Genomic DNA, 230,686 nt, shown 5'->3' on the forward strand with positions numbered 1-230,686 from the left:
GCATCTCGCTTTACCGAATTCAGACAAACTCCGAATGCCGGATATTTATACACGGGAGTCAGACTGCGAGTGATAAGATCCGTAGTCAAGAGGGAAACAGCCCAGACCACCAGCTAAGGTCCCCAAGTAATCGTTAAGTGGAAAAGGATGTGGCGTTGCTTAGACAACCAGGATGTTGGCTTAGAAGCAGCCATCATTTAAAGAGTGCGTAATAGCTCACTGGTCGAGTGACGCTGCGCCGAAAATGTATCGGGGCTAAACGATTCACCGAAGCTGTGGATGCATACTTTGAGTATGCGTGGTAGGAGAGCGTTCTAACAGCGTTGAAGTCAGACCGGAAGGACTGGTGGAGCGGTTAGAAGTGAGAATGCCGGTATGAGTAGCGAAACATGGGTGAGAATCCCATGCACCGTATGACTAAGGTTTCCTGAGGAAGGCTCGTCCGCTCAGGGTTAGTCGGGACCTAAGCCGAGGCCGATAGGCGTAGGCGATGGACAACAGGTTGATATTCCTGTACCACCTCCTCACCGTTTGAGAAATGGGGGGACGCAGTAGGATAGGGTAAGCACGCCGTTGGTTGCGCGTGTTCAAGCAGTAAGGCGTGTATGTAGGCAAATCCGCATACTTTAACGTTGAGCTGTGATGACGAGCTCGTATGAGCGAAGTTCCTGATTTCACACTGCCAAGAAAAGCCTCTATCGAGGTGAGAGGTGCCCGTACCGCAAACCGACACAGGTAGTCGAGGAGAGAATCCTAAGGTGTGCGAGAGAACTCTCGTTAAGGAACTCGGCAAAATGACCCCGTAACTTCGGGAGAAGGGGTGCTTCTTTGGGTGCATAGCCTAGAGAAGCCGCAGTGAATAGGCCCAGGCGACTGTTTAGCAAAAACACAGGTCTCTGCAAAACCGTAAGGTGACGTATAGGGGCTGACGCCTGCCCGGTGCTGGAAGGTTAAGAGGAGCGGTTAGCGCAAGCGAAGCTGTGAATTGAAGCCCCAGTAAACGGCGGCCGTAACTATAACGGTCCTAAGGTAGCGAAATTCCTTGTCGGGTAAGTTCCGACCCGCACGAAAGGCGTAACGATCTGGGCACTGTCTCAACGAGAGACTCGGTGAAATTATAGTACCTGTGAAGATGCAGGTTACCCGCGACAGGACGGAAAGACCCCGTGGAGCTTTACTGTAGCCTGATATTGAATTTTGGTACAACTTGTACAGGATAGGTAGGAGCCAGAGATCTCGGAGCGCCAGCTTCGAAGGAGGCGTCGGTGGGATACTACCCTGGTTGTATTGAACTTCTAACCCATGCCCCTTAGCGGGGTAGGAGACAGTGTCAGGCGGACAGTTTGACTGGGGCGGTCGCCTCCTAAAGAGTAACGGAGGCGCCCAAAGGTTCCCTCAGAATGGTTGGAAATCATTCGTAGAGTGTAAAGGCATAAGGGAGCTTGACTGCGAGACCTACAAGTCGAGCAGGGTCGAAAGACGGGCTTAGTGATCCGGTGGTTCCGCATGGAAGGGCCATCGCTCAACGGATAAAAGCTACCCCGGGGATAACAGGCTTATCTCCCCCAAGAGTCCACATCGACGGGGAGGTTTGGCACCTCGATGTCGGCTCATCGCATCCTGGGGCTGTAGTCGGTCCCAAGGGTTGGGCTGTTCGCCCATTAAAGCGGTACGCGAGCTGGGTTCAGAACGTCGTGAGACAGTTCGGTCCCTATCCGTCGTGGGCGTAGGAAATTTGAGAGGAGCTGTCCTTAGTACGAGAGGACCGGGATGGACATACCGCTGGTGTACCAGTTGTCTTGCCAAAGGCATCGCTGGGTAGCTATGTATGGACGGGATAAGTGCTGAAAGCATCTAAGCATGAAGCCCCCCTCAAGATGAGATTTCCCATTACGCAAGTAAGTAAGACCCCTGAAAGACGATCAGGTAGATAGGTTCGAGGTGGAAGTGCGGTGACGCATGCAGCTGACGAATACTAATCGGTCGAGGACTTAACCACATTTTATTGCTCAATTCAATGAAACGTTTATCCAGTTTTGAAAGAATGAAATTTCTTTTAACTAAATAATTAAGTGAAGTGATGATGGCAAAGAGGTCACACCCGTTCCCATACCGAACACGGAAGTTAAGCTCTTTAGCGCCGATGGTAGTTGGGGGCTTCCCCCTGCGAGAGTAGGACGTCGCTTCGCTTATTTTTTTTGGAGGATTAGCTCAGCTGGGAGAGCACCTGCCTTACAAGCAGGGGGTCGGCGGTTCGAGCCCGTCATCCTCCACCATTTTAATCAAGAGCCATTAGCTCAGTTGGTAGAGCATCTGACTTTTAATCAGAGGGTCGAAGGTTCGAGTCCTTCATGGCTCACCAGTTTATAATCATTATATATACTGTCAGAGTAAAAATATCTTAAGCATTTTGCGGAAGTAGTTCAGTGGTAGAACACCACCTTGCCAAGGTGGGGGTCGCGAGTTCGAACCTCGTCTTCCGCTCCAAAAATGCCGGGGTGGCGGAACTGGCAGACGCACAGGACTTAAAATCCTGCGGTGAGTGATCACCGTGCCGGTTCGATTCCGGCCCTCGGCACCATCTTTATAAATAAACAATATGCGCCCGTAGCTCAATTGGATAGAGCGTCTGACTACGGATCAGAAGGTTGTGGGTTCGACTCCTGCCGGGCGCGCCATATAACTCAACTGGATAGAGCTTACATTGCTTTAACTAGTAGAGATAACTATTGATCATGGCTACCTAGCTCAGCTGGCTAGAGCATTCGGTTCATACCCGAAAGGTCGTGGGTTCGACTCCCTCGGTAGCCATTTTAAAATTTTGGAGGTATACCCAAGTCTGGCTGAAGGGATCGGTCTTGAAAACCGACAGGCGGGTAACACCGCGCGGGGGTTCGAATCCCTCTACCTCCTCCATTTTTACTAACTGTTTATTAAAACAGGTTCAAACATAATATTGTCGCGGGGTGGAGCAGTGGTAGCTCGTCGGGCTCATAACCCGAAGGTCGCAGGTTCAAGTCCTGCCCCCGCAACCAAATGGTCCCGTGGTGTAGCGGTTAACATGCCTGCCTGTCACGCAGGAGATCGCCGGTTCGATCCCGGTCGGGACCGCCATTTATGGGTTTGTAGCTCAGTTGGTAGAGCATTAGATTGAAGCTCTAAGTGTCGGCGGTTCGATTCCGTCCAAACCCACCATATGCGGGTGTAGTTTAGTGGTAAAACCTCAGCCTTCCAAGCTGATGTTGTCGGTTCGATTCCGATCACCCGCTCCAGTTTTTAAATAGGGCCTATAGCTCAGCTGGTTAGAGCGCACGCCTGATAAGCGTGAGGTCGATGGTTCGAGTCCATTTAGGCCCACCATATATAATTATTCCGAAGTAGCTCAGTTGGTAGAGCATCCGGCTGTTAACCGGCAGGTCGCAGGTTCGAATCCTGCCTTCGGAGCCATGGCCCGTTGGTCAAGTGGTTAAGACACCGCCCTTTCACGGCGGTAACACGGGTTCGAATCCCGTACGGGTCATTTCTAAGCATGTAGCAGAAGCTGCATGCTTTTTTTATTTGTAAAGGATTTTAAATTTCTTATAGTCCTTCTCGAAATAGGATATTAGTTTAACGATATTAAGTTGTTGAAAAAAAGGGAAAAAGCGACAAATCCCAATTATAATTTTGTGTGGTCATGAAAAGGATGAACAATCCATTACTACCAAAAGATTATTTAAATACTATTCAAAAATAACTTTCTTTCTTTATTGAAAAATCTATAATGAATAAGGGAGGTTAGAAAATGAAAAAAGTATTTAGTCTATTATTAGTGTTTCTACTAACTATATCTTCGATGTTATATGCTACACCAACAAGTGCGGAACAAGTGTTTACTGATGTAACGCCAAAGCATAGTAACTATCAGGATATAGCTTTTTTATTGGATAAAGGTATTATTAGCGTCGATAAAAAGATATACGGTGTAAAGGACATTGTGACACGCGAAGAAGTGGCTGTCATGGTCGCAAAAGCTGTTGGTCTTGACGGCACACAGCGAGCTACGAAGTTTAAAGATGTTCCGAAGTCTCATAAAAACAGTGGGTATATTCAATCAGCTGTGGAGGCCGGTATCATTAACGGCTATACGGATGGTACATTTAAGCCGACGACAAAAGTGACACGTGATCATATGGCTGCATTTATTGCACGTGCATTTGATTTACCGAATGGCACGAAAACCTTTAAAGATGTGAAAAAAGGGCATACGGCATATGAAGCAGTGAGCCAATTAGCTGCAGCCAATATTACAACTGGTTATGAGGATGGTACATTTAAGCCTGCGAATAATTTAACGCGTGCTCATATTTCTGCATTTTTAGCACGTGCAGTGAAATATCAGGAAGGTTTAGGCTCAACATCTTCTAAATTGAACGTACACTTTTTAGATGTTGGACAAGGAGACTCGATTTTCGTTCAAGCACCAAATGGAAAAACAATGCTTATTGATGCAGGGACGAAAGAATACGGCAGCACGGTTGTTGCTTATTTAAAATCTAAAAATGTGAAGAAGCTTGATTACGTAGTAGCAACACATCCAGATGCCGATCATATCGGTGGATTAGCTGCAGTACTGGAAAGCTTTACGGTTGGCGAGTTTATTAACAGCGGGAAAGTCCATACAACGGTAACATATGAAAATTTACTGCAGATGGTAGTCGATAAAAAAATTCCTTATACAGAGCCGAAAGCGGGAGACTTGATTTCATTGGATTCAAATGTGAAAACTCAAGTTTTAGCTGTCAATGCACAAGCAAGTGATATGAATGATGCTTCCATCGTATTAAAACTGACGTATCAAAATATGTCTTTCTTATTGATGGGCGATGCGGATGCAGGAATCGAAGAGCAAATTGCGAAGAAATATGATGTTTCCGCAACGATTTTAAAAGCGGGTCATCACGGTTCAAGTTCAAGTAGTTCGCTTGGATTTTTACAAAAAGTAAATCCGAAAGCGGTTATTTTAAGTTATGAAGAAGGCAACAGCTATGGCCATCCTCATAAAGAAGTGCTTTCAAACATTAAAACGGTTGGTACAAAAGCTTACGCAACTGCACAGGATGGAACAATTGTTGTGACAACGAACGGTCAATCCTACTCGATTAGTGCGAAAGAGTTCATCGTGCCGAATACGACACCTGAAAATCCAAAAGGTGATGTGAATTCTGGGACATATGTCATTCCAGGAGCACCGACTGCATTTAAAAACTGTACAGAAATGCGGGTTTATTATCCGAAAGGTGTCAGCTCATCGCATCCTGCTTATGCAACAGCAAGAGACGGCGATAAAGATGGCTGGGCTTGTGAATTATAATTTACGTGAAGCAGCTTAAGTGAAATTTTGCTTAAGCTGTTTTTTATTGGGCGGTTTTATTAGAACAATGGTGCGGGATATTAGAAAAGTTGTAGGGGATATTAGATGAAACTTGGGCGATATTAGAAGTTCCGCTAACTCAAGCTGTATTGAAACATGGTTTGCGGCTGAATATGTTGAATTGTAAATGCAATCAAATTTTATTAGAACAATTGGACCGAAAATTAGAAGAAGTACGGGGGTTATTAGCTGATTGAAAGGGGATATTAGAACAAATGGTCTTCTGTCAATATTTCGGACACGCGTTAAGAGACTTTTTTGCTACCGCCCTTCGGTTGCTCTGCTTTTCATCCGTCCATGCCCTGACCAGGGCATGGGCGGATGAAAACCCTGCAAGAGAATTTTAAGAGGCACTTTGACAAACGGGCTCCTGTTGATTTCTCTCAAATTGGTTTGGTGATAAATAACCGATTGTTGAATGACGTCGTCGTTCATTGTAAAAGTTTACGATATATGACTCCACGCTCTTTCTTGCTTCTTTTTTGGATTCGAAACGGTGACGATAGATCCATTCTTTTTTGATTGTGGCGTGGAAGGATTCAATACACGCATTGTCATAGGGATCTCCTTTACGACTCATGCTAATTTTAATCCCATGTTCTTTTAAAGTTCTTGTATAGCTTGTGGCACAATATTGTGCGCCTCGATCTGAATGATGAACTAATCCCTTCTCGGGTTTTCGAACTGCTAATGCATGCTTCAAGGCTTGATCTACTAATGTTTCTTCCATATGATCTGCGATGGCCCAGCCGACGATTTTACGAGAATATAAATCCATGATTGACGCAAGATACACCCACCCCTCCAGTGTTCGGATATAAGTTATATCTGCGACCCATACTTTATTTTTCTCTTTTACTTGAAATTGACGTTTGACTAGATTCGGATAAATAAATTGATGGTGATTGGAATCCGTTGTTCGTTGAACAGTTTTCGGGATTATGGCACTTAACCCAAGGTTTCGCATCATATTCGCAATTTTCTTTTGCGAACAGACATAACCTAAACTCGCTAAGTCTTGCGCAATTCGAGGGCTACCGTATGTACCAAAACTCCTCGCATACGATCGATGAATCTGATGGGCAATTTCTGTATCACGTACTTCTTTTTCCGATAAGGGCTGTATCTGTTTTTTACGCCAATCATAATAACCGCTTTTTGAAACCATCAATACTTTACACATCATCGCAATGCCAAAGTCGTTTTTATGCTTTTCAATGAATGCATAAATCACTCGGGGTTTTTCGCGAAGATGTGCATAGCCTTTTTTAGAATTTCATTCTCTTCTTCCAAATCACGTAACTTCTTATCAAACGCTGCCTGCAACTTATCTACTTCGCTAGAAGTAAAGTAACGTGTGACATCCTGGTTTTTCGATTCACGATAATCTTTAATCCATTTATGGATCGTTGAAGACCCAATTTCAAACTTAAATGCCAGATCCGAAACTTTTGCGCCATCTTCTAAAACAGACTTTAAAATGTATTCTTTTGTTTGTGCGTCTAATCGCTTACGAGTTTGTTTTTCTTTCATCGGTTCCACGTCCTTTTTTAGATATCTTAATCTTAAAGTGTCTCTTAAGACGTGTCCATTTTTTATACTAACCTCACAAAGTTTCTGCTTATTAGAACAACTTTCAAATATATTAGAAAATCGCAACTTTATTAGAACAAATAAAAATATATTAGAATATTTCCGAACATATTAGAACATTGCGACCAACATTATAAAACGTGTATCTTTAAGTAAAGGGGAGTATGAAATGAAGCATGAATATAGAAAACACGAAAAAGAGCTGTATGGCACAAAAGCAAAACCGGTATTACTAAACGTGCCCCAACAGAAGTACATCTGTATCAAAGGTGAGGGCAATCCGAATGGAGAAGACTTTAAAAACCGTGTAGAGGCGCTGTACAGTTTAGCGTATACGATTCGCATGAGTCATAAAAACGGGTTTGCGCCAGCTGATTATTTTGAGTACATGGTCTATCCGCTTGAAGGGTTATGGGATAAAAAGAATTATGATTCCAAAGAGTTCAACCTAGATGACCTTGTGTATACGATTATGATCCGCCAGCCGGAATTTGTAGGTGAAACTATGTTCAATAATGCGATGGAAGTGGCGCGGAACAAAAAGCGTAATGAACGGTTGTCCGAAGTTTACTTTGACGAGATAACGGATGGTTTGTCGGTTCAAATGCTGCATATCGGTCCGTTTGCTACAGAGAGTGAGACGTTCTCGGTCATGCAGGAGTTTATTGCAAACAATGACTTACGTATTAAAACATTGGTGCACCGCGAAATTTATCTATCGGATCCGCGTAAAGTAACCGGTGATCGTTTAAAAACATTACTGCGCTACCGTGTAGAAAAAATTAAATGAAAAAACGAAACACCAGCAGCACGGCCGGTGTTTCGTTTTTATTACATTCTATATTACTGAACACGGGCGAACCCAAATCCTGAAGCGTAGTCATCGCCTGTAGCGGCACCGTATCCGCCTTTAATATCTACAGCTTTTGCGCGTGTTTGTAAGTTTGAGCGCAGTTGCGTGTGAGACCAAGACGGGTTTTGAGCCCAGATTTTTGCTGCTAAACCTGAAACGTGAGGTGTAGCCATCGATGTTCCGCTAATTGTATTGTAGCTGCCGTTATACCATGTAGAATAAATCGCTGAACCGGGAGCTGAAATTTCAATATCACCTTGCTGGATGACATAATCGCCATCCGTTGAAGCATACCCGCGTGAAGAGTAGTCAGCTACACGGTAAGTTCCGTTTTGCTGTACATTTTCTAATGCTGCTACAGCAATGGCATTCGGTAATGCTCCCGGATAGCCAATTGTTCCTTGTGCATAACCTGAGTTACCGGCTGCCGCAACAATAAGTACGCCTTTGCTGTATGCATAGTTGACAGCACTTGAAATTAGGCTGTTATTCGCTGAAGAACCTAATGACATGTTGATGATTGTTTTTGTACCAGTAGATGTTGCTTGATCAGCAGCATGGCGGATAGCAGCAGCAATATCATCCGAGTAGCCAGAACCGCTGTCTGTTAATACTTTGTATGCCCAAAGATCTGCCTCTGGAGCAACACCATAAACACCGCCTCGGTCGCTTCCGCCATCAGCCAATGCCGATCCGGCTACATGCGTACCATGACCGTTTCTGTCAGTACAGCTATTATTTACAACAGTTGTCGCAGTCGTAAAGTCTTTACATTGCTCCACAGTGTTGGCAAGGTCAGGGTGGGAAGTGTTTACTCCTGTATCAAGTACGGCAATATTTACGCCGCTTCCTCCAGATGTAGATGTTAATGAACTATTATTATAAATCGCTTTAATTCCCCAAGGTACTTGCTGGGAAGCTCTTGCGTAAGCTGATGCATCCGGCGTTCTATCTTCTGTTGTATAATCCTCTCCCAATTCCAAATTGATCGGATCTAATGAGACGACAGGAACTTTTGTGACTGTGAAATTTTTATTCTTTTGTAATGCCTGGAATTGCTTTTCATTCATTTCCGTTGAAAATCCGTTCTCTGTTAATTCCCAACGAGCCGAATATTGTACTTTTGCTGATTGTTTTGCAGACTGGTTGTTTGCTTCAATGTACACACGGAACTTTTCTTGGCCAACATTGTTTGTTGAATTATCTTCGCTACCTAAAGTTGCCGCATTAGCCGGACTCATTAATGATCCTGCAATCAATAGACTGAATAATGTACTCTTCACTTTTTTCATTTTCCTGACCCCTTTTCAAAGTATATTTGGATTACATATTGAATTTATCACATTACTAGTTTTTTGATTATTGGGAAAATATTAAGTATACTAGATAAACTATCCAACTATTTAAAGGGGTGTGGTATTTGAATGAAAATAGGTTCTTTAATAAAGTACTATCGTACAAAGCTGGGAATGACTCAAAATGAGGTTGCAGCGGGAATTTGCTCAATTCCACATTTAAGTAAAATCGAGAATAACAATAAAGAAGCAAACTGCGAGACAATCCGTCTACTTTTGGAACGCTTGAACGTTAATAGCCATGACGTCGAAAATAGCGAGCACCATATCATAAAGTTATTGAAAGACTTACAAAAACAGATCAATTACCTAGAAAATGAAAAAGCTATTGCGACAATGGGACTATTAAAAGATTATGAAGAGATCATTGGTTTTACAGAATCAGTCTATTTATATGAACTTTATAAATTACGTTACTACGTGTTTATTAACGATTACAAAATGGCGGAACATCAGTTGAAGTGGCTAAATGCCCACCGTCAGAATTTTTCCCAACATGAGAGATATTTACATTCTTACTATTATGCATTAGTTTTAATAACAAGGGGTAAGTATGCAGAAGCAGCTGTAGAACTAACTAATATACTTAAGACAAGCTCGGAACTTGGGTCACTGGAAGGGGAGTTTTACTATCACTTTTCGTTAATAAAAGGCCGGCTGGATGAACCGAGCCAGGCGATTCTTTATGGGAGAAAAGCACTGCATTATTATAAGGATCAGTTTAATTTTAAGCGGATTATTTATACTTCCATGTCGCTCGCTCTTTATTACGCGCAGGGGAAAGTATTCCATGAAGCAATCGAAATTTATGATCATCTCCTGAGAAATGTGGAACTGATGCAGCAACAGCAGTTACTGCCTGCTATATATCATAACCTTGGGGATTTATATCAAATGAGAGGCGAATATGAAAGAGCCCTCGTTTATTTTGAGCAAAGTGCTTCGTTAATGGAAAATAACAGCGATAACTATCTATTTTGTTTATATAATTTGGGCATGACGCAATTTCGCCTTGATCAAAAAGTAGAAAGTTTCAAAACCTTTACTATGTTAAAGGAAGAAGCAAAAAGTAAGAGAAAACTAAGTTTTAATTTATTTGCTTCTTTTTATTTATATTTGCTAGGTGGACAAGAAAAGAAAGCAATGGAATTTTTGGAGGGGAGGTTAATTCCGTTTACGGCAAACAGTGAAGAGTTTAAAGAAATGCACCAGCAGTTTTCTTATTTACTGGGCGAGTACTATAGGCAAGAAAAGAAATTTGAAAAAGCAATCCAATTCATTTAATTATAAAGGAGACGAGGAATATGAAGAAAAACGTAAAATTATCGCTATTATTATTAAGTGTGGCATTGGTGACATTGTCTATCCCAATTTATCCCCCAGTTTTATCTTAATAAAAAGCGCCATTCAGAAGCTTTATTTAAGCTGCTGGATGGCATTTTAAATTATTTCATTACCTTTGATTTCATCAAAAAAGCATAGCCTTCTGCACTCTCCAATGAAAAAGATGCGCCCTGACCTTCCATTACATCAACAAGAACTTGCATATGCTTCAAATACTCCGACTGATGCTTATCAATATAATACGGAATATCCGCAATTTCCCCGAGAAGTACAAGCTGGCTGCTAATATAGTGCCCGTCCTTTGTAAAACAGATTGGCACCGTACCATCGCAGCAACCGGAAGACTGCTCAAACACCAAGTTTCCATGCTTTGCCTTCAACAGCTCGATAACCTCAATCGCTTTTTCAGTCGCGACTAACTTTTCCATAAAGCATCCTCCTATAAAAAAGAGGATGTACTGTAAAAGCACATCCTCTAATAGTTCGCTTCTCGCTTTGGCTTAGAAGAAACCTTGAGCGTTTTTGTTGTAGCTGACTAACATACATTTTGTTTGTTGGTAGTGATCTAACATCATTAAGTGGTTTTCGCGACCGATACCTGATTTTTTATATCCGCCGAATGCAGCGTGAGCAGGATATTGGTGGTAAGTGTTTGTCCAAACACGGCCAGCTTGGATACCACGTACAGCGCGGTAAGCTGTATCCATGTTACGTGACCATACACCAGCACCTAGACCGAATTCAGTGTCGTTAGCGATTTCCATAGCTTCTTCGAAAGTAGAGAAAGTTGTTACAGAAAGAACTGGACCAAAGATCTCTTCTTGGAAGATACGCATTTTGTTGTGACCTTTGAATACTGTTGGTGCCACATAGTAGCCGCCTTCTTGGTCAGCATCTAATTGGTTTTGGTAGCCGCCGATAAGTAGCTCAGCGCCTTCTTCTTTACCGATTTCGATGTAAGATAAGATTTTTTGTAATTGCTCATTTGAAGCTTGAGCACCCATCATTACTTCTGTATCTAACGGGTTACCAATTTTGATTGCTTTAACGCGTTCTAATACACGTTCCATGAATTTGTCATAGATAGATTCGTGAACTAATGCACGTGAAGGACAAGTACAAATTTCGCCTGAGTTTAATGCGAACATTACTAAACCTTCGATAGCTTTATCCAAATACTCATCGTCATGATCCATTACGTCTGGGAAGAAGACGTTTGGTGATTTACCGCCAAGCTCTAATGTTACAGGGATAATATTCTCTGTAGCGTATTGCATAATTAAACGACCAACACCAGTAGAACCAGTGAACGCCACTTTGTTGATGCGTGGGTTCGTAGCAAGTGGTTTACCAACTTCAATACCTAAACCATTAACGACGTTGAATACGCCTTTTGGTAATAAGTCTTGAATTAATTCGATTAATACCATGATTGAAGCTGGTGTTTGTTCAGCAGGCTTCATCACGATTACGTTACCAGCTGCTAATGCCGGTGCGATTTTCCAAGAAGCCATTAATAATGGGAAGTTCCAAGGAATAATTTGACCGACAACCCCGATTGGCTCGTGGAAGTGGTATGCTACTGTATCGTTGTCGATTTCAGAAATTCCGCCTTGTTGTGCACGAATCGCACCAGCAAAGTAACGGAAATGATCCACTACTAAAGGAATATCAGCATTTAATGTTTCACGTACTGCTTTACCGTTGTCCCAAGTTTCAGCAACAGCGATTTTTTCTAAATTTTCTTCAATGCGGTCTGCAATTTTATTTAAAATATTCGCGCGGTATGCAACAGAAGTTTGTGCCCAGGCACCTTTAGCTGCATGCGCTGCGTCTAATGCTAATTCAATATCTTCTTCAGTTGAACGTGCAACTGAAGTAAATACTTTACCAGTTACAGGTGATTTAACATCTAGGTATTGTCCTTTTACAGGAGCTACCCATTCGCCACCGATAAAGTTATCGTATTTTTCTTTAAAGTTAACTACTGCACCAGCAGTATTAGGGTTTGCATAGATCATCTATTAACACCTCTATTATTGTTTTAAAGTTATAGTAACTTTATGTCCTCATTATGCAACTAAGTACGTAAAATAGCAAATGAAAATGCTTACATACTTAGTTATGTCGTTATATTTGTAAAATGAAATCGCATGGGAAAATCATTTTTAGTGAAATTGTTTATGTACTGATACAGAGGCATTAGGTAGGTGAGGTGATGAAAAAAGCGGATTAAACCTTATATCATTATAATAAGTGGTTATTATATAACAAAAATATACAGTAGAACTATGTGTATAAAAATTCATAAATATTTATAAATATTTTTTATTGTATGTTATATTTTCTATTTAATTAGTGGTTTTATAAAGTTGGAATTGTACACATTCTATTGTATTACCAGTTTAATAAGTTGTTCGCATTACGAAATAATTTAAGTTAAAATGAACGTATTCATTAAAAGGAAAGGGGAGAAATTATGCTTCTTGTATTCGTCATTGCACTTATTGGGGCACTTCTATTCTCCACGCTTTCATTTCCGATTCCATGGCTGATCGGTCCTATTTTTTCGGTGCTGGTTGCACAGTTTTTCATTAAAGATAGGCTGCGATGGCCGGCAGTTTTGCGAAATACAGGACTTGTAATCGTCGGTGTCGCAATTGGTCAGCAATTTGATTTCTCGCTATTTTCCGATTTCAAATCCTTGCTGTTTTTTATGGTCATCGTCAATGTTCTATTGTTTGCATTTTGTTTAGGGATTGCATGGGTGATTGCTCGATCAACGGGTCTTACATTTAAAACGGCCGTCGCTGCCAATGTTCCGGGTGGGTTATCCCAGCTTGTATTGTTTGCGGAAGAGGAAGGGGATGTCCATTTAACAGCGGTCACGTATTTTCATATTGTCCGTGTATTGGGGGTCGTGCTGCTCATCCCGTTTTTAGTGTCAGGTCATGTTGTTGGGGGAGCAAGTATTCCATTGACATGGGATGTATGGCAAGTGGGTCTGGTCATTTTGCTCGCTGCTGTTGCCGTCCCGCTTGGCAGAAAATTAAAGCTTCCTGTCGCGCACTTTTTAACACCGATCATCGTTGTCATCGGATTAAAATTTTTTGGAATTGAAGCACCGACAATGCCGAGTGATGTTCTTCATATTGCGCAAATTTTAATCGGTGCCTATATTGGACTGTTATTAAAGCCGGAAACATTGCGTCTTCCATTGAATGTTTTGATCGGTGGGATGGCCAGTACGGTTGCGATGATTATTCTCACATACGGCACAAGCTTACTCATTGCCCGGTATTTAGATTTGAGCTTTGCGACAAGCTTTTTAAGCACGGCACCTGGTGGACTCGATCAAATGGGGCTTTTAGCGGCTGCGGTAAAGGCAGATATTTCCGTTGTAACCGTTTTCCAGCTGTTTCGTTTGCTGTTTATATTCTTATGTGTACTACCTATTATTAAGTGGGTTTACCGAGAGCGGGAAGAGTCTCTACAACAATGAATGATAAGCCGTTTCATTAATTGTCTGTCCAGCAATCCAATCATTAATTGTGACAGGATTATCACGACATTTTAAATGGAAAAATGAGAAAAAAAGCCTGGATGCTAACCCTTTATGTCCCGATTAGGTTATACTAGAGAAAGTGATTAATTAGGAAGTAGGATTAAGAACATGCAAACGCAATCGAATCGACAGTTGTGGGCGCAAGCAGTGAAGACCGGCATTATAAAATCTAACTTAATTCCGATGATCGCGGCATTAATGCTCGCCCTGTATACGTATGAATTAAATTTTATTGATCATATTCCCGCTATTATTTATGCAATTATTGGTTCGGCAGCAGTTATAGCTGCAGCAGGTGCATATAATAACGTCTATGACCGGGATATTGATCAAATTATGCCCCGTACAAAAACTCGTCCAACCGTTACTGGAGAACTTTCTGCGAAGTTAGTGCTAATCGTTGCGACGATTTTATTAATACTAGGATGTACGGCGCTTTATTTAGCATCACCGTTAGCTGCTTTGTTAGGGTTTTTAGGTGTATTTTTCTATGTTGTCCCTTATACAATGTGGACAAAACGTCGTACAATCTGGAATACAGAAGTTGGTAGTATTTCAGGCGCTATGCCCCCACTCATTGGATGGGCAGCCGTCGCTCCGGATCTGTGGCATCCGGCTGCATGGGCGCTGTTTCTAATTATGGTCATTTGGCAAATGCCTCATTTTTATGCCATTGCCATTCGTAAAAAAGAGGATTACGCCGCGGCGAATATCCCAATGCTACCTGTAGCAAAAGGGGAAAAGCGCACATATATTCAGTCGAATATTTATCTCGTGCTGCTAATTTTATCGAGCTTTTTGTTTTTACCGCTTAGCTTAGGTTTAACAATCGTTTCACTTGTCCTTGGTGTCATTTGGCTATGCATGAGTATTGCTGCGTCAAAAAAACAAGGTGAGAAGAAGTGGGCGAATATTATGTTCGGCTATTCGCTCTTTCATATGATGGCTGTATTTGGGACAGTCTTTATTTATGCAACAGTTGGCATGATTTTAAATGCGCTTTAAAGTTGTAGAATCAAAAACTCATTCATTTTCCTATAGAGAAAATGAATGAGTTTTTTTGTTATATAGGTTAAGCACATGTATAATCTTCTTTTTTATTTAGTAATAAATACTTATATGGAATAGACTTTTCTTATATATTATAGGATTTCGTCAAAAATCAATTAAGAAACATCAAAATATTATTATTTTCTATCCGCTTGTTGAGAAATTGTGAACAGAAAATGTGAGCATAATATGACAATGATAGCCCACGTATTTTTTGCTTGAAGGAGACATGCTATCATTGGTTTATCAAGTAGAGCGGTGTGCATGGAAGGCAAACTTGCTCACTCATTGATATGCTATGTTACTCATAAATCTCGTACATGACTTCGACAACATATAACCCCCCTATTTTTATATGGTCCCGTACGGATTCCAAAAGACGCCAATGCTGTAGTGAGCATTGGCGTCTTTTTTGTTTATCGTCCAGGCTAGGCTAAAGCGCCAACTCCTCAGACATTTCGGTCCCTCCAAAAGAGGCTCTCACGGTGTGAGTCATTGGGGGGCATGCCACAGGGACGTGGCGTTTTGCCCACTAGGAGTTGGACTGGCGCTTTAGCACACCTTGTTTTTAAAATTTAATTGTTGCTACTTCATGCATGTAATCGCCAAGTACTCGCAAGCCTTGGTCGAAGTTTTCAAGATGGAAGTGTTCGTTTGGTGCATGGAAGTTTTCGCTTGAAAGACCGAAGCCCATTAAGACTACAGGCAAACCTAAAATTTCATCGAATGCTGCAACGATCGGGATTGATCCGCCACCGCGCGTATAAGCTGTAGGTACTTCATATACTTTTTCATATGAACGACCTGCCGCCTGAATTGCCGGGTGATCGAATGGTGTTAAGTAAGGTTTTCCTTTATCAAATTCAGAAATCGTCACTTCGACACCAGTTGGTTTATGCTTTTCAATATGCGCTTTCAGTAAAGAAACGATTTCCTCAGGGTCTTGATCCGGTACTAAGCGGCATGTAATTTTTGCACCCGCTTCAGCAGGTAAAACTGTTTTAATGCCTTCACCAGAGAAGCCGCCGAAAACACCGTTTACTTCCAATGTTGGACGTGCCCATGTTTGTTCCAAGTAAGAATAGCCAGCTTCACCGAATAATTCTTTCACACCGACTTCTTCTTTTAATGCTTCTTCATCAAAGTTCAAATCACGGTAAGCTTGGCGCTCTTCTTCCGATAGGGGACGAACTGAATCATAGAAGCCTTCCACTTGAATTGTCCCGTGCTCATTACGGAAAGAAGCTAAAATTTCTGCAAGTGCATGGATCGCGTTTTGAACACCACCGCCATAAAGGCCAGAGTGCAGGTCACCTTTTGCACCGCGCACATCAATCTGCACACCTGTTAGTCCGCGTAAGCCATAGCATACTGCGGGTTTTCCTTTTGCGTATAGACCTGTATCGGAAATGACGATTAAGTCAGCTGCTAATTTTTCTTTATTGTCTTCTGTATACTTCGGAAGAGACGGACTGCCGATTTCCTCTTCACCTTCGTAAATGAATTTCACGTTTACCGGTAATGTACCTTCTGTCGCAAATAACGCTTCGATCATTTTTAAATGCATGAACACTTGTCCTTTATCATCCGAAGAACCACGTGCAAACAGTTTATTGTCGCGGATGGCCGGTTCAAAAGGAGGTGTTTCCCATAAGTTTAATGGATCAACTGGTTGTACATCATAATGACCGTAGAACAGAATTGTCGGTTTGCCTTCAGCATGAAGCCATTCCCCATAAACGACCGGATGACCCGCTGTTTCATCTACTGATACGTTTTCGATGTTTAATGATTTTAAGTGGTCCGCCAGCCAGTTTGCCGCTGACAACATATCTGCCTTGTGCTCAGATAAAGCAGAAATACTAGGAATACGTAAAAATTCGTTTAACTCCGCTAAATGACGTTCACGGTTTTCCGTAAAGTAACCGTCTAACTTTTCTAAATGACTCATATGGTTGAGTGCCTCCCTTTATTTCGGTTGTAGAAATAATTATAGCATAGAACATCTGGAAATCAGCTTCTCATCTTTCCTTTTTTTGAGCCTGCATCAAACACCCAATACATTGTCGCTGTCGCGATGGCAAAGACAATTCCGCCATATAAAGGCAAGTAAATGGATTCCATTATGAGTGAAATTGTCATTAAAAGCGTAAAGGAGATAAGTAAGTGCGCAAAGTATTTGTGGAACCGGTGATTTTGCGTTGTTTTTAATTCAATCAGGACATCAGAAAACATAACAAACGCAAATTCAATGACTCCATAAATTAGAATGAACCAAATTAAGTTTCCCCAACCTTCAAATTCAATTCCGACAAGCAGTAAAATGCCTACTTCCACAGAAATTGCGATTCCGATGATCGCTATAAATAGTAATCCGATAAAAATAAAGCCTATAAATCCTCCGAAATTCTTCATATAAACTCCTAACAAATTTGAATAGATAATAGTTAGTATAAATGATTTTTAGAAAAAAGAGGGAAGCACGCTCCGTCAGGAAATATAAAAGTACACTTTTTTCAATTGTTCTCTAAACGATTATATGGAGTACCCGCGAATAATCATTTTATAAACCCATTTAAAGTTAAGAAATACTGTATTGTGTTTTTGATAAATATGGAAAGCAATCGGTGCAACTTCTGCTCAAATACGCTACGATAAAAATAATAATTCCAAAAAGGGTGATTAAAATGTTCTATATACTGCTAAGTTATTTACTCGGTACAATCCTTTTTGCGGTCGTTCTAGGGAAAGTAAAAGGAATTGATCTTCAGCATGCGAATAGCGGTAATCTTGGGGCACGAAATGCCGGGCGTACATTAGGGAAGTGGGCTTTTATCTTTGTGGCAGTAGGGGATGGATTAAAAGGACTTCTCGTAGTAGTTGTAGGACGAATGCTTGAGCTTCCTGAACTGACGATTGCACTTGCTGTTATTGCTGTAGTGCTTGGCCATTTGTACCCGTTTTGGAATCGCGGAAAAGGTGGAAAAGGAGTTGCAACGGTAATTGGAGCAATGGTCGCTTTTTCACCGTTATTGATTTTCGTATTTTTAGCTGGCTTTTTATTGAGCCTGCTCGTAACAAAAAGTGCAACACTTAGTATGACAGGCGGGTTTATCTTGTATGGAATAATTATGAGTGTATATATAGAAGCAGGATTCATCGTAACAATCGCACTTGTTCTCGTTATTTGGAAACAGCGTCATAGTATTGTAGAAAGGGTGAAACCAAATGTACTGGAGTAAAATTGCAGCAACAGATGAAGAATTTGATGCAATCGCAGCATTAAACTATGAAACTTTTGTAGAGGAAATTCCTCAGCATGAGCACAATCCGCTGCGTCGGCTTATCGATAAATTTCATGATGAAAATGTGTATGTAATCGTCTATAAAAATACGGAAATGGTCGGTATGGTTGCATTCCGCGACACACGACCATTTTCAATCGATCGAAAAATCGGTAATGTAGAAAAATACTTGGATGCAGAAGTTTGCGAACATTTATGTGAAATCCGGTTGCTCGCGGTGAAAAAGAATCACCGGAACGGGCGTGTTTTTACGAAGCTTGCAACAGCGATCTATCGCTATTTTTATGATGTAGGATATACAGCATGCGTCATTTCCGGTACGGTCCGAGAAGAGAAAATGTATACGCAAATAGGGTTCAGGCAATTTGCGTCAGCTGTTGGAACAGAGGAAGCACGGTATTTGCCGATGGTTTTAACACGGCAGGACAGCGCGGTTTTCCGTGAGCGTCTGCGTGAACAGAATAGAGTGTTTTTTCCGGGACCAGTTGCATTGGAAAATCCGCTGATTCCGTCCACCATTTCCCATCGCTCCGTAAAATTCCAGCAGGAGCTTGATGATATGAAAAGCGGGTTATGTAAACTTGCAAAGGCAAATTACGTTATACCACTTGTCGGTACAGGGACACTTGCCAATGATGCGATGCTCGGCCAGCTGAAAAGTGAATTTCCTCTTGAAGGCGGACTAGTATTGGTAAATGGGGAATTCGGTCAACGTCTTCATAACCAGGCGAAACAGTGGGGACTACATATTGAAAAGATTGATGTTGGATGGGGAAATCCATTCGATATTGCAGAAATTGAAGCGTATTTACAAAAGGCGGGGTATCGATACATTTTATTTGTGCATGGCGAAACATCAAACAGTACATTAAATCCGCTTGCTTCGTTAGGTAAGTTGGCGGAAAAATATGAGATAAAGCTATGTGCGGACTGTATTAGTTCGTTTGGTTCCATACCATTTTCGATGCAGGGGCTTCACTATGCAACAGCAGTCAGCGGGAAGGCGCTTGGCACGGTGGCGGGACTTGCTTTCATCTTCTGTAAGGTACAACCGATTTCTAGTGATGCACCACTGTATTTGAATTTGCCTTATTATATTGAAAAGCAAATTCCGTTCACATTGCCGCATAGTTTTGTAGAGGCAGTAAGCGATGTACTAAAGTTGTATCCGGAGCGCTTTGAAGTATTGGAAAAGCGGATGGAGGCAATTAAGAATTCAACGCTTGATGTAACAGCAACTTATCCGATGATCGCTACATGGGAGCACCCAAAAATGGCTAAAATCCTTACTGCATGCGAATTAAATGATTTTTATCTGCATGGCGACAGCGCATATTTAAGAGAACGCAATATCGCTCAAATAAGCACAATCCAACCGAATTTTGAAAAAGATTTTAAAAAGTTAAATGAATTGCTTACTTATGTAATGGAAACTTTGTAGGGGGGAGGACTATGCGGGGGATGCAGAAACATTTATTTCGTTCAAATGATTACAACCAATCTTACAGCATTGTAAGGTAATTGAAAGCCAATCCGATAGAGTGTAATTGTTTAATTTGGCACAATAAGGTCATAAGGAAATTTAACATACACATACGATGTAATTATGCCAAGGGCGCACTTCATATAAAATCTATCGGAGGACTTTCAAATGAATGAATTATTAACGACTATTTATGATGAATACAACCGCTACATTTACCATCTTTGCTTAAAGCTTACACGCAATCAAAACGAAGCAGAAGATTTAATGCAGGAAGTTTGGGTAAAAGTTGTACGCTATGAAGAATCAGTATCAAAAGTAGACCATGTAAAAGCATGGCTTACAACAATTACGATGAATACATTCCGCGACCGCTATCGCAAAAATGTACGTCGCAGTAAATACATGATGAATCAACCTGAACAATTAGACGTACCGATTTTAGATTTGGTTCCCAACAATGATTTTACGACAGAAGAACTTGTGGAAAAAACAGAAATCACAAAAATCGTGCAGGAGAAAATGGCACAGCTTGATAGCATTTACCAAAAAACATTATGGTATTTCTATGTGGACCAATTCTCATTAGCCGAAATTTCCGAATTGATGAAAGTGTCAATCGGTACGGTGAAATCTCGTCTATTCCGCGCAAAAGCACGCTTAAAAGAAATTTTACTATCCGATAATGGTGTTGCAGAAGCAGTATTGGCTTAGTAAAAGATAGGACGAAAGCTATGGCAGAAAGTTGCCGTAGCTTTTTTTAATTGCCTGGAGATCAAAATTAATACGTGATTTGCTTTCAATAATATAATATGATAAATTATGAATGAACGTCGGTCATTAATTGTAGGAGGTAAGAGATGAAAAAGTCATGGATTTATGTAGGGTTAACAAGTTTGTGCGAATTATTATGGATTTATGGCTTCAATGTAGCAAGTGCGTCATGGCATTGGGCAATTATTATCCCACTTATCACTGTTGATTTTTATTTTTTAGCGAAAGCGTGTGAAGGACTACCGACAGGAACAGTTTATGCAATTTTTGCTGCCATTGGGACAATTGGTACGGCATTGATGGATGTTTATTTATTTGGTGAATCCTTTACAACATTGAAAATTGTATTCATAAGTATCATTGTAATAGGTGTGATAATGTTAAATATAGCGGATACATTGTCTGAACGGAAGGTAGAAAAGGGGGCGCTATAATTGGGATGGATTTTTGTAATTTTAGCTGCAATATTAGAAACAATTGGAGTTATTGGACTTAAGAAATTTAGTACCTCGAAGAAGCCGAAAGATTTAGTAACACTTGTTGCGGGTTTCGGTAGTGCTTTTTACTTTTTATATGCATCTTTTGAATATTTACAGGTAAGTATTGCTTATGCTGTTTGGATTGGTCTTGGAACAACAGCAGCAGTCATTATTAATATGCTTTTTTTCGGCGAGTCAAGGAGCATAGGAAGAATGGTGGCTGTGTTTGTGATTGTTATTGGAGTTTCCGGATTAAAATATGTTTCATAGCATAATATTATTGTTTTGGTACATTGTTTCTTCTTTGAACTTTCGTTATCATGAAAGTAGTTTTTGAATGAACTTCATTCAACAAGATAGGGGATGGCGTATTGAATAAAAAACAAAAAATTATTGAAGCAACAATTGAGCAATTTATAAATAAAGGTGTAGAAGGCACAAAAATTTCAGATATAGTTAAGGCCGCTGGAATTGCTCAAGGCACATTTTATTTGTACTTCCCTTCAAAATTTTCAGTCATGCCTGAAATTGCTAAATATGCTGTAGATGAAATTATGAAAAGTATCGAAGAAAATGTTAATTTAGATGAGTCTTTTGACCAAAAAATTGAGCAACTTATTAAAGCAGTATTCCAAATTAATGAGCAGAAAAAAGAGCTGTTTGCGATTTTATATGCAGGTCTTGCACAAAGTGAACATTTAAAACAATGGGAATCAATATATGCGCCGTTTTATGAGTGGGTGTATAATTTATTGAATGAAGCATTACAAAAAGGCGAAATTCGTTCGACTATTGATGCTTCACGTACATCGCGAATTTTAATCGGTTTATTCGAGTCGACAGCGGAGCAATTATATCTATATGATTCTACGACAACTGAAGAAATTCAGGCCCAATATGAGGAACTTGTTAAATTTACGAAAAGCGCATTGAAATAGATGCGTTTTTTATTTTATATCTATAAGACTAATGGATTTTTCTGGTAAATAAGTTGATAAAGCAGAAATTAAACTGTAGTCAGAGCAACAAACATTTTGTTTCAACAGAAAAAAGCGAGCAAAGAGCTGCTCGCTTTTTTAAAACTTCGTACATTTTTCAAAGATTGCCGTTAAAGTTTTAATTTCATCTTCTGTTAACATGCCGAACAGATTTTCGAAAAGATTGTCTACTTGCTGTTGAGAGCGTTCGAGTACTTCGATTCCTGCTTCGGTAATATGAATTTGCGAAGCGCGGCGATCCGTTTCATTTTGTGTTTTTTCAATGAGCCCCGCCTTAATGAGCTTCGTCGTCAAAACAGTCACGCCACCTGTTGTCACTTTCAGCTTTTCTGCAATGGCAGAAGGGCGCTTTGGTCCGTCTGTATGCAGATAAGCCAAAATTAAAATATGTGATTTTGAGAAGCCTAACTGATTTTGACTGTTCCATTGATTAGCAATTTTGCGTTCCAACGATGTCATCTGTTCAAAAAGTTCGGTTAACTGCTCGCGTTTATGCTCATTCATCAGTGTCAACTCCAAATATTATCACTATTCTACGGCTAATTTTTGAAGGGCATTTAATTCAAATGCACGTACTTTACGAGGGATGAAACGACGAATGTCCATTTCGTTATAGCCGATCTGAATGCGTTTTTCATCAAGTAAAATAGGGCTGCGCAACATACGAGGATGCTGCTGAATTAAGTTGTACAACTCTTGAATGGATAACTGATCAATATCAATGTCCAGATTTTTGAAATCATTCGAGTTTGTCGCAATAATTTCATCCGTACCATCTTCAGTCATACTTAAAATATGTTTAAACTCTGCTAAAGTCAAAGATTGAGAAGTTGTTCTTTTTTCAGTATAAGTAATATTATTTTCGTTTAGCCATTTCAATGCTTTTCGTGATGAGGAACAGCTCGATTGTGTATAGATTGTTACTGTCATAATTAATTTCCTCGCTTTCCCATAATCAATAATTTGGTGATAGCTTAGTTGTAAGACATTTACTTATAATAATATCTTACCAGTAAGCTATTAGTAATGCAACAAGTTTATTATATGTTTCCCTATATCTGTTTACCCATTCTTCTAATAAATTATACGTATAAAACTATAAAAAGTTTCTAATTTAATATTACAGTTTTGTAAAGTAGAAATTAGAAGAGGGAGGGGATTACTGGGCGCGGTGAGTTTTAAATAGGAAATTATTCTAATATGTAGTTGGAGAGTGCTCTAAAATACCGCGACTTTTTAATATATTCCTGAATTATGCAAGATAGAACTTTCTGTAAAAAAATTTTTTCTGGAATTCAGAGGATATTGAACTGAGAATACCAATAAAACAGCATTTGTTTCAACAAAATTGGCAGTGTTTCTAATAAATGCTCGAACATTTAATATATTCGTTAGTTATAATAAAAAGTCCTTGCCAAGCGCTATTATATTGGCGGAAAATTCCGAAAACTAAAGGTGATTTTCAAATATTTGCCACATTTATTCTGAGTAAAACAAACCGAAACTCAAAACAGCGCACTCTGTAAAAGAGTGCGCTGCTTCATTAAAAAACTATTTAAATTCGTTTAATTCCTTTGTTTCACGCGTCGTGAACCAATCTTGCACGTTCCACACTTTCGTAGCCAAGCCCTCATAGAATTCCGGTTCATGCGATACAAGAACGATTGTACCTTTGAATTCTTTCATGGCGCGTTTAAGCTCTTCTTTCGCATCAACGTCCAAGTGGTTTGTTGGTTCGTCAAAGATCAGCCAGTTTGTTTGATCCATCATCAGCTTGCATAGACGTACTTTTGCCTGCTCACCACCAGAAAGAGAATTCAGTGGGCGAGTAATATGGTCCGTTTTTAGACCGGCACGTGCCAATGCAGCACGAACTTGTGCTTGTTCCATAGAAGGGAACGCATTCCATACATCATCGATCGGTGTGATTTTATCTGCTTTTACTTCCTGTTCGAAGTATGATGGCTCCAAATAGTCACCTAAAATCACTTTACCGTCCAATGGTTGAACTTTGCCTAACATTGTTTTCAGTAATGTCGATTTCCCGACACCATTCATGCCGACTAACGCAATTTTTTCACCGCGCTCGATTTGGAATGTAAGTGGCGGCAATAATGGTTTTTCTTTATCATAACCAATTACCAAACCTTCCGCTTCCACTACGTAACGGCCAGGTGTACGCGCTTCTTTAAAGCTGAACTCCGGTTTTACGGCAGTTTCCGGGCGATCAATGCGCTCCATACGATCCAACTGCTTCGCACGTGATTTTGCACGACCACTTGTTGAGTAACGTGCTTTGTTGCGTGCAATGAAATCTTCCTGCTGCTTAATAAATTCCTGCTGTTTTTCATATGCATCGATATGCTGGCGCTTGTTAATTTCAGCAAGCTCGATAAATTTCTCATATGTGGCAGTGTAACGCGTCATTTTAGCAAATTCTAAATGTAAAATCACATCGACAACATTGTTCATGAATTCCGTATCATGCGAGATTAACAGGAATGCATACGGATAGTTTTTCAAGTAGTTTTTCAGCCAAGTAACATGCTCTTCATCAAGATAGTTCGTCGGCTCGTCCAGTAATAATACTTTTGGCTTTTCAAGTAAAAGCTTAGCAAGTAAAACTTTTGTACGCTGTCCACCAGATAATGCGGCAACATCACGCTCCAGGCCGATTGCATCCAACCCTAAACCACGAGCAATCTCATCAATTTTCATATCGAGGCTATAGAAGTCACCGGCATCCAATGCATCCTGGATTTCAGACATTTCTTCCAATAGGCTGTCGTAATCTGCATCAGGCTCGCCTAATTCCATAGAAATTTCATTTAAACGCTCTTCCTTCTTATATAAAGGTGCAAACGCGTCACGTAATGCATCACGCATTGAACGGCCGGCAGTTAAAACCGTATGCTGATCCAAATAACCGTAATGTGTGCCAGGCAGCCATTCCACTTTTCCTTCATCATGAATTGCTTGCCCTGTAATGATGCTCATCAATGTTGATTTCCCAACACCGTTTGCACCAACAAGTCCGATATGATCGCCTTCAACAAGACGGAACGAAACATCTTTAAATAACGTACGGTCACCAAATGAATGACCTAAATTTTCAACAGTTAATATTGCCATATATAATCCTCCGAGTGTTTAAGTGTTTGCTACTAATAACGTTGATTTTTGTTTGGCGGAAGCTTTACTCACCGCCTGCATTCCAATCAACTAGATTCTTCTAAAAAATTTATCCATTAAAAAACCCGCAACATTAAAGTGCTGCGAGCTGTTTGTTTAGTTCTGCTAGCCGTGCTTCCATATTTTCAAGGCGTGCGAGCGCTTGTTTTACTGAGTCTGCATGGCCAAGTGATTCTAGCTTTTCCATGTCGCCTTGAAGATTGATGTAATCATTCTTTAATTCGGCGATTTGCTGCTGAAGCTGGTCTTTTGTTAGCATCATTAATTACTCCTTTATTTTCGGAAATTAATCTTTTCATATTGTAACATAATGCATACATTTATGTGATGGGGAAAGCCTAATTTTTTAGTTAAATATGGGCCATATTATGACGGGCATAAGCTAAATCGAGCAGCAGGTTTTTAAGGATTTCATTATTTGTTAAAATTTCAAGACTGCGCTGCTTGCGTACAGCTCGTTCACGGCGCTGCTCATGAAGTAAAAGCTCCATCACGGCATTTTGAATAATGGATTGCTTCATTTTCCGACCTAGGCCAATATGGATAAAGCCGTTCATTTCGCGTGTGAATGCATAGTTCAGCTCATTATCCTGCTGGGCCGTTGTAATACAAGGAATCCCGGCTGCTGCCACTTTGTATGGTGTATAGTTGGCATTGCAAATAATCAAGTCTGCTTGCGGCATCAACTCGAGCAGGGCATCAGCTTTTTGAACGATGACAGTATTCTTCCGGCTTAGTGCCATCATTTTTAGACTATCAATGTCATGATGGTATTCATCGTCAATCGCGACTGAAATTTTTAATGGAATTTGCAATTGTGTTAAGTGGCGTAAAGTCCGGTAAGTCAGGTTGTTGCTATCCCCATCTTCAAATGCGACCACAATATGGGGTAGCGAGTCTTTAATCGAGCTGTCAGGTTTTTCAAGGATTTGGTGTGCGACCTTTTCTAAATTAGGCGGGACGGCAAACGCATAGCTGCCTGCCAGTTCATGTGTATGCGGCTCTTCATGGGATTCCCCAAACAGCGAAACGATATGACAGTCGCTAAGCTGTGCACCCATGCCAAAATCGTCAAAATGAACAATTGTCGAGCAAAACGGTTTAATCATTTCAATTTGTTCAACTTGGGTATCTTTACCTTCATGGATAATTAAATGAGGCTCCAATTCACGCATTTTCTTTTTAAGTTCGATAAAACGATCAAACTTTACAATATTTAAGCCTGTTTGGGCCAATTTATCAAGAAGCTGTTCGTTTGCAGTTTTTACAAAGAGAATGACCTCTTCATCCTGCAACAGATTTGCCAAAGTTACTGCACGCTCAAAAGGATATGTTCCTTTAATCTCACAATGCTCGATAATCCATATAATTTTTCTTTTTTGCACGTAAATCCCATCCTTTCCACTATCTCTATAAAATATGGTGGGATTGCCGAAATTATGAATGAAAGAGCTTTCTACATATACATACATCAAAATAAAGAAAAGAGGAAACATATGAAAACCATGCGTTCAGCGTTGGTCGTAGGTGCAACAGGATTGGTCGGTTCTTCCCTTGTGAAGTTATTATGCGAGAGTGAGGAGTATGCAGCTGTCAATGTCCTTTCGAGAAGACCGCTTGATTTTACGCACCCAAAATTAGTTGTAAAGCTGTGTGAATTTGATCAGATTGCAGATAAGGATATTGAATTTGCTCATGAGGTATTTTGTTGTTTAGGAACGACGATGAAAAAAGCCGGGTCAAAGCAACAATTTGAAAAGGTCGATTTTGAGTATCCATTAACGATTGCAGCCATCGCAAAAAACCGAGGAGTTGGTCATTTCATTGTTATTTCCGCAATGGGAGCAAATGAGAAGGCACTTGCTTATTATAGTCAGGTAAAGGGAAAATTGGAGGCAGAACTTATTAAAATGGATTTCCCGCGACTATCCATCGTACGTCCATCACTTATTACAGGAGATCGCCAAGAATTCCGTCTAGGAGAAACAATAGGCGATAAAGTATTAAAGGTGCTGAACCCAATCTTAGTCGGACCATTGAAAAAGATGCATTCCATTCCGGCAACGCAAATTGCATTGGCAATGAAAGTAATTGCACTACACGGGAAAAAGCAAAAAGTGGCGATATACTTATCCGATGAAATGCTGGAAATGCAAATGCCCATTATTGAAGAGAAGGAAGCTTTAGAAGAGGAAGAAGTGAGCTTTAACTGGGATAAATACAAAGAAGAAGTGCTATCGCCAGTAGGTATTGAGGACGAAGAGGTCAATCGGAAAAACGAAAACCCAAATAATAGGGAGTAATGCTGGTTATAAGGCTAATCTTATCCGCTATTTCTGAAACCGGTCAAGAAACGAAACCGTAACTAAACTTAGCAATGCTAGTGGGAAATTATCCTAATCCCTTTCCCGATATAACAATGTAAGACGAAAGACTGAAATTGAACTTAACTAAGCAACTACCTATTAAAAAGCAATGTTATTCTGATACAATATGAGTACAATGATTTACATGGAGGAACATTTATGAAAATATTACTTGTCGATGGAACCATTTTTGGTCGTAAAACCGGCGTTCTTTTGGAACAGGTTCAACAATATATTCAAGCTTTCAACCCTTCGCTAGAATTGGAGATTTTATATTTCTCGAAATTACAGCATCAAATTTTAGATGGCAGTCCGCTAAATGATGATATGAAAAAAATGATTCAAAAATTTGAAGAAGCAGATGCTTACATTTTCGCGTCGCCGATTTTCCAGGCGTCAATTCCAGGCGTACTGAAAAATGCCTTTGATATGATTCCACCAAAAGCGTTACGCTACAAGCCGGCAGCAATTATCGGCAATGGCGGAACATACCAGCATCATTTAGTACTGGAAAACCAGCTGCGTCCGATTCTTGATTACTTCCGCTGCCTAGTTACACCAAACTATGTATACACACATGCGGACCACTTCGATAAAGAAAATAAAATTATTGATGAAGATGTACACAACCGCCTGCGCGAACTTGCACGCGTATTCGTTCAATATTGCGAAATGACAAAAACATTATCAAAACAAGCAGTTGATATGCAATAACCATTAAGAAGCCTCCGTTTAAATACGGAAGCTTCTTTTTTATTACCTTCAGCAAATGCATCATAACTCCTCAAAAATTCATGTATATAAACTTGCGTATAATATATTTCTTTATTCAACATAATTTAGGATTAGGAAGATGCTATAATAGGATTGTTAAAATTTGTAATGAGGAGGATTCGTAAATAGTTTCAATTGAATCCAACGTCATTTTGAAGTACCATGAATATTTATGTAAAGAGAAGATTTTACTTCCGGAGCATTTGGAGGCGAACCGATAGTGGAACAAACGATATGGCAACAGGAAGAGACACATTTAAAGGAAATTAGTGCACTTCTAAAACAACAAATAAAGATTCAGTCCAATCATTTAAAAAAGCAAAAAGGCGACATTGTTGAGGAACGCTCACAAGCATCTTCGGAGTTTAACGATGTGTCAGGAGAAAGTGCCATCCAGTTTTCGCAAATGCTGCAAACGATGCAATTGCGTGAACGAGAGTATCTGAATGCAAGCGAACAATTAAGCAAAATGCAAATTTTATATAAAAGTCCGTATTTCGGGCGTATCTCAATTGAAAATGAAGAAGGCGAACGTGAACATTTATATATTGGCCTATCGACTTTCCGCGAACCTAAAACGGATGATGTGCTGATCTATGACTGGCGAGCACCGATCTCCAGCCTTTTTTATGAAAATAAAGTCGGAAAGGCGCGCTATCAAATTCCAGACGGGGAATATATTCCGGTTACAATACAAGGCCGCCGTCAGTATAAAGTAAAGTACGATGAGCTATTGCAAGTACTGGATGCGGATATTTATGTAGGCGATGAAGTGCTGCAAAGCCTGCTGTCGGATACGGCAAAAGAAAAGATGAAATCGATTGTCGCAACGATTCAAAGTGACCAGAATATCGTCATTCGTTCATCAAATAAAGATAATTTAATCGTACTCGGACCACCCGGCAGCGGAAAAACATCTGTTGCGATGCAGCGAATTGCTTATCTACTGTATGAATACCGCCAAACAATGAATGCACGTAGTATTTTGCTTATTTCGCCGTCCGATTTGTTCAATGACTACATTTCTAATGTATTGCCAGAGCTCGGTGAGGATAATGTTCAACATACGACGTATTACCGTTTATTGCGCGATTTGAAATTATCTTATTACAAAGCAGAGACAAGCTACGAAAATATTGAACGTCTTCAAAAGGGGAGCAAGGAGGAACGCGAGCACTATGCATTCAAAGGCTCGCATGCATACGTAAAGCAGCTGCTGAAATATATTGAAAGTCTAAAGAAGAGTGGCATGCCATTTTATAATTTGAAGGTGGAAGAAAAGCTGTTTGTTTCCGCTAAAAAACTGACCGATCTGTTTTATGACAAGTTCGGCACATTGGATATAGATTTTCGCCTAAAAAAAATTCGTACAGTACTGCTCGAAAAAATAGAGCAGGAAAAAAAGAAAGACCGCAAAGTATTAATGAAGGAATTAAAGGCGGTCAATACGTATATCGGCACAGATAAGGAAATCGAGCAACAGGCAAATGAAAAGCTGCAAAAAAAGTACGGCAAACTTGAAAATGCGATTCATCAGCTAGGTTTTGTGAATTTAAATAAAATGTATCTTCATTCGTTAACATTCCAAAACGATAATTTAAAAACACAAATGATTCAGGCTGTAACGACTGAAACGCTGAAACAGCGCATATTATATTACGAAGATTTGGCCCCAATCATGTATATGCAAGCGGTTGTAAAAGGCTTGTATACGGATAATACAATTAAACATATTGTCATTGATGAAATCCAAGACTATTCGTATTTGCAATTGTTGACGATTAAAGCAATGCATCCAAAAGCGCATTACACGTTGCTGGGTGATAAAAATCAGGTTGTGCATCCGCAAATGAAGGATTCGCTGGCAGGTCCATTGTCCAAGCATTTCAAAGCTGTCGAGCTGAATAAATCATATCGTTCGACAAATGAAATTACCGATTTTATGAGCGCGATTTTAAACAACACGACAACCGAGTCGCTTGGTGTATCTGGAGATAAGCCACAAATGATCGAAACGAAATCAGTGGGTGAAACAATTGCTCGTCTTGTCGGTTCGCATTATAAAGAAGAGGAAAGCTTCGTCATCTTATGCAAAAATAAGCTGGCATGCGAACAATTATACAATGAATTAAAACCGCTTCTTCCACAGCTTCAGCTCGTTACAGAAGAACAGAAAGTTTATATGAAAGGGCTGCTCATCATGCCAGGCTATATGGCGAAAGGCTTTGAATTTACAACTGTTCTTGTAGCAGATGCCAATGCCCATGCATACCGGGAAGAGATGGATGCGTATTTACTGTATACAATTGCTTCTCGAGCGACCCGCCAATTATTTTTAGTAACGGACGGAACAATGCCAAAAGCGCTTGCACACATCAAAGAACAGTATTATCGTAAGGAAGTGAACATTTAGGCGTCTTTTGCGTCTAACAGAGGAGAACTACTTTTTTAGGAGATACAAATGGAAAATTTTGATTTAATTTTAGTGTTAAAGCATTTTATTATCGGTATTGTCCAAGGCTTAACTGAACCAATTCCGGTGTCATCAAGCGGGCATGTCATGATTGTAAGTGAACTTCTGGGAATGGGTGAACAGGGCTTTACATTCGCGATTCTAACGAATACTGCATCATTGATTGCGATTATGTTTATTTACCGTGAAGATATTATTCGATTAATTACTGGATTTTTACTGTATATTAAAACACGAAATGCGCGATACCGTACAGACTTTAATTTTGCACTGTATGTCATTATCGGTTCGATTCCAGCAGGTGTTTTAGGTGTTTTGCTGAGTGATGTTATTGCAGATAGTGTGAGCATGACGACGATTGCGATTATGCTGTTTGTGACAGGTATTGCCTTATGGTTAATTCGAAATTTACGCGGAACGAAACGTGATGGGGATTTATCAGCAAAGGATGCCTTATTAGTAGGTTTTGGGCAAGCTGTAGCATTAACACCGGGAATTAGCCGGTCAGGTGCAACAATTATTTCCGCAATTGCTGTTGGAATGAAACAGGAGACGGCACTGCGTTTCTCATTCATGCTGTATATTCCGGTAAGTTTAGGTGGTGTCGTATTAGGGTTTACGGACTTCCTCGATGAGCCAAACAAAATGGATTTAGCCATTCCGTATACAGTTACATTCCTTGCGACATTGTTTATGACATATTTCGCTATGCGATGGTTCATGGGGATTATGAAAAACGGAAAGCTCCACTACTTTACGTATTACTGCTTTTTAGTAGGTATTTTATTATTAATATTCTTTTAAAACGAATGAACACGCTCGTAGTCTTTAAGGCTATGAAGCGTGTTTATTTGTTTAAGGAAAGGGAGACGCTAATTGAGGTTTTTCTCAATTTCTCGATTTGGCCGAATATAGTTCTCTATTTTTTTAGAGCGTGTATAACTAGATTGATCCTTTTTAAAAGCATCATGCAATGCCAATTCAATAGCGTTCAGCAAAAAAAGATTGACAAATGAAGTAGAGTTCTATTTAATTAGTTAGGTTAACTAACCATTATAGAAAATAAAGGGAGGTAATCTAATTATGACTTTCTTTTTACAATTGCACCGTTTTCATAAACGTTATATGCAGCGTCTTACTAGTATGCTGGCAGGGCATGAACTGTCCAATGCCAACTGGTCTTTGATGCAATATTTGGCGAATGAAGAGCTGGCTACAATGAGTCAAATCGCGAAATATTGGGATGTCGAGAAGCCAACTGTTTCTGCAAATGTTAAGACATTGACGAAACGAGAGCTTATCCAACTGAAACAAGGCAATGACAGACGTGAAAAATATATAAGTTTGACGGAAAAAGGAGAAAAATTGTATGAAAATATTTCCCCGGAAATTAAATTTCTACAAGATCAGCTATTAAATAACCTGACAGATGAACAACAGGAGCTTTTCAAAAAAGCGCTGTCTGATATGGAGAAAATATTGAAAGAAGGGCTAGAATGAAGGAAATAAAAGAACCTATATGGACGAAAGATTTTATTATTGTATCGATCATTAACTTTGTATCCATTTTAATGTTCTTTCTTTTAATGGTGACTATTTCAAGTTATGCAGTAGATACATACCATGTTTCTACAAGTATTGCGGGGCTTGTTTCGAGTATTTTTATTATCGGTTCATTGATCGGCCGGTTAGGGGCTGGGCGTCTTATCGGCAATATCGGGCCACAGAAGATGCTTTTAATTGGCCTTGTCTTATTTTTTGTTACAACAACACTCTATTTAATGGAGTGGGGCGTTGTCTATTTATTGATCATCCGCCTATTGCAAGGGATTGCAGTCGGGACGATCGGGACAGCGACAGGTACGATTGTTGCTATGATTTTACCGATCTCACGTAAAGGAGAAGGGATTGGATACTTTAGTCTTAGCGCGGTTCTGGCAACAGCCATTGGTCCATTCGTCGGCATGTTCATGCTGAAGCTTGAAAATGGCTTTGATGTCATTTTCTATATGAACACCGGTCTTTCGCTTATGTTACTAATTGCTTATTTCTTTGTTAAAATCTCTTTACCACCAGTGAACAAGCAAAATGGGCAACAGACAGAGAAGTTATCGTTTATCGAAAAATTTATTGAACCAAAAGCGCTTCCGATTTCATTTATTGCCTTATTAATCGGTTTTGCGTACTCTGGCGTCATGACGTTTATTACGTTTTATGCAAGAGAAATCAACTTAGTGGAAGCGGCAAGCTATTTCTTCTTGGCATATGCAGGAATTGTCATTATTTCCCGCCCGTTTACAGGGAAATTAATGGATGTTCGCGGTCCCAACGTGATTGTATACCCATGTCTTGCTGTATTCGCAGTAGGAATGTTGCTGTTTAGCCAGGCATCTGCAGGCTGGATGCTGTTAGTAGCAGCTGTCCTAATTGGTTTTGGCTACGGGAACTTCAATTCCATTGCTCAAACAATTGCGGTTAAAGTAACGGAGCCTCATCGATTCGGCTTAGCAACATCGACATATTTTATTTTGTACGATTTAGGATTAGGGGTAGGGCCTTTTATTCTTGGAATGATCGAACCCCATACAACATACCGAACAATCTTCGTTTCTATGATTCCGCTAATTCTTATTTGTATCCCGCTTTACTATTTATTAGTAGGAAGAAAGCAAAGGCTAGCGTAAGTTATGACAGTTTATCAGTTTAGGTAAATAATCGGAATAACAACTTCATGTCAGGATCATACTAGCAATAAGCATGTATCTTCTAAAATGGTACATGCTTATTGTGTATTTAGTTGAAAAGTGATAAAATTTTGAAAATTACAAAAAGGAAGAGAGTCCACTATGCAATATTCTGATAGTATTTTAAAAACCCCGTCATCATTCATCCGCAATATTTTAAAGGTAACGGATGCGTACGACGTCATTTCATTTGCGGGAGGCTTGCCAAATCCAATCTCATTTCCAATTGATGAGTTAAAACAATCGGTAAATGATGCGATTGATGCGAATGGTGCAAAGGTATTCCAATATTCTACGACACAAGGCTATTTGCCGCTACGTCAGTATATTGCAGACAAGCTTAATAACAAGCAATCGAATTTAAATTATACAGCAGAGGATGTCCTTATTACGACAGGATCCCAGCAGGCATTGGAGCTAATTTCCAAAGTTTTGCTGAACAAAGGGGACGGCGTTGTTATTGAAGAGCCAGGCTATTTAGGCGCGATCCAGGCTTTTACATTACGTGAACCAAGTTTCTACGGTGTCACACTGGAAACAGAAGGGCTGAATGTTGAACAGTTTAAGGATGCGCTAAAACAGCCAAATGTGAAAATGGTATATACAGTACCAAATTTCCAAAATCCTACTGGGTTAACGTATACGAAAGAGCGCCGTGAAGAAGTGTTTGAGGCGGTAAAAGATCAAGATGTCATTTTTATCGAGGACGATCCATATGGCGAGCTTCGTTTTACTGGTGAACACTTGCCGTATATCGCAGCAGGGAAGATGACGAACAGTGTCGTATTAGGTTCGTTTTCAAAAACGGTTACACCAGGTATGCGCCTAGGTTATATTTTGACGAAAAACCATGAACTACTAAATCATGTCGAAACTGCGAAGCAGGCAACGGATTTACATACTAATATTTTTGCACAATATATTTTGCACCAGTATTTAACGAATAATGAATATGAAGCGCATGTTGAAAAAATTATAGCGCTATACAAAACACAAGCGGATGCAATGCTGGCGGCAATGGAAAAATATTTCCCACCATATGTGAAATATACAAAACCTGAAGGCGGTATGTTCGTGTGGGTCACACTTCCGGAAGGAGTAAATGCGCTTGATAAGTTTACGGAGGCGATGGAGAAAAAAGTGGCATTCGTGCCGGGAAATCCATTTTACACGGATAAAGAATCAGTTAACACACTACGCTTGAACTATACAAATGCAACACCGGAAACGATCGAAGAGGGTATTAAACGTTTAGCGGAAATATTATAAGAAAATGTGGGGGAGCTATTGCTCGGAGAAATTCGAGTGATAGCTTTTCTTATTCTGTGTATTTATACAAAGATAAAAGGATATGTGAACTTAAAAAACCGTTGCACCATTTCTGCTTTTTCCACTAACACCGTTCCTCTATCGTTAATTTGCAAAAAGTAAGGGAAATAATTACATGCACACGCAATAGTTACATACAGCTTATCCCTTCAAATTACAAATAAATTAGAAGTGCCGTTATCATGAACAAAAGTTACGGAGTTAAAAGAGATTGTCGGATTATAATGGATTTCCTGGGAAATAGGGTATACGATACATCGATTTACACTATATAATTTCAATTTGCGACATTTCACCGTCGATATGATGCCTTCATCAACTTTCTTCATTAAATGTACTCGTTTTAAAGTGGTTGAATGGTTGCCAAGCACACAGTTATCGCAAATAGCAGAACTTTCACAAGCAGGAGGGGGACCTTCCGGAGTTAATAAGTACATTTACCATCATCGCGATTTGGGCAGTAATAGCTATTTATCAAATCGATTATATTATTCAAGAAACGAACGAAACATGAATAGGTGTAAAAAATAGAAATAGCCGTGCCGAAAGTTAATCTCCGGCACGGCAATTTTTTTCATCATTATGAAACTATAAAAAGAAGCATACCCAATAGAGTATGCTTCTTGCAACTAACTATGTGAACTTAATTCGTTAGAATTAAAGTTTTGTTACGTTAGTAGCTTGTGGGCCACGGTTGCCTTCTTCAACGTCGAATTCAACTTTTTGACCTTCGTCTAAAGTTTTGAAACCTTCGCCTTGGATAGCTGAGAAGTGTACGAATACATCGTTACCGCCTTCAACTTCGATGAAACCGAAACCTTTTTCTGAGTTAAACCATTTTACTGTACCTTGTTGCATGAGAGAAAACCTCCAAAAAATTAATTAATTGAATTGCTAAATGTATAAAAAATTCACACATTAAAAAAGGGAGCGTACACGTTCACTTTTTTAATATGTGAATTGATCGTAAACAGCTTAAGCAATTTAATTAAGTTTATTGTATAACAACATTATCCAAATGTCTACTAAAAATTCTCGAAATACAGTAGAGAATTTTGATTTTTCGTACAAATGAAGGGATAGTATGAGTTGAATATACCGATATAATAGTGCTTTTATATTGTTTAAAAGGAATAATAAGTAAAAATTTATGTATTTAATAATTTTTTTACCTTTTATTAAAAAATATTCGTTATCAACTACCCAAAATCATTTTTGAATAATTTTGTTGCTTAAAACTAATATACCCGTCCTTTCAAAAGCTAAACATCATATTATATTCTTATACAAATTTATTGTGACATTCAATTATATTTTTTCAAAAACGGACGTAAAGCAAATACGTCTAGGTACTATTGATGTATGGTATAGTTGGTTCAAAGAGTTACGAAAGGATTGTTTACAATGGTTAAAAGCTTAGTACTAGCAGAGAAACCTTCAGTTGCACGGGATATTGCGAATGTGCTGAAGTGTCATAAAAAAGGTAATGGATTTTTAGAAGGAGACAAATATATCGTCACATGGGCTTTAGGACATTTAGTAACGCTGGCAGATCCGGAAAGCTACGACGAGAAATATAAGAAGTGGGATTTAGCAGATTTACCGATGCTGCCCGAACGTCTGAAACTAACAACAATCAAGCAGACAAGCAAACAGTACAATGCCGTAAAATCACAGCTTACACGTAATGATGTTAATGAAATTATTATTGCAACAGATGCCGGTCGTGAAGGAGAACTTGTTGCACGCTGGATTATTGAACGCGCAAAAGTAAATAAACCGGTTAAACGTCTATGGATTTCTTCGGTTACCGATAAAGCGATTAAAGAAGGCTTTGCGAATTTAAAGCCAGGGAAAGCATATGAAAATCTATATTATGCAGCGGTTGCCCGAAGTGAAGCTGACTGGTATATCGGACTGAACGCAAGTCGCGCATTATCGACGAAATTTAATGCACAGCTTAATACAGGTCGTGTACAAACACCGGTTGTTGCAATGGTTGCCGCTCGTGAAGATGAAATAAAGAATTTCAAACCTCAAACGTATTACGGAATCGAAGCTCAAACGAAAGAGCTGAAATTGACATGGCAGGATCAAAACGGCAATGCACGCAGTTTTGATAAAGAAAAGATCGACAAAATCGTTCATACATTAGATAAGCAAAATGCGAAAGTCATCGATATTGAACGTAAACCGAAAAAGACATTTTCTCCTGGACTTTATGATTTAACTGAATTACAACGTGATGCGAATAAGCTATTCGGATATTCAGCAAAAGAAACGTTGAATATTATGCAAAAGCTATATGAATCACATAAAGTGCTCACATACCCGCGTACGGATTCACGTTATCTTTCATCCGATATTGTCAGCACATTACCTGAGCGTTTGAAAGCTTGTTCTGTAGGGGAATATCGTACGTTAGCAAACAAAGTACTAACAAAGCCGATTAAAGCAAGTAAATCGTTTGTTGATGATAGTAAAGTATCCGATCACCATGCGATTATTCCGACTGAAGAATATGTGAATTTTGCGAACTTCAATGATAAAGAGCGTAAAATTTACGATCTGGTTGTAAAACGTTTCCTTGCAGTTCTTTTCCCTGCACATGAGTATGAGCAATTAACAGTTCAAGCCGAAATCGGGAAAGAGAAATTTATCGCACGCGGTAAGACGGTTATTTCTGCTGGGTGGAAAGAAGTATACTCGAATCGTTTTGATGACGAGGAAACTTCAGAGGATGTGAAGGAACAGCTGTTGCCGCGTCTTGAAAAAGGACAAGTGCTAAACGTGACATTGCTTGCCCAAACATCTGGACAAACAAAACCGCCAGCGCGTTTTACAGAGGCGACAATACTGACAGCGATGGAAAATCCGGCGAAATATATGAACACGCAAAACAAAGCGCTTGCCGATACATTAAAATCGACAGGTGGGCTAGGGACTGTTGCGACACGTGCCGATATTATCGATAAATTGTTCAATTCGTTCCTTATTGAGAAGCGTGGAAAAGACATTCATATTACGTCAAAAGGCCGCCAGCTGCTGGATTTGGTACCGAATGAACTAAAATCTCCGGAAACAACGGCACAATGGGAGCAAAAGCTTGAGCAAATTGCTATGGGCAAGCTGAAAAAAGATGTCTTCATTAATGAAATGAAGCAGCATACAAAAGCAATCGTTGCCGATATTAAAAACAGCGATAAAAAGTTCAAGCATGATAATATTTCAACGAAGTCCTGCCCGGATTGCGGAAAGCCAATGCTTGAAGTAAACGGGAAAAAAGGAAAAATGCTCGTATGCCAGGACCGTGAGTGCGGTCACCGCAAAAATGTCTCGCGTGTAACGAATGCCCGTTGTCCGCAATGTAAGAAAAAGCTGGAGCTGCACGGACAAGGTGAAGGCCAAATTTTTGTATGTAAGTGCGGTTACCGCGAAAAATTATCCGCATTCGAAGCGCGCCGTAAAAAAGAAGGCGGCGGTAAAGTTGATAAACGCAGTGTTCAAAAATATTTGAAGCAGCAAGAAAAAGAAGTAGAGCCAATTAATAACGCGTTTGCGGATTTATTAAAAGGCATGAAATTTGATGAGTAATTCGCTTTATTGATTACATGCAGGAATGGAAACCGTACTTTAACAAGTGCGGTTTTTATGTTTTAAATGGGTACCGTAGTTTCTTTAAATTCATCTAATATAGCGTAAGAATCGAATCCATTGGCGCAGTACCATTCGCAACGGCATTCACTTTGTTAACGTATTGCTTGTTGATTAAATACCTTAACGGCTGCTCTACGGCATTGAAATATTTGAATGTATCCCGTGCCATTTCATCCCATTCTTCATAATAGGTTAAATAGTCATTTGCCGTTACTTTAGTTCTCGATGTGCCTTCCTCAGAGATGCACTCAAAATCCTCAACACCTTTTAAAGTTCCATAATCACATGTTAATTGCTCGCCAGGTTGAATGTCTTTTGCGGCCATTTGAAAATTATAAGCTGTATCGACACAATTTGGTTTGAAACTGTGATTCATATATTTTGCGTGATCCCAATGAAGGACATAGATACCGTCAGTTTCTAAGTACGCATATTTATAGACATCCGCTTTTTGCAAATCACCAAGGCTTTCGATAAACTCCTCTGTCAGCATCAAGTCAAGGCCATCTTTAATCCAAACAATCGTCCCTTTAGGGATTAGTTTAGTTGCAAAGACACCGACGCCTACCTGCTCACTGACAAATTGAATTTCTGTATGTGGATGCATCATTTGTTATTCCTCCTTAAAAGTAAAACCCATTTAAATGTTATGTTGAATAAGAGACAAGTTATTTCCTTGAAAACAGATTGTTTTAATATGTTTATGTCATTACTTTCTATTTGGAATAGGCTTTAGTCAGTATTTATAATGCTTTGATGCATTGGATTTTATTGTAGAGGGAGAATTTCATTTCATTACAAAATCATGAGGATAGGGATGTTTTGATGGGGGTATGTATGACCTGTTGGATAAAGGGGAATTAATTTTAAACACATCAAAAATACCATTTTCTCCTTAGAGAATAATGGCATTTAGGCAACTTTATTTTAAGCAATATTTAGCAACGACTTCTGCACCAGCTTTTGCTGCAACTAATAATGCCCGTTCATCAATATCAAACTTTGGATGATGGTTCATATAAGGTACATCTAAGTACGTTGGTTGGCAGCCAATATAATAAAAAGTGGACGGCTTTGCGAGTGCATAATACGCAAAATCCTCTGACCCTGAAAACAACGGTGCTTCTTCAATCGCAATGATTTCTTCCTGTTCCGAAGCTTCCAATATTTCAACGACAAAGTTTGTCAGGTCCTTATCGTTAACTAACGGTGGATAATCCTTTTTGTAAGTGAGCGTGCAAGTAACACCAAACTGGACTTCTAAACCGTCTACTAACCGTTTGATTTCCTTTTCAATCGTAGCGTGAACAGTGTCGTTCATATAACGCACATCACCTTCAAGCGTTACGGCATCTTTAATAACATTAAACGTTCCTTTTCCATCAAATGAACCGATTGTAACGACACCCATATCATACGGGTTTAACCGTCTGCTAATAACCGTTTGTACAGTCGTTACAAAGTTCGAGGCTGCAACAATTGCATCATTCGCCAGGTGAGGGGACGAACCATGCCCCCCTGTACCATGTACGACCAATTTGAAAAATGAGCGGCCGGCCATTGCAGCGCCAGCACGATATCCGATATGTCCGACTTTAAATGTTGGGAATAAATGTGCCCCAACAATAATTTCACAGTCATCGAGTAAACCGGAAGCCATCATACTTTTGGCACCACCAGGCGGTTTTTCCTCTGCATGCTGATGAATAATTTTCACTGTTCCGTGCAATTCATCTTTTAACTGGATGAGACAGTCCGCTAAAATGAGTAAATACGCGGTATGACCGTCATGACCGCAAGCATGCATGACACCCGGGTTTTTCGATTTAAATGGGACATCTGTTTCTTCTTCAATCGGTAAAGCATCAAAATCTGCACGTATCCCGATGACAGGACCTGGATTTTGCCCTTGAATTTCTACAATAATTCCGTACCCATTGCCGACATTGCGATGGACCTTTACGTCTTTATTTGCATAGAAATCCGCGATATACTGTGCTGTTTGCTGTTCTTCAAAGGAGAGTTCCGGATGTTCGTGTAGATGACGGCGAATGGCAATCATCTCATCGTTTCGTGCTGCTAACTTATCCATTAACTGTTGTTTAATTGTCATGATGTTTGTTCACTCGCTTTCATTTTTTCAAGAATTACGGCAAAGAGGACTGTTCCTGCAATACAAATAAATGTTTGGAACGACGGCGGAATGGGGCCAAGCGCTGCAAAAATCCCTAATCCAATAGCACCGATTCCCCAAACGGGTTTTTTTAATGCGAACTGCGCAAGCACTCCACCAAAGATAGCCGGCAATACAAAGCTGAAGCTGGCGCGGATTGACTCAGGCAACGCATTAATTAAGTAAGACCCCCCTAAAATCACAGCTATAAGCATTGTTGTATTCACAATGGAAGCGGCAGAAATCGCTAATGTTGCGGTAACTTCACCTTTGCGCGTCCCTGGCTCTGCTTTTACGATGGATTGGGCAATAGATGCGCTAGGTAAGCACATATTTCCGATATTACCTGTTAGAAAGGCCAAATACGTGCCCGACACACCTAAAATAGGGTAGTAGCTAATTGGCTCGACAAACCAGATGATCGATACAACGGCCCCGTAACTTAAAAAACCTGTTAAGATAACAGACCAACCTGGATGGTACCCTAGACCAAATGATAAATAGAGGGGAAGGGCTATCGTACAAATGATGACACTCCAAATAGTAAGACGACCCCAGAAATGTGCCTGACTATGAAACATTGCAAAGTTTTCCTCGCTTTTTGTAGGTGAAGCATCTGTTGTGTGACGCTCTAAAACGACCATTTTAATCATCCTCCTTCAATTAAATTAAGAAATACCCGACGCTCATACCGATTAAAATAACTAGTCCTAGTGACCACTCACGGAGCCAATTCTGGTTAAAGCGTTGAGCTGCCCACATAATAACCGGCATTATAAGTAAAGCGACTATAAAAATAATCGTTTCATTCATACCTTTTGCGATCTTCATTTCCCGCCACTTATTGAACAATTTCAAACAAAGCCGAATGAGGCCATTACTGGTCGTGTATTTGCGACAGGAATCGGTGAGTTCTTTAACAGTTACGATGAAATTATGGCTGCTATGTACCATCAAAATGTAAGCCCGCGTAATTTACAGACAATATTAAAGAGCGCACATGTTCCGCAAGCAGCTCTTTGTGTACCGATAACTGTTGATGCTAAGCCAATCGGCATCATGATCCTTCACCAGCTTCAAAAGAAAAGAGACCTCACACAAGAAGATCTATTATTTTTTCAAGCCTTTGCCGATCAGGTAGGGGTGGCAATTCAAAAAGCCCAGTATTATGAACAGATGACTGAGAAAGTAAAAGAAGCGCACGAATTATCTCTGGCATTAGAGACAAAACATACCCTTCTTAAACAGCGCTATGATGTGCATGCTACATTAAATCAATTGCTCTTACAAAACGAACCGATCTCCGTCATTTTAAATGAACTAAAAAACTTAACACAATTACCAATTGGTTTTTATGATGCATATGATGATGTGTTTTTTGAAGATGATCAGTCCATTCCCCCTCACACAAAAGCTAAAATAAAAAAACAATTATTCTTGAAAATGAAGCCATTTGAGTATCGGCTTAAAAATGACCGCAGCTTTATTGTTTATCCTCTCTATAATTTGGATATTTGTTTAGGGAGTATGATTATTGAACAGAAAGGCATCATTTCCTACAAAGATCAGCAAACACTGGAGCAGGGGGCCAATATTTTAACACTGCAAATTTTACGCAATAAAAATGTTCTGGAGCACCATAACAAACGAATGCAGGAAACATTCCAGCAGATCATCGATGCACCTAATCAAAAAACAGTTGCTTCTATGGCATATCAACTTGATCTAGATGTGCTGGACTACTACCGATTATGTATTTTCGAGTTCAAACAAACGGCCGACATGTTATCGATTGAACAATATTTACATCAGTTCATCTCCATGCTAAAGGAACAATTTACAGGTGAACGGAAATTACTTTTTTATGAAAAAAACAAAATCACTCTTTTAATCGGTGTGCCGTCACCAGCAATGCTTCCAACATTAAACGAAACACTCTCGCGCCTACAAAAAAAGTGGCAATCACTGCATAAACCGCTTTTTCGGTGCGCAATTAGTAAACAATATAAAACCCTACAGACAGTTTCTTCTCTATACGAAGAAGCGCTGCAAACATTGCGCTTTTTACATGTACGTGATGAATGGACAATTACGAGCTACGATAAAATCGGTCTCAACCAGCTGATTTTACAAGTCCCGCCAAAAGACTTGGCAAACTTCATTCATGACCAAATCGGTGAGTTATTGACTAAAGCCAATAAAAGTCACCTGTATGAAACATTGTTGGCCTATTTCAGATTTAATCGCTCCGTTCAGCAAACAGCACAGCATTTACATATTCATACCAACACTTTGTACCAGCGATTAAGCCGAATTGAGCAAATATTAAATATCTCGTTTCAAATACAGGAAGATGCACTGAAAATACAATTAGCTTGTTATTTAAAAGAAAATTACTTAACGCCTGTAAAAAAACGAGAGTAAATATAGGGGAGTGAGGAGGATAACTGTCATGCTAGAAAATTAATACATCTTAATAAAAATGTATACTAAAATTTCAAGTGAGTATAAAATAGGACAAGTTAGCATCGGTGTAGGAAAATGACTTTGTATTTAGGAGATGTTGGTGCAGAATTTTAATAGTTGACGAAGTAGCACGGCCTACATACCAACAGAAAAAGTTGAAAAAATAGAGGAAGTGAAACAATGGATTGGTTCGGTAATATATTGGGTGAAGTGAATACAATATTATATTCATATGTATTAATAATTTTATTAGTAGGAACAGGCATATTTTTAACGGTTAAAACAAAGTTTATTCAATTTAGATTAATAGGTGAAATGTTTAAACTTATAACAGAATCGGCGCCAACAGATAAGTCAGGAAAAAAAGGTATATCTTCTTTTCAGGCTTTTACAATTTCTGCTGCTTCTCGAATTGGAACAGGTAATATAGCGGGTGTCGCGACGGCAATTGCTCTTGGCGGTCCCGGTGCGATATTTTGGATGTGGATGATTGCGCTGATCGGAGCGGCATCTGCACTAATTGAAAGTACATTAGCACAAGTATATAAAGTGAAAGATAAGAGTACTGGATTGTTTCGTGGTGGTCCTGCTTATTATATGGAAAAAGGCTTAAATAAAAGATGGATGGGTATTCTTTTTGCTGTTGTCATTACAATTACGTATGGCTTTATTTTTAATTCTGTCCAGGCAAATACGATTTCCATTGCATTTGAAGAAAGTTTTGGTGCCAATCGATTTGTAGTAGGTTTAGTATTGGCTGCTTTAACAGGGATTATTGTTTTCGGTGGATTAAAGAGAATTGTTAGCTTTACTCAAATAGTTGTTCCTGTTATGGCAATTTTGTATATTATAATTGCTCTTATTGTTGTATTCCTCAATATTTCCGAAATTCCGAATGTATTTCTTCTTATCATAAAGTCTGCCTTTGGATTGGAAGAAGCCTTTGCGGGAATGATCGGGGCAGCAATTATGAATGGTATTAAACGGGGATTATTCTCAAATGAAGCAGGGATAGGTTCTGCACCCAATGCAGCAGCAACAGCAGCTGTTTCCCACCCAGTAAAGCAAGGGTTAATTCAAGCCCTTGGTGTATTTATAGACACATTAGTCGTTTGTACAGCAACAGCGGCAATCGTATTATTAGGCGATGCATACCTTCAATCTGACGCAACTTCAGTCAATTTAACGCAAGCCTCTTTAGTCGGAAGTTTAGGTGATTGGGCAGGCAGCTTCTTAGCGATCATTGTATTTATGTTTGCTTTTAGTACGGTTATTGGCAATTACTATTACGGTGAATCGAATATTAGTTTTATAAAAGATTCAAAGACTGGTTTATTAGTATTCCGTATATTTGTCGTACTTTTTGTTATGTTTGGTTCCATTGCAAAGGTACAAGTTGTATGGGATTTAGCGGATCTGTTTATGGCCTTTATGGCGATCATTAACTTAATTGCTATTCTCCAACTTTGGAAAGTGGCCAAACCGGTTATTAATGATTATTTAACTCAACGGAAGCAAGGCAAAGATCCAGTATTCTATAAGAAAAACGTACCTAATTTAGGTGAGGTGGAGTGCTGGGGCGAAGATGAAGAAATAGAAGGAAAACGTTAAATTTGAGCTTTCATTCAGGAATACTACTTCGTAAATAGCTATTAAAATTTAAATTGGGGCAATCACTAAAATGGTGATTGCCCCATTACATTATATTAGAAGCGAGTCTAGTTTAACCCGTATGGCTGTAGACCCTTCTTTTTTACTTGAATACGCCACACCTCGTTCTTTGATGATTCGGTTACGTACAGGTACCCATCATGAAAAGCTAAGTTTGTTGCGAATGTTCCTGCATCTTCAGGAAGGCGAATGGTTCCGTATTTAAAACCATTGGCGTCAACCACTACTACTTCTCCAGCTTGGAAATGGGCTACGTACAGATTACCTTCAGCATCTACAGCTAAGCCATCCGGACCGATTCCACCTTCAAAACGAGCGAAAATAAACGGTGATTCAGGAGAATTTGCAGCATTTACAGAAGGTACTGATAGAATTTGATTTTTATCAAACTCTGATATATAGACGCGTTGGCCATTTGCCGAAATAGTGATCCCATTAGGATAAGCAATATTCTCTGAGAAGAGGATTGCTTCAGTTTTACCAGGAGGTAAGTAGAAGACGCGACCTGTTGGATGAGTAGCACTAGAACCCATTGGCTCAGTAAAGTAAAGACCACCTGTTTCGTCAAAAACAAGGTCATTTAAACCGTTTAAAGGTTTCCCGTCGTAAGAATTGACAATGGTTTTGCGTTCGCCAGTAGCAGGATTGTAGGAATATAATTCACCTTTGCCATCCGTAATAAATAGGCGACCATCTTTATGGAACTTAGCTCCAATTGGCATTAATTTATCTTTATCTCCTAAAACTTTTTCAACTTTGTCGCCTTTAATAGTTAAGATTTCGCCAGTTGTCGGGCTAACTAACCAGATGTTTCCTTTACGATCAAAGTTGATACCTTCCATGAATCCACTACCTGTAGCAACCTTTTCCCATTTACTGCTTTGATGAATAATTTCAGAAATGTCATGTCTTTCCTTTGCCGGCACTGGCTTTGTTTCATACAATGCCTTAGCACCAGTGAATGTGACCGTTATAAGGGAGAGAACAAGAACCAATATCCATACAAGTGCACCTTTTTTAGACCTCATAAATACCTCCTAAATGACAGTGAATTTTTTTAAAACAGTATTCAAGAAGAAAGAAGTAATTAATTTATTAACCTTTTTAGAATATAAGCGCTTATATTCTTGGTATCATATCATTTGTTCAATGGTCAAAATAGCAGAAAAAGAACTCGAATGAAACTAATAAAAAGTAGTATTTTTAGCTATTTAGAAAATTCTTTATTTGTTATACTGGAAATTTAGACTATAATAAAAAATACTTGCTATATAATTGGACTTTTTAACAAAGAATGTAGTCTATAAACATTTGATTTAAAAGAAAGGGGGACAACCTTTTTGCACTCTATACACAAAATAGGTAAAAGTTTTTGGTATATCACCCCAGTCTCGTTGACTGACCGCCCGATTTTAGGAATGGTGGTTGGCAGTAAAAAGACATTAATGATTGATGCAGGAAACTCGGAAGAACATATGCTTTATTTTCTGAATGAACTTCAAAAAAGGGGAGTTCCTAATCCGGATTTAGTTGTCCTAACACATTGGCATTGGGATCATATATTTGGTCTTTCCGCATTACCCGATACTGTTTCAATTGCCTCCAAAGAGACTGAAAGGGAAATGGAGAAGCTTATTCCATTTTCATGGTCAGATGAAGCCATTGATGCGCGAGTAAATGAAGGCGTGGAAATTGAATTTTGTGCAAAAGCGATTAAGGAAGAATACACGAATCATCGAAATATTAAAATTACTTTGCCGGATATTACAATAGAGAAAAGGGCAGAGATAAATCTTGGTGATGTGACTTGTATTGTACAACAAGTTGGAGGGGACCATGCTGCAGATTCTGTCATTGTGTATATAAAAGAAGAGAAGATTCTTTTCTTAGGGGACTGCATTTATCCAAGAATGTATGCCGAAAAAGTACACTATACAATTAGTGAAACTTTACGGTTATTAGATGTATTAGAAACGTTTGATGCGGAAACCTTTATCCCTTCACATCAACAACCAATTTCAAAAGAAGCTTTCGATAAAGAAGTCGTTATGCTAAGAACGATTGCCAAATATACAGAGGTCTGTAAGGGAGATTTACCGACAATAGTGAAGGAATACGAAAACTATGTAAAAAGGGAACTTACCGAAGATGAATTAGAAACTATCTCCCATTTTGCCGATGGATACTAACTGATTGCGCTCCTTTACGAAAAAAATTACAATTTTGAAAAACCACCTAATTGTTGATATACAACGAATTAGGTGGTTTTTTCTGAAAGACGTTAGACCAAAGAAAAATTAATAGAGAGAACATTTATAAGGTATTCTCTTTTTATTTCCCCCTATATAAGTCAGCTGTTTCCTGTACTGTGCAACCCAAAAACCCCTTTGATTCTTAAAAATTTAAACCGTCTTTATTAATTGCCAATTTGACAAAAGTAACAACCTATTTATAATTATAAGTTGTTAGATGTTAATTTTTACATATAAGTAAAACAATCAGAAAGGAAGATTTTATGAAACTCATTAGTTTATCGAAGCTAGGATTAATTTTAGTATTAAGTTTATTATTAGCTGCATGTTCTTCGGAGGCTGAAGGTACAGAAAAACAAGCTGTCAACTTAGCCTATGTTGAATGGGAGACTGAGGTTGCCTCCACTCATGTAGTAGGACAAGTTCTAGAAGATTTAGGATATGATGTAACGCTGACGCCTTTAGATAATGGAATTATGTGGGAAGCTCTTGCAAATGGAGAGGTTGATGGCATGGTTTCAGCTTGGCTACCGCAGACGCACGCCCCGCAAGTTGAGAAGTACAAAGGCCGTATAGATGATTTAGGTGAAAATTTGTTAGGCGGAAAAATTGGGTTAGTAGTCCCTAGTTATATGGATGTGGATTCCATCGAAGATTTAACAGATGAAGCGGGTAAAACGATAACGGGCATCGAACCAGGTGCAAATATAACAGGAACTACAGAAAAGGCGTATGAGATATATCCGAATCTTGAAGGGTGGACAGTACTAAGCTCATCTTCAGTAGCAATGACAGGGGCTCTTAAACAAGCGATTGAGAACAAAGAAGAAATCATAGTGACAGGTTGGTCTCCTCACTGGAAATTTAACTTATTTGATTTGAAGTATTTAGATGATCCTAAAGGGATGTACGGAACTGAAGAATATATCGGTACATTTGCACGTAATGGATTCAAAGAGGATAATCCTGAGGCATACAGTGTTCTCGATAATTTCCACTGGACTCCGGAAGATATAGAAAGTGTTATGTATGATATTATGGAAGGCATGGATCCGAAAGATGCAGCAAAAAAATGGATTGAAGAAAATGAAGCTAAAGTTGCCGATTGGACAAAAGAAGTTAATTAAGTACCAAGTACCGGATGTACTCAATTTGATCGATCTCAGCATATAAGTCATCATGCTAAGGAGCGCTGGTTAACGGGAATGTCTGCTAGTCTCATTTCGATCGCTTTTATTTTTACCTTAGCAGAAAACATACTCTTATCCCCATAAAAAAACACCTCCATGTTGATTCTTGGTATTCAATACCCATTTTTCAACGAAAGGTGTTTTTTATTTGTGTCATTATTTTAGGTCAGTGCAAAAATACATAAATTATTTCTGATTGTTTTTTATTTCTAATAACCCATGTCATACATTAGGAGTATACTAGGATATTTATGGAAAGGAGACAAAACTTGAATAAAACCTTACTTAATGCACTTAGAAATGGGGGATTTATATTTTATGCAAGGCATGGAGAAGCGACTGTCGGAAGCGATTTAGCTAACTTAAACTTTCAAAACTGTTTAACTCAGAGAAATCTTTCTGAAACGGGACGTAGGCAAGCAATTTACTATGGAGAAATACTTCGGTATTTAAGAATACCATTCGAAATCCCTGTTTCCTCAAGTCCCTATTGCAGGACAATCGAAACAGCACAGTTAGCATTTGGTAGTGGTAATGTTCAAATTAATCCTTTTTGGGTTGAGATAAATAGGTTAAGCGAAAATTTACCAAGTAATGATAGGCAAATAATTTTGAGTAATCTTCAATCAATTTTAGAATATATCCCGGATAAGGGAAATAATAAAATGATTGTTGATCACATTTTCCCTGCAAAGGTTGGATTAGGTCCAATCCCTTATATGGGGACAGTTATTATTAAGCCAAAAGGGCGAGGTAACGGCTATGATATTGTTGGTCAACTATCTTTAGAAGATTGGTCTACATTAGATAGTTAGAAGAATATTGTGTGAACAAAAAACCATGGAGACCTAAGCACGGTATTCCCGATTGAATGAACTGATTTACAAATTAGTTATCATCTATATTCAATTTTTCAAACCAGCTGAATGCAACATCTGCTTTAACTATTTGATTATTAGGTGAAATTAAGAAAATTACAAATGAACTACCTGGTGGAAAAATAAATTTTCCATCTTCATCTAAATCTATATCTGAAAACCGCACTTAAATTTGTTACGGAAATGTACCGTATCATAAGTAAGTGCGGTTATCTTTAATACCTTCAAGAAAATGAAATTTCTCCAATATAAATCTTAAAACCGAAAATTTATGTAGATTTAGTAATGGACAGTAAATCTTCAATGAGTAAGCAATCGTTGTTTATTTTATTTCTGCTACCATTTAAGGGCAAAAAAAATACACCTGCCAAATGCATTGTAAAAAATGCGGACACGTGGTAAGTTTATATAGATATACATAACTATTTATACTTGTGTATATTATTCCTTATTCTAATTATATATAAAATTTCTTTATTAGTCAACTCTTAAATATTTTCAAGGAGTGAATGTTATGAAAGCAGATTTCCTGAACGAACAAAAGAGGTTAAATAGTGTTGTGAACGTAATTGATGATCAAACACTTCAACTGGAATCAGAAACGTTAAAGCTCCGAAATGAAGTAGTAAATACTCGTAAGCATTTTTGGGATGAAATAAAAGTGAATACGGATTCGTTTGATGACTTTCTGGAAACCGTGATTAACTTAAGACAAGAAGCACAGGCATTAGCTGTAGGCGAAAGTACGCACCATCACGCCTCCAAAAGATTAGCTGTCCTTCATCGGATGAAGTCAGTCCCTTATTTTGGACGAATTGATTTTCTTGAAGAAGGTTTTTCAGAGCAGGAGAAAATTTATATTGGGATTTCATCTTTGATGGATGCAAGTGGTGAGGACTTCCTTATTTATGACTGGAGAGCACCGATTTCAAGCATCTACTATGATTATGAGCCTGGTCCCGCACAGTATACAACGCCTGGGGACAAGGTTTACGGTGATCTCAAGGAAAAGTGGCAATACGTTATTCGTGATGGAAAACTGCAATCTATGTTTGACACAAGTCTCACGATTGGTGACGAAATTTTACAGAAGGTGCTTGGAAAAGGCGCGGATAAGTATATGCAAAGTATCGTAGCAACGATTCAAATGGATCAAAACCGTATTATACGCCATGATCAAGGGCGTATGCTCATTGTGCACGGTGCAGCAGGCAGTGGTAAAACTTCTGCTGCATTACAAAGAATCGCATTTCTATTATATAAATACCGGGACCGTATAAAAGCCGACCAAATTATATTATTTTCACCAAATGCTATGTTTAATAGCTATGTTTCCAACGTACTTCCGGAGCTCGGGGAAGAAAATATGCAGCAAGTTACATTCCAGGAATATTTGGATCACCGTTTAAGTAAAGATTTTCACTTAGAAAATCCATATCACCAATTGGAATATGTGCTGACTGCAGCAAATAGCCCTTCGTATAGCGCAAGAATAAAAGGCATTCAATTTAAAGCATCTGTTAAATATGTTGAGGCAATTAAATTATACCGTGAAACTTTGGAAAAATCGGACCTGCAATTTAAGGATATAAAGTTCAGAGGGAAAACAATCATATCAGCCCAGCAATTGTCAGAGAAGTTTTATGGGGATCATATCTCACTGAGCTTCCAAAGCAGACTTGAAAAACTGAAAGACTGGCTAATGAATAAAATTAAAGAAATTGAAAAAGTTGAACGTTCTCAGCCATGGGTAGAGGAAGAAATTGAGCTACTAAGTGATGAGACATATCATAAAATTCACAAATATTTAGCGAAGAAAAAAGGCTTTGAACGAGAAGAGCAGGCAGATTACGAAATGGATCATGACGCACTTATTCAAGTAATCGTCCGCCTGAAATTGAAGGCAGTGAGAAAACAAATTCAAACACTCGACTTTATTGATTTAGAAGGCGTGTATAAACAGCTTTTTACAAATCCATTATTGATGCAACAGCGATTAAAAGTAGAAGTACCAGATGAGTGGGAAGCAATATGCGAAGATACACTGCAAATGATGGAGGCGGGAACGCTGTATTATGAAGACGCGACACCATTTCTGTTTTTGCAGGAATTGATTCAAGGCTTTCAAACGAACCGTTCGATCAAGCATATTCTCATTGATGAAGCGCAGGATTATTCGCCGTTTCAATTTGAATTTCTGAAGCGCTTATTCCCTTCTGCAAAAATGACAGTGCTAGGTGATTTTAATCAGGCTATTTTTGCTCATGCGAGTGGAGTGGTAGATTTTCAAGTACTTAACCACCTCTATGGAGAAGAAGAGACGGAAGTTGTCAACATGAACCGAAGTTATCGTTCGACAAAGCCAATTATTGAATTTACACGGAGACTTATTGCAAATGGAGAAAAAATCATTCCATTTGAGCGCGCAGGCGGGTTGCCGGTATTAAACCAAGTGGAGAATCATACAGAATTGCATCAGCGTATTATGTCTAAAATTTCGGAATTGCAAAGTGAAGGTTATGGCAGTATCGCAGTTATTTGCAAATCAGCAGAAGAAAGTAAGACAGCATTTGAGGCGTTAAATAAAATTGACGGAATTAAACTGATAAAAAGTGGTACAGCGGAATTCGAGCAAGGAATTGTAGTCATTCCTTCTTATTTAGCGAAGGGAATTGAATTTGAAGCGGTCATCATTTATGACGTATCCGAAAACGTATATGGAGACGAAAGTTTACGCAGAATTTTTTATACAGCCTGTACAAGAGCGATGCACGTGCTACAACTATATAGTGTAGGGAAACCGAGTCCTTTTATGCAAAAGCCTTTAAAAGAGAACCTTGTACAACTTGAGTTGAATTCAGAAAGCCTTAGGTAAACATAGTTGTTTCATTAAAACTTAAAGTAAACGGAGCCCGAGAGTGTACCGGGCTCCATTTTAATTTTGGGTCTAAAATCCATATTACCTGTTATTTCTTAATAACCGGAATCCACATTTCGCCGTATACCTGACCGTTTTGTTGATCCATTACAACTGCTGCGTTTGGACCTCCTACATAGGCATAATCTGTTGCTTCTTGTAACGCTTGCCCAAAGGCAATTCCAGTAACAGTATTGGCCAGCTCTTCTGCAGTAGGAGCTTCGCCTTTAACAACTACGTACTCACCTTTAGGAAATTGGATAACTCTAGTTGCCTCTGGTAATGTTTCATCAGTCAGAACCCCGGCATAATGCATCATCTTATTATTCACTGCTTCGTTCACGATAAAAATATAGTCGTTTGTGGCTACAGCCTTTAATGCATCCAGTCTTCCATCCTCATTGACCGCATGCCAAAAATCGGCCTTTTCTTTATTTATTCCCATATAGTCTGTGTAATCGCTCTTTAGTTCTGTTCCGAAACCTAAAACAACAAAGCTGTCCTTTTCTTCAATCGTGTAATTTGCCATATAAAACCCTTCTTTCAATTTTGTTTTAATCAAGATTTGTTTTTTTACTTGATAGGTTTATAATAGCCATAAATCATGTCAGAATATGATACTGTTTCGGAGGCGCCAATGAAAAAAGTTGAACGGATTAATACAATTATGCGGTATATCAACAACCGTGCTCACTTTACCATTTCTGAAATTATGCAAGAGTTTAATATCTCGCGTTCAACGGCTATACGAGATATTAGAGAAATTGAAACTATTGGGATGCCCCTTGTCGCTGAAGTTGGAAGAGAAGGGGGTTATAGTGTTCTGCATAATTCTGTGCTTCCAGCTGTTCGCTTTACAGATAATGAGATTAAAGCTCTTTTTATTGCCTTTATGGCGACAAGAAATCAACAGCTTCCATATTTAAAAAGTCGCCAGTCGTTAGCTGAGAAACTACTCGGTTTAATTTCAGAAAACCAGCAAGACGACCTTGTGCTGTTAAACCAAATCTTGCTGTTCGAAGGTACGAACCCTCACAATCCGGATTTGCTGGATTTATCCGATTTACCTGATCCTGTGATAGAAAAGCTTATACAAACACTTCTGATTGACCGCTATTTAATTATTTCAGTGAAAGAAGGGAAGTTAATAAAAACATATTCAATTTATCTCTTGTATCTTCATCATAAAAAGGGGAACTGGCTGATAGAAGGCTTTGATGCAGGTGAGGAAAAGAATCGGATTTTTCCTGTCTCGCATCTTATCGATATAAAATCGGACGAGGGGAAAAATAGAATCAGTAAGAAGGAGATTTTAAAAAAGCTTAGTGAGCGGAGTAAAGAGAATAACCTTGTACTTGAGCTTGGTCCAAAAGCGATTGCGCAGTTTAAAAAATATCATCCTTTAAAGCTTTCTATTTCCTATACAAATCCTTACCAAACGACAGCCATTCTAGAGGCTTTCATCAATACTGAAAACGAGGAAGACATAGTAGAAATAACGAATTGGCTGCTGTTTCTGGGAGCGGATATAACAATTAGAAAATTGCCGGAAGAAGTGTTAAAAGGGATACAAGAGAGCGTGTCCGTATATTGCCGTTGAAAAACCCACTTAAACTGTATAAGTGGGTTTTATCATTGAAGACAAATTTCAATTTATATCTTTAACATATTGCTCCAGATCAGCGGGAGATTTTAGCTCATTCAGTTCTTTTACAGACTCCGCATCCTCTGATTCATACGAAAAATAAAATCGGGCAGTTCTATCATCCAAATGTTTGAAGTTAAACTCATTATAGGGTAGTTTGCGGTCCCTTTTCGTCAGCTGTTTTTGCACATCTTCATTAAAGAACACAATTTCAATGTTGAAGTAATTTAAATTCTGATTTTTAAAATGCTGAATCATCTTATAGGCTTTCTCCAGCTGGTCGTTTATATTGTTGGAGGATTCCAGAATAACATTTGCAAAGACAATATTTCCGATACCGTTAGCTTCTTTTTGCAAAATCTCTTCGTACGTGTCGTTATGGTCATATCGTGCTTCGATTTCATCCGAAAATGACACATTTACCATATAGGAGTATTTTTCAACCGTTCCATAAAGCTCTTCATACAGCAACCCGAATCGCGTATTCAGTTCATCACGCCAATGGATTTGCAAATACGTATCATAAAACGGCTCCATATCCTCATTTACCGAAACCGTAACTTCCAGATCAGGATTCTTTTTTGGATGAGCGATAATATGGTAATCCCCGAAATCATTGCCCAATGGTTTGGAGTAGGTAGATTCATCAATCACAAAGTCTTCGTTATATTTTTCTTCAAGAGAAGCTTCGGCGGCATTTTCTGCTTTGAAGCCGATAATCGGGTAGTAAAAATAATCAAATGAAGCAATCGTGAGTATTAAAATAAAGAACGCTGGAATCGCCAGTAACGCCAGTAACACTATCTTTATTATTTGCATCGCTGTTTCTCCTAAAACGTATAGCGTGCTACTTGCTCACCTTCAATAACAAGGCCGTCTATTTCCTGGAAGCCCATTTTTTTATAGATGCGCTTTGCATGCTCATTGTCAGGTTCATAGGAAAGGCTAATCGTTTGATGGTGAGGTTCTTTCATTTTCTGAATATCCTCTATAACGAGCTGAACCGCCTCTTTGCCATAACCTTTCCCCTGATGTTTTTGGTCAATCATCATACGGTAAATCCAGTGCTCATGGTCTTCTTCATCCAGACCATAAAGCGTGAACCCGACCATTTCCTCCCCATAGTAAATTCCTTTCGCATGGAAATTTTCCAAAAAGTTCAGCTGCGCCAGTGACACCGTATTTGATGCTACAAACTTTACTTGATCCTCCCGCACTTTTAATGAAATCGCTTTTATCCAATTGTCTTTTGTAATCGTTTTTAAATGTAGCATTTCTTTTACCCTCTCTCATGTAAAGTGAAGTGTCGTGCATTATGCACTAACAATTAATACCATAAAAGGGAGTGGAATTGAATATTACATTTTACCGCATTTCATAAAATTAAAAGGAGTTGGAAAAACTGCTGAAAGTCCCAAAAATCTCTTGTTTATATAACTGGGGGTATGTGGATATGAAGTTTACGATGATTAATCCATTGTCCAAAGCTGGATAGACATTGAATAAAAAACGGTCACCATACCGGATTGCCGTCAATGCGAGAGGCAATTCGCGCTCGAATACTTCATAACGCCGCATTGCTGTATTGAAATCCTGACCTTCTTTGTTAACCATTACATAGGCATTGTAATATATACAGTGCCCATTCGTTTTCCATTCGCCGATTACTTCATCTCTCATATCATTATTCACTTTGTCCCACGCAAACTGTGTTCCGATTGTTAAAAATAATTCTCCGGTGTCATCAGAATGGGTGAGTGTATGGTGTCTTGAAATAACGGGATCTGTTGCGGTAACACCATCCCTGTATTCAACGGACAGCCTTTCAGGATTAAATTTGTTCATGTCATTGCTCCAATCATTTTCTATATTCATATGCGACTTTTTTATTGGAGGTGAAGAGGTCGTTACTATGAGTAATTAACGTTTCATCCGAGTATTTCAAATGTCTATATTGCGTAAAATCATGAACATATACTAGGTTAGATGTCAAACTTAGTAGGGAGGTGAATGACATGCCATTTTTTGGGCAAAATCCTAGAGCGGGGATGTTTCCGCCAAATGGACAACAATTTGGTCCTGCACCGCAAATGGGCAGACAGCAGATGGGAATGCCTCGATCCAATGAATTTGCAAGACCGAGGGAAGCCTTTTATCCGCCATATCCAGTGAATCCTAGACAGGGGCAGGGGCAACAGCAGTTCAATCCATATCCACAACAGCAGCAACAACAATTCAACCCTTTTCCACAACAGCAACAACAGCAGGGTTCTCGCTTTAGCGGTCTTTCGGATAATTTAAATACAATGATGGGCCATGTGGGGACATTAACTAATGGAATTAATACGATGAGACAAGTAGGCGCAATGCTGAATCTCTTCAGATAATTAAATATAAAACTCGAAATATCAATTTAGCCTATCAATAGAAAATTATTGATAAGCTTTTTTGTTTCTGTAAATAAAAAGACGCTAACCAAAGGCTGTTTGCACAGTTGATTAGCATCCTAATTAATTTTTATTATGCTGATGAAGAATTGTTCTTTTTGATCGTTTTTTCATGCGAATGATGTTTGGACCGATTTCATTTAATACAATCGCTACGAGGATCAGCACAATACCGAGCCATTGCACAGCTTTAACCGTTTCAGCCAAAATGATGCTCGCTGATAAAATTGCGACAGGCAGTTCAACAGAAGTTAATATATTCGCCAAACCTCCTGAAATCAACGGTGCACCGACCGCGTAAAACAGTGGCGGCAATACAGCTCCAAATAATGAAACCCCTGCAGCGCTTGTCACCAAGCTTCCTTCAAGGGGAAATACAGTAGGGATGTCCTTCATAAATAGGATAAATACTAAAATCGTTGAACCTGTCACCATTAAAGAAGTACGGGTTAATGGATTGACATCAACGGCGACTTTTCCGCTGAAAAAGATAAAGGCAGCATAAGTAAAAGCAGATAATATGCCCATACAAAACCTTTAATCGGAAGGCCCTGCATATCACCGTTTAAAATATTCGATGCGAAAAATACACCGACAAGAATGAGCACAATCGAAAAAATAGTAATCGGGGCGGGCTTAATTTTATTGAAGACCCATTCGAACAGAATGCCGATCCAAACGAACTGGAACATTAAAATGATGGCCAGTGAAGCAGGTAAATACTGCATCGCACCATAATAAAAAATACTTGTTAAACCGATAAAACATCCGGTAATCATAATTGGAATGATATTCTTTTTAGTCAGTCCTTTAATCCCGTCGCCTTTTAAGAAAGCGATTGACCACAAAAGCAAAAAGGAGATGACCATTTGGACAAGATTAATTTGTCCAAGTGAGTAACCGTGCCCAAACCCTAACTTAGCGAACACAGGTGTAAAACCAAAGCATCCTGCACCTAGCAGTACAAAGAATACTCCTTTATTTATCTTCATATCTATAAACCTCCGATAATGCTTGAGAATAACGATTTTATATTAACATATATAACTTGCGGTGGCAGTGGTGACGGGTTATGAAGGAGTTGAAAAAGTTTTGTATATGAAAAAGGGAAAAAACCAAAAGAATGGGCTCTTTTGGTTTTTCTTTTCCTTAAATTTAAACATTGTATAATGCGCCATCTATCGTGAAAGAAGATGAACTTACATATGAAGCTTCATCAGAAAGTAAGAAAGCAATAACATTTGCTACTTCTTCCGGTTCACCATAGCGTTTCATCGGTACAGCATCATTGTATGCTGCTTGAGCTGCCTCTGCAGCGCCCGGCGCAACATTTGCTTCAATTTTACGCATCATTTGTGTATTGATCACACCTGGATTTACCGTATTTACACGAACATTATACGCTGCTGCTTCTAAAGCGGCCACCTTATTAAGACCCATTACTGCATGTTTAGATGAATTATATAGTGCCATACTTGGAGAACCGATTAAGCCGGCTACTGATGAAGTATTGACAATAGAACCGGATTTTTGTTCTTTCATTACCGGCAGTACATATTTTAGGCCGAAAAGAACACCTTTTACATTAATGCCATATACAAAGTCGAATTCTTTTTCTGTAATTTCTTCAAGGGGTTTTGCTGGGCCTTCAACACCTGCGTTATTTACAAAGCCGTCGATTCGGCCGAATTTCGAGATTGTTTGATCTACATAGTTTTTCACATTGTCTTCTTTTGACACATCAGCTTTTACAATTAAGCTGTTTTCATCTGTAAGTGAAAGTTCTGTTTGAACGGCTTTAATCGCATCTTCGTTTAGATCGACCAATACAACTTTTGCTTTTTCACTAACCAGTTTTCTTACAACCTCTTTACCGATACCTCCTGCCGCACCTGTGACAATAATAATTTTGTTTTCAAATTTCATATTCTGCATCTCCTGTTTCTTTAAAATAATTTTTATAACTTATTGAATTCCCTATAGAAAGTATGGACTTTCTATTATTTCTCAACCGATTAAAAGATATGAAATTATTGACAACTAAAATCATAATATGGTAAATTTATCTCGAAATAAAGATATTTTAATTCAAACTAAATATACAAGGAAGAGGTAGCACAGTATGAACTTTGAAGACTTAGTAAAATCTCGCCATTCCGCAATGAACTTTATAGAAACTGAACAAATGACAGAAGAAGATTTTAAAAATATATTTGAGCTGACAAAAATGGCTCCAAGCGCATACAACCTGCAGTTTACGAATTACCTGGTCATTACAGATCAAGAGAAGAAGGAAAGAGTAAAAGAATTAAGCTACAACCAATATAAAATCCATACAGCAAGCGGTGTTGTGATTGTTATGGGCAATAAGAACAGCATTGAAATGCCGGAAGTCGAAAGAATTTACAGTCCATTAAAAATGCTGAAGATGATGGATGAAGTGGAGTATGATATGACGATGGAATTGATTAAAGGGTATAGTGACGGCTTAAAAAACAATCCGCATGAATTGAATTTAGAATTAGTGCGCAATGCCGGTATTCACGCTATGCTCTTTATGCTGAGCGCCAAGCATTACGGATTCGATACATGTCCAATGCATGTCCATAATGTCGATGAACTAAGAAAAGAGTTTAATATTCCGGATCATTTAGAGCCGATTATGATGATTACGATAGGGAAAAGTGTTGATAAAGTACGTGCCCGTGGTTACCGTAAACCGGTCGGGGAATTTGTGAATTTCAATGGGTATTAATCAATAATGTTAGGCGGCTGAACTCCATTTTGGATAATTCAGTCGCCTATTTTATATTGCCGAACTTCATTCATAGCAAGGGTTTTTTCCTTCAATTAAATCTTGATGAGGGCGTCCGATTGCATAGCCTTGAGCATAATGAACGCCAACTGATTGGATAAATTCATATTCCGATTTTGTTTCAATCCCTTCAGCAATTACCTTTGTCCCCGATTCAATCGCATAATTTAAAATGACCGTTAAAAGCTGCTGCTGTGCTTTATGCTGATCGATATTTTGAATTAGTGAGCGATCCAGTTTAATAAATTCCGGCTTTAAGTAAATTAATGTTTTTAAACTATTGTAGCCGGAACCGACATCATCCACCGCAATGCGATAGCCTTGTGACCGGTAGTGGGAAAGGACCCGTGCAAACTCTTCGAAGTCCCCGACAGCACTGCGCTCCGTCAATTCGAAAACGACCTGCTCAGGGGAAATATTCAATTTTTCCAGCAAAGCTCTCGTTTCACCGCTATGATAATTTTTATCGAGCAAAACATTCGGATGTATGTTGATAAACAACGTGAAATCCTTCTTCCTATTGTAATTGAGCCATTTTTTATGATAGCGCACGAGCGAAAGATTACGGCAAAAACACTCAAACAGAAATACTTTATCCGTTTGTCCAACAAATTCATAGAAAATATCGGCCGACTGAAAAAGCTTCAGTGCCATCGGACGATTCAATGCTTCAAAACCAAATGTCGTGTTGCTTTTCACATCATAAATAGGCTGGAAATATGTATTCATCGCTTCTTGCGCAATGATATTTTTCAATGCTATTGACTGGGATAGATGGCGGATCATTTTATTCTTTAACAGAAACCGCTGCATCATTTCCTTGAAGTCGACCGGATAGTTCGGTTTTGAATTTACTAAAGTTTTCATGGAATGCTCCTACCTGAAGTTATTTATGATTCTTAATTGTAAACAGCAATTGTTTTGGCATTATAAAGGCGGTGTAAAGATTGGTTTTTCATTATAGGTAATGGGTACTTGAAATTAATGAAAAAATAGTCCATTTTATAGGTGAATAATGCAGAACAGGTTGGTAGGAAAGTTCTGAATATGAACAATTGTTGAATATCTTCTATATAAAAGCGGTATATGTTGATATATTAATTAAAAATTAATGCAACTTTTACAAATGGGGTGAAGAAGATGAAGATTTCTAGCTTGGCACGAGGCTTTAGTTCAGAGTTAGATGAAAGAAGACGTTCCCAGCTTCGCAAAGAGGCAGGCGAAGTATATAAAAAGCATGCACAATATACGGATCCAAGTAAAAACCCGCTACTGAAGGTGCTTGAAAACCTTCTTTCCGGTAAAACAGAAAAAGATTTGCTGAAAAGCGACAATGCCGATCAGGCAGAAAACCTTGCATTGCCAACTGACATCACGTATTCACAAACACCAACACTGGATAATGCATATCTAGCATCTGCTGTCCCTTCATCTCAAGATTTACTTACAGCAGCAAATGTTTCAACCTCCATTCCGCAAACGCCGGCAAACACTCAAAAAGAACTTACAGAGCAAGAACAAGATGAGGAAGCAATTCCGTTGTCGAACGAAAATCTTTCTTTTACGATACCGGAAAAGTTCCAACAAAATTTTGCACGTAATCCAGATGAGAAAACGGTCTTTGGTCAAGAGTTGGAAAAGCGGTTATTTCAGCGTTCCTTCAACATAGCTGCACAAAAATACAGCGCTCATATTGCAATGGTGAATAACGGTTACCGTTTGACAGAGGAATCGGTTTTTTCCCAAATTGCATGAAAATAAGCCCGCTCATATGGAGTGGGTTTTTTATATTTAAGTAAATTACAAAATTGCATTAAGCAGCACTTAGCAAATCATTCAGTGGTATAATATTTCCAAAGTTTAGAATTTGGAGTGGTCTTTTTGGCGAAGAAGCAGGCAAAGACGAATGCAGTTCGTTTAATTGAGCAAAAAAAAATCGCATATGAAATTTTTGAGTATACAATCAATGACGGGGAAGCGGTGGATGGATTGACTGTTGCCGGGAAAATTGGCCAGCCTGTCCTTCATGTTTATAAAACATTGGTCGCCACTGCAGGAAAGGGCAATTATTTTGTTTTCGTTATCCCGGTCGATGCGGAACTGAATTTAAAGGCTGCCGCAAAAGTGGTAGGGCAAAAGAAAATTGAGATGCTGCCCGTAAAAGAGCTACTCGGTTTGACCGGTTATATTCGGGGAGGCTGCTCGCCGATCGGGATGAAAAAGCTGTTTCCAACAATTATTGAGGAAGCGGCGACTGCACTTGACTATATAATTGTCAGTGCCGGAAAAATCGGGATGCAGATTAAGCTTGCACCGGAAGATTTACAACAGGCAACGAACGGGCAATTTGCATCGATTGTTTCTTGATAGAAAGAAGGATTGTTGTGTCGAAAAAATTTAAGTGGCAATGGGGAAGTTTTTTTGTAGGAATGATGATTATGGCGCTTGGTATCACGATGACGATTAAAGGGAATGTTGTCGGGACCGCACCATGGGATGTTTTCCATATTGGTCTTTACAAGCAAATTGGGTTGACGATCGGTTCCTGGTCCATTTTAACAGGTCTGACGATTATTATCGGGACATCGATTTATTTAAAGCGCATCCCGAAGCTTGCGACATTTTTAAATATGCTGTTCATTGGTTCATTTATCGATTTGTTCAATTGGCTCCTGCCAGAGACAGGTATTTTTGTACTGGAACTTACGTATTTTACAGCCGGCTTTTTTGTGATGAGCATTGGCTGCGCGCTGTATATTGCGGCAAGTCTTGGCGAAGGGCCGCGTGACACGATTATGATGATTATTGCGAGTAAAGGCTATTCTGTGAAAACAGGGCGGCTTGTTATGGAAGTATTTGCGACTGGCGCCGGCTGGCTGCTTGGTGGTCCTGTTGGTTTTGGGACGGTTATTTTAGCGCTTGGCACAGGTTATGTCATTCAGCCTTCACTGTTTTTCTTTAAAAGAAAGCTTGAGGAAATAATCGGAGAGCCGCTTACATAAAAAATTCCCCCTCTGTGCTAAAATATAGTGGAAATAGATATCGAAAGGATGAACGCGCATGTCAAACGTATTAAATACCTTTTTAGATGAAAACTTACTGGCACTACAAGCACAAGGTTTATACAACGAAATCGATCCGGTAGAAGGAGCAAACGGCCCGATTATCAAAGTTGGAGGCAAACAGCTTGTAAACCTGTCTTCAAACAACTATTTAGGTTTGGCGACGAACGATGAGCTGAAGAAAATCGCTCAAGACACGATCGCTTCATACGGTGTCGGTGCTGGTGCTGTTCGTACAATTAACGGCACACTTGATCTACATGTAAAACTGGAAGAAACATTAGCAAAGTTTAAAGGTACAGAAGCAGCAATTAGCTATCAATCAGGCTTCAACTGTAATATGGCGGCAATTTCGGCTGTTATGGACAAAAATGATGCAATATTATCGGATGCATTAAACCATGCTTCAATTATCGACGGCTGCCGTTTATCTAAAGCAAAAATCATTCCGTTTGCGCATGCGGATATGGATGATTTACGCGCAAAAGCAAAAGACGCAACAGAATCAGGCCTTTACAATAAAGTAATGGTCATTACAGATGGCGTTTTCTCGATGGACGGCGATATTGCCAAGCTTCCGGAAATCGTGGAAATCGCAAAAGAATTTGATTTAATTACGTATGTAGACGATGCACACGGTTCAGGCGTTACAGGTAAAGGTGCCGGAACAGTGAAGCATTTCGGTCTGCAACATGATATCGACTTCCAAATCGGTACATTGTCAAAAGCAATCGGTGTTGTTGGCGGCTATGTGGCAGGGAAGAAAAATCTGATCGACTGGCTAAAAGTTCGATCTCGTCCGTTTTTATTCTCAACAGCATTACCACCAGGGGATGTTGCGGCTATTACACGTGCTGTAGAGATGATTATGGAATCAACTGAGCTGCATGACAAGCTTTGGGAAAACGGTCAGTATTTAAAAGACGGCCTAGCAAAACTTGGCTTTAATATCGGTAATTCGGAAACACCGATTACACCATGTATTATCGGCGAAGAAAAGCTGACACAACAATTCTCGAAACGTTTACTCGAAGAAGGTGTGTACGCAAAAGCAATCGTGTTCCCGACAGTACCAAAAGGAACAGGCCGCGTGCGCAATATGCCAACAGCGGCACATACGAAAGAAATGCTCGATGAAGCACTAGCGATTTATGAAAAAGTAGGCCGCGAGTTAGAAGTAATTAAATAAACGATGTAAAGCTCAGCGCTGTTTTTATGGTGCTGAGTTTTTTGTGATTTGAGGATTAAAAATGGAATTGAGGATTATTTGATGCATATTGAGGATTATTAATAGTGAACTGAGGATTATGTGAGAGCAAGTGAGGATTATTAAGTGATGGTTGAGGATTACTGAGTCAAAACTGAGGATTAAAACAAAAATGCGGCGAATAAAACACCGCATTTCTGATAGCAGAATCATACAATGAAAGTTATTTCAAAACCGTCTCCGCAAACAGACCAAGCTTTGCGACACGCTGCATTGCTTCGCGCAAACGTTCTTCATCGACGAGCAGTCCGACACGAATATAGCCTTCGCCGTATTCACCAAAACCATTACCGGCTGCAACGGCAATATCCGCTCTTTCCAGCAAATAGTCGGCAAATAGCTCGCTTGTATATGGTGCAGGTACAGGGAGCCATGCGAAAAACGAGCCTTTCGGAGCTGTGATTTCCCAGCCGATTTTATGAGCCTCTTCAACGAGTACATTGCGGCGACGCTCATATAATGCACGAAGTTCCTGTACACAAGCTTGCTCCTCGTTCAGTGCAACGGCCGCTGCATGCTGAATAGCAGGGAACTGGCTGCAAAACAGATGGTCCTGAATAATATTGATCGCTTCAATCATTTTTGCATTGCCGACAGCAAAGCCGATGCGCCAGCCTGCCATATTGTACGATTTTGACAATGTATAAAGCTCAATACCGACTTCTTTTGCGCCTGGTGCTTGCAGGAAGCTTGGCGGACGCTCCCCATCAAAACCTATTGCCCCGTAAGCAAAGTCATGGGCAACCGCAATGTTATTTTCTTTAGCGAACTGTACGGTCTGTTCAAAAAATTCATGTGTTGCGACACCGCCAGTCGGATTGTTTGGATAGTTTAAATACATCAATTTTGCCCGTTGTTTAATGTCTGCGGACAATGCTTCGTAATCTGGCAAAAAGTGATTTTCCTCTTGAAGCGGCATCGTATCAAATTTTACATCTGCGAGTGCGACACCGGATAAGTAATCCGGATAACCCGGATCTGGAAGGAGCATATAGTCACCCGGATTCAGGAGCCCAAGCGGAAGTTCGACTAAACCGATTTTTGTTCCGCCAAGGACAGCCACTTCTGTAGCAGGATCAATATCGACATTATATTCACGTTTGTAAAAATCTGCAGCCGCTTGCTGGAGCTCTGCAATACCGCGGAATGGGGAATATTTATGTGTTTGCGGGTCGTTTGCCGCAATTTGTAGTGCTTCAACAATATGTGCCGGTGTCGGCTGGTCCGGATTTCCCTGACCTAAATTAATGACATCGCGCCCTTCAGCAAGCGCTTCATTTACTTTGTTTACAAGTGCTGCGAAAAACTGTTGTGGTAACTGTTGCAGCTTTTTCGAGAATTCAATCATTTTTTATCACCTCTGAAAAATAGTAAGGTTAATGTTAGTCTAAAACTTCACTTAAGTAAAGTGAAGATTTTGACAACTTGAAGTGAGATGTTACAATGAGTACGAATAAGCGAAAATTGATTCGCACGGAATTTTTAAGGCGGTGGCAGTTATGAAAATTGGTTGTATTCAGTTGAATGTTGGTTTTGGCAAGGTAGATGAAAACTATGAACGCGCGGAGAAGTTTATTCGCGAAGCGGTAGCAGGCGGTGCTGAAATCGTCGTATTGCCGGAAATGTGGAATACGGGCTATGCGCTCGAAAAACTTGAAGAGCTGGCAGACGAAAATGGTAAACGTACAAAAGCATTTTTAAGCAGTCTTTCAAAAGAATTGGCGGTACATATTGTAGGCGGTTCGGTATCGGTGAAGCGTAATGATAAGTTTTACAATACGATGTATACGTACAATTGCGATGGTGAATTAGTCGGCGAGTACAGTAAAGTGCATTTATTCCGCTTAATGGATGAGCATTTATATTTGGAATCCGGCAGTAACATGAACCGTTTCGCATTAGGTGAGCTCGAAGCGGGCGGAGCGATTTGCTACGATATCCGCTTCCCGGAATGGCTGCGCTCTCATGCATTGGACGGTGCTAAGGTACTGTTCATACCAGCACAGTGGCCGACACCACGTATTGATCACTGGAAAATATTACTGCAGGCGCGTGCGATTGAAAATCAGTGCTTCGTCGTTGCGGTAAATCGTATTGCCCGTAAAGTGGAAAATTTTAATGGCCAGTCGATGATTATCGGACCATGGGGCGAGGTGCTTTGGACAGGCGCAGAAGATGAGGAGCTGGCGATTATTGACGTTGATTTTTCAACGGTCGATGAAGTGCGCGGCCGCATCCCTGTATACGAAGATCGCCGTCCAGGTCTTTATGAAAAAGTAATAAAAGAATAAGTTTTAGAAGCGTACTGGATAATGCCAGTGCGCTTTTTTACATTAAGCAGCAAAATAACTCTTTCATACCGAAAAAAAATCCCTAACAACCAAAACAGCCACTACTTTCCACTTGCCATCTCACACGTCTCATTTTAATATAAGAACAAACGTTCGATATAAGGAGATGAGCTTTATGTATGAAAATGCGCCGGAACGTTCGATTATTTGTATTGATATGCGCAGTTTTTATGCAAGCTGTATTGCATCGGTTGAAAATTTAAATGTAATGGAAGTCCCGATTGCGATTGTCGGAAATTTTCAGCAAAAGGGAAGTGTTGTGCTTGCAGCGTCCCCTCCGATGAAAAAGCGCTTTAATATTCGCACAGGTTCGCGATTATACGAAATCCCGCCACATCCGGATATTCGCCTTTTTGAGCCGCGGATGTCGTTATTTATTCGCATATCAATGGAAATTACACGTCTGTTCAATGAGTTCGTTCCAAAAGAGGCCATTCATGTATATAGCGTCGACGAGAGTTTTATCGATTTAACCGGAACAGAAAAGTTATGGGGACCGCCCGAAGAAACGGCAAAATACATTCAGCAGCTCGTTTACAATCAATTTGAAATTCCATGTGCAGTCGGTTTTGGCCCAAATATGCTGATGGCAAAACTGGCGCTCGACATCGAAGCAAAAAAGACGGGATTTGCGAAATGGACATATAATGATGTACCGGAAAAACTGTGGCCGATCATGCCGCTATCTACAATGTGGGGCATCGGTAGCCGAACGGAAAGAACGCTGAACCATATGGGGATTTACTCTGTCTATGATTTGGCGCATGCCGATTTAGCGTTACTTGAAAAGCGCTTCGGTGTTCTCGGCAACCAGCTTTATTACCACGCATGGGGAATCGATCATTCGACAGTCGGAGCACCGATTATGCAAGGGCAGATCAGCTTCGGGAAAGGCCAAATGCTTATGCGCGATTATCGCAGCCGAAATGAAATTTTAGTCGTATTGCTGGAAATGTGTGAAGACGTGGCAAGGCGGGCGCGGGAAGCGAAAAAAATCGGGCGGACGATTTCATTAGGGCTTAGCTACAGTAAAGATGCCTTCGGAGGCGGATTTCATCGTTCCCGCACAATCGATGAGCCGACAAACGATACAATGAAAATTTTCGAAGTGTGCAAGCAGCTGCTCGACGAATTTTATGCAGAACGACCGGCGCGCAAAGTTACGATTACATTAAGCAATATTGAAAGTGAATATTCGATGCAGCTCAGTCTGTTTGATGAGATGAGGTGGCGCAACCGCAAGCTCGGAGAAACGATGGACCGTTTACGTACAAAATACGGAACAACAGCGATTTTGCGTGCTGTTTCCTATACGGAAGCAGGTACTGCACTGACACGGGCTAAATTAGTAGGCGGGCATAAACAATAAGGAGTGAAGGCGATGAACAAAGATAGAGGAGCAATTAAATGGAACGCAATGATGCTGCCGGAGCATGTCCAACTATTGCGTGAATGGCAGGAAGAGGACACAATTGTTACCCAACCCCAACTCGACGAAGCCCAGTTAGAACAAATTAACATCAATCTGCAGCGAGCCTACACAGAGCATTGCCCGATCCAACTAAAAGTATGGGAGCAAACAGGCCTTTATACAGTTTCCGGAGCAATTCAAAAAATCAACATCCACGAACAATACGTCAAGCTGGCAAACAGCGAAAGAATTCAGTTCCACCATATTTATGAAGCGCTCTTAGATGAGTAGACTTTCAGGAGAATTTAATTTCTCTCAATTTTACAACGAGAACCACCCATATAAAAGCAATTTCACTATTCGAATATTTCACACGTACAAATGTATTGCTGAAAAAGAATATTTTTTAAATATTGTTTTTTAGAAAAGAACACCATATAATGAATTTCATGAAAATGTTTGAACATCAAGTTTTACGGATGGTTCTATGTATTTTCCACAAGGACATTTGTTTTAATAGATGAGAAATAATAGACGGTATATTCAGCGGTAACAGGCTGAAAATTGTCTTTTAAAGGATAGGGAGGCTTCAGCGTGAAGAAAATTATGGTGACCGGTGCTTTGGGTCAAATTGGTTCGGAATTAGTAGAGAAATTACGTCATACGTATGGCACAGATAATGTATTGGCAACAGATATTCGAAAGATTGATCAGCATGAAGGTCCATTTGAAGTATTGGATGTAACAGATGGGAAACGCATGCACACACTTGCCCATGATTTTGGTGCAGACACGATGATACACATGGCTGCATTACTCTCGGCAACAGCAGAAAAAAATCCAGTTTTCGCCTGGAATTTAAATATGGGCGGTTTAATGAATGCACTTGAAGTGGCGCGTGAACTTGATATGCAGTTTTTTACGCCAAGCTCAATCGGCGCATTTGGTCCTTCTACGCCAAAGGACAATACACCACAAGATACACTGCAACGTCCAACAACGATGTACGGTGTCAATAAAGTAGCAGGCGAATTGTTATGCGACTACTACTACACACGCTTTGGGCTGGATACACGGGGTGTCCGTTTCCCGGGGCTGATTTCGTATGTGACGCCACCTGGTGGAGGAACGACGGACTATGCGGTAGATATTTATTATAAAGCAATCTTGGAAGGACGCTACACATCGTATATTGCGGAAGGTACGTACATGGATATGATGTATATGCCGGATGCACTGCAGGCTATTGTTGATTTAATGGAAGCAGACCCTGCAAAGCTTGTGCACCGCAATGCATTTAATATTTCGGCGATGAGCTTTGAGCCGTCACAAATTGCAGCCGAAATTAAAAAGCATATTCCAAGCTTCACAATGGGTTATGATGTCGATCCGATCCGTCAGGCAATTGCGGACAGCTGGCCAAATGCAATCGACTCATCGGCAGCGATTGAAGAATGGGGCTTCAAAGCTAACTACGATCTGGAAAAAATGACGCTCGATATGCTGGAAAAACTAAAAGTACGATTAGCACAAAACGCGATTTAACTTATAGAAGCGAGTGAAACTGTTGAAAAGCAGTTCACTCGCTTTTTTATATAGGTGCCTGTGGAAAGCCTCGATGTGGGAGACCCTAAAAGCAAAATTCTGTAATATTCGTTTCTCTAGTAAAATGAAATCGCTGCATTATTGACGAAATATTTTCATTTTTCAGTATATTATATTAAAATGATATTGTGGGAGAAATTAGGAGGCGTTTTATTGGTAATGGGGATTGCCGGTAAAGATAGTGCCTCATAAAAGGGGGAAATATATAATGATGATGCAAACACCACTCGTTCTAACAGATATGGTCAAGCGTGCAGAAACGTATTATGCACACAAAGAAATTATTTCACGTACAAGTGAAAAGAAGGTTCATCGCCTTACATACGGGCAATGGGTAAAGCGTACAAGAAAGCTAGCGCACTCATTAACAAAGCTGGGCATGGAGCGCGGTGATAAAATCGCGTCATTTGCCTGGAATCAGCATCGCCATTTAGAAGCGTATTTTGCGGTTCCATGCGCAGGTGCAATTTTGCATATGGTCAATATTCGCCTGTCACCGGAACATATTGCGTACATTATTAATCATGCGGGAGATAAAATAATTTTAATAGATGAAGATTTAGTGCCGCTCATTGAGGAAGTACAATCGGAATTGAAAACAATCGAGCATTACATCATTATGGCGGATGGGGAATTGCCGGAAACGACTTTGCCGAATGTACTGTCATATGAAGCATTGCTGGAAGAAGCAGATGAAAACTTTGCATTCCCGGAAGATTTGGATGAAAATGCGCCGGCAAGCATGTGCTATACAAGTGCGACAACAGGGAATCCAAAAGGGGTTGTGTATACACATCGTTCGCTCGTGCTGCACTCCATGTCGATTTCAATGGTGGATACGATGGCAATTTCAGAACGTGACACGATTTTACCGATTGTTCCAATGTTCCATGTCAACGCTTGGGGAATGCCGTTTGCAGCAGTGAATGTAGGGGCTACGCAAGTATTGATCGGCCCTCAATTTACCCCGGCCCTAATATTGGATTTCATTGAGCAGTACAATGTAACGAAAACGGCGGGTGTACCGACAATCTGGCTTGGCGCATTGCAGGAACAGGAAAAAAGAGCCCGTGATTTATCCACATTACAGGAAATTTTCTGTGGAGGATCGGCTTCACCAAAAGGCCTTATTAAAAAGTACGAAGAAATGGGCATCAACTATATTGTGGTATACGGCATGACGGAAACTTCACCGATTGTTTCGATGTCACGTGATATGTCACATATGAATGAATGGTCATTGGATGAAAAAATTGAAACAGGCGCAATGCAAGGCTTAACGGTTCCAGGAATTGAATCAAGCATCGTCAATGAAAACGGTGAAGTGCCTTGGGACGGAGAAACAATGGGCGAGCTGCGTCTGCGTGGTCCATGGATTGCGGCGGAATATTATAAAGATGAACGTACAGCGGAAGCCTTTTCTGATGGATGGCTGTATACAGGGGATATCGCGGTTCGTTCAAAAGAGGGATTCATTAAAATAACAGACCGAACGAAAGATTTAATCAAATCCGGTGGTGAGTGGATCTCATCCGTTGATTTGGAAAATGCGCTTATGTCGCATGAAGCGGTATTTGAAGCGGCGGTCATTGCTATTCCACACGCGAAATGGCAAGAGCGTCCGCTGGCATGTGTTGTCTTGAAAGAGGGGACCAATGCAACAAAAGAGGAACTTATAGCATTTTTAGGAGGCCAATTTGCAAAATGGTGGCTGCCGGATGATATCGTCTTCCTAACGGAAATTCCGAAAACTTCTGTCGGGAAGTTCTTAAAGGCGAAGTTACGTGAAAATGTGAATGAAATTTATCCACAGCTTCAACTGTAATATGGAGGAATACAAAACGGGAACGCATCGTATTACCGAGCGCTCCCGTTTTTCGTCGTCCCGCCTACGAAAAAGCGTTTCATAAGGGAGAGTCCTAAATTGAATAGGAAAATAATGAGTGCAACTCGAAAGAAAGCAACGAAATATTGCCAAGCAGTTGTACTTTCAATAAAAAGGTTCGGCATATTATCGACTAATGCGTAAATAAAATAACCCGCCAGTCCAATAAAAAACAAACCGGCAAAAAAGTCCTTTACATTCATTTTGAACCTCCACTAATTAGGATTTAATTAAAGGATACCATATAAAGGAAATGTAATATATAGAAGAAAGCAGGATGCAAAAGAGCTGAATTGAATAGGAGAAAATCTCCTATTCACCAAGTCGTTGCATCCTCTTAACAAGTAGTGATTAAATCACGGCCGATTTCTTCGTCGCCTGTACAAGCGCTTCGATTGTTGCCCAGTCTTGCTCAGCGAGTGCCGTAACAATTTTACTGCCGACAATTACGCCATCCGCAATGTCGCCGAAGCTTTTTACATGTTCCGTCGTAGAAATACCGAATCCTGCTAGAACCGGAATATTGCTCGCTGCTTTCAAGTTTGCAAAGTGCCCTGCAAGTTCCGCGGCAAAGCTTGCACGTTCACCGGTAATACCATTTACCGTAACGGCATAAACGAAGCCTTCACTTGCTGCGGCTAATTTCTTAATACGTTCAGGTGGGCTCATCAATGATACGAGCTGGACAAGCGCAATGCCGTTTACCTTTAAAGCATCATGCAATAAAGCACTTTCTTCATAAGGCATATCCGGTACAATCAGCCCTTGAACACCACTGCGTTTTGCATCCTCGGCAAATGCTTCAATTCCATAAGCTAAAATCGGGTTTAAGTACGTCATGACAACGAGCGGAATATGGATTTCCTGTGCAAAGCTTTGCAGTTCAGCTAGTACTTTTTTCAATGACACACCGTGGGCAAGTGCACGTTCACCGGCTTGTTCAATCGTTGGTCCATCAGCTACAGGATCGGTAAATGGAATGCCGACCTCAATTGCGGAAACCCCGATTTGCTGCAGCTTTAAGATAGTAGGTTTTAACGTTTCAAGCCCGCCATCGCCTGCCATAATATAAGGAACAAATGCTTTATCCCCTGTTGCTAATACGTCTTCGAGCTGTTTTTGCAATGTCATTTCAAGCCACCTCCAAGTTTATCCATTAATGTATGAACATCTTTGTCTCCACGACCTGATAAGCAAACAACAACAATTTCATCAGCAGGACGGTTCTTGGCAAATTGACTTGCATAGTAAACGGCATGCGCGCTTTCCAATGCTGGCAAGATTCCTTCCGTTTCACATAACAGCTTCACACCTTCAAGTGCCTGTTCATCTGTAACAGATGGGTAGGCAGCACGACCTGTTTCATGTAAATGACAGTGCTCAGGTCCAACTCCCGGATAATCAAGTCCTGCTGAAATTGAATGGGCTTCTTGAACAAAACCGTTATTATCCTGCAATAAGTACATGAACGCACCGTGAAGGACACCTGTTTTTCCAACATGAATTGCTGCCGCATGCTTGTCGGTATTAACACCGGAACCTGCAGCTTCCACGCCATATAATGCAACATCCTGATCCTCCACGAACGGGTAGAACATTCCGATTGCATTACTGCCGCCGCCAATACAAGCAATAACTGTATCCGGAAGACGTCCTTCCTGTTGTAAAATTTGGGTACGTGTTTCATCCCCAATGACACGCTGGAAATCACGGACAATTGTAGGGAAGGGGTGTGGCCCAAGTGCTGATCCTAAAATGTAATGCGTATCTTCTATATGAGTAACCCAGTGACGCAATGCTTCATTAACCGCATCTTTTAATGTTGCGGAACCTTTTTCTACTGCAACAACTTTTGTCCCGAGCAGCTCCATACGGAAAACGTTCAGTTGCTGACGGCGTACATCTTCTGCCCCCATATAAACGATACATTCCATATCAAGCAATGCACAAGCAGTTGCCGTTGCGACACCATGCTGACCTGCCCCTGTTTCAGCGACAATCTTTTTCTTCCCCATACGCTTTGCTAAAAGTGCTTGGCCAATCGCATTATTTATTTTATGTGCGCCAGTATGATTTAAATCTTCGCGCTTTAAATAGATTTTCGCACCGCCGACTTTTTTTGTTAAACGCTCCGCAAAATAAAGGGGAGTTTCCCGTCCGACATATTGCTTTAAATAATAGTCAAGTTCTTCCTGGAAAGAGGGGTCCTTTTTTGCTTCCTCATATGCAAGCTCCAATTCCTCAAGTGAAGTCATCAATGTCTCGGGCACAAATTGACCGCCGAATCGCCCGAAGCGTCCTTTTACTGTCGTCATAAAATCAACTCTCCTTTTGCTGTTTCAATAAAATTCGTAATCGCTGCTGAACTTTTTCGACCATCTACTTCTACACCACTTGAAACATCTACCGCAAATGGCTCGACAAGCATAATTGCCAGCCCAACATTTTCATTATTTAATCCGCCTGCCAAAATAACCTTTTCAAGCGGGATTTTCATTTTATCGAGGAGCATCCAGTCAAAGGATTTTCCGCTCCCTCCACGGAAGTCACTTCCAGGCGCATCAAATAAATAGTAGTCCACATCATATGTCGCCGCACGCATCACATCCTCTTCGCCATGAATCGAAAACGCTTTAATTGCCGGCAGTCCGATCTCCTGAATTTGTTCGGGCGTCTCGTCCCCGTGATACTGGATATAATCGAGTCCGACTTCTTTTGCAATTTGACGAATAGTGGCTGACTCTTCATTGACAAAAACCCCGACTTTTTTAACTGTACTTGGAATTGCCTTTGCCAGTTCCACTGCTTCCTCTACTGTAATGCGTCGTTTACTGGGCGCAAACATAAATCCGATAAAATCAGCATCTGCTTTGACCGCTGTTTCCACATGTTCGATTTCTTTTAATCCGCAAATTTTTACTTTTGTCATCGATTTTCGCCAACCTTTGCTGTTATGTCGATTTGTAGGGCTTTAAGTGATTTTTTGACGTTTCCGCTGCGCATTAATGCCTCTCCGACTAATATTCCTTTTGCGCCAGCATTCGCCACAAACTGTGCATCTTCCGGACCTGAAATGCCGCTTTCACTAATAAAGGCAATCGGTGATGGGGGAAGAAGCTGAGCAATTTCAAGTGTTGCTGAAAGTGAAACATCGAATGTTTTCAGATTCCGGTTATTTACCCCGATGATGTTTGCCCCAATGGCAAGGGCACGCTTTAATTCCTCGGCATCATGTACTTCAACGAGCACTTCAAGCTGTTTTTCTGTTGCATAGGCGTGTAGGGATTTCAGCTGAACGTCTGTTAATGCTGCGACAATCAACAGTACAACCGATGCGCCGGCAGCCTTTGCATAGTCGATCTGCACTTCATGAATGATGAAGTCTTTACATAAAACCGGGATGTTCACAGCATTCGCAACTGCATTTAAATCCCCATAGCTTCCTTTAAAAAATGCGCGCTCTGTCAATACGGAAATACATGCAGCACCTGCTTCTTCATATTGCAAAGCTTGCTCAACAGGGTCGACTTCTGTCGCAATATCACCTTTGGAAGGGGAGGCACGCTTCATTTCCGAAATTACTTGCAATGAATTGGCTGACATCAATGTTTCATATAAAGAAGGTCGGGCCTTATCAATTGATAAAAACATAGGCTTTGTCGAAAGCAATTGTGGCAGCTCAGTCTTTTTTTGGTCAATAATACGGTCTAAAATCGTCATTTTACGGGTTCCTCCTGCATCTGTTTTTGGCTATAAGCAACGATATTTTCTAACTTTTCATAAGCGCGTCCGGACAAAATGCTGTCCTTCGCCATTTCGATTCCTTCCTTCATCGTCCCGGCAAGCCCATATGCAAAGAAGCCAATGCCGGCATTTAAGAGAACTGTATCGAAATACACGCTTTGTTTTCCCTTTAACAAATCACGCATAATGTCCGCATTTTCAGCAGGAGTGCCGCCGCGTATTGCAGAAAGTGGCTGTGCGGCTAAGCCCACATCTTCAGCGCGCAGTTTAAATGGAATCATATCCCCGCGGTCTAACAGCACAAAAGTGTTTTCACCATCCAGTGATGCTTCATCCATTCCTTGTGCACCAGATACGACGATTGCACGCTCACGTCCAAGCATATGGAGCACTTCCGCATAATCCATCGTGAAGTTCGGTCGGTTAATGCCGACAAACTGTGTTTTTAATGGAACAGGGTTTGTCAGGGGGCCAACTAAATTGAAAATCGTCGGCTTGCCGATTGCCTGTCGCACTTCACCGATCCGTTTTAATTTTGGATGCATATTCGGTGCATGTAAAAAGGCGATACCATGTTGTTGGAGTAATTCGGATGTTTGCTCGATATTCGGCAATAGCGTAATGCCAAGTGCCTCTAACACATCCGAACTTCCTGAAGCACTTGATACTTTTCTATTGCCGTGCTTCGCTACCGAAATGCCTCCACCTGCCAATACAAAAGCGGAAGTCGTACTAATATTGAAGCTTTGAAGTCCGTCGCCACCTGTGCCACAATTATCGATATAAATGCCTTCCGGTACGTCGACGGCAACGGCATGTGATTTCATTACAGAAGCTAAACCTGCAACTTCATGTGCCGTTTCTCCTTTTGCACTCATAGCTGTTAAAAAGGAGGCGATCTGTTCTTTCGGTGTTTGCTCATTAAAAATAAGCTGTGCCGCCTGCTGCATTTCCTCAAAAACTAAGTGCTCTTTTCGCTCAATCTGTTCAATGTATGGAAGTAAAGACATGTTCATCATCCTTTCAGTAAAGAGTGGAATGGCACTTCTTCATCTGCTTTCGAATGAAGCTGAGCGACATTTCCTTGAATTATTATCGTCTGTTCAGGTGTTGTGAAATCGACTTGCCCATTAAAGCCGATATAGCCGATCAAGCCTTGTGCTGGTAATAGCCCTTTCACGATATCGATTGCATGAAGGGTAGGGCTTAACGTACCTGTTGTAACATTGGCAAGTTGTTGCACTGAATTTTCCGTACTATAGCGTTCAATTGGCGGTGCATCATTCGTAACGGAAATATTCCCGTCCCTTACTTGCATATAGTTTGATTGTGATGTACCGATTACTGTGCAATCATCAAATTCGACATAGTACATGTATGGTGCAGCGTGCTCAATGCGCATTTTTCGATAAAGAGAAAGGGCGTCACCTGTAAATTGTGCGCGATAACGTTCATTTTCATCTTTTTCGACATGCTGCAATGTGTAGGCTGACTGTTCAGGTGTTGGTGTTGTAAACAGCTGTTCAATCAATTGATCAATGTTTGGCTCCACTTGCTCTGCTTCAATATTTGTATGGAAAACAGCGATTTCATCTGTTAAATGATCAAAAATAACGAGTGTATCGTAAACGTGAAACTGCAGTTCAGGCAATGGCTTTTGCAATGCGTGAATATAGCCGATCCCACCACCTGTAAACGGATATTCCGTATGTGACGAAATACGCGGCATCGCTTGTTTTAAGAGTTGGATCAATTCGCCTTCATATGTGTAGGCTTTTTTTGAATGATGCGTATGATCTAAGAGGTGATCATCTGTCCCGATATATGTTTTGCGGGGATTGACCCCGATGAACGAATAGCGTCCATTGCCATCATATTTAGAGGAACTTTCCAATAAAAACTTCCGTTCACCTTGCAATCGCTGGAAAATAGAAATCGGTGTCAGTAAATCCCCATTTACTTTTTTCATTGATGTACGAAAATGTTGCTGAACTACCATTTGAAACACTCCTTTTTTGAAATAAACTACGCCTTTACGATTCGGATTATTTAGCAATCTTGTAATTAAAGTTTGCTGAATAAAAAAAATCGCCCTCAGCAAAAGAATTAACTTTTGCTGAGGACGATCTGCACCGCGTTGCCACCTCGTTTGAAGCATGCCAAAAAAACCATGCCTCCACTTAAACCTGATAACGGCAGGGTACCGTCCACCGACTAGCGCCAGCAGCTTTCATAAGGCCCATTCACATTTACCTTTTGACGTATTTTCACCATCCATACGCTCTCTGTACAAAACAATAAATGCTACTCTTCTTATTCAACAATTTACTCAACTAAGCTCAACTAAACGAAAACGGTGGTCGCGCTCCCGCAACCTGCTACCGTAAATAACAATTTAATATGCTTTATTCTAACACTCAAAAATGAAATGTCAAACAATTCTAAAATGTTTTCGCTAAATAAAAAAACCAGCTGGCGTTCAAAAACCAGCTGGTGAAACAATCGATACTAAATTAATTTTTTGAAATTCAATCGTTTATTTAAAGTGTACATAATCGGTGCTCCAACCGCCAATACAACAAATTCGCCAAATGCTACAAACAGCCAAGTTTCCCAGAACGGGAAGCCGAGAACAATATTAAGCTGTGCTGCAATGATAAACATTGTAAACGTAAATAGCGTTGTATTAATGATCAGACGAGCCCAAATATTTTTCACAAACTTACAAATGAATATGAAAATTCCCAGTGTAATAATCGTATGTCCCACACCAAATATTAAGTCAATTGGACCGATTGAAGACAGCAGGAAATTGGAAATAAATACACCTAAAACAACACCTAACATATAGCGCGGGTTAAAAGCGACTAAATGGTTAAAAATTTCGGCAATACGGAACTGTACTTGCCCAAAGCTAATAGGTGCAACAAGCATTGTGACAGCAATATACAATGCTGCAATAATGGCACTCGCTGCAATAAACTTTACTTTCATATGAAATTCCTCCTAGTTTTTTAACGTGGGATGGTTACGAACCACGCAAAGCAACTGCAATCATAGCAATATTGAAAATAAAAGTAAAGATTTATAGGTCTTTTTTTTCAATAATTGTTCGAAAAATTTACAAAGAGTAAAAAGTTCAACAAACCCCGCCGCATAGCGGTTTGAAGTGCAGCAAGTAAAATTTAAAATAAGGCGCATTACCTAGAGTAAATTCAGAAGATTCTAAATGTTATTGACTATCTAAATATGACGCGGTAATATTATTTCAACACACTTCATCCAAATGAAGTTCGGCGCTTTAAACCGATAAAGTAAACTAGGGGGAAATAAGATGAGAAAAAACTTAATGAAGCTGTCCTTTTTATTATTCGGGCTTCTTTTATTATTAGCTGCTTGTGGCGCGGAAGAGAGCGAGACATCTTCGAATGAGACAACAAATGGCGAGGCTGTAGATACAGCTAATGCAGATAGTGAAAAAACATTTAAAATCGGGACAACACAAATTGTTGAGCATCCATCATTAGATGCAGCAAAAGAAGGATTTAAAAAAGCAATTGAAGATGCAGGTATTAAAGCAGAATATGTAGATAAATCAGCAAACAACGATAACAGTGCGAACATGACAATCGCCCAGCAGTTAGTCGGGGATAATGTAGATCTGATTTTCGCGAACTCAACACCTTCAGCACAGGCGGCAAAAAGCGCAACATCTGATATTCCGGTTATCTTCACATCGGTAACAGATGCAGTAGGTGCAGAATTGATCGAGTCAATGGCAACACCTGGTGCTAACGTAACAGGTACGATTGATTTACATCCGGAAACAATGCCGAAAACAGTTGCTTTCCTAAAAGAATTAGGGGCAAAAAATGTAGGGATGGTATTTAACGCTGGTGAGCAAAACTCAGTTGCACAAATTGCGGCAGTAAAAGAAATTGCAGCAAAAGAAGGCGTAACGATTGTGGAAGCAGCGGTATCTGCTTCATCTGAAGTGCGCCAGGCAGCAGAATCATTAGTAGGAAAAGTAGATGCATTTTATATTATTACAGATAATACTGTTGTATCCGCACTTGAATCTGTAATCGAAGTAGCAGATGCAAATAAATTACCGCTAGTTGTTGGTGAGCTTGATTCAGTAGAGCGAGGTGGTTTAGCAGCATACGGTTTCGAATACTACGATATCGGCTATGAAGCAGGGCAAATGGCAGCACAAATTTTATTAGAAGGCAAATCACCTTCAGAAGTTCCAGCTGCATACCCGGCAAACTTAAAATTGGTAATCAATAAAGCAACAGCAGAAAACTTAGGCTTGGAAATTAAGCCTGAATGGGAAGCCGAAGTACAATAATTCACTTTATCAAAAAAAGCAAGTCAGCCTAAACAGGGATAAATGTTTGGGCTGATTTGCTTAAAACTTTTAAAAAAGTCAGGAGATGATTCGAGATGTTTACAGCTATGTTTGGGTCAGTGGAGCAAGGGATCATCTATGCAATTATGGCACTTGGGGTTTATTTAACATTCCGCGTGCTGGATTTTCCGGATTTAACGGTTGATGGAAGCTTTGTAACGGGTGCAGGGACGGCAGCGATGATGATCGTACTTGGTTATAATCCGTTGCTTGCCACATTGGTTGCAACAGTTGCTGGATTTATTGCTGGATGCATGACAGGAATTTTACACACTAAAGGGAAAATTAACCCACTGCTTGCAGGGATTTTAATGATGATCGCCCTCTATTCGATCAATCTTCGAATTATGGGGTTAAGCTCAGATACCGGTGTAACACGACCAAATATTCCATTATTAAATTCGGATACAGTTTTTTCGACGTTCGGAGCTTTCTGGTCGAATTTAGGCATTGATTCCGCGATTACAAACCTATTGAAATCAATAGGCTTAGCTTCTGTTCCAACAACTTGGGGAATTTTAATTTTAATGGTTGTTGTCACGGCGGTTATTAAACTAGTAGTAGACTGGTTCTTAAAAACGGAAATCGGTCTGGCAATCCGTGCAACAGGTGACAATAAACGAATGATTCGCAGCTTTTCGGCAAATACCGATTCACTCGTCATTTTAGGGCTGGGAATTTCAAATGGTATGGTGGCATTATCGGGTGCCTTGATTGCCCAATATACAAAGTTTGCCGATGTCGGACTGGGAATTGGTATGATCGTTGTCGGATTGGCGTCTGTAATTATCGGTGAAGCGATTTTCGGAACAAAGTCGATTGTTCGTGTCACATTTGCAGTTATTGCCGGGGCAATAATTTACCGAATGATTTACGCATTGGCTTTACGTGTAAAATGGCTTGACTCAGGTGATATGAAATTAATTACGGCGGTTATCGTTATTCTAGCGCTAGTAATCCCGCAAATCGTAGGGAAATATAAAGAGAAAAAGAGAAAAGCAAAACGTTTGGAAGAGCGTCTCGCATTACAGCAGGCAGAAGTAGATATTGAGCAGGGAGGGAAGAGCCTTGCTTAAATTAGATGGCATTAATAAAGTGTTTAACGAAGGAACACCCGATGAGAAAATTGCACTGGACAATATTAACTTGCATTTGGCACCTGGTGACTTCGTTACAATTATCGGAAGTAACGGTGCCGGTAAATCGACAATGATGAATATGATTTCCGGAGCGTTAACACCCGACTTTGGCTCTATCGAAATTAACGGCAATAATTTAACCCGTTTGCCGGAGTATAAGCGTGCTGTCCATATCGGCCGTGTTTTCCAAGATCCAATGGCAGGGACAGCACCAACGATGACGATTGAAGAAAACTTGGCGATCGCCTACTCGCGCAACACGAAGCGTTCATTGCGTTTTGGTGTTGATAAAAAGCGTCGAGAGTTTTTCAAAACGTCATTGGAAAAGCTGCATTTGAATTTGGAAAATCGTTTATCGGCTAAAGTCGGGCTATTATCGGGTGGGGAACGCCAGGCATTAAGTTTATTAATGGCGACTTTTACGAAGCCTTCAATTTTGCTGCTTGATGAACATACAGCAGCACTCGACCCATCACGCGCAGAACTTATTACAAAGCTGACAAAAGAGCTTGTCGAGGAAAGCCAGCTGACAACACTGATGGTCACGCATAATATGCAGCAGGCGCTCGATTTGGGGAATCGCCTCATCATGATGGATAAAGGTCAGATCATTCTGGAAGTCGGCGAAGACCGCAAACAGGACTTGACGATTCCGGATTTAATGCACGAATTCGAACAGATCCGCGGCGAAAAAATGAACTCAGACCGCGCGCTGTTAGGGTAATTGAAAAGTTCCGGATAGATATCGAGCTTCTTTTAATGAGTAAGCATCAGTTTGAATTAAAACTTGATTAATTGTTGGAGTGAAGGGGCGACTCCTGGGGGATAAGCGTGACGCCTGAGACTAGGAACAAAAGCTAAAAGAACGCCACGTCCTGTGGCAACGCTTTTGTGACCAACATCGTGTTGGCCTCACGCCCCCGGAAAGCGCCCCCATAACGGAAATCAATTTTTAGAAGCAAAAGACTCAATTTTCTCTTGGAGAAAATTGAGTCTTTAAATTTTTTAACAATATTATCTACACAAGCAACGCAAACAGTGTACTGTCGTTATTTACTTCCTTATACTCGAAGCCGTTTGCACGCATACGTTCAATTAATCCTGCGTGGTCTTCGCGATGTGCAAGCTCTATGCCGACCAATGCCGGTCCGCTTTCTTTGTTGTTTTTCTTCGTATACTCGAATGTTGTAATATCATCATTCGGACCAAGAACTTCCGTTAAAAATTGGCGTAATGCTCCTGAACGCTGCGGGAAACTTACGATGAAATAGTGCAGCAGCCCTTCATAAATGAGTGAGCGTTCTTTAATTTCCTGCATACGCCCAATATCGTTATTTCCTCCAGAGATAATGATGACAACCGATTTTCCGCGAATTTGCTCTGCGTAAAAGTCAAGTGCTGCAACCGACAATGCTCCAGCAGGCTCGGCAATAATAGCATGCTTATTATAAAGATCTAAAATAGTCGTACATACTTTGCCTTCCGGAACGGCGATAATATCATCCAAATAGTGACGGCATACTTCATATGTATCATGCCCAACACATTTTACAGCAGCGCCATCAACGAATTTATCGATCGTGTCCAGTGAAACCACTGCTCCGTTTTGGAAAGCAGATTTCATACTTGCCGCCCCTGCAGGCTCTACACCAATAACTTTACTCGAAGGGGATAAGTTTTTAATGTACGAAGAGACGCCTGACATTAAGCCGCCACCGCCGATACTGCCAAATACATAATCGATCGGTTCTTCGATATCATTCATAATTTCGACCGCTACTGTACCTTGGCCAGCCATTACATCTGCATCATCGAACGGATGGATGAAAATACGGTTTTCCTGTTCACAATAGGCAAGCGCACTTTCTGCAGAGTCGTCAAATGTATCGCCAGCCAGCACAATTTCCACAAAGCTTCTTCCAAACATCCGCACTTGATCGATCTTTTGTTTCGGTGTTGTTTTCGGCATGAAGATTGTCGCTTTGATTTCCAGCTTTGCACATGCGTAGGCAACGCCTTGTGCATGATTGCCTGCGCTTGCACAGACGACACCTGAAGCACGAGCCTCAGTTTCAATTTTTTTAATTTTATAGTAGGCACCACGTAATTTAAATGAGCGAACATGCTGCAAATCTTCACGCTTGAAGTAAATTTTTGCCCCATATTTTTCTGATAAATATTCGTTTAATTGCAGGGGTGTATGTACAACAACATCTTTTAAAAAATGATGTGCGATTAATACGTTTTCGACTGCAATCGTATTTGGTTGAGTAACTCCCATTTCCATGTAACCTCCGTCATCTGATTAAAGATTATATTATTCTATCATAAATTTATGACGTAATGGCGTAAAAATTCTGTAAATTATGAAAATTCACCAATACGCCATAATGAAAGCGGTTTAATAGAGAATTAGGCAAGGATTCAGACGAAAACCCCTTCAAATTGAAACGCCAACTAAATTCCTCAGAAGGGCATATCGTAGAACGGAACAGGAAAAGCTTATGTTTAAATCACCTCTCATGTTTATTTGAAAAGTAACAGGGAAAAATAAAGTATTGTGGCAGGACAGTTTTGCAAATAGAAAAAAGCATATTGGCAACGTCCAAAATCATCTTTCAGGAGGAATAGCGATGACTAAAACAGCGATCATTACAGGTGGAGGCAGCGGGTTAGGGCAGGCAACAGCAATTCGTATGGCTCAGGAAGGTATTAATATTGCAGTAGTGGATGTCAGTGAAAAAGGCGGAAACGAAACAGTTGAACAAGTAAAAACACATGGCGTAGACGCTATTTTCATTAAAGCGGATGTTTCAAAAGCAGAAGAAGTAAAAAACTATGTGGATCAAACACTGAAGCATTTTGGTTCGATTGATTACTTCTTTAACAATGCAGGGATTTCGGGAAGCGGTAAATTCTATTTAGATACTACCATCGAGGAAATTGAACAAATTGTCGGCATTAACTTGCTTGGGGCACTTTATGGTGTACGCTATGTAGCAGAAGTAATGCTTCAAAACGGTGGCGGTTCTATTGTGAACACAGCATCAAGTGCTGGTGTAATTGGACAGGATTCCGTAGTTACTTATTCAGCAACGAAACACGGAATTGTCGGCTTAACAAGAAGTATGGTAGCGGAATACGCAAAAGACGGGCTACGCGTTAATGCCATCGCACCAGGGCCGACTGAAACACCAATGGTAAAAGCCTTTTATGAAGCAAATCCGCAAATGAAGGAAAATGCTACTGGTGGAATCCCTCAAAAACGCTTAGGTACACCTGAGGAAGTAGCTGAGCTTGTAACCTTCCTGCTAACTTCAAAAGCAGAGTATATTAATGGGGAAGTCATTCGAATCGATGGCGGCTTCACAAGCACGAAGTAAATAGTAAAAAGGGCTGCCCGGAACGTCAGTAGAAAATCTGACTTTCCGGCAGCCCTTTCTTTTTTAATTAAAATAAAAGATGCGCAATTGCTGCAATAATTGGAATCGAAATGATTGTACGGATTAAGAAAATCATGAATAGATCCCAGATTTTTAATGGAAGCTTCGTACCTAAAATCAGTCCGCCGACTTCTGACATGTAGATTAACTGTGTAACCGATACTGTTGCGATGAAGAAACGTGTCATTTCTGATTCAATGCCAGCACCTAAAACTGAAGGTAACAGCATGTCCGCAAAACCGACAATCATCGTTTGTGCAGCTTCACCGGCTTCAGGAATTTGCAGAAGCGCTAAAATCGGCTCAAATGGCATTCCTAGTATACGGAAGAAACTTGTAAACTCTGCTAACACTAATGCAATTGTTGCGAACGCCATAATAATCGGTGTAACCGCAAACCACATTTCCAGTACATTAATAAATCCATTTTTGATCATTTTACCTAAGTTACGGTTAGAATCGGCTTTCGATAAAGCATTGTGCAATCCAAAAGAAAATACATTATATCCATCTTGTACATCTTCACGGTTTGCAGGCACTTGAGAGCCATCAATTAAAGTATCCGCTTTTTGTTTTAACGGGTAAATACGAGGCATAATGAATGCTAAAATTAAACCACAAATAATGACAGAAGCATAGAACTCGATGAAGTAATCACCAATGCCGATTGTTTCAACTACAACTAAACAGAAAGTAATCGATACGACCGAGAAAGTTGTTGCGATTGTTGCAGCTTCACGGCCTGTATAATTTTTTTCTTCATATTGCTTGCTTGTAAGCAATACGCCGATTGTGCCATCACCAACCCAAGAAGCTAGACAGTCAATGGCAGAGCGTCCTGGGATCTTGAATAGGGGGCGCATAATTTTCACCATCATTGAACCGAAGAACTCGAGTAAACCGAAGTCTGTTAATAAAGGCAACAATAAACCGGCAAATAAAAACAGTACAAACATAAAAGTTACAAGACCGGATGCCGGATCAAGTAACACGCCTGTTGTAACGTCACTTGTTAAACTCTCAGGTCCGATTTGGAACACATACATACTCGCAAAAATGACTGCAAGCACACGCATAATTGTCCAGAACCAGTTTACACGGAATAATGAATCAGCGAGTGTACGTTGCTCCTTTTTTTGCGGAATAAACTGCATTACGACAGATCCTACCGCCGCAACAATAAATACGATGAATGCGAACCAGTGAATGAATGGTTCCACTTTACCTGCCAAAAAGTTCGCAAGGATCGCAATCGGTACTTTTATGCCGTCTTCTGTACCAATCGGTGTAATAAATAGAAAGACACCAAGTGCAGAAAGGGCAATAAATAGAAACCAAGTATAAGAAGAAAATTTTGTTTTCATATATGATAACCTCTTTGATTGTTAGTTTGAATATTTATACACTATAAAACGTGTTTATTCATTTGTCTACTGTTTTACATAAAGATTAATATTTCTGAAAACTATACCGATTAAAAAATGAATATAATTAGGCGGGCGAAAGGTTTAAACGTAATAAACATCATATTTTTGAAGAAATAAGCTAAAATTGAACCGAATAAAAATACAAGAAATGAATAAGAGAAAAAAGGACGCCTGCAAATCCCAAAATATGCAAACGTCCTTGAAATTATAAATATACATTAATCATTGAATGTTACAGTATAAAATCTTTCGTGGCTTAACCAGTTATCTAGTGAGACATCTCCGGTATCTACCCGTTTTTCTGCGTCCTGTATCATCCAGGCAGTTTGAGAAGCATGCGCTTTCAATGCTTTTAACTTATCTGCTTTAACAGACGAGATTTCGATTGTCACATCCGGCTCACCATTTTTCTCAACTGTGTCATTCGCAAACGCACAAGCTAAAATACGAGGGCGGTACTGTTTATCGATGCGACGTACCGCTTCGACGACAGCGCGTCCAGTTGCTTCATGATCGGGATGGACAGCGAAGCCAGGTAAAAATGTGAAGATTAATGATGGATTCAGCTCGACAATTAAATCATTTACGAGCTTGATCATTTTTTCATCATCTTCAAACTCAACTGTTTTATCACGTAAACCCATCATACGCAAATCACCGATACCCATTGCCTCGCATGCTTCCATCAGCTCTTTGCGGCGGATTTCCGGCAATGATTCGCGCGTTGCAAATGGAGGATTTCCTAAGTTTCGTCCCATTTCGCCTAATGTTAAACAAGCATATGTAACAGGAACTCCCATGTTGTGGAATAAGCGTAATGTACCTGCAACTGAAAAGGCTTCATCATCCGGGTGCGGATAAACGACTAAAACGTGATGTTCTTCTTGTAATGTCATATAAGCAACCTCCTTAATAAGCAAATGGCGTTTCGCTGATTTCTAATGCAACCGCCAGCTTTCCAGTATTATCTAAACCGGCCATTAGTAATCGGCCCTGATCGTCCAGTTCAAAATGTGTAATTCCTTGTGCGTAAACCCAGCCATGCGGCATTTTAAGTCCGACACGGTGTGGGGCGTCTCCTACAACTTTTCCTAATTCATAGCGTATTTGTACATTGCGGATAAATGCGCCTGCATTAAAAAAGCCTTCATTGTAGTGTGTTGCATAAGAGCCGTTTGTAGTTTCTAGATGAATAAAAACGTCTTTGTTCGCAAAAGAATTAATTAACTCCTGGAGCTCGTTAGTATTTACTTCCTTCATCACTCTTATTAACTCCTTTCGAATCTTTCTATTAATAGTATAGTCAAATATATTCGACTGTGAAACGAAAAAGTCACACAAGAAACGAGTTCTTGTGTGACGCAGCTATATCAAGTACGCCTCAGCGTAATTGCTCCGGATTCGGCTTTGCGTTAAAGCAAAGAATTCCTTGCCGAATCTGTGACATCCGCCGGAGGCAAAACTTCTACTTGTAGAAGTTTTTATGCATGTAGATAGTTTGGAATTGTTGTAACAGTAATTTCAGGTGCCCCGAAACGTGGTTTTGCACCGTGCATTACTGGTCCAACATGTTCATTTAAAGCCCATCCGTGTTTAATCGCCGCTGAAACGAATTCTTTCGCTTCAATAACCGATTCCTCAACAGAAAGACCATTTGCTAAGTTTGCACAAATACTCGCTGCAAAAGTACAGCCTGCCCCATGATTATAAGTAGAAGAAACTTTTTCTGTTTCTAATAATTTAAATTCTACTCCATTATAGAACAAATCAACGGCTTTATCATGTACTAAGGCTTTTCCACCTTTAATTACAACATTTTTCGCGCCAAGCTCATGAATTTTCACAGCGGCAGCTTGCATTTGCTCGATTGTTTTCGGCGTTGTTGTGCCTGCCAGCTGTCCTGCCTCGAAAAGGTTAGGTGTGACAACTGTTGCATAGGGTAATAAATATTTAATCATTGCTGTCGTGTTGCCAGGGTTCAATACTTCATCTTCGCCTTTGCAGACCATTACAGGATCAATGACAATTTTATCTGTGCCGGAAGCTTGAATCGCTTTTGAGGCCATTTGAATAATTTCTTCAGTTGAAAGCATGCCTGTTTTAATGGCATCGACACCTGTTGAAAGGGCTGTATCGATTTGCTTTTGCAATAATTCTGTCGGTAGCGGTGTTACTGTGTGGCTCCAAGTTTTCGGGTCCATTGTTACGACTACAGTCAATGCGACCATTCCGTATGTGCCATGTTCCTGGAAGGCTTTTAAATCGGCCTGCATTCCTGCGCCTGCAGAAGTATCAGAACCAGCAATTGTTAAAGTTTTTTTAAGTGTCATATAGCATATCTCCTTATAGTGAATATTCGAATTATAATAAGGTTAAGTATAACTCCTATCTGACTATATAAAAATGGTCAGAAAACGAAAAAACTATAACGCCAGAAGAACTACTTGAACTTCTGCAGCAAATACAATAGCGTTTAAAATGAGGTGGAAATTATGATGGAACAGTTAACAAATAGTTGGAAAGATTTATTGTCTCGAGAAGAAGAGCAGCCGTATTATAAATTTCTCGAAACATTTTTAGAAAGACAATACATGGAACAAACAGTGTATCCGAAGAAGGAGAATATTTTCAATGCCCTCAAGTTAACGGATTACGATAATGTAAAAGTAGTCATTTTAGGCCAAGACCCGTATCATGGTCCGAATCAGGCACATGGATTAAGTTTTTCGGTTGAAAAAGGGCAAAAATTACCACCCAGTCTTAAAAATATGATGAAGGAACTGCAACAGGACATTGGCTGCGAAATACCTGAGCATGGAGACTTAACATCGTGGGCAAAGCAGGGTGTATTATTATTGAACACTGTTTTAACTGTACAAGCGGGCAAAGCCAATTCTCATAAAGGGCAAGGTTGGGAACATTTTACGAATGCTGTTATTGAACTTCTAGCGAAATGTGAGCAGCCTATTGTATTTTTATTATGGGGAAAACCGGCGCAAAGTAAACGAATGTTAATTGAACAAATTTCAAGTAACCATATCATTCTGCAATCGCCACATCCGAGTCCACTAAGCGCACACCGAGGATTTTTCGGAAGCAGACCGTATTCAAAAGCAAACGAAGCGCTTTTATCATTGGGACAACAGCCGATTGACTGGTGCTTAACGAAGAAATGGGGAAACAGCTAAACTTTTGCCCAAAAGCATGGTAAAGTATTGATAGAAAGAGAGGGAACGGCAAATGAAAGTAGATTGCTTTAAATGCCAGTATTTTCGTGTGACGTGGGATCAGTCTAATCCGCGCGGTTGTACAGCATATGGCTTTAAAACGAAGCAGCTGCCATCTCTCGTTGTAAAACAGTCTTCGGGAATGGACTGCTTAAAATTCGTACCGAAAAATAGAGAAGGTGGGCAAACGCGATGATTACGTATGAAACGATTGTTAAGCAAATTGAAAAATTGACAGCAGAAGCAGCACATGCGGCAACAGAACAACAAGCCCGTGAAAAGCTAACGGCAATTCGTGCACTATGTGATGTCGTTTTAGACGAAAAAGTCAGTTCGCCAAAACCTGCTTCCATAAATAGCATGAGTATGAGTACAACAATCTCGACCCCGGTATACACGCAACCAGTCGCAATTCCAGCACAAAAGCTTGAAGAAGACGATGCAAACGGCGACTCATTGTTTGATTTTTAACTGATATTAAAATTAAGAATCGTAAAAAGACTTTTTATACATCAACCCCTTGTTAAGGGAATTCGGTATTAGAAAAAGAAAGAGGTAAAAGAAATGAAAGGTTCAATTATATCTGGTGCAATTCACGGATTTTTAGCAGTTGCCTTAGGCGCATTTGCAGCACATGCACTAGAAGATTTGCTCGATGATTACAGTGCAGGAATTTGGGATACAGCAATCCAATATCAAATGTTCCATGCAGCAGCACTTATTTTGGTCGGTATTTTAATGTCAAAAGCTATTTTCGGTGAAGTAAAGCAGTTAAAAATTGCGATGTTCTGCTTTAATGCAGGCATTGTGTTCTTCGCTGGAAGCTTAATGGTGTTAGCACTAACAGGAATCGGTATACTAGGTGCCATTACTCCTATTGGCGGGGTATTCTTTTTAGTGGGCTGGATTATGATTATAATAACAGTAGTAAAAAAGACTCAATAAAATCTGTAGCATATACTTCATAAATTGGAAGTATATGCTTTTTTTATTATTTTAATTGGAAAATCAAATCTTTTATCTAAATTATTTGAATTTATTGTATAGTTATAAAGTAAGAGAGTAAAGGGGTAAGGAAAATGGACCAATTATTATTAAAGTTAGAAGATAATTTTGAAGAGATGGTAAGTATTCGACGCTATTTACATGAGCACCCGGAACTATCCCATCAGGAAATACATACACCTGCATACATTGCAAATTACCATCGGGAGCTAGGCTTGGAAGTTCGAGAATTTGTAGGAGGGCGTGGGGTTGTAGCCACATTAAAAGGGGCAAAACCAGGAAAGACAGTGGCTTTACGTGCTGATTTTGATGCATTGGCAATTCAGGAATTAAATGATGTTCCTTATAAATCGAAAAATGTAGGAGTGATGCATGCGTGCGGTCATGATGGGCATACGGCAACATTACTCGTTCTGGCAAAAGCATTAACAGAAATGCGGGATCAACTGTCCGGCACTATTGTATTTATCCACCAGCATGCAGAAGAGCTTGCTCCAGGCGGGGCAAAGGCAATGATTGAAGATGGCTGTTTAGACGGAGTAGACGTAATATTCGGAACACATTTATGGGCACCGACCCCTTTAGGCGAAGTCCTTGTACGCGAAGGGGCTATTATGGCGGCAGCAGATCGGTTTGAAATTGCGATCCAAGGAAAGGGTGGACACGGTGCAGAACCACAGCATTCAGTTGATGCAATCGTTGTTGGTGCACATTTTGTTACACAATTGCAGACGATTGTTTCTCGCCGTATCGCCCCACTTGAATCGGCTGTAGTGACACTCGGGCAATTTGAGGCGATCAATCCGTTCAATGTCATAGCGGATACAGTGAAAATGCAAGGGACTGTACGTGCCTTTGACGAACAAGTACGAAGCCAAATGAAAGAGGAAATTGAATTATTATTGAAAGCGACTTGCTTTGGAATGCATGCTGACTATCGATTTGACTATTTGGATGGTTATCCGCCTGTAATAAATCATGTAGAACAGACACAACTTGTTGCACAAATAGCGAACGAAACACCAGGTGTTGAAAAGGTAACAGTTTGTTCTCCGTTTATGATAGGGGAAGATTACGGCTACTATATGCAGCATGTTCCAGGAACTTTCTTCTTTACAGGAGCCAAAGACCCGGACTGGGAAACGGTATATCCGCATCACCATGCCCGATTTGATTTCGATGAACGTGCAATGCTCATCGCAGCAAAAGTTTTAGGACAGGCAACATTGGAGTTTCTTTTAACTGAACAACGAGAAGAGGAATAAACATGAGCGTAGGGAAAAGATTAAATGCTGCACTAATTATAATGATAGTGTTAATTATGATTACAGTAATACTGAACTATATTAGTCTGAAAAATATACAGGGAAATATGAATGAAGCACTCGACTACCGAGTTGAACAAATTCGTTCCGTAGACAAAATCCGTTTTAATGTCGCGATGCAAGGAATGTATGTGCGTGCACTTGTTTTTGATGGAAAAGAGGAATCTGCCGAAAGCTTTAACCAGTATAACGAGTTACTGGATCAGGAGATTGAATATTTAGGGAAATTAGTCTCAAGCGATACGATGAAAGAACTGATGGAACAAATCATTAAGTACCGAGATGACTTTAATTACGGTTACCTTGATATGATGGATGCTTTCGAACGGGGCGATCAAATACTCGCAAACGGTTTTATTAATACAAAACTGCGCGCAGCAAATGACGGAATGTTCGATGCAACAGCTCAAATGGTTGAGCATCAGGAAAAAGAGCTTGATGCAATTAAAACGAAAGCCGACGATGCGATTGGCTTCTCCGTTTTAGTTGCCGGTATTGCTTTAGCAATCAGTGTTCTTATCGGCATACTTGTTATGATTTATATTCGTAAAACAATTATTTCCCCTTTAAATGGAATTGTGAATGAAGCGAATCTTATTGCAGCAGGTGATTTATCGCAGCAAGATATTCATGTGAAAACAAAGGATGAAATAGGACAACTGGGCAACGCATTCAATTCGATGAAAAATAATTTATCGAACCTGATAAAAAATATTCAAGTCAACTCAGAGCAAGTAAATGCGGCGGCACAGGAGCTTTCAGCAAGTACCGAAGAAATAACGGCAACGACGGAAGATGTCACGATGCGGGTAAATGATACGACTGAAAGAGCGCAAATTTCTGCACATGCATCAAATGAAAGTGCCCGTGCAATGGAAGAAACAGCTGCAGGGGTACAACGAATTGCGGAATCAACTCAGAAATTGCTTGGAAATTCGGTTGATGCGACACAAACAGCAAAAAATGGTGGTCAAATTATCTATGATGCGCAACAACAAATGAGCATTATTAGTTCATCAACAAACTCTGTAAATGGTTTAGTACAAAAACTGGCACAACAAACAGAAGAAATTAATAATATTTCCCAATTAATCACATCGATTACGGATCAAACGAATTTATTGGCATTAAATGCAGCGATTGAAGCAGCGCGCGCAGGAGAACATGGAAAAGGGTTTGCTGTCGTGGCAGATGAAGTACGGAAGCTGGCTGAGCAATCGAAGGCATCTGCCAGTTCAATTGTCAACTTAACACTTGAAATTAAAGCAGATACGGAAAACGTAGAACGTGCCGTATCGGAGTCGTTAGTTTCTGTGGAAGATGGTGTAAAGATTATAACAAATGCCGGCGATTCATTTACAACGATTGTAGATGCAGTGACACAAATGTCGATGCAAATCCAGGAAATTTCATCTACTTCTGAAGAGCTTTCTGCAAGTGCAGAGCAGGTGACGGCATCGGTTAACGAAATAGCTCAAAGTTCAACTGAATCAAGCGGCAACTTAGAGATGATCGCGGCAGCAGTAGAGGAACAGACCGCTACAATGCAGCAAGTCAATGCAGTTGCCGTGACATTAAGCGATAATGCACAAACACTCCAGCAGGAAATTCAGCAGTTTAAAGTATAGTCCATTCCATGGGTGAAATGAGTGGAAACCTGCTTGAAAAAGAGTTAAGTACTCGTAGTAAGAAGCTAATATTTTTACGCACAGCAAAAAACGTCATTTTTCTCCTGAGAAAATGACGTTTTTGAGTTATGTCTGCTGCTTTTCTGCAACAAAAAAAGGCGCTTAAAAAAGGCGCCTTACTTTTTTTTAAGGTTGTTGTGTGAAATAACTTAATTCTTCATCGAATTCCGCATAGTCAAAGTAAATCATCGGGAACAGGAATCGGTGGTTATTTTTTAAATCACGTAAAATTACATGGTCACGGCCGGCTGCTTCCACAACCCCACGGACTGCCCGTGTATTACTGCCAGCTACCGCATTATCAAATGAAAAATAAAACGTACCTGGTTTACCTCTGTTTAATCGTAAAATATTCTCGATATAGGATTCCTCACGTGGAAAGCCTACTCCTTGCATACCTGGTATACCCGAAGACATCGGAACCGTCGCAGGATTCATTTGTTGCATTGGAGACGTCCAATAATAAGTCAATTTTGCATCCTTTCATAAAGAAATTTAATATACTGCAGTCATCGGCGCAAGAAACAGTAAACGAAGAAATGGCTGCTGTTTCTCTGTGTTCACAATAAGCAGGACACTTGCTTCACCTTCTGCCGCACTGTAACCGAAGAAAGAAGGGCGGCATGTAAACCTTTTATTTGAAGTTTAGGCGTTCGATGTGACCTCCTTTTTCGACTTAGTATATGCATAAATAAAAAAGTTGAACACCAAAAACAGTGTTGTTTTTTGAACAGGTAACATACTATAGGTTAATTAATTCGGATATATGTAATAAATTTCAATGTATTGGGAAAGATAAAGTAAATAAATAAGAGATTGTTGCCGGTGTTGACGAAAAGCGCAGGAGTGGAACATCATGAAAATAGGAGTTTGGTTAGGCATAATAATTAGCGCATTATTGTCTTTTGCGGTTGCAATATTTTATGAACAGCCGATTCATTGGTATTTATTAGTTCTTCTAATCATCATCGGTTTCTTCATTAATACAATCATTATAATTTTAAAGTTGCAGGATGAATCAAACATAAAAGATGAGTCGAAATAAATCGGCTCATCTTTTATGTTTCAGGAAAAAATAAACCCGTTCCACACTTTTGAAGTTGGTTAAGCCAACATCAAGTGGGGGAACGGGTTAAGACATTAAATTGCTAACAGTTTTTCTAGTTTTTCATTGTCCAGCAAGTTTCCTACCAGGAACTCACCGAATTCGCCGTAACGAGCTGAAACTTCATCAAAGCGCATTTCATAAACGATTTTCTTGAATTGAAGCATATCATCAGAGAATAATGTAACGCCCCACTCATGATCATCTAAGCCGACAGAACCAGTTATAATTTGCTTGATTTTACCTGCATAGCTGCGGCCAATTAGACCGTGGTCATACATCAATTTTTTGCGATCTTCCATAGAAAGCATGTACCAGTTGTCATTGCCTTCACGTTTTTTATCCATTGGGTAGAAGCATACGTATTTTGATTTTGGCAGTTCAGGATATAAACGCGCACGAACATGCGGGTTTTGATATGGATCTTCATCTGATTTACCTGCTAAATAGTTCGATAATTCGACAACGGAAACGTATGAATACGTTGGAATTGTAAAATCGGCAATCGCCAATTTCGCGAATTTTGTTTCGATTTCATTTAGTTCTTCAGGTGTTTCACGTAAAGTCATAATCATGAAATCTGCTTTTTGCCCAATAATTGAGTAAAAAGCATTCGAACCCGTATCTTTATTTAAGTCTTCCAAAAATGCGATAAATTCTTTTGTAGCGGCTTCGCGTTCTTCAGCTGAAACTAATTTCCATGATACCCAGTCCATTGAGCGGAAATCATGTAATGCGTACCAGCCGTCTAATGTAATTGCTGCTTCATTCATCTGTTCAAACACTCCTTGTAAATGAAAATGATTCACAATTAGTGTAGCATAGTTTCAGGGAAAAATATCATTTCAACATTGCAAAATCCGTCAATTCACCAATTTGACATGACTTTAAAATGCGGTATGCTAAAGTGAGGAAAAATTAGGCTAGGAGTATAAAATATGAATGATTTTTTGCAGCAAACAATGTGGCGTTTTATCGATCAGTCGATCAGCGCGAATAAACGCTCGCCATTAGAGTCCTTTGCAATGGATGATACACTTTGTCATCTTGTCGGTCAGAAAATGACCAATTCGACAATACGTACGTGGGTTCATCATGACGCAGTGGTTCTTGGCATTCAAGATCACCGCTTGCCTTATATTGAGCAAGGAATGGAGACATTGAAGAACAGTGGATATGATCCGATTGTCCGCAATTCTGGAGGACTGGCGGTCGTATTGGATGCAGGAGTTTTAAACATTTCGATTGTGTTAAATGAGGACAAGCCGTTAAGTATTAATAATGCGTTTGAAATGATGGTTGCATTAATTCGTCAGTTATTCCCTGAAATTGCAACGAAAATAGAAGCATATGAAATTGTTGGTTCTTATTGTCCAGGTTCATATGATTTAAGTATTAATGGTCAAAAGTTTGCCGGTATCTCACAGCGTCGTATGAAAAACGGAATTGCTGTTCAGATATATTTATGTGTGGAAGGCAGTGGCAGTGAGCGTGCGGAACTGATTAAACGTTTTTATGAAAATGGTCTGCAAGGCGAGAAAACGAAATTCGAGTATCCGGATATAAAGCCGGAAGTCATGGCTTCACTTCAACAACTGACAGGACAAAACGTGACAGTATTCGAAGTGAATGAAAGGCTTCGTAACCTATTGAGGCAGTGGAATGGACAGCTGTTCGAACTGCCATTGCAGCAAGAGGAAATGGAATTGTACGATTACTATTTAGAGCGCGTGTTCAAACGCAATGAGTCGATGCTAAGTAAATAAGAAAATAAAAAGAGGCGAGGTGCTAATATAGCGCTTCGCCTGAATCATTTAACGATGTTTGGGAAATCAAGTTGCCGTTACGCTCCATTTTGAATGTTGGCGTGGCCTCAGTATCTGTTTCTAGTGCTACAAGTCGTCTTGCGCGGTTCATAATAGAAACAAACTGCTCGTAATCTTCTTTAATCGCTTTATTCTCTTTTTGCAGTGCTGTCAGCTGTTGCTCTAGCTGGCTTTTCTGTTCTGTTAATAGTGATGTCAATTTGCGCCATTTCAATAAATCCTGTTCATTTGAATTCGTATGCTGCAGTTGTACTAAGTATGCAATGACGATATCTAGTGATAATGCCGATAATGGAATCGATGTTGGCTGATTTTCGTTTGACGGCAGTAAGTATACTGGAGTTGTTCTGCGTTTTGTAGCCGTATTCATCATGCGCATACGTTCTTTGCGTTCCTTTTTCGCCTGTGCCAAATCTTCTTCATAAATGCGTCGGACTACAGCATTCCAGCGGAAACCGCAAGCTGCAGCTGTTCTGTTTAGTAAATCCCCAGCTTCCTCAAATGCATTTAATTGTGTACTACCTTCTTTTACATGGCGTAAAACAGCCTCTGCTAACAGCTCATCATTCTCTTTCACCCATGCGTCTTGTCTTGTTTTTGTCATAAAAAACTCCCCCTGATTAATAATAGTTTTGTTGTTGTAAATCTATCATGTCCAAAGGGGAAAACATTTATTCAATATATCGTAAATTGTTGCTAGAATGATGAGAAATATGTTCCTAGCAGAACTTTGAACGGAATTGCTAGGATAAAGCTTGAATGAAATAAGCAAAATAAGATACAATAGCAAATAGGTTAAAACAGCGAAAATAGCACATAGAGAGGTGTTGACACTATGGCAAACTTATTCCACGTTTGCGATGAATGTCAGGCCGTTAATTTAAAGACGTTAATTCCAAAATTAAAAGAAATTGATCCAGAAGCAACGATTGAAATTGGCTGTCATTCATACTGTGGTCCAGGCCGCAAAAAAACATTTACATTTGTAAATAACCGTCCAGTTGCCGCATTAACTGAAGAGGAGTTAATGGTAAAGGTACTCGACAAATTGAAAAAGTAACAGCGTAAAAAGGACGCGTTCTGAAAGATTTTCAGAACACGTCCTTTTTGCGTTTTCGGCGGATTCATTTCTATTTCACTGACATCTCACTTATAATGTTGTTAAGAGATAAGGAGGTGGGCTATGTTGATGACATATGCAAAAACAAAACTGCAAGAGGAAAAAGTTTTTAAAGACCCTGTCCATCGCTATATTCACGTTCGGGATCAAGTCATCTGGGATTTGGTCAAAACAAGAGAATTTCAGAGATTGCGCCGTATCAAGCAGCTTGGTACGACGTATTTAGTGTTCCACGGAGCTGAACATAGCCGATTTAATCACTCATTGGGAGTATATGAAATTGTCCGTCGAATCGTGGATGATGTATTTAAAGGAAGAAAAGAATGGGATGATTCTGAGCGTCTACTCGTATTATGTTCCGCATTACTGCATGATTTGGGGCACGGGCCGTTCTCTCATGCATTTGAGAATGTATTTGAAACAGACCATGAATATTTTACGCGTCAAATTCTGCTGGGGGACACAGAGGTAAATGCCGTGCTCCGTCGAGTGGCCGATGACTTTCCGGAAAAGGTCGCGCAAGTGATTGAAAAAACGTATCCAAATGAATTGGTTGTCAGCCTAATTTCCAGTCAGATCGATGCAGACCGTATGGATTACCTGCAGCGTGATGCGTATTATACGGGTGTCAGCTACGGACATTTTGATATGGAGCGTATCATGCGTGTTATGCGTCCACGTGCAAATGGTGTTGTTATAAAAGAAAGCGGAATGCATGCGGTCGAGCATTACATCATGAGCCGCTACCAAATGTATTTGCAAATTTACTTCCACCCGGTGTCAAGAAGTGCGGAAGTCGTGCTGAATCATATTTTAAAACGAGTGAAAGTGCTGTGTAAAAATGATTATCCATTTAAATATGAACCGACACCTTTTATATCCTTTTTCAGAGGGAATGTCACATTGGAAGACTATATTGCGCTCGATGAAAGCATTATGCTGGCGTACTTCCAATTTTGGATGGGAGAAGACGATGAAATTTTACGGGATTTATGCCGAAGATTCGTCAATCGGAAACTGTTCCAATATACGAATCTGAATCCTTACAAGCTGCCTGAAGTATATGCACAGCTGCAACGTCTATTTTTGCAGGCTGGCATTGATCCGGAATATTATTTAGTGCACGATTCCACATCGGATTTACCTTATGACTTTTACCGCCCCGGTATTGAAGGGACGAAGAAGCCAATTTACTTGCTAATGCAGGACGGTATGCAGCGTGAACTATCAGAGGAAAGCCAAATCGTTGAAGCAATTGCCGGTCGCATCAAAGTCGACCATAAAGTGTATTACCCGGAAGAGTTATTTACAGACGAGCGGATTCCAGCTACATTGCGGAATGAAATAAAACAGCTCATTGAGGAAGCGTAACGGGTGCAGGAAAGGTCCATAGTTTGAGTGAATAGATGGAAAACCTTCGCTCAGTTAAAAAAGTCAATACCGCAAAATTAAAAACACCCCAATTTTCCCTAAAGAAGATTGAGGTGTTTCGATTATTAATTAACTGAAATTCAACGCCAGCTTAACCATTATTGGTCGCTATAGCGTACGCCACCTTTAGCATAGTGGTTTTTAGACATTTCTTCAATAATGATTGATACATTTTCTACTGGTGCGTCAACTGTTTTTGAAACAGCTTGTGTAACTTCTTCTACGAGCGCGCGTTTTTGTTCATCAGTGCGGCCCTCAATCATTTTAATTGTAACGATTGGCATAAAGTCGCCTCCTAGTTAAAATATAGTGTATAGTATTTATATTAGCGTATTTGGAGGGATTTACAATGGCAAATGAAGAAAAACCAAAACCGAAAATGGGTTTTACGATAATAAAAAATGATCCTACCGATGGGCATAAAGGATTCGGTATTGGTTCACTTTCTTTGGAAAATGTATCGCCGGTCATTGTCGATGTCGCAGAAGGAACAGCAATTGTTGATATCGGAGCAATGCATGCGAAAAGTGAAGTAGAGCGCGGCATTAAGTTTACAATGAACCGTGAAGATTCAGCTGGCGGAAAAGATTACTGGCTTGTATGGGTAACAATAGACCATAAAGAATCAGGTGCTTATTTTGCCGGTGTGACAGCATGTGAAATGGTCGTAAACCGTGAAAAACGCCGTGGCTATAAAATTTTGGCAGACCATGTGAACAGAATGGATAAATCAATGAAGCGTCACATTATTGTAGACCATATGGATGAGCCGTCAAAGAAAATACTGGCCGACTTCCTGAAAAGCCACAACGAAGAAATGTGGAACAACAGTGATGAGAAATTGAGACAGGATTTAGCATAAAGCTGCACCTTGAACGAAATAAACATCTTACAATAATATTACAAAATTCAGTGAACAATATGTGACATTTCAAATTCTACCAAAATCCGTAGTTGAAACTGGTTCTAAAAGAAAGTAAACTGATTTTAAAGCTTGCGAAATAGTAGGCTAGGACATGTGGGAAATGAAACAGGTTGAGCAGTATGCGGCATTTGAACCTTCCCAAGCCGAATGCCCCATGGTTCTCAACCATTCATTCACCACAATAGAAAAGCTCTTTCGTGTCACGGACTAGAACCGGATACGAAAGAGCTTTTTTAATTATTTAATTTATTCCCAAAAGTTCCGCAATGCTTCAAAAGGCAATGATTCAAAGAAATTACCCCATGAATCCTGATTGAAAAGATCGAATGATGCACATGATTCTGTTGGTACATCTTCAGTTTTCATGTAAACAATACGCTGGCTTGAGCACGACTCGTGCGCCAGTTTACCCGTCCGAATATCGACCGTTACAGGCTCTACACCATTTGGCATTGTAAATGTTTCGTTTGCTTTTCCATCAAGCGCTGTTTCCATAAAATCTATCCACACTTGCTTCGATGCGGCCATATCTGTCTGGACAGATAATGTTTTGCCTTGGTCATAGCCATTCCATACACCTGCCGTTAAGCTTGGTGTAAACCCAATCATCCATTGGTCACTATTTGTCGTTCCTGATTTGGCTGCATATGTGTGGCTCATACGTGAACGCAATGATAATCCAGTTGCCGGAGAATAATCACTGAACACAGGATCGAACATACCTGTCATCATTTGCGTTAAAATAAATGCATCCTGTTTAGAAATTACTTGTTCTTTTTCAGGTTTCTTATATTTGTAAACGACTTTTCCTTTTGCATCGGTAATCGACAATACAGTAATCGGTTGTCGTTTTTCTCCGCCTGCAGCAATGATATTATAGGCGTTTGTTAAATCATACAGCGAGTTTTCGGCAGTTCCAAGTGCAATGGAAGGTATATCCTTTTCGGAATAGTTGAGCCCGAAACGTTTCTGGACATCCCGGAAAGATCGGTAGCCGATGTTTTCCAGTGCTTTCACCGCATAAATATTGTCGGAAATGGCCAATGCCTGTGCCATGGAAAGCTCATGGTCAGCATACTTCTTATTGACGTTTTGCGGTGTATAAGTTGCTCGTCCACTATCATACGTAAAGGTCGTTTCGCTCACATCCAAGAAGGACATAGGTGTGAAATCCTTTTCCAGTGCGGCTGCATACAAAATCGGCTTAATGGCAGAACCAGGCTGTCGGTTACCTAACGCAACTCGGTTAAACGAACTTATACTGTAATCACGTCCGCCGACAAGTGCTGTTACAAACCCTGTATCTGCTTCCATGCTCACAAATCCAACCTGCAATTCACTGTTGGGCATATTCGTTTTGATCGCATTTTCCGCTGCTCGTTGATGTGCCTGGTTAAGCGTTGTTTGAATTGTCCATCCACCTTCACTAATACTCAAGTTTTTCTTTTCTAAAATATCGCTTGCTTCTTCCCATACAACATCCAAAAAGTAAGGAGCGATTGATTTATTTGCAATCCAATCATCACTTTTTAAAGCAACATGTTCTGAAGTGGCATGAGTTTTTTCTTCGTCTGTAATTTTCCCTTGTTCATTCATCAACCGCAAAATTACTTGCTGACGATTTGTCGCCTTTTCCAAGTTATTAATCGGCGAATAATACGTCGGTCCTTTTGGCACACCAGCAAGCATTGAAGCTTCGGCTAATGTCAGATCCTTTACGGATTTGCCGTAGAAGTAACGGCTTGCAGCTTCAGCACCGTACATTCCGTGCCCATAATAAACCGTATTTAAATAGCCTTCTAAAATTTCTTCTTTTGAGTAAAATAACTCCAACCGATAAGCAAAAAGGGCTTCATTTAATTTTCGGTTCCATGTTTTTTCATGAGTTAGATAAAGGTTTCGTGCATATTGCTGTGTCAGCGTACTGGCACCTTGCACTTTCCCACCGGCTTTAATATCCGCTAAAACGGCCCCTGCGATCCGGGAAAAGTCAAAACCGCTATGCTCGAAGAAATCTTTATCTTCAACAGCAACAGTAGCATCAATAAGGTAAGGTGATATTTCATCCAGGTCTGTCCAGTAGCGACGTTCCTTTGTAAAATAGTCACCAATCTGATTATGGTTGCTATCTAAAAAAATTGAAGCTTTCGGAACGGTAAGCGGCGGTGCTCCGGCAACTTGCGCATATATACGTAATGAAAGGAACATAACAGCGAAAAAACATAAAAGGGCAATCATAAAGAGTCCGATTTTTTTCGCGAAATTTTTTCGCTTTTTTCGTTTTTTAAATTGCTGTCTTTTCAAGTTTTTCCACCTCATTTCTTTTTTAATAGAGAGCAAACTAAATTTAGTCAATTACAAAAAGTAATGAAAATTCTATTGCACTTTTAATGAAAACAACTATACTTTTTCGTAGCGCACCTTACGAATTTAGTCGTATACGCAGCTATTACAAAAGCAATCCATAATGTCGAATTATGTCAGTTGCTCTTAATTATACGAAAATAGCGAAACAAAAGTTTCATATGTTAGATTTAGTATGAGCAACTTCTTCTATCGCTATGCATTCTAAATTAAGAAATCGGTTTAAAATACGTAATTAAAAATAGAGAAAGGTATAGGTGACTGTAAATGAGATTTGATGAAACTTACGCAGGAAATATGTTTATTAAAAGCCACCAAAACTATGAAGAAAGTAAAGCCGTTTTATACGGCATGCCAATGGACTGGACAGTTAGCTACCGTCCCGGTCAACGTTTTGGTCCGGCCCGAATTCGTGAAGTATCGGTTGGTTTAGAAGAATACAGTTTTTACTTGGATCGTGAGCTGGCAGATGTACCGTTTTTTGATGCGGGGGATATTCCACTGCCGTTTGGGAATCCGGAAAAATCATTAGCGGAAATTAAAACGTTTGTCCGTAAAGTACTGGCAGACGATAAAATTCCAGTAGGGATGGGCGGGGAGCATTTAGTATCACTGCCGGTAATGGAAGCTGTCTATGAAAAGTACGAAGATTTAGCGATTATTCATTTTGATGCACATACAGATTTACGTACGGATTACGAAGGGGAGCAATACTCACACGCAACACCAATTCGTAAAATTGCCGATACAATCGGACCGGACAATGTTTATTCATTTGGAATTCGTTCAGGCTTAAAAGAAGAGTTGCAGTGGGCAAAAGAAAAGGGCATGCACATTTCATTATTTGAAGTTTTCGAGCCATTAAAACAAGTATTGCCTACATTAAAAGGTCGCAATGTTTATGTAACAATCGACATTGACGTATTGGACCCTGCACATGCACCTGGGACAGGCACGGTTGATGCTGGCGGTATTACTCCAAAGGAACTTTTAGCAGCAATTCATGAAATTGCACGATCTGAAGTAAATGTTGTCGGCTTTGACCTAGTTGAAGTGGCACCAATTTACGACCATTCCGAAATAACAGTAAATACAGCTGCAAAATTGATTCGTGAAATGATTTTAGGCTGGGTAAAATAGCACGGGTTTATAAAACATAGATATAGTAAGGCATTGCGGGGTTAACTGCTAATGTTATTTTGAAGGTACTCTACGGAGTACCTTTTTTTATTGAATTTTGAGGAGGTGTTGATGCATACAGCATGGTTAACTTGGGAGAAATTAATAGGGAATAATAAACAACCAAAAGTACACTTGCAAAGTATACTAAAAAGCATGGTATCCCATTCGGGACGATACAGAGCAGATGAATACATTGATCTTCATTTAGACAAATGCTTATGTTCGAAAAAATGTGCCAGGTTACAGTTCAATCTTAAAGGGGTAAAGAATGGTATGCTGCTGCCATGACCAAGTGAAATCGGTTGATTCGGGTATTTCGAGGCATTGCGCTAATAACGAAGCATATAACGCATCGATAAAACCCCAAATTATACATAAAGTATTGCATCATACGAGGTGCCAACTGTCAGTAAAAGCCAGATTGATTGGGGTCTGCAGGAGGCGTGGAAATAAGACATTGCAACAGGACGTAGCGAACTTTGTTTATTTGTTCGGCTACTAAACGGGTATAGCATGCCAGAGCCAAGTTAGAAATAGGAGTGTTTATGTTGGAAAAGGGTCATATTGTATTAATAATTTCAGTACTAGTAAATGTACTGTTGTTAGGAACAGGGAGCTATGTGGTGAGAAATATCGGTGGACTTGAAGTTGTTAAAACAAAAATGCAGTCAAAACCTTCTCCCAATAAGGATTCTGCTTATTACTTTACGAAAAAAAGCGTCTTTGAACATTCGTCAATTAGTAATATTGATAAAGTATTCATTGGTGACAGTATTTCCGATTACGGAGAATTCCAGGAATACTTTCCTGGTGAGGTTGTGCTGAATCGGGGAATCCGGAATGATTGGACAAAAGGTGTATTGAACCGTATACAGGAAGTAGTGGACCGAAACCCGAAAGAGGCGTATTTAATGATCGGTGTCAATGATATCCGTTATGGAACAGAAGCCGAAGTATTTAAAAGTAACGTCGAGAAAATCGTGGATTCGTTTGAAGGAAAAGATACAAGTCTCGCTATTCAATCAATCCTGCCTGTGAATAACGGGTTATTAGGAAATGAAGTGACAAATGACAAAGTGAAGCGGTTTAATATTATTTTGCAAAAGATTGCGGATGATAAGGGAATTGAGTATATCGATCTGCATTCGAGCTTTACTGATAAAAACGGGCAACTGAATAAGCAGTTCACTGGTGATGGGCTTCATTTAAATGGGAAAGGGTATGAAGTTTGGGTCGATCGGCTTCGCTCAAAATAAAATCAATTATAAAAAAGCTGAACCTCGGAGATGAGGTCCAGCTTTTTTACGTCGGAATCGGTGTCTTTTCTTTCTTGTTTGAAAACCCGCCAACCAGAATTTTTCCGTTCGGCAGCAAATTTTTGATTAAAATTGAAACAATGATAGGAATGAATATCCCGATCGTTGTGTAACCAATAAGCCCATACGTGAAATAATCATTTAGTATAATATCTGCAAATATATGCAAATACATAATGGAAAGCGAGTGATTTTCTATTTTCTGCAGCCAGTTAATCGACAGTTTTGCTGCGAGCAACTGGAAGCATCCTACTAATACAATTGTAAATGATATGGGAATGACTAAATCTAATATAAAATGGTCATACCGTAAGAACTTCATACTCAATCGGTAATCGATGATATTAATTCGATCAAGCAATACCGCCGTTGCACTCAGGAACAAGGCCGTACTCATCCATCGTTTTGAAATATCCATCCATAGATGTTTGAAATAATACCCGATTGCAAAATAGATGATTGCCATCAGCGCCACATCGAGGTTCCAAATCATTGGAATCGATTGCGCTGCTTCGGAGGGTTTGCCGCCGATGACTTTCATAGCGACGATGCTCTCAAAATTTCCGAGAACATAAAAGAGCCCTAGAATGATAAACTGTTTCTTCCGATTGAAGTAGGTCGTCAACCACATGAATAATAGGTAGGTGAAGAATAATGTCGTCACAAACCAGAAAACACCATATGCTCCTCGAACAAAACGCCCCCCTATGACAAGTGTCCATAAATCATTAAGATACCATTCTAAATTCCAATTGCCTGAAAAAATCTCCATTCCATAACGGACTAGTGTAATACTTGCAAGGAAAAATAGGTAAGGGACGATTAATTGCATAAAACGCTTGTGAATCGTCGGCTTTATCTCCTTTTTATCTAAAATCGGCTTAAAGAACAAACCGCTTAATATGAAAAATGCAGGCATATGAAACCAATAAATATATTTCGCGAGTGGAAAGTCGAGCTCTCCTGGATAATGCCCGATGACGACAAGGATCATTAAGAATCCTTTCGTAATATCCACCCACGTTATCCGTTTATTCTTCATTAATCCACCTCTTAAAAAAATATGCTCCCATTATATACCCTCTTTTCGTGTGAATAGCGCAATGTAACAGCATCGTTATGTAATTGTTAAATAAACGGTAAATCACGGATATAAAGGATTCTTATGGTGTCATAAATCATTCATCTTACAAAGTGGGAATTTAGGCTGGGTAAAATAAGAAAAAAGGTGTGTTAAAAGTCTTGAAAACTTTTAACACACCTTTTTAGTATCGCTGTTTCATCTGGTTGTAATGGCAGATCTGAATATTTGCCTGATGCTTTGCTCTCAATAAGGCTTCGTATGAAAAGCGGTAAAGCTCTTTAACGCTCTGTCCATTTTGCGGAAAAGAACAGATACCAATTGCAAGAACGAGCTGACTGGATGGATAATTTTCAAAAGTGAGCTGCTGTACAGCTTTATTGATTGCGTTGGCTAAAGTGACCGCTTCTGCAGGTACCAAATGCGGCAGCACGACATAAAACTCATCACTATCAATTCGCCCGATCAGCGCATTTTTCGGCAGCTGGTCTTTCATTAGTTTTGAGACTTGGACAAGCACCTCATCGCCAGCTTTATAGTAATACATATAATTCAATTCACGAAACTGACGAATATCGATATGAAGGAGCTCAAATGGAATTTTTGCATTCACAAATAATAATAACTTCTGCTCAATCGCAATATTATTCGGTAGCTGTGTAAGCAAATCCGTTTTCCGCATTGCGTATATTTGTCTGATTTGTTTATTTTTATGTTCAAGCTGCATTAAGATTTTTCTAACTGCAAAAAAAGTGATGGTCGAAACAGCAAAGTAAAGGATTAAATAGAACAGATTATTTATTTGAAAACGGTCATAAATAATGAGGACGATAATGTGTTCGATCGTTATAACGAAAAAATAGACCGGTAAATTTTGATAGGTAATCGGACGTTTGAATGCGAAAAAACATGCAATGACTGTCACTACTAAAGTATTCAGCATGATAATGAACGACAATACTGATGTGTACAATAAAACATACCGACTGATCACAATCATAAAACCTGTAATGAAAATTGAAACAGGTCCTCCAAGCAAACCACTGAAAAGTACAAATATAATCCGATTGTTTATTAGCATACCGTGAGCATAGGGAGTAGCCAATGCAGTCAAAATAAAGGCGGCACATCCGAATGTCACGCCGACGATAATGGACTTGTATTTATGGATGAAAGGATTATCTTCATATTGTATAAAAGGCCAGAAAATTAAAATCGTAAAGCAAAATAGAATCGAAAAGTTGATTGTTAGCTCCAAAAACATGGCATCACCCCTTGGTAATGTATCGTTACCCCTTATTTTAGATTATTTATATGGAAATAAGAAGATAGTTTTGTTTTTGCCTGCTGTTTTGCCATAACTAAATTTTCCAGGAGCTCCAAAGATGTTTCCCCATTATCAGGAAATGAACTAATTCCAACCGTAACAGAAATATGTAAAGATAAATCTTGGGATACTTCGAACGGCTGTTGGGCAATCATATTAATTAGATTATTGGCCTCTACAATCGCAATAGCAGGAGGTACATCCTTTAATATGAGAAGAAACTCCTCACCGCCTAATCGGCCAACATATGCTCCATTTTTATTGGCATATTCCATCAAGTGTTGGGCAAGTTGTTTAATAACAAGATCACCTGTAGAAAAACCATGCCGTAAATTTATCATTTTAAAATCCCGAATATCGACGAGCAATAAATTGAAAGAGGTTTTCTTTTTCATCAGGTTTTTGACAAATTTCTCATTTTCCTTATTGTTTGGCAACTGTGTCAAAAAATCGATCTTTTTCAAATAAGTCGTCTGTTGTACAGTATCATTGGCAAGTTTTATTTGGCGAATGACAAAGTAAATGAAATAAAATGAAAAAATCGTAAAGATGCCATAAAGCAATAAGTATTCATAGCTTTTAGTATGGAAGCAAAGCCCGAGAAATAATGCGATAAATGTTTCAATAAAGCATCCCCAAAAAAATAAAAATATATTTTTTTGCGTCATTTTATATTTACTTGTGACAAAGAATAATATCAGAACAAGTACAATAAAGTTAATATTCAGGAACATCGGTACCCATGCCAAATATGGCAGGAAAAAAAGTCCGATTCCTATAATCAGACCACTGATCAGAATAGCAAATGGCCCGCCTAAAAGACCACTGTATAACACCGGAATATACTGAATGTTCATCATGAAATCATTCGTAAGGTGAACAGCAGAGAACGTCAGCACAAGGCCGGTTACACCAAACTTCAATCCAATTACATAAGGCTTCGTTCGACTGATGAATGGTGTCTGTCTAAAGTAGTTGATAAATGGCCAATAAATTAAAAGTGTAAACGTAAATAATATACAGAAGTAAGATAGTAATTCGATTAACATAATAAGCTCCTTTATACACTAATCATTACTGTTCCGAACGAAAATTGCTATAAAAATAGTGGAATTGAAGGAAAATTGTCCAAATCAAGATGATTGAGGGAGTAAGCGCAAAGTTAAGTTCGTTGTTGCTTAAAGAGATATACTTATCCTATAATAAAAAGGTTATAGAAATATATGTATAGGAGCTGACTGCTATGGCGAACGAGAGCGGGAAAACAGTCAAAATTAAACTAGTTTCCTCAATCATTCCAACCGAGGGCGAGCTTGAACAATATGAAATGTGGCTTGAAGGCAGTTGTGTGGAAAAAGGGAACAGTCATTATCTGCGCTATGAGGAAGTTCAGGAGGATCTGCAAATTCAAACGACGATTAAACTGAATGAAGCGAATTCGTTTATTATGCGAAAAGGCGGTGTGAACATGCGTTTGCCTTTAAATCCGGACTTACGCGAGAATGGTCATTATGAAAGTCCATTCGGCTCATTACCTCTTGTTACCGATACACATCAGTTAGCCATAGAAGTAGTACAAAGCGAAAAAGTGTCAGGGCAATTTAAAACGCAATATGACCTTATCATAGGTGGCAACTCAGTTGGCCATTACAAATTAGATATTCAATTTACGGAGGTATAACGATGAACGCAGTAGAACAATTACAGCAATCGATTAAAGCAGCACTCAAAGCGGCAATCGATCAAGCAGGCCTAGTAGAAGAAGGCACGGAAATCAATATTCATTTAGAAACACCAAAGGATAAAGCAAACGGAGACTTCGCAACAAATATCGCAATGCAATTGACAAAATTGGCGAAGAAGCCACCACGTGCAATAGCTGAAGCAATTTTAGCGCATTTAACGACTGAAGGTACAGATATTGAGAAGATTGAAATTGCCGGACCAGGTTTCATGAATATCACAGTACGTAAAGACTTCTTGGCAAGTGTAGTTACAGCTACATTTGAACAAGGCGAAAACTACGGTCGTTCAATTGCAGGCGCAGGAGAAAAAGTACAAGTTGAGTTCGTATCTGCTAACCCGACTGGTGACTTGCATTTAGGACATGCGCGCGGTGCATCTGTAGGCGATTCATTGTGTAATGTATTGGATTTTGCTGGTTTTGATGTATCACGTGAATATTATATTAATGATGCGGGTAACCAAATTAATAACTTGGCGTATTCGTTGGAAGCACGTTATAAGCAAGCGTTAGGTATGGAAGCAGAAATGCCGGAAGACGGATACCACGGTCCGGATATTATCGGAATCGCTGGTAAGCTGGCTGAAGAATACGGTGCGACGATTTTGGACAAGTCCGATGAAGAACGCTTTAAATTTTTCCGTGAGCACGGCTTGAAACTGGAATTGGCAAAACTGCAAAACGACCTTAAAAACTTCCGTGTTGAATTCGATGTTTGGTATTCAGAAACATCTTTATATGAAAACGGTAAAATCGATGTAGCGTTAGACAAACTAAAAGCAAATGGTCATGTGTTTGATGAAGACGGCGCAACTTGGTTCCGTTCAACAACATTCGGTGATGATAAAGACCGTGTATTAATTAAAAACGATGGTTCATACACATATTTAACACCGGACATCGCTTACCATGAAGACAAACTGCGTCGTGGATTTGATAAACTGATCAATATTTGGGGTGCTGACCACCACGGCTATATTCCACGTATGAAAGCGGCAATCGAAGCACTTGGCTATGACCGCGGCACATTGGAAGTAGATATTATCCAAATGGTTCAGCTATACAAAAACGGTGAGAAATTCAAAATGAGTAAGCGTACAGGTAATGCTGTAACGATGCGTGAGTTAGTAGAAGAAGTAGGCTTGGATGCTGTACGTTATTTCTTCGTTAAAACGGCAGGGGATTCACATATGGACTTCGATTTAGACTTAGCGGTATCACAATCGAACGAAAACCCAGTATATTATGCACAGTATGCACATGCGCGTATTTCATCGATTTTACGTGCAGCTAACGAGCAAGGTTTCGAAGCTTCATTGGAAAACCTGAACTTGCTAGTAGCAGAAAAAGAAGAAGATGTACTGAAAAAAGTCGGCGCATTCCCGCAAATTGTGGCAGATGCAGCAAAACACCGCACACCACACCGTATCGCAAACTATATTCAAGACTTGGCAGCTGCATTCCATAGCTTCTACAATGCAGAAAAAGTATTGAACCAGGATAACAAAGAGCTGACAGAAGCTCGTTTAGCATTAATCACAGCAGTAAAAACAACATTGGCGAATGCACTGAAACTAATCGGCGTAAGCGCACCTGAAAAAATGTAATTCAACTATTTAAAGCACTCTATTTTCTGTATACGAAAATAGGGTGTTTTTTCTTTGAGGATTGTGAGATTTCTACTTTAAGCGTGATTCGTTTTACGTTTCGAGAGCAACAGTTCTCCTTTTGAGGTGCTATCTTCCACATTAAGTTGAATCAGTTCTCCTTTTTCCGTAATTTGTTCCAATTCCGCCAGCAAACCTTCCAATTACAAAACAGGGAAACGCATCTAGTGTAATCCCTATAAAGGAACTGGGGATATCTATTGACTTGTAATTTCTCGAAACGTACTATTAAATTTGACTTCTATATACAGGACAATAAATATGAGGTGGTGCTTTCCATGAGCAAGGAATTATTTATTCAAACCGACGAGCAGCAACAATGGCTGAAAAAGCTAGAAACAATATCACAGAGCGTGATAGTAAATGCTCAGCAAACAGATGAACAAGCAACATTTCCATTTGAAAATTTCCGGAAGCTGCGCGAAATCGGCTATACAAAAATAACGCTGCCAAAGGAATATGGCGGGGATGGCTTCACAGTCTATGATGCGCTATTACTGCAGGAAACATTGGCGAGCTATTGCGGAAGCACCGGGCTGGCTGTTTCGTGGACAATTCAAAATGTAGGCGAGATTTTCGAAAATCGTTACTGGGATGAACAAAAGCTCGACTGGTTTGGTGAACAGGTTGCAAATGGCGCGACAGTCAATCGTGCGGTAAGCGAGTTTGCGATGGGAAGTCCAGTACGTGGCGGACGTCCGGGAACTTCAGCAAAACGTGATGGGGATTATTATGTAATTAATGGACGTAAAAACTATACGAGCGGTGCACCGGACCTCGACTATTTTTTAGTTTCGGCATGGATTGAAGATGAGGGACAGCTAGGATTTTTCCTCGTTCCGAAAACGGCTGAAGGGGTATCGGTCGAAAATACATGGGATGTTGCATCAATGCGTGGTACGGGAAGCGATGATTTAGTGCTCGATAATGTACGAGTTGATAAAACAAACTTAGTGGAATTACCGAATTATTCAACCGGATTTAAACTGAACGGCTGGTTGCTGCTTATCCCGGCAACCTATTTAGGCATTGCCCAGGCTGCACGCGATTACGCAGTTAATTTTGCGAATAGCCATTCCCCCAACAGTATTCAAGGAACGATTGCCCAGCTGCCAAATGTACAAACGCTGATTGGCGAAATGGATTTGGCGTTGACGAGAGCGCGCTTTACGCTTTACGGAGTTGCGGGACTATATAATGACCCGATTAAAAAGGCGACACTAGTCAATGAAATCAATATTGCGAAACATGTAGTGACAAATACAGCAATTGAAGTTGTCGATAAAGCGATGCGTCTTGTTGGGGCAAAAAGCCTGCAAAGATCAAATCCGCTTCAACGCTATTACCGTGATGTCCGTGCAGGTCTGCACAATCCGCCAATGGATGACATTACGATTAAACGTTTAGCTGAAACGGCAATTGAAAAAGCTTAAAAGCAAAGGGGGAAGCAGTTCTTTTATTCGTAATTTCAGCGAAATAAGAAGAATTATCTGAAACTTTGGCGATTGAGCACACATTTTTATGAATATCAGCTATAATAGAGCTATTAATTTTATATGGACGATAAAGGTTCTTGCTCACTGATAGAGTAAGGAGTAAAAGGGAAATCGGTGCAATTCCGATGCGGTCCCGCCACTGTAAATGCTAGTTGAGAGCAGTATGCCACTGAAAAACTTTCGGGAAGGCGCTTATCAACGTTATGCATAAGCCAGGAGACCTGCCTTTATAATGCCCTAAAATAAACCTACGAGGATAGGATGTGGCGGATAAATTCTTTTTCCATTGAATTTTATTTGCATACGTAAAGCTTCCTTCAATTTTAGTAGGAAGCTTTTTATTTTTGTAGAAAATTATACAACGAAATTTTGGAGGTTATTATTTTGAAAAAATGGCAACTGCTATCTTCCGCAGCATTACTTACATTAACATTGGCGGCATGCAACTCGGAAAAAGCAACAGATGAACAATCAGCAAAAGACAATACAGAAATAACTGAAGCAGCACAATTCCCGGTAACTATAAAAGATGCCTTGGACAAAGAAATCACGCTTGAAAAAGCACCAGAGCGCATTATTACATTGGCTCCATCCAATACGGAAATTTTATTCGGACTAGGGTTAAACGATGAAATTATTGCTGTGAACGACAATGATACATATCCTGAAGAAGCATTATCTAAAGAATCAGTTGGCGGCATGGAATTTAATCTAGAACAAATAATTAGCCTGCAGCCCGACTTAGTTGTCGCACATGAATCGGGATTGTACAGCTTCAATGAACAGGCGATTGCTCAGCTTGAATCAGTAGGAATTCCTGTATTTGTTGTAAAAGATGCGAAAACATTTGAAGAAACATATGAAACAATTGAACAAATTGGCAATTTGACGAATAAAGAAAAAGAAGCAGAAGAAATGATCATCTCCATTAAAGAGGGGATTGAAGAAATTGAAGTGAAAGTAGCCGACCTGGAAGAGAAGTCCGTATTTGTTGTTGTTGGGACAAATCCGCAACTATATGTTGCTGGACAGGAGACGTTCATTAGTGAAATGCTTGATATATTAAATGTAGAAAATGCCGTTCCGGAACTCGGGTGGCCGCAGTACAGCTCGGAGCAATTTGTAAAGAGCAATCCGGATATCATTTTAGTAACATATGAAAACGACTTGGCAGCAATCGAGGAAAATGATGCATATGCAGAAATGGATGCTGTGAAAAACGCCAATGTGAAATTAGTCGATAGCGATACGACAAGTCGACAAGGTCCGCGTATTGTAGAAGGTATTGAATCAATTGGGGAAGCAATTTATCCAGAGGTATTCAATGAATAAAAAATATTCAATCGCCTATGTACTATCGATTGGATTGCTTTTAAGCAGTATATGGATTGGCATTTCGTTCGGGTCAGTTAATATTCCGTTTTCGACATTGTGGGATAAAACAACAGATCCGGTTGCATACAGTATTTTGTGGAAAATCCGAATGCCACGCGTCATTTTAGCCGCATTAATCGGGGCTTCTTTAGCAATTGCGGGGGCAGCATTCCAAGGGTTGCTTAAAAACCCTTTGGCAGATCCATACACATTAGGTATTTCATCAGGGGCCTCGGTAGGTGCGGTAATGACAATCTTTTTAGGCATTTCCATACCGGTGCTCGGTGTATTCACTTTGCCGGTATTCAGTATGGCTGGAGCTGCATGTACGATGATCATCGTCCTGACATTTGCCAGACTTGTTGACCGCTCGATGAAAATGGAGACGCTGATTTTGACGGGAATTATTTTCAGCTCGTTTTTAGGGTCCTGTATTTCCTTAATGGTCGCACTTACTGGTGAACAGCTACGAGAAATCATCGGCTGGCTTCTAGGAAGTGTATCGATGCGAGGGTGGCCATATGTCCGGATGGTTCTGCCATTTATGGTGCTTGGTACAGCAATTATTTGGCTGACTCGCCGTGAATTGAATGCGATGATTTATGGAGAAGAGCGTGCCCAGTATTTAGGGGTAAATGTTAAGCGCAGCAAGTATATGATATTGGCGGGTGGTTCCATTCTAACAGGAGCGGCTGTTGCTGCATCCGGGACAATTGGATTTGTCGGATTAGTAGTACCGCATATGATTCGCCTGCTAATCGGAGCAGACCATCGACATTTATTGACATTGTCGTTTTTGAACGGTGCAAGCCTGCTCGTCATTTGTGACTTAGTATCACGTACAATTATTTCCCCTATTGAACTGCCGATTGGTGTTATTACTTCCTTTATTGGAGCACCTGTCTTTGCCTATATCTTCTTCAAGCAACGTAGAAAGGTTGTTGCATAATGTTAAAAGTAAATAATCTATCCGGCGGTTACGGTGGGAAAACAGTTGTGAAAAATATGACGTTTCACGTGGAAAAAGGAAGAATTCTCGGGATTCTTGGTCCAAACGGCAGTGGAAAATCGACATTACTGAAGATGATCAGTGGTGTGCTGAAATGTGAAACAGGCGAAATTTTCATTGAAGAGAAACCGCTTAAAAGCTATGATAACAAGCAATTAGCGAAAAAGATGGCCGTACTCCCCCAATTAAATGCAAGCGCATTTACAAACAGTGTATATGATGCGGTTTCGTTAGGACGCTACCCTCATCAGAGCGGTTTTTTTTCATCTTGGACGGAAGAAGATGAAACGACGGTACAGCGGGCGATGGAAAGCACAGGTGTTTCGCAATATAAAAATCAATACTTGGAGTTTTTATCCGGCGGCGAGCAGCAAAGGGTATTTATTGCACAGGCACTTGCACAAAATTCGGAGCTGCTTCTATTGGATGAACCGACAAACCATTTGGATATCGCGCATCAAAAGCAGATTTTGGATATGATTCGGATGCAAGTTGAGGTGCATGGGCTGACAGTTGTCTCGATTTTCCATGATATTAACTTGGCATCGCTTTATTGTGATGAGCTGCTGCTATTGGAAAATGGTGAAGTACGGGCGTATGGCGAACCGCATGAAGTCGTGCTGCAAGAGCAGATTGCCGATGTGTATCAGGCTCGAATTGCGACATATCCCCATCCGGAACTGCCAAAACCGCAAATTACGATGCTGCCAACGAATGAAATGGAAAGAAAAGCTGCGGCAATCCATATCAACAAGTTTCAAATAACTAAAGACTATATCGAATATCAGGCACAGGCACCGCTAAAAGTAATTTCATCAGCTGTTCATAATGCCGGCATAGGCTGGTATGACACATTACTCAACCGTTCCATTGCTCCTGAATACGATATTTATAATGTGAAAGAGGAAACGGAGCATTTTTTGAAAGAGCGCAAGTTTTCTCCAACAAATACGGTCGTCATGCTGACAGCCGTGGAAACAAGCTGCGCGGCAATTCGTCATTTTTCGAAAAATAATGCAGAAATCCTTGTCATGGTAACAGCAGGGGTAGGCAACAGTGTTGACGTTACAAAAACATATTTGCGCGAAGAAGAGCCACATATCGGTACGATTAATACATGGGTAATCATTAATGGTAAGCTGACAGATGAAGCATTTATTCAGGCGATGATTACGGCAACAGAAGCCAAAACGAAAGCATTGGCAGATCAGCAAATAAAAGATGCAGTAACAAATACGATAGCAACAAGCACCGCAACGGACAGTTTATTAATTGCCGCTACCCAACAAGGTGAAGAAATGCCGTATGCCGGACCTATTACAGAAATCGGCAAACTGATCGGCCGGGCCGTTTTTGAAGTGACGATCGAGGCGATTAAGAAATATAAACAGCATAATAATAAATGAAAAACCTTAAAAGAAAAAGCGTACGCATGGAAAAAGAGTGTCGATATACTTGAAGGAAATTTTCAAAAATTCTAGAATACTAAATCGAAAGGGTGATGATGGATGAAATTATATACAAAGCAAGGCGATACAGGAAAGACGAGCATTATTGGAGGACGTGTTGATAAAGACCATCTGCGTGTTGAAGCATACGGGACAATTGATGAGCTGAATTCATTTATCGGTAAAGCTGTCAGTGAATTGGAGCAAGAAAAGTTCAAGGATTTGATTGACGACTTAACAGCCATTCAACATGAATTGTTTGATGGAGGCGGGGACTTGGCAAATGTAATGAAAGAACGCCATTACAAACTTACCGAAGAACCGATCACTGTTTTGGAAAACCGTATCGATGCACTTTCCGAAGAAGCTCCACCATTAAAACGTTTCATTTTACCAGGGGGAGCACCTGCAGCAGCTACTCTGCATATCGCTCGAACAGTTGCCCGCCGTGCGGAACGCGAAACTGTATCTTTAATGAAAGAAATTGAAGATGTTTCACCAGTTGTACAAAAATATTTAAACCGATTATCGGATTATTTATTTGCTGCAGCACGTGTTGTAAACTATCGATTATCGATTCAGGATGTCGAATATATTCGTAGTGGCGACGTATTTAAATAAACGAAAAATGCTAGTTAAGACGGTAAAATCGTCTAACTAGCATTTTTTATATTTTGATTTAATTTTCAGAATAAATGACGAAATCTGTTGACTGAATGCTCATTCATTATTACAATGGGTTTATAGTTTAATATGGAAAAATAGTTTATCGGGGTGTATGAGATAAACAAAGGGGTTTAAAGCTTCGTATTCTAGGGGGGAAAAGGATGAATACATTTTTAATCATTAACTGGATTGCATTTTTCGCCGTGTTACTTTATGCGCTGGGGTTATTCGCATATTTGCTGAAAACACGTTATGACTACATTCAGCTTGGTCGCAAAGAAGAGTTCAATCACAAATTTTCTGAACGTATGTCGGATATTGTCGAGAAAGTATTCGGCCAGTCAAAACTATTAAAAGATAAAAAGATGGGTCTTGTACACGTTCTGTTTTTCTATGGATTTTTAATGGTTCAGTTCGGAGCAATCGATTTAATCTGGAAAGGTCTGGCGCCAGGTTCACATTTACCGCTCGGCGGCCTGTATCCGGTATTTACATTTACACAGGAGTTAGTTGTACTAACAATTTTAATCGCAGTTGCGGTTGCATTTTACCGTCGTTATATGGAAAAGCTTGCGCGTTTAAAGCAAGGTTTTAAAAATGGCTTAGTGTATATGTTTTTAGCAATCCTGATGTTTGCTACATTATTTGGCAACGGCTTTTATTTAATATGGCAGGAACATAGTTTAACAGGTTCTGAACCAGTAGCATCTGCAATTGCCTGGGTATTCCAGTGGATGAATCCGACGATTGCTGCTGTCTTGTTCTTCGTTATGTGGTGGGCACACTTGTTGGCGTTATTAGCATTCCTTGTTTATATCCCGCAAGGTAAGCACTTCCACTTAATTACGTCGATTTTCAACGTTTATTACAACCGTCAAGACCGTATTGGCACATTACGTCCAATCGATTTTGCTGCATTGGAAGAAGCGGAAGATGAAGAAAGTATGCCGCCGCTTGGAGTCGGAAAAATTCACGATTTCACGCAAAAGCAAATGCTTGATCTGTATGCATGTGTAGAATGTGGACGTTGTACGAATATGTGTCCGGCAACAGGTACAGGAAAAATGCTTTCACCGATGGACCTGATCGTAAAATTACGAGACCATCTAACATTTACCGGTGCAGTTGAGCTAAAGAAAAAGCCTTGGGTACCATTCTCATTCTTTAATAATACACAAGGAAACCAATTGGCAATGGCTGCTGGTGCTGAAGGTGCAGTAATTGAAGACATTTACAGCCCGTCATTAATCGGCGATGTTATTACAGAAGAAGAAATCTGGGCTTGTACAACATGCCGTAACTGTGAAGATCAATGTCCGGTAATGAATGAGCATGTTGATAAAATTATTGATTTACGACGTTATTTAACAATGACTGAAGGTAAAGTGAATCCGGATGCCCAACGCGCAATGACAAACATTGAGCGCCAAGGGAATCCATGGGGCTTAAACCGTAAAGAAAAAGAAAACTGGAGAGAACTGGACGAAACAGTACACGTTCCAACAGTAAAAGAATTGAAAAAATCAGGCGAAGAAATGGAATATTTATTCTGGGTCGGTTCAATGGGTTCATTTGATAACCGCTCACAAAAAATTGCATTGGCATTCGCTAAATTAATGAATAAAGCAGGCGTTAAGTTTGCCATTTTAGGTAACAAAGAAAAGAACTCTGGAGATACACCACGCCGCTTAGGTAACGAATTCCTGTTCCAGGAGCTTGCAACAGCCAACATTGACGAATTTGAGAAAAATGGCGTGACGAAAATTGTAACGATTGACCCGCACGCATACAACATTTTCAAAAATGAATATCAGGATTTCGGCTGGAAAGGTGAAGTACTTCACCATACAGAATTACTATACGATCTGATTCAGGAAGGCCGTTTAACAATGGATTACCGTGTGGATGAAACGATTGTATTCCACGATTCATGTTACTTAGGACGCTATAATGATGTATTCGACCCGCCACGTGAAATTTTAAAAGGTATTGCAGGCGTGAAGCTAGTTGAAATGGAGCGTAATCGTGAAGACGGTATGTGCTGTGGTGCAGGCGGTGGCTTAATGTGGATGGAAGAGCATGTCGGAAACCGTATTAACGTTGCACGTACAGAACAGGCAATTGCAACACAGGCATCGGTTATTTCTTCAGGCTGTCCTTACTGTTTAACAATGCTTTCGGATGGAACGAAAGCAAAAGAAGTGGAAGATACAGTCGGCACTTACGATATTGCTGAAATTTTAGAGCGTGCAGTATTCGGTACACCGGAAAAAGTGCAAGTTCAACAAGTGCAAGAAGAAGTAGTAGAAGAAATAGTTGCTTCACCTGTAGAACCGATTGAAGTTGAGAAACAAGCATCAGCAGTTGAAACTTCATCACTTACAGAAGAGCAGCAAGTGGCAACAGATACGGCACCTGCTGAAAATGAAAATAACGATCAAAACAAGTAAAAATAGAATTAACGAGAATAAAATTTATAGTCAGTATATTTGAATAATTTGTTGCGAATTCAAATGGGTTTTAATACAATGAAAGTAAGCGAAGAAATGAGAGTAGTAAATACTCTCATTTTTTTCTAAATATTGATTGAGCGAGCGTTCAGTCGAATTACTAATTACAGACTGCAAACAGTGTTTCTATTAGTAAATGATGGGGATTGTTACTAATAGATTAATAGCCTGCAGGAACTTCACAATACGGATGGCGATGTACAAAATTCGGATTAATTCAAACAAAGGGGTGTATGGATTGTCGAGAACAGTTATTTTAGACGGCGCACGAACACCATTCGGTAAATTTGGTGGTGCATTAAGTTCATTAACAGCAAGTGATTTAGGCGGAATTGCAATTAAAGAAGCATTGGTAAAGGCCAATGTATCAGCAGATGAGGTAAATGAAGTCATTATTGGAACCGTATTGCAGGCGGGACAGGGGCAAATCCCTTCACGGCAAGCTGCAACAAAAGCGGGAATTCCTTGGAATGTGAAAACCGAAACAATTAACAAAGTATGTGCTTCAGGCATGCGCAGTGTTACTCTTGCCGATCAGCTTATTCGATTAGGGGACGAAGAAGTAATCGTGGCAGGTGGAATGGAATCGATGTCAAACGCACCGTACTATATGCCAAAAGGTAGATTTGGTTTGCGTATGGGAGATGCTAGTTTAGTAGATGGCATGATTTATGATGGTTTGTCTTGTGCCTTCCATCCGAAACAAGTGCATATGGGCATTTACGGTAATAGCACAGCGAACAAGTTTGAGATTTCTCGTGAACAGCAGGATGCATGGGCGGTACGTAGCCATGAAAAAGCACTGGCGGCAATGGATTCAGGGAAATTTGCAGAGGAAATCGTAGCAGTGGAAATTCCACAGCGTAAAGGCGAACCACTTCGTATTGAGACGGACGAGGCACCGCGAGCAGGGACAACATTGGAAACGCTAACAAAATTAAAGTCGGCGTTCAGCAGTGACGGTACAATTACAGCTGGTAATGCTCCAGGTGTGAATGACGGAGCATGTGCACTAGTACTAATGAGCGAAGAAAAAGCACATCAGGAAAACCGTCAGCCACTTGCAACAATTCTCGCGCATGCGGAAGTAGGGGTAGCACCTGAAGATTTCCCGCAAACACCGGGACTTGTAATAAATGAGTTGCTAAAAAAATCTGGCAAAACATTGGAAGACATTGATTTAATCGAAATTAATGAAGCATTCGCAGCGGTTGCTCTTGTAAGCAATCAAATTAGCGGACTGGATGAGAGCAAAGTAAATGTTAACGGGGGTGCCGTAGCTTTAGGACATCCGATTGGAGCAAGTGGTGCCCGTATTATATTAACACTCGCTTACGAACTGAAGCGTCGTGGGGGCGGTCTAGGAATTGCGGCTATTTGTTCTGGCGGCGGTCAAGGGGACGCGGTATTAATCGAAGTAACAAACTAAGGGGATGAAATAAATGGCAATTCAAAAAGTAATGGTCATCGGCGCAGGGCAAATGGGTTCCGGGATCGCACAAGTTTGTGCACAGGCAGGCTATGAAGTCATTTTGAATGATATGAAGGATGAGTTTTTCGAACGAGGTTTAAATACCATAACGAAAAATTTGGCACGCGATGTTGAAAAGGGCCGAAAAACAGAAGAAGAAAAATCGGCTGTTTTAGCTCGAATTACTAAATCATTGACGATTGAAGATGCAAAAGACGTGGACATTATCATTGAAGCGGCAGTTGAAAACATGGATATTAAACAATCGATTTTTAAGCAGCTTGATGAAATTGCACCTAAGCATGCCATTTTAGCGACGAATACATCGAGTTTACCGATTACCGAAATTGCGGCAGTGACAAAACGTCCTGAGCAAGTAATTGGTATGCACTTCATGAATCCGGTTCCAGTCATGAAGCTTGTTGAAATTATTCGCGGATTGGCAACAGCGGATGAAGTGTATGAAACGGTTGCTGAAATGACAAAGCAGCTGGGGAAAACAGGTGTGGAAGTAAATGATTTCCCGGGCTTTATTTCAAATCGTATTTTATTGCCAATGATCAATGAAGCAATTTATGCATTGTATGAAGGCGTAGCGTCGAAAGAAGCAATTGACGATGTGATGAAAATGGGGATGAACCATCCGATGGGTCCATTAACATTAGCTGATTTTATCGGGTTGGATACATGCTTGTCGATTATGGAAATTTTACACGAAGGACTAGGTGACAGTAAGTATCGTCCATGTCCGTTATTACGCAAATATGTGGCAGCCGGCTGGTTAGGCAAAAAGAGCGGTCGAGGTTTCTACATATACGAAAGCTGAGGGACTTCTATGAATTTACAATTTACTGATGAGCAGTTGATGATGCGTAACATGGTTCGTGATTTTGCTAAAACCGAAATTGAACCGTTTATCGAGCAAATGGAAGCGGGAGAGTTTCCGAGGCATTTGCTGACGAAAATGGGTGAGCTTGGTCTGATGGGAATTACTGCACCTGCTGAATATGGCGGGGCGGAAATGGATTTTACTTCCTACATTATAGCGATTCATGAGCTGTCGAAAGTAAGTGCGGTAATGGGTGTTATTTTATCAGTGCATACTTCTGTCGGCACAAATCCGATATTATATTTCGGCAATGAAGAACAAAAGAAAAAGTATGTACCGAAGCTAGCAAGTGGAGAATCGATCGGAGCATTTTGTTTAACAGAGCCAAGTGCCGGTAGTGATGCAGGTTCACTGAAAACTCGGGCAGTTCGTGACGGCGAACATTATGTGCTGGACGGCGCAAAAGTGTTTATTACAAATGGCGGGGAAGCCGATGTGTATATCGTCTTTGCTTCTACCGATCCGGAAGCAGGTTCTCGGGGGATTTCCGCATTTATCGTAGAGAAAAATACACCAGGTCTGATAATCGGAAAAGACGAGCGAAAAATGGGTCTTCACGGTTCTCGTACGGTTCAGCTTACATTTGAAAACATGCGCGTTCCTGCAGAAAACTTGCTTGGGCAAGTAGGGGATGGCTTTAAAATTGCATTGGCCAACTTGGATGTAGGACGAATCGGCATTGCAGCTCAAAGTTTAGGAATTGCCGAAGCAGCATTGGAAGCGGCAACTGCCTATGCAAAAGAGCGGATACAGTTCGGAAAGCCAATTGCCCAGCAGCAAGGGGTCGGCTTCAAGCTTGCCGATATGGCAACAGCAGTGGAAGCTTCGAAACTGCTCGTCTACCGAGCTGCCAACATGCGCAGTGAAGGGCTGTCATGCGGAAAAGAAGCATCGATGGCAAAACTGTTTGCTTCTCAAACAGCGATGGATACAGCGATAGAAGCCGTACAAATATTAGGCGGCTACGGCTATACCGAAGACTATCCGGTGGAACGCTATTTCCGCGACGCAAAAGTTACACAAATTTACGAAGGCACAAGCGAAATCCAGCGCATCGTTATTAGTAAGCATGTGATGGGGTGACGTACTTATAAATATTGTTGATTGAAGTGGAGGTTCGACTCCAGCTGGAAAAGCACGACGCCAGAGACTAGGAACAAAAGCTAAGAACGCCACGTCCTGTGGCAACGCTTTTGTGACCAACATCCGTGTTGGCCTCGTGCCCGCGGAAAGCGTAACCGTAACGGAAATCAACGGGTAATCTAATTTAAAGGGGATATGGGGATATGAACTTTCAATTATCAGAAGAACACCAACAATTACGCGAAATGATTCGCGATTTTGCAATCAATGAAGTAGCACCAACAGCAGAGCACCGCGATGAGCACGAAGAATTCGACCGAGGCATTTTCGATAAAATGGCCGAGCTAGGCTTAACAGGTATTCCTTGGCCGGAAGAATACGGCGGAGCAGGGTTTGACTACTTGGCATACTGTATCGCAGTTGAAGAATTGTCACGTGTTTGTGCATCGACAGGGGTAACATTGTCAGCACATACATCACTTGCAGGCTGGCCGATTTTCAAATTCGGTAACGAAGAGCAAAAGCAAAAATATCTTCGTCCAATGGCAGAAGGTAAGAAAATCGGTGCTTACGGTTTAACAGAGCCAGGTTCAGGCAGTGATGCAGGCGGAATGAAAACATATGCCGTAAAAGACGGGGACGACTATATTTTAAACGGTTCGAAAATCTTCATTACAAATGGTGGAGTGGCAGATATTTATGTCGTATTTGCGGTGACAGATCCGGAAGCGAAAAATGGTACGACTGCCTTTATCGTTGAAGCAGACTACCCAGGCTTCTCTGTAGGGAAAAAAGAGAAGAAACTAGGAATTCGTTCATCTCCAACGACAGAGATTATTTTTGACAACTGCCGTGTACCGAAAGAAAACGTACTAGGTGAAGAAGGTCAAGGTTTCATTATCGCGATGAAAACGCTTGATGGCGGACGTAACGGAATTGCAGCACAAGCGGTCGGGATTGCACAGGGCGCATTGGATGCAGCGGTTGATTATGCAAAAGAGCGTGTTCAGTTCGGCAAGCCGATTACTGCAAACCAAGGGATATCATTCAAGTTAGCGGATATGGCAACAGAAATTGAAGCTTCACGTTTATTGACGTACCAGGCGGCATGGTTGGAATCAAATGACTTACCATACGGAAAAGCATCGGCAATGGCAAAACTGCTTGCGGGTGATACAGCGATGAAAGTAACGACAGAAGCTGTTCAGGTTTTCGGCGGCTATGGCTATACGAAAGATTACCCTGTTGAGCGTTATATGCGCGATGCGAAGATTACGCAAATTTATGAAGGTACACAAGAAATCCAACGCCTTGTAATTTCGCGTATGATCACGAAATAGCCTATGGCGAAAAATGATAAGCTGCACGTCCAATCGTCAATAAAAGATGAAAATAAAATTATTGCCCGCCGTCAGCAAATTATCGATGCCGGTGTGAAGCTTTTCAAAGAAAAAGGCTTCCACCGTGCAACTACAAGGGAACTTGCAAAAGCAGCTGGTTTTTCTATCGGGACTTTATATGAATATATTCGTACAAAAGAAGATGTTTTATTTTTAGTTTGCGACAATATCTTCAATGAAGTAACGAAATGCTTAACCGATTTCCCGTCCGATTCAGGTACAATCGAAGGTTTGAAACAGGCGATCCGTCATTATTATTTACTGATTGATCAAATGCCTGAGGAGTTTACGATTATGTATCAAGAAACGAAGTCATTGCAAAAAGCTGCGATGCATTACATTCTCGATAAAGAACTTGAAATGGTCGCTATTTTTGAACGCATATTAAAGGACTGTGTGGAAGCTGGTAATTTATCGCTTTCTGAAGATGCAATCTATTTAGCAGCAAACCACATCGTCGTACAGGGGCAAAGTTGGGCATTCCGCAAATGGGCACTGCAAAAACGATACACGATCGATCAATATATAAATTTGCAAACAACAATGTTTTTACAAGGCATTATGCAGTTTGAAAATTAGGAAAGGAGAATCGCCATGTAGAGCAACTAGTTAAACAGTTTGCTTCGTATGGCGATTTTTCATTATTCCAACATAACAAAGGGGTTATTAAAATGGGGAAAACTGAAGTATACAAACCAAAAAATCATATTCGCTTTGTCACAGCATCGAGCCTTTTTGATGGGCATGATGCTTCAATAAATATTATGCGCCGAATTTTACAGTCAAGTGGGGCTGAGGTCATTCATTTAGGCCACAATCGTTCTGTAGAGGAAGTGGTTAATGCTGCAATACAGGAAGATGCGCAAGGGGTGGCACTATCTTCATATCAGGGCGGTCATATTGAATATTTCAAATATATGTACGATCTGCTTCGCGATAAAGGGGCACCACATATTAAAATTTACGGTGGCGGCGGTGGTGTAATATTGCCGCGCGAAATTAAGGAACTGCATGATTATGGCATTGCCGGCATTTTTTCACCGGAAGATGGGCGCCAATTAGGTTTACAAGGGATGATAAACAAAAAGCTTGAAGGTGCAGATTTTTCTACACTAAAAGGAAATTACAAAGAACTTTTAGAACAACTTTCGACTGATACGCCGGAAATTTTGGCGAATTTAATTACAGCTGCCGAAGTTGGCGGGGATGCAGAAATTGAAGAAATGCTGCAGCTTGCACGAACTAAAAGCTTAAACACACCGGTTATTGGGATTACCGGTACAGGCGGCGCAGGGAAATCTTCGCTGACAGACGAACTTATCCGCCGATTCCTGCAAGAATTCCCGGATAAGAAACTTGCCATTATATCGGTTGACCCGACAAAACAAAAAACAGGCGGGGCTTTATTAGGTGACCGTATCCGTATGAATGCCATCTTTAATAATCGCGTTTACATGCGCAGTTTGGCAACACGCGGCTCGCATACGGAATTATCAAGTTCGATTGGTGATGTACTCGATGTTGTACGCACAGCAGGATTTGATTTAATCCTTGTTGAAACAAGTGGTATCGGGCAAGGGGATGCTGAAATTACGAAACATACAGACCTTTCGATGTATGTAATGACGAGCGAATTCGGTGCCCCGACACAGCTTGAAAAAATCGACATGATTGATTTTGCGGATTTGATTGCGATCAACAAATTTGAACGAAAAGGTTCTGAAGATGCATTGCGTCAAGTTCAGAAACAATTCCAGCGTTCACGTGAACTATGGGAAGAACCACTTGATCATATGCCTGTATTCGGGACGATCGCTTCGCAGTTCAACGATTTAGGGACGAACTCATTATTTGCGGCTCTTGTAGCGAAAATTAATGAGAAGTTCGGTTTAGATTGGGAAACTTCGTATGAGCAATTTGTGAAAACGCAAAAGCAAAACATTGTTATTCCGAATGACCGTCGCTATTACTTGCGCGAAATCTCGGAAACAATCAGAAATTATCATAAGCATGCAGAACAGCAGGCATTACTGGCAACGAAGTGGTATCAGCTTGAAGGAACGAAAGCACTGCTTCCGGAAAGTGAAACAGCATTAACTGCATCAATTGATTCTTTACTGGAAGGCGTTCAAAATGAATTAACTGCAGAGTCGAAGCGTATACTGAAAAATTGGAATGCATTAAAAGAAGCTTACGCTGGCGACGAACTCATTACGAAAATGCGTAATAAGGAGATTAAAACCATTTTACGTACCGAGTCTCTTTCAGGCTTGAAGATTCCGAAAGTCGCGTTGCCGAACTTTAAAGATTACGGTGAAATATTACGCTGGGTGTATAAAGAAAATGTACCAGGTGAATTCCCTTATACAGCAGGTGTTTTCCCGTTCAAACGTGAAGGTGAAGACCCGAAACGTCAATTTGCGGGTGAAGGGACTCCTGAGCGTACAAATAAACGGTTCCACTATTTATCTAAAGATGATGATGCAAAGCGTTTATCGACGGCATTTGATTCAGTAACGTTATACGGGGAAGATCCTCATACACGTCCTGACATATACGGAAAAGTAGGGGAGTCTGGCGTAAGCATCTGTACATTGGATGATATGAAAAAACTTTATGCAGGCTTCGATCTATGTGCACCTTCTACATCTGTATCGATGACGATTAACGGACCTGCACCAATTATTTTGGCAATGTTTATGAATACAGCAATCGACCAGCAAGTACAGAAGCGTGAACAGGAGTTGGGCCGTACTTTAACGGTGGAAGAATTTACAGAAACGCGTGAACAGACATTGCAAGTAGTGCGCGGTACCGTACAGGCGGATATTTTAAAAGAGGATCAGGGGCAAAATACATGTATTTTCTCAACAGAATTTGCGCTTCGTATGATGGGCGATATCCAACAATATTTCATCGATCATAAAGTAAGAAATTATTACTCGGTATCCATTTCAGGCTACCATATCGCCGAAGCAGGAGCGAATCCGATTTCGCAGCTTGCATTTACATTGGCAAACGGTTTTACGTATGTTGAATATTATTTAAGCCGCGGTATGAATATCGATGATTTTGCACCGAACTTAAGTTTCTTCTTCTCGAACGGTCTTGACCCTGAATATACAGTCATCGGTCGTGTAGCACGTCGCATCTGGGCTGTTGTCATGCGTGAAAAGTACGGCGCAAATGACCGCTCGCAAAAGCTGAAATACCATATTCAAACTTCGGGCCGCAGTCTGCATGCACAGGAAATCGATTTCAATGATATTCGTACAACACTGCAGGCATTGATGGCATTGCAGGACAACTGTAACTCACTGCATACAAATGCATACGATGAGGCAATTACTACGCCTACTGAAGAATCGGTACGACGCGCGATGGCGATTCAAATGATTATTACAAAGGAACACGGCTTATCAAAAAACGAAAACCCGTTACAAGGGGCATTCATTATCGAAGAGCTTACACAACTAGTAGAGCAGGCGGTGCTGGAAGAGTTTGACCGCATGAATGATCGCGGCGGGGTACTTGGTGCGATGGAAACACAATATCAGCGCGGGAAAATCCAAGAAGAATCGATGCACTATGAGCATTTAAAACATTCAGGACAACTGCCGATTATTGGCGTAAACACGTATTTAAACCCGAATCCTCCATCTGAAGAAGCGATCAATAACATGGAGATTGCACGTGCATCTAAAGAAGAAAAAGATCTACAAATTGCAAACTTGGCAGGCTTTAAAGAAGCGAAGGCGGACAATAGTCAAAAAGCGCTAGATCAATTAAAAGAAGTCGCAAAAACAGGCGGCAATATTTTTGAAGAACTCATGGAAACAGTTAAAGTAGCGAGCCTTGGCCAAATTACTCAGGCCCTCTATGAAGTAGGCGGTCAATACCGCCGTAATATGTAAGGGATAGATTTGTTGTTTGCAGCTTGCAGAAAACAACTTAATAACAAGCCTTTTTTACTTAGTTATTTGAAAAAAAAGCAAAAAAATGAACTTAGAATACCACGAGTGCGGAAATTTTCGTTATACTAGTAAATACATGGACGATCTGATGAAGGAAGGTGCGCAATAGTGCAACAATATGTACATTATATTTTAATTTTAGCATGCCTAATTGCAACCTTCTTTTTATATAACCGACAATTAGCAGCAATCCCTTTGCTGCTTTTATCCTTTATTTTATTTTATGTTGCCTATAAAAAAGTAACAAATTTAAAAAACAAGAAATGAAACTAGCATAGTGATAGCATGTTTGTATATAATGGGTATTATGCTTATATCCATCCAGTTGTTGTACAAGCAACAGCAGAACGGGTATAAGATCTTCGGCAGATGGTAAGGATTTGGAAGACGAATCCAGACACAATTACGCCGAGTCGTAATTGATAAATAGACATGTAAGGATGGAAAGGACGTGCACGATTTGAACTTTCGTGGTATGACAGATGAACAATTAGCAGAAGAGTCATTAATCGACTTAGCTTACGCACTATTAGAAGATAAAAAACAAGCAATGCCATTAAATGAATTATTAAAAGGTATTCAAGCATTAAATGGGATTTCGGATGAAGATTTAAAATCACGTTTAGTGCAATTTTATACTGACTTAAACGTAGAAGGCCGTTTTTTATTAAACCAAGAAAATGGTTGGGGTTTACGTGAGTGGTATAAAGTAGAAACAATCGAAGAAGAAACAGCGCCAACAATTAAGACGCGTAAGAAGAAAGCAAAAGCTGTTGACGACGAAGATGAAGATGAAGTTATCGACCTTGAAGAAGAGGATGTTTTATTCGAGGAAGATTACGATGAATTCGTTGACGACGAAGAAGAAGAGGAAGAAGTGGATGAGGACATCGACTTCGTTGAAGAAGACATAGAAGAAATTGATCCTGACATCGATGAAGAACTAATCGATGAAGATGATACATTTATTATCGAGGATGATGATGAAGAAGAAATAGATGAAGAGTTAGACGAAGAAGACGAAGAGTTAAAATAAGTATTTTCACATTGGAAATTGAAAGTGCTTGACTTCTATTTCAGTTCCGTATAATCTTTTACTTGGGCTCCTTTAAAAAGGAGATTGACCGTATAAGTTATACGCTCCCCCTGCAAAATAGTGCAGGAGGAGCGTTTTTTATTTTTTCTGGCGTTTTTATCCCGCATTAACGGGTGATTAGAGTCCGCGGGAGATCAACTCCCCGTAAAATCCAGATTGGTTCAACTAATAATCCGAGGGGATGAGCTAAAATCCCCAATGATTGGTAGTTTCACTTTATTAGAAAAACATTCCCTTGCATTTAGGAAGCAATAGAGTGTTTTTCTAATTTGTTTTAAAAGAAGGAGGAATTTGTATGACAAAGTATATTTTCGTAACAGGTGGGGTAGTTTCATCACTTGGTAAAGGGATTGTAGCAGCATCATTAGGTCGTTTATTAAAAAATCGTGGATTGGAAGTAACAATTCAAAAATTTGATCCATATTTAAATATTGATCCAGGTACAATGAGCCCTTACCAGCATGGTGAAGTATTCGTTACAGATGATGGTGCAGAAGCGGACTTAGACTTAGGTCACTATGAGCGATTCATCGATATTAATCTTGGTAAACACTCAACTGTTACTTCAGGTAAAGTATATCAATCGGTACTAAATAAAGAGCGCCGCGGTGACTACAATGGTGGTACAGTTCAAGTAATTCCTCACGTAACAAACGAAATTAAAGACCGTGTACAACGTGCTGGCCGTGAAACTTCTGCTGATGTTGTTATTACGGAAATCGGTGGTACAGTAGGTGACTTTGAATCACTTTCATTCCTTGAAGCGATTCGTCAAATGCGCCGTGATTTAGGCCATGAAAATGTAATGTACATCCACTGTACACTAATGCCTTATATTGCAGCTGCTGGTGAAATGAAAACAAAACCGACACAGCACTCTGTTAAAGAGTTACGTTCATTGGGTATTCAGCCAAATATTATCGTATTACGTACAGAACAACCAGTGCCGCAGGACATGAAAGAAAAAATCGCGTTATTCTGTGACGTAAAACCTTCTGATATTATCGAATCACGTGATGCAGAACATTTATACGAAGTTCCATTAAATCTTCATGCACAAGGCTTTGACCAAATCGTTCTTGATCATTTCGGTATTACAGCGCCGAAAGCAGATATGACAGATTGGAAAGAGCTTGTACATTTAGTGAAAAACTTGGAGCACAAAACACGTATCGCTTTAGTAGGGAAATACGTAGAATTGCAAGATGCTTATATTTCAGTTGTTGAAGCATTAAAACATGCAGGTTATGTATACAATTCGGATATCGAGATCGACTGGATCAATGCTGAGCATGTTACAGCGGAAAATGTTGATGAGTTGCTAGGACAAGCAGACGGTATTTTAGTACCAGGTGGTTTCGGCGACCGTGGTGTTGAAGGGAAAATCGAATCTATCCGTTATGCACGTGAAAACGATGTTCCGTTCTTCGGTATTTGCCTAGGTATGCAAATGGCGACAGTAGAATTTGCGCGTAATGTTATGGGCTTGGAAGGTGCACATTCAACAGAACTGGACAAAAATACGAAGTATCCGATTATCGATTTCTTACCAGATCAAACAGAAGATACAGATATCGGCGGAACATTACGTCTTGGTTTATATCCATGTAAATTAAAAGAAGGATCTCGTGCACGCGCGGCTTACAATGGTGAAGAGTTAGTATACGAACGTCACCGTCACCGTTACGAGTTCAACAATGAATTCCGTGAAGCAATGGAAGCGGAAGGTATGGTATTCTCAGGATTATCTCCTAACAACAAATTAGTAGAAATTGTTGAACTACCAGAGAAGAAATTCTTTGTTGCGGGTCAGTTCCACCCGGAATTAATTTCACGACCACAACGTCCACAACCATTATTCCGTGAGTTTGTTGGCGCAGCATTTAATAATAAAAAATAAAGAGTTGGGGCAAAAGCAGTTCCAAAATTAAAAGCAGCTCAATTTTACGATAGTAAAGTTTGAGCTGCTTAATTTGTATACATACTTTGTATCCGTTGTTCTCCGTTACGGCGGACGCTTTCCTGGGGGCACGAGGCCAACACGATGTTGGTCACAAAAGCGTTGCCACAGGACGTGGCGCTCCTAGCTTTTGTTCCAGGTCTCTCCCACGTGCTTGTCCCCTGGGAGTCGCCGTCTTCACTCCGAACAACTAATTTTCCTTCTATATCATAGAAAGGCGCATATAAATTCAAAAATACAAAAGACGACCCCCACACCAGTATGGATTAAGAGTCGCCAATAATTTATGCGAATGGTGATGGATGGCCGTCCATTAATTCGTCATCCTCTTCATCATCGTCTACGAGCATTTCATCGAATTCCATCTTAATCGCTTCATAAATATATAAAGCTGCTATAAGATGCGGAAAAACGATGCGTTCGCCGAGCTTTGTCGGATGTGGTAAAATGCCGCCACGCACTTTTAATGAAATATACGTATAAGCAAGGTCGCTTAACGGATTGTCGTCACTGGCCGCTTCACTTGCGACAGCCGCAAATGGAATGAATTCTGCATGCAGTTGCTGTGCGAGCTTTAATGCTTGTTCATCTGTAGCATGACGCGTAAAAATAATCACACGGTCAGCAGGCATTAGTTCGACCTCTTCTGTATAACGTGCAAATTTAGTGAATGTACCTGCACTAAGCTCTGCATTTACCGCAACAGCTTCCATTTCACCAAATGCCGCAAAGTAGATTGTTCCTTGTCCGATTGCTGCCTGTGCCAATAATCGTGCAGTTTCCTCAATTGATTCTTCTTCAGTTTGCTGTATGCGCTGTAGAAGGCCTGTTAATTGCGTAGTTAAAATTTTAGACATATTTACACCTCAAAGTTATTATAAAATTGTGCACATAAAAAAGCAAAAGCACAAACTCTCTCTATAAAAGAGGGGAAATCAATTTAGTAATAGAATGTAACTTATATAAAGTGAAACTTCAATCAGTAGGGTTTTCTTGCCCACTGATTAGAAGGAACACAAGCTAAAACCGTCACGTCCTGTGACAATGCTTGTGTGACCAACATCGTGTTGGCCCGAACCGATCGGGCATTTAGGGGTAGTTGAGCTACCGCCTATCCTTTTCGCACTTGAGAAGTCTAGAGGCGGAAGTCTTACTACCCGTTAATGCGGGATAAATTATTATTGTAATGGGGGATCACATTGAAGGGGATACTAATAGTAGATGATCAGCAGGGGATAAGGATGCTTCTAAATGAAGTGTTTAAAAAAGAAGGATTTACGACTTATTTAGCGGCAAACGGTTTTGATGCAATAAAAATTGCACAGGAAAATGAGCTCGATTGTGTTCTACTGGATATGAAAATACCCGGAATGGACGGTCTGGAAATTTTAGCACGTTTGAAAGAAGAACACCCGGAGCTGCCTGTAATGATGATGACTGCTTATGTTGAACAGCATATGATGGACACTGCAAACGAATTAGGTGTGTTGAAATACTTTACAAAACCTTTTAATATTTTTGAAGTACGTGATGAAGTTAATAAACTAGTAGAAAAGGCTGAAAAAATATAAATGAAACAGGCGAGCAGGCAGTAGCGCATACTGTCTGTTTTTGTTATGATTAATCTAAATGTTTTTGTCAATTCATGTGATTTTGCATAGAATAGACGATGAAAAAAATACTTAAAAAAAGCATTTTGCGCAAACTATGTTTTTCTAGCAGCAAACTATTTATGTATCTTCGAGGAGGATTTTAATAATGGCATTAGTTTCAATGAAAGAAATGTTAATTAAAGCAAAAGCGGAAGGTTATGCAGTAGGTCAATTCAATATTAACAATTTAGAATGGACGCAAGCCATTTTACAAGCAGCAGAAGAAGAAAAGTCACCAGTAATTCTAGGTGTTTCTGAAGGTGCCGGAAAATATATGGGCGGTTTCATTGCTGTTGTAAAAATGGTTGAAGGCTTAATGGAAAGCTACAAAACAACTGTTCCAGTAGCAATTCATTTAGATCATGGTTCAAGCTTCGATAAATGTAAAGAAGCGATCGATGCTGGTTTTACTTCTGTAATGATTGACGCTTCACATCATCCATTCGAAGAAAATATCCAAACGACTAAAGAAGTTGTCGACTATGCGCATGCAAAAGGCGTATCTGTTGAAGCAGAACTTGGTACTGTAGGCGGCGAGGAAGACGGTGTCATTGGTGGCATTATGTACGCAAACCCGCAAGAATGTAAATCATTAGTTGAAGCTACAGGTATCGACTGTTTAGCTCCAGCATTAGGTTCAGTTCACGGTCCTTACAAAGGCGAACCAAACTTAGGATTTGCTGAAATGGAAGAAATTTCAACATTAACAGATGTTCCGTTAGTATTACATGGTGGAACAGGTATTCCGACAAAAGATATTCAACGTTCAATTTCTTTAGGGACAGCAAAAATTAATGTCAACACAGAAAACCAAATCTCGGCAACGAAAGTAATCCGTGAGTTTTTAGAAAATGATAAGAAAACATATGATCCACGTAAATATTTAGGTCCAGCTCGTGAAGCGATTAAAGCGACAGTAATCGGTAAAATGCGCGAATTCGGCAGCTCTGGAAAAGCCTAAGCTTCTTGAGTTTAGAGGCAGAGTTTTACTACCCGTTAAAGCGGGATAAATGAATCCACAAAAGAAAAGTGCACAAACTATGCGTACTTTTCTTTGTGAACACGTGTTTTTCAACATAAGACATCTCGTTCACAAATGAGCGAGATGTGTTTTTATAATCAAATGTAAATCGGAGGCTATTATAATGAAATTTTTTATCGATACAGCAAACTTTGACGAAATTAAAGAAGCATACTCTTGGGGGATTCTTTCAGGTGTAACGACGAACCCATCATTAGTTGCAAAGGAATCAGGCGTGAATTTCCACGACCGCTTACGTGAAATTGCTGAGTTAGTAAACGGCTCGGTTTCTGGTGAAGTTATTTCTTTAGACGCAGAAGGAATGATTCGTGAAGGGGAAGAATTGGCTGCGATTCACCCGAATATTACTGTAAAACTTCCAATGACACCAGAAGGATTAAAAGCATGTAAACACTTCTCTGAAAAAGGCATCAAAACGAACGTGACATTAATTTTCTCTGCAAACCAAGCATTGATGGCGGCACGTGCAGGCGCATCTTATGTCTCTCCATTCTTAGGACGTCTAGATGATATTGGTCAAGATGGCGTAGAATTAATCCGTGAAATTGCTGAAATGTTTGCTATCCACGAAATTGAAACGGAAATTATTGCCGCATCTATTCGTCACCCGCAACATATTACGCAAGCTGCATTAGCTGGCGCACATATTGCAACAACTCCATACAAAGTTTTACAGCAACTGTTTAATCATCCATTAACAGACAAGGGAATTGAAGGATTTTTAGCGGATTGGGCAAAGCGAGAAGGGAAATAATAAGAATAACTCACAGCAGTTGACTTATTATCAATTACGCCTCGGCGTAATTGTGTCCAGATTTTTTTGAGTTTAGGCCTACAGGACGTGGGTCAGTCAGCCGTTGTCGCACGGCGACGTTTTTAGGCTGACTTCCTCATTAAAACATCCTTTAAAAAATCTGTGACATCTGCCAGAAGCTCATCTTCATTCAGCAGATGTCCGTAGACTTCTGCTGAATGAAGATGAAATTTGTCCAATCGTAAGGGAGAACACAAAATGGATGTTTATAAAATTCAGGGCGGAAATCGTCTAAAAGGTAAAATAACCGTTAGCGGTGCAAAAAATAGCGCAGTTGCTTTAATTCCTGCATCAATTTTGGCAGATTCTTCCGTTACCATTGGGGGAATTCCAGAAATTTCAGATGCATGGACGTTAAAAGCACTTCTAGAAGAAATTGGCGGAGAAGTAACATTCGAAAATGGCAAGATGACGATTGATCCATCAAAAATGGTTGCGATGCCGCTGCCAAACGGCAATGTAAAAAAATTACGTGCTTCCTACTATATGATGGGTGCCATGCTGGGACGTTTTAAACAAGCGGTAATCGGCATGCCAGGCGGGTGTTTTTTAGGGCCACGTCCAATCGATCAACATATTAAAGGTTTTGAAGCTTTAGGAGCAAAAGTAACAAATGAGCACGGTGCGATTTACTTACGCGCAGATGAATTAATTGGTGCGAAAATTTATCTGGATGTTGCAAGTGTCGGCGCAACAATTAATATTATGCTGGCAGCAGTCCGGGCAAAAGGGAAAACTACAATCGAGAATGCAGCGAAAGAGCCTGAGATTATTGATGTTGCGACACTTTTAACAAATATGGGTGCCAATATTAAAGGCGCAGGAACGAGCGTTATCCGTATTGAAGGTGTCGATGAGCTAAAAGGTACGAAACATACAATTATACCGGATCGAATTGAAGCAGCTACATTTATGATTATGGCTGCAGCGATTGGTGATGGTGTACTTGTCGATAATGTCATTCCGCTTCACATGGAAGCCGTAACAGCTAAACTTCGCGAAATGGGTGTAACTGTGGAAGAGAATGAGGAAAGCATCTACATCTCCAAGCAAAAGAACCTGCAGGCGGTTGATGTAAAAACACTGGTCTATCCAGGATTCCCGACTGATGTCCAACAGCCTTTATCTGTATTAATGACACAGGCGGAAGGGACATCGATGATTACAGATACAATTTATTCTGCCCGATTCAAGCATATAGACGAACTGCGACGTATGAGTGCAAAAGCCCGTGTTGAAGGCAATACGGCCATCATTCAAGGACCTGCATCTTTGGAAGGATCCACGGTAACGGCAACAGATTTACGCGCGGGTGCTGCATTAGTATTGGCTGGACTTATCGCAAAAGGTGAAACAGAAATTCACGATATCTACCATATTGAACGCGGCTATAGTTCATTAATTGAAAAGCTTTGTGCAATTGGTGCAAATATTCGTAAAGAGTCCATTGTCATTAAAACAAAGAATAATGCATAAATTTGCTATAATTCGTGATCCGAATCGCGCAACGATGAGAGTATGATAATATATATTTGGGTAATAAAAATATGTTAGTTCATAATACAATTCAAAAAAGCAGTTAATTTAGGCTGTTAAAATCGGTTTTAACCGATTACAGGAGGCAAACACAAAATGGAACGTAGTTTATCAATGGAAGTAGTACGTGTAACAGAAGCAGCAGCGATTGCATCAGCGAAATGGATGGGACGCGGACTTAAAAACGAAGCGGACGACGCAGCAACAACAGCGATGCGTGTTATGTTTGATACAATCCCAATGCATGCGACAGTTGTAATTGGTGAAGGAGAAATGGATGAGGCACCGATGCTTTATATCGGTGAAGAATTAGGGCTTCGAAATGGCGGACCTGAAGTTGATATCGCAGTAGATCCATTAGAAGGTACAAATATCGTAGCAAAAGGTACAAATGGCGCGATGACAGTACTGGCAATTGCAGACCGAGGCAATCTATTAAATGCGCCTGATATGTATATGGATAAAATAGCTGTAGGGCCGGAAGCGGCAGGTAAAGTTGATATTAACGCTTCTGTTACGTACAACTTATTGCAAGTGGCAAAAGCAAAAAACAAAGATATTTCAGATGTTGTAGCAACACTTTTAGACCGTCCACGTCATCAGCATATTGTCGATGAAATCCGTGAAGCCGGTGCACGCATTAAATTCATTCAAGACGGTGATGTAGGTGCAGCGATTAACACAGCATTCGATGAAACTGGTATCGATATTATGTTCGGTATGGGTGGCGCACCAGAAGGCGTTATTGCAGCAGTTGCGTTAAAATGTTTAGGTGGCGATTTCCAAGCGAAACTAGTACCTGAAGATGAAGAACAGCTTGCTCGTTGCGTAAAAATGGGAGTCGACGTAGATAAAGTATTAATGATGGAAGACCTAGTTAAAGGCGATGATGCTATTTTTGCAGCAACAGCTGTAACAGATTCGGAGCTTTTACGCGGTGTTCAATATAAAGGTTCCTATGCACTTACACATTCAGTTGTTATGCGTGCAAAAACAGGAACAGTACGCTTTATCGAAGGACGCCACAGCATTGATAAAAAACCAAAGTATGACCAAATTTAACTTCCCGTATAATGTAAGTAGCCTCAGATAGAAAATGCCCATTTTCAAATTACTTACACTATAATATAATAAATGCCCAGTGTAAAAACTGGGCATCTTTCAAATAAAGTGTAGTATACTTCTCTTACACAAATTCCTAAAAATCTTTCAATAACTTAAAAAATTAAATTTTAATAGACTGGAGAAAACGTATGACAGCATTAACAATTGCTCAATTAGAAAGCATGACATTAAAAGAATTATATGCTTTGGCGAAGCAATACAAATTATCAAATGCTAGTAAGCTAAATAAAAAGGAACTAATCTTTGCAATCTTAAAAACCCGCTCTGAACAAGAAGGTTTCTTCTTCATGGAAGGTGTTTTAGAAATTATTCCTACAGACGGCTTCGGATTCCTGCGCCCGATTAACTATTCTCCTTCAAAAGAGGATATTTACATTTCTGCTTCCCAAATTCGTCGCTTCGATTTACGAAATGGTGATAAAGTTTCAGGTAAAGTTCGTCCACCAAAAGAAAATGAACGTTATTATGGCCTATTACAAGTTGATGCTGTAAATGGCGAAGATCCTGAAGTTGCAAAAGAGCGTGTGCATTTCCCGGCGTTAACGCCGCTTTATCCGGATCGCCATATTAAGTTGGAAACAGTACCTACAAAACTTTCAACACGTATTATGGATTTAGTAGCGCCTGTTGGTTTTGGTCAACGTGGATTAATTGTGGCACCGCCAAAAGCCGGTAAAACGTCTTTATTAAAAGAAATTGCCAACGCTATTACGACAAACCATCCGGAAGCGGAACTAATCGTCCTGCTAATCGATGAGCGTCCGGAAGAAGTAACGGATATCGAGCGCTCAGTAAATGCGGACGTTGTTTCTTCAACGTTTGATGAAGTGCCTGAAAATCATGTAAAAGTAGCAGAAATCGTATTGGAACGTGCACGACGTCTAGTAGAACAAAAACGCGATGTTATTATTTTAATGGATTCGATCACACGTTTGGCACGTGCCTATAACTTAGTAATCCCGCCAAGCGGCCGTACACTTTCAGGTGGTATTGACCCTGCTGCATTCCACCGTCCGAAACGTTTCTTCGGTTCTGCCCGCAATATTGAAGAGGGCGGCAGTTTAACAATTTTAGCGACTGCTCTTGTTGATACAGGCAGCCGTATGGACGAAGTAATTTATGAAGAGTTTAAAGGAACGGGTAACCTGGAACTGCACTTGGATCGCAGCTTGGCAGAACGCCGTATTTTCCCTGCAATCGATATCCGCCGTTCAGGTACGCGTAAAGAAGAGCTTCTTATTCCGAAAGACCAGCTTGATAAATTATGGGCAATCCGTAAAACATTCAGCGATTCACATGATTTTGGTGAAAAGTTCTTACGCAAACTACGCACAACAAAAACAAACGAAGAATTCTTTGAAAAGCTTGATACAGATATGAAGAAAGCTACGAACGGTAAAGGGTTGTTATAGATTTTAGAAGATTGAGCGCGAATGGAAATCAAGTTCTTGATTTAGTGAGGAACTACATACATTCAATTTCGTAAAATAATATAAAATAGTTGCAACCTTTTTTAAAACTTGCTATACTTCTTTAAGTATGAAACGTGCACATATATAGCTGACCTCAACACATTACGTATGTAGTGACATATTCGGGCTATGTAAGGTGCAGTTCGAAAATACTCTGTTCCGGATGGTTCAGGGCGAGAGGAGAAAACGAATATGAAACAAGGTATCCACCCAGATTACAAAGTAGCAACAGTAACTTGCTCTTGTGGTAATTCTTTTGAAACAGGTTCAGTTAAAGAAAAGATCTCAATCGAGTTCTGTAACGAATGTCACCCATTCTATACAGGTCGTCAAAAGTTCGCTTCTGCTGACGGACGTGTAGATCGCTTCAACAAAAAATATGGTATGAAATAATACCTCTGCCCATTTCCGCATTGCTGGAAATGGGTTTTTAATTTTTTGAAGCACTGATTTCATTTTATTAGAAGATATTGAGCAGGTATTAGAACAGTTTTACAGGTTATTAGAAAATCTGAATCATTTATTTGAAAACCTCCACCGGATAGTAGAAAATGTACATATTATATTAGAACTTCAAACTTTTATTAGAAAAAATAAAGATATATTAGAAGAATTTAGAAGATATTAGAAAACTTTCGCACATGTTTTTCTAAAGAGAAATATTCTAATAAATAGAGGACCTTTTGCAATAGACGAATGGCAAAAAACTAGCTAAGATAAAAGAAGTGAAAAGTTGACCTTGAGTTTCATGCTCAAGGTTTTTTGTTGGTGAAAAACGAACTTGTAATTTTATTTAGAAACGGGGATAAATAAATGGCGCAATTATTTTATAAACATGGGGCGATGAATAGCGGGAAATCGATTGAAATTTTAAAAGTTGCCCACAATTATGAAGAACAGAATAAAGCGGTAATGATTTTTACTTCAGGAATTGATACGCGCGATGAAGTCGGTACGGTTTCAAGCCGAATTGGTTTAAGACGTCCGGCAGTTGCGGTTTTTGAAGATACAAATATATATGAAATCGTGGAAAAACACGAAGGAAAATTATATTGTGTACTAGTTGATGAAGTGCAATTTTTAACAAAAGAACATGTTTTGCAGCTGACTCAAATTGTAGATGAGCTGAACATTCCGGTTATGGGCTTTGGCTTAAAAAATGACTTCCAGAACGAACTGTTTGAAGGCAGCCGTTATATGACGATTTACGCGGATAAAATTGAGGAAATGAAAACAATTTGCTGGTTCTGCCATAAGAAAGCGACGATGAATTTACGAGTAGATGAAAATAAAAAACCAGTCCGTACAGGTGATCAAATTCAAATTGGGGGTAATGATAGTTATTACCCTGTTTGCCGCAAATGTCATTCCAATCCGCCACTATAATTTTAGGTGAAGAATAGATATTGAAACGACACAACAAAATTTAAATATATGAGTGCCAATGTGTAAATGATATGAAGAAAGTTCAACATAGATGTAGCAACAACCGCAAAATTTCTTTATACTAGTAAAGGTGCATTTTAACGTGACTCGTGAGAAGACGAGTGAAATACAACTAATAACAAAATAACTTTTAGAGGTGAAATATAGATGTTTGATCGTTTACAGGCGGTTGAAGACCGTTACGAAAGATTAAATGAATTGCTAAGCGACCCGGATATCGTCAGCGATTCTAATAAGCTTCGCGAATATTCGAAAGAGCAATCCGATATTCAGGAAATGGTAGATGTATACCGTGTATACAAATCGGTGAAAGAGCAACTGGCAGATACACGCGAATTAATGGAAATTGAAAAAGATGCAGAAATGCTGGAGATGATGAAGGAAGAGTTTAATGATTTAAATAAACAAGTTCCGGAATTAGAAGAGCGTCTGCGAATTTTATTAATTCCTAAAGACCCGAATGATTCGAAAAACGTAATTATGGAGATCCGCGGAGCTGCTGGCGGTGACGAGGCCAATATTTTTGCAGGTGACTTATTCCGTATGTATACACGCTATGCGGAAACGCAAGGTTGGAAAGTGGATGTAATGGAAGCAACACCAAACCCGGCAGGCGGTTATAAAGAAGTAATCTTAATGATTAACGGTCAAGGTGCTTATTCGAAATTCAAATATGAAAACGGCGCACACCGTGTTCAACGTGTACCGGCGACAGAATCACAAGGCCGTATCCATACATCAACTGCTACGGTTGCATGTTTACCGGAAGTTCATGTAGAAGATGTAGAAATTCATGAAAAAGATATTCGCGTTGATACATTCGCTTCATCTGGTGCGGGTGGTCAGTCGGTAAATACAACGATGTCAGCTGTTCGTATGACCCACTTACCGACAGGTGTTGTCGTTTCGATGCAAGATGAACGTTCACAAATTAAGAACCGTGAAAAAGCGATGAAAATTTTAGTAGCGCGTGTAGCGGATAAACACCGTCAAGAAGCACAGGCTGAAATCGATGCAACACGTAAGACAGCAGTAGGAACAGGCGACCGTTCTGAACGTATCCGTACTTACAACTATCCACAAAACCGTGTAACAGATCACCGAATTGGTTTGACGATTCAAAAACTTGACCAAATCGTTGAAGGTAAATTGGATGAAATCATCGATGCACTTATTTTAGATGAGCAGGCAACACGCTTATCAAATTTAAATGAAGATGCATAAAACCATTTTTGAGGCCCTGAATGGGGCTTCTTCTTTTTTAGAGAAGAACGGTCGCGAAGGAAATGCCGCAAGAATTTTATTGCAGCATATTTTACAGACAAGCTATTCGGGTTTAATGATGAAGATGCACGATGTTCTACCTGAAGAGCAGCAACAGCAGTTCGATGATTTTATTCAAGAACATGTGAAAGGGCTTCCTGTACAATATATAACGGGTGTAGAGGAATTTTACGGCCGTACATTTGTAGTTGATGAATCGGTACTGATTCCTCGTCCGGAAACGGAAGAACTGGTTGTCGGAACGATTGAGCGTATTCGCAAGTTATTTGGGGATAATCAAAAGCTGAAGTTTGCCGATATTGGGACAGGCAGTGGTGCGATTGCTATTACGATGAAAAAAGAATGTCCGCAACTTGATGTAACAGCAACAGATCTTTCCCCTGCAGCACTTGCAACAGCACAAAAAAACGCTGAGCAGCTGCAGGCAGAAATTGAATTTAAGCTGGGCGACTTAACAGAACCGATTGCGAATGAAAAATGGGATGTTGTACTTTCGAATCCGCCTTATATCGCCTATGAGGAAATGGAGGAGATGTCCGATGTTGTCGTAGCTCACGAACCGCATCAGGCATTGTTTGCAGATGAAGATGGACTCTTGCTTTATCGTAAACTAGCAGAAAACTTACCGGCCCTTATGAAAAAGCCGGCGTTAATTGGTCTGGAAATAGGATATACACAAGGAGAAGCCGTAGCGGATTTTTTCAAAAAAAGCTTTCCAAATGCCTATGTATCAGTCGTTCAAGATATAAATAAAAAAGATCGTATTGTTTTTTGTGAGATTAGTGAATAAAAAATAGATTCCTTGTAAACAATGTTTGCAAGGGGGAATGATTATGTTACATGATTACGATATTCAAAATGAATCCAATCTATTTTTAGCGATTGCTAAATTACTAATAAGTGTTTTATTTCTATATTGTGCTGCTACATTTATACCTACTTTCGTAGATGATATCCGCATTGATCAAGGAGAAAGCAATGACCAGTTAAAATTCCGCGTTATTGCCAACAGTTCGACAAATGCCGACCAGCTCATCAAGTATGAGGTAGTGGAAACAATTCAAACCTATTTGCAAAATACACCTGAATTTTCAGAAGATATCCACAGTGTGGAAAACATGTATCAGGAAATTCAGGAAACTTACCCACAATTAAAAATTACCTATAAGTTTGGGGATAACTTAATCCCTCCGAAATGGGTGGCTGGTCAGTTTTATCCGCAAAAAGAATATTATTCTGTTAACTTCATTATTGGGCAAGGTCGTGGCGAAAACTGGTTCTGTGCAGTATTCCCAACGCTTTGTATAGTTAATGAGCCGGTGGAAAATGAACGGCCGCCATTTTTTATTGCTGAATGGTGGGAGAAACATATGGAAAAAAGTGATCCACAAAACACAGAAGAACTTGTAGAAAATGATCCAACTTACTCACAATTTGTGGATAGTTAAATCAAACATTTACAGAAAGGAGGAAAAAGTAATGCACACTTTTCAATTAAATGTGGATGAATTTGTGGATAATTCAGAAAATTATACACAGGCTGTGGATTTATTAAATAACGGCGAAATAGTCGCTTTTCCGACAGAAACCGTATATGGCCTAGGTGCCGTTGCGACAAATGAGCAGGCAGTGAAGAAAATATTCGCTGCAAAAGGACGACCTTCGGATAATCCATTGATTGTTCATATCGGAACGGTAGAAGAAGTATCGCTGTATACAACAAATATTTCGGAAGTTGCCCAAAAATGTATGGAGGCTTTTTGGCCAGGTCCATTAACGCTTGTTATGGATGTTAAGCCGAATGTTTTAGCGCCGAGTGTTACGGCAGGATTAGATACGGTTGGAATTCGTATGCCCGATCATCCAGTAGCACTGGAACTTCTTCAAACATTAAAGAAACCGTTAGCCGCGCCAAGTGCGAATCGCAGCGGCAAGCCTAGCCCGACGAAAGCTGAACATGTATTTGAGGATTTGCAAAACATTATTCCTTGTATTTTGGATGGAGGAATGACGGGAATCGGACTTGAATCGACCGTTTTGGATGTCACACTGGATACACCTGTTATTTTACGGCCGGGCGGAGTGACGAAAGAAATGCTCGAAGCAGTAATTGGACCAGTTGTTGAGCCAAGTCTGGAACAGCAGAAAATTGAATCGACACCGAAAGCGCCTGGTATGAAATATACTCATTATGCTCCGGATGCACCTGTCTATTTAATAGAAGCAAATAAAAAAGCGATTGAAACGGCTATTGCCGAATTAAAACCGGTACATAAAGTGGCCTTATTGGCACCGCAAAACTTTGAAGAGATTGAGGCCGATTATTATTTTTCATTCGGGAATGCACATGATCTCGAACAAATGAGCGCTTCACTATATGATGCATTGCGTTCATGCGATAAAACGGATGCTACGATTATTTTAGCGACGGCAACATCAAAAACCGGTGTTGGTACAGCGATTATGAACCGTCTGGAAAAAGCTGCAGGCGGCAAATGGTATTCACTTTAAAAAATCAAACCACATCTTATAACAATGGGATGTGGTTTTTGTGTATAAACAAAAGGATATTTCCCCGCCCAAAAGCATAAATTACAACAGCGCTTAGTGGAAGAGGGGAATAGATGCAAGAAGTAGTTGCCGGGATCTTAATGTCGTTCGATGTCGTTGCACTTTATTTAATTGCTACAAATGTTAAGGCGAAATGGTTATTAGCTTTATGGACGGCCTTTTTACATATGCTTTTTCCGTTACTCGGTTACCGCTTTGGGGAATGGCTTGCCGTCTATTTAACAAACTGGGCATCAGGTCTTTCTACATTATTATTGTTTTTTGTTGGACTGCAATTACTGCTCTCGAAGAAAGATGAAAGTTTTCCTGCGATGTCTTTACCGATAATTGCGATTTTTGCAAGTATTGACACCTTTTCAGTTAGCCTATCTTTTGGTATGCTAAATTTACAAAAATATGTTTTTGTTATTAGTGCCGGCCTCTCGACATTCATATTGTCATATGCGGCATTGGTAATAGCGCAAAAATCACCAATTTTTAAGAATAATGCATTAAAGAAAGTAGCAGGACTCCTCTTGATTATTATGAGTGTGATGCTACTAAAATGGTAAATTAGAGGGTGTGAGGAACATTAATATTTATTTTATTTGTACAGGCAACACGTGTAGAAGTCCTATGGCAGCAGCAATTTTACAAGCAAAAAACTATGAGAATATTACTGTGCGTTCAGCAGGTATTTATGCGCACGAAGGCAGTGACATGTCCCTGAACGCAAAGGAAATATTGCATAGAAAAAATATTTCGCAATCGCACCGTTCATCCCGATTTACGGTAGAAGATGCACAATGGGCGGACCTGATTTTAACGATGACGAACGCTCATAAAGAAATGGTCCTCCGTTTAGTAGAAGAAGCGGCACATAAAACGTTTACGCTAAATGAGTATGTAGCGATGGAAACTGGTCTGGATATTCAAGATCCATTCGGTGGAAACCTGCAAGTATATGAACAAACATACGAGCAATTGAACGAAGCAATCAACAAGCTGGAAACGAAATTGAAATTGGAGGATAAAATTTAACATGAACTCTCAGAAAAAGGTCTTTAGTTTGCGCAAGAAGCTCGTATTATTTGTCGGGATATTAGCGCTGATTACCTACACTTGCAGTTTTGTATTTATCGAATACTTACGCCCAATGTTTTTTGAATCGACAAGCACAAGCGTATTTCAGATTATAACCTATTTATTAGGGATCTTTTGGTCTTGTGCATTGGCTGCGGTATTTGGTTTAGTCATTGTTCGCCCATTACAGCAATTGGAGCGCAGTGCAAACCATGTAGCGGAAGGTAAAATCGGACAAGATGTCGAAATGCCGAAAACCAATGATGAAATCCGCTCAGTAGCAGAGGCATTCCAAACAATGGTGATCAATTTGCGCAAGATGGTAAACGGGATTGAAGACAATTATAAGTCAACCGATGAAACGATTTTGAAGCTGTCGGAAGAAAGTATTTCTGTAACGAACAACGCTGAGCAAATTACAAGCAATATTAGCCAGATTTCATTGGGGGCTGAATCTTCGGCGGTTGCCATTCAAGAAACAGTGGAAGCCATTGAAGAAGTTCGCACATTAGCTGCGGAAGTGAACAATAAAGCGTTACATACAGCAAGTCGCTCAAAAAATCTTTTAACAAACTTAACGTCTACAACAGATGCCATCCATGGCGTTGTAAACAGTATTAAAAAAATTGCAACAGATAATGAAAATTCATTAGTAAATATTCGTGAGCTAGAAAAAAATGCCGAGCAGATTGAACGGATTATAGGTTTAGTAGGCGATATCGCAGGACAGACGAATCTGCTTGCATTAAATGCATCGATTGAAGCTGCACGAGCAGGTGAGCATGGGAAAGGCTTTGCGGTTGTGGCAGAGGAAGTGCGCGGTCTGGCGGATGAAAGTGCAAGTGCTGTTCAGGGGATTACAACATTGATCCACACAATGCAGCAAAATGTATCGGTTGTCGTTAAACAGATGAACGAACAAGTATCATTTGCGGTAAATGAATCGTCACGTGTTTCTGAAACAACGTCGGCAGTAGAAGGCATGACAAAATCCGTTTATGAAATGGCAGATGATGTCGTCCAAATTTCGGATTTAGTCGCACAGCAAATGAAAAATATCGAACACACGTCACACCAGTCACAGGAAGTGGCGGCAATTGCCGAACAAACTTCTGCAAGTGCTCAGGAAGTAACGTCTGCTTCATTGGAACAAGCTGAAGCGATCAAGCAAGTAGAGGAACTGGCAAGTAATTTAAAGCAACAGTCTGCAGAGCTTTATCGAATGATTCAACAATTCGACCGCACACAGTAGATGGGAAGATCGTTTTAAAATACCGAATGGATAAACGGGCATGGTTTATCTGTTGGGTATTTTTTATTTGAAGGATGTTTTCTAATATCGAGGTGAGATTTTCTAATAACCGCGGTAAAGTTCTAATAAAATGTCTATCTTCTAATATATTGGCTGCTTGTTCTAAAATCCTTTTCAGATTTGCTAATAAAGGTTATAGATGTTCAAATAAACGTTAGCGATTTTCTAATATCCAAAGTAAAAGTTCTAATAAACACTACCATGCTTTCAAAATCACGAACCCGTTTCAAAAACAAAAAGACTGGGTATGGTACACTATTGTTTACAATAATTAGTCCTGGGGGGATTTATATTGAACAAGATGAAGTACTGGTTACTAATGGGTGTAGTCGTAGCAGGTCTCGCTGCATGTGGTGATGCGGAGGACGCGGATACTACAGATTCTGTTGATTCTACACCAACCGAATCGACTGAATCATCCGGAGAAAAGGACGCAGCTGAAAATTCAGATGTCTCGGCAGGTGAAAAAGTGGCAAATGCCAGCTGTGTAGGATGTCATGGTGGAGACTTAACGGGATCAATGGGACCGGACTTAACGAACACTTCTTTATCAAAAGAGGAAATCGTGAATGTACTAGTCAATGGTAAAGGTGCAATGCCGAAGGGTACAGCGGATGGCGAAGAAGAAGCGGTAGCAGAATATATTTTATCATTACAATAATTGTTAAAGGCCTGCTCATAGTCAATGAGCGGTCTTTTTTTAGTAAAATAAATTGTGCAAAAGCTTTTTAACATAACAAACTCACGTAAAGCTGAACATTACCATAATTAATAATGAATAAATATAAGAATATTACTAAAAAGTTAACAATACACTATAATTGTTGTCGTAATATTCGTCTTTATGCATGTATTTTGAAAGTTATTCGGAAAAGACGTGTTATTCTTCTGGAATAAATGGTACACTGATGGTGAATATAATAAGTAAATAAAATCGAGGCAGGAGGGATCTTCATGAGAATTGCAATTTCTTCAGATCACGGCGGTAATAATTTACGTAAAGAGATTATGTCACTACTTGATGAAATGTCAATCAGTTATGAAGACTTTGGTCCACAAACGGACGAGTCAGTAGATTACCCGGACTATGCACGTCCAGTAGCTGAGAGAGTAGCTGCAGGGGAATTTGACAGAGGAATTTTAATTTGCGGGACTGGAATTGGGATTTCGATTGCTGCAAACAAATTTAAAGGGATTCGTTGTGCACTTGTACATGACGTGTTCTCGGCAAAAGCGACACGTTGTCACAATGACTCAAACGTTTTAGCAATGGGTGAGCGTGTAATCGGTCCAGGGCTGGCACGTGAGATTGTTGCAACTTGGTTGGATACACAGTTTGAAGGCGGTCGTCATATTCGCCGTGTTGAAAAGATAACTGAAATCGAAGAAGGGTAACAGATGGTGATTCAATGACAAACTTACACGATTTGCAAAAAGATTTAGCGCAAGCATTATCCGAATTTGAGCAACAAGTGAAGTTTTCTGAAGGTCAGCTATTTGTCATCGGCTGTTCCACATCGGAAGTGATGGGTGAGAAAATTGGAACAGCTGGTGCATTCGATGTAGCGCAAGTTCTATACAAAGAATTTTCAATATTCGCGCAAAGACATAAAATTCACTTAGTTTTCCAAGGCTGCGAGCATATTAACCGAGCGCTGACACTCGAGGCTGCAGCTGCTAAAATGTACCATTTAGAACCTGTTTCGGTCATTCCGGTCCGTACAGCAGGTGGCTCTATGTCTGCATACGCTTTTACACAAATGGATGAGCCTGTAATTGTGGAAACCATCCAAGCACATTACGGGATTGATATCGGTCAAACATTAATCGGCATGCACTTAAAAGCGGTTGCTGTACCTTTACGAACATCTGTTAAGCAATTAGGCGATGCAGTCATTACGTTAGCGACAACACGTCCGAAACTTATCGGTGGAGAACGTGCGCAATATACTGTAACACCTTAACGTTACATATATCATTTTGAATTGGAAACTCCGATCGAATCGGAAGTACATTTAGGGGGATTTGAAAATGGCATTTGAAAAATTAGCAGGACAAGACAAGGCAATTTTAGACGCAATTTTATTAGAGAAAAAACGTCAAAACACAAACATCGAACTAATCGCATCAGAAAACTTCGTATCGGAAGCTGTAATGGAAGCACAAGGTTCATATTTAACAAATAAATATGCGGAAGGTTACCCTGGCAAACGCTATTATGGCGGTTGTGAACATGTAGACGTAGTTGAAAACATTGCCCGTGACCGTGCAAAAGAATTATTCGGTGCAGCATATGTTAACGTTCAGCCACACTCAGGTGCACAAGCGAACATGGCAGTTTACCATACAGTTTTAAAACCTGGTGATACAGTACTTGGTATGAACTTATCACACGGCGGTCACTTAACACATGGTTCACCAGTAAACTTCTCTGGCATTCTTTATAATTTCGTAGAATACGGTGTAACTGAAGATACAAACTTAATAGATTATGAAGATGTTCGCCAAAAAGCATTGGAATCAAAGCCAAAATTAATCGTTGCTGGTGCATCAGCTTATCCTCGTGCAATTGACTTTGCAAAGTTCCGTGAGATCGCGGATGAAGTCGGTGCATATTTCATGGTTGACATGGCACATATTGCCGGCTTAGTAGCAGCAGGCGAGCACCAAAATCCAGTACCATATGCAGATTTCGTAACGACAACAACTCATAAAACGTTACGTGGTCCACGTGGCGGGATGATTTTAACGAAAGATGAAAAATGGGAAAAAGAATTAAATAAATCAGTATTCCCAGGTATTCAAGGCGGTCCATTAATGCATGTCATCGCTGCAAAAGCAGTATCTTTCGGCGAAGCATTACAACCGGAGTTTAAAGATTACGCAAAACAAATTAAAGCAAATGCAGCTGCACTTGCAAAATCTTTAATGGATGAAGGTGTTGAAATCGTATCAGGCGGTACAGATAACCACTTACTTCTATTAAATGTAAAATCTTTAGGGTTAACAGGTAAAGTAGCTGAGCATGTATTGGATGAAGTGGCTATTACAACAAATAAAAACACAATTCCATTTGATACAGAATCACCATTCGTAACATCAGGTATCCGTGTAGGTACAGCAGCTGTAACTTCTCGTGGTTTCAAAGAAGAAGATGTAATTGAAGTTGGTAAAATCATCGCTTCAGTTCTTAAAAATCATGAAGATGCAGCAGTAAAAGAAGAGGCACGCAAACGTGTTGAAGCTCTTACAGCAAAATATCCTTTATACGCATAATTGAGTATATGCCTTTCTATTTACAGATTTGTAGATAGAAAGGTTTTTTTAATGAAAGAAATAACGCATAGACAGACAACTACCAGCGAATGCTAGTGTAGAATACATTTGTTATTTAATTATTTTAGAAAAAGGGCGATTTTTAAAACATTACCGTCATAGTTTTCGTTGACTTTATTTTCTGTTATACTAATTTAGATAAACAACAGTTAGGAGATGTCAACGTGAGTAAAGTATACGTATTTGACCACCCATTAATCCAACATAAGTTAACTTATATTCGAGATAAAGAAACGGGAACAAAAGAATTTCGGGAGTTAGTTGATGAAGTAGCAACATTAATGGCTTTTGAAATTACTCGTGATTTACCGTTGGAAGAAATTGAAGTAGAAACACCTGTAACGAAGGCAAAAGCAAAAGTATTATCAGGGAAGAAAATGGCGATTGTTCCAATTTTACGTGCAGGTATCGGAATGGTAGATGGCGTATTAAAATTAATTCCTGCTGCAAAAGTAGGGCATATTGGTCTTTACCGTGATCCGGAAACATTAAAGCCAGTAGAATATTATGCAAAACTTCCAGCAGACGTTGAAGAGCGTGACTTCATTATTGTTGACCCGATGTTAGCAACGGGTGGATCAGCTGTTGAAGCGATTAATTCACTGAAAAAACGAGGCGCTAAAAGCATTAAGTTTATGTGTCTGATCGCAGCTCCAGAAGGTGTGGAAGAAATTCAAAGAAATCACTCTGACGTAGATATTTACATCGCATCTCTAGATGAAAAATTAAATGATCATGGCTATATCGTACCAGGCTTGGGTGATGCCGGGGATCGTTTGTTCGGAACAAAATAATAAATAAACGAGGCGCCCGTAAGCAGTTGCGGGCGTTTTCTTTTAAAGCTGCAAGTACTCTAAACACGTTAAGATAAATTGAAATTATAGATTAGACAAGGAGAAGAATGATGATGAAGAAGTTTAAAGTTATGACGATTTTTGGCACACGTCCGGAAGCAATTAAAATGGCACCTTTAGTGCTGGAACTGGAAAAGCATCCGGAGCAAATTGAATCGATTGTTACTGTAACGGCCCAGCACCGTCAAATGCTTGACCAAGTGCTGGAAACATTTAAAATTAAACCGGATTATGATTTAAATATTATGAAAGACCGTCAAACATTAGTGGATGTAGCGACAAATGCGCTTTTAGGACTGGACCGTGTAATGAAAGAAGCGAAGCCTGATATCGTGTTAGTACATGGTGACACGGCGACTACTTTTGTTGGAAGTCTGGCTGCTTTCTACAATCAAATTGCAATTGGCCATGTTGAAGCAGGGCTTCGTACAGGACAAAAATATTCACCTTATCCTGAAGAGATGAACCGTCAGTTAACAGGTGTAATGGCAGATCTGCATTTTTCACCAACTGAACAATCACGTGCAAACCTGCTAAAGGAAAACAAACCGGCAGAAGCGATTTTCGTAACGGGTAACACGGCTATTGATGCTTTAAAAACAACAGTAAGTGAACACTATACGCATCCGGTAATTGAAAAAATGGGTACAGACCGCATGATTTTATTAACAGCACACCGTCGTGAAAATCTAGGTGAGCCAATGCGTAATATGTTCCGTGCAATTATGCGTCTGTTGAGCGAGCATGAGGATGTTCAAGTTGTTTATCCAGTGCATATGAATCCGGCTGTTCGTGAAGTAGCCAATGAAATTTTAGGGGATAACCCGCGTGTTCATTTAATTGAACCGTTGGAAGTATTTGATTTCCACAATTTTGCTGCCCGCTCTTACATGATTTTAACGGATTCTGGCGGTGTGCAGGAAGAAGCGCCATCTTTAGGGAAGCCGGTGCTCGTATTACGTGATACGACAGAGCGTCCTGAAGGAATTGCTGCAGGTACTTTGAAGCTTGCGGGAACAGACGAAGAAGTTATTTACAAAATGGCAAAAGAATTGTTAATAAATGACGAAGCATATGAGGCGATGGCACATGCATCGAATCCATATGGAGATGGATATGCTTCGGAGCGTATTGTGGAAGCATTACTGCAATTTGCTCAAAAACAGTTAGTAAAAGAAAATGAAACTGCCGAAAAAGTAGAAACTCGTTAATCCAAAATATTACTGAAATTGACTTAAAAATGTAATTGACAACAGGAGTTAGCATTTATCTCCTGTTGTCAAGTATTAAATTCGTTATTATTGCTAAAAAATTTTTTCTTGGATATGAAAAGTGTAACGTGATGGAAAAAACGCATGAAATAGCGAATTTTAGCGTTAGTGAAAAAATGCAAAAAATATTTATGCATAACTATACACAAATTTGTCAACAATTTGACAAGGAATGTATCTATGTGAAGTTTTTCACCATTACTAATTGACATCAAAAACCCCCTATTGTATGCTTACAAAGGGTAAGAATGATAAGAGTTTCGCCTAGTCAAAAGACGTTGAAACGCTTGTTATATCAAGTTTCTACTAGATTGACAGTTGAAACGAAACTCGTCAATTTGCAACGTTCTATGCGTCTGGATGAAGTCCGTTAAGATTAAGAGACAATTAGAAGTATGAAATGAATGCCCACTTTAGAATTGCTCTGTTGTGGAAATTATTTACTACTTGTAATGGCCTCTAATTTTGTAGTGCATTGACTACGTTTTAAATTCATTTAATGGTCGATGAACACTTTCTTTACTCGAAAAAAGTTTCAGGAGATTAACTGCCAATGCTAAATTTGCATCACGTTTTTGCAATGCAGAAGAAAGCGTTCTTTTTTTTGCTTGCTATTTGTACGTTAGGCTGGGGATTTTCGCCATATGATTCTATATTTGCTGGTATAACCCTAGGTGCGTTCTTTGGTACGTATAATTTTTGGATTTTACTTCGACGTATGGAAAAATTTGACCGTTCCATTAGTGAAGGGACAAAAGTAGCATCTATCGGTACAGCGCTTCGCTTTGGATCAGGTGTTGCCGCAGTCGCAATCGCAATATCGTTGCCACAATATTTTCACTTAATAAGCACGGTCATTGGGCTGATGATTCCGTACATCTTTTTAGTAGTAGAAAGAGTAGTACATCATATAAAAAGCCACTAAGGTGCATTTGAAAGAGAGGTGAATGCAAAAATGGATCATACAGCTCCAGAGCTACATTTGGATTTAGGCTTTATGACGCTTACTTTCAACTTATCTACAGTACTAACTCTCTTAGTAGCTGCAATCATCGTATTTATTATCGCTTTTGTTTCAACACGTACACTTGCGTTAAAACCGACTGGTATGCAGAACTTCATGGAATGGATTATGGATTTCGTGAAAAATATTATTAAGAGCAACATGGACTGGAAAACTGGTGGACGTTTCCACATTCTTGGGATTACATTAATCATGTTCATTGCAGTGTCCAACTTACTTGGTTTACCAATGGGTGGTATTGCTTACGGCAGTGATTTATGGTGGAAATCACCAACAGCCGATCCAGTCGTAACAATGACATTAGCGTCGATGGTTCTAGTATTAACACAGTATTATGGTGTGAAAATGCAAGGTACAGGCGGTTATGCTAAAACGTTCTTCCAACCAATGTCATTTATGTTCCCGTTAAAAGTTATTGAAGAGTTTGCAAATACGCTAACTCTAGGTCTACGTCTTTACGGTAACATTTATGCCGGCGAGATTTTACTAACGTTACTAACTGGTTTAGCAGTTTCAAGTGCGTTTGGTTTCTTCGGTGCAATCGTACCAATGATGGCGTGGATGGGATTCTCGATCTTCATCGGGTTTATCCAAGCTTTCATTTTCACAATGTTAACGATGGTATACATGGCTCACAAAGTGAGTACAGACCATTAATTATAAGTTTCCGCATTCAATGTAGTGCGGTGATTTGAACCAAAAAAAATTACAACATCCAAGGAGGATATTATCAAATGGTAGGTTCAGTAGGTTTATTAGCAGCAGCAATCGCAATCGGTTTAGCAGCACTAGGTGCAGGTATTGGTAACGGTTTAATCGTTTCAAAAACAGTAGAAGGTATCGCTCGTCAACCAGAAGCACGTGGCGCACTTCAAACTACAATGTTCATCGGGGTAGCGTTAGTAGAAGCATTACCGATCATCGCAGTAGTAATCGCATTCATCGTAATGAACCAATAGTCTTCATTAAGATTATTAAAATCCAGTGGCGAAGTAGACTTCTTTTGAAACCCTTCGCCATTCGTTTTGTGTAAATAAGATATACCCTTTTTTATTTAATATTAATTACGAACAAAAAGTATGACAAAATATAGATTTAATTCAAGCTCTTGAAGGGAGTGAAACAATCGTGTTTTTAGACTATCTTGCACTAGGTGCAGGCGCAACTGGACTCAACTTAGGTGATGCAATTGCGACGTTAGTGATTTTCTTAGGTTTAATGGCACTTCTTAAAAAGTTCGCTTGGGGTCCTTTAATGGGTATCATGCGCGAGCGTGAAGAGCTGGTTGCAAGCGGAATCGATGCAGCTGAAAAAGCTAAAAAAGAAACACAAGCACTATTAGAAGAACAAAAGAGCCTTCTTAAAGAAGCTCGCACAGAAGCGCAATCAATCATTGAGAACGCTAAAAAGCAAGGCGAAGCAACTCGCGAAGAAATCGTGGTAACTGCACGCGCTGAAGCGAACCGTCTAAAAGAATCTGCTGTTCGTGATATCGAAGCAGAAAGAGAAAAAGCAATCGCTGCTGTACGTGAAGAAGTAGTTTCATTATCAGTACTTGCTGCGTCTAAAGTTCTTGGGAAAGAAATTTCTGAAGCAGACAATAGCGCATTAATTAAAGAAACGATTGCGAAGGCAGGCGAAGCGAAATGAGTCAATCGACTGTAGCAAATCGCTATGCTCAAGCAATTTATGAATTAGCATTAAGCAACAACCTTCTTGCTGAAGTAGGTGCAGATTTACGTGAGATCAAAACAGTATTGGCTACGAACGAAGAGTTTATGGCATTACTTACTGCTCCGAAAATTTCTACTGATCGTAAGAAAGAGCTTATCGCTCAAATTCTAACGGGTGCACAGCCAATCGTTGTAAACATGGTTCAATTCTTAATCGAAAAGAAACGTTTAAACGAATTAACTGCTGTAGCAGACCAATATCAAGCATTATCAGCTGCCGCACAAGGTACTGCAGATGCGAAAGTTTACTCAACGCGTGAATTAACGGATGGCGAACGTGCAGAAATTTCTGCTGCTTTCGGCAAGTTAGTCGGCAAAGGGCAACTTAACATTACAAACATTATCGATGCGTCATTAATTGGTGGCGTACGCGTTCAAATCGGCAACTATATTTTCGACAGCACTGTAGCGTCTAAGCTAGAGGACTTAAAACGAACATTAGTTGGCTAAATCTTAAGAAATGTGAGAGGTGAACATACATGGGCATCAAAGCTGAAGAAATCAGCAGTCTGATTAAACAGCAGATTGAAGGTTATCAATCGGAATTAAAAGTAAGCGAAGTAGGTACAGTTATCACTGTTGGTGACGGTATCGCTCGTGCTCATGGCCTCGACAACGCCATGGCTGGAGAGCTTTTAGAGTTCTCAAACGGTGTTATGGGTATGGCACAAAACCTAGAAGAAGGTAACGTTGGTATCGTAATTTTAGGAGACTACCTAGGCATCAAAGAAGGCGATGAGGTTCGTCGTACAGGTCGTATTATGGAAGTACCAGTTGGTGAAGCACTAATTGGCCGTGTTGTAAACCCACTTGGTATGCCAGTGGATGGATTAGGTCCAATCAACACAACAAAATCTCGTCCAATCGAAAGTCCAGCTTTCGGTGTAATGGCACGTAAATCAGTACATGAGCCATTACAAACAGGTATCAAAGCGATCGACGCTTTAGTACCAATCGGTCGTGGTCAACGTGAGTTAATCATCGGTGACCGTCAAGTTGGTAAAACATCTGTAGCGATCGATACAATCTTAAACCAACAAGGCGAAGATATGATCTGTATCTACGTTGCAATTGGTCAAAAAGAATCAACTGTACGTAACGTAGTTGAAACTTTCCGTAAGCACGGTGCATTAGATTACACAATCGTTGTAACTGCATCTGCATCACAACCAGCTCCATTACTATACCTTGCTCCTTTCGCAGGTGTATCTATGGCAGAAGAATTCATGTTAGATGGTAAGCACGTATTAATCGTGTATGATGACTTAACTAAACAAGCATCAGCATACCGTGAACTTTCACTTCTTCTACGCCGTCCTCCAGGTCGTGAAGCTTACCCTGGTGACGTATTCTACTTACACAGCCGTCTACTTGAGCGTGCTGCGAAGTTAAACGAAACATACAAAAACGGTTCGATTACAGCGCTTCCATTCGTAGAAACGCAAGCGGGCGATATCTCTGCATATATCCCAACAAACGTAATCTCAATCACAGATGGTCAAATCTTCTTACAATCTGACTTATTCAACTCTGGTGTACGTCCTGCGATCAACGCTGGTTTATCAGTATCACGTGTAGGTGGTTCTGCTCAAATCAAAGCGATGAAAAAAGTAGCGGGTACATTACGTCTTGACTTGGCAGCATTCCGTGAGTTAGAGTCATTCGCTCAGTTCGGATCTGACTTAGACGCAATCACACTTGCTAAATTAGAGCGTGGTAAACGTACAGTTGAAGTTTTAAAACAAGACTTAAACAAACCACTTAAAGTTGAAAAACAAGTTGCGATCCTTTATGCATTAACTAAAGGTCACTTAGATGATATTCCAGTACAAGACATCGTTCGTTTCGAAAACGAATTCTTAAGCTGGTTAGATACAAACCACACAAATGTTTTAGATCATGTTCGTACAACTAAAGAACTTGCTCCAGACGCAGAGTATGTTGAAGCTATCAATGCGTTCAAAAAGACTTTCGCTAAATCTGAGTAAGAATTGAACGGTTTTTCACGCACATTACTGTAGCGTGAAAAACTGGACAACTCTTTTTTAATAAGAGCTTGATAAAAATCTAAAGGTGGTGAAATACCAGTGGTAAACTTACGCGAAATTAAAGGTCGTATTAACTCTACAAAGTCAACGAAACAAATTACGAAAGCGATGCAGATGGTTTCTTCTTCAAAGTTACGTCGTGCAGAGCAAAATGCTAAGTCTTACGTTCCATACATGGAAAAAATCCAGGACGTAGTAGGCGCAATCGCAACAGGTACAAAAGACAGCGGACATCCAATGTTAACTTCTCGTCCTGTTAAGAAAACAGCTTACTTAGTCATCGGTTCTGACCGTGGTCTGGCAGGTGCTTACAACTCAAGCATCTTACGTCAAGTTCAAAGCACTATTGATAAACGTCACAAGTCTAAAGATGAGTACGTAGTTTTAGTAGTAGGTCGTGTTGTTCGTGATTACTTTGTAAAGCGTGGACACAATGTTATCGCAGATGTCGTTGCTCTACCAGACCAACCGTCATTTGCTGATATTAAAGAAATCGCTCGTAATGCTGTTGGTATGTTCATTGATGGTACGTATGATGAACTTTATATGTACTACAATCACTTCGTATCTGCAATTCAAAACGAAGTGACTATGAAAAAAGTTCTTCCTCTAACTGACATTGCACCTTCAACAAGCAATGCTTCTTATGAATTTGAGCCATCAGGCGAAGCCATTTTAGAAGTATTACTTCCACAATATGCGGAAAGCTTAATTTACGGCGCGATTTTAGACGGAAAAGCGAGTGAACATTCAGCGCGTATGACAGCAATGAAAAACGCTACAGACAATGCAAACGATCTTATTGCAGACCTTTCTCTACAATATAACCGTGCACGTCAAGCGGCGATTACACAAGAAATTACAGAAATCGTTGGTGGAGCTGCTGCCTTAGAATAGGGCGCGCTCACCAATGTCGTATAAGAATACGATAGGAGGGTACAAAGTAATGAACAAAGGACACGTTCTTCAAGTAATGGGTCCAGTAGTAGACGTAAAGTTTGCTAATGGTCAATTACCAGCAATTTATAACGCATTAACAGTTACAATTGAACGTCCTAACGAAGCTCCAACTACTCTTGCATTAGAAGTAGCGCTTCACTTAGGTGACGATTCTGTTCGTACGATTGCCATGTCATCTACTGACGGTTTACAACGTGGAGCAGAAGTAACAAACTCAGGAGCACCAATCTCAGTACCAGTTGGTGAAGCTACATTAGGTCGCGTATTTAACGTACTTGGTGAAGTTATCGACTTAGGTGAAGAAATTCCTGCTGAAGTTCGTCGTGATTCAATTCACCGCGAAGCTCCAACATTCGATGAATTATCAACTACTGTAGAAATCCTAGAAACAGGTATCAAAGTAGTAGACTTATTAGCACCATACATCAAAGGTGGTAAAATCGGTCTATTCGGTGGTGCCGGCGTAGGTAAAACAGTATTAATCCAAGAATTAATCAACAACATCGCACAAGAGCACGCAGGTATTTCTGTATTCGCAGGTGTAGGTGAGCGTACTCGTGAGGGTAACGACTTATTCTTCGAAATGACAGATTCAGGCGTAATCAAACAAACAGCGATGGTATTCGGTCAAATGAATGAGCCACCAGGAGCACGTATGCGCGTAGCTTTAACTGGTTTAACAATGGCTGAGTTCTTCCGTGATGAGCAAGGTGCAGACGTACTTTTATTCATCGACAACATTTTCCGTTTCACACAAGCAGGTTCTGAGGTTTCTGCCCTATTAGGTCGTATGCCTTCAGCGGTAGGTTACCAACCAACACTTGCTACAGAAATGGGTAAATTACAAGAGCGTATCACATCTACTACTAAAGGTTCTGTAACTTCGATCCAAGCGATTTACGTACCAGCCGATGACTATACTGACCCGGCTCCGGCTACAACTTTCGCTCACTTAGATGCTACAACTAACCTTGAGCGTAAATTATCTGAAATGGGTATCTATCCAGCGGTAGACCCACTAGCTTCAACTTCTCGTGCATTATCACCAGAAATCGTTGGACCAGAACATTACGCAATCGCTACTGGTGTTCAACGTACAATCCAACGTTACCGTGAACTACAAGATATCATTGCTATCTTAGGTATGGATGAGCTAGGTGACGAAGATAAGAAAACAGTTGAACGTGCTCGTCGTATCCAGTTCTTCTTATCTCAAAACTTCCACGTAGCAGAGCAATTCACTGGTCAAAAAGGTTCTTATGTACCTGTAAAAGAAACTGTTCGTTCATTCAAGGAAATCCTTGATGGCAAATGGGATCACTTACCAGAAGATGCTTTCCGTCTAGTTGGTTCTATTGACGAAGTAGTAGCGAAAGCTAAAGAAATGGGCGTACAAGTCTAATTAGCTGACGAGGAGGAAAAAATATGAAGACAGTTACAGTCAATATTGTCACTCCCGACGGCTCAGTATACGATTCAGAAGTAACGATGGTAATCGCTAAAACGACTTCAGGTGAAATTGGTGTCTTAGCTGGCCATATTCCTATGGTTGCTCCACTAACAATTGGTTCTGTGAAGCTTAAAAAAGCAGACGGCACTACAGATGTCGCAGCGGTTAGCGGTGGTTTCATTGAAGTTCGCCCTGAAAAAATCTCGATTTTAGCTCCTTCTGCAGAAGTTGCTTCTTCGATCGATATTGCCCGTGCTAAAGAAGCTTTAGCTCGTGCTGAAGGTCGCCTTCAAAAGAAACAAGATGACATCGATTTCACACGCGCGGAATTATCTTTAAAACGTGCGATGAATCGTATCAATGTTCATGAGGGTAATATCTAATGGTTTACAAGCGGGCAGATTCTTTCTGCCTGCTTTTTTTATAGACGGACAATAAGGGTATAAACAGTCTGTAACAAGTTTCGCCATCATCTTGGATAAGGTGTTTAAAGGAGTGAGGAAAATGGGTTTATATGTCGAGGCTGGCCAACAAGCAATCGTTAATGTGTTAGCATATATTATATTTATAGGAATTGCTCTTTATACATTACAAGGACTAAGAATCGAACAATTATTTAAAAAAGGAAAAACTTTTCAAATTCAGCTCTTTTATATTTTGACGAGTATTGTAATCGGTTCAGTTGTAGCGGATTTCTTTTTAAACTTTTTAAGCTGGTCGCAAACGATTCCCTATATTTTTAGTTGAAACAGGAAATAGCTGCAGTTTTATTTCTTGTAAAGGGGAATAAACGTTTGTTTTCCACTACAAGAAATAAAAATTTCCTAGGAAATATTTGAGGTTTGTAAGGTTACATGATTTGGGTAGTTATTTTTAAGGAAGATACTTTAATGTGAAAATTTGTCTATTCACACTAAATAGTTGCGCTGCGTATTATAATTTAATAGCCTTTTCAAACAAATTAGATTAAAATAGTAATTTGGGTGCTTGAATTACAGCCCCAATAAATGTAGTATATTTTTGTGTGTAAATTGAGTCAAATGAAGTTTAAAATAATTTAAGTTTAATTGAACTTATTCCTTTATTATATGAGAATTGAATTCGGAGGGACGAATTGTGGAGAGAATTATTGTTACTGGGGGTCAGACGCTAAAAGGCACAGTACGCGTTGAAGGCGCAAAAAATGCTGTATTACCGATTTTAGCTGCTTCTCTATTAGCTTCTAAAGATAAAAATATGATTAAAGATGTACCAAACTTAGCAGATGTCGGTACGATTGGTGAAGTGTTAAAAAGTTTAAATGCGATTGTCGAATATGATGTCGAGAAAAATGAAATGATGATTGATGCCTCTATGAAGCTATCAAGTGAAGCGCAATTTGAATTTGTAAGTAAAATGCGTGCATCCATTTTAGTAATGGGTTCACTTTTGGCACGTAATGGCTATGCACGTGTAGCATTACCAGGCGGCTGTGCAATTGGATCTCGTCCAATCGAACTTCATTTAAAAGGCTTCGAAGCTATGGGTGCAGAGATTTCCTTTGGACATGGTTATGTAGAAGCAAAAGTAAAAGGTGAACTAAAAGGCGCAGAAATCTATTTAGACTTCCCGAGTGTTGGGGCTACTGAAAATATTATGACAGCAGCATCTCTTGCAAAAGGGACGACAATTATTGAAAATGCAGCAAAAGAGCCTGAAATAGTAGATTTGGCAAACTTTATTAACGCAATGGGTGGCCGTGTCATTGGTGCCGGTACTGATACAATTCGTATCGAAGGCGTTAAAGAATTAAAAGGTTGCGAACATTATATTATTCCTGACCGCATTGAAGCAGGCACATTTATGGTAGCGGCGGCAATTACCCGCGGAGATGTATTGATTGAAAACGCTGTACCAGAGCATATGACAGCACTAACTGCAAAAATGCGTGAAATGGGCGTAGAAGTTATTGAAGAAGATGAAGGCATCCGTGTGCGCGCAAATGACCCATTAAAAGCGGTTGATATTAAAACGATGCCACACCCAGGTTTCCCTACTGATATGCAATCACAAATGATGGCATTAATGTTAACGGCAAACGGAACGAGTATCATTACAGAAACTGTTTTCGAAAATCGTTTTATGCATGTTGAAGAATTCCGTCGCATGAATGCAGACGCAAAGATCGAAGGGCGTTCTGTATTTATCGAAGGTGGCAAAAAACTTCAAGGTGCGGAAGTGTCAGCAACAGATTTACGTGCAGCAGCAGCACTAATTTTAACCGGCCTCGTATCAGAAGGCGTAACACGTGTTACTAAGTTACACCATTTAGATCGCGGCTATGTGGATTTCCACAAAAAACTAGCTTCTCTAGGTGCAATGATCGAGCGCATCGATTCAGAAGAAGAAGTGTTACAAGAAATCGTTGTAACAGTTTAATAGCTAGATTCATATAAACATATAAAGCATTCAGGAAGCGAGATGTGGGCTTTCGGGATGCTTTTTTGGTTTTGTAAAGGAAGTATGGGGGTTGGAGAGTTTGGAAATTAGAAAGTTTCTGTGAGAAAGTAGAACAACTCGGCTCGAAAGTAGAAACTGTCGCTATTAAAGTAGAACAACTACAGGCAAATGTAGAACGATTCCGCTCAGAAGTAGAAAGTGAGAGGAGGATTAGAAAGTCCGAGGGAGAAAGTGGAACAGTTCATGGAGAAAGTGGAACAACTCTGCTCAAAAGTAAACCCCACCGCTATTAAAGTAGAACCAATGCATCTCTCTCACCCTAAAATCCCTCCATAAATCCCATTCTACAAAAACTAGAAATTCTCTCTCCAAAATGAACTCATATTCTTCTTGCAAGCTCATATACTGTCTCATGAAAAAAATTATCATTTATTTTATCATTGGTGTCCTATTGTTTTTAGTCCCGTTCACTTTAAAGTCTAAGAAACAAACCTCCATTCCTGAACAAGCGGAATCTACTTCTTGTCCTTTATTTATTAAAGTAAATAATACTACAGTTCCAATTGAAGACTACTTAATTGGTGTAATTGCAGGGGAAATGCCGGCAAGTTTTCATATGGAAGCATTAAAAGCCCAGGCGATTGCCTCCCGCACCTATGTATTGAAGCAGACCAATTATGGAAAAAAGCCGATTCTCACAACGACAGCACATCAAGTTTACAACGATCAGGAATTGCGAGAAGAAAAATGGAAAACCACTTTTGCGGAAAATGAAGAAAAAATTACAGAAGCCGTCAATCAAACCGCCAACCAAATTCTTACCTATAATGATGAATTGATTACAGCCATGTTTCATGCATCATCCTTTCAATATACCGAATCCGCAGAAAACTATAGCGGAAATCCCATTCCCTACTTAACAGCAACCACTTCGCCGGAGCAGTTAAATCAGGAACAGACAACGTATACATTTGAAGAGTTAAATAAAAAACTTAAACAGAACTTTTCGAGAGCTCAGCTTCAAAACGCAAAACTGAAGCGAAACAACACGAACCGCATTGAGCAAATTACCATCCATAAAAAAACATGGACGGGCAGAGAACTGCGCACACTTTTAAACTTACGCTCCACGAATTTTACATGGGAACCGACAGAGACCGGTATAACGATCAAAACGTATGGATACGGGCATGGGGTAGGGATGAGTCAGTATGGGGCAGACGCGATGGCACAGGGCGGTTTAACGGCGGAAGATATCCTTTCTCATTACTATCTATCGACAACTTTAAAATCGATAAATTATTGTAAAAAATAATGTTTAACTTTCCAATTTCTTGTACACACTTCCATTTGAGGTGATGAATATGAGAGAAGTTAAACAAAAGCCTTCTCAGAAACCAGTTATGCAAAGACGGTGGTTTTGGCCGGCTGTATACGGTGGTATGGCAGTAATGATTGTGGCCGTTATTTTTAGTTTTAATGCATTGTATGAAAGTCAGAATGAGCAGGAATTGATGGAAGAAGTTTCTGCACCAGCCGACCAGTCGATCGTTCCAACAACAGCGACTGTTTCGGAAACTTTGAAGTATCCATTCAAAGAAGAATACTTAAATGAAGTAACAATTTTGCAGGACTTTTATGACGTATCCAAAGATGAAGCAACACGCGAAAACTCATTGCTTGTATTTAATCAAGTATTCACAACATCTACAGGGGTCTCTATCGCAATTAACAGCGAGCCTTTTGAAGTTGTTGCTGCAATGAGCGGTGAAGTGACTGAAGTGAAAATGGATGCATTTACAGGCAACAGCATTACAGTTACACATCCAAATGGTATGCAAACACGCTATAACTCCGTGGCAGATATCCTTGTAAAACAAGGCGATCAAGTTTCACAAGGCGATCAGCTTGCTACTTCACAAGAAAATGAATGGAATCCAAACATTGGCGTTCATTTACACTTTGAAGTAATGGAAGATGGTGTACTGGTGGATCCGAACAAATATTTATCCTTTTGATTATTTAGGAAAATGGATGAATTCGGATACATTTTTAGTAAGTTAACGACGAATCCTGCAATCTACTCCGAATAATTAAGAGCCTGCTCACATAAGGTGAAATATTAAGAAGCAAGGCAATGCAAGGCTCTTTATATTAGAAGTAGAGAGGGAGAGGACGTGCACGAACATATTCGGCAACGCTGCGTTCGTTTGGGTGAACTGTTGGTAGAGACAGGTGAAACCGTGCGTGCACTCGCGAAAATGACGGGATTCTCTAAAAGTACTGTACACAAAGATTTGACAGAGCGGCTAAAACAAGTGAATGAACCACTTGCGCTACAAGTACAACAAGTTTTAACCTATAACAAATCGATTCGCCATTTACGCGGTGGTGAAGCAACACGTAAAAAGTGGATTACAAAGCAACAAGAAAAAAGCATTTAGTCTGTTATTATAACAACTAAATGCTTTTTTTCGTGATTATCACTTTAGATTTTTACCATTTTAAACCATTATAAAGGAAAATCCTTCCCACAATATTGATGTAATTCAACACTGTATATGATAAAATAACTAAGATAGACATATATAGAATCGTATACATGTTCAAATGGGCGGAAGGAGAATAATGAAACATGTTTTCTAAAGATATTGGGATTGATTTGGGTACTGCTAACGTGCTGATTCATTTAAAAGGTAAAGGGATTGTTTTGAATGAGCCATCTGTAGTAGCAATAGATAAAAAGACAAATAAAGTATTGGCAGTCGGTGAAGAGGCACGTCAAATGGTGGGACGTACACCGGGAAATATTATTGCGATTCGTCCATTAAAGGATGGCGTAATTGCGGATTTTGATGTAACAGAAGCGATGTTAAAACATTTTATCAATAAATTGGACGTTAAAGGTTTCTTATCGAAGCCCCGCATTTTAATTTGCTGTCCGACAAATATTACATCGGTAGAACAAAAAGCGATTCGTGAAGCAGCTGAAAAATCGGGCGGCAAAAAAGTTTATTTGGAAGAAGAGCCTAAAGTGGCAGCAATCGGCGCAGGTATGGATATTTTCCAGCCAAGCGGTAATATGGTCGTTGATATCGGTGGAGGTACAACGGATGTAGCAGTATTATCAATGGGCGATATCGTAACAAGCGAATCGATTAAAGTTGCCGGGGATGTATTCGATAATGACATATTGCAATACATAAAGAAAGAATACAAGCTGTTGATCGGTGAACGTACAGCAGAAAATATTAAAACAACAATTGGTACAGTATTCCCTGGCGGACGCGATGATACTATGGATATCCGCGGTCGTGATATGGTAACGGGCTTACCAAGAACAATCGAAATCAATTCAGAAGAGATTGAGCACGCATTGCGTGAATCGGTTAGCATGATTGTACAGGCAGCAAAAGACGTACTGGAAAAAACACCACCTGAATTATCAGCCGACATCATTGATCGAGGCGTTATTTTAACAGGTGGGGGTGCGTTACTGCATGGCATTGATCAGCTGTTAATCGAAGAGTTGAAAGTACCTGTATTTGTGGCGGAAAACCCAATGGACTGTGTGGCAGTTGGAACTGGAATTATGCTGGATAATATTGATCGCGCGGTAAATAAATAAATTATATTACTTATAATTATCATTTTTTAGCCGATAAATGATAAATACGGCATAATTAGAGGTGAATTGAGTGTTTAAAGGTTTTTATACAGTAGCTACAGGAATGGTTGCACAACAACGTAAAACTGAAATTTTAACGAATAATATGGCCAATGCCAATACACCTGGCTTTAAATCAGATCAAACGACCATTCGTTCTTTTCCGGATATGTTGATGTCGGCAGTGAATTCGACAAACATTCCAACGGAGAACGGGTTTGCGATAAAAAATCTTAATCCGGTTGGTGCGGTGAATGCGGGTGTTTATTTACAGGAAACAATGCCAAACCAAGCGCAAGGCCAGATTTATTCAACTGGTTTAAATACAGATATCGCACTGATCAATAGCTCGATGCCTACTGACGAAGCTTCAGGGAATTCGGGACAAATTTTCTTCCGTTTGGAAAATGAATCCGGAACCGAGAGCTATACACGTAACGGGAATTTCACGCTGGACGGGCAGGGCAATCTAGTAAACCCCCAAGGACTATTCGTATTGGATGCGAATGGGGAACGTATGCAGTTTGATAACGACAATATTCGCATCAGTTCGGATGGGGCGATTTTTGACGAAAATGATGTACAGGTTGGCACGTTAGGTGTCGCATTTTCAGCAAACCCGGATGTACTTGTGAAGCGTGATAATGGGTTGTTTAATACATTGGATGGCGTCGATCTACCATCTGCCTATGGACAGGCTAATGTACAGTTTTCGATGCAGCAGCAATATTTAGAAGGATCCAATGTTGATGCCTCTAAAGCAATGACAGACCTATTAACTGCATACCGAGCATTTGAAGCAAACCAAAAAGTGCTGCAGGCATACGATAAGAGTATGGAAAAAGCGGTTAATGAAATTGGACGAGTTAATTAAATAATTGCATTTGAATGATTATAAACGAGTTGATTGAAATGATGAGAAGGCGACTCCACCGTGGAAAGCGCCCAGATCGGAATGGAAATCAACTCATTCATATAGCGATTATTTTCATTAGCTGTCGAATTTTCGTATAATTAAGGAGGTGCGGGAAATGTTACGTACAATGGTGAGTGCGACAAATACATTATCTCAACTACAGCATCAGTTAGACACAATTAGTACAAATATCGCAAACAGTAATACAACAGGCTATAAAGCACAGCAGGCAAATTTTACGGAAATGCTGTATCAACAGTTTAATAACGATGAATTAGACCGCACTGTCCGTGATACACCTGTAGGCATTCGTTATGGTGTCGGTGCACAGATCGGGTTAATCCAATCGAATCAGACACAAGGTTCACTGCAAGTAACAGACCGCGATTTAGACTTTGCCTTAACAACAAAGAACCAATATTTTAATGTGTTAATGCAAAATCCGGAAGGCGATGTGCGAACTGCATACACTCGTAACGGTAGCTTTTATGTAACACAGACCGAACCGGGTATTCTTTCACTTGTAAATAGCGATGGATACCAAGTAGCAGATGCAAATGGACAGCCAATTACATTCCCGGATAATGTGACAGGTTTTACGATGGATTCAGACGGTTCGCTAGTGGCAAGCTATGAAAATGGTACTCCGCTAAAGTTCCAGCTTGGAATTTCTGAACTGCAAAAACCAAATGTAATGGAAAAACTGCAGGGCGGGACATATATTGGGTTACCGGAAAATCTTGATGCACTAGGCTTCACGCAAGCGCAAGTACTGACAGATCTGCAAGGTGCCAATCGTCAAGTGGGCATTCAAAAAGGTGCACTTGAAATGTCAAATGTAGACGTTTCAAAAGAGATGACAAATTTAATTCAAGCACAGCGTTCATATCAATTTAATACACGTGCGATTACAATTGCAGACCAAATGCTTGGGTTAATTAACGGTATTCGCTAGACGTGCGACATTGTTAAGGGAGAAGTTTTATGACGAATGAGTTAGATAGACAGATTGAGCAAAAGGAGCCTGCAGCCAAAAAGACGAGACGTCGTATAAAGAACGTTTCGGAGCCGCCAACGGAACAGCCTGTTGGTAAGGTTCGGCTTCGACTGATTCCGATCTGGCTACGTATTATAATCGTAATTTTATTATTTTTAGTAGCCGTAATTGTAGGACTGGTTATTGGCTACAGCGTTATAGGGGACGGCGCAGCATTCGATGTTTTAAAATGGGAAACATGGCAGCATCTTCTCGATATTATAAATGGTAAAGAGTAGAGGGATTGTCGGGAAAGCCATTTCCGAACAGTCCCTTTACAGCTATGACGTAAAAAAATTACTTTTTTGTTTGAATTGGAGCAAAAAACGGGCTGAAATTCCAGCCTCTTTCTCCAATACTTTCATTGCTTTACCAGAACATACATAAAAATAAACGATTATCTACATAATATTATAGAGGAAACAAGGGGGATTTTTTCATGTTAAACGCAGAGCAAATTCAAAATATTTTACCACATCGCTATCCATTTTTATTAGTTGATCGCATTCTTGAAATCGAAGAAGGAAAGCGCGCACTTGGATTGAAAAATGTATCGATTAACGAAGAATTTTTTAATGGGCATTTTCCTGGCTACCCAGTAATGCCAGGTGTTCTAATTGTCGAGGCACTTGCGCAAGTAGGTGGTGTGGCATTACTAAACGCACCTGAATATAAAGGGCGTCTTGTATTTTTGACAGGGATTGATAATTGCCGTTTCAAGCGTCAAGTCGTACCGGGCGATCAGCTGAAACTTGAAGTGGAATTTTTGAAATTGCGCGGACAAATGGGGAAAGGCCGTGCTACTGCGACAGTAGATGGCGAACTAGTTTGTGAGTGCGAGATTCTATTTGCAATTGGACCTGAACAGCCAAAATAAGGCGATTTGCAATTGGAACTCAAAGATTATAAAATATAAAGGTTGAAGAAAATCTTTAACTTCTTTAAGCAGAAGTCTCCCAATGAGATAGGATAGGTGTGGGACGATTGCCAGTGTTCACCTTTTATAGGTTTTCATTTGCCTGTAAACAATGAGCGAAGTTTGGCTTTAAACGTAGGAGGTTCTAAAATAGATGTATAAACAACTGTCTTCAGGCGTAAAAATTAGTATTACACGATCAATATCGACGTCGTTTGAAGCTTATTTAGCAAGCATTGGTTGGGATGAAGAAAAATTTTCGATGGAAGACTATATGGCAAGCTGGCAAACTTATTTTAAAGAAAATGCCGCTTGGATCGATAAAATACCGGCAGACATTTTACTTAGCCCTGAATTTCATGAAGAAATTGCTAAGAAAATGGATGAGGTCATTGCTAAAATTTTAAGTGAAGAGCCAACAGAAAAGCAAAAGCAGGAAATTGCGGAATTACAGAAACAATTAGGTACAAATTACAAATTCGACTGTAAAGCAGAAGCCGCTTATGTTGAACAGCTCTTAAAAGATAAATTAAAATAACCACACGTTTTTGTAGGATAGATCCTTCTTTTCCCGGGCACTATATGTACGATCACACGAAGTGATCGACTCATGATTGCATATGGGAAAGGAGGGAATTTTTTATGAGAAAATCAGCACTACTTGTAGCACTTTCGCTTGGTTCACTGTTATTTCTCTCAGCGTGTAACACAAATGACAATGCTGGAGAAGACAATGTAGGAAATGATGTCAAAAACGGTGTTAACGATGTAATGGATGACACACGTGACGTTATCGATGACACGGTAGATACAGTTGATCCGGATACAGATGGACGTAGCGGTCAAAACGACATGAACGGACAAACAAATGAGAGCACGATTGACAACAATCACAACTCAAATGTCCCGAACGGTTCAAGCGGTCCGAATGTTGAAAATGGCGCAACTGCACCAGGAGCTCCATCGGTAAACCAAGAAGATATCATCGAAGACCGTGCAGATCGAAAAGATAAAGACCACGTAGATAACCACTAATCTAAAAAGGGAATCAGTGTTCACTTAGGTGGGCACTGGTTTTTTGTTGTGGAGAGGCGAGCGAAATGAAATAATCCTCAAATTTAATGGATGAAGACGGGCAGAAGAATTTATTCCACACTTGAGCCAGGATAATCCTCACTTAAGTGTGTTTAATCCTCAAAACAGGGTAGATAATCCCCACTTAGTAAGTGATAATCCTCATTTCAAGTTAATTAATCCTCAAATCAAAATATAATCCTCAATTCATAAATAAATGTAGAATCGACTTTAATCTGTTTTCTTTTTGGACCACGATAAGATGTTCTCCGGAATAATATAATACGTTCCTTTCTTAGCGCCACGCTGTTCGAGACCTAACCTTGATAAAATATTCGAACAGACTTTTATATTTGTCATTCCGAAAAACTCACGAAATTGTCGGTTAGAAATTTTTTCACCAAGTAAGATACGGTAATGATAGAGGGTTTCAAAGACGACATCACGACTTTTAGTTTTACAAACGTTACATGTAAACGACCCGTAATGATAAAACATTACATGTTTATAATCACACCATCTACAAAGAACACCTTTCCTTAATCTATCTGAACTGATGGTGCGGCGAGGGGGAAGGGCCTGATAAAGTTGGTTCAGTTTAGCGATGATCACAATCATATTTGCATTGGTTTTCGCATTATTGCGATAGAGGTTTTCAATGAAATTTGGAACGCCGCTAATATGAAAAATCGGGAAATTCTCCAATGACTCGTCTAAAACAGCTTGCTGGTTTGCGATTACGACCGAAAAATGCACGGGGATAGTGATCTGCCATTTTCGCAAACATTGTTCCAAAAATAGCTGATGCCGGTAAACTTGATCAAGGGGGTTTCGGAAGTTTACGCGTTTATCGTTGTGGATGCGGTAAAATTCATGCTGCGCGGATTTGTAAAATAAAACGCCGGACAGCAGTTTTACTTCAAAAATTACTATAAAAAATGGTGTCACTAAAATAGCATCCATCTGATGGGAATAGCCTTTTTCATTCATGCATTCAAAATTATAGAAAATATGATGGTCCGATTTAAAGAAATAATCGGAAAGAGTTTGCTTCAACTTTATCTCTCCAGCGAATCCAGCCTCCAAGCGTTGTAACTCATGCTGGATAGCACTTGCTTCTGTATCACCAAACATAATCCTCTTAGCTAAAACTTCTGTGTAAAGATGATGCTTTGATTTCTGCACAAACTTCACCTCCACCTTGAATATACGATGCATGGTGAGGCTTGACAAATACCTTCAAAAAGATGAATTTACAAAGAATGCTGAACCAAATTACTCTTTTTAAATCAACCTACATCCCAAAACTACACTTTCCGCCCTATTCACCATTTTTCTTCAATGAAGGGCGATTGCGCATCCCCTGATCAAATGCATCAAGCAGTTCATCATTCCGTAACCCTTCTTCAAGGAGCTCTGCCAATAATAGTTCGGCATATTTCTTACGCTGAGCTTTCAAACGGCCTTTTATGAGCACCGATATTTTATCGCCCACTTTTGTAATCGAATGTACGACACATGCAAATGGGGCCGGTTCATTGTCCGGCAGCGAAATGATGGCACGTGCATCCAGTACTTCACCGGATGTAACAAAGTTTTGAAAAAAATCGTAATATGTATCTGCTGTAAACAATTCTAAAATCCACATTTTATGGCTATTTTCCTGATTAATAATAATGCCGTCTGTTAAAGGAATTTCTTTTATTTCATCATTTACTAATAAATCAAAAGCAAGCATTTTAAAGGTTTTCACTTATAAATCCCTCCTCAGTTTTCTTATGTAAAAGTATAACATACAAAAAATGTGAAACTGCCAATTTCAGCAATTTGTAATTTCACCTACAAGTCTATTTACAACAGCATTCTCATTAACTCGAATGAAATACCATATAGGCGAAAAAGTAATTTTGAAACAATATTTCAGCCTGAAAATTCAAATTCACGCTTTGCCAGAAATAGCAGGGTTCGGCTATGCTTTAGTTAATTTCCGAAAGAAAGGAGGTCAATGAATGAATCATGTTGGGCTTGTAGGGCGAACGACGAAAGATATGGAGCTCAGGCACTTATCTGAAGGAAGGGTTCGGGCATACTTTATCATTGCTGCTAACCGTCCTTTCAAAAATAGTGAAGGAAAGGTAGATGCGGACTTTGTGCAATGTGTGGCATGGGGGAGGACCGCTGAGTTAATGGCAAAATACTGCGGGAAAGGCTCACTCATCGGGATTAAAGGACGCTTGCAATCAAGATCATATGTCAATCGTGAAAATCAGAAAGTATACACGATGGAAGTGCAAACAGAAGATGTACAGTTTTATTCATTAAAAGCCCCTGGTGAAGCAGAAAAACTCCAAACACCGTCCCCGATTCCCGAAGATTTCGTGCTTCCAGAACAAGAAACCAAACTCGTACACCAGCCGTAATCTTTTTCCTCTCCGATAAAATAATATTTCTCAGGAGGTGAAGCACCCAAATCTGCTGTTTGACCGCGCAGTAGTAACCATTCTTTCTCACAATCCTATACCAACTGAATAAAGTAGTGAAGTAAGCATAAAAAGAGTCTACTTCATGGCGTAAAAGTAGACTCTTTTCTAATTATTTTATATTGCCTGTATCCAAAACGAGTAAATCCATCAGTTCTGAATCATCCAGTTCAGTCAACCATTTACTTGATTGAATTAATTCTTCGGACAGTGCTGATTTCATTGCAATCATTTTATCGATTTTTTCTTCAATCGTTCCAATTGTCACAAACTTGTGCACCTGCACAAATTGTGTTTGTCCGATACGGTATGCCCGGTCTGTCGCCTGATTTTCGACTGCCGGATTCCACCAGCGATCCGCATGGAGTACATGTGTTGCAGCGGTTAAGTTAAGACCTGTTCCACCAGCTTTAAGCGACAGTAAAAACACTGGGAACTCGCCAGCCTGGAACTGATCGACTAAATTGTCGCGCTGATTTTTCGGCATACTACCTGTTAAAAACGGAACTTCAACATTATAAAGCTCTGTTAAACAATGCTGAATTAAATTACCCATTCCGATGTACTGTGTAAAGATTAAGCATTGTTCACCATTATCGATAATTTCCTTCGTCATCTCAATAATGCGTTTGAGCTTTACAGAACGAGAAACCATCGTATTGGCATCTTCAAAAGGTTCTTTTAAAAACAGGGCAGGGTGGTTGCACAGCTGTTTTAATTTATTAAGCATTTTTAAAATACGTCCCTTTTTCTCGAAGCCAGTGAGCTCTTCAAGTGTCGCTAAAGTATCTTGAATATAGCCTTCATAATGTGCTGCCTGCTCAGGGGTAAGTGCACAAAATTCAAGGGATTCCTGCTTGTCAGGCAAATTCAGCTGAAGCTCGGGATCACGTTTTGAACGGCGCAGAAGGAACGGACGGATTTTCATACGTAAAACACGTTTATGGGATTCCGACTCTTCCCGTTCAATTGGTGTAATAAAGTTTTCTGTAAATCTTGTGAAGCTTCCTAAATAGCCTTTATGAATAAAATCAAAAATCGCCCACAGCTCAGAAAGACGGTTTTCAACAGGTGTCCCTGTTAATGCAATATGATGCTCGCCTTTTAATTTACGAATTGCACGGGATTGCAATGTTTGCATATTTTTTATATTTTGTGCCTCATCCAAAGCGACCGTTGCCCAGTCTATAAGCTGTAAGTCATCTGCATCTTGAGTGACCGTACCATATGTGGAAAGGATGACATGCGGACGCTGTGTTGCGATATAGCTCGTCAGGTCATCACCTTTTAAACGTCGTGGTCCGTAATGTGTATATACTTCCAAGTCAGGAGCGAAACGAGTAAGCTCTTTTTGCCAGTTGCCGACAACAGATGTCGGGCACACAATCAATGTCGGTTTATCAATTTGCAGAACGGAAACGGTATGGAGCATATACGTAATAAGCTGAACGGTTTTACCAAGTCCCATATCATCTGCCAGACAGGCACCGAATTTTTGGTCACGCATGAAAACAAGCCATTCGAAGCCTTCCTGCTGGTATGGACGCAGCTCGGCATGAAGCTTGGCTGGTACAGCTACTTTTGGCAGACCTTTTTTATTTTGCAGTTGATCAATATAATCCTGCAGTGATTGCTGCATCTCAAATGCAAATAACGGGTCATCACGCTCAGCATCATCTTCCGTATCATCTTCAATAGGTGCAGTTAATGTTTCAGGCAACTCACGGAACAGTAAATCGCGTACTGTCCAATTTTCTTCTTTTGCCTGATCCATCAGTTCACGCATTTCATTGAGCCATTCTGCATCAATACGGAACCATTCCGTACCAATACGGACAAATTCACGTTTTTCAGCAACGAGTTTCTGGAAGGCTTCTGCGGAAATTTCTTCGCCATTCATCGAGAACTGCCATTTGAATGTCAAAATATCGTCTAGCCCTGCTACACTGCGGGCCGATTGGTTATTGGCACTGACACGTACACGCATTTTCGATTGACGGAGTTCCTTAAGCCAAGCCGGTAAAATCACATCAAAGCCTAAAGCCTGTAATTTAGTAAGTTCGAGACGTAAAAATTCACGTACTTCCTGATCATTGAATTGTGTATGAATAAACTGAGCACTTTCAGCATTTAATTGAATTAAATCAACTATTTGATTTTGCAGCTCTTCAATGTCATTAGCAATTGCACTCCACTTTTTCGGTAGTGCTTCCAATATCGGCAGTTTCAGTTTTGACGAAGCAGGTGTCCAATGTTTTGCGGCATTTGGACTAATTAGCACCGTTTCCAACAGCCAGTTTTCCTCATTTTCTTCTGGCTCACTTAAACGCAGTGCCACCTTTACACCTTCAAATACATGAGAAGTTTGCATCGGCCAGCCGCCATTTTGGAAAAATGGAATGAGTGCAAGCGTATCTTCTTTAGAAAGTCCGGCATCCATCAGTTTTTGTTCAACTGCATGTTGTAATAGGTCATTGGAAAATGTAAAGCCTTCTTCTGTTACAGTTGCCTGCTGCCAAAGCTTTGGGTCATTCCAGAGCGGCAATGTCGTCTGGATTGCTTGAAAGTGATTAACGGTTTCATCATCGTATGCAGCAAAATCCAAGAACGGGTGACGGTATGCTGGTGACAGAACGTCCAGCAAATGAGATGCCGATATGATTAAATCACGCTCTTCCAATGAAGTGTGCAGCCCGTAAAAACTTTGCTCAAATTTAAAAAAGAGAGAAGGAATCCAATTGGCTGTCGGTAAAATTAAATCATTTTTATTGTACGCAGTAGCGCGGAAGTAACCGGGACGCAGCTCTGAAAGCTTTATGCGAAAGACTTGTAGAAAGGGTAGCTTCGTATTAAATAAATATTGCATTGTATCGTTGCGCAATAAACGCAATGTCACCTCCTATTAGCAAAATACATAATCTAAATGAGTAAATTGCTTTTATTTATCTCTTCTTGCAGTGCACGCAAACGTTTGTACTGCAGCTGCACGGCTTCAATATATGCTGTAAAATAGTCGAGCTTTCCGGCTTTTTTAGAAGCTGATTTCATCGCACGCCAAATGCGGACTGCCTGCTTATAATTTTGCCGCGATTTCTGCTGAATTTCTTCCATCGCATAAAAATGGTAAAGAGGGAGTGCAGTTTCCGGTGACTGTGCGACAACATCCTTTAAACCGCATTGATCTAAATAAGGAATCGATGAAGGATAGAGCTGATGAAGTGCAACCCACTCGTCCAAACGATTGTGACGCAGTAAATAGTTTGAAAACGACTCAATACCATAACGGCCGAACGAAGAGTACAATGCGAGCTCCTCACTATCACTCAGTTGAACTTGACTGTATAGGTGATCGAGCTTACGCGTAAATTTCTGGCGACGTATTGGCAATAAATTGTCCTGCACAAACGTTTGTAAAAAAGGAAGTGCCTTTTTTAAAATAACGGTCGCCTCATCAACATAGTCTTTCTGTAATGCATATTGGGCTATGTCGATAAACCCTTCCACATTATTCTCGCTCATTGTTTCAACTGCTTGTTCCAGTTGTGACGGCGAACTTAATAAAATATAAAAAATGGATTTTACTACATTTAATTCGATATCTGTATTGCTATCATCGCTTTGTTCTAAAAGAGCCAGTTCATTTTTTAAGCGTTTTTGTTCATTAAATAGCTTTGTCCAAAACTGCAAATACAATGATAGCCGGAATGCTGTTGCTCCTTTTTCGATAAAAAGAATCTCGTGGACATTTTTCTGAATGGCATCAAAAAATGGCTCGGTTGCAAACAGCCGTGTTGTTTTACTTAATGTATCAATCGACCGCTGAATTCGGCTTAACGTATTTTCCAAAAAGAACTGAACATAATGGTGACTCAGATCTGCTTTCGTTTTGACTGCATGTAACAGAAAATGTTTCGAAACGGCGATATCCATAAACAAGTTAAACAGCTCCTGCCATTCCTGCTCATAAGGGCGGTGGCGCTGCAGCTTAGTACGAATATTTTCGATTAAACCTGATAATGTATACGGCTCCAATGGTTGCGGACCTTTAATTGCATAATTGAGCACTTCGTCAGCCATCATCTGCCAGTTTTCAGGACTGCGCTCAGACGCCAATGACTGGAGCGGAACAGATCTTTTAGAACGCCAAATAGAAAGCCATTGCTGCAGTGAAATAAAATATTGCGACAGCTTTAAAATAATTGCAAGCTGGTGGCGGCATAGATCTTTTTTAGGACAGCTGCAGCTGATCGTTTGTTCCGGAAAATTAATCGTCACTTCCGCTGTATTGACGTCCTGAACTTGGCATACCAGTATTTGGCTGAATCTTGAATAGTGCGGTGGCTTAATTGCCTGATTACGGACAGAGAACATGGCGCGTGTCACCAATTCTGCATCTTCATTTGCTGAAGGGAGAAGCTGTTCTTCAAAGGATTGTAATGTATGTTGAATAAAATCTTTATGTGCATGGGCAATCTCGGAAAAAGATAAACTCAAAACGGGTTTCCCCTCCCTACTAATTAATTGCATTGGAAATTTTAACTTCATTCAAGGTGAAGGAAGAAAAAAAGTCGTTCCTTCCATTATAATACGAATCACGACAAATCGGTAATGTGAAGAGACATTGAATAAATTTTTTAAGCGAATAGCCCTTTTTTGAAGGTTTGAAATGTAGAAAGTATGGGGAAACTATAAGCAACAGAGAAAATGATTGAGTTTCAAGCACACTTAAATGAATGCATCCATATGATAAATGAAATTAGGTCTTATGACTCGGATAAATCCCAACGAAAATAAGTGAAGGAGGAATTCCCATGATTCAAGTTCAATTTATGAAGCCATTCTATACAAAAATGACGGGCACGAAATTACGCTTAGTCTTTGCTTATCAATACTTTTCCATTACAAAAGACGAGGAAGTTTTTCATTTCATTCCGATTGAAGGGAAAGAAATGATTATTGATTTAAACTCAATGCAAGTCGAAAATTTATCGGAAGTGTTTGTATTCCAGCGCGGCAATCGTTTCGTACGTCTCCCGCTGTATCAACTTTTACTCGTATCTAACGTACACGAATATTTAATGCCGATTATTGAAAATGTCTCAAATAATGTAACACCGTTAAAAAATGAAACGTCACCTGAATTTGACGAAGAAGTTGAAGGGATTGTGCGGGTATTGGAAGAAAGTAACTTATCCCGTTTAATCGATGAAGCACTCGAATCTCGTGACGAAGTATTATTCCACAATTTAATTGCGGAAAAGGAACGATTAACTGGAGGCTATGCATCGTGATTGCCCAAATAAACTAAACCCTGTTAGCTAATATTAGCTAATGGGGTTTTTGTATGTATATTACCGATGGTTCTTTTCAATTAGTATAACTATCCCTTTCAAAGGCAAAATAATAGGAAAGCGTTCATTAAACAGCTTGAATAATAAAAACTATTTCACACAGCGAGCAGAAAGTTGTATACTGTAATGCAGGACTAATTTTCAAGCATTTACAGGCAACCATTTGAACAATCATTTCGTCCTATAAATGAACGGAATATTTTGAAACTGTATTAAATGAAGTTATTCAATTTATTGGTAACGAATGCAGGCAAAATGCGTGAAACAAATTATACAACAATCAAACAATGAGATATAGCTTTTTTGAAAGTGAAGGAGAAACGATCATGACAAAATCAATCTGTGTCGTTGGCTTAGGATACATCGGTTTACCAACGGCGGTAATGTTCGCAAATCACGGCGTAAAGGTACATGGTGTTGATGTGAACCCGGCAGCTGTTAAAAGTATTCAGGATAAACAACTACATATTGAAGAGAACGGCTTACAGGAGCGCCTGAACAAAGCGGTGGATGAAGGCTTTTTAACGGCATCAACTACACCAGTCGCTTCAGATGTGTATATTGTCGCGGTACCATCACCGATTAATCCGGACAATACAGCGAATTTAGAATATGTTCGTCAAGCAACAGCTTCAATCGTACCTTTCGTGAAAAAAGGCGATTTAGTTATTTTAGAATCAACAGTACCACCAAAAACAGTGGAAAATGTGATGCTGCCTGAGTTAGTGAAATCTGGTCTGGAAATCGGGACAGAACTATTTGTAGCCCATTCTCCAGAGCGCGTTATTCCGGGCCGTATTTTTGAGGAGCTTGTAAACAATGACCGTATTGTTGGCGGGATTTCACAAAAATCAGCAGAGCTTACGAAAGAACTGTACGAAACATTTGTTAAAGGCACGATTCATTTAACAGACGCTACGACTGCAGAATTAGTAAAAGTAATGGAAAACACGTACCGTGATGTGAACATTGCATTTGCGAATGAATTAGCAAAAATGGCGGAGAAATTAGATGTGAACATTTGGGAAGCAATTAAATTTGCGAACTATCACCCACGTGTAAACGTCCATTTCCCGGGACCAGGTGTAGGCGGACACTGTATCGCAGTAGATCCTTGGTTCTTAGTTGAGCTAGGCGGGGAACAAGCCCAAATCATTCATTTATCACGTAACACGAATGACTCGATGCCAAGCTTCACAGCACAAAAAACACAGGCGATTTTAAATAAAAACGGTATTGCAGGCGCAACAGTTGCTGCATTAGGTTTAGCATTTAAAGGAAATGTAGATGATATGCGTGAAAGCCCATCGACAATCGTAATTGATGAGTTGGAGAAACTAGGCTTAACTGTTGTTTCACATGACCCGCACATTAAGCAAAACAAACATAAAACACAAACACAAAGCATGCAGGAAGCGTTGGAGCAAGCTGATATTTTAGTGTTCCTGACAGATCACAAAGAGTTTAAAGAGCTAGATCCGTCAACATTGAACGCGAAGAGCAAAATCGTATTCGATACAAAAAACTGCCTAAACCGCGAAGCATGGGAAAAAGCAGGCTTCCAGTTCCACTTACTTGGAGATGCGAAGAACTAATATTGTAAACTCGGCAGTGCGTCTAACACGTACTGCCTACTGTTTTTTATAGATGAATTATAAAGAAGGGAAGACTATATATGAAAGAAACCGTACTCGGCATTCAAGTAAATACTGAAAGCTATGATGAACTGCTTCCAAAAGTATTTGATCAAATCGAAAAGCAGCAAAAATCGTTAATCGTTGCCATTAACCCAGAAAAGATTATTAAAGCAAAAGAAGACCCGGCATTAAAGACACTTCTTAATAACGCGGAGTTTCAAATTCCGGATGGCATCGGGGTTATTTTAGCTTCAAAAATTCAAAAAGGCCAAATTACATCACGTGTAACAGGTGTCGATATGATGCTCCGTCTATGTGAAGAAGCAGCGCAACGTAAAAAGCCTATTTTCCTTTATGGCGGAAAACCGGGAATTGCAGATCAGGCGGCGAAGAAATTACAAGAGCTCTATCCATCTATTAAAATTGCCGGTACACAGGACGGCTATGAAAAGGATAATCAAAAAGTTATTGATAAAATTAATGAAGCGAAGCCAGATTTACTTTTTGTAGCAATGGGTTCTCCAAAACAGGAAAACTGGATTAATGCAAATCGGGATCAGCTTCATCCAACAATCTATCAAGGTGTTGGTGGGTCGTTTGACGTATTGGCAGGCAATGTGAAAAGAGCACCAGAGGCTTTCCAAAAAGTGGGGATGGAATGGTTTTACCGTTTAATGAAGGAACCACACCGGATTAAACGCCAAATTGCTTTGCCTTTATTTTTATTGGAAGTAGCACGCGGATCGAAGAACAACAAGTAATCGAAAAAAAATAGTGTAATCTTTGTAATATTTGATTGTTTATTTGTAATGTTAATGATACACTAAATTCAGTAGTGAGATTTCCTCTACGATATATATTAAATTTTAACTTTTCCCTGCAAGGAAAAACTCGGTTGGTAGCCCGAGAAAAAGGCTTTAGCATTTAGATGCTAAAGCCTTTTTCTTTTTGTCTTTTTGTCGAATTTTAGCGAACTGGTTCTATTAATTCGTACCATTCATACACTAACCAGGTAGGAAAAAATATGGTCATATAAATAATAACTATATTACAAAAGTAATATACTAGTAATAATTGTAATGTATAAATTCCAGTTAAATCCTTGGTATAACTGCATTATATATCCAATTCGTCCTTTTATTTTTGAAATATAAGCCAATAATTACCACCAATTATAACTATATTCAAATAATATATGGAATTTATTGGTGAAGAAAATGTTGTCTTTATGAGTATATGTATGTCATAATTAAAGAAATTTGAAGTTATCTGAATATATTTACGGATTCATATCTTGTAGTCTAATAAAATAGTATATTTTTGGTTTTATTGGCAAAAAAAGATTGACATAGTAAATGTATACTACTAGAATTTATGTGTAGTTAGTTTTTCTGCACATATTTTGTGTGGGTAACTAAAATTATTATTTTCACTTATGAGGAGGAAATTTTTCAATGGCTAACCAACCAAAGAAATACAAAAAATTCGTAGCAACAGCTGCGACAGCTACATTAGTAGCATCTGCAATCGTACCAGTTGCATCTGCTGCATCACTATCTGACATCTCAGGTAACACACACGAAGAGGCGATCAACGCATTAGTTGATGCTGGCGTAATTAACGGTTACCCAGATGGCACTTTCAAGCCTAACAAAGAATTAACTCGTTCTGATGTAGTTAAATTATTAGGTAAATACTTAGAAGCAGAAGGTTATGCACCAGCTTCTACTTGGAAAACTAGCCCAGCATTCGCTGATCTAAAAACAACTTCTAACGAAGAGTTATTAAAATATGCTTCAGTAGTTAAAGAAGCTGGCGTTTTCGTTGGTTCTCACGGTAACTTATTACCTGGTGATTTAATCACTCGTGAAAACATGGCATTAACTTTAGTACGTATGGTTAACACTTTAAAAGACCTTAGCTTAGAAGAATTCGTAGCTGGTCAAGATTTCACTGGTGATGTTAAGGATACTAACCAAGCAAAAGCTGAAGCTCGCTCTGCAATCGCTGTATTAGACTTCTTTGATATTACAAACCCAGCAGTATCCAACTTCAATCCAAAAGGAAACACTACTCGTGGTCAATTTGCTACTTTCTTATACAAAACAGCAAATACTGACTTCGGTAAAGCTCCATCAAATGAAGCTTCTGATGTAGTGCCAACTTCTGTTGATTTAGTAGAAAAATCAACTCAAGGTAAATTCGGTGAAAACGTTACTTTAACAGTTAAAGTAACTGCAGCAGCAGGTGAATCAGTAGCTAATATTCCTGTAACATTTGCTATTAACCCAGGTGCAGATGAATTATTGCAATCTCAAATCAAAGATGAAGTTTTAACAGATGCTGATGGTGTAGCAACTTACACTTACACTCGTTATAATAATAAAAACACTTCATTTACAGATACTGTAGTAGCATACGCTAGCGCTAAAACTGCTGTACGTTCAGCTGGAGCAGTACATTGGGGTCAAGCATTAGCAATTTCAGATGTGACTGAAGGTACGAAATTAGCTAATGATGATGAAAAAGTTTACCAAATTACAGGTAAAAAGAATAGTACTGTATTCGTAACATTTGAAGAAAACTTAAACGTTGCACCTAACAAAGCGGTACGTGGAGTTAGCTTCCGTGGTATTTCTTCTACTGGAGATTCTGCAAATGCAACGTTCGGATATGACTTCACAACTTCTGATGCGAATTCTGGTTGGGCATCAGGTATTATTCGATTGGATGAAAATGGTAAAGCTAACCTTGTGCTTACAGGTAAAAATGCTGCAGTAACGCCAATCATCTATCAAGGTGATGCACGTTATAGTGAAGATGCTTTACAAGCAAAAGGTTCAAAAGTTGAATTTGCTGCTGAGGCTTTATTTGACTTATCTGTAGAAGCTGTAGGCTCACAATTTGCTGCTAATTTTAATGGTGAACCAGAAATTGGTGGCCGCGATTACACAGTTACTTTAAAAACAAAAGATGGTAAAGTATTAGCTAATACAGATGTGAAATTAGCATTCTCGAAAAAATTAGGTACATTAGAGCCTAACAATGTTAAAGTTTATGATGATGAAGCTGAGTTATCTTCAGCTGATGGTGCCGGTATTCATACTTTCACTACGGATAAAGATGGTAAAGTAACATTTACTGTAACTGGTAATACTAACGAATATGCAACACCGATTGTATTCATCGGTAAATCATTAGATGATAATCAAATTCAGAAAGAAGCAGAGGTTGTTTACTTCCAAAACATTAAGTCAAGCAACTATAAATCTGAATTGATTATTAAAAATAATCAAAATAAACCTGCGACAACATTTAGCGCTGGAACACCAGCTACATTCGATTACCAATTATCGGATCAAAATGGTAAACCTCGCTCATATGGTGCAGCAACGCCAGTAGTATTTACTATTAAAGCTGGTACAAAAGCAATCACAGTAAATGGTAATGAATTGAAAGCCTATGAGTCTACTACTGTAACAGCAACAGTTTCAGCAGGTCAAACATCTACTAACACACCTGTAACGATCGTTGGTGATACATCACAAGTTCGAGTAACTGCTACTCCAACTCAAAATGGATTATCTGGCTTAGCTTCAATTACAAAAACTATTGATTTCCTATCTGGTTCAAGTACTCCAGATTATTCAGTTTCAACAGCTCGTTCTGCAACGGCAGACGTTGTAACATTTACATTCACTGAAAATGTAACAGCTTCAAGCATTTCTGTAGTTCCTGCATCTGGCGGTACTAATGCATTAGTTTCAACTGATCCAACGAATGCTAAAGTATTATACGTACGTTTTGTTCCAGGCTTAGTTGATAACAGCCAATTTACTGTTCAATACAAAACAACTGTAAATACATTTGAATATAATGGTAATGGTACTTTCACTATCGTTCGATAATGTATTTTAAAATTGAAGCATACTCTCATTGGAGAGTATGCTTTTTTTGTTAAAAATAGTTATTAAAAACAATTTAAGTTTAATTTTCTAAGGAAATGTAAGGAAATTAACATTAATTTGTTGTATACTGAGAGGTGTTAATTTCAAAAAAATCGACAAAGGATTGTGAACGATGCAGATGACTGAATCAAATAGAAAATATATCTTAATTGGTATAGTGATTTTTATAATTATCGGTATTATTACTTCAAAAATCTTAGCGTCTAAACAAGATGCAGAATTCAATCACGATGATATGTTATCTCAACAAGCAAGCCAACTCTACAATGAAGGGAATTTTGAAGCAGCTGGTAAAGTAATCAATGAATTATTATTACGTCAACCAAATTCAGAGGTTGTGAATTATTTAGGCGGTGTAATAACAGCGAATTTAGAAGAGTATGAGCAATCCGCAATTTTACTTCAAAAAACTTTAGATTTAAATCCTCATAAAGTTGAAGATCCTATTTTTATGATTCAGTTTGGAGAAGCTTTGTTTAATGCTGAGAGGTATAATCATGCGTTAGTTGTACTAGAAAAATGCAGAGAAGCAGGTTGGACACCAGAATTGTATCCAGCCTATCAAGATCGGGTTACGGAATTGTTAACTCTAATTGATAATTTATAATAAGGAAGGTAACATACAATGACTTCATTTTATGAAGAACTTCATAAATCCAAAAAGTATAGTGACGAAAAAGAAAATGCACAGTCGCGTGTAAATATAGATAAATGGATTTTTCGATTGTTTTTATTTTTAATAGGTTTTATGCCATTAGTTGTTATGGGAAATACTGAAGAGATAATTAGTCCGTTAATATCTAATATAGATATACTTTCATCAGGTACTAAGGGAGATTTGTTTACGTATTATAAAGCTTTGATAGTTTTAATAATTACTACTATTACTGGTATATTAATTTTAGTCAAAGTTTTGTTAATGGATGGAATAATTCGTAAAACGTATTTGAATTATGTCCTAGGTATTTTTGTATTTGTAATAGTAGTTTCTACTATTATGTCACCAAATATTTCAATTGCCTTAAATGGTCAATATAATAGATCTGATGGTGCAATCAGTTGGCTATGCTATGTAGCATTAATGTTTATTGCGATGAATATTGACTACCCAAAAAATGTTGTGAAATACATAATGTATGCGATGATGCCGTTTGTATTTATAAATTTGTACATCATTACAAGAAATTTTAATGGAAAAGATTTATTACAGAATAGTTGGATTCAAAATATAGTTTCTATTATGTTACCGGAAGGTGCAAATATCTCGGAAGGTTCTCAATTACTAGGTACTCTTAACCAATGGAACTATATGAGTGGTATGTTTGCAATGATGACGGTGATGTATTTAGCGTGGGCGATTACAGCAAAAAAATGGTATGAAAATATGGCAGGTGCAATTATGGCGAGTGCCTCAATAGCTGTTATGTTTATGTCGATTTCTACCAGTGGTTTTTTGACGGTGGCATTATTATTAATTGTAATTTTGATTGCCATTTTATTTACAGAAAAAAAAGGTCAAGCAATTGCGGCTTTAGCGATGTTTTTAGTAATATCAGCTCCAGTGTTTCATGTGTTGGCTGAAAAAGATATCCGTGTGTGGAATGAATCATTTGGTTTTTTTACAGATAAGAATCCATATTTAGATAAATTCACAGCGTTCAATAAATCAAGTAATGTCGCATATGCAAGTGAAAATGCTTTTGATTTACCAGTATTACCTGAAAGAGCAACAGCAGCTGGTTCGGGTCGTGTGTATATTTGGGAGAAAACGCTCGATTTAGTGAAGAAGCGACCTCTATTAGGATATGGTAGCGATTCTTTGGTATATAACTTTCCACATTATAGTATTGATTCACGGGCAGGGATGTGGGACGAAAATATTATTACGGATAAACCGCATAATGAGTTTATAGGGATACTATATGGTTTTGGTATTATTGGTTTAGTTGCACTTATTGTTTTATTTGTAACAGTGGGGCTAAAAACGTTTGAATCTTTATTTAGAAAAAGATGGACAAATTTCATAATAGCAATTACAGCTTTAGCCTATTTCTCACAATCTGTGTTTAATGATTCTTTACCAGCTACTTCAGCATATGCTTTTATTTTTATTGGGATATTGATAGCACTAGCACATACAGATAATAAGGAGAATACAGCAAATGGAAGAAACAATTGAATTACGAGAAATAATTAATATATTATTAAAGGGTAAATGGATTATTGCGATTTGTATAATAATTGCCTTGCTCTTTACTGGGATTCTTAGTTGGTTTGTAATAGAAGAACAATATGAATCAAAGGCCGTTGTCCAGATTTCAAGTGGTGTGCAAGATGCAGGAATTATGTCGAATTATGTGGCAACTGAATTTACTCCAACAATTTACATGCAACGAATGCAAAATGTAGAGCAAAATAAAAAATATTTCAAAGCAAACGGTATAGAGGATTTTTCAAAAGAAAATTTATCAGTATCAAACCAGTCGGATACGGATTTAGTAGAAATGAAATATATAGCAAACACCCCTGAAGATGCACAGAAGTATCTTGAACTAGTAATGGATAAAACAAAAAGTGAAGTAAGCTCGTCAATGAAAGAAACGTTAAATCAATTAGAGCAAACTTATTTAAAAGAATCGGACAGTTTATCTACTGAAATCGAACAATTAATGTCAAGCTACAATACAGTAATAACGAAAAATAAATTACCAGAAGTACTAATTTTACAAACAATTTCTTCTTCTCAATTTGTATTAAATTTATCAACTGAACAATCAAATGCATTATCCAATGTCACTGGAGCTATACAAAATGAATTATTACAATTAAAAGCACAAATTGATATAAAATCAGAAGAGTATCATTCTGTATTAGCCAAATATCAATCTGTGAAAACAGGGTTAAATAGTTTTAAAGCAGATCCATTTATTCGAGTGATTATTGATCCAACTTTAGCTGAGGACCCAACATCTCCAAATAAACTGTTAAACTTAGCAATTGGATTAGTACTAGGGTTAATGATTGGTATGGGCTTAGTGTTTTTCCGTTCTTACTGGAAAGTAACCACTACAAAGTAAAACGAAAGAGGTAACAAAAAATGAGTTATAAAATAAGATATATTATATTTTTCATAGTGGACTCATGCATTGTTCTCTCTGCGATTTTTATGAGTTATTGGCTGCTACACCCTACATTAAATGTTTATTCTAATAAAGTAATTGTACTGAGTGCAATTACTTTATTAATAAGTCATCATATAGCAGCTTATTTTTATAAGCTATATACGAGAGTATGGAGCGTAGCCTCAGTTCGTGAATTATTAACAATTGCTTATGCGGTTACGATATCTGTAGGGGCAGCAAGTATATTACAGCAAGCTATAAATAATGATATTTATTTCCGCGTAATGGCTGTAACATGGATGCTTCATATCATTATGATTGGTGGGTCGAGATTTTTACTTAGGTTACTAAATGACAAGGAGTCTTTCAAAAATCCTCATAATATTAAACGAGTATTAATTGTTGGAGCAGGACAAGGTGGCTCGATGCTGGCAAAAAATCTTCAAAATACAAGTGAAAAAGATATTCAAGCAGTTGGCTTTGTCGATGATGATGTCAATAAAAAGTATTTAAATATAATGGGACTGCCTGTGTGGGGAACAATAGCCGACATTGTGAAAATAGTAGAAAACAAACAAATTGATGAAATTATTATTGCTATCCCATCACTGTCAAAAGCAGGAATAAAAACGATTTATGATAAATGTGCTACAGCAAATGTAAAAATTAAAATTATGCCGAAAATCGAAGATGTCATGACTGGTAAAGTTTCTGTTAATGAACTGAGAGATGTAGATATTAATGATTTACTTGGTCGTGAAGAAGTGAAATTGAATATGATAGCAATTTCGGAAAAGTTAACTGACAAAGTTATTTTAGTAACGGGTGCAGGTGGCTCGATTGGGTCTGAAATTTGTCGGCAGGTGATGAAGTTTCAACCAAAAAAACTACTTCTGTTAGGACATGGTGAGAATTCTATTTACAACATTAGTATGGAACTTCAAGAAAAAATGGAAAATGATTCAGTTATCATTCCCATTATTGCAGATATTCAAGATCGGGAACGTATTTTTGAATTAGTTAAACAGTATAAGCCGGATGTTATTTATCATGCGGCGGCCCACAAACATGTTCCACTGATGGAATATAATCCACGTGAAGCGGTAAAAAATAATATTTTTGGTACGAAAAATGTAGCAGAAGCAGCTCACAAATTTGGGGTGAAACGTTTTGTTATGATATCTACAGATAAAGCCGTAAATCCTCCGAATGTAATGGGAGCCACAAAACGTATTGCGGAAATGATTGTTCAAGATTTATCTTCACGTAGTGCAACGAACTTTGCAGCTGTAAGATTTGGTAATGTACTCGGCTCGCGTGGCTCAGTGGTACCACGTTTCAAGGCCCAAATTGCAGCAGGTGGCCCAGTTACGGTGACACATCCAGAAATGACTCGTTACTTCATGACAATCCCGGAAGCAAGCCGACTAGTTTTGCAAGCCGGTGCATTAGCCGAAGGTGGCGAAGTTTTTGTTTTAGATATGGGTGAGCCAGTAAAAATTGTGGATTTAGCGAAGAATGTTATTCGACTTTCCGGTTTTACGGAAGATGAGATTCAGATTGAGTTTTCGGGTATCCGTCCTGGTGAAAAAATGTATGAAGAACTTTTAAACCCTGAAGAAATTCAGAAGGAGAATATTTACCCTAAAATTCATGTTGGGAAGGCGATTACGTTGCCCCAGTCTGAGTTGTATGATTTTTTAAGACAAATTCAAAATGAGTCTGTTGAGCAAATGAGACAATTATTAATTGATAAGGCAAATAATAAATTTAAAATTAGTGGTGTGAAATAATGAACTCTAATCTTTTCGTTAAACAAATGTTTCATTATTTCCCTGCACAAATTGCACCTGCTGTTATAAATTTAATTATAATAATGGTTTTAACCAGGAGCTTCACAATTGAAGTTTATGGAGAATATATATTAATCACAACTTTAATTGGCTTCTTTGTAACCGTGTTTACACAATGGTTAATACAATCTATTTTATTCTATAGACCAAAGTATAATGAGGACAATCGGAAAAAAGAATTCAATTTGCATATAGAATCTATTATAAATAAATTTATTATTGCTAGTATAATTTTATTGTTGCTGTTAATAATTTATAACACTTTGTTTATGGATGTAACTTTGTATATTTTAGGTGTATTAATAATATTGGTTCAATCCATCTTTACAATTGAGCAAGTTATTTTACAATCGGATTTACAATCAAAAAGATATGCTATGCGTATTTTTTCTTCTAGTATACTACGTGTAGTAGGTATTGTAGTATTAACTCTTACTACTATTAATTTAATAAGTGTCCTTATTGTAATTGTTTTTAGTTATTTACTATTTATACTACCGAAACTTAAAAACTATATGCAGGTAAAAAAAAGTAAGAATATTTCAACGGAACAATTTTTAAAAATAATGTTGAAATATGGATTACCGATGCTAGGATGGTTTTTGGCAGTATCAATCATGAATGTTGCGGATCGATTTTTAATAGAGTATTTTCATGGTAGTAAAGCGGTAGGGCTATATGCAGGAAATTATTCTATTATTTCAGCAGCTTTTGGTTTAGTATTCGGGCCGTTAACAATTGTTATACATCCATTATTGATGAAGGTTGCGGTAAATCTAACGGAACATAAGCAAAAAATAGAGCAATTGATTAGTAAATTTACAACGATTTTTTTTATTGTAGGACTACCAATTATTATATTTGTTGATAAGTTTCGTCAAGAAATTGCATACTTATTTTTAGGTGAAGAATATGTAGTCGCAAGTGACTTAATCACAATAGTTATGGTAGGGATATTTTTATGGAACTTGGCGATGGTTGGACACAAGGGAATGGAAATTATAAATAAGACGAAAGTGATGTTTAGTTTTGCTTTAGTTAGCTGTTTGACAAGTTTATTATTAAATGTCTTTTTAATTGAAAAGTACTCTTATCTTGGTGCAGCTTATGGGAATTTGATTGCCTTTGGGTTATATTGCTTACTAGTATACGTTTACTCCATTAAACGTATTAAATGGAAATGGAATATAAAGGAACTTATTTTGGTGGGTTGCTGTAGCGCTTTGATATTCTTAATTTTAGATTTTATTACTATAAATATGGAGGAAAGTTTAACTATAAATATTCTAATAATAGTAGGGACCACAATTTTAGCGGGGCTTTTATATTTGAGCCTTTTATTAGCTTTAATAAAAATAAAACTAATAGATATTAGATTTTAAGGAGCTGTTTATATTTATGAAAGGTATTATCCTAGCAGGCGGTAGTGGAACGCGCCTATATCCCTTAACAAAAGTAGTATCAAAACAACTATTACCAGTTTACGATAAGCCGATGATTTATTATCCGCTGTCAGTATTAATGTTAGCTGGAATTAAAGAGATTTTAATTATTTCAACACCAGAGGATTTACCACGTTATGAGCAGTTACTAGGAGATGGGTCAAATTTAGGCATTAGGTTAGAATTTGCTGTACAACCTTCTCCAGATGGTTTAGCACAAGCCTTTATTATCGGTGAACAATTTATTGGCAATGACTCGGTTGCCTTAATTTTAGGCGATAATTTATTTTATGGTCATGGTTTAACTAAGCTGTTACAAAATGCTGTTTCGCTAGAAGAAGGGGCAACTATATTTGGGTATTATGTCAATGATCCAGAACGTTTTGGTGTAGTAGAGTTCGATGAAAATGGTGTTGCGAATTCAATTGAAGAAAAGCCAGCACAGCCAAAATCTAACTATGCTGTAACAGGCTTATACTTTTATGATAACCGTGTCGTTAAAATCGCCAAAAACATTCAGCCTTCTGAGCGAGGCGAACTTGAAATTACAGATGTAAATAAAGTCTACTTGGAGCAAGGCAAGTTACATGTAGAAATTTTAGGTCGTGGTTTTTCTTGGTTTGACTCAGGTACACATGAATCATTATTAGAGGCATCACAATTTATAGAAACAGTAGAAAAACGACAAAGCCTAAAAATTGCATGCTTAGAGGAAATTGCTTATGTAAAGGGTTATATTACAAAAGAGCAATTATTAGAATTAGCAGAGCCATTGAAGAAAAATCAGTATGGTCAATATCTAATGAGACTGGCAAATGGCAACCAGCCAATTTACAAATTATAGGAGCGAATGTAATGAAAAAAGTCGAAACAACGTTACAGGATGCTTACATTATCGAAGCAACTGTTTTTGGAGACCATCGGGGCTTCTTTATGGAGTCATACAATAAAGAGTCATTTATAAAAATTGGAATAGATATCGAATTTGTACAGGATAATCACTCATTATCTGAAACAAAGGGCACATTACGCGGCTTGCATTATCAGTTAGAGCCAAAAGCCCAAACAAAGCTAGTGCGTTGTACAAGAGGGGCGATTTTAGATGTAATTGTCGATGTTCGAAAAGGCTCGCCTACTTATGGCAAATGGGAAGCGTTTAAATTGACTGCTGAAAATAAAAAACAGTTACTGGTGCCAAAAGGCTTTTTACATGGTTTTTATACGCTGTTAGAAAATTGCGAAGTACAATATAAAGTCGACGAATATTACGCAGCTGACTGCGACCGTAGTGTAAAATGGAACGATGAAACATTAGCTATTGATTGGCAAATTTCGACGCCACCCTTACTATCTACAAAGGACGAAAAGGCTGTTTCATTTGCTGAAATGGATAACCATTTCGTATACGGTGAGGCAAAATGAAAATCTTTGTAACTGGCATTAGTGGGCAGTTAGGCTACGACGTTTTAGAAGAAAGTAAAAAAAGAGGTATCGATATCGTCGGTACCTCTTCTATGCAACTAGATATTACAGATGAGCAAGCAGTTAAGAATTATATAATGTCGTTAAAGCCAGACGTAATTATTCATTGTGCAGCATATACAGCTGTGGATAAAGCAGAGGAAGACCGTGATGCTTGCTACAATGTTAATGTCAATGGAACGAAATATTTAGCTGAAGCAGCAGCTAAGCATCATGCAAAGTTCGTTTATATTAGTACAGATTATGTATTTAATGGACAAGGTAATCAGCCTTTCAAGGAAACAGATAAAACTAATCCGATTGGTTATTACGGTGAAACGAAATTACAAGGTGAACAAGTAGTACAGCTACTGCTTGAAAAGTATTTTATTTTGCGTATTTCATGGGTTTTTGGGAAGAATGGGCATAATTTCGTGAAGACAATGCTACGTTTAGCAGAAAGCTATGAAACAGTGTCAGTAGTAGGAGATCAGTTTGGCTCACCGACATATACGGTCGACATAGCTAAATTGCTACTTGATATGATACAGACAGAAAAGTATGGTATTTATCACGCTTCAAATGAAGGCTTTTGCAGCTGGGCACAATTTGCAAAAGCTATATATATAGAAGCAGGAAAAGCGACTGATGTTAAATCAATTTCAACAGCAGAGTATCCGACCAAAGCTAAACGACCATCGAATTCAAAAATGGATAAATCAAAATTAGCTATAGCTTTTACAACATTACCAACATGGCAGGATGCATTATCTCGATATTTAAAGGAGCTACAATTACATGACTAAAAAAATTTTAATTACAGGTGGTGCTGGCTTCATCGGCAGTAACTTCGTACACTATATGCTAGAGCAGTATAAAGATTATCAGATTGTTAATTTAGATTTATTAACTTATGCTGGTAATCTAGATAATTTAAAAGAGGTAGAAAATAATGAACGTTATACATTTGTATGTGGTGATATTGGTAACTATGAGCTCGTAAATCACTTAGTGAAAACATATAAAATCAATGTCATAGTAAACTTTGCAGCCGAATCGCACGTAGACCGCAGTATTACAGATCCGGGTGTATTTGTTAAAACGAATGTGTTAGGTACACAAAACTTATTGGATGTAGCGAAAGAGAATAATATCGAAAAATATGTACAAGTATCAACAGACGAAGTATATGGCAGCTTAGGTGAAACAGGTTATTTTACAGAGACAACACCATTAGCACCAAATAGTCCGTATTCAGCTAGTAAGGCTGGTGCAGATATGTTAGTACTTGCTTATGCAGAAACATTCGGTATGAATGTCAATATTACACGTTGTTCAAATAACTACGGGCCATATCATTTTCCGGAAAAATTGATTCCATTAATGGTAACGAATGCACTTGAAGGCAAAAAGCTACCGATTTATGGGGATGGGAAAAATGTGCGTGATTGGTTACATGTAAAAGATCACTGTGCTGCGATTGACTTAGTAATTCATAAAGGAGAATTGGGTGAAGTGTACAATGTAGGTGGTCATAATGAACGTACAAATAATGAAATCGTCCATTTGATTGTTAATTATTTAAATGTTTCGAAAGATCTAATTGAATATGTAGATGATCGTTTGGGGCATGACCGGCGATATGCAATTGATCCAACAAAGATAGAAACACAGTTAGATTGGAAACCACAGTATACGTTTGATACAGGGATTGTTGAGACGATTGAGTGGTATTTGACGAATCGTGAATGGTGGGGGAAGTTGAAGAACAGGATGTGAAAATATGATTTCTGAGTCATTAAAATTAAATACATATAGTAAAGTATGGGGTTTTTTGATATTAATTTTTCTTCTAGATATAGGTGGAGGGATAGGTATCAAAAATATATCTTTTCTCCTTGTTTTAATTTTAACAGTGTATTTAGCGTTATTTTACAAAAAATCACTTCCTAAAAATTTACTTTTGGAATTTGTTATTTTTATTGTGTGTCCATTACTATTAATAGCTTATTCTATTATAATCTTTAATGAACAAATAGGCTCAGTAATAAGTCAAGTTTCAGCATTTACTATTTTGGGATTGTTGCCTTCAATATTATTTTTAGGAAATAAAGCAAGTCTCTTGAAAGTATTATACAGTATAGGGCGTGTGTTGTTTCTTACTGTGATTGCAACATTTATTTTACTTTATGTGGCCTTTTTAGTTGGAGGACATCCTTTAATTTCGCAAATAAATGGAATAGCTGAATCATTGAATTTAGGGTATATTGGAGCAAATCCTCTAGGAAGTACATTGGGATTTTTTATTCCAAATGTATATTTTATTTGGTCTATGTTATTAATTCCATTTTGTTTAATTACTTATAAAAATAGAACATTTGACTTTTATTTAGGAATGATTGCAAGTTGTTTAACTCTTTCTACGGGAATAATTTTATTTTTAATTATAGGCATTTTAATAGTAAATATTTTTTATAAGATTAAATTCAATTTATGGAACTTAACATTAATTTTATTATTTCTGCCATTTTTATATATATTAATAAGTAATAATATATTTAATGTTATAATAGACAAACTTTCGATTACAGATCCCTCAACTAATGTAAAAGTAGGACATGTGCAATCGATATTCGGTGAAATTACCGAAAATGTAATATTTCTGTTTTTTGGTACTGGTATAGGTAGTGAATTTTTTAGTGTTGGTTCTAATTCTTATGTAGTAAATGTCGAAGTAAGTCATTTTAATTTAATTAGACAATTTGGATTGATTTATTTCTTTATATTTACTTTTTATATATTTAAAATATCTTTTGAGTTATTAAATATATCTAAGGATAGTACAGCCAAAAATATTGGCATAGGATTATTAATGCTATATTTATGCGCTGGTACAAACCCTTTATTAATTTCACCTGTATTTTTTTTATGGTTAATAATTGCAAGGTCGTATATTTTTTATGAAAAGATGGGGCGAGTAAATTGAAGACGGTTCAAATATTATTATCTACATATAATGGAGAGAAGTACTTAGAGCAACAAATGGAATCATTAATAAATCAAATAAATATAAATTTTAAAATATTTATTCGAGATGACGGTTCATCGGATAAAACCAAAGAAATATTAAACTCTTATTCTAAGTATAAGAATATCGAAATCGAATTTGGAGAGAATATTGGTGTTATTAAAAGTTTTTTTGAGCTTTTAGAAAAGTCAGATGGAAATGCTGACTATTATGCTTTTTGCGATCAAGATGATTTTTGGGAGAAGGAAAAATTAACAAGAGCAGTAGACATGTTAAATAATCAGGAAGATTCATTATTACCACTTTTATATTGCTCAAAAACAAAGTTAGTAGATGAAAATTTAAATTTTATAAGATATTCTAATTCTTTAAAAAGAAAATTATCTATTGGAAATGCACTTGTTGAGAATATAGCAACCGGATGTACTATTGTTCTCAATAATTCTTTAAGAAAAGAAATTCTTAAAGAAACAGTTAATAAAGAGAATATTATTATGCATGATTGGTGGGTATATTTAGTTGCTTTACTAAAGGGGAAGGTAATATTTGATAACGATAGTTATATTTTGTATCGTCAACATCAGAATAATACCGTGGGAGTGAATTTAAATCCTTTTAAACTATTTATAAAAAGAGGTAAGAGATTTTTAGGTAATAAGAAAAATCATACTTTCCAGATACAGTGTGAGGAATTGAAAAGAATCTATGCTAATGAAATATCAAAAGAAAATTTAACCAAAATAAACGGATTTTTATTCAATAGGTCTAAATTTAATGAACGGCTTAACGTATTGAAAGAGAGAAAATTTTATAGACAAAGCAAAATTGAAACAGTATATATATATATTCTAATACTTATGGGACGTATGTGAAAGATATTTAAATTAAGAAGGCGTAACTATTATTAATTTAAATAACGTTGGAATATTAAAGTGATTGTTGCTCTTCTAAAAGATTCAGTTAAGATAGTTGGGAATTAAGCGAAGGTATGAAATAGCTGATTTTGAAAAGGTGAAAGAGTTATGGGGGAGAAATAATTAAAATTGGACGTATCTCATGCGGATGTTGTACATGATACGTTCTTAACAGAATAAGAAAAAGGTGTCTTATGAAAAAAAAGGTATTATTTGTTGCTTCTGTCTATCGGCACTTGACTGCATTTCATATTCCATACATACAATATTTTCAACGTATTGGCTATGAAGTATATGCAGGTGCTGGTAAAGATATGAAAATGCGAGAAAAGCTTGAGGCAATGAATGTGAAATGTATCGATATTGACTTTAGTAGAAGTCCGTTAAGTAAGGATAATATCACTGCGTATAAACAATTGAAAAAGCTATTTAGTGAAATGACTTTTGAGTTGGTTCATGTACACACGCCTATGGCGGCGTTATTGACAAGAAAGGCGTATCAGGTGGCAAAGCATGGCAAGATTGTGTATACAGCGCATGGATTTCATTTTTTTAAGGGTGCCCCAAAGCAAAATTGGCTTATTTATTATACAGCGGAAAAAATCGCTGCAAAGTGGACAAATCATCTCATTACTATTAATAAAGAAGATTATGTCAATGCTCAAAAAATACTACCGACTGATAAAATTTCGTATGTGCATGGTGTAGGTGTTGAATTTAATAATGTGCGATTAAGTGAAGAAGAAAAGGCAAATTTAAAACAAGAAATTGGATTGACAGAAGAACAAATGATGATTGCATTTGTTGCAGAATTAAACTTAAATAAAAATCACCATTTTTTGCTTCGTAATTGGTCTAAACTGAAAGAGCGTTATCCACAAGCAGCTTTATGCATTATTGGTACAGGTGAATTAGAACAGCATCTGAAAGAATTTGTTGAAATAGAAAAATTAAATGATATCCATTTTTTGGGTCATCGCGGAGATGTGCCTTCTTTACTTCAAATTTCAGACATAGTCACCTTATTATCTCATCGTGAAGGGTTACCAAAAAGTATTATGGAAGCAATGGTGGAAGGATTGCCATGTATTGTAACGAACACGCGAGGTTTACGTGATTTAATCGCTGATGGAAAAAATGGTTATGTGGTAAATCACGGGGATGAAGAAGAACTTGTGAATGCATTTGGAAAATTGGTAGAATCGAAAGAATTAAGAGAAATGATGGGCGAGCAAGCACAAGAGCTGGTGCAGCCTTTTCTATTAGAAAATGTATTAAAGGAATATGTGGAAATTTATGAAAAGTTATTGTAAATGACGGTTTATATAATTATTAATCAGAGTGAGCGAATATAAATGAGGGATGGAAGATGCGAATTTTAGTAACAGGTGGGACAGGCTTTATTGGTTCACATACGTGTGTGGCTTTATTGGAAGCTGGGCATTCGGTCATTATTGTTGATAATTTGAGCAATAGTAAGCGGGAGGTTGTTTCCTATATCGAACAAATAACAGGACAAACAGTTTTGTTTTATGAATTGGATGTGACCGATGCAGTTGCTGTGGAAGCTATTTTTGTAAAACACGATATCGATGGAGTGGTTCATTTTGCGGGCTTAAAGGCTGTTGGAGAGTCAGTAGAGAAACCGTTAATATATTATAAGAACAATTTGCTCAGCACAATGGTTGTGGCAGAAGCTTGTATAAAATATGGTGTGGAGCGTTTTGTATTTAGTTCGTCGGCAACAGTGTACGGGAATAATTTGGTGCCGTTTGAAGAATCGATGCCGCTATTACCGACGACGAATCCTTACGGTGAAACAAAAGCGATGAATGAACGCATTTTAACAGATATAGTTAAAGCTAACCCAAATTTAGCTGTGTCTCTACTTCGTTATTTTAATCCTGTCGGTGCGCATGAGAGCTGTTTGATTGGTGAGGTACCGAATGGCATTCCGAATAATTTGATGCCGTATATGACTAAAGTAGCAAAAGGGGAATTTGCACAGTTACGCGTGTTTGGAGATGATTATCCAACGGTAGACGGGACAGGCGTGCGTGATTATATTCATGTTGTGGACTTAGCTGAGGGACATGTGGCGGCTTTGGAGAAGCTGACTGCGGGTGTCCACGTGTACAATTTAGGTACGGGATGCGGAACGAGCGTGTTAGAGTTAGTTAAGGCATTTGAAGAAGCGAATGCCATTCAAGTGCCATACGAGATTGTCGCTCGTCGTCCGGGGGATATAGCGTCTTGTTATGCGGATTCGACGAAAGCGAAAAAAGAGTTAGGCTGGGTGGCAAAGCGAGATATAGTTGCAATGTGCCGAGATTCTTGGAAGTTTGAGAAAGAATATATTGATTAAAGTGTTCTAAAATAAAATTGAGAGTATAGAATCTATCTTACAGTTGATATACAACTGTTCTATCAAGGGCATTTGTTATTTTGGAAACTGCTTATGAAAATTAAGAATCGAGAATGATGAGAATGAAAAGATTATTTGATTTTACGGTAAGTTTAACTGCATTGTTCGTATTATGTCCGATTATCGGCATAGTGGCGTTGACCGTAAGGTGGAAGCTTGGGTCACCTGCGTTGTTTAAGCAACCTCGTCCAGGTTTGAAAGGTGAGCTGTTTCATGTTTATAAGTTCCGTACCATGACGGACGTGCGTGATGAACAAGGTGAATTGTTACCAGATGCATATCGTTTGACCTCGTTTGGAAAAATGATGCGGAAGTTAAGTTTGGATGAGTTGCCGCAGTTATGGAATGTACTGAAGGGCGAAATGAGCTTTGTAGGGCCACGGCCATTGCTTGTGGAGTATTTGCCACTGTATAATGATAGGCAAGCATGTCGCCATGATGTACGTCCAGGGATTACGGGATGGGCACAGGTGAACGGTCGTAATGCGATTTCGTGGGAGCAGAAGTTCGAATATGATGTGTGGTATGTGGAGAATAGAACAATGTGGTTGGATATGAAAATATTGTTTTTGACAGTGAAGAAAGTATTCGTGTCGGAAGGAATTAGCCAGGAAGGGCAAGCAACTATGGAGAAATTTAAAGGGAGTCAGTGACTATGAAGAAAATTGTAATTTACGGTTCAGGCGGCTTTGCTCGTGAGGTTGTTCATTTGATTGAAGACATTAATAAGGCTTCCAGTGAATGGGAAATTCTTGGTTTTCTAGATGACAATGAGAAAAATCATAGACTTTTAGTTAATGAACTACCTGTGTTAGGAGATGCTGAGTGGTTAGAAGGAAAAGGTGATATTCATGTTGCTTTAGGAATTGGTTCACCAAAAGCGAAAAAGGTGATAGTGACTAAATTAGCTAAGTATGAAAATGTAATATTCCCAAACTTAATTCACCCCACAGCGAATATTTCAAGATTTATTACACTTGGTCAAGGAAATATCATTTGTGAAGGAAATATCTTAACAGTAAATATTGATATTAAAGATTTTACGATTATTAATTTGAATTGTACAATTGGTCATGATGTAACAATTAATAATTATACAACGATTTTACCGAATTCATCTGTTTCAGGAAATGTAGTATTTGAAGAAGGTGTGGATTTTGGTACGAATGCTACCATTATTCAAGGGGTTACAGTAGGTGAATGGACAATTATAGGTGCAGGAGCTGTTGTGGTGAAAGATTTACCAGCAAAATGTACAGCTGTTGGTACGCCAGCAAAACCGATTAAGTTTCATGAATAATTATTGAAGAGAGAAGGTTTTGTATGTCAAAACGAATTTTATTATCTTCCCCACATATGGGTGGAACCGAACAAAAATATATTCAAGAAGCATTCGATACAAACTGGATTGCACCACTGGGGGCAAATGTAGATGGCTTTGAGCATGAGCTTGCTGAGTATGTTGGTATTAAGGCAGCTTCTGCAACAAGTTCAGGTACAGGTGCTATTCATTTGGCATTAGATTTATTAGGTGTTAAAGCGGGAGATACTGTTTTTTGTTCGACACTTACATTTATCGCCAGTGCCAACCCTATTCTTTATTTAGGCGCAAAACCGGTGTTTATAGATTCAGAACCGACGACATGGAATATGTCACCAAAAGCATTGACAAAAGCTTTAGAGGAGGCAGCTACAGAAGGGAAGCTACCGAAAGCAGTTATTGTTGTCAATTTATATGGACAAAGTGCTCGTATGGATGAAATTATGAAGCTTTGTAATCAATACGAGGTTCCGCTCATCGAGGATGCAGCCGAATCACTTGGGTCATCCTATAAAGGAAAGAAAAGCGGCACATTTGGTCAGTTTGGCATTTATTCGTTTAATGGTAATAAAATCATAACAACTTCTGGAGGTGGGATGCTTGTGTCAGACAATGAGGCATTGATTGCTCGCTCTCGTTTCCTTGCAACACAGGCTCGTGATGTGGCGAAGCATTATCAACATAGTGTAGTCGGATATAATTATCGGATGAGTAATATTGTTGCCGGTATAGGTCGTGGACAGTTAGAGGTATTAGATGAGCGTGTTGCACAAAAACGTGCTATTTTCGAGCGCTATGAAGCTGTATTTAATGAAATAGATGGAATCGACATGATGCCAGAGCTAGAGGAGAGTTTTTCAAATCGCTGGTTATCCGTAATGACATTAGACCCTGAAAAAATTAGTATTGCCCCATATGAATTGATGGACCGTCTAGACAAGGCAAATATTGAATCGCGTCCAGTATGGAAACCCTTACATATGCAACCGTTGTTTATTGGCTGCAAGTTTTATCCTCATACAGCGGATGAAATCGTAAGTGAGCGTTTATTCGCTACAGGCATTTGTTTGCCTTCTGATTCGAAAATGTCGATAGAAGAACAGCAGCTGGTAATAAAAGTAATTAAGACTGCTTTAATGTAATACAAATGTTTTAAGATGTTAATAACAGTTATTTTAAACTAACCAACTTGTAAATTCTTACGAGTTGGTTTTCTTTTTTTCCTATGTCATAATAGATATATCTGAATTTACCAGAATTGGAGATTATAAAATGATTAAAGAAGTCGTAAAAACAACATTGTTAAATTGTTCACTTGAGGAAAGTGATATTTTGAAATATAAAAATCAGGTTAAAGATATACATCATGCAATTCCCCAATTTGAATTAACAGGTTGGGTAAATTCACCTGTCCAAGACCATCATGAGTTGCTCAAATCAATCGAGCGTGTTGCATCCGAAATTCGTGCCTGTGCAAATGTCTTAGTTGTAGCTGGTGTAGGGGGGTCGTTTTTAGGCGCTCGTGCAATTCAAGAAGCATTGAAACCGTACTTTGGTTTATCGGAACATGGTATTGAAGTTGTATATGTTGGTCTTAACATGAGCGGTGCTTACATCAAGCAACTTTTATCGTATTTAGACAAAAAGCAAGTTTATGTTAACGTCATTTCAAAATCGGGTGGCACAATGGAGCCAGCTCTTGCTTTTCGAGTAATGCGTCTTTATATGGAAAAACGCTATGGGGATAAAGCAAAAGAACGTATTATTGTTACGACTGATGCAGAAAAAGGTATTTTAAAAGGTATAGCTGATAAAGCTGGATATCGTCAATTTGTTATTCCATCAAATATTGGTGGGCGGTATTCTGTGTTAACACCAGTCGGCTTATTACCAGTTGCGGTTGCAGGCGTGGATATACGTGCTTTAATGGCAGGTGCGAAGCATGCAACTGAGGAGCTTTTAGAACCTGATTTAGCTAATAATGATGCATACAAATATGCAGTGATGCGCCATATGTTATATGAGCAAGGCTATTCAATTGAACTACTTGCTTCATTTGAGCCTGGTCTAAACAAATTTCATGAATGGTGGAAACAATTATTTGGTGAAAGTGAAGGGAAGGAAAAGAAAGGTTTGTATCCCTCAACTGTTAATTTTTCAACGGATTTACATTCAATCGGTCAATTTATTCAAGATGGTAGCCCGATTATGTTTGAAACACTTCTTCATTTTCATGAGATTGAAGGCGACCTGCAAGTACCTTTTGATGAACGTGATGAAGATGGTTTAAATTATTTATCTCATCGTTCTTTTAATGAAATTAATGCAATTTCAAAGCAAGGTACTGCACTAGCTCATGCAGAAGGTGGCGTACCTGTTATCCAATTAGAATTACCGAAACTTGATGAATATCATTTAGGCTATTTAATATATTTCTTTATGAAAGCTTGCGCCATGAGTGCATGCCTACTAGAAGTAAATCCGTTCGATCAACCTGGAGTAGAAGCTTATAAGAGTAAAATGTTAGAGTTATTAAAGGAGAAGTAGAAAATATGAGTTTAGCAGTGTATAAACAATGGAAGCAACATAATTTACCGAACTATTTGATAACTGAACTTGAAGCAATTCAAAATAATATAAAAGAACTCGAAGAACGTTTTTATCAATATTTAACTTTTGGTACTGGTGGTATGCGAGGGTTACTTGGCGCAGGTACAAATCGAATGAATATCTACACAATCCGTCGAGTAGCAGAGGGATTGGCACGCTATATTTCTTCAAATGGAGAAGAAGCGAAAAAACGAGGTGTTGCTATTGCTTACGACACACGTCACTTTTCATATGAGTTTGCAGTGGAAACAGCTTGTGTATTAGGTGCACATAGTATTACTACTTATGTCTATAAAGAGGAACGTCCAACACCCCAGTTATCTTTTACAGTTCGTGAATTAAAGGCTTTTGCTGGTGTTGTCATTACGGCAAGTCACAATCCAAAACAATATAATGGCTTCAAAGTTTATGGAGAAGATGGTGCTCAGCTAGTTCCGACTGGAGCAAATGCAATTATCGCGCATATGAACCCAATTGAAGATATTTTTGAGATTGAAGTTGCAGATATTACCGAGCTAGAGCAAAAAGGTTTATTTAATTGGATCTTGGAAGATTTAGATGAAAAGTTCATGAAAAACTTATTAACTTTAAAAAATAACAATGCAATTGATTATAATATGAAACTTGTTTACACACCTTTACATGGTGCAGGACTTGTTCCGGTAGTAGAAGGTTTGAAGCAATTTGGATTTAATGAAGTACATGTTGTTGAGGAGCAAGCTGTTCAAGACGGCGCTTTTCCAACTGTTATTTATCCAAATCCGGAAGAGGCGGCTGCCTTTTCAATGGCAATCGAGTTAGGTAACCAAGTAGGAGCGGACCTATTATTGGCAACTGATCCGGATTCAGATCGTTTAGGGGTAGCGGTGCGTAAAGATGATTCATACGAGCTGCTTACAGGTAATCAGCTTGGTGCACTTTTATTAAATTACATTTTAAAAACAAAACAAGAGAATGGTACACTTCCATCGGATGGAGCAATGCTAAAAACAATTGTAACATCAGAGCTAGGTACTGCTATTGCTACTCATTACGGTATTACAACCGTCAATACTTTAACTGGGTTTAAGTATATCGCAGAAAAAATTTCAGAGTTTGAAATGACTAAGGCCCATACATATTTATTCGGTTATGAGGAAAGTTACGGTTATTTAATTGAGACATTTGCTCGTGATAAAGATGCCGTCCAAGTAGCTTTAAAAGTTGCAGAAATGGCTGCCTATTATTCGACACAAGAAAAAACGTTGCTTAATGCTTTAGAAGAGTTGTATGAACAGTTTGGCTACTATAAGGAAGCGCTTGTGTCTAAAACATTTGAAGGCAAAGACGGCCAAGAGAAGATGAAAGCCATTTTAAATAATTATCGGTTAAATATGCCTAAAGAAATATCTGGGGTAGCTGTTGTACGTATTGAGGACTATCTAACTGGTATTGCAACATTATATGACGGTACTACTGAGCCAATCGTTTTGCCGAAAGAAAATATGTTAAAGTTTGTACTAGAGGACAATTCGTGGATTGCCATTCGCCCTTCAGGAACAGAACCGAAATGTAAGTTTTATTTTGGTGTTGTAAGGGATACAGAAGAAAAGGCTAATGAGATTCTTGCCCGACTAAAAGAAGATATTTTATCAAAACAGGTGCTTAGTTAATATAATTTTATAAAAGGCATAGCTTCTAAACTAACTATGCCTTTTACTTATTTTTAATTTCCTAAATATAAATCTTCCGATTAATTTAATGAGGATGAGTACAAACAAGAACAATAAAAATCCCCAAAGTCCATACAATATATCCGCAAACTCCATATTCCCTGCACCTGTTATTTTTTGCTGTATTTCAATAACAAAAGATACCACTACAATTATTGAAAAAGTATAAATGAAAGAAAGCACTGACACTCCAAATTTAACTAAACTTTTAAAAATTAGATCTATTAAAATAAATGAAATTATACCAATAATTCCTATGAAGAAAAAATGAATCATTTTATCATTAACAGTAAAGCCGAATTTTGAAACTACTACTACAATTAAGTCATGAATAATATTCATGAATAATGTAATTAGACTTAATATTTCTTCCATTCTATATTCCCCCTCAATATTTATATTTAACAATTGTACAATTGTAATCAATATTTATAAAATATCAAGATTGTTAATAATAACTATATTTTCCTGTTATATATCATATTGCCTTCTGATATTAAAATTTTTGGATGTAAATATTCATTTTTCCTTATAATTAAAAGTAGGTTTATAGACGGAATTTTTCATTAATTTAACTTATATTACGGTGAAAAACGTACACCTTCAAATGGAATCGTATATGCAGATTTAGATTGGATGACGTTGATTCTTACGGTCCTAAAACGACAACTATTCGCCAATTATTGGAAGGGTAATATCGAATCTGTGTATATCATTACTATGGTAGTAACACATTACATACATCTGGCGCAAAGGTTCAAGTGTTCTTAGGGAATGCGACAGCCCCAGCACATATTTTCGAAGTTCCGGCAGGTGAAGGAACAGAAATTTACTGGAACGTATTAGATTTAGTAGTGAATAATTGTGAGAATGTTGAACTCCGTCCTGTTAATACTTTATCAGAGCCTTGTGAGCAATATGATGAATATAAAATGAAGAAAATGAAAACCCGGGAGAAAACACAGATGAACCAGGTGGAGATAATGAAAATCCAGATGAAAACGCAGTTAACACAGACGAAGGGACTGGATCATCAGAAACTACTACGAATGATACTGCAGGTATAATTGCAACTACTGCAGATACAGTAAATTTGCATTTACAGACACAGAAATTACGCAATTAACGACAAATGATTCAATTGAGTTAAATACTGGTACAACTGCAGATACAGTAACTGTTACAAGTGAAGACAGCATTGCTGTAACAACTTCTCCAGACGGAAAAGTGAGCACCACATTCAATAAAACAAGATTTGCAGATTTAGTTGAAACAGACACTACAAAAGTAATTATACGTTTCCGTGATGAGAATGGTGAAGAAAAGAGCTAAAAATTAATCAATAAAAATAGAAACTGCGTGAACCTGGGGCTTAGGTTCACGCAGTTTTTTACTTATATTAGGAAATGGTTATTTTATAAAAATCCAAAATAATTTAATTTGAGCAATAACATTTTTGAAATTTATAGAATGGATAGTAAAAATGGTTCGATTTACATTTTATTGATTATTTATCAATGAATTATAGAGATATTTATCCTAATAAAAATAACTAAAAATCCAATAATATAGAAAATTGGTAAAAAATAAGGTACAATGGATTATATTCACCTTTGGTGTAAAATTACTATTAATTTAGGAAATTGGAGGTATTTATTTAGGTATGAATAAAAGACAAAAATCGAAGTTCATAAAAGCTACAACAGCAGCAGCGGTTGCAGCTTCAGTTGTAGCAGTTGCCGCACCAATCGCACCTGAAGCAAGTTCATTCAAAGATGTATCTTCATCACACCAATTTTTTGATGCAATTAAGAGCTTAAGTGATCGTGGCATCATTAATGGTTATCAAGATGGTACATTTAAACCAGGACAAAACTTGACACGTGGTCAAGCAGCAAAAATTATTGCAGGTGTGCTAGGTTTAGATACAACTAATGTAGTTAATCCCAACTTCAAAGATATCCCAAGTAATCACCAATATTACGGAGCAATTGCTGCGTTAAAACAAGCAGGTATTATTGATGGTTATGAAGATGGTACTTTCCACCAAGGAGCAAACATTCAACGTAATCACGTAGCGAAGATTATTGCCAATGCATTAAATTTAAAATCTACTAATGTTGATGCATTACCATTCACAGACGTACGTGAAGATTATAAAGAAGCAATTGCTGCTCTATATGAAAGTAATGTAACAACAGGAAAAACAGCTACAAAATTTGATGGTGCTTCTAATGTAACACGTGGCCAAATGGCAGCATTTATTACACGTGCAGAAACTGTAGTTAAAACAACTCCTGAAACATCTCAAAGTGTAACTTTCAAACTAGATGATTACACAACAGCCGGTATTGTTGTGAATGGAACAACTTATTCATACGATGATTCTGTGAAATCAATATTTACAGAAGAAAATAAAGAAGCATTAAATGGCGCTTCTATTGTGGCTACAGTTACAAACGGTGTTATTACGAGTATTGATTCTCTAATACTGAATAATGCGGGTACAGCAGATAAGGTAGTAGTTTTTAAGTCTGATGCAATAATTAATGCACTAACGATTAATGCTGATTATGTATCCGTTTCCGGATTGACAGTAACAGGTAATGCAACAGTAACAACAAATGTTGGAAATTCAGTCGAGTTAGACGGCGCTACTGTTAACGGAAATTTAATCATTGATGACGCAATTTTCGGTAAAGTCGCCTCATTAGATAATAAGTTTGCTAACGATGAGAAAAAAGGTCCGAATGTAAAGCTGAGAAATTCTAAAGCTGGAAAAGTTCATGTAAAGCGTAATGATACTGCTATTGAATCGGATTCCGTAATTACTGAAATTACAGTAGCTGCTTCAGTTTCAATAATTAATGTCGATGGAACAGTTTCAAAAGTTACGATTGAGTCGACAGCGAAACTGGCATTGACAGGTAATGCTAATATCGCACAGTTATTATTAACAACTGCGGTAGAAATTGCCTTACAAATTTCAGGCACAGTAGAGGCTTTGGCAGTTTCAAATCCAGCTGCACAAATTACAGTTGGTACAAATTTGAAAATAAATGAATTGACTGTACCATCTGGTTCCACAGCTGCAGGAATTGTTTCAAACTTTGCAGCAATAGCGTCACAAATTGTGAATGTCATTGTTGGAACAGCGCCGAATCCAGGGGTACCTAGTACAGGTGGAGGAGGCGGTGGTGCCGGTGCTGGTACTGGTACTGGTGGAAATGTACAAACACCAACACCAGGTGCGGATGCATTAGCGGCATCGAAAATCGCGGCATCGAAGCTAATTGCAACGGACTACACTCCAGCCTCATACCGTGCAGTAACAAATGCAGTGGCAGCAGCAGGTTTAGCAACAACAGATATAGAAAAATTAGCAGCAGCAAACGCAATTACAGACGCAATAGCAGCTTTAGTAGCGACAACTGAAGCTACAATTGTACAAAGTGCTACTGTAAGTACCAATGATGCAACTGAAGATAGCAAAGGGGAATGGACTTTTGTTATTACTCCGACTATGGCTCTAGTTGAAGGAGACCAACTTATTATTTCATCAAAAGATTTTGATCTTAGCCAATTAGCTAATAGCGATATCATTGCAAATACTGCAGATACAGAAAGCGTTAAATCAAGAATTTATATTCAAAACAGTACTCTCCCAGGTCACCGTGATCTTGTAATATATTTAAATACGGCAATTGATGCTGGAGAGTCTATCACTGTTACTATTGTTGATGAAAAAATCACTAATCCTAAAGCAGGATTATATGAAAAGGCATTTGTTATAGCGACTTCAAAGGATGTAAAAGCCAAATACATACCAGTTACTATTTCCGAAAGTGAAATTTCAGCAACATACTCAGTAACATTTACAATTTTGGACGGGGCAACAATCGTAGTAAGAGATAGTGCAGGCAACGAAGTTACTGATTTAACTAAAGTAGCTAACGGTATCTATAGTTATACAGTAACAAAAGCAGGTTACAAAACAGTAGAAGGAACATTTAATGTAGAAGATGTAGCTAAAGAAGTGGTAATTACATTAGAGGCTGACATAGTTCCAGTAGCAACATACCCAGTAACATTTACAAGTGCGGACGGGGCAACGATTGTAGTAAGGGATAGTGCAGGCAACGAAGTTACTGATTTAACTAAAGTAGCTAACGGTATCTATAGTTATACAGTAACAAAAGCAGGTTACAAAACAGTAGAAGGAACATTTACTGTAGAAGGTGCAGCTAAAGAAGTAATAATTACATTAGAGGCTGAAGCAAATGGACAAACAGCATCCACACCAACGTTAATTGGAGATTCTACAATTACATCAGGTGATACAATTAAATTATCTGTAACAACAGGAGATACAGTTTATTATACTTTAGATGGGTCAACTCCAACAACAAGTTCAGATTCTGTGACAGTGACAAATGGCGAAGCAATTATTCCTGTATCAGGAGACGGCCTGGTAACATTAAAAGCCTATGCCGTTATTAATGGTGGAACAGATAGTAGTGTTGCAGTTATCCCGTTAGAAGTGGAACTTGTAGCAACAACTGCAAATGTAAAAGATCTTGGCGAATTAAAATTAGCATTAGCAAATGAAGATATCACAACAATCAACATTACAGAAGATATTTCGGATATAACAGAAGCGCTACATGTAGACCGTAAGGTAACAATCAACGGTGTAGGAAAGACATTGTCTTTCACAACAGCCCTTAATACATTAGCAAATGGAAAAAGACAAGGGGTTTTAGTAACAGCAGATGATGTAGTACTGAATGGCTTGACAGTAAAAATGGCAGGTAAATTGGCTGCAGGTTCATTCGATGGATGGCAGGGCGTTTACGGAATCCAGGTTTATGACGCAACTGACGTTACGCTTAATAGTGTAACAACAGTAGGGGCAGATGGCGGTATTCTAGTAAACGGATCTGCAGTAGAGTTAACAGGAACGACAACAGTTAGTGGAAATGAATTTGGTGGAATTGAAGTATCTAAAGGTACTGCAACAGGACTCTCAAACTCAACACTAACAGTAACTGGAACTGTAGCAAATGATACTGAAAGCTACGGCAAATCAACAATTTGGGTGGTAACTGGTCAGGGAACGGTAACGGGAGTTGATGGATGGGTAACCAATACAACAATCAAGGCCGATCAAACACAATATTACCAAGTAGCTGAAAATGAGGTTGCCCCATTAGTAACCCAATTAGTAGAGGAAGAAAGTGAAATACAGGTTGCAACTAATTTAATTATGGGTGTAAATTTTGTAATTCAGAATGGTCTTGTTAAATTTATTTAATAGGTAATATTTAATTTATTAAATAGGATATTGAATTATTTTGGGATGACTCTCTTTTACATTCTCTAAAACAGTCACAATCCTATATTTTATTCTATTCATAGAATAGCTATTCTAGCTTGCCTAGCCCTAATCCTTTTGAAGGATTAGGGCTATTTTTAATTGGTCAGGTATTCACAATAGATGGGTAGTGAAAGTATACTACAGGCATGGCGATAGCAGTTATTAATGAGAGGTGATTGTACTAATGATGATGGTGAAATAAAGGATGTAAGAAAGAATTTTTAGAATCTTTTATTAACCATAAGGAGTTTTTTATTTTCATGGAAGAGAAAAGTAATATGTGCTTAATGAAATAGAATTAATATTTTAACTAAAAAATAATATTATAGTAGTGCTAAACGCTCTAAGAGATATGATATGTTATATATATAAAGTAGAATTGAGGTAGAAATGTGAGGAAAATAATGTTTTTACTGATGTTATTTGCAGGGAGTTTTATTATAAATCCAACGCCTATAGCAAAAGCATCTTCAACAGAAATCCAAAAAAGCATCATTGTAAAATACCCTTCAGAAACCAGCAAACAAATAATCATTCAACATGCTGATGCTGTTATAGAAGAGTTTGAACATTTACCAATGGTGACTGTAAAAATTTCAAATGAACGGTTAAAAGATCTTGAAAATGAAGGACATATCGAGTTTTACGAAAAGAACCAACAATTCACCCTTCAAAATCAGTTTAAAGTAGCAAATGTATCTTCTGCTGAATTAGAACGGTGGAATTTGAAGGCAATGGATGTGCAAAGTAGCTGGAGTCAGGGCTATACAGGTAAAGGCGTTAAAATTACAATTATTGATTCGGGGGTGGCAAACCATTCGGACCTGACAATTGCGGGTGGAAAATCATTTGTAGGGGAAAGCTATGTTGATGATCATGGCCATGGGACCCATGTGGCAGGAATTATTGTAGGAAAGCATAATGGTATCGGTGTAGCTGGAGTTGCACCAAATGCTGAAGTTTATGCTGTGAAGGCAATAAAGAGTGATGGGATCGGTGATGTTCGGGTTGTGTTGCAGGCAATTGATTGGGCAATCGACAATCATATGGACATCATTAATTTAAGCTTTGGAGATTTGGAATATGCACAGTCCTTGCATGAAGGAATTAAGAAGGCATCTGAATATGGTTTACTAATCGTCGCAGCAAGTGGCAATGAAGGAAATGACAACGGGACTGGAAATACGATTAATTACCCGGCACGTCATGAAGAAGTAATATCAGTAGCTGCGATTAATCGTGATTTCAAGCGTTCTTCATTTAGCGGAACGGGCGATATGAATGATTTTGCAGCACCGGGAGAAGAAATTTACAGTACATATTTAAATGGCCAATATGCTACATACAATGGTACATCGATGGCAACACCACATATAACGGGAATGCTAGCACTATTAATGGAACAATATCCATATGCAACACCTGCTGAATTGCGGGAAGGTTTGCGTTATATTACTGATGATTTAGGAGATGCAGGTTTCGATACTTTGTACGGGTATGGGCTGCCTAAGTTCAGACTTCCGAATTTACGAGTTGTAGATGAGCTTTTGAAGAGTGGGATATCTGCTGAGGCTTTGAATAAAAAAATTGATTCAATGCCTGATTCGATTGAAAAACTGGCATTAAAAAATGAACGAAATAAAGCAGAGCAAACGATTATTAAAGAAATCAATCAATTAGTAGGTGATTTTGAAAAAAATCCTACTGAACAGTATATGACTGATTTAAAAGCACTATTAGCGAAATTGGCTGCTACTGATGTAAGAGTCCAAAAGCAAAAAGAAGTTGATGCTGTTATTGAGAGGTTACTGGAACCGGCAACAAACGCTGTTACAACTTTTATTAAAAATAAAACAGTCTATAACTATAAAAAGGCTGAAGCAGAACTGAACAAATTACCTTCTTTAAATAAGAAGAATGATTTAGAAGAAGCGTTAAATGAGGCGCTAAAGGAATTTGCGAAAAAAGCAATTGACAGTTTGGCACAATATGAAAAGCAGCCAACTAAGAGTCAATACAGTTATGCGAACTTTTCCATTAATAGCTTACCAGATTCATCGATTAAGTCTGAACTACTCGAAAAGTTGGCAAAGCAAGTACAAGCGGCCGTAAAAACTGCAATGGTAAATATTTCAGCATATGAAAAAGTTCAAACATTGAACAACTATAATAAAGCAGTAAAGGCTGTTCAATCAGTATTTGATGAAAAACAGCGTGAACTGCTGGAAAAAAGAATTCAGAAAACAGTCAACAATAATACAGCTAAAGCGAAAACACGTGTAGCCAATTATGAAAAGAAAAAAACAAAAGCTAACCGGAACTTAGCGGTGAAATTAGTACAAGAGCTACCAAATGGAAAAGAAAAACAGCAGTTATTGAAAAGACTAAAATAAAGCTTTCATGCATCAAGATAGAGTAAGCTAAACTTAAAGCCCCAATTGTACATTTCTGGTATATCGGACCAGCTATTTTGTACAAAAGGGGCTTTTATTATTAATAAATATGAAGTTTATACCTTACTTATCCCGTTACCAACGGACAACTCTCATCAGCCGCCCATTCATTCAACGAACCATCATACACCGCCACGTTTTCCTGACCTAATTTATTTAGCAGTAACGCGTTCCATGTCGCAGCAATTCCACCACCGCAATAAGTAATCACTTTTTTATTAGGATCGAGCGCACCTAATTTTTCAAAGGTAGCGCATAATGTTGCATCATCGTATAGTAAACGCGTTTCAGGATCTGAATGGGACCCGAAAAAAGCATGCTTACTTCCCGGAATATGGCCTGGGCGCGGGTATGTTGTTGTTTCACCTCGGAAGTCGGCCTCTGACAAACTGTTGATTAATACAATATTTTCGTCCTCTATAGCTGCTTTTACATCTTCTTTTGATACGATCAGATTCTCGCGGCGTTCTCCTGGAAATGGTGCAGGCTCATAATTGGAGATTCCTGTTTCTGTTGGACGACCATCAAGCTTCCACTTACGGAATCCACCGTCGAGTACAGCTACATTATCAAAGCCTTCATATTTTAATTGCCAGCGTAAACGCGCCGACCAGTCAGATGCTAATATATCGACATTTACCAGTGGACCGCGGTCATAGATGACTACATATGTTTCTTCTGTAATTCCTAATGGTTCCACAGCTTTCAGAAATTGCTCTCTAGTTGCAATTGTAAATGGTGCCTTTCCGTCAGGATTAGTGAATTCTTTCAGTAAATCAGCATACGCTGCTCCAGGAATATGTTCTTCTTTGTAAGCTTCGTAACCGGACCATAACTCTGGAAACCCTTCACCTTCAGGGATTTTTAAGAACGTTGATGCATCGATTAAACGCAAGTTTTGATCTTCTAGACGTGCTTCCAACCAGTCGCCATCTACTACATATGGAATATTTCTCATAATTATCAAGCTCCTTTTAAATTATTCTTACTGAATTACTCTGTATAAAATTTACTTTAGCACAAATTATTAGTGAAGTTCTATTTGTTGCTTTTGTAAGTAGTACAAATTTAACTGATTTGAGATGAGCCAGCTATAAAAGCAGGACTATACTTATGGAAGGTAGAAATTTTAAGGGATAAGTAGAATTAAATATACACTAAGTAGATACCACTAATGAGAAATAAGACCCCAATTAATATAATAGGAGAATTGCCTCTACTGGATATTTCTGAAATTTAATAAAATTTAAACATTGGATAAATATAACTTTAATATTCAAATGATGTAATGAAGTATGTAAGTGTTCTTATTATAAGAGACATTTTTAAAAGTAACACCTATTCATTTAATCTCCCAAAGCAAATCCCTTAATTAAATAAAGAAGGGTTTGCTTTTTTTGAGATATAAAAAATTATAAGGAGCTAAACAAATGAAGAATAGTGGACTCAATTACATTTCCAAAATTGCGTTATCATTTTTACTGGTAATTTCTATGATTTTGCCTTATTTTGCAGTTGTAGAAGCAGAGGCTACAGGGGCTATCGGAATTGATGAAGCAATCAGTCAGTTTGATCCAGCTTCAGTTAAGCCGGATGTAACAGTAGAAGGTTATATAGTGGGGTTTGCGAAAAGTGAAACTTCCTATGTAGTAGAAGCTGAAACTGATACGAATATTGCCATCGCGGACACGCCGGGTGAAACCGATGTAAAGAAAATGCTCTACATTCAATTGCCAAATTCACCTGCTTCAATTAGAGCCGAGTTTGGTTTAAAAACGAATCCTAGCAATCTTGGTAAAAAAGTAGTCATAACTGGTTCACTGGAAAAATACTTTGGGAATCATGCGGGTTTAAAGACACCAACTTCTATAAAGTTTGTTGGTAATGATACACCCGACCCAAAAGAACCAACACAAGCAGCAACTGTCAAAGCTTCCCCAGCAACAGGCGAAGTTTATGCAGGTACAAAAGTAACACTATCATCGGCTACGCCAAATGCAACGATTTATTACTCAACGGATGGTTCTGAACCGACGACAGAAAGTACGGTTTATGATGGAGCAACAGGTATTGTTATCAATGAAGCAACGACGATCAAAGCATTTGCGACAGTAGCAGATTTGGACAATAGCGAAGTTGCAACATTTGCCTACACAATTAAAATGGAACCAACAGCCATCTCAATTGAAGAGGCACGCAATAAAGCAATCGGTGAGGAAATAATCGTTTCAGGGATTGTCACTGCAAAACTTGAAACAGCGACAGCTCATATTCAGGACGAGACGGGTGTAGCTATTGCGATTTACCCAGCGGACAGTCTTACAGCAAAAGTTGGAGACCTTGTTACCGTTCAAGGGACAGTTGATGAATACAGCGGGCTTAAACAGTTAAAGAATATTTCTCTTGTTGGTACACCAACAGCGGAGACTTTACCCGAACCGCAATTTATTACGAGTGAAGGAATTGCAGAAGACAATGAGTCACGATTAGTTACATTGAAAGATGTTGCAATTACCGGTTTTGGTCAAAACTTCACAGGAACAGACACAGCTGGATCATTTGCGATTTATGATAAAACAAGAGATTCAGGTTTAGTAAATGGAAAAACATACGGGGAAATTACAGGGATTGTTGGTCAATATACAAACCATCAGCTTCTTCCAATCCGTATTATTGAAGATACAACTAAAGTCCAGGATATCCAAGCTTCATCTACAGGTGGTGTAACAGACGGCACGAGTGTAACACTTTCTACAATTACAGAAGGTGCGAAAATTTATTACACAGTGGATGGTTCACTACCAACTACAGCAAGTACAGAATATACGGAACCAATCATTGTTAATGATGCGATGACGATTAAAGCTATTGGTGTAAAAGACGGGTTAACGAACAGTACAGTTGCAACATTCGTGTACGAGATTATTGATACGGACAATGCGACAATCAGCGAAATTCAAGGGGCAAACCATACTTCTCCGTATGCAGGATTACAAGTAAACGATGTAGATGGTGTCGTAACATTTGTAATTGACGGTTCTAACTTCATTATGCAAGAAAATACACCGTTCGATGGTGTGAAATCAACAGCAATTAAAGTGAACAAATCATCGCATGGTTTGAGAGTAGGAGATGCAGTGAAAGTAACCGGTAATGTAACGGAAGCCGGGGGAAATACGCGTTTAAAAGATACGCAAATTGCTGCTACTGAGATTGAAAAAACAGGAACGGCAGCTGTTCCTAAAACACTTGTTATCGGTGAAGATTTATTCCCTCCAAACAGAATTATCGATAATGACAGCTTTGCCATTTTTGACCCGAACGAAGATGGAATTGATTTCTGGGAGTCAATCGAATACATGCTTGTCTCATTCCCTGAAGCAAGAGTAGTAGGACCGATGTATAACAATGATTCACCAATCGTCGTTCCTGGTACAACAAACAATACGTTTAATGACAATTGCGGTCTAAATATTGCTGATGATGATTACAACCCTGAAAAGATTATGCTTGAAGGGGTAACAGGCAAAAACTATGAATCAGGAGATCGCTTTAATAATGCGCTGATCGGTTTTGTGGAAAACTTCTCTGACGGTTACCGCCTGAATACGAATAAAGTATTCCCGGAAGTAACAAAGGCGAACATTCAGCAGGAAGTAACGCATCTTGATCCGGTAGCGGACAAGCTGAACTTGGCATCTTATAATATTGAAAACTTTTCGAATAACAAGGATAATACATCCAATGAAAAAGCAGCAAAAATTGCTTCGACATTTGTAAATAATATGAAGTCACCGGATATTATTACATTAGTGGAAGTACAGGATAATGACGGTCAAACAGATTCAGGAAATGCCGATGCATCAGAAAGTTATTTGCGATTAATTAACGCAATTAAAGTAGCGGGTGGTCCTCAATATGACTGGATTGATGTTATGCCGATCGATAATACAAGCGGTGGTGCACCAGGCGGAAATATCCGTGTAGGGTACTTGTACAACCCTAAACGTGTATCACTTGTTGAAGGGCCAAATGGAACAGGTGAGCAGGCGAATGCATGGACAGAAGAGGGCAGCCTTGCATTGAATCCAGGGTTTGTGGATCCTTCAAAATTTGAAGATACACGTAAACCGATTGCGGCGGAATTTGAATTCCAGGAAGAGCGCATTGTCGTTATTGGTGCACATTTAAATTCTAAAGGTGGAGACGATTCATTATGGGGTCCAACACAGCCACCGGTTTTAGGATCTGAACCGGAGCGTATTGAGCTTGCACAGGTAATCAATGACTTTATCGATGAAGGTCTTGCAAAAGATCCGGACGTTAACATTGTTGTAGCGGGTGATATGAATGACTTTGAATTTACACCGGCTCTTGAAACATTAAAAGGTGGCGTTTTGACGAATATGGTCGACAAGGCACCTGTGGAAGATCGCTTCAGCTACTATTTCCAAGGAAACAACCAAGTACTGGATCACATTTTAGTATCGAACAATCTTGCAGAACTAACGGAGATTGATATGATTCATATTAATGCGAACTTTATGGAAGCGCAGGGCCGTGCATCTGACCATGATCCGGTACTAGTTCAGATTGATTTGAAGTCTGGTAAAGAAGAAACACCGGAGCCGATCATACCGGAAAATGTGTACAATTATAACAACTATAAAACAGGCAAGTTAATTATGAACCGCCCAAGTATTTCACTTACACTGGGTGAGAATACAGATATTAAAAACGGTATTGCGGTATTTAGTGAATATGCAGAATTCCACGGAGTTGGATTTGCAGATAAAACGGTAACAATCAGCCCTAAAAAAGGAAATGCAATTATTGACTTTAAAGGTACAAAAATCGGTAAAATAATCATTGAAGGTAATCATGTGAAAGAAATACGCAATTTGCCATCCGATGCGAATATTACGTATACAAAAGGAGCATCACCAGAGACGATTGAGTTTAATTAATTGATAACGAACAGCATCGCCAAATCAGTAAAATGACTTGGTGATGCTTTTTTACTGATTAAATACATAAATCCCTAACAAGATTGTCATAAATATAGTACACAAGCCGAAATAGTGTTAGTCATGCTATGTTATAATACTAGCAATTATATTAAAACAAATATACATGCCTATATTTGGACTAGGAGATTGTAATGTTTTCGTTACGAAATATCGTTAAATTAAAATATTTATTTATTTCAGTCATTGCACTTGCCTTTATACTTTCTACACTAGTCGGTGTGTATAGTACCTACAAAGGCAATATGAAATTAATGCAGGAACAGACACTGGAAAATAACCGGGTTTACGCGCTGAAATTAGCGGAAACAGTCGATAAATTTATTGCTAATTCCACTAACACATTAAGTTATAGTGCAGCAGAGATCGCAAATAACTTTAATAATATAAATAAATTGCAAGAAGAAGTGAATCGTCTTTATTTACGTGGTGATACGTTTAGTTCTGTTCTCATTGTTGATGCGGAAGAAAATGTTTTGGTGAATGCACCTCAAACTCTCGGTGAAGCTGGAAAAAATATTCCTTTCTTAAAAGAACTGAAAAACTATGACAAATATAAGCCTTTCATTTCAGATCCGTTTATTTCGCCAACCGGACGTAAATTGATTGTTATTTCCATGCCGATTTTTGATGAGCAAGGAGCATTTAAAGGGGTTTTAAGCGGGAATATCTACTTATATGAATCGAATATTTTTGAGTCGATTCTCGGCCAGCACCCTTATGAAAATGGCTCTTATGTTTACGTGATCGATACGCGAGGGAAAATTATTTATCATCCGAATAAAGCGCGGTTAGGAGCAGATGCTTCGGAAAATGAAGTCGTCGCCCGTTTATTAAATGAAAAACACGGTGCATTAACATTTGTTAATACACTTGATCAGCCGATGCTGTCGGGTTTCAGCCAGAGTGACCGGGCACGGTGGGGAATTATCGTGCAAACACCATATGATGCAGCGCTTAGTATGGTTGGGCAACAGGTGGTAAGTGTGTTAAAAATCGGTTTACCATTCATTATATTGTCAACGATTGTCGTCTTTTTGTTGGCCAGTCAGATTGTTCGTCCTCTTGAAAGAATAGCGGAAATATCGGAAAACAGTGTGAAAGAGCAAGAGATGAAAAAGCTGAAGGAAATACGGGCATGGTATTACGAAGTGTATAAAATACAAGAAGCACTCATCCACAGTTTTTCGTTTTTACATGGAAAAGTGAATACACTGGAAGAAGAAACGTCAATTGACTCACTGACAAATCTATTGAATCGTGCTACTTTCGAAAAGAAAATACAATTGCTTACTGAACAACGAAAAGACTATACGCTCGTCATGCTGGATGTGGATTGGTTTAAATCGATTAATGATACACATGGACATATCGTAGGGGATAAAGTACTGCAAGCATTAGCAAGTAAATTAAAAGAATCTTTAAAAGAAAATGAATTAGCTTGCCGTTACGGAGGAGAAGAGTTTATTCTTGTTTTTACAGAAACAACGGTTGAAGAAGCATATGAACGCGTTGAATTATTACGGGGAAATGTTCAACAAATTATCAGTCCTGCAGGAAAACCTCTTACATTCTCAGCGGGTATTGCAAACTATCCACTACACGGCGTCCAGATGAAGAACATCATCGAAAAAGCGGATGAGGCTTTATATAAAGCAAAAGAAAACGGACGGAACCGTGTGGAAGTAACGAATGTATAATTTAAAAATCCAGTCTCTCTATAATTAGAGGGACTGGATTTATTAGTTTAATAGAAATTGATCGTAAAATAAGGGGCCTTTTTGCTGCTGTACTCCAGGCCTACGATCGCGTTGTTATAGGCAGGCTGCAGTAGGTTGTCTCGATGTCCTTTACTGTTCATAAAGCCTTCGTGGGCGTAAATGACATTGTAGTGACCATACGAAATATTTTCGCCCCATGTTCTCAGCTCGGACTCACTCATACCTCCGCTGATCATACGGTCATATGGTATTTTACCTGAAAGACTTGTATGAGAGAAATAGTTGTTATCAATCATATCTTTACTATGTTTTCGTGCAATCGTTGCCCATTGCGGTGAGTGTGTTAGTGGATGAACGCCTTCAGCGGCACGTGCCTGGTTCATCAGCTCGACCATCAGCTGTTCGGAATGTTTTTGTGTATCCGATATATCGCCGTAATAGCCATCTTTCTTCACTTCATAGTCTTTATGGACATAAAGGATGGAGCGAATAACATTCTTTTTATGAATATCATAGAAAAACGTTACGTAATAGTCATCTATTAAATAGAAATTATATTCATTGGAAGCTTGCGTATTGTAAACGATATTTTCGCGTTGTACATTTGCGTTTTTCGTTCCGTACTTCGCTTTTACATCGCTTGCATTATTTATGCCGATTTGCAGGTCCTGTGCACCGAAGAAGCTTTTTCCTTGCATTGTCATGTAGCGTGCAACAATCCTATTGTTATCGACACCTTCTAATTCAAAGTCCGAATTTTTTCCTGTTTGCTTCCACGCAAAGTCATATTCGCTATTATACGTTGCTGTAGCAGTTTCAGGTTTTTCAGCAGTAGGAGGCGCTGGTTCGCTGATTACTTCACCAGTCGTTTTATAACTCAGTGCCCGAAATAAAAATGTTGCCATTTGCGCACTTGTGACATTATTGTTCGGTAAAAACTGATTTTTTTCATTGCCGGTCGTAATACCGTGGCTCGCCAAAATATTTACATAGTCATAGTACGAGCTGGATTTTGAAACGTCTTTAAAGCTGACCTTCGTACCGCCGTTCAGTTTCAGGCTTTCTACTAAAATTTTAGATAGATGCGAGCGTTTTACTGGCTGATCCGGATTGAAATTGCCGTATTCGTCCCCGTCAAAAATACCTGATTCATATGCCCAAATAATTTCCTGTGCAAAAGGAGTCGAATTCGTTACATCTTTAAACTTTCCGTTATAAGAACGTACTTTTGGAATGGCCAGGGCCGAATCGCTTGAAAGAATTGTTTGGAGAATTTTCGATGCTTCTGCCCGTGAAACAGGTTTGCTAAAATTGAATTGATTGCCGCTTTTATAATCATACACATTTAAATTATTTAAATATTGGATGGCTTCAGTATGGGAATTCTGGCTGTTTTCTACATCATAAAAAGTCTTTTTCGCCAACACTTCATCATTCGCTATAAATAATGCGGAAGCGAACAAAGTAGTAGCTATGAAACTTTTTGTTATTCTTTTTTTCATTCGTTTCGACTCCTTTTCTATTTTCCGTCACTTTTATTTTTATGTCTTTACCCGTACAGAAAGGCAGTAAAACACAGTGTTCTGTATACATATTAAAACGGTGGGAAAGAAGAGCATGTCCCACCGTTTATTGTTTGTTTTATTTAATTAAATACCAAAGAGCGTCTTTCCATGTTGCATCAACATACGTCCATTCAAACGTACGTAATGGATACGGTCTGAAGGTAGGGGCGAACAGATTTTTTTCGTCTCCGTCAATGAAAATTTGCTGTGGTGCGATTGGTGCTGTAAATACCGCTGTGTCTTCTAAATCCTTGTCCTTCGCTGTATCCTCATTTTTGGAATCTTCGAGTTCAACAGTTCGGATGCGTGGTTCAGTAACTACAGCTTCCTCTTCAATGGCTTCCTCATCAACAGTTTCCTCAACTGGCTCGCCATACATGAATTCATCTTGCTCAATTTCCGCTTTATGCTTGAATAGTAGGTCAACCGGTTCTAATCTAGTTTTCCCATCTTCTCCGACTGCATAAATGAGGTTTTCTGTACTGTCTTGTTCATATTTCACAAGCCAATTCTCATCAACCTGGAAACTGTCATTTGCTTCAAATGTTGTAATTGTTGCATCGGCAAGAGTACCAATTGGTGTTTCCGTTAATAAGTCAGTTGGTTCAATGCTAACTTCATACACCGTATCATCCGGCTTTACTTTATCGTTCTTTTTCATTTCATTAAATGCAATGGAATCACGTGCAGGAATTTGCTGTTTTTCCAGTACATCTCCATCAATGATCAGCTCGTCTTCTTTGCCTTCATTTAATATTACTGAAGCCTTTTGACCGATTTCGATTTCCTTCCAGTCTTCATGTTTCACATATGCAACAAACTTCTTCTCAAGCGATTGAATTTGGAAAATGATCGAATCGCCTTCAAGCACAATCTCTTTAACAATCCCGTCAACTGGTGTAGTTAAGGAATTATTGTTACTTAACTGGGAAATCATACTGTCCAAAATAGTAATCTGGCGCTCTGTTTCCGCAATCGAACGTTGGATAATCGCAATACCTTCTGCTGTTGGCGTATTTTGTTCAATGCCAAGCTCTAGCGTTAAATTAATATTCCAGATATCGTTGTCACCAAGGGTTGTTGAATCAGTTGCAGTACTCGGTGAAGAATTGTTGCTTTCATTTTGTAAATCGGAAACGATTCTTTCCAATTCTGATAGCTCGTTTTCATACGCATCGCGATCCGTCTCAAGGCGTGTAATTTCACGTTCGGCCTCTTCCGGTCTATAAATGGCTAGCTCCGTTAATAGGCTGACACTTTGCCCTTGTGTAACGAGCACTTCGCTAATCGATTGTACAGGCGCTGCGATGAAATGCTCCTGCTTCGCTGCAACCACAGCATCGGTTTCCAAAACTTTTTCATGATAATCGGCTACGGCAAACTGCACATTATTTATATAGTAGTTTTTCATAATAATATCGTTGTCTTTTAGTAATAAATAACCGTTCACCAACAAAAACAATAAGGCAACTGCACTAAAGATCTTCACTTTTTTCGTCATACGCATTACAGACCAAGCCACCCTTCAATCCAAGTTAAAACAGGAAGAATGCTATATAGCGCAACAAGCGATGCCAATACAATTTGAATAAGTATTAACTTAAACAGCAACGCTTTCGGTCGATCTGTCCAATTCGATAAAAATATGTATTGAATCCATACCGTAATTATCGATGCAACTGTTAATTGATTCAGGAAGAACAATAAGTAGTCATGATAATATACGTATGCCATCATAGGTGCCAGTGAAAACATAGTAAACTGAGTAGAATATCCTGCTATCGCAAAGATGATCACCGTCAGCAGTTTTTCAAGAACAACAAAGAAGATGACGTAAAGCTGTATTTTTCGAATCCAGCCATAATCAATATTTGTCAGTAAATGAATCAAATATGTAATGACATAATAATGAATGATAAAAAATAAAATACCTGCTAGAATCGCACCGATTAAAGACATCAGTCTGGCGAAACTATACAAATCTCCTTCACCATTTACAAGTAGTGCTGTTAAATCGGTTGTATTCATCCCCCAGAAATTACGAATGATAAAGAACAGTAATGTAAAACTAAAAATAGCCAGCAAAACTCTCCGATACCCTAATAGTCTCTGATCTTCGCTACGTTCAATATTATGTATGAGTTGCGATGGGTGCGAAAGATGATGCCAAAACTTGTACTCGAACATAAATTCACCTCAATAATTTTATTAACATATGATTAATACCCTAACTTGAAGAAAATAACACATATATTAACAGTGTAATAGAAATCTAGTTTAATTATAATCCTTATTGCAAAGTAAGTGTAAAAAGTATGTAAATAATAAGAAATAATCTATGTGTAGCAAGAGAGAAGTGCTACTTTTAAGTAAGGCGGAAAGTAAATATAGAAGGTTGCACTTCTAAAATAGTCTTAAGGAGTTAACTGGCGATGAATTCAACGAAGCAAAATCGAATCAGATCACTTATCGAAATATTTTTAGTTTCTACACGTTTAGGACTAACATCCTTTGGTGGACCGACTGCTCATCTAGGTTATTTTCATGAGGAATATGTACGCAGAAGAAAGTGGATGGATGAAAAAAGCTATGCCGATTTAGTAGCACTATGCCAGTTTCTGCCCGGACCTTCTAGCAGCCAAGTGGGAATCGGCATTGGAATTATGCGCGCTGGAATAGTAGGGGGCATTACATCTTTTATTGGATTTACATTTCCATCAGTAGTAGTACTTATCGCATTCGCATTACTTATGACGGGTTTTGATGTTGGTAATGCCGGATGGATTCATGGATTAAAAATTGTGGCAGTGGCGATCGTTGCACATGCAATTATCGGGATGGCTAAAAGTCTGACACCTGATTTGAAAAGAAAGGCCATTGCGATAGTGGCATTACTTGTGACGCTTCTTTGGCAAACTGCTTTTAGCCAAGTAGGGGTTATTTTGATTGCCGCATTTATAGGGTTTCTTTTGCTGGAACAGGAGAATAAGGGTGGGGTGGTACATTCGCGTTTTCCGGTTTCTAAACAGGTTGGAGCGATTTGCCTTGTTGTGTTTGTTGGCTTACTGGTAGTTTTACCTTTATTGAAAGAGATGACAGGTTCTTATTGGGTGGCAATGTTTGATAGTTTTTACCGCTCCGGTTCCTTCGTTTTTGGCGGGGGACATGTCGTGCTGCCATTACTGGAAAAGGAATTTGTCCCAACAGGTTGGATGAGTGAAGAAGCGTTTTTAGCAGGGTATGGTGTTACACAGGCAGTACCAGGTCCACTTTTTACATTTGCCGCTTATTTAGGAACGGTCATGAATGGCTGGCAAGGTGGGGTAGTCGCGACGGTTGCTATATTTTTACCAGCGTTTCTTTTGGTAATCGGGGCACTTCCGTTTTGGGATCAACTACGCAACCATCCGAAAATTACAGGTGTCATCATGGATATGAATGCGGCGGTTATCGGTATTTTAATTGCGGCATTGTATTCTCCAATCTGGACGAGTTCGATTTTGGAAGTGAAGGATTTTGCATTAGCCGTAGTGTTATTCAGCATGCTTGCTTACTGGAAAATGCCGCCGTGGATTGTCGTTGTTACCGGGGCTGTAGCTGGGTTGGTATTATTATAGTAAAGGGGGAAGCTGTCTCTAGCGTTAGAGATGGCTTTTTTGTTTTTGTGTAGTATACGAAGTTGCTCCTTTATATAGAATAAGGTTCTAATTCCCCAGGTTAATGGTTTGCCTTATCTAGGATTTATATTCAATATATGTAATTAATATACTGATAAGGAAGTCATAAAAGTACCATTTTAATACCAATTAATATAATTCATAAAACAATAAAATTATATTTAAAAACTAATTATTGCCAAGAGAATTAATTATTACCAATTAATATTACTTAAAGTTCTGACAACTAAAGTATTGATGTAACTAGTGTTGGGGAGGTTGCTTTATATTTCCTAAATTAGCATTGACATTAAAATATCTTACTAATATACTTATAAATGTTATCGTAATATACGAGACAACATTTGTTAAAATGATAAAAAATTGTTTTTATTGGAGGAAATCATTCTATGGCTAACCAACCTAAGAAATATACTAAATTCGTAGCAGCTGCTGCTACAGCTACTCTTGTAGCATCTGCAATCGTTCCTGTAGCTTCTGCTGCTGGATTCTCAGACGTTGCTGACACAAACTCACATGCTGTGAACATCAACGCATTAGTTGATGCTGGCATTATCCAAGGATACCCAGACGGCACATTCAAACCAAACCAAGAACTAACTCGCGGCCAAGTTGTAAAAATGTTAGGTAAATGGGTAGAAGCTCAAGGTTTCGAAATCCCAGCTGACTACGCAACAAAAGCTCGTTTCAATGATGTAGCTGTTGATGCTAAAGACCAAGAATTAGTAAAATATGCTGCATTAGTAGCTGATACTGGTGTATTCAACGGTTCTAACGGTGCATTAAACGCTTCTGGTAAAATCACTCGTGAAAACATGGCTCTAGTTCTAGATCGCGCTTTCAAAGCAATCAACGATACTACTTTAGTAGAATTAGCTACTGAAATCGAAGACGTTAAAGTTGCTGACTTAGCAACTGCTAAAGCAGAAGCTCGTGAAGCAATCCAAGCTTTACGTGACTTAGGTATTACTGTAGTTGAAAACTTCAACCCTAAAAACACAGTAACTCGTGGTCAGTTTGCTTCATTCTTAAACAAAACTATCAACACTGATGCAGTAGTTGAATTAACTGTTAAAGAAGCAGTAGCAGTAGATGCTAAAACTTTATCAGTAACATTATCTGATGATACTAAACACACTGTAAAATTAGAAAAAGCTTTAGAAGCTAATGAAGCAACTGAAGTAACTTTCACAATCAATGAAAAAGAGTATACTACTACAGTAACTTATGTTGTTAAAGAATTAGCTGTATCTTCAGTATCAGCTGCAAACGCTGCTGAATTAGTTGTGAAATTCAACAACCCTGTAAAAGCTTCAACTGTAGTTGAATCAAATGGTACATTAGTAAATGGCGTATTCTCTATTACTTCATTATCAACTGATGGTGTAACTGCTGCTACAGTAACTAGCGCTGATTCATTAAAAGCTACTTTAAGTGAAGATGGTAAATCTTTAACTATCCGCGTAGCTGCTGATGAAAAATTCGAAGGTCAATATGCATTTACAATTGCTAATAACACAGTTGTTGCAAAAGAAGATGCTAAAAACAAATTAGCTGCTTATTCTACTACTTTCACAGCTAAAGATTCAGTACGCCCAGCTTTAGTAGGTGTTTCTTACACTGATACTCAAACTGCTGTTGTAGAATTCTCTGAGCCAATCGTTAAAGACAGCACATTTGCATTATCTGCTGCTCGTGTTGATGGTAAAGAATTACAAGCTGCTTCTAAAGCAGTATTAACATCTGCACAATTTGAAATTGATGCAAATAACCCACGTAAAGCTACAATTAGCTTAGCTGGTTTAGATACTAAAGATGCTGATGCAGAAATCAAATTATCATTTGTTGGTTTAACTGACTTTGCTGGTAACTTAATTTCTCCAAACCCTGTATCAACAATTGTTAAATTAGACACTTCTAACAAAGAAGAAGCTCAAGTTGTTTCTATTAAAAAAGTAGGAACTTTAGAATTAGAAATTTCTTTTGACCAAGCATTAAAAACAAAACCTGCAGTTAAAATTGATGGCACAACAGTTGATGCAGCTAAAGTAAGCATCAGCAAAAAAGATGCTAAAGTTGTTAACGTTAAAATTGATAACACAATTACAGGTCTTAAAGATGTTACAATTAGCGATTTTGTTGGAATTAACAATGTAGCTGGTAAATCAGTTACAAAAATTGTGAACTTCGATGCAGATATCGTAGCTCCTAAAGTTGTTTCTTCTGCTGTAGAAAAAATCAACGGTAAAGAATATTTAGTAGTAACATACGATGAAGACGTAATCGTACCTACAACTACAGTTGCCTTAACTGGCTCTAAAGTTGTGAATTATGTAACTTCTGCATTAACTTCGGCAGATACTGTTGATGTAACTTTATATGATGAAACGGCTACAAAATCTAACAAAGTTAAAATGGAGTTAACTGGTTTAGTTGCTGCTGATTACACAGTAGAATTAGCTGAAGGCTTAGTAACTGACTTATTCAACAACAACTCTGTTAAGAAAGAAGTTAAATTCACTCGTACAGCTAACGATTCTGAGATTGGTTCAATTTCAGTAACTCAAGATGTTAGTGATAACAATGTATTAATTGTTAACTTTGATAAAGAAGTTGAACCTACTTCTGCATTAAACGTTGCTAACTACACTGTAGAAGGCGCTAAAGTTGAAAAAGTTCAATTAACTAACAACTCAGGTACTGCAACTGTAAAAGTAACTTTAGCTAAAAACTCTAATGAATTCTCTGGATTACATTATGTAACAGTATCAGGTGTAAAAACTACTACTGGTAACGCTATGAAGGCTTTCGCAGCTAATGTAAACATCGTGGAAAACGTAGTCCCTACTGTAGCTAAATTAGAAGTTACTGCTACTAATCAATTAAAAGTAACATTCTCTGAAAATGTAAATGTTACTGGTACTTCAAACTTCGATGTATATGTTGGAACTGAAAAAGTTACTGCAACAACTGCAGCTACTACTAACTCTAAAGAATTAGTAATCACTCTTGCGGATGCATTAGAAACTGCTGATAAAGATAAAACAATCACAGTTAAACCAGCTACAACGATCGATGTAAAAGACTTAAAAGGTAACAAATTAGACTTCACAGAAGCAACTGCTACTGTTTCAGCTTTAAATCTTTAAGATCTAAAAATAATTAAATACCTTTAGTCGTAAGGCTGTGGAAAGACCAATTAATTTGGTTTTTCTACAGCCTTTTTTATATAGATTTTATTAGTGGTTGAATTATACAATAATTTGTAAATTCATATATAATTCTATACAATATTAACTATGGAGGGATTTTTATGCATTTTTTTAGTCAATTGAAAATAAATGGTCTTCTATTAGATGTTCAAGGTTTTTTTCAAACAAAAATGAATATCCTTGAAATTCATTGTAAGGAAGTATTATCGTTATTTAGAAATTGGAAATATGAAGAAGTAATAGTTGAGGAATTAGCTTTTATAGATAAGGATCAAACTATTTATTCAGACAGTACAAATCTAGTAATCGCTGAAGTTAGTCATAATCAAATAAAGTTTCTACATATATAAAACAAGAGAATAGAAATTGGAGGCGTCACATATGAAAGTTCATACTAAATTTCTAGCATCTGCAACAGCAGCTGTTCTAGCAGCAACGGCAGTTGTTCCAGCAGCTAGTGCAGCATCGTTTTCGGACATTAAAGGCAGTGGTCATGAGAATGCGATTACTTCATTATCGGAGCAGGGAATTATCGGAGGTTATCCGGATGGCACATTCAAGCCGAATCAAAACCTGACGCGTTCAGATGTTGTAAAACTATTAGGGAAATATTTAGTTTCATTGGGGCATGAGGTCCCGAAAGATTATAAAACGAAAATGCGCTTTACAGATTTAACGGCAAAATCTCAGGATGAATTGTTGCAGTATGCGGCATTAGTGAAGGATGTTGGGGTTTTCCAAGGTAGTAATGGGGCACTTATGCACCGTGACCAGTTACGCCGCGACCAGATGGCGACTGTTTTAGTACGCGCATTTAAAGTGATCAATGAATTTGATTATGTGGAAGCAATGAAAGAAACTGACTATAAATCGAATATTATTGATTTAAACAGGACATCTACGGAGCATCAGGAGTCAATTGAAACATTGGCTTACTATGCGGTCACAAAGCAAAAAACATTTAATCCGAAAGATCCGACAAAGCGTGGTCAGTTCGCTACGTTCCTATATAATATGCTTCAAATTGAAGTACCAAAGCCTGAACCGGAAAAGCCGGTTTTAACAGTTAAAAAAGTAGAAGTACAAGCAGCAGACAAACTGCGTGTAACGCTTTCAGATGATAAGGCATATATTGTGACATTAAAAACTCCGTTAGTGGAAAATGTGGAAACTGAAGTTACTTTTGATGTTAACGAACAAACGTTTACAACGAAAGTGAAATTTGAAGTGCCGGATTTGAAAGTTTCTTCTATTACAAACCCTAATGGCGGGCAAATCGCGATTTCATTTAATCAGCCGGTGAAACTCGGGGCTGAGTTAAATACAGCGGCCATTAATAAACTCGTTGCAGTTACAGGTGTTGATCGTCTTGGACAAGTACAATTGTCAAAAGGCCAATTAAGCGAAGATAAGCGCACATTGACGGTGACAATTAATGCGACAACTGGATTAGAAGGACGTTACCGTGTCGTAGTTGATGGCATTGAATCGGTAACAGCGAAAAAGCTTGTTAAATATGATGATATCGCAACATTCGTACCTGATAAAACAGCACCGGGCGTTTTAAAAGTTGAAAATGTTTCGGCTACTAAAGTAAAAGTAATTTTTACAGAGCCGGTTACAAATCCGATTGGCGTTACCCAATTTAAATTAGCAAATGGTACAGTAGTGTCAGGTATTCAAGGAACAATTGAAAAAAACGCAACAGAAGTTATTTATGATCTATCGGCGGCGACTGCAAAAGGGCAATTTTTAGCACCAGGTACAGCAATTTCCATCACATTTGGGACAATCATTGATATTTCGAATAACCTATCTTCACCGAACCCGTTAACTACGTATATTACAAAAGGGGATAAGGATGGGGTTGTGCCAACGTTAATAAATGTAACGCAGCTTGGTGCAAAAAAGTTCAAGTTAACATTTTCTGAGGAAGTTCGCGCAATTGTACCCGCAGATATTACGATTGCTCAAAATACGTATTCACCGGGAATTACTAGTATTGTTAAAGATAAAGAGGATGCCAATTCCTATGTTGTTACGACGAATGGTTCATTAAACGGATATTCAACTATTTCAACGACACCTGGACGTTATATTACAGATGTTTCCGGAGAAGTGAATGTATTTTCCACAGCTTACAACTTTGTAGCTGATACAACTGTCCCGTCTGTTGTCAGTACTAATGTTGTAAAAGATAAAGGAATCGAATATTTAGAGTTTACGTTTGATCGTAATGTAGAAACAGCGGCCTTTGCACAAGTGACACTATCAGGCAGCTATATTTCAAATGGATATACGTATCCATTAGCAAATTCTTTAGTAGGGCAGCTTGAAAAATCAGCAACAAACGACAAAACAATCCGAGTCCGCCTAAGTACATTAACAGGGCTGACATCAAATTCAGGCTACACATATTCAGTTGGTGCTACGTTTACAGGTGTTACTAGTGAGTATGGACAGGCGGTAAATCCTGCCTACCAAGTGAATTTTGTACGTGGTTCGGATTTTGCACAAAATGAAGAAAAGCTTTCCGTTTTAAGTGTGGAAACTTCCTATAATGCTAGACAGGGTACGGTAATTGATAATAAAACGATTGTTATTACGTTCTCGACATATGTGGATGGTGTTACGGCATCGAACCTGCAGAACTATGCTTTGGAAGGTTTGACAATTCAGCGTGCAGTCGTGAATCATAATGAGCCACATAAAGTATATTTAACAATCAAGGAAGGGGATATTAGCTTCCCTCGCGGAACAAATTTAACGATCAGCAATTTACGGGCATTAAATTCAATTGTCACAATGGAACCTAAAACTGAGCTGGTTTATTTAAATGAAAATATCGCACCGCAATATGTTTATCATAATATTACAGGAACCGATACAATCACTCTTTCATTTAATGAAGCAGTGAAAAATGTATTGAATCATTCTTTTGAAGTAAAAGTGGGCGATTTAGCAGTGCCGATTTCACAAGTATATACCACAGGTAGTAACAATGAACAAGTGGCAATCCGCTTAGCCCAGCCGTTAAAAGCAAACCAAGTTGTCACTGTTTCCCAAACTGGCACATCAACAGTTAGTGATCTGGCGAATAATAAACTTGTTTTCTCTCCACTCCAGTTTACAGTTCCTACGAATATTAATTACTAATTTTTGGAGCATATCTATTTCGATAGATATGCTTTTTTTATCTTTATAATACTTTTTAGTCATTTTTATGGAATTATGTTTATATTCAAATAATTTGTGGAATTGGAAAGGTTGTAAGCAAGTTTGAAAAATAGGCAACATATTCCATTGTTTACAAACTAGGAGGTTAATAAAGATGCAGAAAAAGTATAAGAAGTTTTTGACGACGGCAGCTACTGCGACATTAGTAGCATCAGCAATTGTTCCGGCGGCAAGTGCGGCCAGTTTTTCGGACACAGCAGGAAATACTCATGAGCGTGCGATTGATTCACTCGTAAGCCAAGGTATCATTTCAGGATATCCGGATGGCACATTTAAACCGAATCGTACATTGACACGTTCGGATGTTGTAAAACTACTAGGTAAATACTTAGTGTCAAAAGGTTATAAAATCCCTTCAGATTATAAAACAAATATGCGTTTTTCAGACTTGCGCAGTACATCACAGGATGAGCTATTGCAATATGCGGCATTAGTAAAAGACAATGGTGTATTTAACGGAAGTAACGGAAACCTGTTACCAGGTGATCCGATTACACGTGAAAATATGGCGGTTGTTTTAGTGCGCGCTTATACGAATATTAACAATTTTGACTTTCTAGGACATGTTATGGACCAGGATTTTAAAGAGGATGTCATTGATTATAACAGAGCGAAAGCAGAGGCACGTTCTGCAATCAGAGTTTTAGATTACTATAACGTAACAGGCGTACCGAACTTCAACCCGAAAGGTAATACAACACGCGGACAGTTCTCTTCATTCCTGTATAAATTGCTTCAAGTGGAAGTTCCAGGCGAAGGATTGAAAGCGGTTGAAGTTGTTGATGCATCGACATTGAAAGTTACGCTTACTGACAATACGGAACATACGGTAAAATTGGATACACCTTTGGAAACGGGCAAAGAAACGCCAGTTAAGTTTAAGATCAACGGTAAGGAGTATGGAACTTCTGTAACTTACAATGTTGCCTTAACAGTAAAATCAGCAGAAGCTACTGCAGCAAATAAATTGAAAGTCACATTAAGCGACAATTCCGAGCATGCAGTTACTTTAGAAAATAACCTTCCTGAAAATGAGGAAACAACGGTTGAATTTAAAATTGACGGTAAAGATTATTCAGCGAAAGTAACGTATGTCGTTACTGAAGTGAAAGTCGCATCTGTGAAAGCGCTTAATGCAGGACAAATTGAAGTGAAATTCAATCAAAGAGTCGACTTGCCTGCCAGCTTAACATCTGCGCAATTGGCAAACTATGTATCAGTATCCGGTGTAGACAATAATGCCGTTACTCTTTCTAGAGGGCAGTTAAGTGAAGATGGCCGTACATTGACAATCTCTACAAATGGGGCGTCAGCTTTAACAGGACGCTATTTAGTAAAAGTAAACAATGTGAAAAATACTGCCGGTACAACGGTTACTCCATATGATGACGTAGTCAATTTCGGTACGGATACAGTAGCACCAACGTTAATCAGTACAGTAAACCGAGATGCAAAAACAGTCCGTGTTACTTTCTCTGAGCCTTTGCGTGCATTTAGCAACAGCAGTATTACATTCCGACTGGCGAACGGCACGAATGTGACAGGTATTACTGGAGAAATCGCTGCGGGTGCTACGTATGCAGATTTTGATTTATCGAAAGCAATGGTAAATGGTCAGCCACTAGGAGCAAATACTTCAGTTACTGCAACATTTGCAGGACTGCGTGATATTGCAGGAAACTTCAGTACGCCAAACCCGCTAACAACTAGCTTCGCAATGGGCGGGGCTGATGGTGTTAAACCAACGCTGACGAGCATCTCTCAAACAGGTCCGAAAACATTCAGATTGGCATTCTCGGAACGAATTCAAAAACCGGCAATAGGTGATCTTGAGTTACGTTTAGGTAATTTGGCAAATGCGATCACGTCAATTGAAGCAGTGCCTGGTGATGACCGTTCATTTATCGTTACTGCTACGAATGATTTAAATGGTGTTTACAATATTGGCACAGCATCCGGCAAAACGATTACGGATATTTCAGGCGAAACGAATACATTTACGACTACGCATTCATTTACACTCGATACAGCAGCGCCCGAAGTAACGTCAACTTCAGTAACACGAGAAGGCAATTTCGAGTATTTAAATATTACGCTCAACAAACCAGTGGATTTAGTAACTGCATCACGTGTCACAGCTTCCGGCAACTATGTTAAAGGCGGCGTAACACATACATTCAATGGTACAGCGACATCTTTAGAGTATAGAGAAAACGGCAACCGTACTGTAGTGCGTGTGAAACTGGATGCTTTACTAGGATCAGGCGATGCGGCTGATGCAACGTATAATGTGACATTATCGTTTACAGAAGTAGATAGTGCTTATGGTGTGAATACAGCAAATAAAGCGGTCACTTTCCAACGTACATCGGATTATTCAAACAATGAAAATGTACTGGATGCACCAACTGTTACAACTTCAGCGACGGATCCAAAATTAACGAACAACCAAGTACGATTGAAGTTTAACCATGTAGTGGACGCTACAACAGCTTCTGTTGCAAGTAATTATTCTATTCCAAATGCAAGAATTACGAATGCGCAAGTTCCAAGCGATGCTTTAGATACGGTTATTTTGACGTTAGCACCAAATGAAACAACAGCTTCTGGAGAACGGAATTTAACGATTACCGGCGTAAAGGCAAAAGATTCGGTGGCATCGCAAGGGAACTTAACGGCCGTCGTCAATTTAAATGAAAATATTCGACCAACGCTAAATTCTGCTCGATTTATATCAGCAAACCAAATCGAGCTTACATTTAGCGAAAATGTAAGCGGTCTTGCTGCAGATGCTTTTGAATTAGTAAACTCTGCAGGAGCATCGGTCGGAATCGCATCAGTAACAGGGTCGACAACCGACTATAAAGCAGTCGTTACTTTATCGGCTAACCAACCAGGTGGTACGATCGTTACGGTTAAAAAAGGTACAGGTATAGCGAAGGTAGTGGATGAGGCAGGTAATGCTGTTGTTGATACATTCGATAATATACGACCAACTTTAGGTACGAACTAAGTTTAGATGCGGCATACATGCTTAATTGCGTGTATGCTTTTAGGGTTTTAGTTTTCTAATATAAACTGAAGATGTTCTAATAAATCATAGGATGGGCTAATAAGTAATTCATTTCTAATAAAAAGTTTGTTTCTTCTAATAAGTGTTCCTCATTTTCAAATATCACTGTTCAAAGTTCAAATAAGTCAATTAGAATGTCTAACAAAGGGGCTGAGTGTTCTAATAAAATATATAGAGTAAATAAATTAGCACGATTGGAGCATAGATTTAACTAAATTTTGAAGCCAAATATATGAAAGTGCTAATATCAGTACCGGAAGTTCTTATATATAGTAGAAATCATCAAATATTTTCTACTATATTTCTAATAAAGCTGTTTGAGGTTA

The 230,686-nt window shown here is 39.0% G+C and carries 206 protein-coding genes, 14 tRNA genes, 2 rRNA genes, 2 riboswitches and 1 other annotated feature (1 of these 225 cut by a window edge); of the genes, 162 read left to right on the forward strand and 60 right to left on the reverse strand.

Going from position 1 to position 230,686, the window contains the following annotated elements:
- The 17 genes from MKY07_RS02155 to MKY07_RS02235 form a co-directional block, all read left to right on the forward strand.
- Nucleotides 1-1,999, forward strand: a 23S ribosomal RNA gene (locus tag MKY07_RS02155) (it extends 930 nt beyond the left edge of the window).
- 74 nt (nucleotides 2,000-2,073) lie between these two features.
- Nucleotides 2,074-2,189, forward strand: a 5S ribosomal RNA gene (gene rrf, locus MKY07_RS02160).
- Between the two features lie 11 nt (nucleotides 2,190-2,200).
- Nucleotides 2,201-2,276: transfer RNA gene (locus MKY07_RS02165), tRNA-Val, on the forward strand.
- Between the two features lie 10 nt (nucleotides 2,277-2,286).
- Nucleotides 2,287-2,362, forward strand: a tRNA-Lys gene (locus tag MKY07_RS02170).
- A gap of 50 nt (nucleotides 2,363-2,412) precedes the next feature.
- Nucleotides 2,413-2,487 (forward strand) — tRNA-Gly (locus tag MKY07_RS02175).
- 5 nt (nucleotides 2,488-2,492) lie between these two features.
- A tRNA-Leu gene (locus tag MKY07_RS02180) sits at nucleotides 2,493-2,581 on the forward strand.
- 20 nt (nucleotides 2,582-2,601) lie between these two features.
- A tRNA-Arg gene (locus MKY07_RS02185) sits at nucleotides 2,602-2,678 on the forward strand.
- 59 nt (nucleotides 2,679-2,737) lie between these two features.
- Nucleotides 2,738-2,811 (forward strand) — tRNA-Met (locus tag MKY07_RS02190).
- A gap of 12 nt (nucleotides 2,812-2,823) precedes the next feature.
- A tRNA-Ser gene (locus MKY07_RS02195) sits at nucleotides 2,824-2,916 on the forward strand.
- Nucleotides 2,917-2,960: 44 nt separating this feature from the next.
- A tRNA-Met gene (locus MKY07_RS02200) sits at nucleotides 2,961-3,035 on the forward strand.
- Between the two features lie 3 nt (nucleotides 3,036-3,038).
- Nucleotides 3,039-3,114: transfer RNA gene (locus tag MKY07_RS02205), tRNA-Asp, on the forward strand.
- 5 nt (nucleotides 3,115-3,119) lie between these two features.
- Nucleotides 3,120-3,195: transfer RNA gene (locus MKY07_RS02210), tRNA-Phe, on the forward strand.
- 3 nt (nucleotides 3,196-3,198) lie between these two features.
- A tRNA-Gly gene (locus MKY07_RS02215) sits at nucleotides 3,199-3,272 on the forward strand.
- An 11-nt stretch (nucleotides 3,273-3,283) separates the two neighbouring features.
- Nucleotides 3,284-3,360: transfer RNA gene (locus MKY07_RS02220), tRNA-Ile, on the forward strand.
- Nucleotides 3,361-3,371: 11 nt separating this feature from the next.
- Nucleotides 3,372-3,447, forward strand: a tRNA-Asn gene (locus MKY07_RS02225).
- A 1-nt stretch (nucleotide 3,448) separates the two neighbouring features.
- Nucleotides 3,449-3,520: transfer RNA gene (locus tag MKY07_RS02230), tRNA-Glu, on the forward strand.
- Between the two features lie 264 nt (nucleotides 3,521-3,784).
- Nucleotides 3,785-5,353, forward strand: coding sequence for an S-layer homology domain-containing protein (locus MKY07_RS02235; protein WP_339263659.1), 1,569 nt, complete (start codon nucleotides 3,785-3,787; stop codon nucleotides 5,351-5,353).
- A 403-nt stretch (nucleotides 5,354-5,756) separates the two neighbouring features.
- On the opposite strand, the gene MKY07_RS02240 is transcribed toward MKY07_RS02235, so the two are convergent.
- Complete coding sequence (locus tag MKY07_RS02240; protein ID WP_339263660.1) at nucleotides 5,757-6,647, reverse strand: IS3 family transposase; 891 nt, start codon at nucleotides 6,645-6,647, stop codon at nucleotides 5,757-5,759.
- Nucleotides 6,644-6,946 carry a transposase gene (locus MKY07_RS02245; protein WP_014822792.1) on the reverse strand — a complete coding sequence of 101 codons (303 nt, stop codon included), beginning with the start codon at nucleotides 6,944-6,946 and terminating at the stop codon, nucleotides 6,644-6,646. The genes MKY07_RS02240 and MKY07_RS02245 overlap by 4 nt, the downstream gene beginning before the upstream one ends.
- 229 nt (nucleotides 6,947-7,175) lie before the next feature.
- On the opposite strand from MKY07_RS02245, the gene MKY07_RS02250 reads away from it, so the two are divergent.
- A complete protein-coding gene (locus MKY07_RS02250; RefSeq protein WP_339263661.1) occupies nucleotides 7,176-7,796 on the forward strand; it encodes a GyrI-like domain-containing protein in 621 nt (206 codons plus the stop codon).
- A 53-nt stretch (nucleotides 7,797-7,849) separates the two neighbouring features.
- Here MKY07_RS02250 and MKY07_RS02255 read toward each other — a convergent pair whose 3' ends face one another.
- On the reverse strand, nucleotides 7,850-9,151 hold the full coding sequence (locus MKY07_RS02255) for a S8 family peptidase (RefSeq protein WP_339263662.1): 1,302 nt from the start codon (nucleotides 9,149-9,151) through the stop codon (nucleotides 7,850-7,852).
- Between the two features lie 132 nt (nucleotides 9,152-9,283).
- Between MKY07_RS02255 and MKY07_RS02260 the strand changes: the two genes are divergently transcribed.
- Nucleotides 9,284-10,498 (forward strand): tetratricopeptide repeat protein, encoded by a 1,215-nt coding sequence (locus MKY07_RS02260; RefSeq protein WP_339263663.1) that lies wholly within the window; start codon nucleotides 9,284-9,286, stop codon nucleotides 10,496-10,498.
- A 161-nt stretch (nucleotides 10,499-10,659) separates the two neighbouring features.
- Here MKY07_RS02260 and MKY07_RS02265 read toward each other — a convergent pair whose 3' ends face one another.
- Both MKY07_RS02265 and MKY07_RS02270 read right to left on the reverse strand, forming a co-directional pair.
- Complete coding sequence (locus MKY07_RS02265; protein WP_339263664.1) at nucleotides 10,660-10,986, reverse strand: DUF779 domain-containing protein; 327 nt, start codon at nucleotides 10,984-10,986, stop codon at nucleotides 10,660-10,662.
- A gap of 72 nt (nucleotides 10,987-11,058) precedes the next feature.
- The gene (locus MKY07_RS02270) at nucleotides 11,059-12,579 is read right to left on the reverse strand and encodes an aldehyde dehydrogenase family protein (protein ID WP_014824816.1); all 1,521 of its coding nucleotides are present in this window, start codon (nucleotides 12,577-12,579) and stop codon (nucleotides 11,059-11,061) included.
- A 458-nt stretch (nucleotides 12,580-13,037) separates the two neighbouring features.
- On the opposite strand from MKY07_RS02270, the gene MKY07_RS02275 reads away from it, so the two are divergent.
- Together MKY07_RS02275 and cyoE are read left to right on the forward strand one after the other, a co-directional pair.
- The gene (locus MKY07_RS02275) at nucleotides 13,038-14,060 is read left to right on the forward strand and encodes an AbrB family transcriptional regulator (protein WP_339263665.1); all 1,023 of its coding nucleotides are present in this window, start codon (nucleotides 13,038-13,040) and stop codon (nucleotides 14,058-14,060) included.
- 171 nt (nucleotides 14,061-14,231) lie between these two features.
- A complete protein-coding gene (cyoE, locus tag MKY07_RS02280; protein ID WP_008404696.1) occupies nucleotides 14,232-15,128 on the forward strand; it encodes a heme o synthase in 897 nt (298 codons plus the stop codon).
- A gap of 613 nt (nucleotides 15,129-15,741) precedes the next feature.
- Here cyoE and MKY07_RS02285 read toward each other — a convergent pair.
- Entirely contained in the window at nucleotides 15,742-17,124 is a 1,383-nt protein-coding gene (locus MKY07_RS02285) for a dipeptidase (RefSeq protein WP_339263666.1), read from the reverse strand.
- A gap of 62 nt (nucleotides 17,125-17,186) precedes the next feature.
- The gene (locus MKY07_RS02290; RefSeq protein WP_008404691.1) at nucleotides 17,187-17,588 is read right to left on the reverse strand and encodes a YrvL family regulatory protein; all 402 of its coding nucleotides are present in this window, start codon (nucleotides 17,586-17,588) and stop codon (nucleotides 17,187-17,189) included.
- Nucleotides 17,589-17,860: 272 nt separating this feature from the next.
- On the opposite strand from MKY07_RS02290, the gene MKY07_RS02295 reads away from it, so the two are divergent.
- The 6 genes from MKY07_RS02295 (at nucleotide 17,861) to MKY07_RS02320 (ending at nucleotide 22,152) form a co-directional block, all read left to right on the forward strand.
- Nucleotides 17,861-18,415 carry a glycerol-3-phosphate acyltransferase gene (locus MKY07_RS02295; protein ID WP_065216676.1) on the forward strand — a complete coding sequence of 185 codons (555 nt, stop codon included), beginning with the start codon at nucleotides 17,861-17,863 and terminating at the stop codon, nucleotides 18,413-18,415.
- Nucleotides 18,402-19,919, forward strand: a complete 1,518-nt coding sequence (locus MKY07_RS02300) for an aminotransferase class V-fold PLP-dependent enzyme (RefSeq protein ID WP_339263667.1) — start codon at nucleotides 18,402-18,404, stop codon at nucleotides 19,917-19,919. Before MKY07_RS02295 ends, MKY07_RS02300 begins: the two co-directional genes overlap by 14 nt.
- A gap of 210 nt (nucleotides 19,920-20,129) precedes the next feature.
- Nucleotides 20,130-20,675 (forward strand): RNA polymerase sigma factor, encoded by a 546-nt coding sequence (locus tag MKY07_RS02305; RefSeq protein ID WP_008404685.1) that lies wholly within the window; start codon nucleotides 20,130-20,132, stop codon nucleotides 20,673-20,675.
- A gap of 146 nt (nucleotides 20,676-20,821) precedes the next feature.
- On the forward strand, nucleotides 20,822-21,169 hold the full coding sequence (locus MKY07_RS02310; protein ID WP_339263668.1) for an SMR family transporter: 348 nt from the start codon (nucleotides 20,822-20,824) through the stop codon (nucleotides 21,167-21,169).
- Entirely contained in the window at nucleotides 21,170-21,484 is a 315-nt protein-coding gene (locus tag MKY07_RS02315; RefSeq protein WP_008404681.1) for a multidrug efflux SMR transporter, read from the forward strand. It begins immediately after the preceding gene.
- A gap of 101 nt (nucleotides 21,485-21,585) precedes the next feature.
- Nucleotides 21,586-22,152, forward strand: coding sequence for a TetR family transcriptional regulator (locus MKY07_RS02320; protein WP_065216674.1), 567 nt, complete (start codon nucleotides 21,586-21,588; stop codon nucleotides 22,150-22,152).
- 138 nt (nucleotides 22,153-22,290) lie between these two features.
- Here the strand turns inward: MKY07_RS02320 and MKY07_RS02325 are convergent, their stop codons facing one another.
- The 5 genes from MKY07_RS02325 to MKY07_RS02345 form a co-directional block, all read right to left on the reverse strand.
- Complete coding sequence (locus tag MKY07_RS02325; RefSeq protein ID WP_008404678.1) at nucleotides 22,291-22,716, reverse strand: MarR family transcriptional regulator; 426 nt, start codon at nucleotides 22,714-22,716, stop codon at nucleotides 22,291-22,293.
- A 24-nt stretch (nucleotides 22,717-22,740) separates the two neighbouring features.
- Nucleotides 22,741-23,142 carry a transcriptional regulator SpxA gene (gene spxA / locus MKY07_RS02330; RefSeq protein ID WP_008404676.1) on the reverse strand — a complete coding sequence of 134 codons (402 nt, stop codon included), beginning with the start codon at nucleotides 23,140-23,142 and terminating at the stop codon, nucleotides 22,741-22,743.
- 621 nt (nucleotides 23,143-23,763) lie between these two features.
- Nucleotides 23,764-25,344, reverse strand: a complete 1,581-nt coding sequence (locus MKY07_RS02335) for an ABC-F family ATP-binding cassette domain-containing protein (protein ID WP_339263669.1) — start codon at nucleotides 25,342-25,344, stop codon at nucleotides 23,764-23,766.
- 133 nt (nucleotides 25,345-25,477) lie between these two features.
- Nucleotides 25,478-25,663, reverse strand: coding sequence for an SE1832 family protein (locus tag MKY07_RS02340; protein ID WP_173364565.1), 186 nt, complete (start codon nucleotides 25,661-25,663; stop codon nucleotides 25,478-25,480).
- Nucleotides 25,664-25,754: 91 nt separating this feature from the next.
- Nucleotides 25,755-26,789: a CMP-N-acetylneuraminic acid synthetase gene (locus tag MKY07_RS02345; protein WP_339263670.1), complete on the reverse strand. Its 1,035-nt coding sequence runs from the start codon at nucleotides 26,787-26,789 to the stop codon at nucleotides 25,755-25,757.
- Between the two features lie 111 nt (nucleotides 26,790-26,900).
- Between MKY07_RS02345 and MKY07_RS02350 the strand changes: the two genes are divergently transcribed.
- The 7 genes from MKY07_RS02350 (at nucleotide 26,901) to MKY07_RS02380 (ending at nucleotide 35,030) form a co-directional block, all read left to right on the forward strand.
- Nucleotides 26,901-27,707: an NAD(P)H-binding protein gene (locus MKY07_RS02350; RefSeq protein WP_014824809.1), complete on the forward strand. Its 807-nt coding sequence runs from the start codon at nucleotides 26,901-26,903 to the stop codon at nucleotides 27,705-27,707.
- A 222-nt stretch (nucleotides 27,708-27,929) separates the two neighbouring features.
- Nucleotides 27,930-28,484 (forward strand): NADPH-dependent FMN reductase, encoded by a 555-nt coding sequence (locus MKY07_RS02355; RefSeq protein WP_008404666.1) that lies wholly within the window; start codon nucleotides 27,930-27,932, stop codon nucleotides 28,482-28,484.
- A 280-nt stretch (nucleotides 28,485-28,764) separates the two neighbouring features.
- A complete protein-coding gene (gene helD / locus MKY07_RS02360) occupies nucleotides 28,765-30,957 on the forward strand; it encodes an RNA polymerase recycling motor HelD (protein WP_008404664.1) in 2,193 nt (730 codons plus the stop codon).
- Nucleotides 30,958-31,005: 48 nt separating this feature from the next.
- On the forward strand, nucleotides 31,006-31,821 hold the full coding sequence (locus MKY07_RS02365; RefSeq protein WP_008404662.1) for an undecaprenyl-diphosphate phosphatase: 816 nt from the start codon (nucleotides 31,006-31,008) through the stop codon (nucleotides 31,819-31,821).
- Nucleotides 31,822-32,100: 279 nt separating this feature from the next.
- On the forward strand, nucleotides 32,101-32,517 hold the full coding sequence (locus MKY07_RS02370) for a winged helix DNA-binding protein (protein WP_008404661.1): 417 nt from the start codon (nucleotides 32,101-32,103) through the stop codon (nucleotides 32,515-32,517).
- A complete protein-coding gene (locus MKY07_RS02375) occupies nucleotides 32,514-33,701 on the forward strand; it encodes an MFS transporter (RefSeq protein WP_339263671.1) in 1,188 nt (395 codons plus the stop codon). Before MKY07_RS02370 ends, MKY07_RS02375 begins: the two co-directional genes overlap by 4 nt.
- 162 nt (nucleotides 33,702-33,863) lie before the next feature.
- The gene (locus MKY07_RS02380) at nucleotides 33,864-35,030 is read left to right on the forward strand and encodes a PLP-dependent aminotransferase family protein (RefSeq protein ID WP_008404656.1); all 1,167 of its coding nucleotides are present in this window, start codon (nucleotides 33,864-33,866) and stop codon (nucleotides 35,028-35,030) included.
- Between the two features lie 717 nt (nucleotides 35,031-35,747).
- On the opposite strand, the gene MKY07_RS02385 is transcribed toward MKY07_RS02380, so the two are convergent.
- Nucleotides 35,748-35,948 (reverse strand): cold-shock protein, encoded by a 201-nt coding sequence (locus tag MKY07_RS02385; protein WP_008404655.1) that lies wholly within the window; start codon nucleotides 35,946-35,948, stop codon nucleotides 35,748-35,750.
- Between the two features lie 546 nt (nucleotides 35,949-36,494).
- Here MKY07_RS02385 and MKY07_RS02390 point away from each other — a divergent pair.
- Nucleotides 36,495-38,684, forward strand: a complete 2,190-nt coding sequence (locus MKY07_RS02390) for a DNA topoisomerase III (protein ID WP_065216668.1) — start codon at nucleotides 36,495-36,497, stop codon at nucleotides 38,682-38,684.
- 94 nt (nucleotides 38,685-38,778) lie between these two features.
- Here the strand turns inward: MKY07_RS02390 and MKY07_RS02395 are convergent, their stop codons facing one another.
- The 4 genes from MKY07_RS02395 to MKY07_RS02410 form a co-directional block, all read right to left on the reverse strand.
- Complete coding sequence (locus MKY07_RS02395) at nucleotides 38,779-39,357, reverse strand: SET domain-containing protein (protein WP_014824805.1); 579 nt, start codon at nucleotides 39,355-39,357, stop codon at nucleotides 38,779-38,781.
- Between the two features lie 312 nt (nucleotides 39,358-39,669).
- Nucleotides 39,670-40,860, reverse strand: a complete 1,191-nt coding sequence (locus MKY07_RS02400) for an amidohydrolase (RefSeq protein WP_339263672.1) — start codon at nucleotides 40,858-40,860, stop codon at nucleotides 39,670-39,672.
- Entirely contained in the window at nucleotides 40,857-41,564 is a 708-nt protein-coding gene (locus MKY07_RS02405; protein ID WP_339263673.1) for a small-conductance mechanosensitive channel, read from the reverse strand. Before MKY07_RS02405 ends, MKY07_RS02400 begins: the two co-directional genes overlap by 4 nt.
- Nucleotides 41,565-41,583: 19 nt before the next feature.
- Nucleotides 41,584-41,751: a DUF5058 family protein gene (locus MKY07_RS02410; protein ID WP_339263674.1), complete on the reverse strand. Its 168-nt coding sequence runs from the start codon at nucleotides 41,749-41,751 to the stop codon at nucleotides 41,584-41,586.
- 12 nt (nucleotides 41,752-41,763) lie between these two features.
- On the opposite strand from MKY07_RS02410, the gene MKY07_RS02415 reads away from it, so the two are divergent.
- Both MKY07_RS02415 and MKY07_RS02420 read left to right on the forward strand, forming a co-directional pair.
- Nucleotides 41,764-43,344 carry a helix-turn-helix domain-containing protein gene (locus tag MKY07_RS02415; protein ID WP_339264615.1) on the forward strand — a complete coding sequence of 527 codons (1,581 nt, stop codon included), beginning with the start codon at nucleotides 41,764-41,766 and terminating at the stop codon, nucleotides 43,342-43,344.
- A gap of 222 nt (nucleotides 43,345-43,566) precedes the next feature.
- Nucleotides 43,567-44,997 carry an alanine/glycine:cation symporter family protein gene (locus tag MKY07_RS02420; protein WP_014824801.1) on the forward strand — a complete coding sequence of 477 codons (1,431 nt, stop codon included), beginning with the start codon at nucleotides 43,567-43,569 and terminating at the stop codon, nucleotides 44,995-44,997.
- Between the two features lie 107 nt (nucleotides 44,998-45,104).
- Here MKY07_RS02420 and MKY07_RS02425 read toward each other — a convergent pair whose 3' ends face one another.
- On the reverse strand, nucleotides 45,105-46,085 hold the full coding sequence (locus tag MKY07_RS02425; protein ID WP_014824800.1) for an SMP-30/gluconolactonase/LRE family protein: 981 nt from the start codon (nucleotides 46,083-46,085) through the stop codon (nucleotides 45,105-45,107).
- Nucleotides 46,086-46,397: 312 nt separating this feature from the next.
- Between MKY07_RS02425 and MKY07_RS02430 the strand changes: the two genes are divergently transcribed.
- From MKY07_RS02430 to MKY07_RS02440, 3 genes are all read left to right on the forward strand, one after another.
- Complete coding sequence (locus tag MKY07_RS02430; RefSeq protein ID WP_065216663.1) at nucleotides 46,398-47,246, forward strand: MBL fold metallo-hydrolase; 849 nt, start codon at nucleotides 46,398-46,400, stop codon at nucleotides 47,244-47,246.
- Nucleotides 47,247-47,572: 326 nt separating this feature from the next.
- A complete protein-coding gene (locus MKY07_RS02435; RefSeq protein WP_008404643.1) occupies nucleotides 47,573-48,436 on the forward strand; it encodes a glycine betaine ABC transporter substrate-binding protein in 864 nt (287 codons plus the stop codon).
- A gap of 332 nt (nucleotides 48,437-48,768) precedes the next feature.
- Complete coding sequence (locus MKY07_RS02440; protein ID WP_008404642.1) at nucleotides 48,769-49,314, forward strand: histidine phosphatase family protein; 546 nt, start codon at nucleotides 48,769-48,771, stop codon at nucleotides 49,312-49,314.
- Between the two features lie 73 nt (nucleotides 49,315-49,387).
- Here the strand turns inward: MKY07_RS02440 and MKY07_RS02445 are convergent, their stop codons facing one another.
- Nucleotides 49,388-49,543 (reverse strand): DUF6143 family protein, encoded by a 156-nt coding sequence (locus MKY07_RS02445; protein WP_339263675.1) that lies wholly within the window; start codon nucleotides 49,541-49,543, stop codon nucleotides 49,388-49,390.
- Nucleotides 49,544-49,891: 348 nt separating this feature from the next.
- Here MKY07_RS02445 and helD (MKY07_RS02450) point away from each other — a divergent pair, with 348 nt between their 5' ends.
- Nucleotides 49,892-52,252, forward strand: a complete 2,361-nt coding sequence (gene helD / locus MKY07_RS02450) for an RNA polymerase recycling motor HelD (RefSeq protein WP_339263676.1) — start codon at nucleotides 49,892-49,894, stop codon at nucleotides 52,250-52,252.
- A 91-nt stretch (nucleotides 52,253-52,343) separates the two neighbouring features.
- On the opposite strand, the gene MKY07_RS02455 is transcribed toward helD (MKY07_RS02450), so the two are convergent.
- Nucleotides 52,344-52,823 carry a GyrI-like domain-containing protein gene (locus tag MKY07_RS02455; protein WP_014824796.1) on the reverse strand — a complete coding sequence of 160 codons (480 nt, stop codon included), beginning with the start codon at nucleotides 52,821-52,823 and terminating at the stop codon, nucleotides 52,344-52,346.
- 108 nt (nucleotides 52,824-52,931) lie between these two features.
- Here MKY07_RS02455 and MKY07_RS02460 point away from each other — a divergent pair, with 108 nt between their 5' ends.
- A complete protein-coding gene (locus MKY07_RS02460; protein ID WP_339263677.1) occupies nucleotides 52,932-53,894 on the forward strand; it encodes an HTH domain-containing protein in 963 nt (320 codons plus the stop codon).
- Nucleotides 53,895-53,942: 48 nt separating this feature from the next.
- On the opposite strand, the gene MKY07_RS02465 is transcribed toward MKY07_RS02460, so the two are convergent.
- From MKY07_RS02465 to MKY07_RS02475, 3 genes are all read right to left on the reverse strand, one after another.
- Nucleotides 53,943-54,758: a murein transglycosylase gene (locus MKY07_RS02465; protein WP_251689943.1), complete on the reverse strand. Its 816-nt coding sequence runs from the start codon at nucleotides 54,756-54,758 to the stop codon at nucleotides 53,943-53,945.
- 11 nt (nucleotides 54,759-54,769) lie between these two features.
- Nucleotides 54,770-55,213: a GNAT family N-acetyltransferase gene (locus MKY07_RS02470; RefSeq protein ID WP_339263678.1), complete on the reverse strand. Its 444-nt coding sequence runs from the start codon at nucleotides 55,211-55,213 to the stop codon at nucleotides 54,770-54,772.
- 109 nt (nucleotides 55,214-55,322) lie between these two features.
- Nucleotides 55,323-55,784 carry a staygreen family protein gene (locus MKY07_RS02475; RefSeq protein ID WP_339263679.1) on the reverse strand — a complete coding sequence of 154 codons (462 nt, stop codon included), beginning with the start codon at nucleotides 55,782-55,784 and terminating at the stop codon, nucleotides 55,323-55,325.
- Between the two features lie 170 nt (nucleotides 55,785-55,954).
- Between MKY07_RS02475 and MKY07_RS02480 the strand changes: the two genes are divergently transcribed.
- Nucleotides 55,955-56,326, forward strand: a complete 372-nt coding sequence (locus tag MKY07_RS02480; RefSeq protein ID WP_008404634.1) for a hypothetical protein — start codon at nucleotides 55,955-55,957, stop codon at nucleotides 56,324-56,326.
- A gap of 123 nt (nucleotides 56,327-56,449) precedes the next feature.
- On the opposite strand, the gene MKY07_RS02485 is transcribed toward MKY07_RS02480, so the two are convergent.
- From MKY07_RS02485 to MKY07_RS02495, 3 genes are all read right to left on the reverse strand, one after another.
- A complete protein-coding gene (locus MKY07_RS02485; protein ID WP_339263680.1) occupies nucleotides 56,450-56,914 on the reverse strand; it encodes a DMT family transporter in 465 nt (154 codons plus the stop codon).
- Nucleotides 56,836-57,378 (reverse strand): EamA family transporter, encoded by a 543-nt coding sequence (locus tag MKY07_RS02490; RefSeq protein ID WP_339263681.1) that lies wholly within the window; start codon nucleotides 57,376-57,378, stop codon nucleotides 56,836-56,838. Before MKY07_RS02490 ends, MKY07_RS02485 begins: the two co-directional genes overlap by 79 nt.
- Before the next feature lie 163 nt (nucleotides 57,379-57,541).
- Nucleotides 57,542-58,312, reverse strand: coding sequence for an SDR family NAD(P)-dependent oxidoreductase (locus MKY07_RS02495; protein WP_339263682.1), 771 nt, complete (start codon nucleotides 58,310-58,312; stop codon nucleotides 57,542-57,544).
- Nucleotides 58,313-58,508: 196 nt separating this feature from the next.
- Between MKY07_RS02495 and MKY07_RS02500 the strand changes: the two genes are divergently transcribed.
- Complete coding sequence (locus tag MKY07_RS02500) at nucleotides 58,509-59,141, forward strand: nitroreductase family protein (RefSeq protein WP_014824789.1); 633 nt, start codon at nucleotides 58,509-58,511, stop codon at nucleotides 59,139-59,141.
- 66 nt (nucleotides 59,142-59,207) lie between these two features.
- On the opposite strand, the gene MKY07_RS02505 is transcribed toward MKY07_RS02500, so the two are convergent.
- Complete coding sequence (locus tag MKY07_RS02505) at nucleotides 59,208-60,068, reverse strand: EAL domain-containing protein (protein WP_339263683.1); 861 nt, start codon at nucleotides 60,066-60,068, stop codon at nucleotides 59,208-59,210.
- Nucleotides 60,069-60,341: 273 nt separating this feature from the next.
- Here MKY07_RS02505 and MKY07_RS02510 point away from each other — a divergent pair, with 273 nt between their 5' ends.
- The 4 genes from MKY07_RS02510 to MKY07_RS02525 all read left to right on the forward strand — a co-directional run bounded on the left by MKY07_RS02510 (nucleotide 60,342) and on the right by MKY07_RS02525 (nucleotide 63,452).
- On the forward strand, nucleotides 60,342-60,956 hold the full coding sequence (locus MKY07_RS02510) for a hypothetical protein (protein ID WP_065216655.1): 615 nt from the start codon (nucleotides 60,342-60,344) through the stop codon (nucleotides 60,954-60,956).
- 126 nt (nucleotides 60,957-61,082) lie between these two features.
- Nucleotides 61,083-61,568 (forward strand): Cys-tRNA(Pro) deacylase, encoded by a 486-nt coding sequence (ybaK, locus tag MKY07_RS02515; protein ID WP_339263685.1) that lies wholly within the window; start codon nucleotides 61,083-61,085, stop codon nucleotides 61,566-61,568.
- A gap of 17 nt (nucleotides 61,569-61,585) precedes the next feature.
- Nucleotides 61,586-62,203 carry a membrane protein gene (locus tag MKY07_RS02520; RefSeq protein WP_014824785.1) on the forward strand — a complete coding sequence of 206 codons (618 nt, stop codon included), beginning with the start codon at nucleotides 61,586-61,588 and terminating at the stop codon, nucleotides 62,201-62,203.
- A gap of 58 nt (nucleotides 62,204-62,261) precedes the next feature.
- Nucleotides 62,262-63,452 (forward strand): glycine C-acetyltransferase, encoded by a 1,191-nt coding sequence (locus tag MKY07_RS02525; RefSeq protein WP_014824784.1) that lies wholly within the window; start codon nucleotides 62,262-62,264, stop codon nucleotides 63,450-63,452.
- A 241-nt stretch (nucleotides 63,453-63,693) separates the two neighbouring features.
- On the opposite strand, the gene MKY07_RS02530 is transcribed toward MKY07_RS02525, so the two are convergent.
- Nucleotides 63,694-64,875 (reverse strand): pyridoxal phosphate-dependent aminotransferase, encoded by a 1,182-nt coding sequence (locus MKY07_RS02530; protein WP_339264616.1) that lies wholly within the window; start codon nucleotides 64,873-64,875, stop codon nucleotides 63,694-63,696.
- A gap of 154 nt (nucleotides 64,876-65,029) precedes the next feature.
- Here MKY07_RS02530 and MKY07_RS02535 point away from each other — a divergent pair, with 154 nt between their 5' ends.
- The 5 genes from MKY07_RS02535 (at nucleotide 65,030) to MKY07_RS02555 (ending at nucleotide 70,722) form a co-directional block, all read left to right on the forward strand.
- Complete coding sequence (locus MKY07_RS02535) at nucleotides 65,030-65,821, forward strand: carbon-nitrogen family hydrolase (protein ID WP_339263686.1); 792 nt, start codon at nucleotides 65,030-65,032, stop codon at nucleotides 65,819-65,821.
- A 175-nt stretch (nucleotides 65,822-65,996) separates the two neighbouring features.
- Entirely contained in the window at nucleotides 65,997-67,250 is a 1,254-nt protein-coding gene (locus tag MKY07_RS02540; RefSeq protein ID WP_087615723.1) for a UV damage repair protein UvrX, read from the forward strand.
- A 12-nt stretch (nucleotides 67,251-67,262) separates the two neighbouring features.
- The gene (locus tag MKY07_RS02545) at nucleotides 67,263-67,583 is read left to right on the forward strand and encodes a YolD-like family protein (protein WP_087615722.1); all 321 of its coding nucleotides are present in this window, start codon (nucleotides 67,263-67,265) and stop codon (nucleotides 67,581-67,583) included.
- Between the two features lie 303 nt (nucleotides 67,584-67,886).
- Nucleotides 67,887-68,837, forward strand: coding sequence for an L-threonine 3-dehydrogenase (locus tag MKY07_RS02550; protein WP_087615721.1), 951 nt, complete (start codon nucleotides 67,887-67,889; stop codon nucleotides 68,835-68,837).
- A 271-nt stretch (nucleotides 68,838-69,108) separates the two neighbouring features.
- On the forward strand, nucleotides 69,109-70,722 hold the full coding sequence (locus MKY07_RS02555; RefSeq protein WP_193433752.1) for a long-chain fatty acid--CoA ligase: 1,614 nt from the start codon (nucleotides 69,109-69,111) through the stop codon (nucleotides 70,720-70,722).
- 32 nt (nucleotides 70,723-70,754) lie between these two features.
- Here the strand turns inward: MKY07_RS02555 and MKY07_RS02560 are convergent, their stop codons facing one another.
- From MKY07_RS02560 to MKY07_RS02595, 8 genes are all read right to left on the reverse strand, one after another.
- Nucleotides 70,755-70,985: a sulfate permease gene (locus tag MKY07_RS02560; RefSeq protein ID WP_339263689.1), complete on the reverse strand. Its 231-nt coding sequence runs from the start codon at nucleotides 70,983-70,985 to the stop codon at nucleotides 70,755-70,757.
- 148 nt (nucleotides 70,986-71,133) lie between these two features.
- Entirely contained in the window at nucleotides 71,134-71,913 is a 780-nt protein-coding gene (trpA, locus tag MKY07_RS02565) for a tryptophan synthase subunit alpha (RefSeq protein WP_339263690.1), read from the reverse strand.
- A complete protein-coding gene (gene trpB / locus MKY07_RS02570; protein ID WP_339263691.1) occupies nucleotides 71,910-73,097 on the reverse strand; it encodes a tryptophan synthase subunit beta in 1,188 nt (395 codons plus the stop codon). The genes trpA and trpB overlap by 4 nt, the downstream gene beginning before the upstream one ends.
- Nucleotides 73,094-73,711 (reverse strand): phosphoribosylanthranilate isomerase, encoded by a 618-nt coding sequence (locus MKY07_RS02575; protein ID WP_339263692.1) that lies wholly within the window; start codon nucleotides 73,709-73,711, stop codon nucleotides 73,094-73,096. The genes trpB and MKY07_RS02575 overlap by 4 nt, the downstream gene beginning before the upstream one ends.
- Nucleotides 73,708-74,502 carry an indole-3-glycerol phosphate synthase TrpC gene (gene trpC, locus MKY07_RS02580; protein ID WP_339263693.1) on the reverse strand — a complete coding sequence of 265 codons (795 nt, stop codon included), beginning with the start codon at nucleotides 74,500-74,502 and terminating at the stop codon, nucleotides 73,708-73,710. Before trpC ends, MKY07_RS02575 begins: the two co-directional genes overlap by 4 nt.
- Nucleotides 74,499-75,536 carry an anthranilate phosphoribosyltransferase gene (trpD, locus tag MKY07_RS02585; protein ID WP_339263694.1) on the reverse strand — a complete coding sequence of 346 codons (1,038 nt, stop codon included), beginning with the start codon at nucleotides 75,534-75,536 and terminating at the stop codon, nucleotides 74,499-74,501. Before trpD ends, trpC begins: the two co-directional genes overlap by 4 nt.
- Before the next feature lie 5 nt (nucleotides 75,537-75,541).
- A complete protein-coding gene (locus MKY07_RS02590; RefSeq protein ID WP_339263695.1) occupies nucleotides 75,542-76,525 on the reverse strand; it encodes a metal ABC transporter ATP-binding protein in 984 nt (327 codons plus the stop codon).
- A gap of 116 nt (nucleotides 76,526-76,641) precedes the next feature.
- Nucleotides 76,642-76,856 (reverse strand) — a binding site (T-box leader).
- A gap of 178 nt (nucleotides 76,857-77,034) precedes the next feature.
- Complete coding sequence (locus MKY07_RS02595; protein ID WP_008404583.1) at nucleotides 77,035-77,520, reverse strand: QueT transporter family protein; 486 nt, start codon at nucleotides 77,518-77,520, stop codon at nucleotides 77,035-77,037.
- A gap of 6 nt (nucleotides 77,521-77,526) precedes the next feature.
- Nucleotides 77,527-77,571: riboswitch (PreQ1 riboswitch) on the reverse strand.
- A 289-nt stretch (nucleotides 77,572-77,860) separates the two neighbouring features.
- Here MKY07_RS02595 and MKY07_RS02600 point away from each other — a divergent pair.
- The 3 genes from MKY07_RS02600 (at nucleotide 77,861) to MKY07_RS02610 (ending at nucleotide 80,800) form a co-directional block, all read left to right on the forward strand.
- Nucleotides 77,861-78,877, forward strand: a complete 1,017-nt coding sequence (locus tag MKY07_RS02600) for an ABC transporter substrate-binding protein (protein ID WP_014824764.1) — start codon at nucleotides 77,861-77,863, stop codon at nucleotides 78,875-78,877.
- Between the two features lie 95 nt (nucleotides 78,878-78,972).
- Entirely contained in the window at nucleotides 78,973-80,013 is a 1,041-nt protein-coding gene (locus MKY07_RS02605; protein ID WP_339263696.1) for an ABC transporter permease, read from the forward strand.
- Nucleotides 80,006-80,800: an ABC transporter ATP-binding protein gene (locus MKY07_RS02610; protein WP_339263697.1), complete on the forward strand. Its 795-nt coding sequence runs from the start codon at nucleotides 80,006-80,008 to the stop codon at nucleotides 80,798-80,800. Before MKY07_RS02605 ends, MKY07_RS02610 begins: the two co-directional genes overlap by 8 nt.
- A gap of 294 nt (nucleotides 80,801-81,094) precedes the next feature.
- Here MKY07_RS02610 and ilvA read toward each other — a convergent pair whose 3' ends face one another.
- Nucleotides 81,095-82,363, reverse strand: coding sequence for a threonine ammonia-lyase IlvA (ilvA, locus tag MKY07_RS02615; protein WP_014824763.1), 1,269 nt, complete (start codon nucleotides 82,361-82,363; stop codon nucleotides 81,095-81,097).
- A 346-nt stretch (nucleotides 82,364-82,709) separates the two neighbouring features.
- Between ilvA and MKY07_RS02620 the strand changes: the two genes are divergently transcribed.
- Nucleotides 82,710-83,459 (forward strand): SDR family oxidoreductase, encoded by a 750-nt coding sequence (locus MKY07_RS02620; RefSeq protein WP_008404573.1) that lies wholly within the window; start codon nucleotides 82,710-82,712, stop codon nucleotides 83,457-83,459.
- Between the two features lie 67 nt (nucleotides 83,460-83,526).
- On the opposite strand, the gene MKY07_RS02625 is transcribed toward MKY07_RS02620, so the two are convergent.
- From MKY07_RS02625 to thiD, 4 genes are all read right to left on the reverse strand, one after another.
- Complete coding sequence (locus tag MKY07_RS02625) at nucleotides 83,527-84,882, reverse strand: YjiH family protein (protein WP_339263698.1); 1,356 nt, start codon at nucleotides 84,880-84,882, stop codon at nucleotides 83,527-83,529.
- Between the two features lie 281 nt (nucleotides 84,883-85,163).
- Nucleotides 85,164-85,841: a bacillithiol biosynthesis deacetylase BshB2 gene (gene bshB2 / locus MKY07_RS02630; protein WP_339263699.1), complete on the reverse strand. Its 678-nt coding sequence runs from the start codon at nucleotides 85,839-85,841 to the stop codon at nucleotides 85,164-85,166.
- Nucleotides 85,842-85,854: 13 nt separating this feature from the next.
- Nucleotides 85,855-86,205, reverse strand: coding sequence for a YojF family protein (locus MKY07_RS02635; RefSeq protein WP_008404569.1), 351 nt, complete (start codon nucleotides 86,203-86,205; stop codon nucleotides 85,855-85,857).
- A 221-nt stretch (nucleotides 86,206-86,426) separates the two neighbouring features.
- Nucleotides 86,427-87,275, reverse strand: a complete 849-nt coding sequence (gene thiD, locus MKY07_RS02640; protein ID WP_014824759.1) for a bifunctional hydroxymethylpyrimidine kinase/phosphomethylpyrimidine kinase — start codon at nucleotides 87,273-87,275, stop codon at nucleotides 86,427-86,429.
- Nucleotides 87,276-87,437: 162 nt separating this feature from the next.
- Here thiD and MKY07_RS02645 point away from each other — a divergent pair, with 162 nt between their 5' ends.
- The 6 genes from MKY07_RS02645 to MKY07_RS02670 all read left to right on the forward strand — a co-directional run bounded on the left by MKY07_RS02645 (nucleotide 87,438) and on the right by MKY07_RS02670 (nucleotide 92,130).
- Nucleotides 87,438-88,133: a uracil-DNA glycosylase gene (locus MKY07_RS02645; protein ID WP_339263700.1), complete on the forward strand. Its 696-nt coding sequence runs from the start codon at nucleotides 87,438-87,440 to the stop codon at nucleotides 88,131-88,133.
- Between the two features lie 52 nt (nucleotides 88,134-88,185).
- Nucleotides 88,186-88,368 carry a hypothetical protein gene (locus MKY07_RS02650; RefSeq protein WP_008404564.1) on the forward strand — a complete coding sequence of 61 codons (183 nt, stop codon included), beginning with the start codon at nucleotides 88,186-88,188 and terminating at the stop codon, nucleotides 88,366-88,368.
- Nucleotides 88,365-88,643 carry a YwdI family protein gene (locus tag MKY07_RS02655; RefSeq protein ID WP_008404563.1) on the forward strand — a complete coding sequence of 93 codons (279 nt, stop codon included), beginning with the start codon at nucleotides 88,365-88,367 and terminating at the stop codon, nucleotides 88,641-88,643. Before MKY07_RS02650 ends, MKY07_RS02655 begins: the two co-directional genes overlap by 4 nt.
- A 93-nt stretch (nucleotides 88,644-88,736) precedes the next feature.
- Nucleotides 88,737-89,117: a DUF423 domain-containing protein gene (locus MKY07_RS02660; RefSeq protein WP_339263701.1), complete on the forward strand. Its 381-nt coding sequence runs from the start codon at nucleotides 88,737-88,739 to the stop codon at nucleotides 89,115-89,117.
- Between the two features lie 134 nt (nucleotides 89,118-89,251).
- Entirely contained in the window at nucleotides 89,252-90,442 is a 1,191-nt protein-coding gene (locus MKY07_RS02665; RefSeq protein ID WP_339263702.1) for a M20 family metallopeptidase, read from the forward strand.
- A gap of 2 nt (nucleotides 90,443-90,444) precedes the next feature.
- Entirely contained in the window at nucleotides 90,445-92,130 is a 1,686-nt protein-coding gene (locus MKY07_RS02670; RefSeq protein WP_339263703.1) for a methyl-accepting chemotaxis protein, read from the forward strand.
- Nucleotides 92,131-92,316: 186 nt separating this feature from the next.
- Here MKY07_RS02670 and gerQ read toward each other — a convergent pair whose 3' ends face one another.
- On the reverse strand, nucleotides 92,317-92,637 hold the full coding sequence (gerQ, locus tag MKY07_RS02675) for a spore coat protein GerQ (protein WP_008404558.1): 321 nt from the start codon (nucleotides 92,635-92,637) through the stop codon (nucleotides 92,317-92,319).
- 409 nt (nucleotides 92,638-93,046) lie between these two features.
- Here gerQ and MKY07_RS02680 point away from each other — a divergent pair, with 409 nt between their 5' ends.
- Entirely contained in the window at nucleotides 93,047-93,235 is a 189-nt protein-coding gene (locus tag MKY07_RS02680; RefSeq protein ID WP_339263704.1) for a hypothetical protein, read from the forward strand.
- A 95-nt stretch (nucleotides 93,236-93,330) separates the two neighbouring features.
- Here MKY07_RS02680 and hemQ read toward each other — a convergent pair whose 3' ends face one another.
- Nucleotides 93,331-94,068 (reverse strand): hydrogen peroxide-dependent heme synthase, encoded by a 738-nt coding sequence (gene hemQ, locus MKY07_RS02685; RefSeq protein ID WP_008404556.1) that lies wholly within the window; start codon nucleotides 94,066-94,068, stop codon nucleotides 93,331-93,333.
- Nucleotides 94,069-94,233: 165 nt separating this feature from the next.
- Here hemQ and MKY07_RS02690 point away from each other — a divergent pair, with 165 nt between their 5' ends.
- On the forward strand, nucleotides 94,234-95,061 hold the full coding sequence (locus MKY07_RS02690; protein ID WP_339263705.1) for a biotin/lipoate A/B protein ligase family protein: 828 nt from the start codon (nucleotides 94,234-94,236) through the stop codon (nucleotides 95,059-95,061).
- A 22-nt stretch (nucleotides 95,062-95,083) separates the two neighbouring features.
- Here MKY07_RS02690 and MKY07_RS02695 read toward each other — a convergent pair whose 3' ends face one another.
- Nucleotides 95,084-95,725, reverse strand: coding sequence for an RsfA family transcriptional regulator (locus MKY07_RS02695; protein ID WP_014824752.1), 642 nt, complete (start codon nucleotides 95,723-95,725; stop codon nucleotides 95,084-95,086).
- Nucleotides 95,726-95,956: 231 nt separating this feature from the next.
- Here MKY07_RS02695 and MKY07_RS02700 point away from each other — a divergent pair, with 231 nt between their 5' ends.
- Together MKY07_RS02700 and MKY07_RS02705 are read left to right on the forward strand one after the other, a co-directional pair.
- Nucleotides 95,957-96,181, forward strand: a complete 225-nt coding sequence (locus MKY07_RS02700) for a DUF1450 domain-containing protein (protein ID WP_008404549.1) — start codon at nucleotides 95,957-95,959, stop codon at nucleotides 96,179-96,181.
- A gap of 123 nt (nucleotides 96,182-96,304) precedes the next feature.
- Nucleotides 96,305-97,612, forward strand: a complete 1,308-nt coding sequence (locus MKY07_RS02705; protein WP_339263708.1) for an HD domain-containing protein — start codon at nucleotides 96,305-96,307, stop codon at nucleotides 97,610-97,612.
- A gap of 158 nt (nucleotides 97,613-97,770) precedes the next feature.
- Here the strand turns inward: MKY07_RS02705 and MKY07_RS02710 are convergent, their stop codons facing one another.
- Nucleotides 97,771-97,956 carry a 2-hydroxymuconate tautomerase gene (locus MKY07_RS02710; protein WP_008404547.1) on the reverse strand — a complete coding sequence of 62 codons (186 nt, stop codon included), beginning with the start codon at nucleotides 97,954-97,956 and terminating at the stop codon, nucleotides 97,771-97,773.
- A 65-nt stretch (nucleotides 97,957-98,021) separates the two neighbouring features.
- Between MKY07_RS02710 and MKY07_RS02715 the strand changes: the two genes are divergently transcribed.
- Nucleotides 98,022-98,534 (forward strand): YwhD family protein, encoded by a 513-nt coding sequence (locus tag MKY07_RS02715; RefSeq protein WP_008404546.1) that lies wholly within the window; start codon nucleotides 98,022-98,024, stop codon nucleotides 98,532-98,534.
- Nucleotides 98,535-98,843: 309 nt separating this feature from the next.
- On the opposite strand, the gene MKY07_RS02720 is transcribed toward MKY07_RS02715, so the two are convergent.
- Nucleotides 98,844-100,901: a PBP1A family penicillin-binding protein gene (locus MKY07_RS02720; RefSeq protein WP_065216632.1), complete on the reverse strand. Its 2,058-nt coding sequence runs from the start codon at nucleotides 100,899-100,901 to the stop codon at nucleotides 98,844-98,846.
- A gap of 327 nt (nucleotides 100,902-101,228) precedes the next feature.
- Here MKY07_RS02720 and speB point away from each other — a divergent pair, with 327 nt between their 5' ends.
- From speB to MKY07_RS02735, 3 genes are all read left to right on the forward strand, one after another.
- Nucleotides 101,229-102,101, forward strand: a complete 873-nt coding sequence (gene speB / locus MKY07_RS02725) for an agmatinase (RefSeq protein WP_339263709.1) — start codon at nucleotides 101,229-101,231, stop codon at nucleotides 102,099-102,101.
- A gap of 111 nt (nucleotides 102,102-102,212) precedes the next feature.
- Nucleotides 102,213-102,431, forward strand: a complete 219-nt coding sequence (locus tag MKY07_RS02730; RefSeq protein ID WP_339263711.1) for a hypothetical protein — start codon at nucleotides 102,213-102,215, stop codon at nucleotides 102,429-102,431.
- Nucleotides 102,432-102,688: 257 nt separating this feature from the next.
- Nucleotides 102,689-103,399, forward strand: a complete 711-nt coding sequence (locus MKY07_RS02735; RefSeq protein WP_339263713.1) for a GDSL-type esterase/lipase family protein — start codon at nucleotides 102,689-102,691, stop codon at nucleotides 103,397-103,399.
- A 46-nt stretch (nucleotides 103,400-103,445) separates the two neighbouring features.
- Here the strand turns inward: MKY07_RS02735 and MKY07_RS02740 are convergent, their stop codons facing one another.
- The 3 genes from MKY07_RS02740 to MKY07_RS02750 form a co-directional block, all read right to left on the reverse strand.
- Nucleotides 103,446-104,501, reverse strand: a complete 1,056-nt coding sequence (locus tag MKY07_RS02740) for an acyltransferase family protein (RefSeq protein WP_339263714.1) — start codon at nucleotides 104,499-104,501, stop codon at nucleotides 103,446-103,448.
- A 223-nt stretch (nucleotides 104,502-104,724) separates the two neighbouring features.
- Nucleotides 104,725-105,804 carry a diguanylate cyclase gene (locus tag MKY07_RS02745; RefSeq protein WP_339263715.1) on the reverse strand — a complete coding sequence of 360 codons (1,080 nt, stop codon included), beginning with the start codon at nucleotides 105,802-105,804 and terminating at the stop codon, nucleotides 104,725-104,727.
- Nucleotides 105,805-105,836: 32 nt separating this feature from the next.
- Nucleotides 105,837-106,916, reverse strand: coding sequence for a GGDEF domain-containing protein (locus tag MKY07_RS02750; RefSeq protein ID WP_065216627.1), 1,080 nt, complete (start codon nucleotides 106,914-106,916; stop codon nucleotides 105,837-105,839).
- A 194-nt stretch (nucleotides 106,917-107,110) separates the two neighbouring features.
- Between MKY07_RS02750 and MKY07_RS02755 the strand changes: the two genes are divergently transcribed.
- From MKY07_RS02755 to MKY07_RS02830, 16 genes are all read left to right on the forward strand, one after another.
- Nucleotides 107,111-107,548: a DUF1934 domain-containing protein gene (locus MKY07_RS02755; protein ID WP_339263718.1), complete on the forward strand. Its 438-nt coding sequence runs from the start codon at nucleotides 107,111-107,113 to the stop codon at nucleotides 107,546-107,548.
- Nucleotides 107,549-107,550: 2 nt separating this feature from the next.
- Nucleotides 107,551-109,218: an arginine--tRNA ligase gene (gene argS, locus MKY07_RS02760; RefSeq protein WP_339263719.1), complete on the forward strand. Its 1,668-nt coding sequence runs from the start codon at nucleotides 107,551-107,553 to the stop codon at nucleotides 109,216-109,218.
- A gap of 338 nt (nucleotides 109,219-109,556) precedes the next feature.
- Nucleotides 109,557-110,711: an acyl-CoA dehydrogenase family protein gene (locus tag MKY07_RS02765; RefSeq protein WP_339263720.1), complete on the forward strand. Its 1,155-nt coding sequence runs from the start codon at nucleotides 109,557-109,559 to the stop codon at nucleotides 110,709-110,711.
- 117 nt (nucleotides 110,712-110,828) lie between these two features.
- A riboswitch (cobalamin riboswitch) is annotated at nucleotides 110,829-111,018 on the forward strand.
- 140 nt (nucleotides 111,019-111,158) lie between these two features.
- Complete coding sequence (locus tag MKY07_RS02770; protein WP_339263722.1) at nucleotides 111,159-112,106, forward strand: ABC transporter substrate-binding protein; 948 nt, start codon at nucleotides 111,159-111,161, stop codon at nucleotides 112,104-112,106.
- Entirely contained in the window at nucleotides 112,099-113,097 is a 999-nt protein-coding gene (locus MKY07_RS02775; protein ID WP_008404523.1) for an iron ABC transporter permease, read from the forward strand. Before MKY07_RS02770 ends, MKY07_RS02775 begins: the two co-directional genes overlap by 8 nt.
- Nucleotides 113,097-114,563, forward strand: a complete 1,467-nt coding sequence (locus tag MKY07_RS02780; RefSeq protein WP_339263723.1) for an adenosylcobinamide amidohydrolase — start codon at nucleotides 113,097-113,099, stop codon at nucleotides 114,561-114,563. Before MKY07_RS02775 ends, MKY07_RS02780 begins: the two co-directional genes overlap by 1 nt.
- A gap of 102 nt (nucleotides 114,564-114,665) precedes the next feature.
- The gene (locus MKY07_RS02785) at nucleotides 114,666-115,226 is read left to right on the forward strand and encodes a cob(I)yrinic acid a,c-diamide adenosyltransferase (protein ID WP_008404520.1); all 561 of its coding nucleotides are present in this window, start codon (nucleotides 114,666-114,668) and stop codon (nucleotides 115,224-115,226) included.
- Nucleotides 115,227-115,432: 206 nt separating this feature from the next.
- On the forward strand, nucleotides 115,433-117,721 hold the full coding sequence (locus tag MKY07_RS02790; RefSeq protein WP_339263727.1) for a (Fe-S)-binding protein: 2,289 nt from the start codon (nucleotides 115,433-115,435) through the stop codon (nucleotides 117,719-117,721).
- Nucleotides 117,722-118,019: 298 nt separating this feature from the next.
- Nucleotides 118,020-119,210: an acetyl-CoA C-acetyltransferase gene (locus MKY07_RS02795; RefSeq protein ID WP_339263729.1), complete on the forward strand. Its 1,191-nt coding sequence runs from the start codon at nucleotides 118,020-118,022 to the stop codon at nucleotides 119,208-119,210.
- A 13-nt stretch (nucleotides 119,211-119,223) separates the two neighbouring features.
- A complete protein-coding gene (locus MKY07_RS02800; RefSeq protein WP_014824738.1) occupies nucleotides 119,224-120,078 on the forward strand; it encodes a 3-hydroxybutyryl-CoA dehydrogenase in 855 nt (284 codons plus the stop codon).
- A gap of 9 nt (nucleotides 120,079-120,087) precedes the next feature.
- Nucleotides 120,088-121,224 (forward strand): acyl-CoA dehydrogenase, encoded by a 1,137-nt coding sequence (locus MKY07_RS02805; protein WP_339263732.1) that lies wholly within the window; start codon nucleotides 120,088-120,090, stop codon nucleotides 121,222-121,224.
- A 203-nt stretch (nucleotides 121,225-121,427) separates the two neighbouring features.
- Complete coding sequence (locus MKY07_RS02810; RefSeq protein ID WP_008404507.1) at nucleotides 121,428-122,564, forward strand: acyl-CoA dehydrogenase; 1,137 nt, start codon at nucleotides 121,428-121,430, stop codon at nucleotides 122,562-122,564.
- 3 nt (nucleotides 122,565-122,567) lie between these two features.
- On the forward strand, nucleotides 122,568-123,203 hold the full coding sequence (locus MKY07_RS02815; protein WP_339263734.1) for a TetR/AcrR family transcriptional regulator: 636 nt from the start codon (nucleotides 122,568-122,570) through the stop codon (nucleotides 123,201-123,203).
- Between the two features lie 92 nt (nucleotides 123,204-123,295).
- Nucleotides 123,296-126,538, forward strand: a complete 3,243-nt coding sequence (gene icmF, locus MKY07_RS02820) for a fused isobutyryl-CoA mutase/GTPase IcmF (RefSeq protein WP_339263736.1) — start codon at nucleotides 123,296-123,298, stop codon at nucleotides 126,536-126,538.
- Nucleotides 126,539-127,049: 511 nt separating this feature from the next.
- Nucleotides 127,050-127,634 (forward strand): DNA-directed RNA polymerase subunit delta, encoded by a 585-nt coding sequence (gene rpoE, locus MKY07_RS02825; RefSeq protein WP_008404501.1) that lies wholly within the window; start codon nucleotides 127,050-127,052, stop codon nucleotides 127,632-127,634.
- 355 nt (nucleotides 127,635-127,989) lie between these two features.
- Nucleotides 127,990-129,594, forward strand: coding sequence for a CTP synthase (locus MKY07_RS02830; RefSeq protein WP_008404498.1), 1,605 nt, complete (start codon nucleotides 127,990-127,992; stop codon nucleotides 129,592-129,594).
- Nucleotides 129,595-129,938: 344 nt separating this feature from the next.
- On the opposite strand, the gene MKY07_RS02835 is transcribed toward MKY07_RS02830, so the two are convergent.
- The gene (locus tag MKY07_RS02835) at nucleotides 129,939-130,511 is read right to left on the reverse strand and encodes a DUF2529 domain-containing protein (protein WP_339263738.1); all 573 of its coding nucleotides are present in this window, start codon (nucleotides 130,509-130,511) and stop codon (nucleotides 129,939-129,941) included.
- Between the two features lie 342 nt (nucleotides 130,512-130,853).
- Between MKY07_RS02835 and MKY07_RS02840 the strand changes: the two genes are divergently transcribed.
- The 42 genes from MKY07_RS02840 to MKY07_RS03045 all read left to right on the forward strand — a co-directional run bounded on the left by MKY07_RS02840 (nucleotide 130,854) and on the right by MKY07_RS03045 (nucleotide 167,655).
- Nucleotides 130,854-131,225 (forward strand): response regulator, encoded by a 372-nt coding sequence (locus tag MKY07_RS02840; RefSeq protein WP_081483462.1) that lies wholly within the window; start codon nucleotides 130,854-130,856, stop codon nucleotides 131,223-131,225.
- A 187-nt stretch (nucleotides 131,226-131,412) separates the two neighbouring features.
- On the forward strand, nucleotides 131,413-132,267 hold the full coding sequence (locus MKY07_RS02845; protein ID WP_065216618.1) for a class II fructose-bisphosphate aldolase: 855 nt from the start codon (nucleotides 131,413-131,415) through the stop codon (nucleotides 132,265-132,267).
- Nucleotides 132,268-132,451: 184 nt separating this feature from the next.
- Nucleotides 132,452-133,102: a fructose-6-phosphate aldolase gene (fsa, locus tag MKY07_RS02850; protein ID WP_008404490.1), complete on the forward strand. Its 651-nt coding sequence runs from the start codon at nucleotides 132,452-132,454 to the stop codon at nucleotides 133,100-133,102.
- 258 nt (nucleotides 133,103-133,360) lie between these two features.
- Nucleotides 133,361-134,638: a UDP-N-acetylglucosamine 1-carboxyvinyltransferase gene (locus MKY07_RS02855; RefSeq protein WP_008404487.1), complete on the forward strand. Its 1,278-nt coding sequence runs from the start codon at nucleotides 133,361-133,363 to the stop codon at nucleotides 134,636-134,638.
- A 156-nt stretch (nucleotides 134,639-134,794) separates the two neighbouring features.
- Entirely contained in the window at nucleotides 134,795-135,760 is a 966-nt protein-coding gene (gene glpX, locus MKY07_RS02860; RefSeq protein WP_008404484.1) for a class II fructose-bisphosphatase, read from the forward strand.
- A gap of 191 nt (nucleotides 135,761-135,951) precedes the next feature.
- Nucleotides 135,952-137,235, forward strand: coding sequence for a transcription termination factor Rho (gene rho / locus MKY07_RS02865; RefSeq protein ID WP_008404483.1), 1,284 nt, complete (start codon nucleotides 135,952-135,954; stop codon nucleotides 137,233-137,235).
- Nucleotides 137,236-137,487: 252 nt separating this feature from the next.
- On the forward strand, nucleotides 137,488-137,688 hold the full coding sequence (rpmE, locus tag MKY07_RS02870) for a 50S ribosomal protein L31 (protein WP_008404481.1): 201 nt from the start codon (nucleotides 137,488-137,490) through the stop codon (nucleotides 137,686-137,688).
- A gap of 420 nt (nucleotides 137,689-138,108) precedes the next feature.
- Nucleotides 138,109-138,681: a thymidine kinase gene (locus MKY07_RS02875; RefSeq protein WP_008404479.1), complete on the forward strand. Its 573-nt coding sequence runs from the start codon at nucleotides 138,109-138,111 to the stop codon at nucleotides 138,679-138,681.
- A gap of 207 nt (nucleotides 138,682-138,888) precedes the next feature.
- Entirely contained in the window at nucleotides 138,889-139,965 is a 1,077-nt protein-coding gene (gene prfA / locus MKY07_RS02880; protein ID WP_008404476.1) for a peptide chain release factor 1, read from the forward strand.
- Entirely contained in the window at nucleotides 139,952-140,815 is an 864-nt protein-coding gene (gene prmC, locus MKY07_RS02885; RefSeq protein ID WP_008404474.1) for a peptide chain release factor N(5)-glutamine methyltransferase, read from the forward strand. Before prfA ends, prmC begins: the two co-directional genes overlap by 14 nt.
- Nucleotides 140,816-140,858: 43 nt before the next feature.
- A complete protein-coding gene (locus tag MKY07_RS02890; RefSeq protein ID WP_339263741.1) occupies nucleotides 140,859-141,473 on the forward strand; it encodes a stage II sporulation protein R in 615 nt (204 codons plus the stop codon).
- A 31-nt stretch (nucleotides 141,474-141,504) separates the two neighbouring features.
- On the forward strand, nucleotides 141,505-142,536 hold the full coding sequence (locus MKY07_RS02895) for an L-threonylcarbamoyladenylate synthase (RefSeq protein WP_339263742.1): 1,032 nt from the start codon (nucleotides 141,505-141,507) through the stop codon (nucleotides 142,534-142,536).
- A 113-nt stretch (nucleotides 142,537-142,649) separates the two neighbouring features.
- Nucleotides 142,650-143,147, forward strand: a complete 498-nt coding sequence (locus MKY07_RS02900; RefSeq protein WP_008404468.1) for a manganese efflux pump — start codon at nucleotides 142,650-142,652, stop codon at nucleotides 143,145-143,147.
- A 19-nt stretch (nucleotides 143,148-143,166) separates the two neighbouring features.
- The gene (locus MKY07_RS02905) at nucleotides 143,167-143,616 is read left to right on the forward strand and encodes a low molecular weight protein arginine phosphatase (protein ID WP_082990858.1); all 450 of its coding nucleotides are present in this window, start codon (nucleotides 143,167-143,169) and stop codon (nucleotides 143,614-143,616) included.
- 1 nt (nucleotide 143,617) lies between these two features.
- On the forward strand, nucleotides 143,618-144,910 hold the full coding sequence (locus MKY07_RS02910) for a HAMP domain-containing methyl-accepting chemotaxis protein (protein WP_008404464.1): 1,293 nt from the start codon (nucleotides 143,618-143,620) through the stop codon (nucleotides 144,908-144,910).
- A gap of 361 nt (nucleotides 144,911-145,271) precedes the next feature.
- Nucleotides 145,272-145,631 carry a cytochrome c gene (locus MKY07_RS02915; protein WP_339264619.1) on the forward strand — a complete coding sequence of 120 codons (360 nt, stop codon included), beginning with the start codon at nucleotides 145,272-145,274 and terminating at the stop codon, nucleotides 145,629-145,631.
- 293 nt (nucleotides 145,632-145,924) lie between these two features.
- Nucleotides 145,925-146,365: a ribose 5-phosphate isomerase B gene (gene rpiB, locus MKY07_RS02920; RefSeq protein WP_008404461.1), complete on the forward strand. Its 441-nt coding sequence runs from the start codon at nucleotides 145,925-145,927 to the stop codon at nucleotides 146,363-146,365.
- Nucleotides 146,366-146,379: 14 nt separating this feature from the next.
- Entirely contained in the window at nucleotides 146,380-146,934 is a 555-nt protein-coding gene (locus tag MKY07_RS02925) for a TIGR01440 family protein (protein ID WP_008404459.1), read from the forward strand.
- A gap of 67 nt (nucleotides 146,935-147,001) precedes the next feature.
- A complete protein-coding gene (gene glyA / locus MKY07_RS02930; protein WP_008404457.1) occupies nucleotides 147,002-148,246 on the forward strand; it encodes a serine hydroxymethyltransferase in 1,245 nt (414 codons plus the stop codon).
- Between the two features lie 224 nt (nucleotides 148,247-148,470).
- The gene (gene upp / locus MKY07_RS02935; protein ID WP_008404456.1) at nucleotides 148,471-149,100 is read left to right on the forward strand and encodes a uracil phosphoribosyltransferase; all 630 of its coding nucleotides are present in this window, start codon (nucleotides 148,471-148,473) and stop codon (nucleotides 149,098-149,100) included.
- 110 nt (nucleotides 149,101-149,210) lie between these two features.
- The gene (wecB, locus tag MKY07_RS02940; protein ID WP_339263747.1) at nucleotides 149,211-150,371 is read left to right on the forward strand and encodes a UDP-N-acetylglucosamine 2-epimerase (non-hydrolyzing); all 1,161 of its coding nucleotides are present in this window, start codon (nucleotides 149,211-149,213) and stop codon (nucleotides 150,369-150,371) included.
- A 613-nt stretch (nucleotides 150,372-150,984) separates the two neighbouring features.
- Nucleotides 150,985-151,356 carry an ATP synthase subunit I gene (locus MKY07_RS02945; protein WP_339263748.1) on the forward strand — a complete coding sequence of 124 codons (372 nt, stop codon included), beginning with the start codon at nucleotides 150,985-150,987 and terminating at the stop codon, nucleotides 151,354-151,356.
- 30 nt (nucleotides 151,357-151,386) lie between these two features.
- Nucleotides 151,387-152,112 (forward strand): F0F1 ATP synthase subunit A, encoded by a 726-nt coding sequence (gene atpB, locus MKY07_RS02950; protein WP_008404452.1) that lies wholly within the window; start codon nucleotides 151,387-151,389, stop codon nucleotides 152,110-152,112.
- A 77-nt stretch (nucleotides 152,113-152,189) separates the two neighbouring features.
- Nucleotides 152,190-152,414 (forward strand): F0F1 ATP synthase subunit C, encoded by a 225-nt coding sequence (gene atpE / locus MKY07_RS02955; protein WP_008404451.1) that lies wholly within the window; start codon nucleotides 152,190-152,192, stop codon nucleotides 152,412-152,414.
- Nucleotides 152,415-152,583: 169 nt separating this feature from the next.
- Nucleotides 152,584-153,105: a F0F1 ATP synthase subunit B gene (gene atpF / locus MKY07_RS02960; RefSeq protein ID WP_008404450.1), complete on the forward strand. Its 522-nt coding sequence runs from the start codon at nucleotides 152,584-152,586 to the stop codon at nucleotides 153,103-153,105.
- On the forward strand, nucleotides 153,102-153,638 hold the full coding sequence (locus tag MKY07_RS02965) for a F0F1 ATP synthase subunit delta (RefSeq protein ID WP_008404449.1): 537 nt from the start codon (nucleotides 153,102-153,104) through the stop codon (nucleotides 153,636-153,638). Before atpF ends, MKY07_RS02965 begins: the two co-directional genes overlap by 4 nt.
- 29 nt (nucleotides 153,639-153,667) lie before the next feature.
- Nucleotides 153,668-155,176, forward strand: a complete 1,509-nt coding sequence (gene atpA / locus MKY07_RS02970; protein ID WP_008404448.1) for a F0F1 ATP synthase subunit alpha — start codon at nucleotides 153,668-153,670, stop codon at nucleotides 155,174-155,176.
- A gap of 99 nt (nucleotides 155,177-155,275) precedes the next feature.
- The gene (gene atpG, locus MKY07_RS02975; RefSeq protein WP_008404447.1) at nucleotides 155,276-156,133 is read left to right on the forward strand and encodes an ATP synthase F1 subunit gamma; all 858 of its coding nucleotides are present in this window, start codon (nucleotides 155,276-155,278) and stop codon (nucleotides 156,131-156,133) included.
- Nucleotides 156,134-156,182: 49 nt separating this feature from the next.
- Nucleotides 156,183-157,598, forward strand: coding sequence for a F0F1 ATP synthase subunit beta (atpD, locus tag MKY07_RS02980; protein ID WP_008404446.1), 1,416 nt, complete (start codon nucleotides 156,183-156,185; stop codon nucleotides 157,596-157,598).
- Nucleotides 157,599-157,621: 23 nt separating this feature from the next.
- Nucleotides 157,622-158,029: a F0F1 ATP synthase subunit epsilon gene (locus tag MKY07_RS02985; protein ID WP_008404445.1), complete on the forward strand. Its 408-nt coding sequence runs from the start codon at nucleotides 157,622-157,624 to the stop codon at nucleotides 158,027-158,029.
- A 121-nt stretch (nucleotides 158,030-158,150) separates the two neighbouring features.
- A complete protein-coding gene (locus tag MKY07_RS02990; protein ID WP_339263753.1) occupies nucleotides 158,151-158,393 on the forward strand; it encodes a DUF1146 family protein in 243 nt (80 codons plus the stop codon).
- Between the two features lie 369 nt (nucleotides 158,394-158,762).
- Entirely contained in the window at nucleotides 158,763-160,064 is a 1,302-nt protein-coding gene (gene murA / locus MKY07_RS02995; RefSeq protein WP_008404441.1) for a UDP-N-acetylglucosamine 1-carboxyvinyltransferase, read from the forward strand.
- A gap of 433 nt (nucleotides 160,065-160,497) precedes the next feature.
- Entirely contained in the window at nucleotides 160,498-161,400 is a 903-nt protein-coding gene (gene spoIID, locus MKY07_RS03000; protein ID WP_339263754.1) for a stage II sporulation protein D, read from the forward strand.
- A 49-nt stretch (nucleotides 161,401-161,449) separates the two neighbouring features.
- Nucleotides 161,450-162,103, forward strand: coding sequence for a M23 family metallopeptidase (locus tag MKY07_RS03005; protein ID WP_008404438.1), 654 nt, complete (start codon nucleotides 161,450-161,452; stop codon nucleotides 162,101-162,103).
- 159 nt (nucleotides 162,104-162,262) lie between these two features.
- Complete coding sequence (locus MKY07_RS03010; RefSeq protein ID WP_008404436.1) at nucleotides 162,263-162,529, forward strand: sporulation transcriptional regulator SpoIIID; 267 nt, start codon at nucleotides 162,263-162,265, stop codon at nucleotides 162,527-162,529.
- Nucleotides 162,530-162,720: 191 nt separating this feature from the next.
- Nucleotides 162,721-163,713, forward strand: a complete 993-nt coding sequence (locus tag MKY07_RS03015; RefSeq protein WP_008404433.1) for a rod shape-determining protein — start codon at nucleotides 162,721-162,723, stop codon at nucleotides 163,711-163,713.
- A gap of 70 nt (nucleotides 163,714-163,783) precedes the next feature.
- Nucleotides 163,784-164,626 (forward strand): flagellar hook-basal body protein, encoded by an 843-nt coding sequence (locus MKY07_RS03020; RefSeq protein ID WP_339263756.1) that lies wholly within the window; start codon nucleotides 163,784-163,786, stop codon nucleotides 164,624-164,626.
- Nucleotides 164,627-164,783: 157 nt separating this feature from the next.
- Nucleotides 164,784-165,623: a flagellar hook-basal body protein gene (locus tag MKY07_RS03025; RefSeq protein ID WP_087615658.1), complete on the forward strand. Its 840-nt coding sequence runs from the start codon at nucleotides 164,784-164,786 to the stop codon at nucleotides 165,621-165,623.
- A gap of 29 nt (nucleotides 165,624-165,652) precedes the next feature.
- Nucleotides 165,653-165,943, forward strand: a complete 291-nt coding sequence (locus tag MKY07_RS03030) for a DNA-directed RNA polymerase subunit beta (RefSeq protein WP_065216606.1) — start codon at nucleotides 165,653-165,655, stop codon at nucleotides 165,941-165,943.
- A gap of 200 nt (nucleotides 165,944-166,143) precedes the next feature.
- Nucleotides 166,144-166,581 carry a 3-hydroxyacyl-ACP dehydratase FabZ gene (gene fabZ / locus MKY07_RS03035; RefSeq protein WP_008404426.1) on the forward strand — a complete coding sequence of 146 codons (438 nt, stop codon included), beginning with the start codon at nucleotides 166,144-166,146 and terminating at the stop codon, nucleotides 166,579-166,581.
- Between the two features lie 193 nt (nucleotides 166,582-166,774).
- Entirely contained in the window at nucleotides 166,775-167,158 is a 384-nt protein-coding gene (locus tag MKY07_RS03040) for a hypothetical protein (RefSeq protein WP_008404424.1), read from the forward strand.
- A 104-nt stretch (nucleotides 167,159-167,262) separates the two neighbouring features.
- Complete coding sequence (locus tag MKY07_RS03045; protein ID WP_065216605.1) at nucleotides 167,263-167,655, forward strand: hypothetical protein; 393 nt, start codon at nucleotides 167,263-167,265, stop codon at nucleotides 167,653-167,655.
- Nucleotides 167,656-167,925: 270 nt separating this feature from the next.
- Here the strand turns inward: MKY07_RS03045 and MKY07_RS03050 are convergent, their stop codons facing one another.
- Both MKY07_RS03050 and MKY07_RS03055 read right to left on the reverse strand, forming a co-directional pair.
- Nucleotides 167,926-168,879, reverse strand: a complete 954-nt coding sequence (locus MKY07_RS03050; RefSeq protein WP_339263759.1) for a nuclease-related domain-containing protein — start codon at nucleotides 168,877-168,879, stop codon at nucleotides 167,926-167,928.
- A gap of 136 nt (nucleotides 168,880-169,015) precedes the next feature.
- Complete coding sequence (locus MKY07_RS03055; RefSeq protein ID WP_339263760.1) at nucleotides 169,016-169,447, reverse strand: YwpF family protein; 432 nt, start codon at nucleotides 169,445-169,447, stop codon at nucleotides 169,016-169,018.
- 256 nt (nucleotides 169,448-169,703) lie between these two features.
- Between MKY07_RS03055 and ssb the strand changes: the two genes are divergently transcribed.
- A complete protein-coding gene (gene ssb / locus MKY07_RS03060; RefSeq protein WP_065216603.1) occupies nucleotides 169,704-170,114 on the forward strand; it encodes a single-stranded DNA-binding protein in 411 nt (136 codons plus the stop codon).
- 172 nt (nucleotides 170,115-170,286) lie between these two features.
- Here the strand turns inward: ssb and MKY07_RS03065 are convergent, their stop codons facing one another.
- Nucleotides 170,287-173,064: a DEAD/DEAH box helicase gene (locus MKY07_RS03065; protein WP_339263761.1), complete on the reverse strand. Its 2,778-nt coding sequence runs from the start codon at nucleotides 173,062-173,064 to the stop codon at nucleotides 170,287-170,289.
- A gap of 29 nt (nucleotides 173,065-173,093) precedes the next feature.
- Nucleotides 173,094-174,668, reverse strand: a complete 1,575-nt coding sequence (locus MKY07_RS03070) for an SWIM zinc finger family protein (RefSeq protein ID WP_339263763.1) — start codon at nucleotides 174,666-174,668, stop codon at nucleotides 173,094-173,096.
- Between the two features lie 317 nt (nucleotides 174,669-174,985).
- On the opposite strand from MKY07_RS03070, the gene MKY07_RS03075 reads away from it, so the two are divergent.
- The 22 genes from MKY07_RS03075 to MKY07_RS03180 all read left to right on the forward strand — a co-directional run bounded on the left by MKY07_RS03075 (nucleotide 174,986) and on the right by MKY07_RS03180 (nucleotide 200,958).
- Complete coding sequence (locus MKY07_RS03075) at nucleotides 174,986-175,465, forward strand: IDEAL domain-containing protein (RefSeq protein ID WP_008404409.1); 480 nt, start codon at nucleotides 174,986-174,988, stop codon at nucleotides 175,463-175,465.
- A gap of 386 nt (nucleotides 175,466-175,851) precedes the next feature.
- The gene (locus MKY07_RS03080; RefSeq protein ID WP_014824716.1) at nucleotides 175,852-177,120 is read left to right on the forward strand and encodes a nucleotide sugar dehydrogenase; all 1,269 of its coding nucleotides are present in this window, start codon (nucleotides 175,852-175,854) and stop codon (nucleotides 177,118-177,120) included.
- Between the two features lie 80 nt (nucleotides 177,121-177,200).
- Complete coding sequence (locus MKY07_RS03085; protein WP_339263766.1) at nucleotides 177,201-177,923, forward strand: WecB/TagA/CpsF family glycosyltransferase; 723 nt, start codon at nucleotides 177,201-177,203, stop codon at nucleotides 177,921-177,923.
- Between the two features lie 693 nt (nucleotides 177,924-178,616).
- Complete coding sequence (locus MKY07_RS03090; protein WP_339263768.1) at nucleotides 178,617-181,070, forward strand: S-layer homology domain-containing protein; 2,454 nt, start codon at nucleotides 178,617-178,619, stop codon at nucleotides 181,068-181,070.
- Between the two features lie 172 nt (nucleotides 181,071-181,242).
- Nucleotides 181,243-181,737 (forward strand): hypothetical protein, encoded by a 495-nt coding sequence (locus MKY07_RS03095; protein ID WP_339263769.1) that lies wholly within the window; start codon nucleotides 181,243-181,245, stop codon nucleotides 181,735-181,737.
- Between the two features lie 18 nt (nucleotides 181,738-181,755).
- A complete protein-coding gene (locus tag MKY07_RS03100) occupies nucleotides 181,756-183,309 on the forward strand; it encodes an O-antigen ligase family protein (RefSeq protein ID WP_339263770.1) in 1,554 nt (517 codons plus the stop codon).
- Entirely contained in the window at nucleotides 183,293-184,207 is a 915-nt protein-coding gene (locus tag MKY07_RS03105; protein ID WP_339263771.1) for a Wzz/FepE/Etk N-terminal domain-containing protein, read from the forward strand. Before MKY07_RS03100 ends, MKY07_RS03105 begins: the two co-directional genes overlap by 17 nt.
- A gap of 20 nt (nucleotides 184,208-184,227) precedes the next feature.
- On the forward strand, nucleotides 184,228-186,045 hold the full coding sequence (locus MKY07_RS03110) for a nucleoside-diphosphate sugar epimerase/dehydratase (protein WP_339263773.1): 1,818 nt from the start codon (nucleotides 184,228-184,230) through the stop codon (nucleotides 186,043-186,045).
- Nucleotides 186,045-187,487: a polysaccharide biosynthesis C-terminal domain-containing protein gene (locus MKY07_RS03115; RefSeq protein ID WP_339263774.1), complete on the forward strand. Its 1,443-nt coding sequence runs from the start codon at nucleotides 186,045-186,047 to the stop codon at nucleotides 187,485-187,487. Before MKY07_RS03110 ends, MKY07_RS03115 begins: the two co-directional genes overlap by 1 nt.
- A gap of 16 nt (nucleotides 187,488-187,503) precedes the next feature.
- Nucleotides 187,504-188,391 carry a glucose-1-phosphate thymidylyltransferase RfbA gene (gene rfbA / locus MKY07_RS03120; protein WP_339263775.1) on the forward strand — a complete coding sequence of 296 codons (888 nt, stop codon included), beginning with the start codon at nucleotides 187,504-187,506 and terminating at the stop codon, nucleotides 188,389-188,391.
- An 11-nt stretch (nucleotides 188,392-188,402) separates the two neighbouring features.
- A complete protein-coding gene (rfbC, locus tag MKY07_RS03125) occupies nucleotides 188,403-188,969 on the forward strand; it encodes a dTDP-4-dehydrorhamnose 3,5-epimerase (protein ID WP_339263777.1) in 567 nt (188 codons plus the stop codon).
- Nucleotides 188,966-189,814 carry a dTDP-4-dehydrorhamnose reductase gene (gene rfbD / locus MKY07_RS03130; RefSeq protein ID WP_339263778.1) on the forward strand — a complete coding sequence of 283 codons (849 nt, stop codon included), beginning with the start codon at nucleotides 188,966-188,968 and terminating at the stop codon, nucleotides 189,812-189,814. Before rfbC ends, rfbD begins: the two co-directional genes overlap by 4 nt.
- Nucleotides 189,807-190,787 carry a dTDP-glucose 4,6-dehydratase gene (rfbB, locus tag MKY07_RS03135; RefSeq protein ID WP_339263779.1) on the forward strand — a complete coding sequence of 327 codons (981 nt, stop codon included), beginning with the start codon at nucleotides 189,807-189,809 and terminating at the stop codon, nucleotides 190,785-190,787. Before rfbD ends, rfbB begins: the two co-directional genes overlap by 8 nt.
- A 4-nt stretch (nucleotides 190,788-190,791) precedes the next feature.
- Nucleotides 190,792-191,994 carry a hypothetical protein gene (locus MKY07_RS03140; RefSeq protein WP_339263780.1) on the forward strand — a complete coding sequence of 401 codons (1,203 nt, stop codon included), beginning with the start codon at nucleotides 190,792-190,794 and terminating at the stop codon, nucleotides 191,992-191,994.
- Nucleotides 191,991-192,908: a glycosyltransferase family 2 protein gene (locus MKY07_RS03145; RefSeq protein ID WP_339263781.1), complete on the forward strand. Its 918-nt coding sequence runs from the start codon at nucleotides 191,991-191,993 to the stop codon at nucleotides 192,906-192,908. The genes MKY07_RS03140 and MKY07_RS03145 overlap by 4 nt, the downstream gene beginning before the upstream one ends.
- Nucleotides 192,909-193,144: 236 nt before the next feature.
- Nucleotides 193,145-194,263, forward strand: coding sequence for a glycosyltransferase family 4 protein (locus tag MKY07_RS03150; protein WP_339263782.1), 1,119 nt, complete (start codon nucleotides 193,145-193,147; stop codon nucleotides 194,261-194,263).
- A 56-nt stretch (nucleotides 194,264-194,319) separates the two neighbouring features.
- Complete coding sequence (gene galE, locus MKY07_RS03155) at nucleotides 194,320-195,315, forward strand: UDP-glucose 4-epimerase GalE (protein ID WP_339263783.1); 996 nt, start codon at nucleotides 194,320-194,322, stop codon at nucleotides 195,313-195,315.
- A gap of 122 nt (nucleotides 195,316-195,437) precedes the next feature.
- A complete protein-coding gene (locus tag MKY07_RS03160; protein WP_339263784.1) occupies nucleotides 195,438-196,028 on the forward strand; it encodes a sugar transferase in 591 nt (196 codons plus the stop codon).
- A 2-nt stretch (nucleotides 196,029-196,030) separates the two neighbouring features.
- The gene (locus tag MKY07_RS03165; protein WP_339263785.1) at nucleotides 196,031-196,675 is read left to right on the forward strand and encodes an acetyltransferase; all 645 of its coding nucleotides are present in this window, start codon (nucleotides 196,031-196,033) and stop codon (nucleotides 196,673-196,675) included.
- A 23-nt stretch (nucleotides 196,676-196,698) separates the two neighbouring features.
- Nucleotides 196,699-197,838 (forward strand): aminotransferase class I/II-fold pyridoxal phosphate-dependent enzyme, encoded by a 1,140-nt coding sequence (locus tag MKY07_RS03170; RefSeq protein WP_339263786.1) that lies wholly within the window; start codon nucleotides 196,699-196,701, stop codon nucleotides 197,836-197,838.
- Nucleotides 197,839-197,968: 130 nt separating this feature from the next.
- Nucleotides 197,969-199,243 carry a glucose-6-phosphate isomerase gene (locus MKY07_RS03175; protein ID WP_339263787.1) on the forward strand — a complete coding sequence of 425 codons (1,275 nt, stop codon included), beginning with the start codon at nucleotides 197,969-197,971 and terminating at the stop codon, nucleotides 199,241-199,243.
- A gap of 5 nt (nucleotides 199,244-199,248) precedes the next feature.
- The gene (locus MKY07_RS03180; RefSeq protein ID WP_339263788.1) at nucleotides 199,249-200,958 is read left to right on the forward strand and encodes a phospho-sugar mutase; all 1,710 of its coding nucleotides are present in this window, start codon (nucleotides 199,249-199,251) and stop codon (nucleotides 200,956-200,958) included.
- A 30-nt stretch (nucleotides 200,959-200,988) separates the two neighbouring features.
- On the opposite strand, the gene MKY07_RS03185 is transcribed toward MKY07_RS03180, so the two are convergent.
- Nucleotides 200,989-201,393 carry a hypothetical protein gene (locus MKY07_RS03185; RefSeq protein WP_339263789.1) on the reverse strand — a complete coding sequence of 135 codons (405 nt, stop codon included), beginning with the start codon at nucleotides 201,391-201,393 and terminating at the stop codon, nucleotides 200,989-200,991.
- A gap of 386 nt (nucleotides 201,394-201,779) precedes the next feature.
- Here MKY07_RS03185 and MKY07_RS03190 point away from each other — a divergent pair, with 386 nt between their 5' ends.
- Nucleotides 201,780-202,085: a hypothetical protein gene (locus MKY07_RS03190; RefSeq protein WP_339263790.1), complete on the forward strand. Its 306-nt coding sequence runs from the start codon at nucleotides 201,780-201,782 to the stop codon at nucleotides 202,083-202,085.
- Between the two features lie 6 nt (nucleotides 202,086-202,091).
- Here MKY07_RS03190 and MKY07_RS03195 read toward each other — a convergent pair whose 3' ends face one another.
- A complete protein-coding gene (locus MKY07_RS03195) occupies nucleotides 202,092-202,298 on the reverse strand; it encodes a hypothetical protein (RefSeq protein ID WP_339263791.1) in 207 nt (68 codons plus the stop codon).
- A 383-nt stretch (nucleotides 202,299-202,681) separates the two neighbouring features.
- Between MKY07_RS03195 and MKY07_RS03200 the strand changes: the two genes are divergently transcribed.
- Both MKY07_RS03200 and MKY07_RS03205 read left to right on the forward strand, forming a co-directional pair.
- Entirely contained in the window at nucleotides 202,682-206,332 is a 3,651-nt protein-coding gene (locus MKY07_RS03200; RefSeq protein WP_339263792.1) for an S-layer homology domain-containing protein, read from the forward strand.
- A gap of 467 nt (nucleotides 206,333-206,799) precedes the next feature.
- A complete protein-coding gene (locus tag MKY07_RS03205; RefSeq protein WP_339263793.1) occupies nucleotides 206,800-208,788 on the forward strand; it encodes a S8 family serine peptidase in 1,989 nt (662 codons plus the stop codon).
- Nucleotides 208,789-208,915: 127 nt separating this feature from the next.
- On the opposite strand, the gene MKY07_RS03210 is transcribed toward MKY07_RS03205, so the two are convergent.
- Nucleotides 208,916-209,806 (reverse strand): sulfurtransferase, encoded by an 891-nt coding sequence (locus MKY07_RS03210; protein WP_339263795.1) that lies wholly within the window; start codon nucleotides 209,804-209,806, stop codon nucleotides 208,916-208,918.
- Between the two features lie 472 nt (nucleotides 209,807-210,278).
- Here MKY07_RS03210 and MKY07_RS03215 point away from each other — a divergent pair, with 472 nt between their 5' ends.
- Together MKY07_RS03215 and MKY07_RS03220 are read left to right on the forward strand one after the other, a co-directional pair.
- Nucleotides 210,279-213,815, forward strand: coding sequence for a chitobiase/beta-hexosaminidase C-terminal domain-containing protein (locus MKY07_RS03215; RefSeq protein ID WP_339263796.1), 3,537 nt, complete (start codon nucleotides 210,279-210,281; stop codon nucleotides 213,813-213,815).
- Between the two features lie 194 nt (nucleotides 213,816-214,009).
- Nucleotides 214,010-215,575 carry a sensor domain-containing diguanylate cyclase gene (locus MKY07_RS03220; protein WP_339263797.1) on the forward strand — a complete coding sequence of 522 codons (1,566 nt, stop codon included), beginning with the start codon at nucleotides 214,010-214,012 and terminating at the stop codon, nucleotides 215,573-215,575.
- A gap of 47 nt (nucleotides 215,576-215,622) precedes the next feature.
- On the opposite strand, the gene MKY07_RS03225 is transcribed toward MKY07_RS03220, so the two are convergent.
- The 3 genes from MKY07_RS03225 to MKY07_RS03235 form a co-directional block, all read right to left on the reverse strand.
- Complete coding sequence (locus MKY07_RS03225) at nucleotides 215,623-217,098, reverse strand: S-layer homology domain-containing protein (RefSeq protein ID WP_339263798.1); 1,476 nt, start codon at nucleotides 217,096-217,098, stop codon at nucleotides 215,623-215,625.
- 139 nt (nucleotides 217,099-217,237) lie between these two features.
- Nucleotides 217,238-218,668: an HlyD family secretion protein gene (locus MKY07_RS03230; RefSeq protein WP_339263799.1), complete on the reverse strand. Its 1,431-nt coding sequence runs from the start codon at nucleotides 218,666-218,668 to the stop codon at nucleotides 217,238-217,240.
- The gene (locus MKY07_RS03235) at nucleotides 218,668-219,348 is read right to left on the reverse strand and encodes an amino acid transporter (protein ID WP_339263800.1); all 681 of its coding nucleotides are present in this window, start codon (nucleotides 219,346-219,348) and stop codon (nucleotides 218,668-218,670) included. The genes MKY07_RS03230 and MKY07_RS03235 overlap by 1 nt, the downstream gene beginning before the upstream one ends.
- A gap of 245 nt (nucleotides 219,349-219,593) precedes the next feature.
- Here MKY07_RS03235 and MKY07_RS03240 point away from each other — a divergent pair, with 245 nt between their 5' ends.
- The 5 genes from MKY07_RS03240 to MKY07_RS03260 all read left to right on the forward strand — a co-directional run bounded on the left by MKY07_RS03240 (nucleotide 219,594) and on the right by MKY07_RS03260 (nucleotide 230,300).
- Nucleotides 219,594-220,778 (forward strand): chromate transporter, encoded by a 1,185-nt coding sequence (locus tag MKY07_RS03240; RefSeq protein WP_339263801.1) that lies wholly within the window; start codon nucleotides 219,594-219,596, stop codon nucleotides 220,776-220,778.
- 449 nt (nucleotides 220,779-221,227) lie between these two features.
- Nucleotides 221,228-223,987: an S-layer homology domain-containing protein gene (locus MKY07_RS03245; RefSeq protein WP_339263802.1), complete on the forward strand. Its 2,760-nt coding sequence runs from the start codon at nucleotides 221,228-221,230 to the stop codon at nucleotides 223,985-223,987.
- A 164-nt stretch (nucleotides 223,988-224,151) separates the two neighbouring features.
- Nucleotides 224,152-224,400, forward strand: a complete 249-nt coding sequence (locus MKY07_RS03250) for a hypothetical protein (RefSeq protein ID WP_339263803.1) — start codon at nucleotides 224,152-224,154, stop codon at nucleotides 224,398-224,400.
- Between the two features lie 31 nt (nucleotides 224,401-224,431).
- Nucleotides 224,432-227,206, forward strand: coding sequence for an S-layer homology domain-containing protein (locus MKY07_RS03255; RefSeq protein WP_339263804.1), 2,775 nt, complete (start codon nucleotides 224,432-224,434; stop codon nucleotides 227,204-227,206).
- 175 nt (nucleotides 227,207-227,381) lie between these two features.
- A complete protein-coding gene (locus tag MKY07_RS03260) occupies nucleotides 227,382-230,300 on the forward strand; it encodes an S-layer homology domain-containing protein (RefSeq protein WP_339263805.1) in 2,919 nt (972 codons plus the stop codon).
- Nucleotides 230,301-230,686: the final 386 nt, after the last annotated feature.

The organism is Solibacillus sp. FSL W7-1472 (genome assembly GCF_037969775.1).
Taxonomy (GTDB): domain Bacteria; phylum Bacillota; class Bacilli; order Bacillales_A; family Planococcaceae; genus Solibacillus; species Solibacillus silvestris.

Coding starts and splice junctions, on each gene's coding strand:
- MKY07_RS03085 (WP_339263766.1), top strand. CDS start 177,201: ATGAAAGAAACCGTACTCGGCATTCAAGTAAATACTGAAAGCTATGAT.
- galE (WP_339263783.1), top strand. CDS start 194,320: ATGCGAATTTTAGTAACAGGTGGGACAGGCTTTATTGGTTCACATACG.
- MKY07_RS02260 (WP_339263663.1), top strand. CDS start 9,284: ATGAAAATAGGTTCTTTAATAAAGTACTATCGTACAAAGCTGGGAATG.
- MKY07_RS02395 (WP_014824805.1), bottom strand. CDS start 39,357: ATGATGCATCCACATACAGAAATTCAATTTGTCAGTGAGCAGGTAGGC.
- prfA (WP_008404476.1), top strand. CDS start 138,889: ATGTTTGATCGTTTACAGGCGGTTGAAGACCGTTACGAAAGATTAAAT.
- MKY07_RS03205 (WP_339263793.1), top strand. CDS start 206,800: ATGTTTTTACTGATGTTATTTGCAGGGAGTTTTATTATAAATCCAACG.
- glpX (WP_008404484.1), top strand. CDS start 134,795: ATGGAACGTAGTTTATCAATGGAAGTAGTACGTGTAACAGAAGCAGCA.
- MKY07_RS03025 (WP_087615658.1), top strand. CDS start 164,784: ATGTTACGTACAATGGTGAGTGCGACAAATACATTATCTCAACTACAG.
- MKY07_RS02540 (WP_087615723.1), top strand. CDS start 65,997: ATGTATGAAAATGCGCCGGAACGTTCGATTATTTGTATTGATATGCGC.
- MKY07_RS03030 (WP_065216606.1), top strand. CDS start 165,653: ATGACGAATGAGTTAGATAGACAGATTGAGCAAAAGGAGCCTGCAGCC.
- MKY07_RS03200 (WP_339263792.1), top strand. CDS start 202,682: ATGAATAAAAGACAAAAATCGAAGTTCATAAAAGCTACAACAGCAGCA.
- MKY07_RS02375 (WP_339263671.1), top strand. CDS start 32,514: ATGAAGGAAATAAAAGAACCTATATGGACGAAAGATTTTATTATTGTA.
- MKY07_RS02480 (WP_008404634.1), top strand. CDS start 55,955: ATGCCATTTTTTGGGCAAAATCCTAGAGCGGGGATGTTTCCGCCAAAT.
- MKY07_RS02670 (WP_339263703.1), top strand. CDS start 90,445: ATGAGCGTAGGGAAAAGATTAAATGCTGCACTAATTATAATGATAGTG.
- MKY07_RS02525 (WP_014824784.1), top strand. CDS start 62,262: ATGTCAAACGTATTAAATACCTTTTTAGATGAAAACTTACTGGCACTA.
- MKY07_RS02510 (WP_065216655.1), top strand. CDS start 60,342: ATGAAGATTTCTAGCTTGGCACGAGGCTTTAGTTCAGAGTTAGATGAA.
- MKY07_RS02350 (WP_014824809.1), top strand. CDS start 26,901: ATGAAAACCATGCGTTCAGCGTTGGTCGTAGGTGCAACAGGATTGGTC.
- MKY07_RS02265 (WP_339263664.1), bottom strand. CDS start 10,986: ATGGAAAAGTTAGTCGCGACTGAAAAAGCGATTGAGGTTATCGAGCTG.
- MKY07_RS02455 (WP_014824796.1), bottom strand. CDS start 52,823: ATGGCAAATTACACGATTGAAGAAAAGGACAGCTTTGTTGTTTTAGGT.
- MKY07_RS02560 (WP_339263689.1), bottom strand. CDS start 70,985: ATGAATGTAAAGGACTTTTTTGCCGGTTTGTTTTTTATTGGACTGGCG.
- MKY07_RS02925 (WP_008404459.1), top strand. CDS start 146,380: ATGACAAACTTACACGATTTGCAAAAAGATTTAGCGCAAGCATTATCC.
- MKY07_RS02485 (WP_339263680.1), bottom strand. CDS start 56,914: ATGGGCATATTATCTGCTTTTACTTATGCTGCCTTTATCTTTTTCAGC.
- trpD (WP_339263694.1), bottom strand. CDS start 75,536: ATGTCTTTACTTCCATACATTGAACAGATTGAGCGAAAAGAGCACTTA.
- MKY07_RS02805 (WP_339263732.1), top strand. CDS start 120,088: ATGAATTTACAATTTACTGATGAGCAGTTGATGATGCGTAACATGGTT.
- MKY07_RS02495 (WP_339263682.1), bottom strand. CDS start 58,312: ATGAAATTTGAAAACAAAATTATTATTGTCACAGGTGCGGCAGGAGGT.
- MKY07_RS02545 (WP_087615722.1), top strand. CDS start 67,263: ATGAACAAAGATAGAGGAGCAATTAAATGGAACGCAATGATGCTGCCG.
- MKY07_RS02660 (WP_339263701.1), top strand. CDS start 88,737: ATGAAAGGTTCAATTATATCTGGTGCAATTCACGGATTTTTAGCAGTT.
- MKY07_RS03220 (WP_339263797.1), top strand. CDS start 214,010: ATGTTTTCGTTACGAAATATCGTTAAATTAAAATATTTATTTATTTCA.
- thiD (WP_014824759.1), bottom strand. CDS start 87,275: ATGACACTTAAAAAAACTTTAACAATTGCTGGTTCTGATACTTCTGCA.
- MKY07_RS02255 (WP_339263662.1), bottom strand. CDS start 9,151: ATGAAAAAAGTGAAGAGTACATTATTCAGTCTATTGATTGCAGGATCA.
- MKY07_RS03210 (WP_339263795.1), bottom strand. CDS start 209,806: ATGAGAAATATTCCATATGTAGTAGATGGCGACTGGTTGGAAGCACGT.
- cyoE (WP_008404696.1), top strand. CDS start 14,232: ATGCAAACGCAATCGAATCGACAGTTGTGGGCGCAAGCAGTGAAGACC.
- MKY07_RS02250 (WP_339263661.1), top strand. CDS start 7,176: ATGAAGCATGAATATAGAAAACACGAAAAAGAGCTGTATGGCACAAAA.
- MKY07_RS03095 (WP_339263769.1), top strand. CDS start 181,243: ATGCAGATGACTGAATCAAATAGAAAATATATCTTAATTGGTATAGTG.
- MKY07_RS02830 (WP_008404498.1), top strand. CDS start 127,990: ATGACAAAGTATATTTTCGTAACAGGTGGGGTAGTTTCATCACTTGGT.
- MKY07_RS03215 (WP_339263796.1), top strand. CDS start 210,279: ATGAAGAATAGTGGACTCAATTACATTTCCAAAATTGCGTTATCATTT.
- MKY07_RS02270 (WP_014824816.1), bottom strand. CDS start 12,579: ATGATCTATGCAAACCCTAATACTGCTGGTGCAGTAGTTAACTTTAAA.
- MKY07_RS03260 (WP_339263805.1), top strand. CDS start 227,382: ATGCAGAAAAAGTATAAGAAGTTTTTGACGACGGCAGCTACTGCGACA.
- MKY07_RS02900 (WP_008404468.1), top strand. CDS start 142,650: ATGCAAGAAGTAGTTGCCGGGATCTTAATGTCGTTCGATGTCGTTGCA.
- MKY07_RS02305 (WP_008404685.1), top strand. CDS start 20,130: ATGAATGAATTATTAACGACTATTTATGATGAATACAACCGCTACATT.
- MKY07_RS03075 (WP_008404409.1), top strand. CDS start 174,986: ATGATTCAAGTTCAATTTATGAAGCCATTCTATACAAAAATGACGGGC.
- trpB (WP_339263691.1), bottom strand. CDS start 73,097: ATGACGACAGTAAAAGGACGCTTCGGGCGATTCGGCGGTCAATTTGTG.
- MKY07_RS02410 (WP_339263674.1), bottom strand. CDS start 41,751: ATGAAGATCGCAAAAGGTATGAATGAAACGATTATTTTTATAGTCGCT.
- MKY07_RS03090 (WP_339263768.1), top strand. CDS start 178,617: ATGGCTAACCAACCAAAGAAATACAAAAAATTCGTAGCAACAGCTGCG.
- MKY07_RS02990 (WP_339263753.1), top strand. CDS start 158,151: ATGGGTTTATATGTCGAGGCTGGCCAACAAGCAATCGTTAATGTGTTA.
- MKY07_RS02750 (WP_065216627.1), bottom strand. CDS start 106,916: ATGTTAATCGAATTACTATCTTACTTCTGTATATTATTTACGTTTACA.
- MKY07_RS02435 (WP_008404643.1), top strand. CDS start 47,573: ATGAAACTCATTAGTTTATCGAAGCTAGGATTAATTTTAGTATTAAGT.
- MKY07_RS02855 (WP_008404487.1), top strand. CDS start 133,361: ATGGATGTTTATAAAATTCAGGGCGGAAATCGTCTAAAAGGTAAAATA.
- MKY07_RS03045 (WP_065216605.1), top strand. CDS start 167,263: ATGAGAAAATCAGCACTACTTGTAGCACTTTCGCTTGGTTCACTGTTA.
- ssb (WP_065216603.1), top strand. CDS start 169,704: ATGAATCATGTTGGGCTTGTAGGGCGAACGACGAAAGATATGGAGCTC.
- MKY07_RS02380 (WP_008404656.1), top strand. CDS start 33,864: ATGCAATATTCTGATAGTATTTTAAAAACCCCGTCATCATTCATCCGC.
- MKY07_RS02910 (WP_008404464.1), top strand. CDS start 143,618: ATGAACTCTCAGAAAAAGGTCTTTAGTTTGCGCAAGAAGCTCGTATTA.
- MKY07_RS02555 (WP_193433752.1), top strand. CDS start 69,109: ATGATGCAAACACCACTCGTTCTAACAGATATGGTCAAGCGTGCAGAA.
- MKY07_RS02690 (WP_339263705.1), top strand. CDS start 94,234: ATGAATGATTTTTTGCAGCAAACAATGTGGCGTTTTATCGATCAGTCG.
- MKY07_RS02775 (WP_008404523.1), top strand. CDS start 112,099: ATGAATAAAAAATATTCAATCGCCTATGTACTATCGATTGGATTGCTT.
- MKY07_RS02765 (WP_339263720.1), top strand. CDS start 109,557: ATGAGCAAGGAATTATTTATTCAAACCGACGAGCAGCAACAATGGCTG.
- MKY07_RS02895 (WP_339263742.1), top strand. CDS start 141,505: ATGCACACTTTTCAATTAAATGTGGATGAATTTGTGGATAATTCAGAA.
- rho (WP_008404483.1), top strand. CDS start 135,952: ATGACAGCATTAACAATTGCTCAATTAGAAAGCATGACATTAAAAGAA.
- MKY07_RS02625 (WP_339263698.1), bottom strand. CDS start 84,882: ATGAAAACAAAATTTTCTTCTTATACTTGGTTTCTATTTATTGCCCTT.
- MKY07_RS02620 (WP_008404573.1), top strand. CDS start 82,710: ATGACTAAAACAGCGATCATTACAGGTGGAGGCAGCGGGTTAGGGCAG.
- MKY07_RS02810 (WP_008404507.1), top strand. CDS start 121,428: ATGAACTTTCAATTATCAGAAGAACACCAACAATTACGCGAAATGATT.
- MKY07_RS03110 (WP_339263773.1), top strand. CDS start 184,228: ATGAGTTATAAAATAAGATATATTATATTTTTCATAGTGGACTCATGC.
- MKY07_RS02405 (WP_339263673.1), bottom strand. CDS start 41,564: ATGGTCGTTTTAGAGCGTCACACAACAGATGCTTCACCTACAAAAAGC.
- MKY07_RS02575 (WP_339263692.1), bottom strand. CDS start 73,711: ATGACAAAAGTAAAAATTTGCGGATTAAAAGAAATCGAACATGTGGAA.
- MKY07_RS02600 (WP_014824764.1), top strand. CDS start 77,861: ATGAGAAAAAACTTAATGAAGCTGTCCTTTTTATTATTCGGGCTTCTT.
- MKY07_RS02945 (WP_339263748.1), top strand. CDS start 150,985: ATGCTAAATTTGCATCACGTTTTTGCAATGCAGAAGAAAGCGTTCTTT.
- MKY07_RS02590 (WP_339263695.1), bottom strand. CDS start 76,525: ATGGTAGTTCAGCAACATTTTCGTACATCAATGAAAAAAGTAAATGGG.
- MKY07_RS02290 (WP_008404691.1), bottom strand. CDS start 17,588: ATGAAGAATTTCGGAGGATTTATAGGCTTTATTTTTATCGGATTACTA.
- MKY07_RS02355 (WP_008404666.1), top strand. CDS start 27,930: ATGAAAATATTACTTGTCGATGGAACCATTTTTGGTCGTAAAACCGGC.
- MKY07_RS02505 (WP_339263683.1), bottom strand. CDS start 60,068: ATGAAAACTTTAGTAAATTCAAAACCGAACTATCCGGTCGACTTCAAG.
- MKY07_RS02715 (WP_008404546.1), top strand. CDS start 98,022: ATGGCAAATGAAGAAAAACCAAAACCGAAAATGGGTTTTACGATAATA.
- MKY07_RS02735 (WP_339263713.1), top strand. CDS start 102,689: ATGTTGGAAAAGGGTCATATTGTATTAATAATTTCAGTACTAGTAAAT.
- rfbC (WP_339263777.1), top strand. CDS start 188,403: ATGAAAAAAGTCGAAACAACGTTACAGGATGCTTACATTATCGAAGCA.
- trpA (WP_339263690.1), bottom strand. CDS start 71,913: ATGACATTGCAAAAACAGCTCGAAGACGTATTAGCAACAGGGGATAAA.
- hemQ (WP_008404556.1), bottom strand. CDS start 94,068: ATGAATGAAGCAGCAATTACATTAGACGGCTGGTACGCATTACATGAT.
- speB (WP_339263709.1), top strand. CDS start 101,229: ATGAGATTTGATGAAACTTACGCAGGAAATATGTTTATTAAAAGCCAC.
- MKY07_RS02915 (WP_339264619.1), top strand. CDS start 145,272: ATGAAGTACTGGTTACTAATGGGTGTAGTCGTAGCAGGTCTCGCTGCA.
- spxA (WP_008404676.1), bottom strand. CDS start 23,142: ATGACAGTAACAATCTATACACAATCGAGCTGTTCCTCATCACGAAAA.
- prmC (WP_008404474.1), top strand. CDS start 139,952: ATGAAGATGCATAAAACCATTTTTGAGGCCCTGAATGGGGCTTCTTCT.
- MKY07_RS03180 (WP_339263788.1), top strand. CDS start 199,249: ATGAGTTTAGCAGTGTATAAACAATGGAAGCAACATAATTTACCGAAC.
- ilvA (WP_014824763.1), bottom strand. CDS start 82,363: ATGGAAATGGGAGTTACTCAACCAAATACGATTGCAGTCGAAAACGTA.
- MKY07_RS02705 (WP_339263708.1), top strand. CDS start 96,305: ATGTTGATGACATATGCAAAAACAAAACTGCAAGAGGAAAAAGTTTTT.
- MKY07_RS03185 (WP_339263789.1), bottom strand. CDS start 201,393: ATGGAAGAAATATTAAGTCTAATTACATTATTCATGAATATTATTCAT.
- MKY07_RS02780 (WP_339263723.1), top strand. CDS start 113,097: ATGTTAAAAGTAAATAATCTATCCGGCGGTTACGGTGGGAAAACAGTT.
- MKY07_RS03170 (WP_339263786.1), top strand. CDS start 196,699: ATGTCAAAACGAATTTTATTATCTTCCCCACATATGGGTGGAACCGAA.
- MKY07_RS03245 (WP_339263802.1), top strand. CDS start 221,228: ATGGCTAACCAACCTAAGAAATATACTAAATTCGTAGCAGCTGCTGCT.
- MKY07_RS02300 (WP_339263667.1), top strand. CDS start 18,402: ATGTACTGGAGTAAAATTGCAGCAACAGATGAAGAATTTGATGCAATC.
- MKY07_RS02325 (WP_008404678.1), bottom strand. CDS start 22,716: ATGAATGAGCATAAACGCGAGCAGTTAACCGAACTTTTTGAACAGATG.
- MKY07_RS02650 (WP_008404564.1), top strand. CDS start 88,186: ATGAAAGTAGATTGCTTTAAATGCCAGTATTTTCGTGTGACGTGGGAT.
- MKY07_RS03080 (WP_014824716.1), top strand. CDS start 175,852: ATGACAAAATCAATCTGTGTCGTTGGCTTAGGATACATCGGTTTACCA.
- glyA (WP_008404457.1), top strand. CDS start 147,002: ATGGCATTTGAAAAATTAGCAGGACAAGACAAGGCAATTTTAGACGCA.
- MKY07_RS02425 (WP_014824800.1), bottom strand. CDS start 46,085: ATGAGGTCTAAAAAAGGTGCACTTGTATGGATATTGGTTCTTGTTCTC.
- MKY07_RS03040 (WP_008404424.1), top strand. CDS start 166,775: ATGTATAAACAACTGTCTTCAGGCGTAAAAATTAGTATTACACGATCA.
- MKY07_RS02835 (WP_339263738.1), bottom strand. CDS start 130,511: ATGTCTAAAATTTTAACTACGCAATTAACAGGCCTTCTACAGCGCATA.
- MKY07_RS02335 (WP_339263669.1), bottom strand. CDS start 25,344: ATGGCAATATTAACTGTTGAAAATTTAGGTCATTCATTTGGTGACCGT.
- MKY07_RS02310 (WP_339263668.1), top strand. CDS start 20,822: ATGAAAAAGTCATGGATTTATGTAGGGTTAACAAGTTTGTGCGAATTA.
- MKY07_RS02390 (WP_065216668.1), top strand. CDS start 36,495: ATGGTTAAAAGCTTAGTACTAGCAGAGAAACCTTCAGTTGCACGGGAT.
- helD (WP_339263676.1), top strand. CDS start 49,892: ATGAAAGCAGATTTCCTGAACGAACAAAAGAGGTTAAATAGTGTTGTG.
- MKY07_RS02985 (WP_008404445.1), top strand. CDS start 157,622: ATGAAGACAGTTACAGTCAATATTGTCACTCCCGACGGCTCAGTATAC.
- MKY07_RS03105 (WP_339263771.1), top strand. CDS start 183,293: ATGGAAGAAACAATTGAATTACGAGAAATAATTAATATATTATTAAAG.
- MKY07_RS02285 (WP_339263666.1), bottom strand. CDS start 17,124: ATGAGTCATTTAGAAAAGTTAGACGGTTACTTTACGGAAAACCGTGAA.
- rfbD (WP_339263778.1), top strand. CDS start 188,966: ATGAAAATCTTTGTAACTGGCATTAGTGGGCAGTTAGGCTACGACGTT.
- spoIID (WP_339263754.1), top strand. CDS start 160,498: ATGAAAAAAATTATCATTTATTTTATCATTGGTGTCCTATTGTTTTTA.
- MKY07_RS02275 (WP_339263665.1), top strand. CDS start 13,038: ATGCTTCTTGTATTCGTCATTGCACTTATTGGGGCACTTCTATTCTCC.
- trpC (WP_339263693.1), bottom strand. CDS start 74,502: ATGACGATTTTAGACCGTATTATTGACCAAAAAAAGACTGAGCTGCCA.
- atpD (WP_008404446.1), top strand. CDS start 156,183: ATGAACAAAGGACACGTTCTTCAAGTAATGGGTCCAGTAGTAGACGTA.
- MKY07_RS03225 (WP_339263798.1), bottom strand. CDS start 217,098: ATGAAAAAAAGAATAACAAAAAGTTTCATAGCTACTACTTTGTTCGCT.
- rpmE (WP_008404481.1), top strand. CDS start 137,488: ATGAAACAAGGTATCCACCCAGATTACAAAGTAGCAACAGTAACTTGC.
- MKY07_RS02700 (WP_008404549.1), top strand. CDS start 95,957: ATGGCAAACTTATTCCACGTTTGCGATGAATGTCAGGCCGTTAATTTA.
- MKY07_RS02490 (WP_339263681.1), bottom strand. CDS start 57,378: ATGAAGATAAATAAAGGAGTATTCTTTGTACTGCTAGGTGCAGGATGC.
- MKY07_RS02645 (WP_339263700.1), top strand. CDS start 87,438: ATGATGGAACAGTTAACAAATAGTTGGAAAGATTTATTGTCTCGAGAA.
- MKY07_RS03100 (WP_339263770.1), top strand. CDS start 181,756: ATGACTTCATTTTATGAAGAACTTCATAAATCCAAAAAGTATAGTGAC.
- MKY07_RS02420 (WP_014824801.1), top strand. CDS start 43,567: ATGGATTGGTTCGGTAATATATTGGGTGAAGTGAATACAATATTATAT.
- MKY07_RS02655 (WP_008404563.1), top strand. CDS start 88,365: ATGATTACGTATGAAACGATTGTTAAGCAAATTGAAAAATTGACAGCA.
- MKY07_RS02745 (WP_339263715.1), bottom strand. CDS start 105,804: ATGTTTTTGGAGCTAACAATCAACTTTTCGATTCTATTTTGCTTTACG.
- MKY07_RS03150 (WP_339263782.1), top strand. CDS start 193,145: ATGAAAAAAAAGGTATTATTTGTTGCTTCTGTCTATCGGCACTTGACT.
- MKY07_RS02730 (WP_339263711.1), top strand. CDS start 102,213: ATGCATACAGCATGGTTAACTTGGGAGAAATTAATAGGGAATAATAAA.
- MKY07_RS02710 (WP_008404547.1), bottom strand. CDS start 97,956: ATGCCAATCGTTACAATTAAAATGATTGAGGGCCGCACTGATGAACAA.
- MKY07_RS02500 (WP_014824789.1), top strand. CDS start 58,509: ATGAACTTTGAAGACTTAGTAAAATCTCGCCATTCCGCAATGAACTTT.
- MKY07_RS02235 (WP_339263659.1), top strand. CDS start 3,785: ATGAAAAAAGTATTTAGTCTATTATTAGTGTTTCTACTAACTATATCT.
- MKY07_RS03140 (WP_339263780.1), top strand. CDS start 190,792: ATGATTTCTGAGTCATTAAAATTAAATACATATAGTAAAGTATGGGGT.
- bshB2 (WP_339263699.1), bottom strand. CDS start 85,841: ATGACATTACAAGAAGAACATCACGTTTTAGTCGTTTATCCGCACCCG.
- MKY07_RS02800 (WP_014824738.1), top strand. CDS start 119,224: ATGGCAATTCAAAAAGTAATGGTCATCGGCGCAGGGCAAATGGGTTCC.
- fsa (WP_008404490.1), top strand. CDS start 132,452: ATGAAATTTTTTATCGATACAGCAAACTTTGACGAAATTAAAGAAGCA.
- MKY07_RS02595 (WP_008404583.1), bottom strand. CDS start 77,520: ATGAAAGTAAAGTTTATTGCAGCGAGTGCCATTATTGCAGCATTGTAT.
- MKY07_RS02370 (WP_008404661.1), top strand. CDS start 32,101: ATGACTTTCTTTTTACAATTGCACCGTTTTCATAAACGTTATATGCAG.
- MKY07_RS03255 (WP_339263804.1), top strand. CDS start 224,432: ATGAAAGTTCATACTAAATTTCTAGCATCTGCAACAGCAGCTGTTCTA.
- fabZ (WP_008404426.1), top strand. CDS start 166,144: ATGTTAAACGCAGAGCAAATTCAAAATATTTTACCACATCGCTATCCA.
- MKY07_RS02605 (WP_339263696.1), top strand. CDS start 78,973: ATGTTTACAGCTATGTTTGGGTCAGTGGAGCAAGGGATCATCTATGCA.
- MKY07_RS03240 (WP_339263801.1), top strand. CDS start 219,594: ATGAATTCAACGAAGCAAAATCGAATCAGATCACTTATCGAAATATTT.
- MKY07_RS03115 (WP_339263774.1), top strand. CDS start 186,045: ATGAACTCTAATCTTTTCGTTAAACAAATGTTTCATTATTTCCCTGCA.
- argS (WP_339263719.1), top strand. CDS start 107,551: ATGAACGCAGTAGAACAATTACAGCAATCGATTAAAGCAGCACTCAAA.
- MKY07_RS02785 (WP_008404520.1), top strand. CDS start 114,666: ATGAAATTATATACAAAGCAAGGCGATACAGGAAAGACGAGCATTATT.
- MKY07_RS02875 (WP_008404479.1), top strand. CDS start 138,109: ATGGCGCAATTATTTTATAAACATGGGGCGATGAATAGCGGGAAATCG.
- MKY07_RS02535 (WP_339263686.1), top strand. CDS start 65,030: ATGAAAATTGGTTGTATTCAGTTGAATGTTGGTTTTGGCAAGGTAGAT.
- rfbA (WP_339263775.1), top strand. CDS start 187,504: ATGAAAGGTATTATCCTAGCAGGCGGTAGTGGAACGCGCCTATATCCC.
- MKY07_RS03235 (WP_339263800.1), bottom strand. CDS start 219,348: ATGTTCGAGTACAAGTTTTGGCATCATCTTTCGCACCCATCGCAACTC.
- MKY07_RS03230 (WP_339263799.1), bottom strand. CDS start 218,668: ATGCGTATGACGAAAAAAGTGAAGATCTTTAGTGCAGTTGCCTTATTG.
- MKY07_RS02460 (WP_339263677.1), top strand. CDS start 52,932: ATGAAAAAAGTTGAACGGATTAATACAATTATGCGGTATATCAACAAC.
- MKY07_RS03015 (WP_008404433.1), top strand. CDS start 162,721: ATGTTTTCTAAAGATATTGGGATTGATTTGGGTACTGCTAACGTGCTG.
- MKY07_RS02475 (WP_339263679.1), bottom strand. CDS start 55,784: ATGAACAAATTTAATCCTGAAAGGCTGTCCGTTGAATACAGGGATGGT.
- atpE (WP_008404451.1), top strand. CDS start 152,190: ATGGTAGGTTCAGTAGGTTTATTAGCAGCAGCAATCGCAATCGGTTTA.
- MKY07_RS02470 (WP_339263678.1), bottom strand. CDS start 55,213: ATGCTACATTTAAAAACGATTACAAAAGACAATTGGATAAAAGCGATT.
- MKY07_RS03175 (WP_339263787.1), top strand. CDS start 197,969: ATGATTAAAGAAGTCGTAAAAACAACATTGTTAAATTGTTCACTTGAG.
- atpA (WP_008404448.1), top strand. CDS start 153,668: ATGGGCATCAAAGCTGAAGAAATCAGCAGTCTGATTAAACAGCAGATT.
- MKY07_RS02815 (WP_339263734.1), top strand. CDS start 122,568: ATGGCGAAAAATGATAAGCTGCACGTCCAATCGTCAATAAAAGATGAA.
- MKY07_RS02340 (WP_173364565.1), bottom strand. CDS start 25,663: ATGCTAACAAAAGACCAGCTTCAGCAGCAAATCGCCGAATTAAAGAAT.
- MKY07_RS02680 (WP_339263704.1), top strand. CDS start 93,047: ATGAAAATAGGAGTTTGGTTAGGCATAATAATTAGCGCATTATTGTCT.
- MKY07_RS02400 (WP_339263672.1), bottom strand. CDS start 40,860: ATGACAATTAAACAACAGTTAATGGATAAGTTAGCAGCACGAAACGAT.
- wecB (WP_339263747.1), top strand. CDS start 149,211: ATGATGAAGAAGTTTAAAGTTATGACGATTTTTGGCACACGTCCGGAA.
- MKY07_RS02890 (WP_339263741.1), top strand. CDS start 140,859: ATGTTACATGATTACGATATTCAAAATGAATCCAATCTATTTTTAGCG.
- MKY07_RS02965 (WP_008404449.1), top strand. CDS start 153,102: ATGAGTCAATCGACTGTAGCAAATCGCTATGCTCAAGCAATTTATGAA.
- icmF (WP_339263736.1), top strand. CDS start 123,296: ATGGGGAAAACTGAAGTATACAAACCAAAAAATCATATTCGCTTTGTC.
- MKY07_RS02295 (WP_065216676.1), top strand. CDS start 17,861: ATGTTCTATATACTGCTAAGTTATTTACTCGGTACAATCCTTTTTGCG.
- MKY07_RS02845 (WP_065216618.1), top strand. CDS start 131,413: ATGGCATTAGTTTCAATGAAAGAAATGTTAATTAAAGCAAAAGCGGAA.
- MKY07_RS03250 (WP_339263803.1), top strand. CDS start 224,152: ATGCATTTTTTTAGTCAATTGAAAATAAATGGTCTTCTATTAGATGTT.
- MKY07_RS03005 (WP_008404438.1), top strand. CDS start 161,450: ATGAGAGAAGTTAAACAAAAGCCTTCTCAGAAACCAGTTATGCAAAGA.
- gerQ (WP_008404558.1), bottom strand. CDS start 92,637: ATGCAACAAATGAATCCTGCGACGGTTCCGATGTCTTCGGGTATACCA.
- MKY07_RS02790 (WP_339263727.1), top strand. CDS start 115,433: ATGAATACATTTTTAATCATTAACTGGATTGCATTTTTCGCCGTGTTA.
- MKY07_RS02755 (WP_339263718.1), top strand. CDS start 107,111: ATGGCGAACGAGAGCGGGAAAACAGTCAAAATTAAACTAGTTTCCTCA.
- MKY07_RS02695 (WP_014824752.1), bottom strand. CDS start 95,725: ATGACAAAAACAAGACAAGACGCATGGGTGAAAGAGAATGATGAGCTG.
- MKY07_RS02245 (WP_014822792.1), bottom strand. CDS start 6,946: ATGAAAGAAAAACAAACTCGTAAGCGATTAGACGCACAAACAAAAGAA.
- MKY07_RS02635 (WP_008404569.1), bottom strand. CDS start 86,205: ATGAAGGAAGTAAATACTAACGAGCTCCAGGAGTTAATTAATTCTTTT.
- MKY07_RS02385 (WP_008404655.1), bottom strand. CDS start 35,948: ATGCAACAAGGTACAGTAAAATGGTTTAACTCAGAAAAAGGTTTCGGT.
- rfbB (WP_339263779.1), top strand. CDS start 189,807: ATGACTAAAAAAATTTTAATTACAGGTGGTGCTGGCTTCATCGGCAGT.
- atpB (WP_008404452.1), top strand. CDS start 151,387: ATGGATCATACAGCTCCAGAGCTACATTTGGATTTAGGCTTTATGACG.
- MKY07_RS02740 (WP_339263714.1), bottom strand. CDS start 104,501: ATGAAGAATAAACGGATAACGTGGGTGGATATTACGAAAGGATTCTTA.
- MKY07_RS02665 (WP_339263702.1), top strand. CDS start 89,252: ATGGACCAATTATTATTAAAGTTAGAAGATAATTTTGAAGAGATGGTA.
- MKY07_RS03160 (WP_339263784.1), top strand. CDS start 195,438: ATGAAAAGATTATTTGATTTTACGGTAAGTTTAACTGCATTGTTCGTA.
- MKY07_RS02465 (WP_251689943.1), bottom strand. CDS start 54,758: ATGCAAATAATAAAGATAGTGTTACTGGCGTTACTGGCGATTCCAGCG.
- MKY07_RS03165 (WP_339263785.1), top strand. CDS start 196,031: ATGAAGAAAATTGTAATTTACGGTTCAGGCGGCTTTGCTCGTGAGGTT.
- MKY07_RS02365 (WP_008404662.1), top strand. CDS start 31,006: ATGGAAAATTTTGATTTAATTTTAGTGTTAAAGCATTTTATTATCGGT.
- rpiB (WP_008404461.1), top strand. CDS start 145,925: ATGAGAATTGCAATTTCTTCAGATCACGGCGGTAATAATTTACGTAAA.